Below are 224,242 nucleotides of genomic sequence, written 5' to 3'. Positions count from 1 at the left end.
GCAAGGACAACTTTCTTTGGGGCTGACATGGCGCGATCTCCGGCTAGATGAACTCGCCACGGGCGATAGCGCCAATGCCACAGGGACGCAAGGGCGTGCCGGCGCCCGATTGACCCGCACCGCGTTTGCCCGCAGGGTCGCGCGACGCGACAGAAATATGGGGACGCTATGCGCCAGGGGGCACACATCTTTTTCTACGGGCTGACCCAGCTCGCCACGAATTTCGGGGCTGCCCTGCGGCTGACCGCGCTGGTGTGGTTGCTGGCGAGCGTGGCGATCTACGGGCTTGGCTACGTGATGGTGGACCAGATCGTCGGCGCGACGGGCCTGCGACCCGATGCCGAAGGCCGGATGCCCGCGCTCAGCGCGACTTTCTCGATGCTGGCCCTGACCATCAACGTGCTGGCCGGAGCCTACATCTCGATGGTCTGGGCGCGCTATTGCCTAGAGGCCGACACACCGGCGGGCGTGATCCCCAGCCTGCGCGGCCAACCCTTTGGCGGCGTGCTGATCACCCTGATCCTTGTCGTGGCCTGTGTCGGCGCGCTTGCGTTTCTGCTGTCCTATGCGGGCTCGAAGGCGCTGCCATTGATGCCGCTGCTGGTCGGGTTTTTCGTCTTCCCGCTGATCACCTTCTACCTTCTGACGTGGTTGTTCCTGCGCATCGGGGCCGCAATCCCGGCCAGTGCCGCGGGCGAGATGCTGTCCCTCGGCCAGGCCTGGAAAGGCTCCGGCGGGATCGGCGTGTGGCTGGTAGCGGCGCTTGGCGTGGTGTTGATCGCGATGCTGGCCTTCCCGACAGCGCTTCTGAGCGGCCTGTTGGTCCCGGGCATAATTGTCAGCGTTCTGACCTCTTGGCTTGCGATCCTGATCGGCACGGGCTGGCTGGTCTCGATCTACCGGCTTCAGCCTGAGCCCACCGAATGAGCAGCTTCGCGGATGCCGCCCGCCGCGCCACGACGGCGATGCGCGCGCTGTTCGAGCCGACGCCGCTTCAGCTCAACGACTTCCTGTCAGAGCGCTACGGCGCGCGCATCTTTCTAAAGCGCGAGGATCTGTCGCCCGTACGGTCCTATAAGATCCGCGGCGCGTTCAACGCCATGTCAAAGCTGCGCGCATCACAGCCTGATCAGATGAATTTCGTCTGCGCCAGCGCGGGAAATCACGCGCAGGGCTTTGCCTATGCCTGCCGCCATTTCGGCGTAAACGGCGAGGTATTCATGCCCATCACCACCCCGCAGCAAAAGATCGACAAGACGCGGGCCTTTGGCGGGGACCACGTCAAGATCCGGCTGACTGGCGACTATTTCGACCAGACGCTGCGCGCCGCACAGGAGCATTGCGCGGCCATCGGCGCGCATTTCCTCTCGCCGTTCGATGACCCCGACGTGATCGAAGGCCAGGCCTCCGTCGCGGTGGAGATCGAGGCAGAGATGAATGCCCTGCCCGACCTGATCATCCTGCCCGTGGGCGGCGGCGGTCTGTCGGCGGGCATGACCCGCTACATGACCGAGACCCACCCGGACATCGCCTTTCGCTATGTCGAACCTGTTGGCGGCGCGTCGCTCACCGCGGCCCTAAAAGCCGGCAAGCCTGCGCGGCTGACCCATGTCGACACCTTCGTCGACGGGGCCGCGGTGGCGGAGTTGGGGGCGCATACGTTCGAGGTTTTGCAGCATGTCAATCCCACCCACGTCCTGCGCGCGCCGGAGAACCGCATTTGCGGCACGATGCTGGAACTTCTGAATGTCGAAGGTATCGTGTTAGAGCCCGCAGGCGCGCTGGTTCTCGATGTGCTCGACGAGCTGCGCGACGAGATTGCAGGCAAGACGATCGTGTGCGTCACCTCGGGCGGAAATTTCGACTTCGAGCGCCTGCCCGAAGTGAAAGAGCGCGCGCTGCGGTTCGCCGGGGTGAAGAAATACCTGATCCTGCGCATGCCCCAGCGCCCCGGCGCGTTGAAGGATTTTCTGGCCCTTCTGGGGCCCGATGACGACATCGCCCGGTTCGAATACCTCAAGAAATCGGCCCGCAATTTCGGCTCGGTCCTGATCGGGATCGAAACCAAGCATCCTGATGCCTTCGAGCGACTGTTTCGCGAAATGACTGAAGGCGGGTTCGAGCATCGCGACATAACCGATGACGAGGTTCTTGGCGAATTCCTGATCTGAGCGATGGAGTCTCAGATGCCTTCGCGCGTTTTGAGATTTGCCAGAAATTCCGCCTTGGACCTTGCATAAACCGCGCTGAGTTCGGGCACCGCTTGGGTGTTTCTTGACTGCTCCAGTGCCTCGCATTGGGACCGGAAGCTTGCAAAACCAAGATTTGCAGCACTGCCTTTGAGGAAGTGCAAATCCTCTGCAAACGTGCCGAAGTCACCTGCCGCAAGCGACGCCAGACGGTCTTCGACCTCTTCCAGAAACAAGGTGATGATTTCTTCGAAATCTTCCTCACCCAGATCGTTCTGCAACTCTTTGACGCGCGCCCAATCCATGCACTGCCTTTCCCAATCCCTTCGGGTCCGCGACAGTTGAACCAGCAGACCTTAACGAAGCGTAATGGGCCGGATTTTATTCATTACAATTCGCCCTTTCACTGCTTGTTAAGGCGCATCGGGCACTCAGACGCCATGTTGCGCGCAAACTCAGCCATCTCGCCTGTCGGTGAGAAAAACACGGATACCCCGGACGATTGGGTCGATGTCTCAGACACCGATCCGGCGTTGCCGCTGAAGATTCTCGTCGTCGACGATAGCCGCATGCAGCGCAAACTGCTTTCCGCCACACTGCGAAAAGCCGGGTACGAGGTGCTGGAAGCCGAATCCGGTGCTGAAGGGCTTGAGATGTGCGCGCGCCATGACGTCTCCCTGATCCTGAGCGACTGGATGATGCCGGGCATGTCCGGCCCCGAGTTCTGCCGCGCCTTCCGGTCGATGGCGCGGGAGGGGTACGGCTATTTCATCCTGCTCACCAGCAAGGGTGAAAGCGCCGAGATTGCCAAAGGTCTGAACTCCGGCGCCGATGATTTCCTGACGAAACCAGTAGCCTCCGGCGAGCTGCGCGCACGACTTCGCGCCGGGGAGCGTATTCTGAAGATGCAGGCGGAGCTGATCGACAAGAACCAGATCGTCAACACGGCCTTGCGACGGATCGAGACGCTTTATGATGCCCTCAACCACGACCTGTCAGAGGCGCGCCATCTTCAGCAATCGCTCGTGCGCGAAACGGACATTCAATTCTCCGAAGGCCGGATCGCGTTGAACCTGACTCCCAGCGGCCATGTCGGTGGCGATCTTGTGGGGCAGTTTCGGGTCAATTCGCGGCAGATCGGGGTCTTCTCGCTGGATGTGTCCGGTCATGGCGTCACCTCTGCCCTGATGACCGCGCGCCTTGCAGGCTACCTGTCTGGGCTGACGCCGGACCACAACATGGCGTTGGAGCAGGATCCGACCGGCGGTTTCCGGGCGCGCGACCCGGCTGACACGGTCAGCGATCTCAACGAGCTGCTGCTGCGCGAGCTGGAGACCGAGCATTATTTCACCATCGCCCTGTCGATCATCGACCTGACCGACGGCAAGATGCGCTGTGTTCAGGCGGGGCATCCACATCCGATCCTTGTGCACGAGGATGGCTCGACCACCCTGCTGGGCGATGGGGGCATGCCGGTTGGCCTGATCCCCGAGGCCCCGTTCGAAAGCTTCGAGACCCAGTTGCAGCCGGGCGACCGGCTTGTCCTGTACTCGGACGGCATCACCGAATGCGCCTCGCCCAAGGGCGATATGCTGGAAGAGGAAGGCCTTGCGCAGTGGCTGACCAAGAGCCGGGCCCAGACCGGCCCGGAGGTTCTGTCGAGCTTGCTTGACCAGTTGACCACCTTTGCGGGGGGTGATGAGTTCGGCGACGACGTGTCGGCCGCGATCTTCGACTTCACCGCCCATGCACCCCGCTAGCGGGGTGGTGGTCTACAGATCGAAGACCTGCCGCACGAAGTGCCGGTCACCGTCATTGCCAAGGTTTTCAACCGCATCTTCCGGCGAAAGCCAGACTGCGTAATGCCCCGGCTCGCTGGGCGCACAGTGGCGACGAACGGGCTTGGCGATGTATACGTGGCAGAGCTTCTCCGCCCAATAACCGTACTCCGGCATGAACACGAAGCGTCGGAACGCACCAAGCCTGCGGGGGGCGGCAATTGACCAGCCCGTCTCTTCGAGAACTTCGCGGTGGAGAGCGGGGATCGGGTGCTCGCCCGGGTCGATGCCGCCGCCGGGCAACTGCAACTCGGCCGGCACCTCGCGCTCTGACTGAACGGTGGCCAGCATCGCCGCGCCATCCCACAGAATTGCGTAAGCCCCGGGCCGATGCCGATAGGGCTTGCCCGCCACATATGCCTCGCCGAACCGCCTGATCATGAATGCAACCCCGCCATGCGCGACGCGCAGCCCACTTGGGCCGCCCATTGCCGCGCCTATATAGACGCGGTATGCCAACCCTCAAGGCGTAAGGAAACCCCATGACTCCCCACACGAACCTTGGACAGAAAATCGCGTGGGACGACACCGTCCTGCCATTCCAGCTTGATCTGAGCGACATCCGCGGGCGCGTTGCGCGCCTGGATGGCGTGCTTGATCAGGTGCTGGCGCAACACGACTACCCGCCGGTGGTCGAAGCCGCCGTGGCCGAAGCCACGATGCTGACCGCATTGATCGGGCAGACGATCAAGCTGCGCTGGAAGCTGTCCTTGCAGGTGCGCGGCGACGGCCCATTGCGACTGATCGCGACGGATTACTACGGCCCGACCGAGGATGGCGCGCCCGCGCGCATCCGCGCCTATGCCAGCTACGACGCAGAGCGGCTGCAGCTGGATGCGGCCCCGTTCGGGCAGATCGGCAAGGGCTACTTTGCGATCCTGATTGATCAGGGCAATGACATGACGCCCTATCAGGGGATTACGCCCTTGGCGGGTGGCAGCCTGTCGGCCTGTGCCGAGACGTATTTCGCGCAGTCCGAGCAGCTGCCGACCAAGTTCGCGCTGACCTTCGGTCGCTCTACCGAGCCGGGCGAGAAGGAAAGCTGGCGCGCCGGTGGCGTGATGCTGCAGCATATGCCCAAGGCATCGCCTCTGATGGCGAAGCCGGAGGGTGGCTCTGGCGAGGAAGGCCTATTGGAAGCGGGCGACATCCTTGACGGGGATGCGGGCGAGAACTGGAACCGCGCCGGCATCCTGCTGGACACGGTCGAAGAGCTGGAGCTCATCGGTCCCAGCATTTCGCCCACGGACCTGATCTACCGGCTGTTCCACGAGGAAAAGCCGGTGGTCTTCGATCCGCAGTCGATCAAGTTCGGCTGCACCTGCTCGGAGGATCGGGTGCGACAGAGCATGTCGATCTATTCGGCCCGCGACCTGGAGCATATGACCAAGGAGGACGGCACCCTGACCGCCGACTGCCAGTTCTGCGGCGCGCATTACGTGATGGACCCGAAGACGCTCGGGTTCGAAGCCGAAGGCGCCAATGACGGGCAGTAAGACCCTCGACAAGATCGTGGCCGCGCTGGAAAACCCCGGCGCGGCCACGTCCGATTTCGACCTAAACCCCGACTATACGCCGCCCGAGGGGCGCAAGCTGCGGGATGCCGCCGTGCTGGTGCCACTGATCCGGCAGGCGGATAGGTTGCAGATGCTTTTGACCAAGCGGTCCTCTGCGTTGAAACATCACCCCGGCCAGATCGCCTTTCCTGGCGGCAAACGGGAGGAAGGCGAAAGCCTGTCCGATGCCGCGTTGCGTGAGGCGGAAGAGGAAATCGGCCTGCCCCGAAATACCTCGCGCCTGCTGGGCACGCTTCCCTGCCACGAAACGGTGACGGGCTTCACCGTCACACCCTTCGTCGCCATGATCGACGATCCGTTCGAGCCGAAGCCGGAGGCAGGCGAAGTGGCGGAGGTTTTCGCGGTGCCACTGTCCCACGTTCTTGAGCCTGCGAATTTCAAGGTCGAAGGCCGCCGCTGGCGGGGGCAACGACGGCACTACTACACAGTGCCCTACGGGCCCTATTACATCTGGGGCGCGACCGCGTGCATGCTGCGGGTTCTGGCCGACCGGGTTGCAACATGAAGATCGACGGCGACTGGCGGCGCGCGCCCGCGACCCAACGCGTGTTCGACGCATTGGAGCGCGCCGACATCACCGCTTTTTTCGTGGGCGGCTGCGTGCGCAACGCGATCCTCGGCGTCGATGTCTCTGACATTGATCTCGCCTCTGCCGCGCCACCTGGCGACGTGATCGCCGCCGTGGAAGCCACTGGCCTGAAAGCGGTCCCGACGGGAATCGAGCACGGCACCGTCACTGTCGTATCGGACGGCGTTCCGCACGAGATCACCACGTTCCGGCGCGACGTCACGACCGATGGACGCCATGCCGAGGTCGCGTTTTCCGACCGGATAGAGGACGACGCCGCCCGCCGGGATTTCACCATGAACGCGCTCTATGCCGACCGCCACGGCGCGGTGCAGGACCCCGTCGGCGGCCTGCCGGATTTGCGCGACAGACGCGTGCGGTTCATTGGCGACGCGGGCGCGCGGATCACCGAAGACTACCTGCGCATCCTGCGCTTTTTCCGCTTTCACGCGTATTATGGCGATCCGGCAGAAGGTCTTGATCCCGAAGGCCTTGCGGCCTGTGCCGCCCATGCCGATGGGCTGAGCCAACTCTCCGCCGAACGCGTGGGCGCCGAGATGAGCAAACTGCTTCTGGCCCCCGACCCCGCGCCCAGCGTTTTCGCGATGGCGCAAGCGGGCATTCTGGCGCGGGTCATGCCGGGGGCAGAGGTCACGGGTCTGCCGGTTCTGGTGCATCTCGAGGCTGCGCGCCCGCCACGGCTCGCGCGCCGGATCGCGGCCTTGGGCGGGAAAGACCTGAAAACGCTGTGGCGGCTATCCAACACTGTGGCCGATGAGGTCGCGCGGCTGCGCGATCTGATAGGGGCCACCAACGGTCTGTCTGAGATCGCCTATCGCCATGGCCGCGAGACCGCCGAGGACACGGCACTATTGCGCGCAGCCCTGTTCGAGCAACCGCTGAGCGGCTTGGACGAGATCGAGATTGGCGCGCAGGCGGTATTCCCGGTGAAGGCGGCGGACCTGATGCCCGCGCTCAGTGGGCCGGAACTGGGCGCAAAGCTCAAAGAGCTGGAGGCGCGCTGGATCGCGTCGGGTTTCACGCTGACACGGGACGCGCTCCTGTGAATTTCGACCCGCTCTACGCCTTTGTCTTCGCCGGCCTGTTCTCGCCCGGGCCGAACGTGATCCTGCTCACCGCATCCGGCGCGCGGTTCGGGTTTCGGCGAACCCTGCCGCATGTCCTTGGCGTGGCGGCGGGTGTGGGGATCACCTCGGCGTTGACCGGTTTCGGGGTGGGTGCAGTGTTGCTGTCCCTGCCAGCGCTGACCTTCGCACTCAAGATCATCGCCGCGGCGTGGATCCTGTGGATGGCGTGGAAGCTGTTTCGCTCGACCCGCGGGCCGCAGGCGGAAGGGCGGGATCGACCGTTTACGTTCATCGAGGCCGTGTTGTTCCAATGGGTCAATCCGAAGATCTGGGTGATCGCGATGGCGGCATCCTCTGGCTATGCCATCGGGCTGACCCCCGTACAGGAGGCGCTGCGGCTGGGCACCGCCTTTTCCGGCATCAACCTGTTCGTGTGCCTGTTCTGGACCTTCGCGGGCTCGCTGCTGACGGCGCTATTGGCAGAGCCACGCCTGTGGCGCGCCTTCATGAGCGTCATGGCACTGGCGCTAGCCGCCTCCGCCGCCATGGTTTTTCTGTAGCATGCGGCCTATATACTGACCTCGTTCCTGAGGTCATTGATGTTCCGCTTTCTAGAAAATCTGGTGGACCCGTACGCGCCGTTCGACGAGGTCGATGCGCCGCCGCGCAAGTTGTGGCCGTTCTTTCGCGCCTACTCCAAGCCGTTCCACAAGCTGTTCTGGGTGGCGGGCCTGCTGTCGCTGATCGGCGCCTTCGTCGAGGTCGCGCTGATCTTCTACATGGGCCGGGTCGTCGATTTGATGTCCTCGGGCAGCCCGGCGGAGGTCCTGTCGACCTATGGGCTGGAGCTGGTTCTGGCCGCAGGCTTCATTCTAATAATCCGCCCGCTTGTGCAGGCGATTGATGTCTCCGTTCTGAACAACGCGATCCTGCCGAATTACGGCACCCTGTTCCGGTGGCGGGCGCACAAGCACGTGCTGCGCCAATCCGTGGGATGGTTCGAGGACGACTTCGCCGGCCGAATCGCCAACCGGGTGATGCAGACCCCGCCCGCGGCAGGTGAGGTGATCTTTCAGGTGTTCGACGCGATCACCTTCGCCTCTGCCTATGTAATCGGCGCGGCGGTTCTGCTGATGGACGCCGACCCGCGCTTGCTGATCCCGCTGGCGGTCTGGCTGGTCCTTTACGGCTTCCTTCTGCGCTGGACGATCGCGCGGGTGACGCCCGCCTCCAAGGCCAGCTCCGACGCGCGCTCGATGACCACGGGGCGGGTCGTGGACAGCTACACCAACATCCACTCGGTCAAGCTGTTCGCCCACCACGAGAAAGAACTGGAATTCGCCAAGGAAGCGATCGAGACCACCCGCCAGACCTTCGCGCGCGAGATGCGGATCTTCACGATGATGGACGTGATGCTGGTCTGCCTGAACGGCATTTTGATCGTGGGGGTCGTCGGCTGGGCCATATGGCTTTGGGCGCAAGGCACGGCCTCGGTCGGCGCGGTGGCGGCGGCAACGGCACTGTCGCTGCGGCTGAACGCGATGACCGGCTGGATCATGTGGGCCATCTCGAGCTTCTTTCGCAATCTCGGCATCGTCGCCGAAGGGATGGAGACCATCGCGCAACCCATCACGCTGGTCGACAAGCCCGACGCTCCTGCGCTGGAGCTGCACGAGGGACGGGTTTCATTCGAAGGGCTGACGCATCATTACGGGCGCGACAAAGGCGGGCTCGATGGCGTGAGCCTTGATATCGCAGCGGGCGAGAAAGTCGGTTTGATCGGGCGATCCGGCGCGGGGAAATCGACCTTGGTGAAGCTGCTGCTGCGCTTCTACGACGCCGAGGGCGGGCGGATCACCATCGACGGGCAGGACATCGCCGAGGTCACCCAAGACAGCCTTCGCCACGCGATCGGGATGGTCAGCCAGGACAGCTCGCTGCTGCACCGTTCAGTGCGCGAGAACATCCTCTATGGCCGCCCGGATGCGACCGAGGAACAGATGCTGGCCGCCGCGATGCGGGCCGAAGCCCATGAGTTCGTGCTTGACCTCGAGGACCCGAAAGGCCGCCCTGGCTATGACGCCCATGTGGGCGAGCGCGGCGTGAAACTGTCCGGCGGGCAGCGCCAGCGTATCGGGCTTGCGCGGGTAATCCTGAAGGATGCGCCGATCCTTGTGCTGGACGAGGCAACCAGCGCGCTCGACTCGGAAGTCGAGGCCGCGATCCAGGACACGCTTTACGGCGTCATGGAGGGAAAAACGGTGATCGCCATTGCGCACCGCCTCAGCACCATCGCGCATATGGACCGGATCGTCGTGCTGGATGAGGGGCGCATTGTGGAGCAAGGCAGCCATTCCGAGCTTCTGGCAAGCGGCGGACTATATGCAGGGTTCTGGGCGCGCCAGTCAGGCGGGTTCCTCAACACGGACGCCGCTGAATGATGCAACCGATCCTGACCCTCATCGAGCCGCTTCTGCGACGGCTGGGCGATGCCATCGCCCCGTTTGCGACGGCAGAGACCCCGCCACCGCGCGAGCTTTGGCCATTTTGCAAATGGTGTCTGTCGGGCGCATGGCCTGTCCTGATTGTCGCCGCGCTTTTCTCGGCCTTCGCGGGCACAATGGAAGCGGTCACGGCCCTGATGCTGGGCTGGGTGATCGACGCCGCCGCCACATCAGGACCGGAGGGGTTCTTTTCCCAGAACCTAGGACTGGTCCTTGGCTTCACGGCGTTCTTCCTGATCGTCCGACCGCTGGCCTTTGGCACCAGCGCCGCCTTCAACGGCATCGTGGTGCCGCCGAACATATACCCGTTGATCCAAAGCCGCCTGCACCGTTGGACGCTGGGACACGCGGTGGATTACTTCGACAATGATTTCGCGGGCCGCATCGCGCAAAAGCAGATGCAGACCGCCCGCGCCCTGACCGAGGTCACCGCCGAGACGATTAACGTAGTGGCCTTCGCTCTGGCGTCGCTGTTTGGCTCGATCCTGCTGCTGTTCACAATCAACGGGGCGATGGCCTTGGCCCTGGCGATCTGGCTCGCGGGTTATATCGCCATGATCCGCTGGTTCATGCCGCGCATCCGCAAACGCTCCGCCGCGCGGGCCGGCGCGCGCACCATGGTGACGGGACAGGTCGTGGACACGATCACCAACATCAAGACCGTCAAGCTTTTTGGCCATTCCCGGTTCGAGGACCAGTCCGCGCTCGACGCCATGTCAGTGCTGCGCGATCGCGCGCTGGAGTTCGGGCGGCTCTCCACCGGCTTCCGCTTTGCGCTGATGGGCGCGGCGGGTGTCCTGCCGGTGCTGCTGATCGGCGGCACCGTGATGCTGTGGCAGTCCGGCGCGGCGTCGACCGGCGACATTGCCGCAGCGGGCGCGGTGTCGATCCGCATCGCGCAGATGACGGGCTGGGTCAGCTTCGCGCTGATGGGCATGTACGCCAATATCGGGGAGGTCGAGGATGGCATGCGCACGCTAACCCCGCCCCACGGGCTGGTGGATGCGAAGGACGCGCAGGATCTGAAAGTGCCTGAGGGGGAGGTCGTCTTTGACGATGTAACCTTCCGCTATGGCAAGCCCGTGGGCGGCATCGACAACGTGTCGCTGACCCTGAAGCCGGGCGAGAAGCTGGGGCTGGTCGGGGCCTCCGGTGCGGGGAAATCGACGCTCGTTTCACTGCTGTTGCGGCTCTACGACGCCGAAAGCGGCAAGGTGAGCATCGACGGGCAGGACATCACGGGCGTGACGCAGGAAAGCCTGCGCCAGAAGATCGGCATGGTCACGCAGGAGACGGCGATGTTCAACCGCTCCGCCCGCGACAACATCCTCTACGGACGCCCCGACGCGAGCGAGGCCGAGATGATCGCCGCCGCCAAGCGGGCCGAAGCCCATGACTTCATCCTCGATCTTGAGGACCATCGCGGTCGCAAGGGGTACGAGGCGCATCTGGGCGAACGCGGCGTGAAACTGTCCGGCGGCCAGCGCCAGCGGATCGCCTTGGCGCGCGCCTTACTAAAGGACGCGCCGATCCTGATCCTCGACGAGGCGACGAGCGCGCTGGACTCCGAGGTCGAAGCCTCAATTCAGTCCGCGCTTGAGATCGCGATGGACGGCAAGACCGTCATCGCCATCGCCCACCGGCTGAGCACCATCGCCCGGATGGACCGGATCGTCGTGCTGGAAGGCGGGCGCATTGTCGAGGACGGCACCCATGGCCAGCTGCTGGCGCGGGACGGAATTTACGCGGGCTACTGGCAACGGCAATCGGGCGGCTTTATAGGCATCGCAGACGCCGCCGAATAAGCGCCGAGAGAGCCCCATGCAAACCATCGAACGATTGAACCATAAGGGCGAAGGCGTGCCAGACACCGGCGCCCCGATCCCGCGCATGCTTCCGGGCGAGGTCATCGACGACGGGCGCATCGTCACCCCCTCCACCGACCGGGTCGCCGCCCCGTGCCGGCACTACAAAAGCTGCGGCGGCTGCGCGATGCAGCATGCGTCCGACGCGTTCGTCGCGGCGTGGAAGACCGACGTCATCCGTACGGGGCTCACCGCGCGCGGGATCGAGACGGAAATTCGCCCGATCCAGACCTCGCCCGCCCGCTCGCGCAGGCGGGCGATGCTGCACGGCAAACGTACCAAGAAAGGCGCGATGGTGGGCTTCTTCGGGCGCGGCTCGGATGCGTTGATCGAGGTTCCGGACTGCCAGTTGCTGGACCCGGCGATCCTCGAGGCGCTGCCCTTTTTCGAGGAGATCACGCTGGCCGCCGCGTCGCGCAAGGCGGTCGTTGGGATCATGGTCAGCGTGTCCGAGAACGGACTGGACATCGACGTGCGCGACGGCAAGCCGCTTTCGCCGCAAGAACAGCTGGAGATCGCGGCGTTGGCAGAACGCCACAAGCTGGCGCGCCTGTCCTGGGACGGCGAGGTTGTCGCGATGCGGCTGCCGCCGACGCAGAACTTCGCGGGCGCGAAGGTGACGCCGCCGCCCGGTGCTTTCCTGCAGGCCACGGCGCAGGGTGAGCGCGACCTAAGCCGCGCGGTGGCGGAAGCGGTGGGCGACGCGTCCCAAATCGCCGACTTGTTTGCGGGCTGCGGGACGTTTTCCCTGCCCGCCGCACGGCAGGCGGAGGTCTGGGCGCTGGAAAATGACGAGGCCCTGATCCGCACGCTGGACGACGGCTGGCGCAAGGCCGACAGCCTGAAGAAAGTGACCGCCGAAGTGCGCGACCTGTTCCGCCGCCCGGTCCTGCCAGATGAGCTGCGCAAGATCGACGCCGTCATTATTGACCCGCCCCGCGCCGGGGCAGAGGCGCAATCTGTCGAGCTTGCGGCCTCGACCGTGCCCCGGATCGCGGCCGTGTCCTGCAACCCGGTGAGCTTTGCCCGCGATGCCGAAATATTAATCAATGGCGGCTATGTGCTGAATTGGGTGCAGCCGGTCGATCAATTCCGCTGGTCCTCGCATGTGGAACTTGCCGCGCAGTTCACCCGGGCCCATATGGGCTGAAACCTGTAGGAGCCCCCATGTCCCTTCGCGCCCGCACGCAAGCGGTCCTTGATCGTCCTTTGACCCGGAATTTCATTCTGGGGGTGATCTTGTTCAACGCGATCATTCTTGGTCTCGAGACGGTCGATCCGGTGATGGAGGCTGCCGGGCCGCTGATCTTGACGCTCGATATGATCTGCCTGTGGATCTTCGTGGCAGAGCTGGCGGCAAAGCTTTTCGCTCAGGGCTGGGGCTTTTTCCGCAAGGGCTGGAACCTGTTTGACTTCGTGATCGTCGGGATCTCGCTTTTGCCCGGTTCCGGCAGCTTGTCGGTGCTGCGGGCCCTGCGCATCCTGCGTCTGCTGCGGGTGCTGTCGGTTGCGCCCTCGCTGCGGCGGGTGGTCGAGGGGCTGGTAACGGCCCTGCCCGGCATGGCGTCGGTGTTCCTGCTGATGGCGCTGCTGTTCTACATCGGCGCGGTGATGTCGACGAAACTCTTCGGCGCGGCCTTCCCCGACTGGTTCGGCAATCTTGGCCTGTCGGGCTACACGCTGTTTCAGATCATGACGCTGGAAAGCTGGTCGATGGGCATCGTGCGGCCCGTGATGGAGGTGTACCCTTACGCATGGATGTTCTTCATGCCGTTCATTCTGGTCACGACCTTCGCGGTGGTGAACCTTTTGGTCGGTCTCATCGTGAACTCAATGCAGGACGCCCACGCCGAAGAAAGCAATGCGGCGACGGATCAATACCGCGATGATGTTCTCGCGCGGCTCGAAGCGATCGAGCGCGCGCTGAAAGACCGCCGCGACTAACCTGCGGCGTCGATAATCTCGACTGCTTGCTCCGCGGTTTCGACGAAGTGGAACAGGTCGAGATCGTCTGCCCCGATGGTGCCCGCGTCCAGCAGGGCCTCCCAGTTGATGATCTTGCGCCAGAAGTCCTCGCCAAACAGCACGAACGGGACGCGCTGCATCCGGCCCGTCTGGATCAGCGTCAGCGCCTCGAACGTCTCGTCGAGGGTGCCAAAGCCCCCCGGGAACACCGAGATCGCGCGGGCGCGCATCAGGAAGTGCATCTTGCGGATTGCGAAGTAGTGGAAGTTGAAGCACAGCTCCGGCGTTACGTAGGCGTTGGGCGCCTGCTCGTGGGGCAGCACGATGTTCAAACCAATTGAGCGACCGCCCGCGTCCTGCGCACCGCGGCTGCCAGCCTCCATCACGCCGGGGCCGCCGCCTGTGACGATCACGTTGTCATTGCCATCCGAGCGCTCGGTCATCAGCTGCGCGAACTTGCGCGCCTCGTCATAGAACCGCGACAGCTCGCCCAAAGTCTTGGTGCGGGCCTTGTCTTTCTGCGAAGGCTCCGGGATGCGCGCGCCGCCAAACAGCACGATCGTGCTTTCGATCCCGGCCTCGTTCATCATCAGCTCTGGCTTGAGCAGTTCCAGCTGCAGCCGCACGGGGCGCAGTTCGTCGCGGCACATGAAGTCATCGTCTGTGAAGGCCAGCGCGTAGGCGGGCGACCGGGTCTGCGGCGTGTCCGGGATTTGCTTCACTTCCTCCATATCCTGGCGGGAGTGGCGCATAGGGTGCCTGCGGGTGTCGTCCTTCATCTGTGCTCTGCCTCTTGATTGCGCGTCTGCTTGATTCCGGTCTATAGGCGATCAAGTTTCGAGACCAGACACCTTAGAGGGAGCCACCATGTCCAACGCTGCACTAGAGACCGCCATCGAGGCCGCCTGGGAGGCGCGCGACACCATCACGCCCGCCACGACCGGAGAACAACGCGAGGCGATTGAGGACACGCTGGCCGCGCTGGACGGCGGCACGCTTCGCGTTGCGGAAAAGCAAGATGACGGCTCGTGGCATGTGAACCAGTGGGCCAAGAAGGCGGTCCTGCTGGGCTTCCGCATCAAGGATATGGAGCAGCAGGACGGTGGCCCGCAGGGCAGCGGCTGGTGGGACAAGGTCGACAGCAAGTTCTTGGGCTGGGGCGCGTCGGACTGGAAGACTGCGGGCTTCCGCGCCGTGCCCAACTGCGTTGTGCGCAAGTCGGCCTACATTGCGCCCGGTGTGGTGCTGATGCCGTCCTTCGTGAACCTCGGCGCCTATGTCGATGAAGGCACGATGGTCGACACCTGGGCCACGGTCGGCTCTTGCGCGCAGATCGGCAAGAACGTGCACCTGTCGGGCGGCGTGGGCATTGGCGGTGTGCTGGAGCCGATGCAGGCCGGCCCCACCATCATCGAGGACAACTGCTTCATCGGGGCGCGCTCCGAAGTGGTCGAGGGCTGCATCGTGCGCGAGGGCTCGGTGCTGGGCATGGGCGTGTTCATCGGCCAATCCACCAAGATCGTCGACCGCGAGACGGGCGAGGTCATGTATGGCGAAGTGCCGCCCTACTCTGTCGTGGTCGCGGGCTCGATGCCGTCGAAGAACGGGATCAACCTGTATTGCGCGGTGATCGTGAAGCGCGTGGACGAGCGGACCCGCTCGAAGACCGGGATCAACGAGCTGCTGCGGGACTGATTTCTGACGGATAAGTGACCAGGCGGCGGGCTCTCGTGAGTTCCGCCGCTTTTTGTTGCGCGCTATACGCGCGGGATGGACATCGTGTTCGCCTACCTTGCTGGGTTGCTGACCCTGATCAACCCCTGCGTTTTGCCGGTACTTCCGATTGTGCTCGCCTCGGCCCTGAACGCGGATCGGCGCGGGCCGCTGGCGCTGGCGGCAGGGATGAGCCTGTCCTTCGTGACATTCGGCATGGTCGTGGCAACCTTTGGGCGCGCGATTGGTCTGACCGAGCAAGTGCTGGCGGATACCGGCGCGGTCGCGATGTTGATCTTCGGCGCGGTGCTGCTGGTGCCTGCGCTGTCGTCGCGGTTTGAGCTGGCGATGGCCGGTCTGTCCTCGCGGGCGGACACCACTTTGGCAACCAGCACCTCAAGCGGGTTGCAGGGGCAGTTTCTGGGCGGGCTACTTTTGGGCGCCGTCTGGTCGCCCTGCATCGGGCCGACCCTCGGCGGCGCAATCGCGCTGGCGAGCCAGGGGGAAAGCCTGTTCTGGGCGTTTCTGATCATGGTCGGCTTTGCCGCGGGCGTCTCGACACTGATCCTTGGGATCGGACTTGGCGGGCAGCAGCTGATCCGCCGACGGACCGAGGCGTTGCGTGGTCTTGCCGCCCGCTCAAAACCGATCCTTGGGGCGGTGTTCATCGTCGTCGGGCTGATGATCCTGTTCCGCGTGAACCACGTGATCGACATCTGGGTGCTCGACAACCTGCCAAACTGGTTCAATGACCTATCAATCGCGATCTGACACAGGAGTTTTGTAATGAACAGACGTGCCTTTCTGATGACCACCGCCGCACTCGGCCTCGCGCCCATGGCTGCCCTTGCTGGCGGGCTGACCACAATCGACTACGACCGGACCGACCCGATCAAGGCGGCACTGGCCGAGGGCAAGACCGTGTTCGTAGACTACGCCGCGGACTGGTGCTCGACCTGCCGCAAACAGGAGCGGGTGATCAATGCGCTGCGGGCGGAAAACCCGGAATATGATGCCAACATCGTCTTTGTCCGTGTCGATTGGGATGATTTCGGAAATTCGCCGGTGGCGCGCGACCGCAACATCCCTCGCCGCTCCACACTGATCGTGCTGAAGGGCAATGACGAGCTTGGGCGGGTCGTGGCGGGCACCTCCACCGCGCAGATCAAAGAGCTGATGGACCGGGCCCTGGACGCTGCGCAAACCGCTTGATGGACACGCGGCATGGCCCTAGAGAGAGCGCCATGTCCGACAAGCCCAAACGCCCGCATCACGTCTATACGCTCCTCGTCGAGGTCGGCCGCAAGGATGGCGACGGCTTGCCCGAGCACGCGTCCGGCGCGGCCCTGATGTGCTACGCCAGCGGCGTGGACGAGGCGGAAGCGGTGCGGGAAACGGTGGCCCTGATGAAGCAGGCCGGGCTCGCGCCGCTGGATGTCACGGGATACGGGTCGCTGAAAGACCGCGAGGCCGAAGGTCATGATATCAGTGACGAAGAGCGCGCGCTGATGCAGCGCGCGCGCGATGAAAACTCGGTCGTGGTGGCGCAGACCACCGCGTTCTACGAGGACAGCAAGGCTCAGTAGCGGCGCGTTTTAGTTGCGGAAGCCCAGACGGTGCTCAGTCGCGAAACAACGCGCCTCGTCCGTGGTCAGGGCGCGCCCTTTGGTAACACCGTCCTTGTGCAGCGCGGCCATGGCGCAATTGCCGATCTTGATCGGCGCGGCGCTGTCGAGCTGGACCTGGTAAAGCAAATCGGTGCTGCGTGTCTCGGCGTGAAGCACCTTGCGGCTGTCGCTGAGCGCCCAGACCGGGACCATGACGGTCTCTTCGCCAAACAGGTATTCGGCAATGTCGGAAGTCACAACGATCTGCTGGTTCGGACCGACGAAGGCGTCCTGATCGAGACCGTAATAGGGTGCACGCACCATATAGGCATCGCGCGGTGCAGGTGCGGTCAGCACATGACAGACGCGCGCTTCCTGTCCGTCGGCATTCAGGACAAGATCGCCCGCAGACAATTCGTCGACGCGGCGTGGCCCGAACGGCGTCGCGATGCGGGTCGCGGCCATCAGGCCCGTGCCGTCAACGGCGGAGGGAAGCTGATTGATATTGGCGTGAGACGGAAGAAACGCGTTGTCCGCGCTGTCACGGCCATTGTTGGCCTGCAACGCAACTGTCTGCGACAAAGCGGCTCGCCCCAGAAGGGCGGTGTGTCCGTATAATTTCAGCTCGATCCGTTTCATTACTTATTACCCCACAAGCGACCAACGCGGCCGTGTTTAGACGAGGGGTAACAAGCAAGACGGGACAAAACCATGCACAGTCGGTGATCATTCCGTGGAACAATCGTGGCATTGTTGCCGTATTTGGGTGCAATTCTAGGCCGCATGGCCCTGCGTCAGCAAAAGCTGCGCCTCATACCCTTTCAGCGCTGCGCGCGCCGCGGTGCCGTACCCCAGGCCCGTTTCGGGATCAATCTGGGGGAAAAGAGTGCATATTTCGTTTACAACATCCGCGTCGAAGGAATTGAGCGTCTGCGGGCCCGGCAGGAAGCTTTCGGTGGCGAGCCCTTCGGAGAAGACGACCTGATGATCGTCGAACAGGATGTGCACGTAGGTGACCGTCTGCCGGGATTTGTCCCGGCGCACGGTGTGATCGTTGATGAGATCCTTGGCGGCCACCAGCACCTCTTGCTGACCAAACAGCATCTCGGCCCGCTCGTCGCGGATCAGCACCCGGTGCTGCGGGGACAGGGACACGGTGTCGTGGTCGCCGAACGCTCCGCCTTCGATCCGGATCGGCGTCTGGTCACCCGTCGCGGGTACCGAGCGCGCTCCGATCCAGCGGAGGGGCTGCGGGCCGTGATCCTTGGTCAGCACCAGATCGCCCGGCTCCAGCATCTCGATCGCGCAGGGGCCGTCGGGCGTCTCGAGCATCGTTCCCGCCACAAAGCATGGGATCGGGTTGATGAACACGAAGGCCGTGTCCGAGATACCATCGTCATTCTCGACCGTGTAGCTGAAGCTGACCGTCTCGGTATCGGCATCGTTCAGCACTGTGAAGGTGCCGTCCGCATTGACGGTGATCTGCTCCCCGGTGGCCAGGTTTACAACGCTGCCCGCGGTGACCTCCTGCCCGTTGATATGCGTGATTGTTAGCGTACCGCCATCGCTGTCCTGATCATTCGCCAACACGTCGAGCGTGCCGCTTTCGTTCGGGTCCAGCCGGATTTGGTCATCGACGGCAAGTACATCGCTTTGGATAGAGCCCGCAGCGATTAGCAGGTTGCTGTCGTAAGCGCTGTCGGAAACATCGGCGATGCCGATCTTGATGGAGTTCACCACACCGGGATTGACGTTCAGCGTCAGGGTCAGGGTGGCGGTGAAGCCATCCATTTCCGTGTTGAAGGCGTCGTTGGTGTTGTCGTTGTAGAGGTTGAAGTTGTTCACGTCCGAGATGTTGGTGATCGAGGAATCCCCGTCCCCCACGGCAAGACTGACCGGCGCGCCGTTGACCCAGACGCCCACCAGGTCGTTGTAGATCGAGTTCACGAATTCCGGGTATTCCTCGGACGAGTAGACAAACTGGATCGACAGCGTGTCGCCATCGGGAATGAAGTCCACCTCGAGGATCGACGCGTCGTAGGTGTTGGTCCCGGCGAGCGCATTGAAATCGGCATCGTTGTTCACGCCGGGCGTATTGGTCGACGTGTTGGTCGACTGGTTGGCCTCTGCCCCGCCCTGATTGCCGTTGCCATTGCCGTTATTGCCGTTGCCGTTCCCATTGCCAGACGAGTTGGTGACATCGCGGGCGCGGCCGGTGGACAGGATCACGCCGGTGTCGCCTGGGGTCAGGTCGGGGGCGACCGTGTCGCCGTTGGTGTAAATACCGGAGGATTGCGACCACCCGTCGTAATCGGCGGAGACCACGGTCGCACCGCTCCCGAAAATCAGGTTGGCCATGTCCAGAGCCGACGCGTTTTCTTGGATCGGAAGTTCCGATGCCGCTACCATGACTGCCTCCGTCTCCCAGAGGGCAGGCGAGCGTGCGGATCAAGGGGACTCCTCCCCTATTGTCGCAATACACAACAACTTTTCAATCAAACCGCTCGAATGGCCCTTTGCGGACCAGATACCCTGCCTCGGGCATTTTTTTATTAAATTATGGTTAACTTTCTTCCCCCGGCTCGGGAAAGAAAAAACTGGGCTGGCGGCTGAAGCAGCGTTCAATTCCAGGGTTTTTCGACCGCCCTGTTGCCATTGCGCCTCACCTTCGAGGCAAGCTAGAACACCCCCAATGCCCGGAGGCTTTTGCATGACCCAACCCATTGATCCCGTTGCCCTAACGTCAGACCTGGTGCGGTGCGCCTCTGTGACCCCTGAAGAAGGTGGCGCGCTTGGGGTGCTTTCAGACGTGTTGGAGGTGGCCGGGTTCACTTGTACCCGAGTGGACCGCGGGGAAGTATCAAACCTCTATGCCCGTTGGGGCGACAAGGGCGCTGCGAGGAGCTTCGGTTTCAACGGGCACACGGATGTGGTGCCTGTCGGAGACCGTGATGCGTGGACGGTGGACCCGTTCGGAGCGGAAATCAAAGACGGATATCTCTACGGACGCGGCGCTACGGATATGAAATCCGGCGTCGCGGCCTTCGCCGCCGCCGCCGTGGATTTCGTGCGAGAGAGCCCGCCCAAGGGCGCGGTTATACTGGCGATCACCGGCGATGAGGAAGGCGACGCGATTGACGGCACGGTGGCCCTGCTGGACTGGATGGAGCGCGAAGGCGAGCGGATGTCGGCCTGTCTTGTGGGCGAGCCAACCTGCCCGAACAAAATGGGCGAGATGATGAAGATCGGGCGGCGTGGCTCGATGACCGGGTTCTTCACGGTGAAAGGCATTCAGGGCCATTCCGCCTACCCGCACCGCGCCCTGAACCCGGTGCCGGTGATGGCGCGGCTGATGGACCGGCTGGCGTCCCATGAACTGGACAGCGGGACCGAGCATTTCGACGCCTCCACGCTGGCCGTCACGACCATCGACACCGGCAACCCCGCCAACAACGTGATCCCCGCCGAATGCAGCGCGACGGTGAACATCCGGTTTAACGACGCCCATAGCTCAGGCAGCCTGTCGACATGGCTGCGCGACGAGGCGGACCGGATCGCGGATGAAAGCGGCGCCACGGTCGATCTGCGCATTCAAGTCTCTGGCGAGAGCTTCATCACCCCGCCGGGCGATCTGTCCGCGCTGATTGCCGCCAGCGTCGAGGCAGAGACGGGCGTTCGCCCGGAGATGAGCACCACTGGCGGCACCTCTGACGCTCGCTTCGTCAAGAACCACTGCCCGGTGGTGGAGTTCGGACTGGTCGGCAAGACCATGCACCAGGTCGACGAGCGGGTGGCCGTCGATCAGGTGCATCAACTCAAGGCGATCTACGCGCGTATCCTGCAGGATTACTTTGCGTAAGACGCTCGTCGTCATGGTGAAGGAGCCGCGACCGGGTCGGGTGAAGACCCGGCTGGGCCGCGATCTCGGCATGGTAGGCGCGGCGTGGTGGTTTCGCCATCAGGTCGCCTCGGTCCTTCGGCGGCTGCGTGATCCGCGTTGGGATCTTGTATTGGCGGTGTCGCCCGATCACGAGGGGCTTGCCTCCCGTGTCTGGCCCGAGGACCTGCGGCGCTGGCCGCAAGGGCGCGGTGATCTGGGCGACCGTATGGGCGCGGCCTTCGCGGTGATGCCGCCCGGTCCGGTCTGCATCATCGGCGCGGATATCCCCGATGTGAGCCGCGGCGCCGTAGCGGAGGCGTTTGCGGCGTTGGGCGCGGCGGCCGCCGTGTTCGGCCCTGCGCCCGATGGCGGCTACTGGCTTGTTGGGCTGAAGCGATTGCGCCGCCATGCGGGGATGTTTGACGGTGTGCGCTGGTCGACCGAGCACGCGCTGGCAGACACGATTGCCTCGCTCAAAGGCGCGCGGGTGGCCTATGTGCGCGAGCTGCGTGACGTCGACACCGTGGCGGACCTGAGGAATTGAGTATTTTTGCCAAAACGAAGCCATGACCTGCGTGCGCGGGCGTGATAGGCGGGCGGAATGAAAACGCTGCCCACCAAAGACGAAATCCTCGCCTGGATCGAGGACAACCCGACCAAAACCAACAAGCGCGACATAGCGCGGGCTTTTGGGATCAAGGGGGCGGCGCGCATTGATCTCAAGCGCATCCTCAAGGAGCTGACCGCCGAGGGGCATCTGGAGAAGCGCCGCAAGACCTATCGGGAGGATGGCGCCCTACCCCCGGTGTCGGTGTGCCGTGTACTGGCGCCCGACGCCGATGGCGATCTGTTCGTCGAGCCGGTCGAGGCGGGGGAGACGCCACCGCGCGTCTTGTTCATGGCGAAATCCTCTGACCCGGCGCTGGCGGAAGGGGACCGGGTGCTGTGCCGTCTGACGAAGGTGTCGGGCGAGGATTACGACTACGAGGCGCGGCTGATCCGGCGCATCGGCACGGGTCCCACAAAAATCCTCGGCATTTTTCGCAAGGGGGCCGAGGGCGGTCGTGTAACCCCGATCGACAAGGGCTCCGACAAGGAATGGCGAGTGCCGCCGGGCGCCGTGTCAGGGGCCTTAGACGGCGAGCTGGTTGAGGCGGAGCAGACCGGCCCGCGCGCCCGCATGGGCCTTCCGCAAGCCCGCATCGTGGCGCGCTTGGGCAACCCGAGCGATGCACGCGCGGTGTCGCTGATTGCGATCCACCAGCACGGCATCCCCGACGATTTCCCCGAGGACGTCGTCGCAGAGGCGGAGGCCGCGCAACCCGTGGAGCTGGGCGCGCGCGAGGACCTGCGGGAGCTGCCGCTGATCACCATCGATCCGTCCGATGCCCGTGACCATGACGACGCCTGCTTTGCCCATGCCGATGACGACCCGGCCAATCCCGGCGGCCACGTGATCTGGGTCGCGATTGCGGATGTGGCGCATTACGTGCGGCCCGGCTCGGCGCTGGACCGCGAGGCGCGCAAGCGCGGCAACTCGACCTACTTCCCCGACCGCGTGGTGCCGATGCTGCCCGACGCGCTGTCGGGTGATCTGTGCTCGCTCCATGAAGGCGTCGAGCGGGCCTGCATCGCGGTGCGCATGGTCGTCGATGCCCAAGGGCGCAAGCTGTCGCACCGGTTCACGCGCGGTCTGATGAAGTCGCCGGCGGCTTTGAATTACGAAGAGGTGCAAGCGGGCCAGGATGGGGCGCCCAACGACAAGGTCGCACCCTTCATGGAAGGCGTCATCGCACCGCTTTACGCGGCCTACCACGCGCTGGCCGATGCCCGCGCGCGGCGCGAGCCGCTGAACCTCGACCTGCCCGAGCGACGGATCGCCATGGATGAGGTCGGGCGCATTGTCTCGATCGCGTTCCGGGAGCGGCTCGACGCGCACAAGCTGATCGAAGAATTCATGGTGCTCGCCAATGTCTGCGCCGCAGAGGAGCTGAAGGCGCGCAAGGTCGAATTGCTCTACCGCGTGCACGAGGAGCCCGGGCCGGAAAAGCTCGAGGCCTTGCGCGAGATCGCGCAGGCCTCTGGCTTCGTGCTGGCCAAGGGGCAGGTGTTGCAAACGAGCCATTTGAACCGGCTGTTGAAGCAGGCGGAAGGGTCGGAGCATCAGGAATTGATGAACATCTCCGCCCTGCGCGCCATGACCCAGGCCTACTATGCGCCGGAGAATTTCGGCCATTTCGGGCTGGCGTTGCAGAATTACGCGCATTTTACCTCGCCCATTCGCCGCTACGCCGACCTGATCGTGCATCGCGGGCTGATCACCGCCCATGGCTGGGGCGATGACGGGCTGCAGGAGGACGATCTGAAAGCGGTGGGCGAGCAGGTGTCGATGACCGAGCGGCGCTCGATGCTGGCGGAGCGGGACACGACGGATCGCTATCTGGCGGCCTACCTGTCCGACCGGGTCGGCACCGAGGTCGAGGGCCGCGTGAGCGGGATCGCGCGGTTCGGGCTGTTCGTGAAGCTCGACGAAAGCGGGGCCGATGGGCTGGTGCCCATCGGCACGCTTGGCCGCGAATACTTCGCCTATGACCGTGACGCGCAGACCCTGACCGGCGAGAAATCCGGCGTGGTCATCGGTATCGGCGACCGGGTCCTGGCGCGACTTGCGGAGGCGACGCCAGAGACCGGCGGGCTGGTGCTGGAACTGCTGGAACTGGACGGCAAACCTCTGCCACAAACCGGTGGGCCTGCGCGCAAGATGGGCGCACGCGGGCGCAAACTGGGCAAGTCTCGGTCGAAATCGGCAAAGCTGAAGAAGAAGCTCAAGCGCAAGCGGTGACAGGGCGCAATTCCTGCGGTAGATTAACCCCATCGAGAACGCGCCGCAGAGCGCGCAACGCAGGTGGTTTACCATGAAGACAGGGATCATGATCTCTTTGAGCGCGCTCGCCTTCGGGCTGAGCCCGGCCTTTGCCAAGGACATGTCGAAACGCCCGGTCGTGCGGCCGGATCTGGTGTCGGTCGCATCGACGAAGGGGATCGTGCTGCCGACCGGTGGCTCGGCTCTGGCCGTGCGTCGTTCGCTAAGGCCGCTGGTGCGGGTCGATGCGCAGGTGACACGGGAGGCGCCAATCCTGCTCGCAAGCTCGAACGCGCGGTTCGACGCTTGGATCAACGCATTCCGCGGCCGCGCCTTGGCGCAGGGCATCTCGGAGCGCACCTTCGAGCGGGCGTTTCGCGGCGTGCGCTATGATCCGGAGGTCATCAAGCGCGACCGCAACCAATCGGAATTTACCAAGACCTTGTGGGATTACCTCGACTCTGCAGCCAGTAACACAAGGATTTCCAACGGCAAATCCGCCATCGCCAAGCATCGCGCGACCCTGCAGCGGATCGAGGCGCGCTACGGCGTCGACAAGGAGGTTGTCGCCGCGGTCTGGGGGCTGGAGAGCGCATATGGCACCTTCAAAGGCTCCAAGGACCTGGTGGGCTCGCTCGCCACTTTGGCCTTTGACGGGCGGCGCGGCGCGTTTTTCGAAGGGCAGTTGATCGCGGGTCTGAAGATCATTCAGGCCGGTGATGTGGAGCCGCGGGAGATGACCGGATCATGGGCCGGGGCGATGGGGCACACGCAGTTCATCCCGACCTCCTACCTCGATTATGCGGTCGATTTTACCGGCGACGGCAAGCGCGATATCTGGGGCGACGACCCGACCGACGCCCTGGCCTCGACCGCCGCGTATCTGGCGAAATTCGGCTGGGCCAAGGGCCAGCCCTGGGGGGTTGAAGTCACGGTGCCACGTGGGTTCGACTACAGCCTCGCAAACCGTAAGATACTGAAATCGCCCGGGGAATGGGCGCGTCTTGGGGTGCGGGACATGGCGGGGAACGCGGTGCCGAACCACGGGAAAGCGTCAATCCTGCTGCCCGCCGGCGCGAAGGGTGCGGCCTTCATGATCTTCAAGAATTTCGAGGTGATCGAGCGCTACAACACTGCCGATGCCTATGTGATCGGCGTGGGACACCTGTCTGATCGGCTCAAGGGCAAACCTGCCATTCAGGCGAATTGGCCGCGGGGCGATCGCGCGCTGAAGTTCTCCGAGCGCAAGGAATTGCAAAAGCGGCTGACGGCGAAGGGGTTTGATACCAAGAAAATCGACGGCAAGATCGGACCGCTCACCATCGAGGCGGTGCGCGGCTACCAACGGTCGGTCGGGCTGGTGCCGGATGGGTATGCGTCGCTGGATATTCTCAAGAAGCTGCGCTGAAATGGGTTAACGCGGCGGTCGCTGGGGCGCGTTGCGGCAACGCCCCACCCCGCACGAGCGCGCGTTAACCTTTGAAATCAGGCGATTTTGCGGTGTCGGATAGCTGTCGGCTTTGCGTCGGACTTCTGTCGGGCAAACTGTCGGCATTGACGCCGAAGCGCGTCGCCACGTTAACCAAAGTGAAGACTTCGTAAACGGCGCGCCGCCCCAGCCTAGCCCCGTTTCGCGGACAAGGTTGCGACGCCGAGCGTGTCGAGCACCCGTGCCTCGATATCCGCTGCGGTGAGACCCGCCATGGCGTACATCTCCGCCGGGCTTGCCTGATCGATGAAGATATCGGGAAGCACCATCGAGCGGAATTTGAGGCCAGTGTCGAATACCGCGTTCTCCGCCAAAAGCTGCGCGACATGGGAGCCGAAGCCGCCGACGGCGCCCTCTTCGATCGTGATCAGCGCCTCGTGGTGACGGGCCAGCTGCAGGATGGCCTCCGCGTCCAGCGGCTTGGCGAACCGCGCGTCGACCACCGTGGGCATGATGCCCTTGGCAGACAGGTTTTCGCAGGCGGTCTGGACCTCTGACAGGCGGGTGCCGAAACTGAGGATGGCGATCTGGTTGCCCTCTTGGATCAGGCGGCTCTTGCCGATCTCCAGCACGGTGCCGCCCTCAGGCAGCTCAACGCCAACGCCCTCGCCCCGCGGGTAGCGGAAGGCGGTCGGGCCGTCATCATAGGCGGCGGCGGTGGCGACCATGTGCATCAGCTCCGCCTCGTCGGCGGCGGCCATCATGATCATGTCGGGCAGGTTCGTCATGAATGCGGTGTCGAAAGAGCCCGCATGGGTGGCCCCATCGGCCCCCACAAGCCCGGCGCGGTCGATGGCGAAGCGGACAGGCAGCTTCTGCAAGGCAACGTCATGGACAACCTGATCGTAACCGCGCTGCAGGAAGGTCGAATAGATCGCGCAAAACGGCTTCATGCCGCCCGCGGCGAGGCCTGCGGAGAAGGTCACCGCGTGTTGTTCCGCGATACCGACGTCAAAGCAGCGCGACGGGTAGCGGTCGCCCATCAGGGTCAGGCCGGTGCCGTCGGGCATGGCGGCGGTCACAGCGCAGATCTTGGGGTCTTTCTCGGCCAGACGAACCAGCTCCTTGCCGAAAACAGAGGTGTAGCTGGGCGCGTTGGAGGGCGCTTTCTTCTGCTCGCCCGTGACCAGATCGAACTTGGCGGTGGCGTGACCGCCATCGGCGGCGTTCTCGGCCGGGCCGTAGCCCTTGCCCTTCTTGGTGATCGCGTGGATCAGCACCGGGCCATCGGCGCGGACCTTCACGGTGCGCAGCACGGCGAGCAGCTGTTCCATGTCGTGCCCGTCGATGGGGCCGACATAGGAGAAGCCCAGCTCTTCAAAAAGCGTGCCGCCGACGGTCGCGGATTTCAGCAGCTCCTTGGCGCGGCGGGCCCCTTCCTGAAACGGCTCGGGCAGCAGGGAAACCGCGCCCTTGGCGGCGGCCTTGAATTCTTGGAACGGCGCGCCCGCATAGAGGCGCGACAGGTAGGACGACATCGCGCCGGTGGGGGGCGCGATGGACATCTCGTTGTCGTTGAGGATCACGATCATGCGCTTGCCCAAGTGGCCTGCGTTGTTCATCGCCTCATAGGCCATGCCCGCAGAGATCGAGCCGTCGCCGATCACGGCGATGCAGTCGCCCAATCCGTGCTCCGGCGTGCCGCCGAGATCGCGGGCGACCGCCATTCCGAGCGCGGCAGAGATCGAGGTGGAGCTATGGGCCGCCCCGAACGGGTCGTAGGGCGACTCGGTGCGTTTGGTGAAACCGGACAGCCCGTCTTTCTGCCGGATCGTGCCCATACGATCGCGCCGCCCGGTGAGGATCTTGTGCGGGTAGCACTGGTGCGAGACGTCCCAGATCAGCTTGTCGCGGGGGGTGTCGAACACGGCGTGGATGGCAACGGTCATCTCGACCACGCCAAGGCCCGCGCCGAAATGGCCACCGGTCTGCGAGACCTGCGCAATCGTGTCGGCGCGCAGCTCGTGCGCGAGCGTGGTCAGCTCGGCGTCAGAGAGCGTCTTCAGATCGGACGGATAGCTGACGCGGTCCAGCAAGGGGGTCTTGGGCTTATCCATCTGCGTCTTCCTTCACGTATCGCGGTCGATGACGAACCGTGCGGCCTGTCTTAGGTTGTCTGCGCGCGCGCCGTAAGGGGAAAGCGCATCATTGGCCTGCCCTACCAGCTCGCGGGCGCGGGATTTTGCGCCGTCCATGCCCAGAAGGGTCACAAACGTGGCCTTGCCCGCCTCGGCGTCCTTGTGCACGGCCTTGCCCATCTTCGCAGCGTCGCCTTCGATGTCCAAGATGTCGTCGGCAATCTGGAAAGCAAGGCCCAGCGCTTGCGCGTATTGGCGCAGGGGCGCCGGGTCCGCCTTGGCGAGATAGGCGCCGGCCGTGCCGGACCATTCGATCAGCGCGCCGGTCTTGCCCGCCTGCAGCCGGGTGATCTCGGGCAGGGTCAGGGGGCGGTCGGCGCTTTCGGCCTCGATATCCAGCGCCTGACCCAACACCATGCCTTGCGCCCCGGAGGCTTTGGCGAGGGAGGAGACCAGCGTGACCCGGGTGTCGGCATCCGTGTCGAGCCCGGCGAGCACCTCGAACGCGAGGGTTTGCAGCGCGTCGCCGGTCAGCACGGCGATGGCCTCGTCCCACTGGATATGCACGGTCGGCAGGCCGCGGCGCAGGTCGTCATTGTCCATGCAGGGCAGGTCGTCATGCACGAGGCTGTAGGCATGGATCATCTCGATTACGGCGGCGGTGGGGTCGGCCAGCGCCGGGTCCACGTCGTGCAGCCGCGCGCCCTCCATCACCAAAAATGCGCGCAGGCGCTTGCCGCCATTGCAGGTGTAGCGCATCGCCTCGGCGATGGTGCCGTCGAGCGGCTGCATGGCGGTATCGAGCGCGGCCTGAACCCGGGCCTGCGCGTCCTTGAGCGCGTCTTGAAACACTTACATGCCTTCGACGGGTGCGGTCCCAGACGGCTGGCCATCGGCCCCAAGCGTGATTTGAGCGACCTTCTCTTCGGCCTCTTTCAGCTTGGTCTCGCAGCGCTTCTTCAGCTCCGCCCCGCGCTCATAAAGCTTGATGCTGTCTTCGAGAGCCACGTCGCCGCGTTCCAGCTGGCCCACGACCTGCTCCAGCTCTGCCATGGCCTGCTCGAAGCTCATTTCGGATACGGGGGTGTCAGCCATGGGTGCCTCGCTGGATCAGTACTTGCAGATGCGCGCGGGTGGACGCGGCGAGGCCATCCAGATCATATCCGCCCTCCAGAGTCGAGACGACGCGGCCCTGCGCATAGGTATCGGCGACATCGCACAGCTGCTCGGTCACCCAGGTGAAATCGGCTTCGTCCCAGTTGAGATTGGCCAGCGGGTCGTTGCGATGCGCGTCAAAGCCCGCGGAAATCAGGACGAGCTGCGGCTTGAACTCATCGAGGGCGGGGAAGACCATGCGCTCGTAGGCCAGACGCAGCTCCACCCCGCCGGTATGCGGGTCGAGCGGGACATTGAGAATGTTTTCATGGGCCCCGCGCTCGGACGGCGCGCCGGAGCCGGGATAGAGCGGCATCTGGTGGCTGGAGATGAACAGCGTGCGCTCTTCGTCCCACAGAAGATCCTGCGTGCCGTTGCCGTGGTGCACGTCGAAATCCACAATCGCCACACGCTCCAACCCATGCACATCGAGCGCGTGCTTGGCCGCGATGGCGATATTGCCGAAAAGGCAAAAGCCCATGGGCGTCGTCTTTTCGGCGTGGTGGCCGGGCGGGCGCATGGCCGCGAAGGCGTTTTGCACATCGCCCTTAATCACTATGTCCACGGCGGTTGTCATGGCGCCCACCCCGCGGTAGGCCGCGCGCAGCGAGCCGGGGGACATATGCGTGTCGGCATCAAGCGCCACGGTGCCTTCCGCAGGCGCGGCCTCGGTCACGGCGTCGATATGAGATTGCGGGTGGCAGCGCAGGATGGCCTCGTCCGTGCCCATCGGGGCCTCGACACGACGCAAGCCGGTCTGATCCATCCCGTCGATCGCGGCATAAATCGCCATCAGCCGGTCAACGCGTTCGGGGTGTCCGGGTGGCGTGATGTGCTGCAGCCCGTCGGGGTGGGTAATGAGTGCGGTCGTCATATCAATCCGGTGCCAGCATGTATCCGGCCCCGCGCACGGTCTGCAGATAGCGAGGCTGTTTCGGGTCGGCTTCGATCTTGCGACGCAGCCGGGTGATCTGCACGTCGACGGCGCGCTCTTGGGCCTGGCCCTTGTCGCGGCCCAGATCTTCGACCAGCTTGGAGCGCGACACGGGCTCGCCCGGCTGGGACGAGAAGATGCGCATCAGGGCGACTTCGGTCGCGGTCAGACGGATCAGGTCTTCGCCCTGCCACATCTCGCCGCGTTCGATGTCATAGCGAATGTCGCCTAGTGTCAGCACCTTTGGCGTCTCGACCACCTCTTCGGTGGCGGGCACGCGGCGCAGGATGGCGTTGATCCGCAGCAACAGCTCCTTCGGCTCGAACGGTTTGGGCAGGTAGTCATCCGCGCCCGCCTCCAGCCCCGAAATCCGGTCAGAGCTTTCGCCCTTGGCGGTCAGCAACAGGATCGGGGTGTCGCGGCTTTTGCGCAGCTCTTTGGTGAAGGTGATGCCGTCATCGCCGGGCATCATCACGTCGAGCACGATCAGGTCGAAATCCAACCCTTCGAGCAGGCGGCGCGCATGTTCGGCGTCGCGGGCAGAAGTGCACCAGAAGCCGTTGCGCGACAGGAATTGCTGGATCAGTTTGCGGATCCGCTCGTCATCATCGACGATCAGCAGGTGCGCGTCGTTTTGCGACAGGGCCATCTACGCGCCCTCCTTGAAGGTCTTGAAGTGGCGACGCATTTCGGGGTCCATGATCTGTTCCAGCACTTGTCTAAAGCCCGCCACGGCTTCTGGCCCGGCGTCGCGGTAGGCGGCGCGCATGCGCACGCGCTGCGCCTCTGACAGCTCTTTCTCCAGCGCCTGACCCGCGTCGGTCAGGTACAGATGCCGCTCCCGGCGGTCCTGCTTGCCGACCCGGCTTTCGACCAGCCCGTCTTCGATCAGCGCGCGCAGCACGCGGTTGAGCGACTGTTTGGTGACGCCAAGGATGTCGAGCAGGTTGTTCACGGTGGTGCCGGGCGAGCGGTTGATGAAGTGCACCGCGCGGTGATGGGCGCGGCCATATTGATGCTCCGCCAGAATGCGGTCCGGGTCAGCGGTGAAGCCCCGATAGGCGAAAAACATCGCCTCGATGCCGCGGCGCAATTGGTCATCGGTCAGAAACAGCAGGCTCTCGCCGCTGCTTGGGTTTTGACCTGTCCCTCGGTCAGACATGGAGCTGGTCCTTTGCTCTCGATTACCGGCATATTATGTCAGCCTTGTTGACTTTCCAAGTAGCGAATGATAGCGAATCGTCACTTTGGTGAAATATTGTGACCGAAACGGACCCTTTCGGCGCAACAAATGAAAAGGACGAGGGCAATGGCTGGTGGATATGACGATCGTGACGGCGTCATCTGGATGGATGGCAAACTGGTGGACTGGCGGTCCGCCAATGTCCACATCCTGACCCACGGGATGCATTATGCCTCTTCCGTGTTCGAGGGCGAGCGCTGCTACGGCGGCAAGATCTTCGAGAGCCGCAAGCACTCCGAGCGGCTGATCTTCTCGGGCGAGCAGCTGGACATGCCGATCCCCTACACCGTCGACGAGATCGAGGCGGCGAAATACGAAGTGCTGAAAGCCAACAACCTGACCGACGCCTATGTGCGGGTTCTGGCGTGGCGCGGCGCGGGCGAAGACATGGGTGTTGCATCGGCCAAGAACCCCGTGCGCATGGCGGTCGCGGCCTGGGAATGGGGCGCGTATTATGGCGACGCCAAGATGAAGGGCGCGAAACTGGACATCTCGAAATGGAAGCGCCCGTCGCCCGAAACGATCCCCTGCTTTGCCAAGGCGTCCGGCCTTTACATGATCTGCACCATGTCCAAGCACGCGGCGGAGGCCAAGGGTTGCTCTGACGCGATGATGTTCGACTATCGCGGCTATGTGGCCGAGGCGACCGGCGCCAACATGTTCTTCGTCAAGGACGGGGAAGTGCACACGCCGAAGCCGGACTGCTTCCTGAACGGCATCACGCGGCAAACGGTCGTGGGCATGCTGAAGGACCGCCAGATCAAGGTGCATGAGCGCCACATCATGCCCGAAGAACTGGAAGGCTTCGAGCAGTGCTGGCTGACCGGCACCGCCGCCGAGGTGACGCCCGTTGGCTCCATCGGCGACTACAATTTCGAGGTCGGTGCCATCGCCCGCGACATCGCGGAAGGCTATGAGAAGCTTGTGCGCAGCTAGCGCTCCGCCCGCTCTCCGACGGTCAAAGCCCCGCCACTGCGCGGGGCTTTTTCATTAGGCCTCAACGCCTCTTGCGATGCGCAGGAAGTGCTGCGGCCGCGCGGAGCTGTCGGAGTTGCGCTTGCGGCGCTGCAGTACCAGCGTGCCCTTGGAGGGCATCGCGCGGCGCTGCATGGCGTAGGCCCAGCGGCGGGCCGTACTTGATGTGCCCGGCGCGTGTTGATCTAGGATATGACGCATGACTGGAATCTCCCGTGTCTTCGTGGAGCACCACAATAGCACACCAGACCTGATTCCGCAGGTCCGGTTTCTGAGCCCACCCGGATCGGCGGGGCTTTGCGTGGACCTGAGCCTGCGGAAGGCTACTGCGCGGCGGCCATCGGCGCGTCGGCGAGGGCCACAAAGCTGACAACCGGGGCGAGGTCACCGCGCCCCTCCCATTCCCACGCGCGGTCGGCAAGGGTCATCATCTGCTTGGGCGTCACGTCGGACACGGCAGCGTCGTAGATCACATCGATCCAGACTTCATCGGCTTGGGTTTCCTGGTGCGACTGCCCTATCTCGACGCGGTGGAACATCTCTGCACCAAGGGTCTCGCGGGCAATTTCTTCTATTGAGGCCATGACTGCTCCTCCTGTGGATAAATCATGCCGCCAAAGCTGCCCCAAGGGAATCCCTTGTAACAAAGAGTCATCAAATCGGCGGAATTACCCCTGTGGGGTCATGGACTTACGTGCTGCGGCGCGGTCTTTGCCCAGCTGGCGTTCGCGGTAGATGATCAAGATACCCGCGATCACGATCAGGGCGATGCCACCCAGCATCGGGACGGTCGGGACCTCGGCAAAGATGAAGAAGCCGATGGCGAGTGCCAGTAGGATCGAGCTGTACTCGAAAGGAGCGACGACGGAGGCATCCGCATAGCGGTAGCTCGACGTCAGAAAGATTTGGCCGACCCCGCCGCACAGCCCTGCGCCGATCAGCGCCGCGGCCTCGGGTCCTGTCGGCCAAACCCAGCCGAAGGGCAGCGTCATCAGCGACAGGGTCGAGGCGGTCACGGCGAACCAGAATACGATGGCCGATGTCGGCTCTGACATGGTGAGCTTGCGCACGAAGACATGGGCGAGGCCCGCCATCACAGCGGATCCGAAGGCAAGTAATGCACCGATGGCCAGATACGGGTCGCCGTCGCTGTCGGCAAACACCGTCAGGCGCGGCCATATGATGATAAGCACGCCGATCATGCCCAGCGCCACGGCCGTCAGGCGAAAGATGCGGACGTTTTCGCCCAGAAACATCGCAGCGAAAATGACGACGAGGACGGGCTGGGCGTATTGGATCGCCTTGACCTCTGACAGGGGCAGAAGGCCCAACGCGGCAAAGCCCATGGACATGGCAGTCACACCGACCAATCCGCGCCAGAAGTGGCCAAGCGGATTTTCGGTTTTCAGCCCGGTGCGCAGCTCGCCCCGCCAGATGATCCAGCCGAGGATGATGGGCAGCCCAAAGAAAGAACGGAAGAATACTGTCTCGCCCGGCGGCACTCGGACGGAGGCGATCTTGACCAGCGTCGCCATTGCCATGAAGAACACGACCGCCCCCAGTTTCGAGAAGATCGCGAGGGGGATGTTCGGCTTGGGCTTTTCCATGCCCTCCGGTCTAGCTCAGCCCCGCCTGAGGCTCCATCCCTTTGAAGGTCGGCGCATGATAGAGCGGGGTGTCGGTGTCCTCGATCTCGCGCATGACGCTCATTGTGCCAACGTCCGGTCCCCGTCCCGGTTCGCGCAGAACCACCGCGTGGATGCGTCCGGGATGGCGCTTGATCGCGTCAAGATAGACGTGCGCGTCGTGCTGGCCGGTATCGCCCATCAGGATCGCGGGAAGGTCGGGATTGGCCGCGAGGATCGTATCGATCGCCGCCCCCTTGTGGTCGCCATGGGTGCCGGTGATGAACTGGTTTTCCGACAGGCCGAGGTCGCGCAGGAACTTTGGGCCGCGCACGAGGCGGGCATGGCGAAAGATCTGCTCCAGGAAGTGGTGGAAATTCCACGGGCTGGAGCTGACATAGAACACCGGGTTCCGGCCATCCTCCGACAGTGTGTCCATCAGGGCAATCGCGTCCGAGAAGACCCGGCGGGTCAGCGCATTGCCCGAGAAAGAGGTCCAGAGATTCTTCCACAAAACATACGCGCCGGTTTCCAGCATCGTGTCGTCAATGTCAGAGATCACGAGAAACCGCGCATCGTCGCGTGGGACAAGGGCGTGGCACATGGCCTGATCTTCGAACCCTTCGATATCGAGATCGACCTCATGCCAACCGGAAGTCTCAGGGCGTGGCAGTTCGAGCCTGAAGTAGCCTTCCTCATCCGTGACGGCCTCTACGCCTTGGGCGCGGACCGTGACGTTTTGCACCTCGTCTGTGAGAAACAGCGAGATCATCTGGCGAATGTTGGTCAGAACCGACTGGCTTTCAGTGGGATTGGCGCGCGTCACTTTGGACAGCACGCGACCCCGGACAATCAGGCTGTCGGGCGTGGCGTAGCCGATATAGGGGTCGATGACGCGGCCCTGCCCGGTGCGGCCAAAGGCGCGATCATAGAGGGTTTCGGCTTTCAGGGCGGCGCGGTGCAGGAACTCTTTCATCCTGACCAACGCCGCCGCCCGGAGGCGGTTCCCTAGAAGAACACCCGCTCGATGGCCCAATACGCCCCGACAATCGCAATCGCGATAGAGGCGGGGATCGAGATGCGGGCGCGATACCACGGCTTCTTGCCAAACCAGTACCCCACCGCGAGGAAGGCGAGGCCAATGACAGTGAGCTGCCCGACCTCGACCCCGATGTTGAAGCCGATGAGCCCCGCGACAAAGCGGCCCGGCGCCAGCCCGAACTCGCCCAGCACGGAGGCAAAGCCAAGGCCGTGTAGCAAGCCAAAGGCGAAGATGACGAGCGGTCGCCACCAAGTGATCTTGTTGGTGAATATGTTTTCGACCGCCACATAGACGATGGATGCCGCAATCAATGGCTCCACGATGGCCGGGTTGACCGTGACATACCCAAGGCTCGCCAAGGCAAGCGTGATGGTGTGGGCGACGGTGAAGACGGTGACCTGCGTGATCAGCGGCCGCATCTGCAGGGACAGGAAGAACAGGCCCAGCACGAACAGGATGTGGTCGAGGCCCTTGGGAATGATGTGATCAAAGCCCACGCCGATATAGCGCACGAACACGGAAAACGCGCTTTCGGTCGCGGCACCGACGCGCGGCAGCGGCTCTGACAGGGCTCCGCCTTCAAGATAACCCGCATAGGCGTCATCGCCGCCTTCAGCTTGGCGCAAAATGAGGGGGCCATTCTCCGCTTGCCACCCGGCGCGCAGATCAGAGCTGTCTTCGGGCAATGCACCGGTGAGCGTGACAGTCGTATCGCGGGGCAGCTCCAGATCGGATTGTGGCGTGACCTCGACGCCGGTCAGATCGAGCGTCACGGGCGTCTCTCCGGCCAGAACGGTGATGCCGGCGGCGATCCGGGGCCAGGCCTCGCGCAGCTGGGTTTCCAGCTCTTCGGCGGAGAGTTCACGCAAGGCGTCGTATTGCTCGGCCTCGGGGGCCTCGTTGGTGTCTTCGAGCCCATCGAGATTGATGCCCGCGATCAGCGATTCCGCGGTCAGGCGGATCGTCATGTCGACCTGCGCCTCTGAGACGGAGACGTCCGCGATGGCCGGACGCACTTCGTGCGCGCGCGCCGGCGTCAGGAAAGTGATTACGGCCAGCATTGACATCGCGGCCAGCTGCATCAGCATGAGCGGGGTGAATTTTCTGGAGATCATCATGTTCTTGTCGCGCACTTCTTTCGTCCTTGCCATGTCACTGTGGGGGCTGCAGGCCAGCGCCCATGAGTTCTGGATTTCGCCTGAAGCCTACGTGATACCGAACGGCGGACAGGTTCAAGCCGAACTTCGGGTGGGCGAGGAGATGAGCGGCGCGGGATACTCTTTCAACCCACGCACTTTCGAGCGGTTCGAGCTGATCCAGGGCGGGCAAACGGTAGAGGTCGAGGGGCGTTTGGGCGACAGACCCGCGCTGGACATGACCGCGCCGGGCGAAGGCCTGCTGGTCGTAGTGCACGAAACCACTGCCAATCGCCTGACCTACACCCAGATGGCGAAGTTCGAGAAATTCGCCACCCACAAGGATTTCGACGACGCCGTGGGCCAGCATCGCGCACGCGGACTGCCCGAGGACCGCTTTGTCGAGCGCTACCACCGCTACGCAAAAAGCCTGATCGCCGTCGGCGACGGGGCCGGGTCCGATGTCGAGGTCGGTATGAAGACCGAAATCTTGGCTCTTGCAAACCCTTACACGGATGATCTGGCCGAGATGCCAGTGAAGGTCCTTCTTGACGGTGCACCGCGCGCCGATGCCCAGATCGAACTGTTTGAAAAGGCCCCCGATGGCAGCGTCACGGTCACGCTGCACCGCACGGACGCGGAAGGCATGGGTGCGGTCCCGGTCAAGCCGGGGCACGAATACCTTGTCGACGCGGTCGCGCTGATCCCGCTGGATGAAGGCGATCCCACGCAAACGCCGGTCTGGTGGACGGTCTGGGCCGCGCTGACCTTCATGGTCCCGGAGTAAGGTTGAAGATAGGGCACAAGGAAAACCCCCGAACTGACCATCAGTCCGGGGGTTCCTATATTCGTAGCACCCGACACGGGCATCTGGGTGGGGGCTGATTAACCCGCCCCGGGCTTGAGACCTAACTCGCTACAAGGCCGGGTATGGCGAGGATTCGGGGCCGCAATGCGGAGCATTGTGGGAATTGCAGCGCCCCCTTCGCGGCTTTTTGTGGGCGGGTGCTTGATTTGCGGCGCGGCCCGGACCACCATCACCCCATGAACCAAAACATAACTATCCCCTTCCCGTCCCCGGCAGCCAACGACAAGGTCGCCTTTCAGCGGCGCGAGCTTGGGGACATCCTGACGCTCTACGGTCGTATGGTGGCCGCCGGTGAGTGGCGCGATTACGGGATTTCGATGCTGAAGGACGTCGCGGTCTTCTCGATCTTCCGCCGCGCGGCCGAGCACCCGATCTACCGCATTGAAAAACGCCCGAAACTTGCCGCCAAACAGCAGACCTACGCGGTAATCGGCATGGACGGGCGCATCCTGAAGCGGGGTGCGGACCTTAAACAGGTATTGAGGGTTTTGGAGAAAAAGCTGATCCGCGCGGTGGATTAGGGTCTGCGCGCGCTGGTGACGCGTCCACCGCCGGACGCTTCGATCCGGGCAATGGCCTCTGAAATCGGCTCGTAGGAAACGGACATGTGATGGGCATTCGCGTGGATCATCATACCCGGCTTCGACACGATCGCGACATGGCCTTTCCAGAACAAAAGATCGCCCCGTTCGGCGCGATCATGGTCTATTTCAGTGCCGATCTGCGCCTCTTGCATGTCGCTGTCGCGGGGGCAGTCCTGCCCGCACGCCCGATATGCCGTCTGCACCAGCCCGGAGCAGTCGATGCCGTGGCGGGTGCTGCCACCCCAAAGATAAGGCGAGCCGAAGAATAAATCCGCGACCGCCACCGGATCATCCATCCGGGTGCCCAGCGGCAGCAGATGCATGGTGGGCACGAAGCCACCGTTGGACAGGCGCGACCAGCTGCCCTCTTCCTCCATCACCTGCACCTCGGAGCCCAGGTAAAGCGTGCCGGTGTTCATCAGCTTCATGTTTGCGCCGGGATAGAGATGCGTCGAAGGCACCGCGACCCAATGGGTCGGATCGTGGGGGCGGTCGAGCAGATCTTCGGAGACATAGCCGCAATACCCGTCATGCACGGATTGACCAAAGGCGAACCCCTTGCGCCGCTCAAGCACGTTGAACAGATCACCGTAAAGAAGCTGCGCGGTGCGGCGGCCCTCTGGCCGGCCCATGATGTCGCCGAACGCGCTGCTGCATTGGGTCAGCTCGCCATCGGTATAGGTCGGCACCTCGACCTGGCCTTTAAGCTCGGTCGCTGCGACCCGCGCATTGGCGGGTGTGAGCCTTGGATCGAGGCTCATAGATCAAGCACGTCCGGCAAGGCCGCAAGGATCGCCCGCGCCCCCATGCCGACGCCGCCCTTCGGCCGTCCCGGCGCGGGCGAAGGCTGCCAGCCGTAGATATCAAAATGCGCGAACTTGGCCGTGTTAGACACGAAACGCCGCAGGAACAGCGCCGCCGTGATGGAGCCTGCAAACCCGCCTGAAGGCGCATTGTCCAGATCGGCGATACCCGGCTCGATCATCTGCTCATACGGGTCGTGGAAGGGCATTTGCCACACTGGGTCCCGGGCGCGCTGCGCGCCTTCGCGTAACGCGTCGGCAAGCTTGTGCGTGTCGGTGTAAAATGGCGCCAGATCGGGGCCAACCGCGACACGCGCCGCGCCTGTCAGGGTCGCCATGCAGATCATCAGATCGGGCGGGGTCTCGTCCGCGAGGGCCAGCGCGTCGGCGAGCACCAGCCGCCCCTCTGCGTCGGTGTTGTTGATCTCGACCGTCAGACCCTTGCGGGAGGTCAGGATATCTTGCGGGCGGAAGGCTGAACCATCGATGGAATTTTCCACCGCCGGGATCAGAACGCGCAATTGTAGCTTCAGTCCAAGCCCCATGATCATATGCGCAAGGCCCAGCACGGTCGCGGCCCCGCCCATGTCCTTTTTCATCAGGCCCATGGAGCTTGCGGGTTTGATATTCAGACCACCCGTGTCGAAACACACGCCCTTGCCCACCAGAACCAGTGTCGGACCTTTGGTACCCCATTGGAGATCCAGCAGGCGTGGTGGCGTGGCGGAGGCGCGGCCCACGGTGTGGATCATCGGGAAGTTCTGCGCGAGCAGATCGTCGCCTTTTGTGACAGACAGCGAGGCGCCATGCGCCTCTGCCAGCGCTGATGTGGCGGCCTCCAATGCATCCGGGCCCATGTCTGACGCGGGCGTATTGATCAGGTCGCGTGTGAGCGCCTCCCCTGCAGCAATCGTCTCTAACCTTGCCGAATTCAGTCCATCGGGACAGATCAGTCGCGCCTCGTGCGGGGGCTTCGCCTTGTAGCGCTGGAACGTGTATTGCGACAGCAGCCAGCCAAGCGCGTGCTCTTCCAACCGATCATGGTCGTGCTCGGTCTCCAGCCGGTAGATGCCTTTCGGCAGCTTTTCGGCGCACGCGGCCATTGTGAAGCGCTGCCGCTTGCGAGACGCGCTATCCCCAAGACCGGCCAGCGCCTGCGCGATGCCGCCATCGTCATCCGGGATCGTGCAGACCGTACCCGCGCTGCCGGTAAATCCTTGGGCTTTCACCCAGACCTTCAACGTGTCTGGCTGCGCCTCGAGCCAGCCTGATACGGCGTCTTTCGTCAGGGCGAACAGGGGGATCGCCTGCGCCCCCGATTTCGCAAATTTAAGTCGAGTGTGATCCATTTTCGCCGCCCTGCTTCGGTCTTTGCAGCAGCCTACTGACTGCCACGTGATCCGCAAGGGCGCGGGGTCTCAGTCAGACGCGAATGTCCTGCATATCCCACACAGCACTGAGCGAGCGGTCGGCAATCCGGCGCAGACGGGTCAAAGTCGCCGCTAGTGGAATACCCTCGCAGGCTTGCGCACAAGCCATCACGTCTTCGGCCACGCGGGCAAACGTGGTCATCCCGATATGTTCCGCTGTCTTCGCCATCACCGATGCGCGGTCCTGCAGCGCGTGAAGATCATGCTGACGGTAGGCCGTTTCCACCTCGACAATCCCGCGCGCCAATTCTTCGATCGCGGTGGTGATCATCGCCTCTGCCTTCAGCTCCCCCATGGAGACGCAAAGCTCGACCAGCCGGTCGGGATCAATCGTCACCGCCTCGCGCATTTCCAGTCTACAAATCTCTTCCATCTCGCACCTATTTCGCCATGCCCCCAACAGCAGTTCGCAGCACCGTGCCCAAGGAACCTGAACATTCTCTTTCCACCAACCCCAATTTTCCCTCGAATTTCGCACCAATTGTTTCTACTAATTCCGAAATTTCCGAGGACGAGCCGCCCATGCACGCTGCCAAGCCCCTGCCTTCTTACCTGATCAACCGCTACAAGAGCTGGAAGACGACGACCTATCTCGAAAACGAGGCGTGGTTCCGCAGGCTGGCCACTGAAGGCCAGCATCCCCGCGCGATGGTGATCGCGTGTTGCGACAGCCGCGTGAATGCAATCTCGCTCTTCGGGGCGGAGCAGGGCGAGTTCTTCATGCACCGCAACATCGCGAGCCTGGTTCCGCCCTTCAATCCGGACGGCGAATATCACGGCACGTCTGCAGCCGTAGAATACGCAGTAACGGGGCTGGGTGTGGCCCATATCATCGTGCTGGGTCACTCGAATTGCGGGGGCGTGGCCGGGTGCCACGACATGTGCGCAGGAACGGCGCCGCAACTGGAAGAGAAGACGTCTTTCGTCGGGCGCTGGATGGATATTCTGCGGCCGGGCTACGACCGGGTCAAAGACATCGACGACGAAGCGTCCCGCCGTCGCGCTTTGGAAAAAGAGGCCGTGGTGATTTCGCTGGAAAACCTGACGGGCTTCCCGTTTATCGCGGAAGCGCTGGACAGTGGCTTGCTGAGCTTGCACGGCCTGTGGACGGATATCGAAGAAGGTGGCCTGGAGCACTACGTGCCGGAAACGGGTTTTCAGCCTGTTTAAGGTCTGAATGATTGGAGAATATGTGTGGGTGAAATACTTGCGTTAGCGGCGGACAACTTGCTGTCACCGCTGATATTGTTCTTCGTGCTTGGCCTCGCCGCAGCCTTCGCGCGATCCGATCTGACCTTCCCCGAAGCCGCGGCGAAGGCGATGTCGATCTACCTGCTGTTCGCGATCGGATTCAAGGGCGGCGCTTCGGTCGTCGCGCACGGAATCGACGGCGGCCTGATCCTGTCGCTTCTGGCGGGAGCGCTTCTGTCTGCGCTGATCCCTTTCATCGCGTATGCGTTGCTGCGCGTCATGACCAATCTCAGCACAATCGATGCTGCAGCGGTCGCGGGTCACTACGGCTCGATCTCCATCGTCACCTTTGTCGCCTGCTCGACGGCGCTCACCGGCCGGGGGCTCGACCCAGAGGGCTACATGGTCGCCGTCGCCGCGATCATGGAGGCCCCTGCGATCCTGTCGGCCCTATGGCTTGTCTCGCGCAGGGCGGGAGGCTCCGGCATGGATGGCGATCTGTTACGGGAGATCCTGCTCAACGGCTCCATCGTTCTGCTGATCGGCAGCTTCCTGATCGGCGGGATCACCGGCGATGAGGGGCTCGAGAAGATCGCAAGCTTCATCGTCGCGCCATTTCAGGGCGTTTTGTGTCTATTCCTGCTGGATATGGGTCTTGTTGCGGGTCGCGGCCTTCGCGAAAGCGGCAAATATCTCAACCGCGGGGTGTTCATATTCGGGATGATCATGCCGCTGGTGGGCGCGATCCTGGGTCTTGTCATAGGCCTTCTTCTGGGGCTTTCCGTCGGCGGTGTCGCGCTGTTCATGACACTTTGCGCCTCTGCCAGCTACATCGCGGTGCCTGCGGCCATGCGGGTCGCCCTGCCAGAGGCAAACCCGTCGATCTATCTGACCCTGTCGCTAGGCATCACCTTCCCCTTCAACCTAACGATTGGCATCCCGACCTACATCGCGGTGGCCAGCATTTTTGCCGGAGGCTGAGACATGCAAACCCACAAGGCCAAACGGGTCGTCATCACGATCGAGGCGATCATGCAGAAGCGCCTGACCGACATCCTCGAAGGGGCTGGGGTCACAGGCTATTCGATCCTGCCGGTTCTGGGCGGCTCGGGCCGCTCCGGGGCATGGTCGCGCGAGGGTCAGGTCAGTCGCGCAAGCGGCATGGTCCAAGTGATCTGCATCATCAAGCCAGAGCGTCTGGACGGCCTCCTGGAAGCCGTGTTCAAGGTCGTGGACAAACATATCGGCGTGGTCACGATCGCGGATGTCGAGGTCCTGCGCGCCGAGCGGTTCTAGACCCTAATCAGGCTCAAGGTCGCCATTGCAGCTGCTGCCCATCGGGCCAATCCATTTGAACATTCACGCGAACCGTGCGCTTCTCGCCGGGCCCAAGCTCCAGATCCCAGACCGAGACGCCGCGCTTTTGCTCGAAATCCGCATCAGCTGGGTTGGGACGCGTCGAGACTGACACCTCAAGATTTTCCTGCTCGGAATAGGGCAGAGCAAAAATCGTTTGCACCTGCTCGGTCGTGTCCAGCAGGTTTTCGACCGAAAACTCCATCTGCTGCACGCGGGTGCTGCTGGATGTCAGGAAGCCCCGGTCGCCGGTATCGTTGTCCAAAAGCTTATAGTCTAGCCGCAGACCCTCGAGAGAGCCGAAGCTGACCTCCGCTTTGGCCCCGGCCGGCACGAGGTCCAGATCACTGCGCCCGACGAAAACCCCGTCTCGTGAAACGGAGACCTGCCCGGGCAGAAACGGCTCGGGCGTGCTGTTCGTGAACTCGGCCATCAGGAACGCCGTCTCATCAAATCGCGGGGCCGCGCGATTGAATTCACGGGCATCGAAAGTGAAATCATCCAAGGCCAGGATCAACTCGGAGCCGCCGGAGGCGAGGCTTACGGGTGTGGGGTAGTCATACGTTACGGACAGGCCGTCGATGACAGCTTGCGCTGTCGGCGCGGCGACCGCCTCCACCTCAAGATCAGCTGCGCTGCCAGCGCGGGCAAAAGAGGAAACATCCTCCGCCTGCGAGCGGACCGAGACGCCGTAGCCCGCCTTGCCCTTCGCAAAAATCGACGCCTGATTTGGGAAGGGCTCGGTCGGATCGACCTGCGCAAAGGGGTTGGCTGTGGAGAGGATCAGATCGGCCTCCGACCACCGTTCTCCGGTGGATTGCTGCAGCACGACCTTGCGCTCCATCGCGATAGAGGCGTCGTCGCCGCGAGTAAGATCTAGATCGTAATCCGCGCGCCAGCCTGCGTTGTAGACAAGCGTATCAATTGTCAGCTCGACTGGCCCTGCGGCACCCGTCTCGACTGCCATCTCCAAGAGTGTCAGAGGCCCGGTGGGCGGGTTTAGAGCCTGAAACTCGGCCTCTGCCAGACCGAGCGCCACGCGCGCCTCGTCGCGGGCCTTCTCATCCGCGCGCAGAGCGATGCTGGCTTGGTATTGCGCAGTCCAGGCGCTGGAAAGCTCGGCCGCGACCATGTCAGCGGCAGCCTTCAACGCGTCTGGATCAGTGCTGGTCTGCGCGGCCCCGGTGAGGGTCCGAAGGTATGCGTTGCGCGCCTTCTGCGCCTCGACCTGAGCCTGGCCCAGGATCACCCGGTCTTCGAGCGCCTGCACCGCGTCGCGGGCGGCCTCGACCCGGTCTGCGGCGGCGATCTGCTCAGGCGTGCGAGCGTCCTTGGGATCTGTGAAATGGTTTGGCAGCAACCGTATCGCCCCCACTGCGACGTTGTCCGCAGTGCTCACCCGTGGCGGGCCGACGCTAAAGCCCTGCCGCAGATACGGGATACGGATGATGTGCTCGCCTGCAGGCAGCTCGGCCGCCACCACCCGCGTCACGCTCGCGCCCTGCGGGTAGACCGTGACCTGCGAAATATTCGGGACGATGAACACCTCCTCCGCATAGGCAGTGGAGGTGACAAGAAGGGCGGCGAGCGACAGAGAACGGAGCATATGAAAAGGGCCTCACATCGAAAGGATATGAGGCCCAGTGTTTCGTGTACGCTGCGCGATGGCTAGCCTTTTTTGAGCGCCCGTTGGCCCAGCGTTTCGGCGATCTGCACCGCGTTCAGCGCGGCGCCCTTGCGCAGGTTGTCGGACACGCACCACAGGTTCAGACCGTTCTCGATGGTGCTGTCCTGCCGGATGCGGGAGATGAACGTGGCAAAATCGCCCACGCATTCCACCGGCGAGACGTAGCCGCCATCTTCGCGCTTATCGATCACCATGATGCCCGGCGCCTCGCGCAGGATGTCGCGCGCTTCGTCCTCATCAAGGAAATCCTCGAACTCGATATTCACGGCTTCCGAGTGGCCCACGAAGACCGGCACGCGCACACAAGTCGCGGTGACCTTGATGGACGGGTCGACGATCTTCTTGGTCTCGGCGACCATCTTCCACTCTTCCTTGGTGGATCCGTCTTCCATGAACACATCAATATGCGGGATCACGTTGAACGCGATCTGCTTGGTGAACTTGGTCGCGGGCTTCTCGTCAACCGGGTTGTAGATCGACTTGGTCTGATCCCAAAGCTCGTCGATGCCTTCCTTGCCCGCGCCGGAGACCGACTGGTAGGTCGACACGACAACGCGTTTGATGCGCGCGCGGTCATGGAGCGGCTTGAGCGCCACCACCATCTGCGCGGTCGAACAGTTCGGGTTCGCGATGATGTTCTTCTTGGAATAGCCCATGATGGCGTCGGCATTCACCTCCGGCACGATCAGCGGCACGTCGGGGTCGTAGCGGTAAAGCGACGAGTTATCGATCACCACGCAGCCCGCGGCAGCGGCCTTGGGCGCGTATTTCTTCGTCGCCTCGGAACCGACGGCAAACAGCGCCATGTCCCATCCGGTGAAGTCAAAGGTGTCCAGATCCTTGGTCTTCAGGGTTTTCTCGCCAAAGCTGACTTCGGTGCCGATCGAGCGGCGGGAGGCCAGCGCCTCGATAGCGTCCACGGGGAAGTGGCGCTCATCCAGAATGTTCAGCATCTCGCGGCCCACGTTACCCGTGGCGCCAACGACGACGATTTTGTAACCCATGATCCTTTTGATCCTTCTAATGAGTCTTGGTTTCGGACGGGGCCTGATACCCCTTTGCCACATGGGGCGAAAGAGGCTTGTTCCTGACGCCTTGCCGCATGGCCGCGACCTGCGGTAGGTATGCCGCCTGAAACAGCGCGAGCGAGCCTGAACTTGGACACCCCCGAACATTCAACCATAGCCCAGTCGGAGCAGCCCGGCCGCGTACTGTTCGGCCGCCTGTGGCGCGGCTACCTCAAGAAACACTGGCCGGTCATGGCGGTCGCGTTCCTGTTCATGGTGATCGAGGGCTCCACCTTGGGCGCGCTCAGCTACATGTTGCAGCCGATGTTCGATTTGGTCTTCGTGGAAGGGCGTGAAAGCGCGATCTGGTGGGTCGGCATCGGCATCTTCAGCCTGTTCGTGATCCGCGGTGTCACCGGCATTATCCACAAGACGCTTCTGACGCGTGTGTCCTATCTGGCCTCCACCGAAGTACAGGTGGATTTGCTGGAGCACACCCTGACGCTCGACAACGCGTTTCATTCACAGACCTCGCCAGGCGCGATGATCGAACGAGTGCAGGGGGATGTCACCTCGATCCAGCACCTGTGGAACCTGATCCTGATCAGTGCGGGCCGGGATGTGATCGCCCTCATCTCCCTGATGGGCGTCGCCATCTTCATCGATTGGAAATGGACGCTCGTCGCCATCATCGGGGCGCCACTTCTCATCGTTCCGAGCCTTATCGTCCAGCGCTATGTCCGCCGCAAATCCCTGCAGCTGCGCGATATTGCGGGCAAGCGGACCACTCGGCTCGACGAGGTCTTTCACGGCATCACGCCCGTGAAGCTGAACCGCATGGAAGGCTACCAAACGGCGCGTTTCGCTGACCTCTCCGGCACATGGGTCCGCGCGATGATCAAGACGGTCGCAGGGCAATCAAGCGTTCCTGCCCTGGTGGACGTTGCCGTGGGTCTTGGGTTCTTCTGTGTGCTGCTCTTCGGTGCACCCGAGATCATCTCCGGCGAGAAAACCATCGGGCAGTTCATGAGCTTCTTCACGGCTATGTCGCTCGCGTTCCAGCCCATGCGACGGCTTGGCGGCGTGCTGGGTCACTGGGAAATGATGATCGCAAGCCTGTCGCGGATTTTCGGGCTTTTCGACATGAAGCCGACAGTTATCGACACTAACACTGCGGAAAAGCCGCTTGCCGCGCCCAGTATTTCGATCGAAGGCGCAGAGCTGAGCTATGGGGACAACCCGGTTCTTACCGGTCTGAGCTTCGAGGTGGACGCGGGCACAACGGTGGCCCTGGTCGGTCCTTCCGGCGCGGGCAAGAGCACGGTGTTCAACGTCCTGACCCGGCTGGTCGATCCCGCAGAGGGCGTGGTCAAAATCGGTGGTATCGACATCAAGGAGCTGCCGCTGAGCCAGCTGCGCGGGTTGTTCTCGGTGGTCTCTCAGGACGCCTTGCTATTCGATGAAACCTTGCGCGAGAACATCCTGCTGGGCCGCACCGATATCGACGAAGAGACGCTGCAAAAGGTCCTCGACGATGCCCATGTCAGCGATTTCCTGAAGAGCTTTCCGGACGGGTTGGAGACAGAGGCAGGGCCGCGCGGCTCGAACCTGTCGGGCGGCCAGCGCCAGCGCATCGCCATCGCACGCGCGCTTTTGCGTGACACGCCGATCCTGCTGCTGGACGAGGCCACAAGCGCGCTTGATGCAGAATCCGAGAAGGTCGTTCAGACCGCGCTGGAGCGACTGTCCAAGGGGCGCACAACGCTCGTCATTGCACACCGCCTGTCCACCGTGCGCGAGGCGGATCAGATCATCGTCATGGACCACGGGCGGGTGGCCGAAAAGGGCACGCACGCGGAGCTGCTCGCGCTCAACAATATCTACGCCCGGCTACATGAGCTTCAATTCAAGACCGGGACCGCGCCGTTCACCGGCGACGTGCCGCAACCGATCCTGGATGCGCAGGTCGAAGCGCAGCAGCCCGGCCCGGTCCGTAACTTCCTCAATCGTTTCTTTGGGCGCGCGAGCTAGCCGTGCTTTTTAGAGAGCTGGCGCATCTTTCTGCGAAATAGCGGGCGCTGAATTTCCGCGTTCAGCTTTTCGGCCAAACCGCGCTTGCCTTGAATGGTCGTAGGGCCCGGCAGATCATGAACCCCTGACGGGCTGACGACGACCGGGCGAACGCCGGTCTCCCAAAACATCTGCACCAGAACGTCCACCGGGCGATCGATGCTCTGCGCGGATTGCAACAGTGCTGTCGCGGCGTCCCGACTGATCATTTGCGCCGAAGCGCGCAGCGGAACGACAACAGGGCGCAACAGCTTCACTGTGCCATCGCTCGTGATCTCTGTCGCATCACTCGGCACGGGTCGGGTTTGAAACTGGATGTAGCCATGTTCGGCGATATGGCGTTGCGCGAGGTCAGCGGCCCTCGCGAACACGTCCGGGTCGATCCCGACATCATCCTCAAACACCATCGCCGCCGGTAACTTCTGGTCCACGATATGTCGCCAAATCGCGCGGTGGCTTTCGAAACACGCGACCTCCCCGTTCGATAGGGCGAAGGGAAATTTGGGCTGAAATAGAGCTTCTTCCGCCCGCATCCCGTCCAACGCACCCGGAACAGATCCGTCGCAGGCGGGCCAAGCTTGCGCGGGAAATGGTAACGCTTCGATCAACTGATCGACCTGCGCACGGCGCGCCGTGGCGCGGGCTAGGTGAATGATGAAGCCTTCCATCAACCTTCGCTCCAAAGTGTCTCGTAGACCGCGTTGATTCCCGCGACCTCGGTCTCGATGCCGTATTGAGCACGCGCGACCTCGACGGCGCTCTTCGACAGACTGCCCAACTGATCGGGATCGGCCAAGAGGCTATTCACGGCATGCGCGGCTGCATCCACGTCCTCCAACGCTACGACATGCCCTGCGCGGCCATCATCCGAGAATGCCCGGAAGTATCCCGTGTCGGAGGCCACGAACGGCACGCCGGAGGCCATCGCCTCCAACGGGGTCATGCCGTATCCCTCGTATCGTGGCAGCGGAACCAGCAGGCTCAAAGCGCGGATGAGCGCAGGCAGGCGTTCAGGCTCTATTTCACCAATAAATCGTAATCGATCCGCGAGACCCGCCGCGTCGATCTGGCGTTTGAGTGCGCTCAGAAAGGCCTGATCCCCACGCCCGGCCCGCCCAATCACGAGGGCTGTCGCATTTGGGTGGTGCGGCAAGATCCGAAGCATCGTGTCGACAAACAGGTCGGTGCCCTTTTCGGGTCTGATCCTGCCAATCGTGGCAAGGCCAATCGAGCCGGGGAATCCGGTTTCATTCCAAGCCGCCCCCCGGTCTTGAGCGGGATGGAAGCGCTGCGTGTCGACGCCGTGCGGCACCACCGCGCGGACATGGGGCACGAAGCTTGCGGCCAGCTCGGTCGTGGCAATGACCGCGTCCATGCGCGAGATCAGCCAACGCGGAAATGCAGAATGCCGTCGCTGCGCGGCGGAGGTGAATACAATCTTAATTGGCAACCGCAGCACGTCCCGGGTCCAGAGCGCCGCGCGCATCTCGGTGTTGCGTCGCACATGCCAGATCGCGAACGGCTTGCCTGCGGGAGGGGTACGGGACATCTCCCGCGCCTGTTTCAGGGTAATGGGATCGGGACACCCGGGCAGCGGCTCGCCCACCAGCACGACCTCATCGCCTTGCGCGCGCACCACTCCGGCGGCCGTTGCGGACACACCGGTAAAGTTGCGGTTGAAATTGGTGACGAACACAGGGGCCATGAAACTCCCTACGCCACAAGTCCGGCTTCGGCAAACTGTAAGCTCAGGTTGACAGCGCCTGTGCGACAGATCATCGTTTTTACCATGACCTCTGGCTTCAGCGCACCTGATCTGCCCGCTCCCGCTGCCCGCGGGATGTGCACGGATTGTGGCCTATCGCGCATGGGTATCGAGAAATCCTGTGGCACGGCGTGCCAGTTCATTCAACCGGACTACCCGACAGCCGAGGCGCGCATCCACGGCCGCGCGCGGCGTCACGACGAACAGTTCTTCGGGCCGGTCGAGGCGATGCACAAGGCCGCCCTCAAGAAGCCGCGCGAAGGCGCACAATGGACGGGGCTGACCACGCGGCTTGCCCAGCGACTTTTGGAAACCGGCGCGGTGGATGCCGTTCTCTGTGTCGGGCCCGACCCGGAGGATCGCTGGAAGCCCCGACCGATCCTCGTCACCGAGCCCCAAGGCATGATCGAAGCGAGGGGCATGCGGATGGGGTATGCGCCGGTTTTGGCTTTGTTAGAGCCTGCGGAAAAGGCTGGACACAAACGCATCGCGATGATCGGCATCCCGTGCCAGGTCTACGCTCTGCGCCAGATCGAGGCGCAGCTGGGCTTCGAGCGGATTTATGTCATCGGCACGCCCTGCTCCGACAACACAACGACCGAGAACTTTCACGACTTCCTCTCCCGCCTCTCTGACGCGCCGGAAACGATCAGGTATCTCGAGTTCAAGCCCGACTTCCATGTCGAGCTGCGCTTCGATGATGGCCGTCGGCAGGACATACCGTTTCTGAAACTGCCCCTCTCCGACCTCGACCCGGATTTCTTTCCGCTGACCTGTAGGACGTGTGTGGACTACACCAATGCATTGGCGGATATCACGGTGGGCTACATGGCGGGCGAGGGCGAGCAATGGCTGATCGTACGCAATGGGCGCGGCCGGGAAATGCTGGATGCGCTTGGGTCCGAGGTGAAGCTGTCGCCGGTTGGAACGCGCGGCAGGCGGAAAGGCTCCGTCACCGGGTTCATGGAGAACACCAAGCGCGCGGCGGGCGGGCTACCTTTGCGCCGGATGCCAGATTTCATGCGTGGCTTCATGGGCTGGCTGATGCCGAAGATCGGGCCGCGCGGGCTGGAGTTTGCCAAGGCGCGCTTGGAGATGAAAGCGATCGAGACCGTTTTGCATTTGCGCCGCCACCACCCGAAACGGATGAAGCACATGGTGCCGCGGCATGTCTGGTCACTCGTCGCGCCTTACGGGCTTGCGCCAGAAGATGGCGAACAGCACGAGAGCCCAGCCGAGTAGACCCTGCGAATGCGCCGATAGGTTCGACTCCGCGCGAAAGGTCATCAATTCGACGATACGTGACAGCGGCGGTGCACCCTTGATCACCAGCTGCTGCGGCAGGTCGAGAAAGATCAGCCGGTAGTACTGGTAATAAGCCTGCGGGGTCACCCACACGAACAGGTAGAACAGGGCCAGCGCCATGGGTAGCCGGACCCAGACGGAATAAATGCGGCTCAAGCGGCGCAGCACCCAGAAGCTGATCAGCATTAGGTTGACCGATACGGCGATGAGGCCGACTTGTTGGGGCGGGTTCAGGGTGAAGAAACTGTCTTCGAGATACATTTATATCAACGTCTGAGCGGCGCGATCACGCGCAAATGGATAAGAGCCGTCGCGGTGGCAAGAAGGGCTGCCGCGCAAGCGAGGTATTTCGAGGTCTGGCCCATCGCCCCCTCGATCTGGACCGCATGGATCACCGTGGCGACCACGATGAAAGCAGATAGTCCATTATGCACCCAGCGCCAGACCGAAGGGCGCAGCCGCCGCCGAAGCCGAACTAGGATCGCGGTCGCAAACACTGCCCACATCGCAGACACACCGTAGATCGAGAAGGGTGTGGGCGAGACCAGCAGCAACGCGTCCAGCGTGTCGGGCGCGCTTGTCAGATATAGTCCAACAACATGTAGAACGACCAACGCGATCAGGGCGATTCCTGTCCACTTGTGCCATCGCCGTCCCTTGGGCGTGGCGAGGCCGGGCAGGTAGCCGGCCGCCAACAAGGGTTGAAACGTCAGCAGGGACAAGGCGAGAATGCCCGCGAACCCGCCAATGATGTATTCCGGCCCGCGATAGGCCAGAAGTGGGTTCAATGCTGCGATCACGACCGGTCCCGCAAGCACGAAGCACAGCGCAAGCCACGCTGTCAGAGCCGGGGGCCGGGACATAAGATCAGGCGGGCGCCAGCACGAAATCGGCGGTCAGGCTGGTGTCGCGCGCGCTTGGCATGACCGGGCGCAGGAACACGGTCTGGAAGTCGCCATCGTCGTAGGCAAGATGCGCGTGGGGTTGGCCGAAATTCGGCACGATCTGCGGCATCTCAAGCTGGTAGCTGCCATCGCTCGCGGTCAGAACGCTGCCATGGTTGCGCGGCTCGCGCTCGCCGCCCAGCGTCGTCGCGGCCCATATCTGGATACGCACGCCCTTCAGCGGTGCGCCATCGCCGGCGCGCAGCACCTTGCCGCTCATCAGGAACCCATCCCCGAGCTTGTCGACCAGCGGCGCATTCGGGCGGTAGTTGTTGGAGCCACCCCGCATTGTCTTGGTCGGAACAAAGCCCGATTGGGCATGGGCGGCGCTCATCAGCCCCGTGCTGGCAGCGGCGGAGTACAGCCCGGCAGAGATAAGAAACGAGCGACGGTTGTAGAAAGGCGTTTTCATTCGAACAGTCCTCTTATGAATGGTTCAAAACAAACATAGCGCAAATGCTGCAACGCCAAAACCGACCCCACGGGGACGTGAAGCGCTTGGGCGGATTGGAACTCATGGAAAACTGGTCGGGCTGAGAGGATTCGAACCTCCGACCCCCTGCTCCCGAAGCAGGTGCGCTACCAGGCTGCGCCACAGCCCGACCGTGACGAGGCAATTACGCCGAAGAGGCCGCTTTGGCAAGCGCCCTATTTCTTCCGCTCGCTGCGCCAGATCGACATGCTGATGCGCGGGGCGATCCCCGTCTCCGGTCGCGAGCGGGTGCGCAGCACCGGCGTCTCCGACCCTTCGGAGCGGCTTTCGCGCAGCACGATGTATAGACCGCTTGCGATGATAATCGACGAGCCAATGATCGTGTTCATATCCGGGAACTCGTCGAAAAACAGCGCGCCGTAGAGCGACGCCCAGAGGATCTGGCTGTATTGCATTGGCGCGACGATGACGGCCTCGCCCGAATTGTAGGCCGCGATCAGGAAGCGCCCGGCGATCCATGCGAAGACCGCGATAACGGCGATCCGCCCGAGATCCTCGATTGGCATCGGGACGTAAACCAGCGGCAACAGGCTGCCCATCACCAGGAAATTCGCCATCATCGGATAGAGCATGATAACCACCGTGCGCTCATCTCGCCCGATCTTGCGCACGATCACGGAGGCCGTCGCCCCGCCCACCGCTGCGGCCAAGGCCGCGATGTGACCAAGGCTCAGCTCTGTCTGGGTCGGTTGCAGGACGACCATAACGCCACTCAGGCCCACCAGTACGGCGATCCAGCGGCGCAGGCGGACCTTCTCGCCCAAGACGGGGATTGCGAGGATGGTGATCAGCAAGGGAGAGGCGAAGATGATCGCGTAGACCTGCGCCAAGGGCAGCACGGAGAAGGCATAAAACGCCGAAAACCCGGTGATGACCGCCGCGACCGTGCGCGCGACCATCCAGTAGGGGTGTTTCGGCAGAAGGGTGTCAGAGGTCGTATCGCGCAAGAGCCACAGCGTCGCGAGCGGGAAGCTCAGCAGAACCGAGAAGAACAGGACCTGGATGGGCGAATAGGTCCCGCCCAAAACTTTGATGATCACGTCATGGGTCGAGAATATCCCAAACGCCACGAGGGCAAGCAGTGCACCTTTGGCGTTCGGGTTCATGCCGGTTCGTCCTTAGAGCGAGGCGTCGAGCGCCTCCAGAATGACGTCGCCCATCTCGGTCGTCGAAACGGGGGAGCCGCCCTCTGGGCCCATCAGATCGGCGGTGCGTACACCGTCGGCCAGTACCTTCTCGACGGCCTTCTCAAGCCTGGTCGCCTCGTCGCTCTGATCGAACGAATAACGCAGCGCCATAGCAAAGCTCAGGATGCAGGCGATCGGGTTGGCCTTGCCCTGCCCGGTGATGTCGGGCGCAGAGCCGTGCACCGGCTCATACAGTGCTTTGGGGCGACCATTGGCATCCGGTGCGCCGAGCGAGGCGGAGGGCAGCATGCCAAGCGATCCGGTCAGCATCGCGGCGCAATCCGACAGCACATCGCCAAACAGGTTATCGGTCACGATGACATCGAACTGCTTGGGCGCACGCACCAGCTGCATCGCGCCGTTATCGGCATACATGTGCGACAGCTCGACATCCGGGTATTCCGCCTGATGAATTTCGGTCACCACATCGCGCCACAGGATGCCCGATTCCATCACATTGGCCTTCTCCATCGAGCAGACCTTGTTGTTTCGCTTACGAGCCAGCTCGAAGGCCGAGCGCGCGACACGGGCGATCTCGCTCTCGGTGTAGCGCTGCGTGTTGATGCCGACGCGCTCGTTGCCTTCCTTGTGGATGCCGCGCGGCTCGCCAAAGTAGACCCCGGAGGTCAGCTCGCGCACGATCATGATATCAAGACCCGCGACCACGTCCTTCTTCAGCGAAGAGAAATCCGCCAGCGCGTCAAAGCACTGCGCCGGGCGCAGGTTCGAGAACAAATCCATCTCTTTGCGCAGGCGCAGCAGGCCGCGCTCCGGCTTCACCGAGAAGTCCAGATCGTCATACTTCGGGCCACCGACGGCGCCGAGCAGAACGGCGTCGACTTCCAGCGCGCGCGCCATCGTCTCGTCCGCCAAGGGCGTGCCGTGGTTGTCATAGGCCGCGCCGCCGACCAGATCGGTCTCCACATCGAATTTCAGGCCGCGCTTGTCGCCGAACCATTCAATGATGCGCTCGACCTGCGACATGACTTCCGGGCCGATGCCGTCGCCGGGCAGGATCAGGATGGATGGGTTGGACATGGGGCGCGCTCCGTCTGAAATGGCGTTTCGTGCGAGGTATCGCGCGGGCCCAGAAGGGTCAAGGCATCACCGGGACCGCCGCATCATGCGTAAGCCACGGCGTCAGCCCGGCTTCGAGCGCGCGCCATACCGTCTCCACGCGCGGCGTGTGCCGCAGCGCCTCATGGGTGGTCAGCCAAACCTCGAGCCCCGGAACCGGAAAATCAGGCAAGACCTGCACCAGCTCCGGATGCATCTGGGCGAGGTTGACCTCCATCACCCCGACGCCCGCGCCGTTGCGGATCATCTCGCAATGCACATTCTGGGTATCGCATCGGAAACAGAAATCGCTGCGCTTCAGCGGCCAGCCCATCTGGTTGGCCACCCGAATGAAGCGATCAAGGCGGTCGTAGCCCAGAAGGTCGTGATCAAAGAGATCCTCTACACTCCTCGGAACACCCTTGCGGTCCAGGTATTCCTGCGTGGCCCAAAACCCCAGCCTCAACATACCAAGCTTCTTCGTCACCATCTCCAGCTGCGTGGGCCGATACATTCGCACGGCGATATCGGCCTCCCGAAACAGCAAGTTCTCACTGATGTCGGTCGGGTTCAGCTCGATTTCGATGTCAGGATGCGTACGGCGCATCTGCGCCAGAATTTGCGGCAGCATGTAGAGCGATGTGAATTCGGACGCGGTGATCCGCACGGTCCCGCTGACCGACATGTCATGGCCCGCAGCCCGGGTTGCGAAGCGCGACGCCGCTTCGGCCATTGCGGTGGCGTGGGGCAACAGGGCCTTGCCCTCCGCGGTCAGGCGCAGCCCTTTGGGCTGTCGAAAGAACAAGGCGATGCCCAGCCGCTCTTCCATGGATTTGACTTGGCGGCCCAGCGTGGGTTGGCTGACCCCCAGCGTGCGCGCTGCCTGAGACAGCGAGCCATCCGAGGCCACGGCAATAAAGGCCTGAATAAGGGACCAGTCGAGCGAGTCCAATCTGTCGGTGCGTATATTCATTCATTTTTGAATAGCAGATGTGCGTATAATCACAATTCCCTTTCAGCGGTGAATGGGTGACCTTAGGGCATATTCCAAGGAGATACCCCATGCCCAAGACTGTTTTGATCCTCGGCGCGAATGGCCGATTTGGCCGAAATGCCCAAAGCGCGTTCTCTTGGGCGAACTGGAATGTCGCGACCTTCGACCGGGCAACCGAAAGCCTGCCGGACGCCGCTTGGGGCGCAGATGTGATCGTCAATGCGTGGAACCCGGCCTATCCGAATTGGGCCAAGGTGGTACCTAAGCTTACGCGTCAAGTTATTGCCACGGCCCGCGACACGGGCGCGACGGTGCTGCTCCCGGGCAACGTCTATCCCTACGGCCCCGACATGCCCGCGCAACTGTCCGAGACGACGCCCCACGCCGCGCCGCAGGGCCTCGGCAAGATCAAGGCCGAAATGGAGGCCGCCTACCGCGACGCAGGTGTGCGCACGATCATTCTGCGCGCCGGGGATTTCATCGACACCGAAGCGAGCGGGAACTGGTTCGACAAGATCATTACCGCGAAACTGGAAAAGGGGATCGTTACCTATCCGGGCGACCTCGACACGCCACACGCCTGGGCTTTCCTACACGACGTCGCCGATGCTGCAGTGGCGCTGGCGGAACAGGCTGACAGCCTGCCGCGCTTCGCGGAAGTCCAGTTCGACGGCTTCACCCTGACGGGACGAGAGCTGCACGCAGCGCTTGAGCAGGCCACCGGCCGCGCTTTGAAGCTGCAACAGATGAGCTGGTTACCGCTGACGCTCGCCCGACCCTTCTGGCCGATGGCGAAATACTTGCAAGAGATGCGCTATCTCTGGAACACCCCGCACGGGTTGTGCGGTGAACGTCTGCGCGAGCTTGCGCCCGAATTGCAGCCCACTCCGCTGATCGAGGCACTGGCGGCGTCAGTCCCAGATCAGATCGACCCAGACCGGATGGTGCCGCGGACCAGCCTCCGCAAGCGGCGCCCGTTCAACCTGTGCACCTGCAACTCTAAAACCGCGTGACGGCAGCACGTAGTCCACATGCAGTGACAGACCGCTGCGCCATTTTGCAGTCCCGGTCTTCTCGGGGATTGGATCCTGCAGACGGGGGTGGTTCAGCAAAGCGCGCAGCGCGGGTTTAAGCCCTTCGCCAGCCGCTAGGTCATTGTTGAAATCGCCCGCCAGCACGAAGCGGGCGTCCGCTTGGAGCGTGTCGATATAATCGGACCAGAAGCGCAGCTCTGCCGCATTTCGCAGCCCGTTGCGATCCTCTGGGCCATCGAAAACCGGGGTTGAGGCGTGGAAGGTCAGAACGCGGACACGCCCCGTGGGTGTTTCAATCGCAACATCCCACGCGGCGACAGAATGCAGCCGCAATACGTCTAGCGCCCCTGCGGAAAAAAACGGCCTCTCTGGCGTTTGCGGCAGTCCCGCCTCGGGTTGCTCTGCCCACAGAGCGCCCGATAGATCCACCGATGCCTCGTGGTCAATCGGGAAGCGCGACAGCACGGCCATGCCGCCCTGCCCGGCGAACCTGCCATAGCCTTGCATGTCCCGTGGCTCTCCAAGCTTGCCGTTTCGGTCCAGATCAAAACCACTATCGAGCCCGGTGTTTGGCCGGCGTACGTAGCGGTACGGCAGATCAAGCCCCAACGCCGCCAACCGTTCCTGCAAAAGAGTGATTGCCACTTGATCGTGATCGTAGTCTACGCCTTGCAAAACCGCGATGTCAGGGCGCGCATCGGCAAGACGGGTCACGGCGATCAAAGCATCGTCGCGCAACAGATCGCGCACCAATAGGCCGGGCCCGTCACGCGACAGGCCCATATTGTAGGTGAGGATGCGAAATGTGTCGGCCTGCGCAGCGAATGCCGCGCAGAGCCAAAGGATCAGGCTGGCACCAATCCAGCAGCGACGGCGCGCGCGCCGCGCATGCGCTTTTCGTCGATCATGTCGGCGATCCGGTTCATTGCGATCCCGCGCATGAACAAGCTGGCAGGCAGGAAGCCCCATAGCGAAATCATCCAAACAAGCGTCTGCGGCGAGTCGACCATATTCGCGTCGAACAGGCCCGACGCCGAGCGCGCCACGATCGGCAGCAAGAATGGCAGGAAAAACCCTAACGCAATGTTAAAGCGCGCATCACGATTGAGGCGCGTGACCACATCGCCGCCCATCGTCGGGTCAAAAGTAGGCAGGTTCGTCCAGAAGTTGAACGCCACGCGGCGGTTCGGCCAGCCCATGATGCGCAGCACGATCAGGAAGACCGCGAGCGTCAGCAGCGACACCAGGTAGCTAAGACCGACGGCCGCACGCATCAGGGCCATATGCTCGGCGTTGCTTTGATCGGGCACGAGCAACAGGATCAAGCGCACCGGGCTATAGGGGAAATCAATGACATAGCCCACTAGATGCCCGACGGCCTGAATGAAGATCGTCAGCGTCGTCGGCTCGTAGAGCCCGCGGAAGATGATCGACAGCAGGAAAACGGAGATGAAGAGCGACAGGAAACGCACACGGTTGAACGGCGGGGCATTGCGGAATTCGACGAGGCAGGGGTAGCTGGAGCCGTATTCGATCAGCGTCACAAGGCCTGCAAACAAGGCGACCAGCACGACCATTTGTGTCGTGTCTTGCGATACGCCGGGGAGCAGCAGGGACGGTGTGCAGATCAGCAGCACCACAAACATTGCTCGGGCGATCGCGCCTATTAGGCGTGATACCACGTCTATAAACCTCTCAACCCGAGCGGGATCGATGCTTTGCCGAACCCTGTCCCAGATGGATGATCCTTTGGCTTCTGCCGAAAGGTGCCTCATTTTCGCCTCAGTTTTGCCCAAGTTCAGATCGCCCTTCAACCATCTGATAAGACTGAGGGATTTTATGCGGAGAATTCGTGGTATTCTTGTGTCACCCGAAAATGGGTGAACGCCGATATCGCGGATGGCAAGGCACAAACCCCAACATGTGGGACGAATTGGGGCGGTGGCGTGTTCTTGCCCCCCTTCGCGAGGGGGACAAGCTTGTTAACCTTAACGCGCCGAGTGGGTGGCGTGGGTCTTAAACCCAGGGACGCTCGGCGGCGGCTTTGCTCTCGAAGGAGGCGATGCTGTCGACCTTCTCCATGGTCAGGCCGATATCATCCAGGCCGTTCATCAGGCAGTGCTTCTTGAAGGCGTCGACCTCGAAAGAGAACACCTCGCCATCAGAAGAGGTCACGGTCTGCGCCTCAAGGTCGATGGTCATCCGGGCGTTCGCCCCCTTCTCGGCGTCCTTCATCAAGACATCGACCTGCTCTTGCGGCAGCACGATCGGCAGGATGCCGTTCTTGAAGCAGTTGTTGTAGAAGATATCGGCGTAGCTGGGCGCGATCACGCAGCGGATGCCGAAGTCTTTAATAGCCCAAGGCGCGTGCTCACGCGACGAGCCGCAGCCGAAGTTCTCGCCCGCGACCAAGATCTCGGCCGAACGATATTGCGGCTTGTTCAGCACGAAATCCGCGATCTCATTGCCTTCACGGTCGTAGCGCATCTCGTCAAAGAGGTTCACGCCCAGGCCAGAGCGCTTGATCGTTTTCAGGAACTGCTTGGGGATGATCATATCGGTGTCGATATTGACCAGCGGCATCGGCGCCGCGATCCCGGTGAGCGTTTCGAATTTGTCCATTACATCATCTCCCGCACGTCGGTGAGTTTGCCTGTAATCGCCGCCGCCGCGGCCATGCCGGGGGAGACGAGGTGGGTGCGACCTTTATAACCCTGACGACCCTCGAAGTTGCGGTTTGAGGTGGACGCGCAGCGCTCGCCCTCGGACAGCTGGTCGGGGTTCATCGCCAGACACATCGAGCATCCCGCAAGGCGCCACTCGAATCCGGCCTCCTTAAAGATGTCGGCCAGGCCTTCCTCTTCCGCCTGCGCGCGGACCAGACCGGAGCCGGGCACAACCATGGCGCGCTTGACCTTGATCTTCTTGCCCTTCAGCACTTCGGCCGCGGCGCGCAGGTCTTCGATCCGGCCATTGGTGCAGGAGCCGATGAAGACGGTGTCGATCTCGATCTCCGACAGTGGCGTGCCGGGTGTCAGGCCCATGTAGTCGAGCGAGCGTTGTGCCGCGCCGACTTTGCCACCCTCGAAATCGTCAGCCGACGGCACCTTGGCGGTGATCGGCAGCACGTCTTCGGGCGAGGTGCCCCAAGTCACAACCGGCGCGATATCTTCGCCCTTGATGGTCACGACCTTGTCCCAATGCGCATCATCGTCGGAGAAGAGCGTCTTCCAATAGGCCACGGCGGCCTCCCACTGCGCGCCCTTCGGCGCGTGGGGGCGACCCATGCAATACTCAAACGTCTTCTCGTCCGGCGCGATCAGGCCCGCGCGTGCGCCGCCTTCGATGGCCATGTTGCAGACGGTCATACGTCCTTCCATGGACAGGTCACGAATGGCCTCGCCGCAATATTCAATCACGTAGCCGGTGCCGCCCGCGGTGCCGGTCTCGCCGATCACGGACAGGGTGATGTCCTTGGCGGTCACACCCGGGCGCAGTTTGCCGGTGATCTCGACCTTCATGTTCTTGGATTTCTTCTGGATCAGCGTCTGGGTGGCGAGCACATGCTCGACCTCGGACGTGCCAATGCCATGGGCCAGCGCGCCAAACGCGCCGTGGGTCGCCGTGTGGCTGTCGCCGCACACGACCGTCATGCCCGGCAGGGTCCAGCCCTGTTCGGGGCCGACGATATGCACGATGCCCTGACGCACGTCAGAGACGGGGTAGTAGTGAATTCCGAACTCCTTGGCGTTGGTGTCGAGGGCGGCAACCTGAATGGCGCTGTCTTCGGTCATGTTGACCGGGTTCTCCCGGCCCGCCGTGGTCGGCACGTTGTGATCGGGCACGGCGATGGTCTTGTCGGGCGCGTGGACCTTACGGCCCGCCATGCGCAGACCCTCAAAAGCCTGAGGCGAGGTAACCTCGTGCACGAGGTGGCGGTCAATATAGAGAAGGCAAGTGCCATCGTCGGCCTCGTGGGCGACATGGGCATCCCAGATTTTATCATAAAGCGTTTTGGGGGACATGTGGTCCTCTCCCGTGATGTAAGATGTGGATGTGGTTCGAGGTTTGGGCGCGCGCCTATAGGCGGGCCAGAACCGTGAAGGTCGCCCCGAAGAAGCGTTCGCGCAGGCGGGCGCGGTCACAGATGTCGAACACAAGCGTCATAGATGCGTGGATACACGCGAGGCGTGAGTCTCGCAAGCGCTGACGCTTGCAGCCCTACCCGCCGCCATGCAAGGTTTGGTACCAGCGAACAGAGGGGCGTGGATGACCACCCATAACGGACTCACCGAAGAGCAGATACGCGCCATGGATGGGACGTCGGCGCCGGTGCCGCAGCCCGATGCCGAACCGGAACTGATCCCCGAACAACCCGTCGCGGAGCTGATCAGCCTTGGGCAATCGCTGCTGGAGCAGGGCGAAACCTTCGCGATGTCGCTGATGCGGCCGTGGAATGCCTATCAGATCGGGATCGCCATCGGGCTCTGGGCGCTGGCGCATATCCTACGTCAGCTTCTTGGCCCACCCATCCGGACATGGATGGGCACGCGTGAGGGCTGGCCGAAATGGCGCATGCGTATCCTCGTTGTGGTGCACCAGCGGCTTAGGCCGATCTTCTTTGTGGCGCTCCTTTGGATGGCCGTGATGATCATGCGCGAGGTCACATGGCCGAGCCGATCTTACCTGCTTGGCATCATAGCGACGCTGGCGACGGCCTGGTTGCTGGTTGTGTTCGCCACGCGATTGATCCGGTCGAAATTCCTGCGCATGGCCGTACGGTATGGAGCGTGGATCTACGTCACACTCGAAATTCTGGGCATCACGTCGGAAGCCGCGAGCATCCTGGACAGCGCGGCCATCGAGCTGGGCGAGCTGCGGCTGTCGTTGCTGCTTGTGGTGCAGGCGCTGGTGATCATGGGCGTGCTGATCGCGTTGGCGCGGTTCATCACGACGACAACATCGCAACGCATCCAGTCGAACGAAGACATCTCACCCTCGATGCGGGTGCTGATCGTCAAGGTGCTGCAGATCGCATTCTACGGCATCGCCTTCTACATCGGGATCAAGGCGGTGGGCATCGACCTGACCGGCCTTGCGGTGCTGTCGGGTGCCATTGGTGTCGGCCTTGGCTTTGGCCTGCAAAAGGTCGTCTCGAACCTTGTGTCGGGCGTGATCATACTGCTCGACAAGTCAATCAAGCCGGGCGACGTGATCTCGCTGGGCGAGACGTTTGGCTGGATCAACACCCTGGGTGCGCGCTACGCGTCGGTGGTCACGCGGGACGGCAAGGAATACCTCATCCCGAACGAGGATCTGATCACCAATCAGGTGGTGAACTGGTCGCACTCCAACGACTTCGTCCGGCTCGATATCTACTTTGGCACCGCCTATTCCGACGACCCCCACGTTGTGCGCAAACTGGCCATCGAGGCCGCGTCGGGGGTGGACCGGGTGCTGGCTTTCAAGCCGCCGGTTTGCCACATCGTGGGCTTCGGCGACTCGTCCGTCGACTACATCCTGCGGTTCTGGATCCGCGACCCCACCGGGGGGCTGACGAACATCCGGGGCAACGTCTACCTGGCGCTGTGGGATGCGTTCCAGGAGCACGATATCTCGATCCCGTTCCCGCAGCGCGAGGTCAAGGTTATGGGCGGCGAGATGCCGAAAGCGCTTGATTGACCGGGATGCCACGGCACAGCTGAAGGCGCTGCGCACAGGTGAGATCAGCGCAAGAGAATTGATGGCCGCAACGCTCGACCGGATCGAGGCGGTAAATCCTGCCGTGAACGCCATCGTGGCGCTGCAGGATCGCGAGACGCTTTTGCGGGCCGCCGAAAAGGCACCCGACGGGCCGTTGCAAGGCCTGCCCATTGCCGTAAAGGACCTCGCCGACACCAAGGGCATCACCACCACGTATGGGTCGCCGATTTTCAAAGAACATGTGCCAGCCGGCGACAGCGCCATGGTCGCGCGGCTGCGGGCGGCGGGCGCTGTCATCATTGGCAAGACCAACACGCCGGAATGGGGGCTTGGTTCGCACAGCTACAACCCGGTCTATGGCGTCACCCGAAACCCGTATGACACATCCAAATCCGCGGGCGGCTCGTCGGGCGGGGCGGGTGCTGCGCTGGCCACGCGCATGGTCGCCTTGGCGGACGGGTCGGACATGATGGGCTCCCTGCGCAATCCGGCGGGCTGGAACAATGTCTACGGCTTCCGACCCAGCTACGGGTTGGTTGCAGAGCCCGCACCGGGCGACATGTTCCTTAGCCAGCTGTCGACCAATGGGCCGATGGCGCGAACGATCGAGGATCTGGAGCTCTTGCTGTCCGTGCAGGCCGCCCACGATCCGCACCACCCACATTCCATAGGTCCCTACCGCACAAGCGAGGGGGATCAGATGAAGATCGGCTGGTTGCGCGACTGGGGCGGCGCCTACCCGATGGAGTCCGGCATTCTGGAGCTGTGCGAAAGCGCTTTGGGCCTGCTTGAAACCCTCGGCCACACGGTCATCGAGGTCGACCCGCCTATGCCGTCCGATGCACTTTGGGACGCATGGATCACGCTGCGTTCCTTCGTTGCGGCGGAAAAGTTTCGCACGCTTTATGATGCCCCGGCGACCCGCTCGTTCTTGAAACCGGAGGCGATCTGGGAGATCGAGCGCGGCCTGCAGATGACCGCGCAGCGGGTCCATGCCGCAAGCACCATCCGATCCGACTGGTTCCGCAAAACCGCGTCGATGGACGTGGATGTGCTGGCCCTGCCCAGCGCGCAGATGTTCCCGTTCCCGGCGTACTGGGACTGGCCGACCGAAGTCGCGGGCACAGCCATGGACACCTACCACCGCTGGATGGAGGTCGTGATCCCCGCGTCGCTGACCGGCCTGCCCGCGCTCAGCGTACCTGCGGGTTTCGGGGATAATGGCCTGCCGATGGGGCTTCAGCTGATCGGCCATCGCGGGCAGGACGCTGCCATTCTGGCATTGGGCCGCGCCTACGACGCGGCTCAGGGCTGGACCGCATTGGGACCGGACCCGACCTCGACCGCTTCAAGCAGATCGCCGGGCTGACAGTTCAAGACATCGCAAATCTTGGCAAGCGTCTCAAAGCGGATGCCCTTGACCTTGCCGGATTTCAGCACCGAGATGTTCTGTTCGGTGATGCCGATCTTTTCGGCCAACTCGCGCGAGCGCATCTTGCGCAGGGCCAGCATCACGTCGAGGCGGACAACGATCTCCATCAAACGAATGCCTCGTTCTCGAGCCGCAACCGCACAGCTTCAGACATGGAACGCCCGATCATCAGCATCAGGATGCCGCCCAGCATGAGTCCGATCCCGGTAGACGACACAGAGATCGAGACGCTCCGCTCGTCGAGGCCGTGCGTCAGGAGCAGCGTCCAAAGCGGCTCGAGGATGAAGCGGACCAGCGGCAAAGTAATCAATCCCAGACCGATCCGCGTGATGGCATGGCCGTTGTCATCGGTAAGAAAAATGCCGCGGGCATAGAGACCGAACAGGTCTCGCACGGAATTGAGAATGTAGAGTTGAACCAGCATCGCAACCAGGCCGATCCCCATCATCATGCGCAGCGTTCCCTCGCTGGCGTCATCGAGGGGGAACGAAAGGGCTTGGCGCAGCACCATCGCCTTTGCCAGCGATGTGTCGATGAACGAATAGGCCACGAAGATCACGATGGCGATCATCGCCGCCAAGGTCACAACCGTCAGCACACGCGCCACTTCGGGCATTGTCGGCATTCTCACAACTTTTATCCTTTTCGAATCTATTTTTTAATGTTTTACGATAAAAAATGAATCTTGAAAAGGAGTGAATTCTTGAAGCACATAGTTCTATCGTTGGCGGTGTTCGCATTGACAGGTTGCAGCGCGTTGGTCCCAAGTGCAGTCGCGCGCCTCTACCAAGTCTCCCCACTGGAGGCCGATCCGGCGGATCTTGCCGTCGCGCTCGTGCTGCCTGACACCCTCGACGTCAAATCGCGTAGCGCCAAAATCACCTTCGTCGCCGAACGGGCCGACACGGGCGAGACCAGCAACGGGGTCTATACATTGCGGGTGCGCAGTGGTGACGGGGGGCAGACGGTATTCGATATCGCAGACGCGGATCGGGATGATCTAAGACGTCAACAGACCCTCATCCGGGGATGGAAGCAGACAAGCGGCGATGCGACGTCTGGCAGTGTCAGTGTGACGTTTGAAGGCTGCTCCGTCGGGGCCGGGCCCTCTCAAGACGACACCGTTTCCGTCTTGCTGCGCACGCAGGCGGACGGTGATTTCTTTACTCTCGTGCGCAATGCGTCCGTCGCGGATGCGCTCGACGTGCTTGAGCTCACCACGATTGATCCTTGCTGATCAGACACGAAAAAGGGCGACCCGGCTGGGCCGCCATTTCCGTAAATTCTTGCGGCGGCTTCAGCTTTCCGGCTGAGGTCCGACAGAAACGAGATAGGCCCAGACATTGGCCGCATCTTCAGCGTCGCGAAGGCGATAGGACATTTTCGAGCGCGCGCCGCTATCGTCCAGCACTTCGGCCAGCCAGCCCTTGGGATCTGCCACATAGGCCACGAACTGTTCTTCGTTCCAGACGATGTCGGTGCTCTCACCCACGGACTCCAGCGACTTGCCATACCGGAAATCCTCAACAGAGCCCGGGGCGCGGTCGAGAATGCCGTACAGGTTGGGACCGGTCTTGCCGCCTTTCTGGATGACCGTATCGTCATCGGCCACGATCATGTGGCACGAACGGCATTTCTTGAAGACATTCTCGCCCTCGGCGGCATCGCCCGTGGCGTGGCCATCGGCGAATGCAGGTGCGGCCATCAGAGCCGTGGAGAGGGCTGCAATTGCAGTGAATTTCATGTGGTAGCTCCCTTTGCGTTGCTAGCTGACATACTTAATACGCTGGCATGAGAGGTAAAGCTTCCATTTTCTTGTGACTTTTGTGTGAAGGGCGCGATAGAGAATGGCTCAAATTCAGGAGATCTCGCCCATGTCAAACCGCACCGCAATCGTCACCGGAGCCGCCCGTGGTATCGGTCTGGCCACCACGAAGCTGTTGCTGGATGAGGGTGTGCAGGTCGCCATGGTCGACTGGGATGCCGAGGAGCTTGCCCGCGCATCGGACGGGCTTGAAAATGTGCTGGCGATACCGAAAGACGTGTCTAATCCAGCTCAAGTCGTCGAAATCGTGGCCGAGACTGAAGCGGTGTTCGGTGGCATCACCCATTTGATCAACAACGCAGGCGTCGCGGATTTCGGACCGATGGAAGGAACCGATTTCGATCGCTGGCGCAATGTGATGCAAGTGAACCTCGACGGTGTGTTCCTGATGACCCAAGCCGCCGCACCGGCGTTGAAAAAGGCAAACGGGTCGATTGTCAACATCGCCTCGATTTCGGGACTGCGAGCCTCCACCTTGCGGGTCGCCTACGGCACCTCGAAGGCGGGCGTGATCCAACTGACCCAGCAGCAGGCGGTGGAGCTGGGCGAGCATGGGGTTCGGGTCAATTGCGTAGCGCCCGGCCCGGTACGCACGAAACTGGCAATGGCGGTGCATACGCAGGAGATCATCGACGCCTACCACGACGCTATCCCGTTGAACCGCTACGGCAACGAGACGGAGATCGCGAATGTGATCGCCTTCCTGCTGTCGGATCGGGCGAGCTACGTCACCGGTCAGACGATTGCCGTAGATGGCGGGTTCGAGTGCACGGGCGTTGGACTGCCCGCGCTGCGGGCCGAGCCCGCAGCCAAAGTCTTATAAAGACTTTGGCCGCAAACTTTTCATAAAAGTTTGCCTGCCCTCAGGCCACCGCGCGCGCCAGGGCGCATTGACGCCAGAGCGTGCTGAGGGCCATCACCAGATGGTCGATATCGGCATCCGTGTGCAGCGGGGATGGCGTGAAGCGCAGCCGCTCGGTGCCCTTGGGCACTGTCGGGTAGTTGATCGGCTGCACATAGATGCCAAACTGATCCATCAGGATGTCGGCGATCTCGCGGCATTTGATCGGATCCTTGATCATCACAGGGATGATGTGGCTGGGGTTCTCGAGATGCGGGATACCTTCACGATCCAGCATCGCGCGTAGGCGGGCGACCTGGCGGCGCTGCATCTCGCGCTCCACCTGGCTTTCCTTGAGATGCGCGATGGAGGTCTTTGCCGCGGCCGCAACGGCGGGCGGCAGGGCGGTCGTAAAGATGAAGCCCGACGCGAAGGAGCGGATGAAGTCGCACAGCGCTTTGGAGCCGGAAATATAACCGCCAACCACTCCGTAAGCCTTGCCCAAGGTGCCCTCGATCAACGTTATACGATCCGCGAGGCCTTCGCGCTCTGAAATGCCGCCGCCGCGCGCGCCGTAAAGGCCCACAGCGTGCACCTCGTCGAGATAGGTCAGCGCGCCGTGCTTCTCGGCCACCTCGACGATCTCTTTCATCGGGCAGATGTCGCCATCCATGGAATAGACGCTCTCAAACGCCACGATCTTGGTCGCATTCGCAGGCAGCGCCGCAAGCTTGCGGTCCAGATCTTCCGGATCGTTATGCTTCCAGATCACCTTATCAGCCTTGGAATGGCGGATGCCTTCAATCATCGAGGCGTGGTTCAGCTCGTCGCTGAGGATCACCGCATTGGGCAGGCGCGCGCCGAGTGTGCTCAGCGCGGCCCAGTTGGAGACATAGCCAGAGGTAAACAGCAGCGCATCTTCCTTGCCATGCAGATCGGCCAGTTCCGCCTCCAGCTCGCAATGGGCGTGGTTCGTACCGGAGATATTGCGCGTCCCACCTGCACCTGCGCCGCACTTGTCGACACCGTCTTTCATGGCCTGCATCACCTTCGGGTGCTGGCCCATGCCAAGGTAGTCGTTCGAGCACCACACGGTCACTTCATTGGCCCCATCCGAGTGGTTGCGCGCGCGCGGAAACGCCCCGCATTTACGCTCTAACTCGGCGAAAATGCGGTAATTGCCCTCGGATTTCAGCTTGTCGAGCTGGGCATTAAACAGGGTATCAAAGTCCATGGGCTTCCTCGCTTAGTCTTGTCGTCTTTGTTTGTTCTTTTCGGGCTGGAAGCATCCAGCGCCAGAGTTTCTCGTCGGGCAGCGGTAACACCATGAACCAGTGCTCCAGCAGGGCCAGTGCAGTTAATGCGGCGAGCAGGGCGAAGCCGACAATGTCGGCTGCATTGAAAGAGGCGTAGATCCGCTCCAGCCAGCAGGCGGCGGCAAAGGTCAGCGCGGTAACCGAGACCGGGAACAGCCAGTTCATCTTGGCGTGTCGGAAGTGGCTGGGCAGATGCGCCAACGCGGAAGGAAGGAATTCCGTGTTGATCTTCGGCACCCCGAAAAACAGGTTCAGCTTGGCGGAGATGCGGGCGAAGAACAGCACGGCGAAGGTCCAGAAGCCGAACGCGTTAGGCGCCGTTGCGGCGACAAAGCCAAGTGTGATCAGGGCCGCGACCAGCAGCATCTCGTGATAGGCAATCGTGCCCCAGGCGCGAATGAAACGCTCCCATTCCGGGGTCTCTGGCGGCAGCTCCGAGCGGTTGGGACCGGTAATGATCCCGTTGAGAAAAGCCAGCTCGATCCAGCCCCAGATGGCGAGGGCTGACAGGAAGGCGATATAGACGTTTTGCAGTGTATTAGTGTCTTTCGACAGCCAAAACCCGACCGCCCCAAGGCACAGGATGGGCAGCATCAGAAGTGTGCTTTCGCCCTGTTTGTCAGCGCGATCCGCCCCCCGGACGAGCAGCAGGATGATCCCGGTGGAGAACCACCAGAGGAACATCGCCACAAGGGCCGCTATCCAAGGGGACGCAAAAAACATCAGTAGCTAGGCACCATGCGGCTGTCTTCCTCGATCACGTGGTCGGATTTGACCGGGATCAGGTAGAGCGAGGCGAAGGCCAGACCGGCGCGCGCGCCCGCAGGGATCTTCGCCAAGGCGCCCATCAGGCCGCCCTTTTGCTTCGCCGCATCCATGGCAGCAGAGGCCGCGCGGAGCTTGAGCAGGTTCTTTTCCCAACGCGGATTATCGAGGTCGATCGCGATCGGGAAGACCTGCTTGGAAATCTCGGAGGTCTTGCGCAGCACCTCGCGGTCATACTCGTCGATGTCGATGCCCAGCGCCTTGTGGAACTCGGGGCGATGGTGATCGCGGATACACATCACCGAGAACACGGCGACCAGGAAGAATCTGATCCACAGCTTGTTCTGCCAGGTTTGGGTCAGTTTAGGGTCGGTCTTCATCAGCAACGCGAACGCCTCGCCATGGGAGAACTCGTCGTTGCACCAGTTCTCGAACCACTTGAAGATCGGGTGGATCATCTTGTCGGGGTTCTGTTCCAGATGCCGATAGATCGTAATGTAGCGGGCGTATCCGATCTTTTCGGACAGGTAGGTGGCGTAGTAGATGAACTTGGGGCGGAAGTAGGTGTATTTCTTCGCCTTGGTCAGGAAGCCCAGGTTCACAGCCACGTCGGCCTCGCGCAGGGCGTCATTGATGAAACCCGCATGCCTCGCCTCGTCCCGCGCCATCAGCTGGAACAGCTGGCAGATGTCGGGATTGTTGCCGCGCCGCTTCATCTCTTTGTAGAGCACACAGCCCGAGAATTCCGCCGTCAGCGAGGAGACCAAGAAGTCGACCAGCTCGGCCTTCAGCTTGGGGTCCATGTTCTCCCAATCCGGTGTATTCCAATTCTCGTTCTTCTTGAAATGGCCCTTGTTCGGGTCCGCGGCCATCTTGGCGATCATCTCGTCCCATTGGGCGCGGACCGGGGTGACGTCGATGCGGTCCATCTCGTCAAAATCGGTGGTGTAGAAGCGCGGATCCAGAAGGGTCGTCGTTGCGGCTTTCTCAGTCGCCTGTTCGGAGTTTTCGGGCAGGATTCCAAGTGCATTAGGGTCTGTACGGGCGTTCATGACAGCACCTCGTCGCTGAAGGCAAACTCGGCCAGTTCCATGCATTCCAGATCACCCGTGAGGCGGGTCCAGAGCTGCTCCAGCTTAGAGGCGCGGGTTATCGTCGCGGTGCGTTCTTCGCGGATCACTTCGCCATAGCCCGCCACAACGGGCTCGCCATGCACGAGCACCTCGTCACCGGGATTGATCGTGGCGCCGTTGAGGAATTTTACATGCGCGTGGAGGCTATCGAAGGTGTGCGACACCTCGACCTCGCACGGTGCGGTCTCAAAGTCCTTGGTCAGTAGTCCCATTTTAACTGTCTCCCGTCAGTTGGTTAATTCGCGTTCAGAATTCTGTAGAAAGTTGCTTCGTTATCCTGGCCGAAGCCGCGCAACTCCGCGCGCCATGTTGTGTGATCGTCGCGGATTGCGAGGCGACCGTCTGAATACTGGATCAGCCGGATCGGGGCGGAGGCCTCCTTGCCGACCTTGCCGCGCTCGCGGTGCAGGACACGACCGATGCCGGACACAAAGCCGCCTTCGTCGGCTGACAGGTCAGCAATCAGCGCACCTTCGGGCGTCATCACCCGGGCCGCACCCGACATATCAGCCACAATCGAGATTTCGCGTTCCTTGACGATGGCCAGATCGGGCGGACCTGCCTCAAGCGGGCGATCGGTGACCGCCGCGTAGACCACGAAGGAAAAGATGATCGCCACAAGCGCCACCATGGCCAACAGCAGACGCGTCGGGATCATCTCCTTGTCGCGCTGCACCAGAGCCTTTTCGCCAGCAATATCTCGCATGTCTGTCTCCCGTCAGATCGTCTTATTCCGCCGGTACCGCGTCGGGCATCGGGGTCTCGGTGGCTGTGTTCAGGGCCACCTGTTTTTGCGCCGCATCGCCCAGGATAGTGGCCACGTTTTGCGCGTCTTTGATGCAGCGCAAGGCGGGCTGCGTCGGATTCATCTTCCAGGGGCGCACATGGGGCCATAGGCTGAGGTAGCTGAGCTTCTGACCCTGATCCATCAACTCCAGAGCGATGGTGCCGTGGCCGCGCTTGCGCAGGTCCAGATCAGCGGACGCAATGCCCGTATAGGGCAGGTTCAGGGTCACATTCAGCGCAGCGCCCACCCGCATCGCCACGCGGCGATTGGTGATCGTGTAGACGGTCGCCCAGGCCTGCAGGAAAGCGATGAATGCCAGCAGGCCACAGGCGAGCAAGCCCATGATCAAGAACGGCACCGCACCCCAGATCGCCTGGGGGACGGGCATGATTTCCGACAAGGCCAGTGAGCGCCACGCCCCAAGCAGAACGAAATAGCCCATGACCCAGTAAAGGTTCAGGCTTTCCTTGGCCAAAGCCCACCAATCTGGCTTGCCTTGCCAGAGGATTTTCTCTCCCTCTGGTGGCAGCTCGGGCAGACCGGGCACGGGTTCTATCTCGAAGTCATCATGGGGCATGGCGTGCGCCTTTCCTTTAGCCGAGTTGCGGGTCCTGGCGGGACTGGTCGGCGTAAAGCACACCGCCCGAGTAGTAGCCGCAGATCTTGTCTTCCTCGAGCAGCGTGACCTGATTGCCGGACTTGGTTTTTGGCACTTTGTTGAAGTGCTTGCCGTAGAGCGTTTTGATCGCCACTCGGTCGCGGTGAATCCGCGCCAGCTGGATCGGCACCAAGCGCTTGCCGGAGCCGAACTCGCCTTGAAGTTCGAACTCGAGATAGCGCACGAGCTGCTCCGGCTCATCGATCCACATGTCAGTCACGGTGCCGACGATCGCCTTGTCACCAGCCACGACCGGCAGGCCGCGCGGGTCGGTACCAGCCGCCACAAGGAAGCTGTCTGCCCCTGCCATCGGCACGATCTTGGGATGACCGTGGCCGTCCAGCTCTGGCACGTCCCGACGCGGCGCCCATGACGCAGGGCCAACGCCATCCACGAGCGGATCGCCGGTGGGCTCAAACGGGAAGCCGTTGGCGCCATTGGTGCGCTTCAGCGCCACCTCGCGCTTCTCGGGCTGGTGGTCGGGCACCGTAACCTCGCCCCGGCCATGGGCCAGCTTGAAGGTCTTGGGCTCGGGCACCGGGAACGGTCCCTGGTTTGCGGCAGGTTTGCCATCATCGTCTTCGAGGGGATAGCCCTCGCGCATATTCTCGGTCTGCAGATAGTATATCAGCAGCGCGAAGAAGGCCCAGAACAGCCAGATGCTGAGCGAAGCGAGGTCAAAATTGCCAAAGAATGGGTCTACCATTGTGTCCTCCGTGGCGGTTTATGTTGGGAAGTCCGCAAGCCCGATCTTGTGGGTGTCTTCCGATTGAATTTGCGTGCGCCCGGACCGCACAAGCGGCCCAAGCACGATGAGAGTGACGAACAGGAAGGCGATCTCGAGGTGGTACACCACCGAGTAACCCGTCGCGGCCGAGGTCATCGCCTCGCCCAGATGTCCTTGCAGAGCGGCGGAGTTGACCACGTCGCGTGTCGTGCCGCCTATGATGGTGCCGACGCCTGCCGCCGTGGCCTGCGCGGCGCCCCAAGCGCCCAGCGCCAGACCCTTGCCCGCGATGCCCTGAACCGGCAGCGTCATGGCGGCGGTTAGCGTCGCGACCGAGAACAACCCACCGCCAAAGCCGATGCCGGCGGCACCCGCGAAGAACAGTTCGGTCGAGCCCAAGGGGGCCGCAAAGATCACCGCACAGAACGCGACGATGCCCGCAAGCAGGCCAGTGCCCGCCATGCGCATGGGATCGAGGGATTTCGACAGCCACTTGGCGGCCAGCGCGAAGCCCGCCAGCGCACCGACGGACCACATGGCCGTCAACAGCGTGGTGGAAGAGACGGACAGGCCCAGGACTTCCCCACCGTAAGGTTCCAGCAGGACGTCCTGCATGTTGAAGCCAAGCGTGCCCAGCGCCACGACGGCGATCAGCCGCCCGGCGGTGCCGCCTTCGGCAAAGTCGCGCCACGCGTCGCGGAAGCGCGGGCTGGGCGCCGCGCGCTCTTCGCGGCTCATGGGTCGGATGCGCTCCTGCTTCCAAAGCGCGACAAGGTTCAATGCGATTGTAACGACGGCGGTGGCCTGAATGACCTGGATCAGCTTCACGTTGGTGAAGTCCCGCAGCAGCAGGCCGATAACGATTGACGACAGCCCCATGCCGATCAGGAACATCACATAGAGTAGCGCGACAACACGCGGGCGCGTCTCGTCTGTGGCGCGATCTGCCGCGAGAGCCAATCCCGCGGTTTGGGTCATATGCATGCCAAGGCCGGTCATCAGGAAGGCCAGCGCCGCCAGCACTTCGCCCGCGAAGGGAATGTCGTGCACATTGTCACCGCCCAGCACCAGCAGGCACATCGGCATCATCGCCAGCCCGCCGAACTGCCACAACGTGCCGAACCACAGGTACGGGATGCGCTTCCAGCCGATGGCGGATTTGTAGGTGTCGGACTTGAAGCCCAGCAGCGCGCGGAAGGGCGCGATCAGGACGGGCAGCGCGATCATGAGGGCGACCAGCATGGCGGGCACCGAAAGCTCGACGATCATCACGCGGTTGAGCGTGCCCAGCAGCATCACTGCCGCCATGCCGACCGAGATCTGGAAAAGCGACAGGCGCAGGAGCTGGCCTAACGGCAAATCCTCGCTCGCCGCGTCCGAGAAGGGCAGCATCTTCAGCGACAAGCGCTTCAGGGCTTGGCCTTGCTCGCTCATCTCGCCCCCCCGAAGACCATCGCGGTGGAATGGTAGAAGCCGCTATTGATCGTCCCCGCATCGCTGAGCGTGCCTTTTGCACCGGCCTTGCGAGCGGCATGGGCGACGCGTGGCGCGTTATGCGGGATCATCACAGGCGAGCGGTCGGAGCGCGGGAACAGCTTCCCGGCATACCACATTGCCATCAAAAGCGGCGTGCGCGGCGCAAGGGTGAAGATCAGTGAACCACGCACACGCGGCTCGAAATCGCGCAGGATCGCGCCAAGGCTCGGCGCGTCGTAATAGATCATACTGTCCATCGCCAAAGCGTGGTCAAAAGACCCTAACTTGGCGTCAAACATGTCACCTGCGCGGTAGTCGATGGAGCCCTTTAGCCGCGCCGGGCGGCGCTTCTCGGCAATCTCGATGAGGGATGGCGAGATATCAATCGCCACCACATCCGCGCCCCTGTCGGCCAACTCAACCGCCATCGCCCCGGTGCCGCAGCCGGCATCCAGAATGCGAGCACCCGTCAGATCATCGGGCAATTGCGCCTGCATCAGCGCGCGCATATCGTCCCGGCCTTTGCGCACGGTCGCGCGAATGCCCGAGACCGGCGCGTCAGAGGTCAACTGCTCCCACACTTTGGTGGCAGTCTGGTCGAAATACGTCTCGACCCGAGCGCGTGTGCGCAGATATGACGGCTGTCCGTTCACTTAGTCGAAGCCCAACAATTCAAAAATGTCACGATCGGGCAGCGGCTCTGGCGCCAGCGGCTCGGTCCCGTTCCACAGGGTCTCGGCAAGGCGGATGTATTCCTTGCGGACCTGCACGATGTCCTCTTCATCATCCATCTCGAAGAGCGTCTTCTTCTTCAGCCGCGAACGGCGAATGGCGTCCAGATCGGGCATATGCGCGATGCGGTTGAACCCCACGGTCTTGCAGTAGCGATCCACCTCGTCCGTTTCGCGGGACCGGTTGGCAACGCAGCCCGCGAGCCGCACCTTGTAGTTCTTCGACTTCGCCTGCACCGCGGCGATGATGCGGTTCATCGCATAGATAGAGTCGAAATCATTGGCCGTGACGATCAGCGCGCGGTCGGCATGCTGCAGCGGAGCCGCAAAGCCACCGCAAACCACGTCGCCCAGCACGTCGAAGATCACCACGTCGGTGTCTTCGAGCATGTGATGCTGCTTCAGCAGCTTCACGGTCTGGCCCACGACGTAGCCGCCGCAACCGGTGCCCGCGGGCGGGCCGCCAGCTTCGACACATTTTACGCCGTTGAAGCCTTCGTAGACGAAGTCCTCGGGGCGCAGCTCTTCGGCATGGAAATCCACGTCTTTGAGCGTGTCGATCACGGTCGGCACCAACGAGCCGGTCAGGGTGAACGTGCTGTCATGCTTAGGGTCGCAGCCGATCTGCAGGACCCGCTTGCCCAGCATCGAAAACGCCGCCGACAGGTTGGACGAGGTGGTCGACTTGCCGATCCCGCCTTTCCCGTAGACCGAGAAGACCTTGGCCCCTTCGATGCGGGAATTGTCTTCGACCTGGACGGAGCCTTCACCGTCCAGCCCGAGATCGGGGATGTTGTCTTTGGGGCTCATGAGAGCCTCCTTTCGTCTCTAACGCGGCTCATTCAGCCGCAACTCCAACGCCTTCCATGGCGTCTTCAAGCTCATCAGCGCCCGCTTGAAGCGCCTCAAGCGTCGCATCATCGGGTTGCCAGTAATTGCGTTCGTGGGCTTCGATCAGACGGTTCGCCATGCGGACCGAAGCTTCAGGGTTCAGCTCTGCCAGACGCTTGCGCATCTCTTCATCGAGCACGAAAGTCTCGGTCAGCCGCTGGTATACCCAAGGTTCCACCTGACCAGTCGTGGCGGACCAGCCGAGGGTGTTGGTCACATGGGCTTCGATTTGGCGGACCCCTTCGTGACCATGCTGCAAAAGCGGCTCGAAGAAGCGCGGGTTCAGCGCGCGCGACCGGGTCTCGAGCGCCACCTGTTCCTGCAGAGTGCGCACCTTGCCTTCGCCACGGGTCTGGTCGCCGATATAAACCGGCGTCGCCTCGCCCTTGGCGCGCTTCACCGCGCGGGCGATGCCACCCAGCGTATCGAAATAGTGGTCCACCGTGGTGACACCCAGCTCGACGCTTTCGAGGTTCTGATAGGCCAGATCCACGTCTTTCAGCGCCTTTTGCAGCAGCGCCGCGTTCTGAGTGGCCTTGCCGTTGACGCCATACGCGAAGCTCTTCCGGGTCTCGTAGGCATCGGCCAGCTCGTCCTCATCCCCGAAAGCAGAACTGTCGACCAACTGGTTCACGTTCGAGCCATAGGCGCCTTCCGCGTTGGAGAAGACCCGCAGCGCCGCCGTTTCCATGTCAACGTCCATCTGTTCGGCATAGGCGAGCGCATGGGCGCGGATGAAGTTCTGTTCCAGCGGCTCATCGGCCGTCGCGGCCTTATACGCGGCCTCTGCCAGCATCCGGGTCTGCAAAGGCAGCAAGTCGCGGAAAATTCCGGACAGCGTCATGATCACGTCGATCCGCGGGCGACCGAGCTCTTCCAGCGGAACCAGATCGGCGCCGCAGAGACGACCGTAGTGGTCGAAGCGCGGCTTCGCGCCCATCAACGCGAGCGCCTGGGCAATCGGGCCACCGTCGGATTTGATGTTGTCGGAGCCCCAAAGCACGAGCGCAACGGTGCGAGGCAAGGAATCATGCTTTTTGAGCAATGTCAGAGCCTGTTTTGCTCCGTCCTGCATCGCAAAGGCGGTGGGCATCCGGAAAGGATCGAATGCGTGGATGTTGCGGCCAGTAGGCAGCACCGCGGACGAGCGGATCAGATCGCCGCCCGGCACCGGCGCAATGTAATGTGCGCCCAGCGCACGCATCAGGCCGTTCAACTCATCATCGCCTTGCAACAGAGCATCGACGCGCGCCCGCGTCTCCGGGTCAGTGTCGAGCATAATGTCGAGGTAGCGCTGACGCGCCTCTTCGCCCAAGGGCTCGCCCACGACATGGAGGCCATCAGTGATCAGCGCATCCTCGGTCTCGAGCAGCTTCAGCCACAGGTCCTGCGGGGCGGTGTCGGGCATATCCACCGCAGCCGCCTGCGCCGCGATCAGCGCTTCCAACTCCTCGCGATCTTTTGCGTCGGGCGACATGGCGCGCCAGCGCGTCAGGCTGTCTTTCAGCTCTAACAGACCCTTGTAGAGACCCGATTGCGCCAGCGGTGGCGTCATATGGGTGACCGTCACAGCGCCCGAGCGGCGCTTGGCAAGCGTCGCCTCGGACGGATTATTTGAGGCGTAGAGATAGACGTTCGGCATCTCGCCAATCAGCCGATCCGGCCAATCGCGCGCACCCATCCCGGCCTGCTTACCGGGCATGAATTCCAGTGCGCCGTGCATACCGAAATGCAACAGCACATCGGCCTGATACGTGTTGCGCAGCCACAGGTAGAACTGCGCGAAAGCATGGGTCGGTGCGAAGCCCGTCTCGAACAGCAGGCGCATCGGGTCGCCCTCGTAGCCGAAGGCGGGTTGCACGCCGACAAAGACGTTCCCGAAATGCTGGCCCAAGACGAAGACGCCGCGCCCATCGGATTGAATCTTTCCCGGAGCCGGGCCCCAGGCGGTCTCGATCTCGGCCAGATGCGCGGTTTCGCGCACAATGGTTTCCGCATCAACCTGCGCCGCGACATTCGCCGGCTGGCCGTATTGGGCGGCATTGCCTTCAAGCACGGCGTGGCGCAGATCCTCGACGCTCCCCGGCACCTCGACATCGAACCCATCCGCCTTCATGCGCGTGAGCGTATTGTGCAACGAGCGGAAGACGCTCAGATAGGCGGCGGTGCCGACCGCGCCCGCGTTGGGCGGAAAGCCGAACAGCACGATGCCGACTTTCTTACCTGCGTTCTCGGCGCGGCGCAGTTGCGCCATGCGCAGGGTCTTTTCGGTCAGGCTTTCGATGCGCTCCAGACACGGCGCCATGGCCCGGCAATCGGATTTCATCGTGCACATGTGCGAGCAGCCCTGGCAGCCATCCTCGCCGTGCCGACCGGCAAAAACAGTCGGATTGGTCGCGCCGTCGATCTCTGGCAGGGCGATCAGCATGGTGGTCTCGACGGGACCCAGGCCCTGGCCGCTTTTGGCCCATTGGCCCAGCGTCTGGAACTCCAGTGGATGCGCGGCGATGTAGGGGACGTCGAGCGCAGACAGAATGTCGACCGCTGCGTCGCTGTCATTGTAGGCGGGCCCACCGATCAGAGAGAAACCGGTCAGCGAGACCAGCGCGTCAACCTGACCGACGTGATACGCCTCAATCGCCGGGCGACCGTCGAGGCCACCTGCGAACCCGGCGATGACACGAATGCCGCGCGCTTCGAAACTACGGATGACGGCGTCATAGTGCGCGGTGTCGGACGCCAGAATGTAGCTACGCAGCATCAACAGGCCAACGGTTGCCACAGGTGCATCAGGCGTAGGCAAATCAGCCAAGTCGGTGCAGATGCGTTCAGGCACATCGGGGTGATATAGACCCACATCGGGGTAGTCGACGGGGGCTTCGGCCTCGACCCGGTTCCACGCGGCTTGGCGCGAATAGCGCGCGACCAGGAAGCGGATCATCTGCTCGACATTGTCGTCGGAGCCGCCAAGCCAATATTGCATCGTCAGGAACCAGGCGCGCAGGTCCTGACTCTTGCCGGGAATGAACTTCAGGATCTTGGGCAGGCGGCGCAGCATCTTCATCTGCTTCTCGCCGGATCCTGCCGAAGGCTTCGCCGACCCGCGCAGCTTCTTCAGGAGCGCCATCGCGCCGGAGGCAGGCTTGGACATGTCCAGATCGCCCATGCGCGTCAGCTTCACAATCGCGGGGTCCGCGATCACGCCGATCATGGCGTCGCAATGGTCACGGCGCGCTTCCATCTCGGGCAGGATTGCGCGGACATGTTCTTCGATGAACAGCAGGTTGGAGACCACGATGTCTGCGTGGCGCACCGCGTCTTTAGCGTCTTCCAGCGCCTGCGGGTTCTCGGCCCACTCAGCCGCCGCGTGGATAGAGACCTGCAGGCCGGGGAAATCTTCTTCCAGCCGGGGCAGCACGCGCGACGCAGGACCCGCCGCATGGGCGTCCAGCGTCACGATGACGAAGCGGTAACCGATATGATCCGAGCTATCGCGCATAATGGGCCTTCGCCTCATAAAGCGTGTCGACGCTGATCTCGGTGACGCCCTTCTCGCAGGCGAACTTCTCCGTGTTCTTGCGGGCCTTGCCGCGCACGAAGAACGGGATTTTCTTCAACTCCCGTTCGGCATCCGCGAGCCAGACGACCACTTGGTCGTCGGCTTGGACCTGTGCCGGCGCTTGATCGGCCGTTGCTTCGACACGCTCGACCGCCTTGCCGCCGTGATGCGACGCGCCAGCGTCGTCGTGGAACTCGAAATCATCGCGGAACATGTGCAGCAGGTGCTCTTCGAGCCCCATGACCAGCGGATGTACCCACGTGTCAAAGATCACATTCGCGCCCTCGAACCCCACTTGGGGCGAGTAACGGGCCGGGAAGTCCTGCACATGCACCGGCGCGGAGATCACGGCGCAAGGGATGCCCAGACGCTTACCGATATGGCGCTCCATCTGGGTGCCAAGGATCATCTCGGGCGCGAGCTCTTCGATAGCGGCTTCCACCTCAAGGTAGTCGTCGGTGATCAGCGCGGTGACGCCGTACTCCTTGGCCAGCGCGCGAATATCGCGGGCGAACTCGCGGTTGTAGCAGCCCATGCCGACCACCTCGAACCCCATCTCATCGCGCGCGATGCGGGCGGCTGCTTTGACATGGGTCGCGTCGCCAAACAGGAAGACCCGCTTTCCGGTCAGGTAGGTGCTGTCGACCGAGGCCGAGTACCACGGCAGCCGTAAGCGGCTTTCATCGACGCAGGCCGCGCGGCCCGTCAGGCCGATCACTTCGGTGATGAAGTCGCGGGTCGCGCCGACGCCGATCGGGACGACCTTTGTGAAGGGCTGGTCGAACTCGCGCTCCAGCCAGCGGCATGCGCTTTCGGCCGTCTCGGGGTAGAGCATGACGTTGAAATGGGCGGCACCCAGCCGGGCGATCTGGCTTGGATTTGCACCGTAGGGTGCGACAACATTGACGTCGATATCCAACTCGGACAGCAGCCCGGTTAGCTCTTCGATATCGTCGCGGTGGCGGAAACCCAGCGCGGTCGGGCCAAGGATATTGCAGCTCAGACGCTTGGTCCTGTCGCAAGGCTTCGCCAAGGCGCGCACAATCTGGAAGAACGTCTCATCCGCGCCAAAGTTCTCCTTGCGCTGGTAAGACGGCAGCTCCAGCGGAATGACGGGAATATCGAGCCCCATCGTCTCTGCCAAACCGCCCGGATCGTCCTGAATTAGCTCGGCCGTGCAGGAGGCACCGACGATAATCGCCTCGGGCTTGAATCGGTCATAGGCGTCCTGGCAGGCATCCTTGAACAAATGCGCCGTGTCAGAGCCCAGATCGCGGGCCTGGAAGGTTGTGTAGGTCACCGGCGGGCGGTGGTTGCGCCGCTCGATCATCGTGAACAGCAGATCCGCGTAGGTGTCGCCCTGGGGCGCGTGCAGGACATAGTGCAGCCCGTTCATGCAGGTCGCGACCCGCATGGCGCCCACATGGGGCGGACCTTCATATGTCCAGACGGTCAGCTTCATTCGGCGACCACCTGCAGCTTTGCCTTGCGGCGCAACGGGCGCGAGAACAAACCGGCGAGATCACCCGCCTGTTCGTAGAAATGCACTGGCGTGAAGACCAGCTCGATGGCCCATTTGGTGGTCAGGCCTTCGGCTTCCAGCGGATTGGCAAGACCCAAGCCGCAGACGGTCAGGTCGGGCTTGGCAGCGCGGCAGCGGTCGAGCTGCAGGTCGACGTCCTGGCCTTCGGATACGGTGCCGACTTCCAGCATATCCATGTCCGGGCCGACGAGGCCCTTGTGGATGTATGGCGCGCCGACCTCGATGGCCTGCATCCCGCATTCACGGGTCAGGAACCGCGCCAGCGGGATTTCCAGCTGGCTGTCGGGGAAGAAGAAGATCGACTTGCCGTTCAGCCCTTCGGACTGCGCGGCGATGGCCTTCCGCGCCCGGGCGCGCGGGGCGGCAGTGACACGCTCGAACGTCTCCGCATCGACGCCGAACTCGTCGGCGATGGCGCGCAGCCACATCGTCGTGCCTTCTTCGCCAAAGGGGAACGGCGCTTCGATCTGGGTCGCGCCGCGGCGCGATAGGGCCGATGCGGTTTCACCCAGGAAGGGCTGCAGCAGAGCGAACTTGGTATTGGGGCCCACATGGGGCATCCCGTCGGCCCGGCCCGCGGGGAGGACACGGACCGGACCAACCCCCAAGGCGTCCAGAAGGCTCAGGGCCTGATCTTCAACAACATCAGGCAGCGCACCGACCAAAAGCAGCTCGCGCGCATCCGTCTCCGGCAGCACGGGCACCATGCTCTCTAAGCAGGCATCTTCGCCCTGGGTAAATGTCGTCTCGATCCCTGAGCCGGAATAATTCAGCACCCGCACATGGGGCGCGTGGATCTGTGTCAGGCGCTCTGCCGCGCGGCCAAGGTCGATCTTGATCACCTCGGACGGGCAGGAGCCGACGAGAAACAGCTGCTTGATGTCAGGGCGGCGCTCCAACAGGCGCGCGACTTCGCGGTCGAGCTCTTCATGGGCGTCAGCCAGACCGGCAAGGTCTTTCTCTTCCATGATCGCGGTACCGAACCGCGGCTCGGCAAAGATCATCACACCAGCGGCGGATTGCAGCAGATGCGCGCAGGTGCGCGAGCCGACCACAAGGAAGAAGGCGTCCTGCATCTTGCGGTGCAGCCAGATGATTCCGGTCAGACCACAGAACACTTCGCGCTGACCGCGCTCTTTCAGGATCGGCGCTTCGCGGCATCCGCCAGCCTCGATATGGGTGGGCTTGTTCATGTCGCGACCTCCAGACGGGCCGCGCGCAATTTCAGCAGGAACTGAGCGGCGTTGACGATGTAGGCGGCGTAAGCGGCTAGCGCGATCCACATCTGCGTGGCCGGGTCAGCGCCCGAGAACAGCGCCCAGATGTAGGCCGTGTGCAAAGCGATCACGACAAAGCTGAACACGTCCTCCCAGAAGAACGCCGGAGCCAGCAAATACTGGCCAAACACGACCTTTTCCCAGATCGCGCCAGTGATCATGATCACATAAAGAAACGCCGTTTTTACAAGGATAGAGGCGGTCGCCCAGGCGTATCCTTCACCGCTTGCTAGGTAGCGCAGAACCAGCGCGAGGGAGATCGCAAAGGCCACGAATTGCAAGGGGGCGAGGATACCTTGAACAAGGGTCCAGCCGGTCGCATCGCGGCGCGCACGCTCTTCAGCGGTATAGAGCCTATTTGTCTTGGCTGCGTGGCCCATTCAGGCGCGACTCCCTCGTGATTCTTGGAGAGGCTGCAGACCTCTCTGTCTCAAAAGTATCGCCGCCCACGCCAAAGTGTCAATTAAATCTTACACTATTAAGTTGACAGTTCGGCTTGCGATCAAACTGCGTCCACGGCGACAAATTCTGTGCAAATCTCGGAAAAGGCGGCTTTTCCGTGCAATCACGTTCATTTGTCTAGTTTGATTTACACATTTGGTGTCTATTTTTTTGACATCCCCGGCCCCGTGCCTCATATTTCGCTGGAAGTACGACGCCAATTGGGGTGTCGCCTCGCTTGGCGACCACGCCTGAATCAAGGCCACGCGCATGAAAGATATCGAAGAGGTAAAACGCGGCAGACCGGTCGACCCGGTGCGCGCTCTGGCGTCTCAGGCGCTGGATGCCGTCATGACGCCCGGCCGGGAGCATGATGATGTGACTGGAGCGCCCGTCTCTTACGAAACCTGGATTGCCCTGCTCAGCGAAGCGTTCCGCGACGATGATCCCGCCCGCCGCCGTCTGGTTGTCGGTGATATCCTCGCGTCCGGCGTCGACCCGCACGAACTCATCGGCTCTCATATCGTCGACACGGCGGAGCTGTTGGGAAAGATGTGGGCGCGCAATCAGATCAGCTTCGCAGAAGTCACCATCGGTGCCGCGCGCCTGCAAGAGACCGTGCGCAGCCTGTCGGCACGCCGAAGATCAGCCTGGCGCGACGTCTCGGGACCCGAGATTTTGCTGGTGGCGCCCGGTGCAGAAAACCATCTTCTCGCTCTGTTTGTCGTCGGTGAAGCGTTCGAAGAGCTCGGCTGCTACGTGCACATCGCCATCGGCCAGGAACCTGACGCCATTGTCAGGCTCGCGCAGGAGCGCCACTTCGACATGATCGGCTTTTCAATCGCGAGCACCCGCGCCCTGAAGAGCGTTGGAAGCATCGTGAAGCGCCTGCGGAAGTCCAGCGCGCGATCGACCCCTTTGGTCCTTGGTGGTGGGATTTGCCGCGAGACGGCGAAACATACAGAACTTCTTGAAGAGACCGGCGTAGATCATATAACGTCTTGCCCTAATGAGGCACTAAAACTGTGTGGATTGAAGGCACTCCGAGTACGAGCGCCCGAGCCCCGACAGGCCCGCGCACCGGAAGGTAGTGACGAATGAACACACGAGAAATGAACTTCTGGTCGGGCTCGGGCAGGCCGCGGATCGCACCAGAACATTTCAACGAAATTGTCGCTACCGCGGCCGACATCGCGCTTGTGATCAATCTGGACGGACAGATCGAGACCGTCGTCGTCAATCCGCTCAACCAGACGATGGGCCGCCTTGATCATTGGATCAACCGCGACCTGTCCGAGTTTCTGGCCGAAGACAGCCGCGACCGTGTCGAAGCGCTGCTCAAGGAATTCCGCTCCGGCGCGTCGGTGATCACCAAGTCGGTCGAAATCAATCATTTCGACAATGCGAACTGGGAATTCCCGATCCGCTACACCTTCCACCTGACCGGCGAGGATGGCGCGATCCTGATGTTGGGCCGCGATCTGCGCCCCATCGCAGAGTTGCAGCAGCGTCTAGTCAAGGCGCAGCTTGCCCTTGAGGTCGACTACGAAAGCCGCCGCGATTTCGAGACGCGCTACCGCGTCCTCATGGAAAACTCCCGTGATGCGCTGGTGCTCGTCGATGCGGCATCCGGGCGAATTACCGATCTGAACAAGGCCGCGGCCGCGATCCTCGGCTCCAGCCCCGACGCGCTTGTGGGCGGCTTGTTGTCAGGCGAGCTGTCGGCCGGGAATAAATCCGAGTTTTTGGACCGCCTGATTGCCGCCGCCGCCAATGATGGCGCGACCTCGCTGCAATCCGCGACGCAGAAATCCCGCCGCTCGGTCGCGATCTTCCCGACCCTGTTCCGCGCTGGCGGTGACCGCACGCTTCTCTGCCGCCTCGAGACAGAGAACCGCGCCGAAGGCGTTGCCGCAGAGCTGGCTGCGAACCTGTCCGCACTCTACCGTGACGGGGCCGACGCGATGGTCTTTACCGACGAGAAGGGCATTCTGCGCTCGGCGAACGAAGCCTTCATGGCACTTTGCGACGCGGCGCAGATGACGGACATCAAAGGCCGCTCTTTGGCGGACTTCTTGCTGCGCAGCCATGTCGATCTGAAGGTCTTGCTGGAAAACGCCCAACGCAGTGGCAAAATGCGGCTTTATGCGACGCGCCTGTCCGGCCATCACGGCTCGCAGCTGCCGGTGGAAGTGTCCGCGACCCATCTCAGCGACCAGTCCAATGCCAGCTTCGCTTTTGTGTTCCGCGACGCCTCCCGCTCCGAGATGGTGCGCGAGGGGCCGACCCGGGCCACGGGCCAGGACATGAAGAACGTGGTCGAGCTGGTGGGATCCTCCCCGCTCAAGGACATCGTGTCCGCCACCACAGATGTCATCGAGAAGATTTGCATCGAAACGGCGGTTGAGCTGACCGGAAACAACCGGGTCGCTGCTGCCGAGATGCTGGGACTGAGCCGTCAGAGCCTCTATGTGAAGCTGCGCAAATACGACCTTCTGGACAAGACGCCCAAGGACTAGGCAGCCTTCCGCCACATGGCAAATTTGATCGGGTCACCCTGTCGCGGTGGCCTTGTTTTCCCTTGCTCCGACTCGATGTGTATAGTTTAGTTTACACATGACTGTCAGCTCAGACCTACAGCCGAGGACCACCCCGGAGCCAGCCGCCGTGCTGACGCTTCTGAAGCCGATCACATGGTTCCCGCCGATGTGGGCTTACCTGTGCGGCGCGGTGTCCAGCGGCGCGTCCCCTTCTGGTCAATGGTTGCTGGTCCTTCTCGGCGTGGTTCTTGCGGGACCGATCGTGTGCGGCATGAGCCAGGCGGCCAATGACTGGTGCGACCGGCACGTCGACGCAATCAACGAGCCGGACCGCCCCATCCCGTCGGGCCGCATCCCGGGTCGCTGGGGGCTTTACATCGCGCTGATCATGTCCGCCGTCTCTTTGGTGATGGGTGCTTTCCTTGGCCCTTGGGGTTTCGCGGCAACGGTCGTCGCGGTCTTGGCTGCCTGGGCATACTCGGCTGAGCCCATCCGCCTGAAGCGCTCGGGCTGGTGGGGCCCGGGCCTTGTCGGCCTGTCCTATGAGAGCCTGCCGTGGTTCACCGGGGCCGCGGTCCTGTCCGCCGGATTGCCGCGCAGCGAGATCATTCTGGTCGCGCTGCTCTATGGCATCGGCGCACATGGGATCATGACGCTCAATGACTTCAAGGCGTTGGAGGGCGATCGCCAGACCGGGGTCAATTCACTGCCCGTCACACTCGGCCCGCGCCGTGCGGCGCAGGTGGCCTGCCTCATCATGGCGGTGCCTCAGGTTATCGTGGTCGCACTTCTTCTCTCATGGGACCGCCCGCTTCATGCCCTCGGCATTGCAGCGCTGCTTGCGGTCCAGTTCTGGGCCATGACCGTCTTGTTCAAGGACCCGAAAGCCCGCGCGCCGTGGTATAACGGCACCGGGGTCTCGGCCTATGTCTGCGGCATGATGATCGCGGCCTTCGCGCTCAAGGGGCTGATCTGATGGCCTTGTCGTGGATTTCTATCGTTCGGCTCGGCCTGATCCAGATGGCACTTGGTGCGGTCGTGGTTCTGACCACATCGACCCTGAACCGGCTGATGGTTGTGGAACTGGCCCTGCCCGCAGTTCTGCCCGGCCTGCTAGTGGCGTTACATTACGGCATTCAGATCACGCGGCCCAGCTGGGGTTTCATGTCCGACGCAGGCGGGTCGCGCACGCGCTGGATCATCGGCGGCATGGTCGCACTCGCTTTGGGTGGACTTGGGGCCGCAGCGGGTGTCGTCGCGATGGAGACGAGCTTTGCGCTCGGGCTCGCAATTTCGATCCTCGCCTACGCGTTGATCGGCCTTGGCGTCGGGGCATCGGGCACGTCGCTTCTGGCACTGCTCGCCACCGCAACCGCGCCGCACCGTCGCGCGGCGGCCGCTACCATCACCTGGCTGATGATGATTGCAGGCATCGCTATCACTGCCGGCACGGTCGGCGCTTACCTTGATCCTTACTCCCCCGCGCTGCTGCTCAAGATCGTGGCGACTGTCACCGGCGGAGCGATCGCCCTGACAATGATAGCGGTCTGGGGGATCGAGCGTCGCGTCACCGTGCATTTCAAAGAGCCGGACGAGACGCCCTTCATCGAGGGGCTGAAAGAGGTTTGGTCCGAGAGCCGCGCCCGCAACTTCACCATCTTCGTGTTCCTGTCGATGACCGCCTATTTCATGCAAGAGCTGATCCTCGAGCCCTACGCAGGGCTCGTCTTCGCTTTCACACCGGGTGAGAGCACCTCGCTGTCAGGCGCGCAAAATGGTGGCGTGTTCCTTGGCATGGTGACCGTCGGCATCTGCGCCACCGGGTTGCGGTGGGGCTCGCTCAAGGCCTGGGTCACGGGCGGTTGCCTTCTATCCGCATTGGCCCTGATCGGCATCTTTGCGATTGGCCAGATCGGCAACGCCGCCTTAGTCGTACCCGCCACCGTATTCCTTGGATTTGCCAATGGCGCCTTCGCGGTCGCCGCCATCGGATCGATGATGCAACTGGCGGGCGAGGGCCGCAACCGGCGCGAAGGTACACGCATGGGCCTATGGGGCGCAGCACAGGCCGTTGCCGCGGGCTTCGGCGGGCTCGTCGGGGCGTTCGCCGTCGACGTTATGCGCCGGTTTGCAAACGACGCGGACGCCTTCGGGGCGGTGTTTCTGTTCGAAAGCGGGCTTTTTCTAATCGCCGCCATCATGGCGTTTCAAATCATTGACGGGCGCGCAGGCGATCGCCGCGCCGCCACAAACCTGGTTCCGGGAGAATGAACATGATCTATGACGTCGTCGTCGTGGGTGGAGGGCCCGCAGGGGCCACAGCCGCAGAAGATCTCGCCCGTCAGGGCCACAAGGTCGCCATGCTGGACCGGGCCGGGCGCATCAAGCCCTGCGGCGGTGCCATTCCGCCCCGCGCGGTGCAGGATTTCGATATTCCCGACAGCCAACTGGTCGCGCGCATCAATACCGCGCGAATGATCTCGCCCACGGGCCGTTCCGTCGATATCCCGGTCGAGAACGGCTATGTCGGCATGGTGGATCGCGAAGACTTCGACGAGTTTCTGCGGCTGCGCGCCAAGAAGGCGGGCGCGCATCGCTATACCGGTACGTTCCTGCGCATTGACCGCGAGGACGGCACGAAGGTCATCTATCGCGACAAGGTCAGCCGCAACGAGCTGGAGCTGGAATGCAAACTGATCATCGGCGCTGACGGCGCGCGATCAGATGTCGCGCGGGCCGAGGTGCCCGGTGGCGACACGATTCCTTACGTCATCGCGTATCACGAGATCGTCGAGGCCCCTGAGCCCACCGCGAATTATGACCCCACCCGGTGCGACGTGATCTACGACGGCAAGGTTTCGCCGGATTTTTACGGCTGGGTGTTTCCCCACGGCAAATCTGCCAGCATCGGCATGGGCACCGGAATTGACGGTGTGGACCTGAAAGCCTGCACCAAGCTTCTGCGCGAGCAGGCGGGCCTGACCGAATGCACCACAATCCGCAAGGAAGGCGCGCCGATCCCGTTGAAACCGCTTGATAAATGGGACAATGGCCGGGACGTTCTGCTTGCCGGTGATGCGGCAGGTGTGGTCGCGCCAAGCTCTGGCGAAGGCATCTACTACGCGATGGAAGGCGGCCGTCAGGCAGCAAGGGCCGTCATGGCGTGTCTGGCGTCCGGACGGGTCAAGGATCTTGGTCAGGCCCGCAAAGTCTACATGAAACAGCATGGGACAGTTTTTCGCGTTCTCGGCGCGATGCAAGACGCCTATTACAAGTCCGACGAGCGCCGCGAGCGGTTCGTGTCGCTGTGCCACGACGTGGATGTGCAGCGCCTGACCTTCGAGGCGTATATGAACAAGAAACTGGTGAGAGCCCGGCCCATGGCCCACATGAAAATCGGCATCAAGAACCTGGCTCACCTGTGGCGGCTGGTCCCGGAGGCCTACACATGAATGCAATGAACCGCGATATGATCCCGGCTTGGGTCGACGGGAAGTTGACCCCCGTCGAGAAGATGAAGGTCCACCGCGAGGGGCTGCGCCATCAGGCGGTTTCGGTCTTTGTGATGGACCGGGACAAGGTACTGATCCAGCGCCGCGCCATGTCGAAATATCACACGCCCGGCCTGTGGGCGAACACCTGCTGCACCCACCCGCTCTGGAACGAGGTGCCGGAGGCCTGCGCCATCCGCCGCCTGCGCGAAGAGCTGGGGATCACCGGGCTGTACCCGTCCTTCCGCGACCAGATCGAATACCGCGCCGACGTGGGCGGCGGGCTGATCGAGCACGAGGTCGTCGATGTCTTCCTCGCGCAAGCCACGCAGGACCTGAAACTGGATTTGAACCCGGACGAGGTGATGGAGACGCGATGGATCTCCTTCTATGACCTTGCGGCCGAGGTAACCCGTCGTCCAGAGAACTTCACCGCTTGGCTGCAGATCTACCTCAATGAGCATACCGAGCGGATTTTCGGCACGCTTGTGCAGGCGTAAGGGAACACCTGAGCCGCCGTGGCGTTAACTCGCATGAAACACATCCTGACCGCCGCCTGTCTTCTAACCTTTCCTGCCACCGCAAGTGCCGATCAAGTCGGCTCCGTGGATGTCGATTGGTTGGGCAATGATATCATCATAGAAGCGCTGACCGACCCGGACGTCGAGGGTGTCACCTGCCATGTCGCCTATTTCGAGCGCGGGCTGATTGACCGGCTGCAAAAGGGAAATTGGTTCGAGGACCCGTCGAATTCCTCGATTGCGTGCCGTCAGACGGGACCGATAACCATCGGCGACGTTGCCACGGGCAGCGAGGGCGAGGATGTGTTCTCCAAGAGCCGGTCGATCATATTCAAATCGATCCGCGTGAAGCGTATCTTCGATCAGGAAAACCAGACGTTGATTTACATCGCACACGCACGCGACGTGCAGAACGGCTCTGCCAAGATGTCAGTCTCGACCGTGCCGCTTTATCAGCCTACGCAAGCTGTTTCCCAAAACGACCAGTAACAACACCCATCGTCTCAAGGCAGGTCGCGGCGATATCGTGGCTGGACAGCTGCGCGTCGGCATACATCTCTTCCGGCGACGCCTGATCGATAAAGCGGTCGGGCAGCGTGAGGGTTCTGATCTTCAGACCGCGATCAAACGCGCCTTCTGAGGCAAGCCATTCAAGAACATGTCCGCCAAATCCGCCCCGCGCGCCCTGCTCGACCGTCACGAGCGCGCCGTGGTGACGGACCAACTGACGGATCAGCTCGTGATCGAGCGGCTTGGCAAACCGCGCATCTGCGATGGTGACGGAGACGCCCTGCGCCTCCAGCCGTTCTGCGGCGAGGTGGCATTCCGAAAGATGCGCGCCGAAAGACAGGATGGCGACATCATTGCCTTCGCGCACGATCCGGCCCTTGCCAATTTCCAAAGGCATTCCTTGCGCGGGTAAATCGACACCCACCCCTGCGCCACGCGGATAGCGGAACGCAATCGGACCCGCGTCATGGTCAACGGCGGTCGCGATCATGTGTACCAGCTCCGCCTCGTCCGACGCGGCCATCACTGTGAAATTCGGCAGATGGGTCAGGTAGCCGATATCGAACGCACCCGCATGGGTCGGGCCATCGGCCCCCACCAGACCAGCCCGGTCGATCGGGAAACGCACGGGCAGGTTTTGTAATGCCACGTCATGCACGATCTGATCGTAGCCTCGCTGCAGGAAAGACGAGTAAATCGCGCAAAATGGCTTCATGCCCGTGGCCGCAAGCCCGGCGGAGAAGGTCACCGCGTGCTGCTCGGCAATACCGACGTCGAAGGTGCGCGCCGGAAAGCGCTCGGCCATCTTGTCGAGCCCTGTGCCCGACGGCATGGCGGCCGTCACGGCGACAATCCGGGGATCACGCTCCGCCTCTTTCACCAGTGTGGAACCGAAGACAGACGTGTAGCTTGGCGCGTTGGGCGCGCTTTTCTTTTGCGTGCCGGTGCTGACGTCGAATTTTGCAACGCCGTGATAGCAGTCGGGCGAGCTCTCGGCGGGCTGGTATCCTTTGCCTTTGACGGTGCAGCAGTGGATCAGCACAGGGCCGGTGGCACGAGTCTGCACGGAGCGTAGAACCGGCAGAAGCTGGGACATATCGTGGCCGTCGATGGGACCGATATAGGAAAAACCCAACTGCTCGAACAGCGTGCCTTTCTCTGACTGTCCGGTGACAAGCTCCCGCGCGCGACGGGCGCTGTCGCGCAATGGTGCAGGCAGCCCGGCCTCGAACCCTTCGGCGAGGTCCTTGAGCATCGGAAAGGGTGAGCCTTCAGCGTAGAGGCCGGAGAGGTACTTCGACATCGCGCCCACGGGCGGGGCGATGGACATCTCGTTGTCGTTGAGGATCACGAACAAGCGGCGGCCCTCGTGTCCTGCGTTATTGAGCGCCTCATAGGCCATGCCCGCCGAGATCGAGCCGTCGCCGATCACAGCGATAGCGTCGCCGGTGGACATGCCCAGATCACGCGCGGTCGCGAAGCCCAACGCGGCGGAAATCGAGGTGGAGCTGTGCGCGGCACCGAACGGGTCGAACTCTGACTCGGCACGTTTGGTGAAGCCAGACAGGCCGTCTTTCTGGCGCAGAGTGCGGATGCGATCCCGCCGGCCAGTCAGGATCTTGTGTGGGTAGCATTGGTGTCCAACATCCCAGACCAGCTTGTCATGGGGCGTGTTGAAGACGGCGTGAATCGCTACGGATAATTCGACCACCCCCAGAGAAGAGCCCAGATGCCCGCCCGTCTCGGACACGGCGGAGACGACCTCTGCCCGTAGTTCTTCGGCCACTGCGGCCAGCTCGGTGTCAGAGAACGCTTTCAGATCGGCAGGGCCAGCCACGCGGTCGAGCAGAGGGGTCACGGGACGGGACATGGGCGGTCTCCTAGCAGAAAGAAAAAGCGCCGCGCAGGGGGAAGCCCCGCGCGGCGTCAGTGGTCCTGTAGCCAACAGGAAGGGAAGTGTGATCCCGAAGGATCACCATATCCGGCGCCGCGTCGGGCTCCGAATGGCGATAGGCCAGGGGCGTTCGGGACGCCCGCGGCATTACTCGTAGACCGGGACGCCGGTGGTGGCCAATTCGGGCCAGTCGGCAATCGCGTTCATGCCCTGATACGGCTTCTGATAGCCCTTGTGACAGGTCGCACAGGCCGCCTTCGGCGCGTCTGCGTGAACCGGGCCAAGCCGCTCTTCGGGATAGGTATCGCGCAGCGGGATCAGGTACTCGTTGTTCAGCTCTTGCACCATCGCGATACCCAGGGATGCGGTGGCCCATTGCGGGGTCACCTGCGCGGTATCGTAGAAGGCGCGGGAGTTGTGGCAGAAGTTGCAATTCACCCCAAGCGAATTGGAGAAATAGTTCATCAAAGCGTAGGTGCGCTCTGTGTTCTGCCAAGTCTGATAACCCTCGTCAGCGGGCGAGCCTGCCACGCGGCTTTCCAGATCATGCACATTGATCTGACCGTATTCCACGAGAAGCTTCTCGAGGTGATCGGACGGCAAGGAAGTCGAGCCGGAGGTCGAGGTCGCCCGGTTTTGCACCGCGCCCCAGCCTGCCATGTTCGTATCCTTGACCGGCGTGTTCTTGAACCAGATCTCGGACGGCACATTCTGCCCACGGTGGCAGGTGGAGCAGTTGACCCCCACTTGCGCATTCGCGTTGACGTGCCCGTCCCATTCCTCGTTGATGACCTGCGTCATCTGGATCATGCGGCGGGAGACAACCTTCGTATACAGGTTGTCCTCGCCGTAGGTCTCCAGATCGCCATCGCCGTGGCAATAGGCGCAGCCCTGCTCAGGGGACACCCACTGCGTGATGGCCAGCATCACCCGGTTGAAGTTGTCCTCGGTCAGATCACCCAGTACCTGAACATTGTCATAAATGTCCTTTGCCAGCGGCTCGCCGCCCTCGGGCACGATGGGTGTGTCCGTGTAGTACTCCTCGATCGTGGGATCAGGGGTCAGCAGATCAGATTTGAACTCCGGCACGGACATGCCGGTGCCGCGCGGACCCGTTTGAAGCGAGGTGGTGGCGAAGGGTTGACCCCAGGCCACGATCATCGCCGCCACGAACACCGCCCCGCCCACGACACCGACAATGATGCCGGGGCCGAAGACATTGGTGGGGTTCTTTTCGTTCCAGTCGTTAAACCACTTAGGAAGCATCGTTTAGTTCCCCCCTTCGGTGTTGATGGCCGGCCAGATGTCGGGCTGCGTGTAGGCCTCGTAACCGTAGCTGCCGTCATAGATTGGCGCGAAATGGTGCTCCTGCGCCCAGATGAACCAGTTGTCCACCACGGTGCCGGTTAGCAGGATTCCGATGCCGCCGGTGATCGGCGTCAGCACCGCGAACCACCACGCCCAGCGGTGGATACCTTCCATCGTGGCGTTGAAGCCCATGGTCCAGCGCCAGAACAGGCCAGCGCGCTCGGACGCCGTGCCGCGATCCGCGATCTGCTCCAGTTCCCGGTCGCCGCCCTGACGGGTGACGGCCAGAATGGTGGCGCCGTGCATCGCGAACAGCAGCACGGAGCCGTAGAGGAACACGATCGAAAGCGCGTGGAACGGGTTGTAGTAGAGGTTGCCGTAACGGATCGAGAACGCCGTAGTCCAGTCGAGGTGCGGGAAGATGCCGTAAGGCACGGCCTCTGACCAGGACCCCATCAGGATGGGACGGAACAGGCCGAGCACCAGGAACAGCCAGATGGCGGCTGCAAAGGCCCAGGCCACGTGCTTGCCCATCTTGTGCATCTGCGCCAGCTCGTAGGTCCGCAGCCACCAGCTGCACACAGAGATCAGCAGAAAGAAGCTCGCGATGATGAACCATCCGCCATCGTTGAGCGGCGGCATCGTCAGGCCGTACTCGGGCGAGGGCGGCTCGAGGGCCAGCCAGAACAGCTGGCGGATGAATTCCACGAGGTTCCAGCCCACCTGCGCCAGCATGTTGAAGCCCACGATGAAGAACCACAGAAGTCCAGTCGCAAGCGACACCACGCCGAAGGTGCCCAGGTAGATGGGACCCAGCTGGGCGTTGCCGATCCATCCTACGAGGGTCGAGTAGCGGGGCGCGCCGGTGCGCTCCTCCATCATGTTGTTTTCGTTGTCCATGCCCCATTCGGGTTTTCCCTGAACCTGGACCTGGGTGAAGATGTTTTGATACTCAATCATAGCTTATAGCCCCACTTGAGATGGCCAGATCGGCATTTCGAGCCACCAGTTCCACCACTCGGGCCAGCCCTTGGTCCAGACGGGGCCAGAGATGATGATACAGACGGCCGACCAGAAGCCGGCGTTCAGCGCCAGCAGCAGGCCCACGCGGTGGATGCCCAGCGTGCCGACGGAGTAGCCGATGAAGTCACGGAAGAACGTGTCCTCATGGTCCGGTGTCTTCATCTCCTCGCCCTTCTCGGGGTTGGCCGCCGACAGAACCAGGGCGCCGTGCAGGGCCAGGAACATCGTCGTGGTGAAGAAGAAGGTCACCGCCAGCATGTGCGCCGGGTTGTAGTGGAAGTGCAGGTAGGCGTAGCCCGTATTCGACACCCAATCGAGGTGGGAGAAGATGCCATACGGGAAGCCGTGCCCCCACGCGCCCATCAGCAGCGGGCGGAAGATCACCAGCGTGCAATAGGCGAAGATCGCGAAGCCGAAGGCCACCGGCACATGGTAGCCCATGCCCAGCTTGCGGCAGATCTCGACCTCACGCAGGGCCCAGGACACAAAGGCCCCGACCGCGCAGAAGGTGATGATTTGCCAAAGCCCGCCCTCCATCAACGGTGCCATGCCAAGACCGTATTTGAGATCTGGCGGCGCAATATTGATCAGCCACGGGTTGAAGGTGCCCTGTTGCGAGGCCCCCCAGAAGATCAGGATCGTGCCCAATCCGGCGAAGAAGGCGGTCGTGACGCCGAAGAAGCCCACGTAGAAGGGGCCGACCCAGAAGTCGAACAGGTCGCCGCCCACCAGCGTCCCACCTCGGACGCGATATTTTCTCTCGAAACTCAGCAATGCCATTGCGTCTGTCTCCCTACTTGGCGGCCTTGATCGTCGTCTTCGGGTCTTAGCCGTCCCGCTAAAATTTTTTGGTCTTGGTTTGCCGCGGCCGGGGGTTTCGGGTCCCCCGCCCGCGGCGGTTTTTCGTTGAGCGCGCTCTACTGAGCGGCCAGCTCAAACCAGTTCAGGCCCGAGCTGAGCACGACGAGATGAATCATCGCGGCCAGCAGGAACAGAAACACGCCTTGTGCGACAAACACGCGGCGGGGATCGAAAACGAGCCAGATTTTGTAAAACTTAGCCATGCTTCAGATCCTCTATGTGAACCAGGGACGCCAGATGTACGTGGCCAAGTGAGCGACGACGGCGACTGCCGAAAACAGCCAAAGGCCGCTCATATAGACCGCGTGCAGCTCTTGTGCCTGCTCGTCGGTAAGTCCGGTAAAGGACAGATTATCAGCCATGGTTTCCTCCGAAATTAGACTGACGCCGCGCCCCCCGCGGCCGGGTTATGTCGAGGGCTCATCCCCCGTCACAATCCGCCACCCCGGGGGGGAGTGACAGATCAGGGCTCCCTTGGGCATAGGCCTTCGGGAATTACGCGCGCCTTGTCGCCAAGGCCCGTGCAACTGATCCTGCTGTCTCCCCAACAGAACTAATTTCAGCGAGGTCAGAGCCTGTTCAAGGCTCGCCCCTCACGTCTTCCTGCTCGCCCCGGTGCGTTCACCCGGAGCGCGCAAAACTCATGCGGCGAAGATCATCGGTGTGATAATGTTCGCCTGGCTCCAGGCCCGCTTGATCGGCCCGCGACCGTTCGCCGTGCCGTTTTTCAACAGCGACAGCGCCCAGGTCAGGCAGGCCAGCGGCAGGCAAGCCGCAAAGATGATCGCGAAGTAGACGGCAAATTCGGTCTTCGGTGTGTGCCGCTTCGCGGGCGCCTCGTAGTCGAAGCCGCCAGAGGTCTGGTCGCTCATGCCTGTTCTCCTTCGTTGATCTCAAAATTGGCGGGCGCAAGCGCCGCCACGGTTTCCTTGACGACCCGCTCAGCCCCATCCGCCAATGCGGCGGCCTCGGCGCGGTCCCGCAGTGTCTTGGCTGCGGAAATACGGGTCAAAATCGGGTGCTCCTCGACAATCCGGTCGAGCAGTCGTTGCGCGTCGGCATCCCAGGGGAAGTCGCGGCGCAGGGTCGTTGGTGTCGCCTCGGCGGCGTCCATGTCGGTGCCGAGCGGCAGGATGTGGAACAGCGCGTCGAACAGCGCATTGCACACCTCCTGCACAAGATACGTCGCACCGGCGTAGCCCATGAAGGGCGTACCCGTCGCGCGCCGAATGGCGGCACCGGGGAAGCTGGCGGGAATAAATGTCGGCGCGGGACCGAACCCGCCCTTCATTTCGGCCAGATACATCTTTTCGTTGATCGAGCCGAACATCACGAGCGGGCGCTTTTGATGCGTCCACGCACGGACTTCTTCGTTGTTGGTCTTCTTGCCCCGGCAGCGCGAGACGGAGAAGGCGCAAGGCAGGCCCATGTCACCTTCAAGGAAGTTGCGGATGCCGCGGGTATAGGTCTCGTTCGCCACGACAGCGAAACTGGAGGTCGCAAAAAAGTCCTGCGTCACCGAGCGCCACAGATCCCAGATGGGTTTGATCGTGGAGTGCTTCTCCTGCTCAATGAACGGCTCGGGGTCGAGCCCGAGCAGCTCACCAAGCTTGCGGAGGAACTTGGTCGTACTGTCGATGCCGATGGGGGCTTGCAAATAGGGCTTGTCGAGCACTTCGCACAGGCCGCGGCCAAACTCGCGATACATGCAGACGTTCACATCGGCATTCACCAGATTGCGCATCTCGGCCACGTGGGCGCCAAGCGGCATCACCATGTTGACCTCGGCCCCGATGCCTTCCACCAACCGGCGGATTTCGGCCAGATCAGACGGCATGTTGAACGTTCCATACATCGGACCAAGGATGTTGACCCGTGGGTTAGAGCCTTCTTCGCGCTTGGATTCCTTAGGCATCCGGCCCTTGGTCATGCCAAACTCGGTGAAGATCCAGGTCATCGCGCGATCGGCGCTTTCCCATTGATCTTCGTCAATGGTGCGCGGCAAAAAGCGCTGGATATTGGTGCCCTGCGGCGTGACACCGCCGCCGATCATCTCGGCAATAGAGCCCGTGACCACCACGGCGGGAAGCGCCGGGTCCAGAGTGCCCCAGGCGCGCTTCATCGCATCCTCGGTGCCCGCGCCCATCTCGGCTTCGCTCAGACCGGTCACCACGATGGGCAACTCATGGGGCGGCAAGCCGTCGGTGTAGTGCAGCACGGAGGTCACCGGCAGGTTCTCGCACCCGACCGGCCCGTCGATCACGCATTGCAGGCCCTTGACGGCACAGAACGCGTAGACCGCGCCCCAGTATCCGCCCGCCCTATCGTGATCGGTCACAAGCATCAGATCATCTCCGCTGCTTTTGCGGCCTTCGCGGCGCGCTCAAGCTTCTTGAGGTTCAGATCACGGAAGTCGCTGCGAATATTCGGCGCGCCTTCCCAGACCCCGGCGGTGTCGCCATGACCGACGCCTTCGAAGAACTCCCGCATGCGGTCCATGCGGTCCTTGTTGGCGATGGCGGCGTTGACCACCTGAGCGAGCGAGCCCGCACCGGCGGCACCCATCAGAGGACGCGCGGAAATCAGGTTGGTGAAGTAGAGCGCGGGCACGCCAAGCTCCTTAGCCTTTTGAACCACGGGGGTCGTGCCGATGGCGAGGTCGGGCTTGATCGCTTCCATCGCGGCGCAATCGTCTTCTAGCGATGCGCGATACTTGATCTGCACACCCTTCGCTTCGAGCCACTCGGCGTCGGGCCGCGACCATTCGGTGCGCGCGCAGGCGGTGCCGACGTAAGGCACGTTCGCACCACTTTCGATGAGCAACCGAGCGACAAGCAGCTCGGAGCCTTCATAACCGCTTAGGGTTATGGTGCCATTGATGGCGGTGGCCGCCAACGCAGATGAAATCGCCGGGAGAGACGCATTCTGCGCGGTTGCCACCACCGTGTCAGGGAGACCGAACGCGTCTCCCAGACCTCTGAGCCACGCGGCGGTGCCATCGACACCCACCGGGGCAGATCCAAGAACAGGCTTCCCGGCCGCCTGAAATTCTCGGATCGAACTGGTGTAAAAGGGATGGATCGCCGCCACCGCGCCGCAGTCCAGCGCGGCATAAAGCTCGCGCCATTCGCGGCAAGGCACGGTCGGCCCAGCAGCCAAACCCATGGGCGCAGTGAGCTGTGCAATCGACATGGGATCGGCGGGAAACATTTCGCCCAACAGGCTGACGGTCGGGCGGTCGGATTTGCCGGAGGCGGGCGCGGCGACGGGGCCTGCTTCGATCTCCTTGCGGGCGTAGTTGAGCATCGCGCCGGCAAGAACGTCTTTCGCTTCCGCGTGGGTCGGCACGCCGAAGCCCGGCACATCGATGCCGATGATGCGCACGCCGTTGATCTCGTCGGGCAACAAGCGCAGCGGCACGCCGGATGCGGTCGGCACGCAAAGGTTTGTGACCACGATCGCGTCATAGCGGTCGGGATCGGCAAGCTCGTGCACGCTGTCGCGGATGTCTTCGTAGAGCTTGCCGGTCACCAGAGATTCGGAGTTAAACGGCACATATCCCACCGAGCGGCGGGCGCCGTAGAAGTGGGACACAAAGGTCAGGCCGTAAACGCAGCACGCTGAGCCGGACAGGATCGTCGCTGTACGGCGCATCCGCAGACCGACGCGCAAGCTCCCGAAGGCCGGGCACATGGACTGGGGCTGATCATGGGGGCCGGTCGGATAGTCGGCCGCAAACTTGTCGAGAAGCTCTGACTGCCCCGCCTTGCGCGCGGCATCCGCCATCGTGCCACCGGAATGACACCCATGCCCGTCAACGGGCTCAACCACCGCAGGCGCAGAGCCATCGGCGGAGGACACGAGAACCTTCCCGTCGTCGCCGTAGGTGACTTCATATGTGGCTGTATCGCTCACTCATCTTCCTTGTCATCGTCCTGCGACGTTGGCGCCTGAGCTTCCAGATGCTCCAGCGCCTCGTCCCATTCCTGCAATTCGTCGAGATCAAACATGTCCGACGTCGCTTTTCTCTAGATTGGGGAACATCAAATCGATGATTTCGTACAGTTCGTCGGTCTCTTGAGACCTACGAAGAACTCCTTCGCGCTGCCGCGTTGCGGCTTCTCGCTGGGCCTTGGCCTCCTGGCGCATCTCCGTGATGGTCTTTTGATGGTCACGCCTCATCGTAGATCACCTCCAACGACGCTTTCGGGGCGGATTTGGAGCCGCGCATGTCGGCATCGCTCGCGGGCACCAGCACGTAGTCGCCGCCGGTATCCTTGCTGTCGAACAGGCCCAACAGGCCGTCCTGATCCAGCGGGGACGGGCGTACTGGCGGGGCCTCGGCTACATTGTCGCCAAGCTCCGCAAACAGAGCGCCCCACTGGCTTTCGGACGTGCCGACGATCTGGTAGTTGGCCGATTTCTTGCGCAGATCGTCATCCTGCGGGATGGCGGCCAGAACGGGAATGTCGACCGCTTCGGCAAAGGCCTGCGCCTCGCCCGATCCGTCATCCTTGTTGATCACAAGACCGGCGACGCCGACATTGCCGCCCAGCTTGCGGAAATACTCCACGGCGGAGCAGACGTTGTTGGCCACGTAAAGCGATTGCAGATCGTTGGATGCGACCAAGATGACCTTCTGCGCCATGTCGCGGGCAATCGGCAGACCAAAGCCGCCGCAGACCACGTCGCCCAGGAAGTCGAGCAGGACGTAGTCGAAATCCCAATCGTGGAAGCCCAGCTTTTCCAGCAGCTCAAAGCCGTGGATGATGCCGCGCCCGCCACAGCCGCGCCCGACTTCGGGGCCGCCCAGTTCCATCGCGAAGACACCGCCACGCTTGAAGCAGACGTCGCCGATTTTGACTTCCTCGCCCGCCAGTTTCTTCTGGGTCGAGGTTTCAATGATCGTCGGGCAGGCCTTGCCGCCGAACAGAAGCGAGGTCGTGTCGGATTTTGGATCGCAGCCGATCAGAAGCACCCGCTTGCCCTGCTCGGCCATCATGTGGCTGAGATTGGCGAGCGTGAACGACTTGCCAATTCCGCCCTTGCCGTAGATCGCAATGATCTGGGTTTTCGACGTCGGCTCATCGGCCACGACATCGGCAAGGTCTTCATGGGCCTCGTCGCGCAGGCGTTGATCGAACTCTTTGAGGTTTGGGACTTCGTCCTTCATGCAACCGCTCTCCAGTCCAGAATCATTTTCAGGCAAGCCGGGTCATTGAAGGCTTGCGTGTAGGCCGCGCTGGCGTGCTCGGCGCTGGATGTGTGGGTGATAAGCCCGTCGAGGCTCAGCGCTCCGCAATCCAGCAGCGCGCGCGTCGCGGATAGGTCATCAGCGGTCCATTCGGCCGCGATGCGAAAGCGCGCTTCCTTCATAAAGGCGGGCGGGAAGGCGAAACTCAGCGGCTCGGCATAAAAGCCCGCCAGCACGATCTCGCCACCTTTTGCGAGGCGCGCGACCAGATCATTCAGCAGCGCGGCGCTGCCGGAGGCGTCGTAGATGCAGCCGTAGTCGCGGCGCGGATCGTCTTCGGGCTTGATGACCTCGTAGGCACCGTTCGCGCCCTCCATCCGCTGATCGTCGATCTCCCAGACGGTCGGGGCCTTGCATCCTGCGGCGACCGTCAGGCGCGCCAAGAGCCGACCCAAAACACCGTGACCCACGATAAGATCTGGCAAGTCGCGGTCCAGCCCTGCCATGGCATGGCGGGCGGTTGCGGCCAAAGCCAACAAGGCGCCTTCGCCGCGCATGCCGCTGTCGATGCGGGAGACCCGAGTGGCAGGCGTCACGATCCGGCGCGCCGCGCCACCGAACAGGCCTTTCGCTTCGGTAAAGCAATTCGCACCCGGGACGAACACGGTCTCGCCGATCTTGAAGCCGCTGTCGCGGCCCGCGTCGATCACGACGCCGGTGGCCTCGTAGCCGGGGACAAGCGGATAGCCCATGCCGGGAAATGGCGGCATCTCGCCGGACCAAAAGAGCTTCTCTGTGCCCGTGGAAATGCCGGAATGGGTGATTTCTACGACAACGTCTTCCGCACCGGGATCCACCAAGGCAAGTGTCTCAAGACCAAGGTCTTGAGGGCCTGACAGAAGTACGGCTGCAGTGTCCACGTTGTCTCACTTTCCCTGTCGCTCGCTTGTGAATGAATCACAGCGAGTCTCCTTGCGGTTATGTGTCAGTTTAAATTTACAGTTTAAATTGTCAATCACTATGGACACAAAGTCGTGTCCACCACGTGTTACGGTCGAATGGCCGTGATGCAGCTGGTCAGAAACGGCCGTGGAGCGGAGTGTTTCTTCATATTTTCAAAGCCTTGAGCAGCCAGCATCCCGCATATCTCGTCGGCGGAGCGAGCCTTTCCGGTGGTCATCGCCATAGTGTAAAGCGCGAAGTACACATCGCCTGCCCGCGTCGGTGCATCCCCGCCGGACATCGGCTCAGAGATGATCAGGCGGCCGCCAGACGGCAATGCTTTGAAGACCTTAGCGAGCAGTTCAGCGATCGTATCGTCGCTGTGATCATAGAGAACCCGAACCAGACTGATCGCATCCGCGCCTGTCGGCAGCGCCTCGTGAAAACTCCCGCCCAAAGGCTCGATTCGGTGGTCGGCGACGTGGGCCCGCGCGACCTCGATCACGGGTGGCAAATCGAACAGCGCGAGATCGAGCGACGGGTAATGCGCCCGCACCGCGCGCAAAAACGCGCCCGTGCCGCCCCCGACATCCATAAGCTTGGTCACCTTCGACAGACTGACCGTGCGCAACGTCTCTTCCGCTACAAGGCCCTGTGTCTGCGCCATCAAATCCGAATAGGTGCTGGCCTGCTGGCCGGGAATTTCCGTCGCACTCTCACCGCGCACATAGGGCCAGAACTCCGCAAGTTCCGGTTGCGTCTCGCCCCGCAGCAGCGCCACGGGATCGGCAAGATCGCGGTAGAACACGGCATGATGGCGGATCATATCGAGCAGACCGGGCACCCCAAGGCTCGCCGCACCGAGCCGGGAAAGCCGGTAGCTTTCGCCGCGCCGCTGGATCAGGTCGAGCCCTGCCGCCGCCTGACACAAAAGCCGCATCCGGTCCGGTGCGAGACCCAGCTTGTGGGCGAGTTGTTCGGGGGTCGCAGGTTCTTGTTCAAGCGCCTCGAACAGCCCCAGCTCGACACAGGCGAGAAGCGTCTGGCTATATGCGAAACCCGAAACGAGGTCGAACAGGCGCTCGCCATCCTTACGAGAGGCGCGTTTGGTCAGGGGGAAGCGGCTGGCCCAGCTTTGGAATCCCGGGTCGGCGATCCGGCGCATCAGCCATTGATGCAGCCCGCGACGCTTCGCGGGCGAGCGCGGCATGGGCTCGTGATCCAGCGCGGTCATTCTGCCGGGTGAGCGGGCGCTTTATTCGGCGCAACTGGCGTCAGCCGTTCCGCCGTGCGGCGAACGACTTCGGCAAGCATGGCTTCGCCCTTGCACGAGGGAATCGAGGCAATCGCGCCACCCAAAATGTCCTTCAACCTGCGAATCGCGCCTTGCACGCCGAGTTCCGAGACGGCGTTCGGACGGGCGTGAATCTCGTCCTGCCCGACCGGCTTGCCGAGCGTCTCTTCATCATAAAGTGCGTCGCGCAGATCATCAGCAACCTGGAAGGCCTCACCGATGCGCGCGCCCAATTCGGTCCACGGCTCAGGATCATGCCCGGCGGCAATCGCGCCCATGCGTGATGCGGCCACGAACAGCGCGCCGGTCTTGGCCCGATGATAGGCTGACAAATCGACCTGCGGCTCACTTTCCCATCCTTGCCCGGCGCAGATGCCGTAGGGCATTCCGGTGGATCGCGCGAGTGCGAGCGTCAGCTGGCCGGCCCGGGCGCAATCAAGCTCCATCTGGCGGGCGATCGTCTCGAATCCCATGATAATAAGGCTGTCACCGGTCAGGACCGCGAGCGGTTCGCCAAAAGCCTTGTGCACCGATGGCTTACCGCGACGGATGTCAGCGTCATCGAAACAGGGCAGGTCGTCATGGACAAGGCTGGCGCAGTGGATCAGCTCGATGGAGGCCGCGGCGGCCTCAGACATCGTCGGGATATCATCGCCGCAGGCCGCGGCAACCGACATGCAGATTTGCGGCCTGATCCGCGCGCCACCGGGCATCACCGCGTGTTCCAGCGCCGCTGCGAGTTTCGGGGGCGGCGTGCCGGATTGCCCGGCGCGGATAGAGCGGAGAATGGCGGCTTCGATGCGGGCGGTGAATGGCATAGGGCCTCCATGACTGTATCACATGTGTGACACTATAACTGTAAATTATACTGGACACCTCACCTCGAAGTGTCAACAATTCCGAACACAGCCCTGAGCAAGAGAGGTGGCCCTTGGCCGATGCCCCCAGCAAAACCATCGTGATTGGTGCCGGAATTGGTGGCCTTGCCGTCGCCTTGCGACTGGCCGCTGCGGGCCAGCACGTCACAGTGCTGGAGCGCCACGGCCAGGTCGGCGGCAAGATGCGCACGGTTCCAAGCGCTGCCGGTCCCGTCGAAGCGGGACCAACGGTCATGACGATGCGACCGGTGTTCGAAGAGTTGTTCGCCGCCGCTGGAGAGCGCCTGTCAGACCACGTGACGCTGCACCCGCAATCCATCCTCGCGCGCCACTGGTGGTCTGATGGATCGTCGCTTGATCTTCATGCTGACGCCGAACGAAGCGCCGCCGCAATTGCAGAGATGAGTGGCCCGCGCGAGGCCGCGGCTTTCACGAAGATGACCCGTAAGGCCCGCGCGATGTTCGAGGCATTCGACGCCCCGATGATGCAGGAGCCCGCCCCGAACCAGCTGGCCCTGACCAAGACGGTGCTTGCCAATCCCGCGCTGTTGGGCGCGATGGATCCGCTCCGCTCGATGGCCGGATCACTCGCGCGCCAATTCCGCGATCCGAAGCTGCGCCAGCTTTTTGGCCGTTACGCGACCTATGTCGGCGGCTCGCCGTTCCGCTCCCCTGCGCTCTTGTCACTTATCTGGCACGCCGAGGCATCCGGCGTCTGGGTGGTCGAGGGCGGAATGCACAAGCTGGCAGAGGCCATCGCGGCCCTGATCCGCGACCGCGGGGGCGAGATTGTATTGGGGCAAGGTGTGGAGCGGCTGGAATACCAGGACGGAACCCTGCGGGGGGTTGTTTGCGACGATGGCACGCGAATGGCGTGCGATCAGGTCGTGTTCAACGGCGATCCGCGGGCACTGCGGACCGGACTTCTGGGTCAGGCCTCTCAAAACGCGGTTCAGGACAAGGCCTGCGAGCCGCGCTCGCTCTCGGCCTTTGTCTGGTCCTTCGCCGCTAAGCCCGAGGGACTGCCACTGGTGCATCACAATGTCTTCTTCGCCGACACCGAGCGCGCCGAATTCGATGCGTTGGAGCGCGGCGAGATGCCAACCGATGCGACGCTCTACCTGTGCGCCCAGGACCGGGGCGACACTGCGCAACCGGGCGGCCACGAACGGTTCGAGATTATCATGAACGGCGCGCCCGCGGAGGGCGACACAAGCCAGGAGTTCGACACATGTCAGACGCAGACCTTCAATCGTTTGGCCCGGATGGGTCTGCATTTCGACGCGCGACCGGGGCCGGAGACGCTGACGACGCCCAGCGACTTCAGTCGGTTGTTTCCCGGGTCGGCCGGATCCCTTTACGGGCGAAGCCCGCATGGCCTGACCGCGGGGCTGAAGCGCCCCTTGGCGCGCACGACGATCCCGGGGCTCTACCTGGTGGGGGGCGGGGCGCATCCGGGGGCGGGCATCCCGATGGCAACCCTCTCCGCCAAGCACGCGGCCGCGGCGATCTTGAAAGACCGAACTTCAACCTCGCCGTCCCGCCGAACGGCTACGCGTGGTGGTATGTCGACGGCATAAGCACCTGCGGCGAGCGCGCGATTTCGATCATCGGCTTCATTGGATCGGTATTCTCGCCGTGGTATCGCTGGTCGGGCCGCAAGAACCCGGACAACCATTGCTGCATCAACGTGGCGACCTACGGCAAGGGCGGCAGGTGGACCATGACCGACCGCGGATCAAGCGCCCTGCGCCAGACCGAGGACACATTCACCGTGGGCCCGAGCGCCATGCATTGGGACGGCACATCCCTGGTCATCGACATCAACGAGGTGAGCGTGCCCCACTGCGACCGCGTCCGGGGCACGGTCAAGATCCACCCCAAAGGCGTCACCGACGTCGAGGTGCCGCTGCATGATAGCGGCTCTCATGTGTGGCGGCCGTTTGCCCCGACCTCGGACATTGAAGTGTCGCTAAACAAATCAGGCTGGCAATGGACGGGGCACGGGTATTTCGATGCCAATTTCGGGACCTCCGCGTTGGAGGATGATTTCAGCTACTGGACCTGGGGCCGCTTCCCCGTTTCCGGCGGGACCGCATGCTTTTATGACGCCACGCGGCGCGACGTGTCGGACGATCTGGCGGTGTCCTTGATGTTCAACGATGATGGCAGCGTCGCGCCGATGGAGGCGCCGCCGAAGCTCAAATTCAATCGCTCGCTCTGGGCCGTGCGGCGGGAGACGCGCGGCGATGCGGGCGTCCGGCCAAGGCAGACGAAGATGATGCTGGATGCGCCATTCTACACGCGCGCGGGCGTTCGCACGCAGATCAACGGTCAAGTCTCCGATGGCGTTCACGAGGCGCTGGACCTGAACCGATTTGCAAGCCCGCTCATCAAGCCGATGCTTGCGGTCAAAGTACCCCGAAGACCCGGCTGGACCTTCTAGATCTTGTCGGGCTCAAGCGCGTCGATATCGGGATTTCGGCGCCAGACCGAATAATTCAGCGCCGCCGCGATCGTGACCCAGACCAGATAGGGCGCGAAGGCAATTGCCGCGAGGAAGTCGAGTTGCAGGAACGCAAGCAAGCACGCCGCCACCGAGATCCAAAGCGCCACAATGACCCCCATCGCGAAACCGAGCCTGCGCAAGCCGAAAAAGATTGGCGTCCACAGCGTGTTGAGTGCAATCTGAAGCGCCCAAAGCGCGACGGCATAGGCGTTGTCATCGAGCACCGCAATCCGCGCGCCTGCGAAGGACATGCAGATATAAAGCGTGGTCCATGTCAGCGGGAAAACCCAATCGGGTGGAGTCCAATCCGGCTTGTCGAGCTTGCGATACCATTCGCCCGGCATGAAGACCGCGCCGGTCGTTCCGGCCGCAAAACAGGCGCATAGAAATATGACGAACAGCATCCAATCCATGCGCCACACCTAAGCCGATTGGCACAGGATGCAAGGCTCAGGGCTGCGTGTGCCGCTTCGCTTCCAGCTGCGCGAACAGCTCAATCATGGCTTGACCACGTGATTGCGGCACGGGCTCGCGCCGGGCGGCGGCATCGACGAGAAACTGAACCTCCAGCAGCGGTTTCGCGTATAGCACAGCCGATTGCGGCATGACGGTCACGACCCCGCTGCGCAGGACCGACAGTGCCAGCCAGCCCAGTTTCTGGGCCGTCCCGGTATGCGCGCGTTGCGAAAAACTGTCGAAATTATTGCGCCGCACCTGGCTGCCGATCCCGTCATAGATATGCCGCGCAGCGAAAATGCCGGGACGGCAGGAGAGCGGCAAAGCAGCGATCCCCGGCTCTGAGCGGTGATAGAGCCTCCGCGCCTCGGACAGCAAGCGGCGGGTCACGCGGCCCAGCGCACGGGAAAAGCGCGGATTGGCGAGGAAAGCGTCGGGATCAAGCCCCTCGTCCTCCATCATCTCGAGCGGTAGGTAGAGCCTGCCTTCGCGCGCATCCTCGCCCACGTCGCGGGCGATGTTAGTAAGCTGCATCGCGACACCCAGATCGCAGGCGCGGGCCAAGGCATCCGCATCTCGAACGCCCATCAGCACCGTCATCATCGCGCCAACGGCTGAGGCGACGCGGGCGGAATAGGCTCTGATATCGCTCAACGTCTCGTATTTCTGCTCCATCGCATCCCACGCCAGACCTTCGAGCAGGGCCTCCGGCAGCTCGCGCGGCATGTCGTGGTCGCGCACCATCGCGGCAAAGGCGCGATCGGCAGGCGCGTCGCGGGGTGTGCCCTGGTAGACAAGATCGAGCCGGTCGCGCAAGGACAGCACGGCGGCGGCTTTCTCTGCGTTCAGGTCCACCGCATCATCGGCCAAACGGCAAAACGCATAGAGCGCAAGCGCGGGATCACGGACCCGAGCCGGCAAAAGGTGGGAGGCGGCGTAAAAGGACCGCGACCCGGTTCGGATCGCCGCCCGGCAATGGGCCAGATCATCGGCGGGGATCATTCGGCAGGCACTTTCAAGGCTGAAGGGATCATCTTGTCGAGCACCTCCGCGGTGGAGACGACGCCCGGCAGGCCAGCGCCCGGATGCGTGCCCGCGCCGACGAGATAGAGACCCGGCAGCTCTTCGGAGACATTATGCGGGCGGAACCACGCGCTTTGGAGGATGCGCGGCTCGATGGAGAAGCCGGAGCCGTTGGGCGACAGGTAGCGGTCACGAAACTCTAGCGGCGTAAAGATTTCCGACGCGGTGATCTTGTCGGCAAACCCCGGCAACAGCTGTTCTTCCAGAACTTTTGTGACCTTGTCGCGGTAGCGGTCGCGCTCGATCTCCCAATCGACGCCATTGTCATGGCCCAGATGGGGAACGGGGGAAAGCACGTAGAACGTATCGTCACCCTCGGGCGCCACGGACGGGTCGGTGACGGAGGGGCGGTGGACATAGAGGCTCATGTCGTCGGCGAGCTTGCCCTTCAAAAAGATATCGTCGAGCAGCCCCTTATAGCGCGGTCCATTCAGAATGGTGTGATGCCCGACATCGCCCCACTGATCGCGCGTGCCCTTGGTGCCGAAATACCAGACGAACAGGCCCATCGACCATCTGGAGTTGTCGAGCTTTTTGTCCGTCCACCGCTTCTTCTTGCGCTTCAGCAGGTGCTTGTAGGTATGGCCCGCGTCGGCGTTGGAGACGACGATGTCAGCCGGAATGATCCTGCCAGAGACAAGCTTGACGCCTGCGGCCCGCTCGTTCTTCACAAGGATTTCGCTGACCTCTTGGCCGTAGGTGCAGGTGCCGCCCTGATCTTCGATCACGCCTTGCATCGCCTTGGCAATCGCCGCGACCCCGCCCATGGCATAGTGCACGCCGTACTCTTTCTCGAGATGGCTGACGAGAATGTACATCGAGGTCACATGAAACGGATCGCCGCCGATAAACAGCGGATGAAACGACAGCGCCATTCGTAGTCGCTCGTCTTTGACGCGCTTGGCCGCATGGGCGTAGACCGAGCGATCCGCGCGAAGCATGCCGAATTTTGGGAGCACCTTGATCAGGTCCCAAAGCTTGTGCATCGGACGGCGGCCAAGATCCTCGAACCCGAAGGCGTAGCGGGCCTCGCTGTCCTTGAGAAACTTCTCGTAGCCCTTCGCGTCGGAGGGGGAGAGGCGCTTCACCTCTGCCATCATCTCCTCGGTGGAGCCGGACGCCTTGAAGCTGGACCCATCGGGCCAGCGAATTTCATAGTACGGCAGCATCGGACGCAGATCGACGTCGGTGTCGAAGTCCCGCCCGCAGGCTGCCCATAGCTCGCGGAACACTTGCGGCACCGTGACGATGGTCGGCCCCAGATCGAACCGGTGCCCGTTCATGCTGATCGAAGAGCCGCGGCCGCCGGGCATATCAAGGCGGTCTACCACCTCAACCCTGTAGCCCTTCGCCCCCAGACGCATCGCCGCTGACAGGCCACCAAGGCCCGCGCCGATCACGACCGCGACGGGGCGTGCGTTGAAATCATCCGGCGTGGCGAGATTTGGATCGAGTCTGGTCATGGGATCAGCCTAGCTATGTCTAGCTAAGTTTACAACAAAGGCTTTTCCCATGATTTACTGGGGCCTACGCAGTAATTTCTTGGAATTCCTACCCGAATGTGTCAGCTTAGATTTACATAATGACGTCGGGAGAGTCGCTATCCAAACCGTAAGCCTCAGCTTCTTTCGGTTTTCCACGCCACTGTCACGCCTTTGGGCGTTGGCACAGATGGGCGCTGCGCGGCTCAGCTTGCCCGGCGTTCCCGATATAGGCTTTTGGAAGCTTTTGGGCAGCGGAACCGGCGAAGGTTTCACACCGATTCCGAACACCGGCGTCTATGCGATCCTCGCAACTTGGCCGTCCGAAGAGATCGCGCGTGGGCAAACCAGCGGCGCCCCGGTTTTCCGGCGCTACCAGTCTTGGGCAAACGAGCATTGGACGGTTTTCCTCAGTACTGCCTCTGTTCGGGGGAATTGGGCCGGGACAGAGCCTTTTCAGACCGGGATTTCCGTGTCTCAAGGACCGCTTGCTGCTCTGACCCGTGCTACCGTCAAGCCCCGCGTCGCGTGGCGCTTTTGGAAGCGCGTTCCAGCAATCAGCGATGTGATCGGCAGCGATCCGAACGTCGTCTTCAAAATCGGCGTGGGTGAAGTGCCGCTTTTGCATCAGGTCACCTTCTCGATCTGGCCCGATGCCAACGCCATGGCAAATTTCGCCCGTAAGGACGGCCCCCATGCCCGCGCCATTAAGGCCGTCCGCGCCGAGCATTGGTTTCGCGAAGAGCTTTATGCGCGGTTCAACATCCTGGGCAGCGCTGGGTCGTGGAACGGGCGCAATCCCCTGCAAGACATCATCCCATCGGAGGTCGCATCATGACCCAACCTTTCCCTTTCTCCGCCATCGTTGGGCAGGAAGAGATGAAACAGGCCATGGTCCTGACCGCAATCGACCCCAGCATCGGCGGCGTGCTCGTCTTTGGCGACCGGGGTACGGGCAAGTCAACCGCGGTGCGCGCGCTGGCGGCGCTGCTGCCTGAGATCGAGACCGTCGCCGGCTGTCCATATAACAGCGAGCGGGTCGAACTGTGCCCCGACCCCGCGCGGATCACATCGAAGAAACTGGTTAAGCGACCGACCCCGGTCGTGGACCTGCCGCTTGGGGTGACCGAAGATCGCGTGGTCGGCGCACTGGATATCGAAAAGGCTCTAACTCAAGGCAAAAAGGAATTTGAGCCGGGCCTGCTCGCCCGCGCGCATCGCGGATATCTCTACATCGACGAGGTTAACCTGCTCGAAGACCATATCGTCGACTTACTGCTCGACGTTGCTGTTTCCGGCGAGAATGTTGTCGAGCGCGAGGGGCTTTCGGTTCGGCATGCCGCGAAGTTCGTGTTGGTGGGCTCGGGCAATCCCGAGGAGGGCGAGTTGCGCCCGCAGCTGCTGGACCGCTTCGGCCTGTCCGTCGAAGTCAGCTCTCCGAGCGACATCGACACGCGGATCGAGGTGATCCGCCGCCGCGATGCCTACGAGACCGACACGAAGAAATTCCTGACCAAATGGCGCAGGCAGGACACGAAATTGCGCAAGGCGATACTAGCAGGGCGCGCCCTGCTGCCGAGCGTCGACGCGAGTGAGGCCATTCTGCGTGAGTGTGCGGAGCTGTGCCTGAAGCTGGGATCTGATGGATTGCGCGGCGAGCTGACGCTGCTTCGCGCGGCGCGAGCCTATGCGGCCTATCTTGGCGAAGAGACAGTGACCACGGCGCATCTAAAATCGATTGCGCCGTCCGCGCTTCGGCACAGATTGCGGCGCGATCCGCTCGACGAAGCGGGCTCTACGACACGGGTTCAGCGGGTGATCGACGAGGTGCTTGCGTGACATCGGCCCCGCCCGCCTGGCAAGACGCCACGCTGGCGTTGACCTTAATGGCGGTTGACCCGGCGGGGCTGGGTGGCTTCTGGCTGAAGGCGCGGAGCGGCCCGGTCCGAGACCGCTGGATTTCGGCATTGCCGCTGGCCCTTTCGCCTCGGACCACGCGCCGTTTGCACCCTGCGATCAGCGATGACCAGCTCTTCGGCGGGCTCGATCTGGCCGCAACCCTGGAGGCGGGGCAAACGGTCATGACCGAAGGGGTCTTGAACGGTGCAGCCGCAAACCTCGTTTTGACCATGGCGGAACGATGCCCCAGTAGCCTCGCCGCCAAGCTTGCGATCGCTCTTGACCATGGCTTCCACTGTGCGGTTCTGCTGGATGAGGGCTGCGAAGAGGAGCGCGCACCAGAGGTTCTGACCGACCGCGTCGCCTTCCATATCGATCTTGGTGATCTGTCGCACCGCGACTGTCCGGAAATCGTACTTGATCACGACCGCATTGAAATTGCCCGTCTTGCTTTGCCCAAGGTCTTTCTGGATCCAGGTCTGATCGCCGATGTCACGCGGGTCGCACTGCGGCTCGGTATCACCAGCCTGCGCGCCCCGAGTTTTGCATTGCGCGCGGCACGCGCGCTCGCCGCGATCCAACGTACAGACCATGTCGATGAGAGCCACCTGTCGCAGGCTCTGACACTCGTTTACGGGCCTCGTGCCACGCAAATTCCGCAGGATATGCCGGAGGAAGCCACTGCTGCGCAAGATAACGTAAACGACGCTGAAAGAGAGTCTAAACAACCGCAAAGCCGCGATCTTCCTGAGGAGTTATTGCTTCAAGCCGTCGCTGCAAATTTGCCCAAAGATCTGCTCGACCGCGTTGATCTGACGAAGGCTCGTCAAGCCGCACAGGGCAGCGGGTCTGGCGCGGCCAAGAAGGGGAACCGACGTGGCCGACCGAAGCCGTCGCAAAAGGGCCAGCTGGGAAGCGGGGCCCAGATCGACCTGATCGCGACCCTAAGGGCTGCGGCGCCGTGGCAGACTATTCGAAAGACAGCACTTCATGCGCCGGACCGGCGGCTTCAGGTGCGCGCAAGCGACATCCGCTTGAAGCGGTTCGAAGAAAAGAGCGATCGTCTACTGATCTTCGCTGTGGATGCTTCTGGCTCGGCCGCCCTCGCACGACTGGCAGAGGCGAAAGGTGCGGTTGAGCTGTTGCTGGCCGAGGCCTATGCGAGACGTGACCATGTCGCTCTGATCGCCTTCCGCGGGGCCGGAACCGACCTTTTGCTGCCGCCAACCCGATCCCTTGTACAGACGAAAAAGCGCCTTTCGGCCCTGCCCGGTGGCGGCGGAACCCCTTTGGCGGCGGGATTGGAAGCGGCGCTGCAGATGGCAGAAAAGACCCGCGGCAAGGGTCTAACACCCACGATTGTCGTGCTAACCGATGGTCGCGCAAACATCGCGCTGGACGGCTCCGCCAATCGCAGCGCTGCAAGTGAGGACGCAAAGCAGATCGCCCGCATGATCCGCGCGCGGCAAACCCCTGCGCTGGTGATTGATACCGGAAACAGACCGCAGAAAGCGCTTTCCGACCTCGCGCTGGACCTTGCTGCGCCCTATCTGCCTCTTCCGCGCGCTGACGCGCATCGGGTCAGCCAAGCCATTGAGGCCGTTCTGGATTAAGTCGCGACGATGAATTGGGAACGCCATAAAGACAGCTGGCCGATGGCGCAGGCGTCGCGCTTTGTGACTGCGAGACCGCATAAATGGCATGTGCAAGAACATGGCGAAGGCCCGCGCGTTCTCTTGATCCATGGTGCGGGCGGGTCGACCCATTCTTGGCGCAAGATGTTCCCCCGGCTCGCAGAGGATTTCCAGACCCTCGCCGTGGATTTGCCCGGGCAAGGTTTTTCGACGCTTGGCAACAAATCGCGCTGCGGGCTTGACCATATGGCCCATGATCTGGCGCATCTGCTGGATCAGCTGGATTTCACACCATCCGCTGTTATCGGCCATTCCGCTGGCGCGGCGCTGATGTTCCGGATGGCTTTGAACCAGCCAGATCTCGCCAACACGCGGCTGATCTCGATCAACGGTGCGCTGGAGAATTTCCGCGGGATCGCGGGGCTGCTGTTTCCTGCCATGGCCAAGTTCCTGGCCCTGAACCCCCTGACCGCACCACTTTTCGCGATGACGGCGTCTTCACCCGATCGGGTCAAATCACTGATTGCGTCGACGGGAAGCACGCTGGAGCCCGAGGGCCTTGCGCAGTATCACAAGCTGATTTCCGACCGGGATCACGTCGAAGCGACGCTTTTGATGATGGCGCAATGGTCGCTCGACGGTCTGCTGCGCGACATACCGAATCTATCCCAACAGGTTTTGTTTCTTGCCGGGGAAAACGACAAAGCCGTCCCACCGGACACGTCGCTTAAGGCCGCAAAGCGCATCAAAAACGCCACCTGCGTCACTTTGCCGAAGCTGGGACACCTGATGCATGAAGAAGATGCATCTGGCTGCCTTGAACACATCCTGCCGGCCCTGTAGCTGCAACCGTTGAGATTTCACTGTCATACTGATACCCTGTTTCCGTGTTGTACCCGCGGTGGGTACGTTTCAATGGAGGTTTGAGCGCTGTCTCAAAACACAAACCTGGCCGAGCCGCTGAACGCGACATCGGCCCCCGCAAAAGACCCCGGCACCAGCGAAGAGCTGCGCGACCGGATCGTCGCCTTCCTGGAAAAAGAGAAAGCCGAGGAGCTGGTGCAGATTGATCTGCGCGGGCGGTCCGAGATTGCCGACTACATGCTGATCTGTTCCGGGCGCTCCACGCGTCAGGTCACCTCGCTGGCCGAAAAGATGGTCGACATGGTCAAGCAGGAGTTCGGCCGCTTCTCCCGGATGGAAGGCAAGTCGCAGGGCGACTGGGTGTTGATCGACACCGGTGATGTGATCGTGCATATTTTCCGACCGGAAGTGCGCGAGTTCTACCAGCTGGAGAAAATGTGGCTACCTGCGGGTGCCACTGACGCCGACCTCTGATGCGTGTGCATATCTGCGCCGTTGGCCGCCTGAGGGCGGGGGCGGAGCTTGATCTGATCAACGACTATTCCACGCGATTTGATCGCACCGGCCGCGGCCTCGGGCTTGGGCCCCTGAGTGTGTCCGAGGTGGAGGACAAGAAGGGCGGGGGCATGGCCGCAGAAGGCGCTTTGCTGGACCGCGCCGTGCCGAAGGGCGCCACGATCTGCACGCTCGACGAGCGCGGCACACTCATGAGCTCGCCGGATTTTGCGCAGATGCTGGCCCGATGGCGCGATCAGGGGTGCAGCGATCTGGCGCTCATTATCGGTGGAGCAGATGGCATAGACCCTATCCTGCGCGCGCGTGCCGACGCATCGCTTTCATTCGGAAAGATGGTCTGGCCGCACATGCTTGCCCGCGTGATGCTAACCGAACAGCTCTACCGCGCGGCGTCGATCCTCGCGGGTGCGCCGTATCATCGGGCGTAGGGCACCGTACGCTGGTCCAACCAGTTCTTAACCCTGTCTTGAGAAAAGGCCTGTCGACCCCGACGCCAATCACAGGACCCATCATGGACAGCTTTTCTTCCTTCCCGACGACCCCAATCTCACCCGCACGTTCCGCCAGCACCGTCGTCCCGAATGACGCTGATGCTCTGCCCCATGTGAGCCGAGCGATTTATGTGGGCCTCGGTGGCGCACTCGCTGTCGAAATGGCCGATGGAGACACGGTCGTTTTCGAATCCGTGCCGACAGGTGCGCTGCTTCCAATCCGCGCCTCCAAGGTTCGCGCGAGCGGCACGACAGCGGGTGCAATCCTGTCTTTGTGGTGAATTAGAGCCTTTCATCCAAGGTACTCCAGCGGGGGGCGGGTCCATATCCGGGCTGGTCCCCTGCCTTCTTCTTCAACGCAATCGCGCTGACAACGCGGGTCAAAGCATCCGTGTATTCTGTCAGCCGCGTCTGCCCGACACCCAGCGCAATTTGCACCTGGTGGCGCAGAACATCGCGCCTGCGGTAGCCGTCCAGCACGGCTTCAATCGCGCCTGCCGTGTCCAGCTTCCTGCAATCGGCGGTCGCGTCATATTCCAGCGATCCGAACATCCCTTCGAACTTCTTGCTATAGGCGAGCGGCACCACCGGCACCCCGCTGGAAAACGCCGCGATACATGCATGCATGCGCGCGCCGACCATGAAATCCAATCCTGCGATAAAGCTCTTTGCCTCGCTCGGCGAGGCGAAGTGTGGCGCAAGCTGCACGGCCGGAAACTCCGCCTGCAAAGCGCGACTTGCTGCCAAGTCGTCCTCTGTTGGCTGCGACGGGCTGATGACATGGGGCACAAGCACGACGTTTGGCGCATCTGGCAGGCTTAGGAACCGCCTGATGATCCCGCGCATTGCCTCCGGATAATTCAGCGACAGCGCAAAATCATTTGCTCCCCGGTAGCCGCCATTCATCAAAAGACCTGACACGTTCAGCCCGACAACCGGTGCTTCACGCACCTGACGTCCCGGACGCGCAGGCAGTCGCAGGGCCACATCGCTTGCGGTGATGACATCGCGCTGAGGCGCAAGATCAGCCAACAACGCGGTAGAGGGAACATCCCGCGTCGCCACCACACTCGCCCGCTTTAGCAAATCCTTTGCCACGATGCGCGTTTGCCAACCGGCGAAAGGCCCGTAAGTCTGGGGCGCCAGAACCAAGGGAACGCGCGCGATGTGCACAAGGTATTTCAGGTAGATCATCCGCCAGAGCCGATTTGGCCCATAGAGGTCGGTAAAGCTGTCTCCAGCGCCGATATCTACAATCACATGGCAGGCTCTAAACCCCCGCAAAAGCTGCCTTGGACTCTTCAAATCATCACCCCGCAAGGTCACCACCTGAATGTCGGGACCGGTGACATAGGCGGGCCGCTTCCCGGCCCAATCGAAGATCGTGATCGCGATCTCTATGCCAGTGGACCGCGCGATATCGCGGATAATTTCTACCTGCGACACAGTCAAAGCGCCGACGCCCAAGTTATCCGAATGAGACGAGTGGAAGAGCAGACCGATGCGGATCATGCGCGCGCCCGACGTCTGCGCCACGCACGGCGCATCATACCGAGCATATTCCGCGCATTGTCCACAAAACTGTTCTCGCGCGCCATCCGCACCAACCCCATCCCGCGGTATTGCGGGATCGGCTGTCCCATCAGACGCAAACCAATCAAGCGCGCCAGTACAGCACGCCTGCGCCGGACTTGGCCCGGCTGCACAGCCGCAAGGTTGGCAAGGTCATAGCTTGCAAAATCGATGTGATCCGTCGCGCGTTGAAGCAATTCTCGCCCCAAAGCGGTCCGACACAGGATCAGGCTTTGCCCGGGGCGCTCGTCGAAACTTGGATATCCATCACGATCCGCCTCCCATACATCTGCAAACGCGATGTCTGCGAAAACTCCGCTGCCATCCGCGCAGATCTTGCACCGGTGCTGCACGAATTTGGACAGGATAGCGCCCCACGACCGGCTGTAGCTCATGCGCCTTTCGCGCTCGTCATGGGTTGTGGCTTCGGCCTCGCCCGGCCATCCGGGACCGCGGTAGTCAAATTGGGCGACCTCGTCCTGCGGCAGATTCATGTCCCGCAGCACGGCTTCGGACCCTATCAAGGACGGCACACCGGCACAGAAGAACGAAATCAGGATCGGAAAGCTCTCAGCAATCTGGCGATCTGTCTTGCGCAACTCGAACAAGGCGGCCACATCGCAAGGCTTCCCGACAAACGCGTATCGCGATCCATCGCCAATCAGCCTGCCGATATCAGCGAGCGGCGAAGAGGGCGCATAGCGCGAGCTGGCCGCATCCACGATCTGAGCACGCGTACGACTTACAACTGTCGTATTGCCCGTTGGCAGGTCCGGATCCCGCGCGGTTTGCACCACTGCATCGGCAAGACCTTGCTCTAAAATAGACACTAACAAAGCCGAAAGCGCTCCGCCGGATGCCGACTTTAGTCTGATCTCGGCATCTAAGGCGTAGCCCGTAAACGCAGCTGTGACTGGCCCCCAAAGAGGGTCGCGAAATCTGGCATCAGGGGGCAAGGATTGCCTCAAGCCCGGACAGGCCATCGGAACGTCAGCCCTAACGTCTTTGGACGTCGACATGGGTCGAAGGAACCCTTCAGACGTCAGTTTCATCTCCAGTATACCATCAGAGAGCGCCGCACATGCGCCACATCCCGTGCAGAGATCGCCTTCCATGACCGTAGATAATCTGCCCGCCAAATTGGTCGCCTTCCTGAAAACCCATCGATCTTTACCGAGTGTTAAACACCGAACTGGTTAATGGGTCGTAAAGCATCTCAGGAAAGGAGCGGTCTTGTCCGGAATAGTCACCCTGCTGATCGGACACGGCCTCACCGCGGGCCTCACTTTCGCGCGCAATCTATTGCTGGCCCGCTTTCTCGGGCTTGAGGACTATAGCGTTGCGATCATTCTTTCGCTCGTGATCTCGGCGGTCGAACTGATGACGTCGATCGGCATCCCGCAGCTTTGTGTCAGCCATCCGCGTGGGGGCTCCAGGCAGATGCAGGCCGGCCTCCACGGCATGCAAATAATCCGCGGCATTTTTGGAGGCGTGCTTATCCTGATACTCGCGCACCCGCTGGCACATGCGTTGGAGATTACCCGGCACGTTTCACTTCTGATGTGGAGCGCACTCATCCCCATCGTGATGGGCTTTTGCCACCTCGACCCGTTCCGTGCGCAACGTACGGGCCGGCACCTGCGCTACACGCTGTTCCTCATCGTGCCAGCTGCGGTCAGCGTGAGCGTCGTGGTGATCTATGGAAAGGCTCTATTACAGCCTGAAGTGATGCTTTTCGCCCTGATCGCACACGCGATCGGAGCGACCCTGATCAGCCATGCCTTAGCTCTGCACAGATATCAGTTTCATGTTCGGAAGGCGTTGGTCGTCAAAACACTCCGATACGGGATGCCGATTGCGGCAAACGGGGCTCTTCTTTTTGCGGTTCTGCACCTCGAAAAACTGATCGCAGGACATGCGCTCGGGCTGCCCGAGCTTGGACTTGTTGCGATGGGCGCGACGTTGACGCTCACCCCGTTTCTCATCGCGTCAAAGAGCTTTCAGGCCTATCACCTGCCACGCCTGAGACACCGTCCGGAAGCAGCACTGCTGCCGCTTCTGGCACAAGCGGCGATAGCTGCCGTACTAATAGCGCTGCCAACCATCGTTGCAGCTCAATATGCACTCAGCATCCTAGCAGATGGCTTTCAGGCGCTTGGACCGCTTCTGCACCTCTTTGTCCTCGTGGCCGCAGTCAGACTGCCCAAGTCAGCGCTTTCGACCCTGGCATTGGCACGCGGTCAAACCAGATTGCCGGTCTGGGCCAACCTGCCGCGCCTGCTTGCGGCCCCGGCGATCTGGTATGCCTTGTCGCACGGCGGCAGCATCGAGACGCTGTTGTACCTCGCGCTTCTCAGCGAATGCGCCGGGCTGGTACTTGGTCTTATGCTAGCACTTCGGCTGGAAGGCCGCCCGAACTCGATGCGCGCGGCCCTCCCCTAAGCCGTCAGGTCGCGTCCGCGCCGTCTTTCCAGAGATCCAGATTGATCGACGCAGCCGGACCACGCAGAGTCTTGTGCGGGGCGCCCGCAGGCGAGGTACCGTCTGTCGTGCTGTCGCGCCAAAGATCGGCTCCGTACACCGTCCCTTCGACTTGATACGTGCCTCCAAAGACAGCCAGCATCGAGATCACCCTGTTACTCGGCAAGATCCCGGAGCCCGGCGTAAAGTTTTGATCAAGCACGAGCGCACCATCGGACCAGATACGCGCCAAGCCAGATACAAGGTCGAAGGCCAGATCAATTTTCGTGCGCACGCCATCGATCACCGTGCCGGAGGCGGTCTGCGCCCCATCGACCTTCACATCACCATCGGCATCACGCAGCCGCAGACGCAGTTTCCCGTTTGGCAGCACTTCAAGCCTTAGATAATTCCCCGTCGTGGTGATGAGCGTCCGCGCGCCCGAACTCGGCATCACCACCGCAACATCCACCGAGAACTGAAGCTGTGACCACCCGGCACCGATCTGCGCGGGGTCGACGAAATACGGACCGGCAGCACTCACGTCAAAGCTGGTTTCTGTCACGACAAGGGCGTTTTGCAGAACCGAAGGCGCGGGCATCGGACGCACAGCGATCCCATCGACACGCGCCGCACCGACATCCACGAGCGGGATGTTCTTGTAGCACTCGGCATAGAAATCCTCGGGGAACTTGACCATACCGGTCGCACCGCCTTCGCCGAAGCTGATCGTGTCCTCCGGCAGGAAGGTTCCGGATGCAGGATAGAGCCTAATTCGGCCCGAAACGAGCTCCGCGCGCTCCGCCGGAGTTCCGTTGATTTGCCATCCAAGAACATCGGTCCAATGCGCGAAACTGTCATCGAGAGCGGCCTCGCCGCGAACCTCGCGCGATGTGGTGATCGGCCCGGCAGAAGACCACACGTCGACATGGGACCCACTCGGCTCCCACTCACAATTGTCGAACTCCGGTACGCTCCAAGAGGTTAGACCCATAGATTGCAGGATCGCGTGCGCGGACAGGCGCGCAAACAGCGCTGCGCCATCATCCGTGTCGCCAGATGGGTGGCTCTGATCCGTCCAACCGCCCATCCCGTCAGAAACGCCATTGCGGTAGCCAAGCGGCTCTGCCCCCAAGGGAAGGAACCAGGTGCCAGCATTCGGATTCGCAACCATCTCGCGCCAGGCTTCCCGCGCAGATTGCTTGTTCTCGAGATTATTCTGTGTCGCGCCAGTGGCCGTAATGGTCGCGCTCTGCATGTCTTCGCCGATCTCGAACCTGTGCGGCCCGTAGGGAACCCAGCGCGTATGGGCCGGATCGTAGAGCTCTCCGAACCAGTGGTCAGCCTGAAAGCTGAACCCTGAGCCATAGTCGATGCTCGTCGGGAAATTGACCGGAGTGCCATCAAGCATCTTGCCTGTGAACAGCGGGAACAACGCGTCGTCATAGCTGTCAGACAACGAGCCGGGGGTTGCGAACCACGACACCGCAGGAACGCCGACATGCTGACCATCGGCGGTCGCAAAGGCATGCAGCGCCGCATCATCGGCCCAGCTCCGGCCGCTGTCAGTGTCATCGACAAGTTGCCTGAATCCGGTGCCGGACGTGGCCTGAAACACGAGCGCGACCTTGTCATTCGGCCTCTCCGCCAGAAACACGTTTGCCATGGCGGCCAGCGCGGCACTATGGGGCGTCTCATTGGTGATATGCGACACCACAGGTGTTCCGTCGTACCACATGGCCTGCACCATATCGTCAGTCAGGATCGGCTCGGCCGGGATCAGATCATTGGCGAGCGATCGGATGCGCACGATCTCGGACTGCCCCCACAAAGCGATCACATGGCCTACTCCAAACCGCGTCGGGCTTAGCGCGCGCGTGGAGGTCTCCGATTTGATCCGCACTTCCGGACGGACCCAGACCGGACTGCGCGCGTGCTGAATGCTTCCGGTCCACGTGCCATCCGGCGCGATGTCTACCAAGTCAGCCCAATCGCTGATGCTGCCATCGTCGCGCAGAACGCGGTATTGAACGGATTCTCCGACGGTCCCGGTACCAGAGATCGTGACATCCGCGCTATCGCGCCCAAACGCGGCACCGCTGTCGAACAGAGTTTTATCGCGAGTGAAGGGATCGAGCGTGATTTCGGTCAAGGCGACCATCGGTGCCTCGGTTTGACGGTTTTGCTGCGCAATCCCCAAGCCCAAATTCAAAAACATATGCCGACCTTTCCCGCGCATCTGCACGCGGGAGGGAAGCTCTGATCAAATCAGGGCGCAACGGTGCGATGCATCTCCAGATGTGTGGTTGACGACTCCAGTCGCCACGATATCGCGCCGCCCATAGCATGAGATACTGGAGTGTTGCCGACTGCACTAAGCAGCGCGCGCTGCCTCAGGTCAGGCCGCGGCGTGCCAAATCAGCCTCGGATTCATCTGCGTAATGGAAGCGTCCATAGGGCCCGATCTGGTCGCTCCGCCGCAGGATTCGCGCCGGATTGCCAGCCACGACGCAGCCGGAGGGCACATCGCGGGTCACGATTGCCCCGGCAGCCACGATCACATTGTTGCCGACCGTAACGCCCGGCAAGATCAGAGAGCGTGCGCCAATGAAGCAATCCTGCCCCACACGCGTATGCAGATAGAGCCCGCGCGTTCTATCATGGGTCAGAACACACGCCTCAAACGCGACATAGCTGCGCGGCCCAATGTGAACCCCGCCGGGGAACGTACGATCCGGGCGGGCACGAAGTGACATCTCTGCACTCGGGTGGATATCCATGCCAAGCACGCGCCTGAGCCAGACCAGCCGAACGGAAACAAGAAGTTTTCGCAAGAGATAGAGCCTGTTCAACCCCCGCCTGCGCGCCTTTGGTAAGGCGGCAGGTCGAGGATTTTGTTCGACAAGTGTGTCGAAAGGTTCTGGTGTCGCGTCGCTCAATTCAAGCTCCACCACCAGGCAAGGAGGGTGCGCCTGCGTTTTTGCAGGACGACGGTGCAGGACAGAACTTGTCAGTGTGTTCCACGCTCAATCTGGTCCCATCACGTCACGCAACGATCCCATTTTAGGATCGAGACAATTTGAACTTGAATTGGTGAATAGTTGATTAAGAACCAGGCAAATTTCTTTGGTTAACGGATCCCTAACCAAATCTGGCGACACTCATCTCAATTGATCCGCGAGCGTTCCAGATGTCACCTGAACTTAAGCCTGCCCGTCTGCCCTGGCCCGTCCTCGCCTACCTAGTAGCTGTACTTCTGCCCGTTCGCTACTCCATCGGGCCACTGCAAATGACTGGTCTGCGGACCTTCCTACTGTTTGCGATCATCCCGTTGTTGGTGCAGCTGTTCCGCCAGAAAAACCATCCAGCGCGCCCAATCGACTTTCTTCTGCTCACGTTCGCCGCTTGGATCACGATCGCCCTGAGCCAAAGCTCGCCCGGCCAAGCGGTAGAAGCCGCCGGGTCCCTGTCACTGGAACTGCTCGGCGGGTATCTGATCGCGCGGGTCTATATCCAATCCCAGGAACAGTTTCAGGCACTCATCAAGACCCTATTCTGGGCGATCCTGTGCATTCTGCCACTCGCAATCTTCGAGGCAAGGTTCGGCGAACCGCTGCTCATCTCGCTGATCAAGGCCGTGCCTGCGATCTCCAGCGTGGACATCGTCGACATCGCGCCCCGCCTCGGACTGGAGCGCGTTCAGGCAGTCTTTGCGCATCCCATCCACTTCGGCTTATTTGCATCAACGCTGGTGGCTCTCAGCCTGTTTGGGCTGCCCGATTCAAGCCTCGCATTCCGAATTTTGGCAGCCACTGCCGGGGTGATTTCCAGTTTCCTTGCACTGTCCAGCGGCGCGTTTCTTTCGATCATCCTTCAGCTTTTCTTGATCGGCTGGGCCCTCTCATTCGGAACGGCACGACGATCCTGGATGACGCTCGCCCTGATATGCCTCAGCGCCTACGTCCTGATTGATATCGCCTCGAACCGAAGCCCGATCCGCGTGTTCTTCAGCTACGCGACCTTCTCCGCGCATAACGCCTACTGGCGTGGTATCATCTTCGAGTGGGGCATGGTGAATGTCTGGCAAAATCCAGTCTTCGGTCTGGGTCTGAAAGAGTGGGTCCGACCCGCCTTCATGCACTCGGGAAGCATGGATAATTTCTGGCTCGTCGTCGCGGTGCGCTACGGGCTGCCCGGCTTCGCTCTGTTGGCCGCAGCATATCTGTTCGGCATGGCTAGGATCGCATGTGCCAAGCTTCCGTCGCATCTGGAGGGCTATCGGATCGGGTGGCTGATCTGCTTCACCGGCCTGACCTTCACGCTGTGCACTGTCCATGTCTGGACGTCGGTCTTCTCATTCGTCTTCTTCCTGTTCGGCGCAGGCTTTTGGATGCTCAAAGACCAATCTGAAGAGGCACAGCCGGAGACCGTACCGCGTTTTCTTCCCTATTCGCGCTTCTCAGAGCTCGCATGACACACAAACTTGGCTGCATCATCGTCACCTATAATTCCGAGGCGGAGATCGGTCCGTGCCTCGACAGCCTGATGCACTCGAATGGCGTCGACCTCTCCATCGTGGTCGTGGACAACGCTTCATCCGACGGCACTGTGGATCGTGTCGCCCAGCATCCCTCTCGTCCGACCCTCATCCGGGCGGCGATAAACGGGGGCTTCGCCGCGGGTGTAAATCAGGGTCTGGATTGCCTGCGAAAAGACCAGATGCTTGATCGCTTCTGGATTCTGAACCCGGATTGCACCGTTCCACCTGAAACAGCCGCAAAAATCGCGCGGCATCCCAAGCCGTTCTCGCTCCTCGGGAACCGGCTTCTTTATGCACACGACCCGGAACGCATTCAGATCGACGCCGGAACGATAAACAGATGGACCGGCGTGACCAGCAACCTCAACCTCGGTGCACCTGCGCTGAAAACGCCGCCGGCAAAGCCGCACCGGGCCGACTTCATCTCCGGTGCCAGCATGACGGCGTCTCGCGAATTCCTGGAAATCGCGGGGCCGATGCCCGAAGACTACTTCCTCTATTATGAAGAGGTTCATTGGGCGCAATTGCGCGCCGATCTGCCCCTTGCCATATGTGCCGACGCTCCCGTCCTGCATTCGGCCGGGGCCAGTATCGGCTCCGCCACGCTGGACCGCGGGCCCTCAGCTCTTTCAGTATATTTCAAGCACCGCGCCCGGATGAAATTCGTGGCATGGTTCAATCCGATTGCGCTTCCCATCGCTTACTTCTTTGGCCTCGCCAAAGCCGTGCAACATGGGATCAAAGGGCAGATATCAGCGGTAATCCCTACGATGCGGGCCTTGCATGGGCTGGGTCCGGGACCAAAAGTTCAGGCCCAACTGGGCCAGACAGATCAGGCCGCGGCGAAATCTCGCAAGGTAGCCAAGAGGCTCGCATAACTGTCGCTGGGCGCCGCGTTGGGCGGCTCGATATCCTCGCTCAGAAAGGCTTCGACGTCGGCGACATCCCAGGCCACTCGAATACCCGGGCGACCGGCCAGGCTGCGGGCCGTCGCAATCTGATGGTTATTGCGATGCTCACCCAATTCGTGGCTGCGGGGGACAACCACCAGCGGTTTGCCCAGACGGCGCGCCATAAGCACCGTGCCGATCCCGGCATGTGCCACGATCAGCCGCGCCGCATCGCAAAAATGCTCCATCTCGGGGGCCGTGCAAGTCGGGAAGCTCTCCATCGCAACCGTCGAGCCCGCAACACCCGTCTGAGCAAGGATCGGCTCGTCGGTCCGATCCGCCAAACTGTCCATCTGCGATATCAAACGCGGGAATGGCAGTTGAGTGCCGACCGTGACGAAAATCAAAGCACCGCACCCGCGTAGGTTGCACCGCTTTCCTCTGAGACTTGCGGCCACTGCGTAAGCCACAAGTCCGACAGCGGATAAGCCAGACGCCCCGAAAGCGAGAGCCGCTCGGCATTTGCGACGGAATCGATCCAGATGGTTCTCGCCCCGAATAGCTTCGCCCAAAGCAAGACCAGCAGCCCCGGAGCCGCGCCGGTAGAGATAACGATCTCAGGCTGCAATCGCCGCACAAGACGTCGCGCCTCGCGCAGGCATGCCAGAACCTTAAGCGGCGTGCGCAGATTGCACTCCGGCAAGACATGGGCCGCGTCGGCCTGAGCCGCGCTGCTGCACGCAAGCGTCACCTTGGCATTCGCGAACGCGGGAAGAACCAAGTGCAGTTGCTGCCAATGCCCTCCGCCGGACGAAACCGCGAGAATTCTGGGCGTGTCACGCTTCCCTTTGGCTCCAAGCACCTTCATTGGCCTGTTCCCCGCAAAACGGCGCCGAACGTGCAAAAAATCAAAGTCAGATCCCGGAAAAACCCAACGTCCGCCGCATAGGCAGTGTCGAATTTGGCTCGATCCGCGAACCCATTGAGGTTGCGGGCGAAGACCTGCCATGGCCCGGTCAGCCCGGGCCGCACGCGAAAGTAGGCCGTGCCCGGATATAAATCCGTCTGGTTTTCCAGCATCGGCCGAGGGCCCACCAACGACATGTCTCCCCGCAGGACATTCCAAAGCTGGGGCAGTTCATCGAGTGAGCTGCGGCGCAAGAATCGCCCGACATTCGTGATTCTCGGGTCCACGGAGAGCTTCTGATGCAACCGCCATTCCAGCGCTGCCGCCGGATCGTTCAACAACAATTCGGTCAATGCCCGTTCCGCATCGGTCCGCATCGTGCGCAGCTTCAGCATCGCGAAACTTCGCCCGCCGCGACCGACGCGAATCTGTTTGAAAAACGGTGCACCACCATCAAGCCAAACGACGACCGCCAATGTGAAAATCACTGGAATGACAACTGGTGCAAAGAGCAGAACGAGTGCGATATCGAACAGGCGTTTACCATGTCGAAGATACAGTCCCTGAGGTTGGCCCGGGACCTTTATTGTTGCGATATCCAAGGTCCCGATGGCCTGTGCGTCCTCGTCAAAACTGTCCAGTCGTGCGTCCATTCGCTGCGCTCCTCAGTGGCAGGGATCGACCGACGCGCACTCTTCAAAAACCAAAAGTGGGCCGGCGCAATTAACCTCCAAAGAGCGCAGATAAATTAATTATGTCTTAAACTTTAAGCAGTCATTTGAGGCTCATGGTTCCACAAACAGGCCCTCTGGCTCACATGCTTTTTTCACGACGCCAATCACCCCAAACCTCGAGGGAGATGCCATGATAGAGTGGCGCTATTGGCGATGGCAGGTCTTGCGGAATGCGCCTGTTGCGCTGTTGCTGTTCTTCGCTCTGGCGACGCTCGGCATCACAGCGCTCAAAGCGATTCCGCAGAACTTCGTCGCCGAAAGCCGCCTTGCGTTGGAGACGCCACTGGCCCTTGCGAGCGCACCGAAAGCTACGCGCACCGCGGATCATATTCAGCATCTCCAAACCGTGGTGCACGGTCTTCGGGCCGAGTTTGGTCCGGAAGATGATCGGTTGAGCCTCTCAATCGAATCTGCACGCGAAAAACCAACGATCCTGGTCATCCGCAGCAAGATGAAAACAGAAAGAGACTCGCTGGCTTTCGTAAATGACGTCTCCGCCAAGGCCATCGCGGCAAGCGATACGAGCCAACGCACCCGCATCGACTCTGCCTTGGAAAAGCTCAGACAGATCGAAGGCCTCGAGGGCGAGAAGGTAAAGAAAGCCACCGCACGACTCGCAGAATTTCGTCCCGAACAAACCCGTACACCGGAGGAACTGTCGCTTCAGCTCGATGCTCTGAGACGAGAGCTCGAAAGCGCAAAACAGATCAAGATAATCCAGTCCCCGGAAATCCAGAAACTGACGCAGGAGCTGGCGAATGCGCGCGCGCTCTACTCGGATCAACATCCCGCCATCAAGCTTTTGAACGCGCAGATCGAACATGGGACGGCCCAACCAACCGCACCGATCCTCGCCGATTTAGAGGACCGGGTCGCCTCGGCCACAACAGCACTTGCGCGCGCTCAGGATGATGAGCGGCAAAGGGCAGACCTGGAGGCTCAGGTCGCGATTGCAAGCGCCGCGCATCTGCGCGCGCAGGATGCCCTCGCCGAAGCACGCCTGAAGGGCGATGCAAGCTTCAGGCCATTCAACGTAATCGAGGACGCAACGGCACAGCCGGAGATATCGGCGAAGAAGCTGCTCGCAGCCCGTATCGCAATTCTCGGGATATCGGCTCTTGCCGCCATCGGGCTGATCGCGATGCGGTTCAAGTTAGACCGCCGGGTTCGTCGCCCACGCGACCTCGCGCGCGGTCTGGGGATCGCGCCTTTCGCCACGCTACCCGACCTCGGACCCAGTCTCGCTTAGGAGCTCGAAATGGAACAAATCACCCACCCGAACGAGATTATCCGCGAGGCAGAGCGGACGCTGCCAGAGCAGTCCTTTAGCCTTGGCCTCACCGACCCGGAACACGCCTGGGCGCGCCTCACCCCTGCCGAAGTCGACCCGGTCAGCTTGCAGCGCCATAACATCGTGACGCAGTCGCCAAATCCCACGGCGGAACCGTTCGACCAGCTTCGCACCCGAATTCTGCAGCACATGGCCGCGCAGGGGCATCGCAAACTCGCGTTAACCTCGCCGACGCCCGGCTGTGGCAGCTCGACAATCGTTGCAAACCTTGCGCTGAGCCTTGCCCGCCACACGGATTTGCGCGTGATGGTGTTCGATCTGGACCTGCGGTCGCCCTCGCTGATCCATATGTTCGGTCTCACGCAAACCGGCCCGCGCTTCTCGGCGCTTGCGGGGCATCGGCGGAACTTCGACAGCACCTGCCTGCGCTACGGCTCGTCCCTTGGCCTCAGTCTGAACGCGTCGCCGATTGAAGATGCAACAGAGCATCTTGCGAGTACCAAGACCCGGAACCTGCTCGACTATATCGACGCGGAGTACGCTCCAGACCTGATGGTGTTCGACCTCCCGTCGCTGCGGCCTTCGGACGCCGCATTGGCGGGGCTATCTTTAGTTGATTGCGCGCTTCTGATCGGCCATGCAGATCGATCGACGCTTGAAGACATTGATTGGGCGGAGCGCCAGATTGCCGACACTTGCGAGCCGCTCGGCGTGGTGCTGAACCGATGCCGCTTTGCAGAGGTGCCCGGGGCCTCGTTTCGTGGCTGATATCTCCGCATCGCTCGCCCCGGCCCACAAGCCGCGTCCGACCAAGACCGCGCGTGGCGTACGCCTACTCTTATCCGTTTTCGACCCGCGCGCCTATCTCCATGCGTTGCGCGTTCTGAACCACCTCAACCAGACCCATGCGATCCCCCGTCGGAGACTTCGCCACGGCCCGGGTGTCGCAATTAGCCCCACATGCGAATTCGCCCATGCCGAACGGATTGTGCTCGGCGACCGCGCCCATATTGGCACGCGATGCATCATCTGGGCGGGACCACGCAACGGGCGGATCACTGTGGGAAACGATCTGTTGCTTGGTCCCAACGTGACGATCACCGCCGCCAATTACCGATTTCGCGACGGATCACCCGTGACCGAGCAAGGCATGGACGAGGCCGACGTCACGATTGGCGATGACGTGTGGATCGGTGCCGGGGCCATCATCTTGTCCGGATCGTCCCTTGGCCACGGCTCGATTATCGCAGCGGGCGCCGTGATACGTGGGTCGGTGCCGGATCGCGCGATCATGGCCGGCGTCCCTGCTCAGCAAGTCGGCACGCGATGATGTCACACAAGGCATCGATCATTATTCCGCATTACCGCGATCCGGTTGCCCTCCGCACCTGCCTGATAGCCCTGATGCGCTGCGCCGATGCGCGAAGTACGGAAGTATTGGTCGTCGATAGCGGCCGCGAAACACTGACGCCGAAGTTCAAGCGCGGTTTCCCAAGCGTTCACTTCTTGTCGGAGCCACGACCAGGGGCCGCGCATGCGCGCAATCTTGGCGCAAATAAGTCTAAGGCAAAGCTGCTGTTGTTTCTTGATTGCGACTGCATGCCGCACGAACACTTCATCTCCGCCCATATCGCAGCGCTTGAAACTACTGATCTGATCGGCGGCGACGTGCGGGTATCGACAACACCGGACCCCAGCGGCCCCGAGGCATTCGAGAAGGTGTTCGCCTTCAATCAGCGGGACTACATCGCCAAAAGGCGGTTTTCCGTCACGGCGAATCTGTCGACCCACAGGCATGTGTTCGAGCAGGTCGGCCCATTTCACGAAGGCGTGTCAGAGGACAAGGACTGGTGCCACCGGGCTCACGCGCAAGGGTTCAGCCTGCAATTCGCACCGAACGCACGGGTGACCCACCCGGCCCGGCAAACGTGGAATGATCTCTGTGCAAAATGGGATCGTCTGACGCGGGAGAGCTACGCGCTACATCTGGCTGCCGGAAAAGGTACCACCGCATGGGTGCTTCGCTCACTCGCAATGCCACTTTCGGCGGTGGTTCATACGGTCATCATTTTGAGGTCAAAGGCGTTGTTAGACCCCACGGCCAAGTGGCGCGCAATCAGGACCTTGTTCAGAATTCGGCTTTGGCGAATGGCGGAAATGCTTCGCGTTGTGGTCAGGCCACGCGCAGATCGCCCTCTTGCTTCAGAAACCACTCATAGGTCTCTGAAAGACCCTGTTTCAGCCCAATCTGCGCTTTCCAGCCCAGCCGCTGCAAGCGAGTGACGTCCATCAGCTTCCGCGGTGTGCCATCGGGTTTCGTCGGATCGGTCTTGATGTCTCCGTCGAACCCAACGACCTCGGCGATCATATACGCGACGTCGAGAATGGCGATATCCTCCCCCGTCCCGACATTGATATGGCCAAGCATCGGTTCCGTCTCGCGCTCGAACGTCTCACGATCCAGATCGAACACGTAGAGCGATCCCGACGCCATATCATCAACATGGAGAAATTCGCGCTTGGGTGTCCCCGTGCCCCAGATCACTACGTCTGACAAGCCATCTCGCTTCGCCTCGTGGAAGCGCCGCATCAACGCGGGCAGAACGTGTGAGTTCTCAGGGTGGAAATTGTCGCCCGGCCCGTAAAGGTTCGTTGGCATGACACTGCGATAGTCGCGTCCGTACTGTCGATTGTAGCTCTCGCACAGCTTGATCCCGGCGATCTTCGCGATTGCGTATGGCTCGTTCGTCGGCTCCAGCGTCCCCGTCAGCAACGCGTTCTCGGCCATGGGCTGCGGCGCAAGCTTTGGATAGATGCAGGAGCTGCCCAGAAACAGCAACCTGTTCACCCCTGCCACATGCGCCTGATGAATCACATTCGACTGGATCATCAGGTTCTCATAAATGAAATCAGCCGGATAAGTGTTGTTCGCCATGATCCCGCCGACCTTGGCGGCTGCAAGGATGACGCCGTCCGGCCGCTGGTCTTGGAAAAAGGCGTTAACATCGGCCTGGTTCGTCAGATCCAGCTCGCTCCGACTGCGCATAAGCAGCTCCACGCCGTCGCGCGCCTGCAGCGCTCTGCAAATGGCGCCGCCAACCATTCCGCGATGCCCGGCTACGAAAATCCGCATGTTACAGCTCCAACGACAGCGGCAGCTCCAGCCCGTGTTCTTTCAGAAGCAGGCTCCGGCGTGCACTGGTATAGTCTGCGGCGACCATCTCGGCGCACATTTCCTGCGTGGTGGTTTCCGGCACCCAGCCCAGCTTCTCCTTCGCCTTGGTCGGATCGCCCAATAGGGTCTCCACCTCGGCGGGCCGGAAATAGCGTGGATCGATGCGAACGATCACATCACCGACGGACAGGGCGCTGGCCTTGTCGCCTTCGATCTCCGCCACGATTCCGATTTCGTCGACACCGTCGCCCTCGAACCGTATCGCGACACCAAGCTCGGCCGCCGACCACTCGATGAACTGACGCACCGAATACTGCTTGCCAGTCGCGATCACAAAGTCGTCCGGGGCATCCTGCTGCAGCATGAGCCACTGCATCTTGACGTAGTCCTTGGCATGACCCCAATCGCGCAGCGCGTCGATATTGCCCATATATAGACACTGTTCCAGCCCCAAAGCGATATTCGCGAGCCCCCGCGTAATCTTGCGGGTCACAAAGGTCTCGCCCCGTCGTGGGCTCTCATGATTGAACAGAATGCCGTTGCAGGCATACATCCCGTAAGCCTCGCGGTAGTTCACCGTGATCCAGTAGGAATACAGCTTCGCCACCGCATAGGGCGAACGCGGGTGAAAAGGCGTGCGCTCGGTTTGCGGCGTTTCCTGCACCAGACCATACAGCTCAGAGGTCGAGGCTTGATAGAACCGGGTCTTCTCTTCCATCCCAAGAAAGCGGATCGCTTCCAACAGCCGCAGTGTGCCCATTGCATCCACGTCGGCCGTATATTCCGGCGCCTCGAAGCTCACAGCGACGTGGCTCTGCGCACCAAGGTTATAAACCTCGTCCGGCTGCACTTCCTGGATGATCCGGGTAAGGTTCGACGTGTCCGTCAGATCGCCGTAATGCAGATAAAGCTGCTTGTTGGTGGCATGCACGTCCTCATAGACATGGTCGATCCGTTGAGTGTTGAACAGCGACGCGCGGCGCTTGATCCCGTGGACCTCATACCCTTTTTCTAGCAGAAACTCCGCCAGATAAGAGCCGTCTTGTCCTGTGATCCCAGTAATTAAAGCCTTCTTCACGAGATACGCTTTCCTGTTTCCGTGGTTTCGCAGGTTCTAGCCGAAATTTTCCCCAAGCACACCTCGATTTCCAGCCGCCGGTTGATGCTGCCCGCCCAGCGCCATACAAAGAAGCAACCCTCCGCACAGAAGAGCTGACCATGACCGCACCCAAACCCGTGATCCTTTGCATCCTTGATGGATGGGGCCTGTCCGACACGCGCGAGGGCAACGCACCGGTGCTGGCGCAGACGCCAACCTTCGATCGGCTGATGTCCTCCTGCCCCAACGCGACCCTGATCACCCACGGGCCGGATGTCGGCTTGCCGAAGGGCCAGATGGGCAATTCCGAGGTCGGGCATACCAATATCGGCGCAGGTCGTGTCGTCGCGATGGATCTCGGTCAGATTGATCTCGCCATTGAGCAAGGCACCTTTGCCAAGGAAGACGCGCTACAGGACTTTATCGCCACGTTAAAAGAAACTGGCGGCACTGCGCATCTCTTCGGGGTCATGTCCGATGGTGGCGTGCACGGTCATGTCAGCCACATCATCGCCGCAGCAAAAGCGCTGGTTTACGCTGGAATAGACACTGTTTTACACGCAATGACGGACGGTCGGGACGTCGCCCCCCAATCGGCTTTGCAGTTTCTGGAAGTGCTGAACGCCAAGCTGCCGAGCGAGGTAAAGATCGCCACGGTTTCTGGCCGATATTACGCGATGGATCGGGACACCCGCTGGGATCGGATCGAAAAGGCCTACAACGCCACCGTCCTGGGCAAAGGCGAAAGCGCAGAAACCGCCCAATCGGCGATCGAGGCGTCGTACTCCGATGGCAAGACCGACGAATTCATCCTGCCGAGCGTCATCGGCGACTACGACGGCATGAGAGACGGAGACGGGATCTTCTTTCTAAACTTCCGCGCCGACCGCGCCCGCGAAATCCTCTCTGCAATGGCCGACCCGAAATTCGATCATTTCGACGTCAGTTCGCGACCGGACCTCGCCGGAAAGCTCGGCATGGTCGACTATTCGGAAGATCATAACGCCTACATGTCGACGGTTTTCCCGAAGAAGAAGATCGCCAACACGCTCGGCGCTTGGGTGGCTAAGCAAGGCTTGCGCCAGTTCCGCGTGGCCGAGACCGAGAAATACCCGCATGTCACCTTCTTCCTGAACGGCGGCAAAGAGGTGCCCGAACAGGGGGAAGACCGGCACATGCCCAAGAGCCCGTCCGTCGCGACCTACGACATGCAGCCGGAAATGTCGGCAAGCGAGGTGACCGACGATTTGATCGGCGCAATCGAAGACGGCTACGATCTGATCGTCGTCAACTACGCCAACCCGGATATGGTCGGCCATACCGGCGATCTGAAAGCCGCTATGGCTGCATGCGAGGCGGTTGATCAGGGTCTAACACAGGTGATTTCCGCCCTGGATAAAGCGGGCGGCACCATGATCATCACGGCCGATCACGGCAATTGCGAAACGATGATCGACCCGGAAACCGGTGGCCCTCACACCGCGCACACGCTCAATCTAGTGCCCGTGATCCTCTACAATGGGCCACAAAACGCGCAACTTCAGGATGGACGTCTTGCCGATCTCGCGCCGACGCTTCTCGACCTGATGAACCTGCCAAAACCCGACGAGATGACCGGCATGTCCCTGATCGCGAAATGAAGCTACGACCGCTCCTCTTGGCCCTCACGCTTTTTGCCACGCAAGCCGGCGCGCAATCAGACCCGATTACAACGGCAAAACGCGCAAGCCAGATGCTCACCGACGCCGCATCCGCCCTGTCCGAGGCGCAGAGCGCATCGAACCGCATCGACGCCCTGACCGAGACCGTGCGCGCCTATGAGGAAGGCCTCGCCGCCTTGCGCGAGGGCTTGCGCCGCGCGTCCATCCGCGAGCGCACCATCGCCCTGACCTTCGAGGCCAAGCGCGACCGCCTGTCCCGACTGCTTGGTGTCTTGCAGACAATCGGTGCCTCCCCCGCGCCCTTGCTGATGGTGCATCCAACGGGGCCACTTGGCACTGCGCGCTCCGGAATGATCCTGTCCGATGTGACGCCCGCGCTTCGAAAAGAGGCTCTAACATTGCGCAATCAGCTCGAAGAAGTGCGCGATTTAAGACGTCTACAGGCCAGCGCTGCCAACCAGCTCACGGGTGCCTTGACCGGCGTCCAAACCGCTCGCTCCGCGCTTGCGCAGGCCATGGCGGACAGGACCGAGCTGCCGAAGGCCTTCACCGCGGATCGCAACGCGATGCTCCGCCTCGTGGAAAGCGCGGACACGCTACAGGGGTTCGCGTCCAGCCTGACAGAGCTCGACGCGGCGGATACGTCGAACCTTGCGGATTTCGAGACCTCGAAAGGGCGCTTGCCGCTGCCTGCCCCGGGCACCGTCCTGCACGGCTTCAACGAGACCGACGCATCTGGGGTCACCCGCCCCGGGCTCGTCCTGGCAACCCGGGCGCAGACCCTCGTGACAGCCCCCTGGCCCGCGACGATCCGCTACGCCGGTCCGCTTCTCGACTACGGCACGGTGATGATCCTGGAGCCCGGGCGCGGTTATCTGTTGATTCTGGCGGGACTTGGCCAAACCTTCGGCGAGGTGGGCGAGGTCGTCGGACAGGGCGCGCCGTTAGGGCTGATGGGCGGTTTACCTCCCAATCCTGACGCTTTTTTGAACACTGCGGCGAATGGAGGTGGCGGCATTCAGCAAGAGTCGCTTTATATAGAGGTGAGAAAAGGCGATGCGCCGATCAATCCGGCCGACTGGTTCGCCAACATAAGGGAATAATAATCCGTATGAGAAAATTTCTGATGGCCGCCACGCTCGGCACAGCCGCGAGCGTTTTGGTAACCACGCAATTCGCCGGGCCGCTCGTGGCCCAGGAAGCCGACAAGAAGTCCACCGTCTACGAGCAGCTCGATCTGTTCGGTGACATCTTCGAGCGCATTCGCGCGCAATATGTCGAAGAGGTGGACGAGGCCGATCTGATCGAGGCCGCCATCAATGGCATGCTGACCTCACTCGATCCGCATTCTTCTTACCTGCCGCCCAAGGACTTTGACGACATGCGGACCCAGACCTCCGGCGAGTTTGGCGGTCTTGGCATCGAAGTGACGCAGGAAGATGGCTACGTGAAGGTCGTCTCGCCCATGGACGGCACCCCCGCTGATGAGGCCGGGATGGAGTCGGGCGATTTCATCACCTCTGTCGATGGCACATCGCTTCTGGGGCTGACCCTTGAGGAAGCTGTCACCATGATGCGCGGCCCTGTCGGGTCCGAGATTATCCTGACCGTTGTGCGCGAAGGCATCGATGAGCCGTTCGAGGTCTCCATCGTCCGCGACACGATCAAGCTGACCGCCGTGCGCTCGCGCATTGAAGGCGACAGCGTCGTTCTGCGCATCACGACCTTCAACCGGCAGACCTTCCCGAACCTCAAGGACGGGCTCGCAAAGCAGATCGAGGAAGCCGGTGGCGAGGACAACATCAACGGCATCGTGCTGGACCTGCGCAACAACCCCGGCGGCTTGCTGACACAGGCCATCGCCGTCTCCGACGCGTTCCTAGATAAGGGCGAGATCGTCTCGACCCGTGGCCGCAATCCGCGCGACAGCGAGCGCTACAACGCAACCGAAGGCGATCTGGCGAACGGCAAACCCATCGTGGTTCTGATCAACGGTGGCTCCGCTTCGGCATCCGAGATCGTCGCAGGCGCGCTGCAAGATCACCGCCGCGCGGTGGTCGTGGGCGAAAAGAGCTTCGGTAAGGGGTCCGTGCAAACGGTTGTACCGGTGCGCGGCGATGGCGCGATGCGCCTGACCACGTCGCGCTACTACACGCCGTCGGGTCGCTCCATTCAGGCGCTGGGCGTGTCGCCCGACATCATCGTCGTGCAGCCGCCGCGTCGCCCGACCGAGGAGACCGAGGAAGAAGAGACGAACGCACGCCCCGGCCGTTCCGAGGCCGATCTGCGCGGCTCTCTGTCGAACAATGACGATATCTCCGAGGACGAGCGCGAGCTTCTTGAGGCCGAGCAGAAGAAGGCCGAAGAAGTCGCCAAGCTTCGCGAGGAAGACTATCAGCTGGCCTACGCGCTTGATGTCCTGAAGGGCCTGACCGCGCTCGGCCCGGCCGACGATTAAGGAGATGGGCGGGCGCAGGCCCGCCCTTTTCACATGACCCCCGAGGACATCGCAAAGCTGCCCTATCGCCCCTGCGTGGGTGTGATGCTCGTCAATGCGCAGGGCCAGATTTTCGTCGCGCAGCGGATCGACAGCGACGTGCCCGCCTGGCAGATGCCCCAAGGCGGCATCGACGATGGCGAGACCGCGCGCGAGGCCGCCTTGCGTGAGTTGGAAGAAGAAACAGGCGTTCCGGCCTCCAAAGTACGTGTGGAAAACGAGACCGACGATTGGCTGACCTACGACCTGCCCCATGATCTTGTGCCGAAGGTCTGGAAAGGTCGCTTCCGCGGTCAAAAGCAGAAATGGGTGCTGCTGCGTTTTCTGGGTCACGACAGCGAGATCGACATTCAGACCGACCACCCCGAGTTTTCCGAATGGCGCTGGCTCGACGCGGATGCGCTTCTCGGCAAGATCGTGCCATTCAAGCGCGAGGTGTACGGCAAAGTGATCGAAGCCTTCCGTCCACTCCTATAGGGTCTGACCCATGATCAAACACATGACATACGCCGCCTTGGCGCTCTCATTGGGGGCAAGCCAAGCCGCCGCCCTGTCCTGCCTGCGCCCAGACCCGGTCGCGGCCTTCAAAACCGTGGCAGAGGCGGATCAGACTTTCTTCATCGTCAACGGCCAGTTCGCGTTCGATACCGCTGGCATCCCGGACCCGTTCAAGGGCCCACCGCAAGAGGTCGCGGTCGACGCGACCTTCCGGGGCAAGCTCTTGACCAGCGAGGGTTTCACCGAGGACGTGCAGGCACCTGTCACAATTAATCTGGACTGCGCCGGACCATGGTGCGCCCGCATGAGCCCGAACACCGATTACATGGCCTTCGTGCTGCGGACGGATACCGGTCTGATCTTCAATGTCGACCCGTGCTACAGCTTCGCCTTCCCGAACCCGAAAGCGGACGCGATCAAGGCTGTCGAGCAATGCGCGGCGGGCGGCGAGTGTGAGGTCAAGAAAGAAGACGGGTAAAACCCGCCCTCTTCCAGATGTTTATTCCGCTGGAACTGCCTTTGCCTCAAGGCTCAGCGGCGCGGGCAGATGCACCAGCATCTCTTTTGGGCAGACCTGCACGAAATTGGCGCGCTCCACGTCCCAATCCTGAAGGATCCGCGCGGCCTTGACGCTTTCTGTCTCGGCCACATGCGCCTCGATCAGACTTTTCAGCTGGCTCTCCCAATGATCGACGGTGACAGGGCAGGTCACCAGCGTCTCCATGTTCATCAGCTCGGGCGACTCGCCATCGGGGTCATAAAGATAGGCCATGCCGCCCGTCATGCCGGCCCCGAAATTCGCGCCGATGGAGCCCAGGATCACAGCGACACCGCCGGTCATGTACTCGCAGCCATTGGTGCCGCAGCCCTCAATCACGACCTTCGCGCCGGAGTTTCGCACAGCGAACCGCTCGCCTGCCCGGCCAGCGGCGAACAGGTAGCCATCGGTTGCGCCGTAAAGCACCGTGTTGCCGATGATCGTATTCTCATCCGCCTTCAACGGGCTGTCCTGCGCGGGGCGAACGACGACGCGCCCGCCCGACAGGCCTTTGCCCACGTAGTCATTCGCGTCGCCAAAGACTTCCAGCTTCAGACCCGGCGCCGCAAAGGCACCCAGCGATTGCCCGGCAGAGCCGCTCAGCTTCACCGTCAAATGATCCGGCTGCAGATCGTTGCGCATCCCGAAGCGCTGCACGATATGGCTCGACGCCCGCGTCCCAATGGTCCGCAAGGTGTTCTGCACGGCATAGGACAGCTGCATCTTCTCGCCATCGTTGAAGAACGGCTGCGCGTCTTTAACGATCTGTGCATCCAGCGTGTCCGGCACCGCATTGCGCTCGCGGGTCCGGTCGTAGACGATCCGGTCCGCGCCATCGACAGTGATCAGCAGCGGGTTCAGGTCCAGATCATCCAGATGGGCAGAGCCACGCGATACCTGCGCCAGCAAGTCCGCCCGCCCGATCACCTCGTCCAGCGACCGCGCCCCGATCGAGGCCAGGATTTCCCGCACCTCGGTCGCGTAGAAGGTGATCAGGTTCACCACCTTATCCGCGGTGCCGGTGAACTTCTCGCGCAGCGCCTCGTCTTGGGTACACACACCCACCGGGCAAGTGTTCGACTGGCACTGACGCACCATGATGCAGCCCATCGCGATCAGCGCAGCGGTACCGATGCCGTATTCCTCGGCCCCCATCATCGCGGCCATGACAATGTCGCGCCCCGTACGCAAGCCACCATCCGTGCGCAGCGTGATCCGCTCGCGCAGGTTGTTCATCGCCAGCACCTGATGCGCTTCGGTCAAACCCATCTCCCACGGCAGACCTGCATATTTGATCGAGGTCGCAGGCGACGCGCCCGTCCCGCCATTATGGCCGGAAATCAGGATCACATCCGCTTTCGCCTTCGCCACACCGGCGGCAATCGTGCCAACACCGCTTGCGGCAACCAGCTTCACCGTCACCTTACAGCGTGGGTTGATCTGCTTGAGGTCGTAGATCAGTTGCGCCAGATCCTCGATCGAGTAGATGTCGTGGTGCGGCGGAGGTGAGATCAGCGTCACGCCCTTCGTCGAGTGCCGCAGCCGCGCAATCAGATCGGTAACTTTCATGCCGGGCAGCTGCCCACCCTCGCCGGGCTTGGCACCCTGGGCGACCTTGATCTCCAGCTCTTCGCAGTGATTCAGGTACTCGGCGGTTACACCAAAGCGGCCCGACGCCACCTGCTTGATCTTCGCCGAAGGGTTGTCGCCATTGGGCTCCGGCACGAAATGCGCCGGGTCCTCGCCACCCTCGCCCGAGTCCGACTTCGCGCCGATCCGGTTCATCGCCACGTTTAGCGTCTTGTGCGCTTCGGGCGATAGCGCCCCCAGCGACATGCCCGGCGTCACGAAGCGCTTGCGAATGGACGTGATCGACTCCACCTCATCCACCGAAATCGGCTCGCCCAGTGGCTTGATATCCAGCAAATCGCGCAAGTGAATGGGCGGATTAGCCTTCATCGTCTGGCTATACTGCTTCCACATGTCATAGCTCGCCCGCGTGCACGCAGCCTGCAGCATATGCATTGTCTGCGCTTCCCAGGCGTGTTTCTCGCCCGACCGACGCGCCTTGTAGAAACCGCCAATGGGCAGCACATCCGTGCCGTTGCGCCAAGCAGAGGCATGAACTTCCGCCACCTTGGTCTGGATGCCAGAGACACCAATACCAGAGATACGCGACTGCATACCCGGGAAATACTCCGCCACCATCGCGCGGCTCAGACCGACGGCCTCGAAATTCAGGCCCCCGCGATAGGACGAAATCACCGAGATCCCCATCTTCGCCATGATCTTCAAAAGACCTTGATCAATCGCATTGCGGTAGCTCGCCACCGCTTCGGTCAGGGACATGTCCAGCAGCCCGCGCTCGATGCGGTCGGCCAGCGAGTCCTCGGCCAGATAGGCGTTCACGGTGGTCGCACCGCAGCCGATCAGAACCGCAAAGTAATGCGGGTCGATACACTCGGCCGAGCGCACGTTGAGCGAGCAGAAGGTCCGCAAGCCCTTGCGCGTCAGCCACGAATGAACAGCGCTCGTCGCCAGGATCATCGGCATACCGATGCGATCCGCATTCTGGTCCTGATCGGTCAGAATAATGTGGCCCGCGCCAGAACGCACCGCATCTTCTGCCTCGTTACGCAGCTTGTCCAACGCGCTCCGCAGCGCGCCTTGGCCCTCATTGGCGTCAAACGTGCAATCAAGCGTCACCATGTCCGCGTTGAACTGGTCGCAAAGCTTGTCGAACTGCGCATTGCCGACGAACGGGCTGTTCAGCACCAAAATCTCGGTCTGGGATGAATCCTCGTCCAGCACGTTCTTGAGGTTGCCGAACCGGGTCTTCAGGCTCATCACGCGGAATTCGCGCAAGCTGTCGATTGGCGGGTTCGTCACCTGGCTGAAGTTCTGGCGGAAGAAATGCGACAGCGGGCGGTACTTCTTCGACAGCACCGCGCTAGGGGTGTCGTCGCCCATGGACGCAAGCGCCTCCTTGCCATCGTCGGCCATCGGCGCGAGGATTTGTTCCAGCTCCTCAATAGAATAGCCCGCCGCGATCTGGCGCGTGCGCAGCTCCGAGCCGGAGAAGATAGCGGTCTCCTCCACGTCCAGCGTGATCTCATCCAGATCGGTGATCTTGCCGACCCAATCGCCAAACGGCAGCGCCGCGGACATCTTGTCCTTCAACTCGGTGTCATGGAACAGCTTGGCCTTGCCCATGTGCACGCCAATCATCTGCCCTGGCCCCAATGCGCCCTTCTCGCGCACGGTCGCCTCGTCGAACGGCACCATGCCCGTCTCGGACCCTGCAATCAGAAGGCCGTCGCCGGTCACCGCATAGCGCATTGGGCGCAGGCCGTTGCGGTCCAGACCCGCCACAACCCAGCGCCCATCGGTCATCGCCAGGGCGGCGGGGCCGTCCCACGGCTCCATCACAGAATTGCAGTAGGAATACATGTCCTGCCACGCTTTAGGCATCTCGACCGCTTGCTTGGACCACGACTCGGGCACCAGCAGCGTCTTGGCCATCGGGGCCGACCGGCCCGAGCGCACCAGCACTTCAAACACCGCATCCAGCGCCGCCGAATCCGACGAGCCCTGCGGTACGATGGGCTTGATATCTTCCGCCCGATCCTCGAACGCGCCGGAGGCCATGCGGATCTCGTGGCTCTTCATCCAGTTCAGATTGCCCTTCAGCGTGTTGATCTCGCCGTTATGGGCCAGCATGCGGAACGGCTGCGCGAGCCACCACTGCGGGAAAGTGTTGGTCGAATAGCGCTGGTGGTAGATCGCAAACGCGCTCTCGAACCGCTCGTCCATCAGGTCGGGGTAGAACTCGGCCACTTGCTCGGCCAGCATCATGCCCTTGTAGATGATCGACCGGCAGGACAACGAACAGATGTAGAGCCCCGGCACTTGCGCGGCGGCGGCGGCTTTTTCCACCCGGCGGCGGATCACATAAAGATCGCGCTCGAACTCTTCTTCCTCGACGCCTTTGGAGTTGGAGATCAGGATTTGCTCGATTTCGGGCCGCGTCGCGTTGGCCTTGTCACCAAGGCACGCGATGTTCACCGGCACGTGCCGCCAGCCGTAGATGTAGTAGCCCATCCGCAGCACTTCGCTCTCGATGATCGTGCGGCAGGTCTCCTGCGCGCCGTGATCCGTGCGCGGCAGGAACACCTGACCCAAGGCCAGCAATTCGTCACGCAGGGTGTGGCCGGTGCGCTCGACCTGTTCGCCGAAGAACTTGAACGGAATCTGCACATGAATGCCTGCGCCATCGCCGGTCTTGCCGTCGGCGTCGACCGCGCCGCGGTGCCAGACGGCCTTCAGCGCATTGATGCCGTTCTCGACGACCTTGCGGGATTTCTTGCCATCAATGGACACGACAAGGCCCACCCCGCACGAGGCGTGCTCGTCCGCCTCGCGGTAGAGCGAGTTTTCGTCCATGTAGCGGCGCTTCTCTTCCTCGTGGGCCACCCAGTCCTGGTCAAACTTGGTCATCTCGAAAGGCTCCTTGTTAGGGAAGTGTTCATTGATTGGGTCATCATCGCTGACCCATGAATTTGGAGGGGTCGGGCAAGTTGCCCGACAAAAGTCCGACGGAAAGCCGACGTAAGTCCGACCGTCGATTTCAGGTCAGATTGGCAGGACGTTTCAGCTTGGGATGCTCTCGGAAATAGGCTTCGGCAGAGGAAAAACCCTCGTATTCCGACCGCTTCATTCCGCCCGCGCGCCGGACCAGTTGCTTCATGCGACCGACCCGGTCGTTGAGCCCCGCAAACACCATCTTGCGCAGTGTGTCCGACGCTTTCAGGTTGCGGACGAAGTTGTGGTCGCCACCCGCGAATATGAAGTGCTTCACGTTCTCGGCCTCTGGCATCAAACGCCAATGCATCTGCTCGTCGGGCGTGTCGCCGTGGAACATGTAGATCGAGCAATTGCTGGGAAGCTTGTCCAGCGCCTTGTGCGGCCACTGCGTGATCTGCCTGCGAAACCACCACCACCGCTTTTCGTCCGGCACGACCTCGGGATGGACCGAATATTGCGGCGCGAAGGCGATGATTGAGGTGAACGGCATCTTGCGGCCCATCACCAGCGCATTGAACGCGCCCATGCTGCTGCCAATCGCGATGATCTGCGTGATCTGGTGTTCCAGCACGTAGTCGCTGATCACCGAGACAATCTTGGCCGCCATCCCGTTGGCGTTCATCCAGCTGCGCGACATGTCCGTTACGCAGATCACATGATTGAGCCCCTTGCGCGACGTCATGCTCACAAATTCCTTTGGCGGTCGCGTCTCGCGCTCCCGTCCCACGGAAGTGAAGCTGACCACAAGCCGGCCGCTCGTCCCGGGCGTCGCTTCGATCCTCAAGGGATCCACATCGTGCAGAAGCGTGAACTCCAGCCGGGGCGTTTTGTTGGTCATATCTCACTCGGCAGCAACCTGCGCCGCGGCGTTCAGCTGGTCCAGGATCGCTTCGGCCGCCTCGCGTCCGTCCCGGATAGCCCAAACAACCAGGCTTGCGCCACGTTGAATATCACCGCAGGCGTATACGCCCGGTAAAGATGTCTCATGGGTGCGGAAATCGGCCTTCACCGTGCCCCAGCGGGTCACTTCCAGCTCCGGCACATCCCACAAGGACGGCAGCGCTTCGGGCTCGAAGCCCAGCGCCTTGATGACCAGATCGGCGTCTTCGACATAGTCCGCGCCCTCAATGATCTCGGGGCTCTGGCGGCCAGAGGCATCCGGCGCGCCAAGGCGCATTTTCTGCACCATCACGCCCTCGACCGTGTCGCCGGTGAAGCCTTTTGGGGCAGACAGCCATACGAATTCGACGCCTTCCTCTTCGGCATTTGCCACTTCGCGCTGGGAGCCGGGCATGTTAGCCTTGTCGCGGCGATACAGGCATTTGACCGACTTGGCCCCCTGCCGGATCGCGGTACGCACGCAATCCATCGCGGTGTCGCCGCCACCGATCACGACCACACGCTTGCCTTCGGCGTTCAGCTCGCCGCTGTCGAACTCCGCCACCGCATCACCAAAGCTCTTGCGATTGCTCGCGGTCAGGAAATCAATCGCGCGCACGATGCCCTTCGCGCCAACGCCGGGCGCGGGCAGGTCGCGGGATTTGTAGACACCGGTGGCGATCAGGATAGCGTTATGGGTCTTCTGCAGCTCAGCGAAAGTGACGTCCTCGCCCACGTTGCAATTCATCTTGAAGGTCACGCCGCCCTGCTCCAGCTGGTCGATGCGCTTCATCACGACGTCCTTCTCCAGCTTGAAGCCGGGGATGCCGTAGGTCAGAAGCCCGCCCGCGCGATCATAGCGGTCATAGACAGTGACCTGCACGCCTTGGCGGCGCAGCATATCTGCAGCGGCCAGACCACCCGGGCCCGCACCGATGATGCCGACGCTCTCCGTGCGATCATGGGAAGGTGCGGCGGGCTTCACCCAACCGTTTTCCCACGCGGTGTCCGTGATATATTTCTCGACCGATCCGATGGTGACCGTACCATGGCCGGACTGCTCGATAACACAGTTGCCTTCGCATAGGCGGTCCTGCGGGCAGATGCGGCCGCAAATCTCTGGAAACGTGTTCGTGGCCTGGCTGATCTCGTAGGCCTCTTTCAGACGCCCTTCAGCGGTCAGGCGAAGCCAGTCAGGAATGTTGTTATGCAACGGGCAATGGGACTGGCAGTAGGGCACGCCACACTGGCTGCAGCGCCCGGCTTGCTCCTCGGCCTTGGCCTCTGCGTACTCTGCATAAATCTCGTTGAAATCTTTGGCGCGTAGATCAGGAGGACGCTTCTCTGGCATGTCCCGGTCCACATTCACGAATTGCAGCATGCGTTGCTTGGCCATATCCATACTCCTGATTGAAGCGCCTGTTTATTTTGAGACCATGGGGAATAAAAGTCACTCGTGCTGACCTATTATTCATTTTCTTGGCATAGGAAAGGAAAAACTGACCCTTATCGGCAATTATTAGGTCAGTATGAGTTACCTACATAGTGACTTCTCATTTAAATCCTGCCCTTTAGGTTGAGGAAAACCGATTCGAGGCCCGCAGTTCATGTCCCTGTTCCACCTGATCCTTGTGGCGTTGATCCAGGGTCTGACCGAGTTTTTGCCTGTCTCCTCCTCCGGCCATCTCATCTTGCTTCCGGGTCTCACCGGCATGCAGGACCAGGGCCAGATGATCGACGTTGCCGTGCATGTCGGCACGCTGTTCGCCGTGATCCTTTATTTCTGGAGCGACGTGAAAGTCGCAGCCCACGGCACAACGCGGCTAATGAAGGGCAAGGTGGACACGCAAGGGGCATGGCTGGCTATGTGCCTCGGGATCGCGACGGTGCCCGTGATGGCCTTCGGTCTGATCCTGATGGTGACCGGTCTGGGCGACATGCTGCGCTCGGTCGCGCTGATTGGATGGACGATGCTGATCTTTGGCCTCGTGCTCTACTGGACGGACCAGAAAGGCGCGGTCGAGAAAACCGCCGCACGCTGGTCCATAAAGGACGCGGCCGTCATGGGTCTGTGGCAGGCGATTGCGCTGATACCCGGCACCTCCCGCTCCGGCGCCACGATCTCGGGCGCGCGCCATCTGGGCTACGGGCGGGAGGACGCGGCGAAGCTCGCAATGCTGATGTCTATCCCGACCATCATCGTCTCCGGCCTTGTGCTGGGGGTCGAGGTCATCGCCGACGCCAATATGCAGCTCGCCCGCGACAGCATCCTCGCCGCAACGCTGGCCTTCATCTCGGCCCTCTTCGCGCTGACGCTGATGATGCGCCTGTTGAGATCCGTCAGCTTCACGCCTTACGTGATCTACCGCGTCATTCTCGGGATTGTCCTACTGGTCTACGCCTATTCGTGATCGGCGCGCAGATTGCTCGCGGATTCCTTGATGGCGTCGTACTGCCCAGAGGGCCGGAAGCGCCACAAGTAGCTCGGCAAGATCGCTTCCATCGCGACCGGCTCGATACCCAGATCAGCGAAGGTTCTTGTCTCGCCGGACACCACATTGTCCACGGCCAGATTGCGCACCTGATCGCGGGTCACAGGACCCTTGATCAGCCCGCCACTGATGAAGCTGAGCACGTCGAAAGAGGTGCCCATGATCCGTCCGATGAAGAACGGAATGTTCACGATCAGCCGACGCCGGCGGACGATATCCAGCATGGTCTGCATTAGCTCGCGGAACGTGTCCACATCGGGCCCGCCAAGCTCGTAGATACCACCAGCGGCCTCGCCAGTGACGCCCTTGACCGCGGCCCGCGCGACGTCGTCGACATAGACTGGCTGGAACTTCGTGTCCGCGCCAACCACCGGCAGGATCGGTCCAAAACGCGACATGGAGGCGAAGCGATTGAAGAAATCATCCTCCGGCCCGAAGACGATGGACGGGCGCAGGATCACGGCGTTGGGCATATGCTCCACCACGCCTTCCTCGCCGAGGCCCTTGGTGCTGGCATATTGGCTTTCGCTTTCGACATCCGCGCCAATGGCAGAGATATGCACCATCCGCGTGATCCCGGCCTCAGACGCCAGCCGCGCGACCCGCTCGGCCCCTTCGTGCTGCACGGCGTCAAACTTGTTCTTGCCTTGCGGTGCCAGGATGCCGACGCAGTTCACCACTGCATCTGCTCCCTGCATCACCGCCGCCACCGAGGCGTCATCGCGGATGTTGCACAGCACCGGCTCGACCTGGCCCACGACGCCGTAGGGCTTCACGAAGATCGCCTCGTTCGGGCGGCGCACGGCGACCCGCACGCGCCAGCCTTCCTTGGCCATGCGGCGCGCGATGTAGCGGCCCACGAAACCTGATCCGCCGTAGATGGTGACGAGCTTGGACATGTAACTTCCCTTCAAGGCTGGCTGGCCCAAGGTTTACTGACGCCCTTCCCCCCAAGCAAGGCGCATTTCGCCGCCCTTCCGCGCCGATCCAAGGCAATTTTACGCAAGCCGCGCGAATCCCGTTGACAGCGAGAATGCTGCAAACTAATCACCGCCCACCAACACCTGTGCCCAGGTGGCGGAATGGTAGACGCGCCAGCTTCAGGTGCTGGTGTCCGTATGGACGTGGAGGTTCGAGTCCTCTCCTGGGCACCAAACTCCCCTCCTTGTGCAGAGTCAGGACGGCGAGCGACGTGATTTCGATATTCGATCAAAGCCTGATGGGCGGCCTCTTCGGAGACCCCGAACTGCGCGATATTCTGTCCGAAGAAAAGACCCTGTCGCGTTACATCGAGATCGAGGTGGCCTATACAAAGGCGCTCGGTCAATCCGATGCCGTAAACCCTGATATCGCCACCCGAGCCGCCACCGCCATCGAGAGCGCGCAGATTTTCACCGACGCGCTGCATCGCGCCAGCGGGGTCGATGGGATTATCATTCCGGACCTGATCCGCCAGATCAAAGAACGCGCAGACCCCGAATTGCACGCCGCCATCCACACCGGCCTGACGTCACAGGACGTGATGGACACCGCGCTTGTGCTCGCTTTGCGGGAGGCGAACAGCCTTTTGTCCCAGCGCATCGAAGCGGTCGGTCAATCCCTTGGCGCGCTGCACGCGCAATTCGGCACCCACACTATGATGGGCGTGACCCGGATGCAGGATGCGCTGCCTATCACTGTGGGCGACCGCATCGACGCCTGGGGCATGCCGTTCGACGACCATCAGACCCGCTTAACGGAACTCACCCCACGACTGATCCGCCTGCAGATCGGCGGACCTGTCGGATTGCGCGATCTGCCCGACGGCGTGGCACAGGCGCTTGCCGCGACGCTAGACCTGCCGCTGCCTCCCAAGGCGTGGCACAGCATGCGCGACGGGCTGGCGGAATACGCGAGCTGGCTGTCCCTTGTCTCTGGCACGCTGGGCAAGATGGGTCAGGACATCGCCATGATGGCGCTGCAGGGCCGCGAGATTTCCCTATCCGGCGGCGGCACATCCTCTGCCATGGCGCATAAGAAGAATCCGGTGAAGGCGGAGCTTCTGGTCACCCTCGCGACCTTCAACGCCACACAGCTCGCCGGGATGCACACCGCATTGCGGGCAGAGCTTGAACGCTCCGGCGCGATGTGGGCCCTTGAATGGATGCTGCTGCCGCAGATGATCGCGGCCACTGGCCTGGGGCTGAACACGGCGCTGTCGCTTTTGAAAGACATTAAGGATCTGGGCGCACCGGCGTGAGCCGTCATTGAATAATTGCGCCGAACCCCCTATTGCGCGGGGGTAATCGCGAAAGGGCCCAGAGAATGGCGAACTTCCTGCATAAGGGCGATCTGCCCGACGACCTCGATCTTGGCCCGGTAGTGGCCATCGATTGCGAGACGATGGGCCTGAACCCGCATCGCGACCGGCTATGCGTCGTGCAGCTGTCGGGCGGCGACGGCAATGCGCATCTGGTGCAGATAGCGCAGGGCCAGACGGAGGCGCCGAACCTGTGCAAACTGCTCGAAGACCCCGAGATCCTGAAGCTCTTTCATTTCGGCCGCTTCGACATCGCCGCGATGCTCAACGCGTTTGGCGCGCTCACCGCGCCCGTCTATTGCACCAAGATCGCGTCCAAGCTGGTTCGCACCTACACCGACCGCCACGGCCTGAAGAACCTGTTGCAGGAGCTGCTGGGCGTTGATGTCTCCAAGCAGCAGCAATCCAGCGACTGGGGCGCGCCCGAGCTGACCAAGGCGCAGCATGATTACGCGGCCTCGGACGTGTTGTATCTGCACAAGCTGAAGTCCGAGCTCGACCGGATGCTGGAACGCGAGGGCCGTATGGAGATGGCGCAGGCCTGTTTTGACTTCCTACCGATGCGCGCTCAGCTGGATTTGGCCGGCTGGCCTGAAATCGACATCTTCTCGCACTAAGTAAGTCAGATGAGCATCGACCCTTCAGATTTTCTGGCGATCGGCCGCCGCGTGATCTCGCGCGAAGCGGCTGCCTTGGCGATGCTGGCCGATGCGCTGGACGACAACTTCGCCCGCGCCGTCGAGTTGATGCTGGACGCCAAGGGCCGCGTGATCGTCTGCGGTATGGGCAAGTCAGGCCATATCGCGCGCAAGATCGCGGCAACCTTGGCATCCACAGGTACGCCCGCGCATTTCGTGCATCCGGCGGAGGCGAGCCATGGCGATCTGGGCATGATGGCCCAAGGCGACGTGGCGCTGATCCTGTCGAACTCTGGCGAGACGCCGGAACTGGCGGACGTGATCGCCTACACCCGCCGCTTCAACATTCCGATGATCGGTGTCGCGGGACGCCCCGGCTCGACCCTGATCAAGCAATCCGACGTCGCGCTGATCCTTCCGCCTGCGGAGGAAGCCTGCGATACCGGCGTCGTGCCCACGACATCGACCACAATGACCCTCGCGCTGGGTGATGCGCTCGCCATCGCGATGATGGAACATAGGCGCTTCACGCCAGAAAACTTCCGCGACTTCCATCCCGGCGGCAAGCTGGGTGCGCGCCTGTCAAAGGTGGCCGACCTGATGCATGACGGCGAGGAGCTGCCGGTGATCGACGAAGCGACGCCCATGTCAGAGGCCCTGATCGCGATCAGTCAAAAGGGCTTTGGCGTCGTCGGGGTCACTTCGCAGGAAGGTGCTCTCGCCGGGATCATCACCGATGGCGACTTGCGGCGGCATATGAACGGGCTGCTCGAGATGAGCGCGGCAGACGTCATGACCGCGAACCCGCAGACCATCGCGCCGGATGCGCTCGCCGAACAGGCAGTTGCCGTTATGAACGAGCGCAAGATTACCTGTCTGTTCGTCACTGAACGCGGCCAAGGCGGTACGCCACTGGGTATTCTGCATATTCACGACTGCCTGCGCGCAGGCGTCGCCTGACCCCGTGGCGCGCCGGATCGACAATCGCTACTCTCGCTTCGTGCAATGGGCAAAAGTGATCTTTCCGCTGGCGGCGCTTGGTCTTCTGTCGACCTTGTTTCTCTTTTCCCGGACGATCGATCCATCCGACGCGATCCCGTTTGCGGATATCGATGTGGAGCAGATTGCCCGCGATCAGGTTCTGTCCTCGCCGCGCTTCTCTGGCGCAACGGACGATGGCACCGCGATCACCGTGGACGCGGCCAGCGCTGTGCCCGACCTCACTGACCCGCGACGCATGAATATCGAGGAGGTCGTCGCCCGGATCGAAAGCCCCAATGGCCGGTCCTACGGCATTACATCCCTGCGCGCCCGCTACGACGGCAACACAGAGACGTTGGAACTGAATGGTGACGTGCGGATCGGGACATCCAACGGCTACAGGCTGGAAACCGAAACCCTGACCACAAACCTGCAAACCAGCGCCATTACTGCCCCGGGCAAGGTCTTCGGCAAAGGTCCGCCGGGCATTATCGAGGCCGGCGCGATGGAGCTGACAGGACAAGACGGCACACAGGTTCTTGTTTTCAAGAACGGGGTGAAGCTGATATATGACCCCAAAGAGTAGAGGGTATCGATGAAGGTTTTCACCGCAGCTGCGCTGGTTCTGGCGCTCGGGATCGGCTCAGCGTTCGCACAGGGCGCGAGCGTCGCCTTCGGAGGGCTTCAGCACGATGCCTCACTCCCCGTCGAAATCACCGCCGATGAATTGACTGTCGATCAGGCCACCGGCTCCGCCGTGTTCTCTGGCAATGTCGTGGCCGGGCAAGGCGAGATGCGCCTCAGCGCCGCGCGGGTTCAGGTCGAATACGCGACACAGAACGGACAGGCGACGGGTCAGATCAACCAACTTGTGGCGACCGGCGGCGTAACTCTCGTGAACGGGGCCGAGGCCGCCGAAGCGCAACGCGCCGTCTATGCGGTGGGCTCTGGTGAAATCGTCATGACCGGCGATGTCGTGCTGACCCAAGGGGTTAATGCCTTGTCGGGCGAGAAGCTGACAGTTGACCTGAATACGGGCAGCGGCCGGATGGAAGGCCGCGTCAGAACGATTTTCCAGACCGGCGGCAATAACTAATGGCTGAGGGGCCATCCCTGAGCGTCCAGGACGGCTCGTCCGGGCTGAAGGTTGTCGGCTTGCGCAAGAACTACAAGCGTCGGCCTGTCATTCGCGATGTCTCGCTAGAGCTCGCCCGGGGCGAGGTCGTGGCCCTGCTGGGGCCGAACGGCTCTGGCAAGACCACCTGTTTCTACTCGATCGCAGGGCTCGTGACCCCCGAGGCTGGAACCGTCAGCATTGATGGTCGCGACGTGACCCTTCTGCCGATGTATCGCCGGGCGAAGATGGGCATCGGCTATCTGCCGCAGGAGATGTCGATCTTCCGGGGCCTGAGCGTTGAGGACAACATCCTTGCTATCCTCGAGATCGCAATCAGCGACCGTACGAAGCGGCGCGAGCGCCTTGATGAGTTGCTCAACGAGTTTTCCATCGGGCACCTGCGCCGCGCGCCTGCCCTGTCGCTGTCCGGTGGTGAGCGCCGCCGCGCCGAAATTGCGCGCTGTTTGGCGGCTGATCCCAAATACCTGCTGCTCGACGAACCCTTCGCGGGGGTGGATCCAATCGCCGTGGGCGAGATTCGCGGGCTGGTGGCTGACCTGAAAAAGCGCGGGATCGGGGTGCTGATCACTGATCATAACGTGAGGGAAACCCTCGAAATCGTGGACCGCGCCTACATTCTGCACGACGGTCATGTGCTGATGAGCGGCACCACCGAAGAAGTCGTCAAGGACGAGAATGTGCGCCGCGTTTATCTCGGTCAGAACTTCCGAATTTCCTGACCAGGCTTTCTCTTTTTGTTGACAGCGACCCCTCTCAAGACGCCAAATGGGGTCAATGAGAGACTCAAGGCCCATGGCAACCCGGTTGCCTCGCGCAGACGATACGAGCAGGCGTCCCGGTGTTTCGGGCGGAGCCAAGTCCTCAATCCAATCCCGGCGCGGTGATCCGATCAAAGCGCCCGGATTCCCCAGAAAAACAAGTTAAGGAGACGCCATGCGGTATCAGATCAGCGGCAAGCAAATCGACATTGGGGAGGCTCTTCAGAGCCATGTGAAGTCGGAGATCGGGGTGATCACTGACAAATATGCGGAGCGCCCGACCGACGCCAATGTGGTCTTTTCCAAGGATGGCCACGAATTCGTTTGCGAGGCCACGGTACACCTCAGCACTGGTCTGACCACTCAGGCGCACGGGCGCAGCGCCGAAATCTATGCGGCCCTCGACCAATGCGCCGAGCGCATGGAGAAACAATTGCGCCGCTATAAGCGTCGTCTGAAAGATCACCACAAGGAACGCGCGCAGCCTGTTGAACTTTCCGGGGCCGCCTCGTATATCCTCGCCTCAAGCGAAGAGACGGACGACTCAGAACCCGAGAGCCTGCAGCCCATGATCGTTGCAGAGATGGAGACCAAGATTCCATCGCTTTCAGTTGGCGAGGCCGTCATGCAAATGGAAATCGCCGGGGCACCCGTTTTGGTGTTTCGGAATGAGGGAAACAAGGGTGTAAACGTCGTCTACAGACGAGACGATGGGAACATTGGCTGGATCGATCCTTCCAGCGGGTAACGGCCACCGAAGGCTGCATTCAGAGAGCCAAGCATGCAAATCTCAGAGATTCTGACTCAGTCGGCTGTTAAGACTGTTTCTGCTGTGACCAGCAAGAAGCGCCTTTTCCAAGAGGTCGCAGAACTGGCCACCGTGGCGCATGACATGCCGACGGATCGAACCCTGGAGGCGCTTCTTGAGCGCGAGTCGCTTGGTCCGACCGGTGTTGGACACGGCGTGGCTCTGCCGCATGCGCGGCTCGATTGCCTTGATAAGGTGGTGGCGGTGTTTTTGCGTCTTGAGCGGCCCTTGGATTTCGACGCCACCGACCGCCAGCCGGTTGATCTGTTCTTCGCACTTTTCGCACCGGAGCAGGCCGGGGTGGATCACCTCAAAGCACTCGCCTTGGCATCACGCACGATGCGTAGCGAAGAAATTTGCACCAAATTGCGCGCCAATACCAAACCGGCAGCCCTACATGCGATCCTGACGGAAAGCGAAGAATCGCAGGCAGCCTAAGTCCCCGACCAGGACGCAAACCCGAAGTTGATGTAGTCGCGGCGGTAGGTCTGCTGACACAGCTTCTCAAGCTCTTCATCGTAGATCTCGGCCAGTGAAAACGGCCCCGGCTCGTCTTCCGGCTCTATGTCCACCTCTGCCAGATACAGGTTTGCGGCCAGGGTGGCGAGCTCCTCTTGGATGTCATCCTCGCGTACCACGAGATCCGGCAAGACGACCGATGACGCCCCTTCAAGCAGCGCGGATTGCGTGGCCCAGACCGCATCGATGCGAATACTCGTCTGACCCGCCAGATTACCCTTCAAGAAAGTCAGGAAGGCCGCGAAAGCCGCGCGGTGGTCCAGCTTGGTGTAGCCATCAAGATCACCGTTTCCGGGCACACCGACCCCATATTTGTTGCGCATGACACGGCGCGGATCGGAGAATTTGTCATCCCGCTTCGGCACCACGTGACGGCAAAACGTATCATGGGCGCGCGCCAGAGGGTGCCGCAAGACGGTGAAACTGCGGTGCCCCGGTTTTTGCTTCTTCCACTGCCGCAGCTGCTTTTGTGACAGCTTCGTTTGCAATGCCTCGGGCGTAACGCCATCCAGTGCCGCCATCCATTTTAAAACCGAAGCCTTGGGCGCTGCGGCCACAGGTATGAACAGAAGTGGTGAAGTTGCGGCAAGATAGAACCCGGGCACCCCCGCCCCGCGGCGCGGCTCGAAATTTGGTGTGCGGGCAAGCGCGAAATGGTCAATGCTGGAGAGCGCCTGTACCATTTCATTGTAGTTCGTGACCTTGTCTTCCAGCTCGCTTGGGTTCTGCTTCTTCACCGATTTCGGCGTGGCGTCGATCTGATGAGACGATCCAATAAAGCGGGCCATGCCGTTAATCACATCGACGTTGCCAAGATCCTCGTAGGCGACATAGAATGCAGTCTGGCCAGAGATCTGCAACGCCTTCAGGATATCAAGCTGGAAGTCCTGTTTCGCCTCGAGATGTGAGATGAATTCGTCCTTTTCAAAAGTCGCCTTGGCCTCCCGCCGCTGCTTCATGTCGGACAGCTTCCACTGACCGGTCAGCGCTGCGATTTTCAAAGAGACATAGCTTTCCAGCGGGTTCCGCGTCAGGACAATTTTCGCGCATTTGGGGTCTGCAAGCACATGTGCCATGACCCGTGGATCGTGGTCATTGAAAAATCGGAAGCCCGGCAGGCCGTCTGTGTTTTCCTTCATCCGCTCGATCAGGGTCAGCGGAGAGAGTTCGCGCTGGGCAAGGTCAACGCCGAACAGCTCGCTCTTGTTGTGATGGCCGACAAAATGCGGATTGTAGGCCTCGCCATAGCAGGTCAGGTCGTCGAACGCGTTCAGGCTTGCTTCCAGAAAATTGGACCCGGTCCGCATCTCGGCGAACACCACGAAATAGTCGAACGCACTACTCATCTATTTCACCAAATACGGGCGCTGGCCCTGAGGTTTCTCGCCGGTATCCTCGACCACTGGAAAATCACCCATAAGGTGCGGGCTCATTCCCTGGTTCTTCAGGTTCTGGAGGAATTGTCCAAAGCCTTTCAGCCCCGCCAGGGTCGGAACCTCGGTCAGCCGTCGCTGGGCTGAGCCGCCGATCTCGTCGAGTATTGTCTGCAGGTTCTCCATCGGGTCCTCGATGAACTCCGCCAAGCTCCAGATCCTGACCCGCGCTTTGGTCTTGCCCATGCGCAGGGTTTCCAGATGGGCAGCTTCGACCCGTTGCAGATGGGCGGCCTCCTTTCGCAGGTCGGCAAAGTCGCGGTTCGAGTGAAATAGCGGAATGGCCCACGCGCCGGAGATGACCGAGATGTGCGCATTTCGGTCTGCCGCAAGGAACTTGGAGATCTTCTGTCGATCCGCAGGCCCGAATTGCAGGCTTTGATGCTCCCCTCGAGTGTTCCAGATCAGATTGGTCAGGAACGCTTCCGGGTTGTAGTCCCGCAGCTTCGCGCTGTCCGACAAGGCCCCGTTATAGACCGGGTCACGGCCGGCAAATTCGACCCTGTCCTTGGCAAATAGATGCCCGTGCACCCGGTTGCCCGTGCGACGCGCCAGCCAATCCTCGAAATCCTCGAATAGATCCGTAAAGCCCTCGAACACGGAATAGCGCCCGCTCGTCTTGCCGTTTTCCCAACCGTCATTAGGGTAGCGGCCCTGCATGTACAGCCCCGCACGACCGCGCGTCCGCCGCTCCGTCGCGCGGCTGAACAGGCGGTCGATCTTCAACGGGTTCGGCTCTGCCATAACAAGTGCGCGGCTGGCGGGGGCCAGAAATTCGCGATACAGCCGCTCCGCCCGGGGCCAGATTTTGCGCGCGACAAAACAGTCCGAGCGGCGTAGCAGCTGCAAGTGATCGTCGTAGAACACGTGCGGCTTGCCTTGAAAATCAAACTTCGACAGCGTCAATGAGCGGCTCTCGACATGCGTTGAATACAGCCGCGACAGAGTCTGAAAATAGCTCTCATCCGGAATCCAGACACGTTTGAAATAGCGATCATATTCATCGCGGCGAGGGTCTTGCAGAATGGCCGACAGTGTCTGTCGCGTCAGGCACCACCATTGCGAGCCCAGATGCGGTACGATCCCGTCCGGGATGCGCCGCTTGAACTTCAAGCGCCGTTGAATATCAACGTAGCGATCGAACAGCCGCCTCTGGCGTTTCCACGAGAATGGAAACCGCAAAGTGAAGCGTTCCTGATCCAGACCGCCCACGGTCCAGTCAACCTCGTCCGTCGTCACAGATTCGATGAAATCGGTCTTCGGTCGACTGTCGAGATAACCCTGCAGCTCTTCCATCGGGCGAAGCGGCATGCACGACCCGCTGGCGAGAAAGACATGCGTGACCTCGGTAAAACTCTGCAACATCAGCTCGCAGGCCGACTGCGTTGCGGCAACGATGGACCAGTTTCCCCATTCGCACAGGTGACGCTCTGAGAATTTCACATTGTCCAGATCGGCCAGTTTTCCGGTAAAATAGACATAGGTCTGCTGATCGACGCGCTGATCGACATGAATCACAACCGGCTTGCCATGTTCGGCAAAATGCCTCGCGGTCTGCGCGGCGCGATCCAACGCCTCGTGGACCAGCATGACAAAGCCGACGCTCATGCCCAGTTGCCTTTCGACATCAGCCCCAAGATCTCAAGCTGGCGCCAGTTGATGTATTTCTCCGACCATTTGCACCACAGGTCCGGGTTGGATGCGAGCCCATTGTGATAGGCCTTATACTCGTGGCTGTTGGCGAAGTGCTGCTTGCGCTTGAGCTCCTCGGCGGATTTCGAGGTGAAGGTGTCGAGAAATTTGGCGTGTAAAAGACAGCCTGACGTCTTTTCGCCACCCCATTCGTCATAAACCAGGTTCAAGCCGCGCGGCAGCAGCATGTGGGTCGAGCTGACATAGGTGTAGCTGCGGTCCCATCGCACGAGCGGCACCTTGTTCAACGCCGGCGCGCGCTCGGGCTTGTCGGCAAAGAACGCGCGGGCGCGCGGACCGCCCTGAATCCACAGGTTGCCGTATTTCGGATTGCGCTGGATCGTGTAGTTCCCGCTGTCGAACCAATGCACTTTCTCGAATGGGTCCTCACCCGCATGGTAGGCGACAGAATCGATGGGCCCCTTGGGATACATATCGAGCAGCATGGTTCCGAACGACTTCACCGACGACGCATCAAGCCAGTCGGTCAGCGCCCGAATGGGACGCGTATCACAGAACGGGTAGACAAGAAATTCGTCAACATCCACCACCAGGCACCAATGGCCGTGAGCGTATTTGCGTTGCAGCCAGTTCAGCCAATCCACCCCGAAGCGGGAGCGTTTGTAGCTCTCTTCCGATCGAAATACGGACACATCGGGCTGGGCAGATAGGTATTCGACCGTGCCATCGTCCGATCCATTATCGACGAAGATGAAATGATCCGCGCCCATGTCGCGGTAGTACTTGAGGAAATACGGCAGCCGCACCGCTTCATTTCGCAAGGTGCAAAACACCAGGATGTCAGACTTGCCAATCTGCGCGGTGCGGTTCTTGACCGATGACAATTCGCGCCGCTTGCGCAGGGCCCGCAAACGCCATCGCTTCCGCTCAAGGCGGAGCCGGTATGATTTCAACGCGCCCATGTTGTGTCACCTTTGACCACGCGGGGACCCTAGACCAGCTTCATCACCGCCGCGTTAACGGCAGCAAAATGCTCCGACCAGGTCGGAATATGCGGTCTCTTGGCCATATGTGCGTGGACGAGGTCTTTTTGCCTCTGCGCTGCCTGCTCAAGTATTGTTTTTTTCCAAAAGTAGCGGTCTTCCAGGTCTGCGTAAACGGGGTAGTCCCCCAGCAGCTCCCGGTGGATGGCAAGATCGCCACAGATCACCGGGATCCCTAACTGAGCCGCTTCAAGTGACGGAAGGCCGAAGCCTTCGGCGAAGGACGGGAACAGAAGCGCGTGTGCCCCGGACAGGTGCCGCGTAAGCGCCGGGTCGTCCATGTCTTCATGCAGATGTAACCATGGCTGCGATTTCAGTTGATCAAGCCATGCAAACAGCGCCTCGTTTTTCCATCCGCGCTTGCCGACGAAGTGCAAGTCCGGCCGCTCATCCGGGGTCATATCCTCCCAAATATCAAGCAACAGTGTGTGGTTCTTGCGGGGCTCGATCGTTCCAATCGCAGTGAAATAGGGTCTATTCTTGGCTTTGACCTCAACCCTTTCTCTTGCATCAAGGCCCAGATGAGCGACGGTGACCGGCGGGCAATCACCCCATGTTTTGGCGTGTGCCTTCACCCTCTGCTTCGTCTGTTTGGAATTCGAGATGATAAGGTCCGCGTGCTGGACGGACAAACGTAGCTTCTGCGCAAATGCATCGGCGCTTCCGTCGCGCTGGAACTGCGGGAAATCCAAAGGGATCGTGTCATGAACCAGAATCGCAGTCCTGAGGCCCTGGGCCCGAACACCCTCGAGCGTGATCCGCCGAAGGTTCGAGTGGCCCGTGTTGAGGTATAAGGCATCCGGCAGATCTGGCAGGCGCGCCTTGTTGCTCAAAGAAATCGCAAGTCGCCGCAAATCACTTTCCGCCGCACCGCGGGGCTTCGGAGTCTTTACGCCGACCAAGGCTCTGGCGTCGCGCCTGCCCCACGGCTCTGCCCCCTTCAGTCGGTCGGTAAACCGCGCAAGTCCATTGCGATCCAATAGCGCATAGCCGCTGGCGATGCGCGCAAGACCGTGAAGCTGACCATGAGTGCTCAAACACCAATCCAGATACGCCATTTCCACCCGGTCCACACCGGTCAGCGCGCCGCGCCCCACGCGAGACGTAAGCCGCGTGATGTCGAGAAGCACTGGATAGGATCTATCGCTCGTATCGGCCCGTTTGGTACCAGCGCCTTGCATCGGTGGTCATGTCACTCGGCGGCTTTGCGAAGGGCGACCATCTCGTCCAGATACTGGGCAAACTCATCCTGCAACTCGTCACGCGCCAGGCCGAAGGCCACCGTCGCTTGCAGATACCCAGCCTTCGATCCGCAATCATACCGCTGACCGCGGAAGCGGTAGCCGTAGACGTCACGATCCGCCTCGATCTCGCGCGCGATGGCGTCGGTGAGCTGAATTTCTCCGCCCGCGCCCTTCTTCATCTGGTTGAGATTGTTCAGCACCTTCGGGGTGAGGATATACCGGCCGATAACGGCGAGGTTTGAGGGCGCAACGTCGGGCGCCGGCTTCTCGACCATACCGTTGACGGACACCATCGCGCCCATATCGTCCTTGATGTCCAGAACACCGTAGGACGACGCCTTCTCGGGCGGCACCTCCATCGCGGCGACCATGCACCCGCCCGTTTCGGCGTAGGCTTCTGTCATCTGTTGCAAGCACGGTTTTTCGGCTGCAATGACATCGTCAGGCAGGATAACTGCGAAAGGCTCATTGCCGATCAATCGACGCGCGCACCAGACGGCATGGCCCAGACCAAGCGCCTTGTGCTGGCGGATATAGGCAATCGCACCACTATCCATATTTGTGTTCTTGAGCGTCTGAAGCAGCTCTTTCTTGCCCTTCTTGCGCAAGCTCGTTTCCAGCTCTGGAGCGTGATCAAAGTAGTCTTCCAGCGCGCCTTTCCCGCGGGAGGTCACGAAGATGAATTCCTTGATGCCTGCGGCGCGCGCTTCGTCGATCGCGTATTGGATCAATGGCTTATCGACGAGCGTCATGATCTCTTTCGGGATCGACTTTGTTGCTGGCAGAAACCGCGTGCCCAATCCCGCAACCGGGAAGACTGCTTTCGTGACTTTGCGCTTCATTCCGTACCTCTTGCTTGTCCCAGCATTAACCATTTGCGATGCCAGTGACTACGTCTTGTTTCCGAGCGGCCAGAAAGGTGTGACTGATACGCCAGATATCGCCGCCAAAGGTTAAATATTCGCGATCTCTTGCCTAATCTCTGATCTGTTTCAGCATCTCAATCTCGCGCGCCGACCGTTTTGATCGGGAGTATAGGGAAAACAGACGGTCGGAACGGGTCGATTTTCCGAATATTCCCCCGGTCTGCACCCAGAACCCATCTTCGTGAAACCACCTGCGATGATACAGCGATGTGAGCGACAAGACCAAGACCGTCACAGGGACCCCGGATGCACCCAATTCCCGAGCCTGTTGAAAGGTAACGGCACGATCTGACCTTCGACAGCTCAGATAGACGTGGTCCTTCGGGGTACCCTCGACGTAAGGGAGGAAATCGCCAGGCTCAGACCACGTCGCCCTGATCTGCGAAGTGCGCGCCTTACCATCCTGCAAGCCTGCATCAAGCTCTTGCTTCAGCTTTCGGTAATCCTTCGGCTCAAGCAGGCCTTGTTCCAGGAGGCGGTTCAACCGAACAGTCTGTTCGCCCAGTAAAGGCTCTATTTCACCTGAGTTGTTATGTTTCTTCACGAAGTACGCATGGCTCGCCGCGATCTCGAACAGCGAGGTCGGCCGCCGATCCTTCCCGCGCAACGCACTCGCGGCAAAGCCGTGTTGAACTTCTGCATCGGGTACGACCGCGACTGCATAGCCTTCGGTGTGAAGCCGCAAACAGACGTCGGCCTCGTCAAGAAAGAAGCGAAAACTCTCGTCGAAACCGCCAATCGAGACCAGCGGCTCGCGGCGGAATGCGCAGTTGGTGCCTTGCAGCTTGATCGCGTCTGTTTCGTCTCCTCGGAAGACGGTCGTCTCTCTAGCCTCAATGGCTTCGGAGCTTCCATCCTTCCCGATCGTCTCTGCCTTCCATTGAAAACTGATTCCGTTGCGCCCTCGTACAAACCCGCCGCTTGCCGACACGCTCGGATCATCCAACGGGGCCACAAGTCTTGTGAGCCACGTCGGCTCCGCAATCGCATCATCGTCGATGAAAGCGATGATCTCACCCGCCGACTGTTCGATCCCGAGGTTGCGTGCGGCAGAGATATTGGGCTCGTCGAAGGCCACGAATTTGATCTGGGCATCTTGGGGAGGTCGTGTGTTTCCGACAACAACCACTTCGAACGGGCGTAGTGTCTGAAATTTCAGCGCCCGAAGGCACTTACGCAGATCATCCGGTCGATTGCGGCTCACAATGACCACAGAGACCGAAACATCGCTCATGGATGGCCCATCTCCGACAGCATCGCTTCCAGTTTTGGGACGTCTTCGGGATTGTTGAGTTCCCAGAATTGACGCCCGCGTGCTTCGACCTCGACGCATAGGATCTTCGCGCCATTCTCAAGGAAACGCAGCTGCTCCAATCCTTCCAAGTCCTCGAGCGGGCCAACACCCCAATCGGTGTATTGGCGCAGTGCTGCGGGGCGATACGCGTAGACCCCGACATGGTGGAACACGGGAGTGGGCGCGTCATTTTCGTAGGATTTGGAGGTGAATGGGATCACCTCTTTCGAGAAATAGAGCCCCGACATATCGGTCCCGAACACTGCGGTCGTGCCGCCGACACGCCCTGCTTTGCGGTCCGCGAGGAACCCGTTCAATGCCTTGCCATCACAGCGCAAGACCGGGGTTGCGCATGCTGCATCCGGCGCACTGCGCAGTCCCGCGATCAAGTCCTCCACAAACCACGCAGGGGTGAGTGGCGCGTCGCCTTGCAGGTTCACCACGATCTCCGGCTCTGTGGGCAATTTCGGCAAGGCATCGGCGCACCGTTCGGTGCCATTGAAGCAGTCTTCAGAAGTCATGACGACCTCCGCCCCGAAGGCCTCTGACGCGGCTTTGATCCGATCATCGTCAGTGGCAACATAGACCCTATCTACGCCCGAAACCGCCTTTGCTGCGCGCCAGGACCGCTCGATCAGACTGCGCGCTTCGCCGGTTGCGCCCGTCAATTCAACGAGCGGTTTGCCCGGGTAGCGCTTCGATGCGTAGCGCGCGGGAATGACGATCGTGACCGACATTACGCGGGCCTCAAATCGACGCCGGGCGCGTAGGCTATGAAGAACGGGTTTTCGTAGATCGGCTTGCCATAGGTTAGCGGCAAATGATCGTCGAAGCGCACCACATCGCCGCCCGCGCCGCGCAGGACAGCGTGGCCGGCGGCGGTATCCCACTCCATCGTCCTGCCAAGGCGCGGATACAGATCCGCTTCACCCGCCGCGACGAGACAGAACTTCAGCGACGATCCCGCGCCGGTCATGTCCGATGTATTGTACTTTGCGATATAGTCGTCGGTCGCCTGATCGCGGTGCGACTTGGAAGCCACCACCACAAGCGCGTCATTATTGGGAGCTTTCACGCGAAGTGGGGTCGTATCGCCCCGCTCCTCGCGGTCAAACGGACCCTGCTCTTCGACGCTCGCACCTTGTGCGTCCGTGAAAAACATTCGCCCCTTCGCCGGCGCATAGACAACGCCGCGCGTCGGAATGCCGTTTTCTACCAGCGCGATGTTTACCGTGAAGTCCCCACGCCGTTTGATGAACTCTTTTGTGCCATCCAAGGGGTCGACAAGGATGAACGTACCCGCGGTGTCCGAATGAGTTGCGGCTTGCTCTTCGGTCACGAGCAGAATGTCGGGAAACGCCGCGCGCACGCCCGCCGAGATCAAGACATCCGCCGCTTCATCAGCCGCCGTGACAGGGCTGTCATCGGATTTCGAGCGGACCTCGAAATCGTCGGCGTTGTAGATCTCCATGATCTTGTCGCCCGCCTCCAGCGCAAGGGTGCGAAACACCGTTGCCAGTTTGTTATAGTCCAAGCCCGCTCTCCCGCCCGTGTCATTGATCTGCCGTATTCATCTTCTTATGCTGCGTCGGTAACGGATCGGCAAGTTTTCTGGCATATCAGCGATCAGAGCACCGGCCCCACGGCAAAGCAGGTTTGTGGCGATGTTTGAGACGCAGGAACGCAATACCCATTTCCGCTCGGCCCTTGGCCTGGCGGAGCTGATCTATGTCAGCACGGTGCGCCATCTGCGCAAGAACCATTCCAACGCCATCATTGGCCTGATGATGAACATGATGCAGACCGTTGTGTTCGTGGCGGCGTTCTACCTGATGTTTGTCGTGCTCGGGCTGCGCGGCTCCGCGATCCGGGGCGATTTCATTTTGTATCTGTTGTCTGGGATTTTCCTTTTTCTGACCCATAACAAGGCGATGAGCGCCGTCATGGGCGCGGAGGGTCCGACCTCGGCCATGATGAAGCACGCACCGATGAACACGGCGATTTCCATCGTGTCCGCAGCGCTGTCCTGCCTCTACTTGCAAACCCTGTCGGTGCTGCTGATCCTGTTCGGCGTGCACGTCGCATGGCACCCGGTTGTCATCGAAGAGCCCGTTCTGGCCGGCGCGATGTTCCTGCTGGCTTGGCTGTCGGGCGTCGGGGTCGGCATGCTATTCTTGGCGCTCAAGCCTTGGCTGCCGGAAATCTCGTTGCTTTTGTCCACGATTTACAGCCGGGCCAACATGATCGCATCAGGCAAGATGTTCGTGGCCAACGCTATGCCCAGCTACGTGATCGCCTTCTTTGACTGGAACCCGCTGTTCCACTGCATCGATCAGGCGCGCGGCTTTACGTTCATCAACTACAATCCACATTTCTCGTCGTGGGAGTATCCCCTGACGGTTACGATAATCCTCATCATGATCGGGTTGATGGGCGAGTTTTATACCCGCCGCCATGTCTCGGTCAGCTGGGGGGCGGGTCGCTAATCCGCCACGACGCGCAGCGTCAGGTTGATCCGACCGCCTTTCGGCAAAAGCAGAGACGAGCCGTGCTTGACCCGATCCACCCCATGGTAGGCAAGGCGTGCCTCGCCGCCCATCACCACCACGTCGCCGGAGCGCAGCCACAGGCTTTCGGTCTTCCCGCCCCGCGTGGTGTTCCCGATCCGAAAAAGGGCTTCATCCCCCAAAGACACTGACACAACCGGCCAAGAGAAGTCGCCCTCGTCCCGGTCCTGATGCATACCCATCTTGGCGTCCTCGCCGTAGAAATTGATCAAACAGCTGTCGGGATCACGATCCTTCGACCCCACCGCGCGCCAGATCTCCAGGACCGCATCCGGAATCGGGGGCCACGCGGTCCCGTTCGGATGCGCAGGCTCGTAGCGATAGCCGCTGTGATCGGTGACCCACCCAACACGCCCGGCGGACGTCATGCGCACCGTCATCGCCTTTCCGCTGGGGGTCGTCGGCGTGAACAAGGGCGCGTGCGCAACAACGCGGCGGATGTCCTCTACCAGGGATCGTTGCGCCGCCTGATCCAGAAAACCTTCGAAAATTTTGACCCCCGGACCACAAGATTTGGGGGAATATGGCCGTCATCACCGCTCATTTTCCAACTTCCGTCACGCAAGACACCAATTCTGACATTTTTGAGAGATTCAATCCGGGCAGCGCCTTGCGACACTCTGGACCCACCCCTATATACGCTCCGAACTCCGATGGGGCTATGCCCCCGGTCAATTTGGGATCGGAGTGCAGAAGCCGACATGGGTCTGTGCTCCAAATTATCGCCGCTAAGAAAGGACCTGCGCTTATGGCTAAAGTCATCGGTATCGACCTTGGAACTACCAACTCCTGCGTGGCCATCATGGATGGCTCGCAACCCCGCGTGATCGAGAACGCGGAAGGGGCACGGACCACGCCCTCGATTGTGGCCTTTACGGATGACGAGCGTCTGGTCGGCCAAGCCGCCAAACGCCAGGCCGTAACCAATCCGGACAACACGATCTTCGGCGTGAAACGCCTGATCGGTCGCCGGTTCGACGACAAGGATGTCGCGAAAGACAAGAAAAACCTGCCCTTCGACGTGATCGATGGCGGCAATGGCGATGCATGGGTCAGCGCCAAGGGCGAGAAGTACAGCCCCAGCCAGATCTCCGCGTTCATCCTGCAAAAAATGAAAGAGACCGCCGAGAGCTACCTGGGCGAGGACGTCACCCAAGCCGTGATCACCGTTCCGGCCTACTTCAACGACGCCCAGCGCCAGGCGACGAAAGACGCCGGCAAGATCGCGGGCCTTGAAGTGCTGCGTATCATCAACGAGCCGACCGCCGCCGCGCTGGCCTACGGTCTGGACAAGAAAGAGACACAAACCATCGCGGTCTATGACCTTGGTGGCGGTACGTTCGACGTGACCATCCTGGAAATCGACGACGGTCTGTTTGAAGTGAAATCCACCAATGGCGACACGTTCCTGGGTGGTGAAGACTTCGACATGCGCATCGTGACCTACCTGGCCGACGAGTTCAAAAAAGAGAACGGCGTCGACCTGACCAAGGACAAGATGGCACTGCAGCGTCTGAAGGAAGCGGCGGAGAAGGCGAAGATCGAGCTGTCCTCGAGCCAGCAGACCGAAATCAACCAGCCGTTCATTTCGATGGACCCGAAAGGCGGCCAGCCGCTGCACATGGTCATGAAGCTGACCCGCGCCAAGCTGGAAAGCCTTGTGGGCGACCTGATCAAATCTTCGATCAAGCCGTGCCAGGCCGCGCTGAAAGACGCAGGTCTCAGCACCAGCGACATCGATGAGATCGTGCTTGTGGGTGGTATGACCCGTATGCCGAAGGTCATCGAAGAGGTCTCCAAGTTCTTCGGCAAAGAGCCGAACAAGGGCGTGAACCCGGACGAGGTCGTTGCCATGGGTGCCGCCATTCAGGCCGGTGTTCTTCAGGGCGACGTGAAAGACGTAGTGCTGCTGGACGTGACCCCGCTGTCGCTAGGCATCGAGACCTTGGGTGGCGTGTTCACACGTCTTATCGACCGCAACACGACGATCCCGACCAAGAAGTCGCAAATCTTCTCGACCGCGGAAGACAACCAGAACGCCGTGACCCTGCGCGTGTTCCAGGGTGAGCGCGAAATGGCCGCCGATAACAAGATCCTTGGCCAGTTCAATCTGGAAGACATCCCGCCCGCGCCCCGCGGCATGCCGCAGATCGAAGTAACTTTCGACATTGATGCCAACGGCATCGTGGAAGTCGGCGCCAAGGACAAAGGCACCGGCAAGGAGCAGAAGATCACCATCCAAGCCTCCGGCGGTCTGTCCGACGAAGATATCGAACAAATGGTCAAGGATGCAGAGGCCAACGCCGATGCAGACGCCGAGCGCCGCGAGCTGGTCGAAGCCAAGAACCAGGCCGAAAGCCTGATCCACGGCACCAAGAAGTCGCTTGAAGAGCATGGCGACAAGGTTGATGGCTCCACCGTCGAGGCAATTGAGCTGGCGCTCAAAGCTCTCGAAGAGACGATGGAAACCGAGGATGCCGGAAAGATCAAAGGTGGCATCCAAAACCTGACCGACGCTGCCATGAAGCTTGGCGAAGCGATCTACAAGTCGCAGCAGGACGAGGCCGCCTCGGCCGAGCCGTCGGACGATGCAGATGACGAGATGCGTGGCGTTGACGAAGACATCGTGGACGCTGACTTCGAAGATCTGGACGACGACAAGCGCGCGTAAAGTGCGCAGCACCTGAACCCAATCAGACCGGCCCGCAACCCGGGCCGGTCTATGCGTTTCAGGGGTTCAAGCTTGGGAAGGCTGATCCATGGCAAAACGGGACTATTACGAGACTTTGGGTGTTGCCAAAGGCGCCTCGGCAGACGAGATCAAAAAGGCCTATCGCAAGAAGGCAAAAGAACTCCACCCAGACCGCAATTCGGACAATCCGAACGCAGAAGCTCAATTCAAAGAAGCGAACGAAGCCTACGAAGTGCTGAAAGACGCCGACAAGAAGGCGGCTTACGATCGCTACGGTCACGCAGCCTTTGAGGGCGGCATGGGCGGCGGCGGACAACGGCCCGGTGGCGGCGACTTCTCGTCCGCGTTCTCGGATGTGTTCGAAGATCTGTTCGGTGATTTTATGGGTGGCGGCGGCCAGCGCGGCGGCGGAAGACGTGCGTCTCGCGGCTCCGACCTGCGCTACAACCTGCGGATATCTTTGGAAGAGGCCTACGCGGGGCTGCAGAAAACAATCACCGTGCCGACTTCAATTTCGTGCTCGAGCTGCGAGGGCAGCGGTGCCGAAGGTGGGGCAGAGCCGCAGACCTGTCCGACCTGTTCCGGCATGGGCAAAGTTCGCGCGCAGCAGGGCTTCTTTACGGTCGAGCGTACGTGCCCAACCTGTTCGGGCATCGGTCAAATCATCAAAAACCCGTGTCGCACATGTGGTGGATCGGGGCGGGAAGAAAAAGACCGCTCGCTCAGCGTTAACATCCCCGCGGGCGTTGAGACCGGCACCCGCATCCGCCTGTCAGGCGAGGGCGAGGCGGGGCTTCGCGGTGGGCCTGCGGGCGATCTTTATATCTTCATCGAGGTGACGGAACACGCGTTGTTCCAGCGCGAAGGCATTGATCTGTTTTGCAGGGTGCCCGTCTCCATGACGACCGCTGCCATCGGTGGCGATGTTGAAGTGCCGACTATTGATGGCGGCCGTTCCCGGGTGAAGGTTCCTGAAGGCAGCCAGTCGGGCCGTCAGATGCGACTGCGTGCCAAGGGAATGCCCGCGCTGCGCGGGGCAGGGACCGGCGATATGTTCATCGAGTTGGCCGTGGAAACTCCCGTTAACCTGACATCCAAACAGAAGGAGTTGCTGCGCGAGTTCGAAAAGCTCAGCGAAGAGAACAACCCGCAGCTGTCCAAGTTCTTCTCGAAGGTGAAATCCTTCTGGGAAGATATGAAAGGCTGACAAAGGCGCCCCAACTCGGGGCGCTTTTTTATCCAACCTTGCAGGCGGCCATAACGGCCATATTCAAGATGTCATTTGCAGTGGACGTGGTTGAGCAGATCTGAACGGGCTGATCCACGCCGCTCAGGATCGGACCGATAACCGTCGCGCCGCCCATCTCCTGCATCAGCTTAACCGAGATGGACGCCGAATGGCGTGCGGGCACCACCAAGACGTTCGCCGGGCCCGACAGACGGCAGAACGGGTATTGCGCCATCACATCCGGGTTCATGGCTACATCCACGTTCATCTCGCCATCATATTCAAAATCCACGCCGCGCGCGTCGAGCACCTTTGGCGCGATATGCATCTTTTCTGCACGTTCGCTGACCGGATAGCCAAAGGTCGAAAAGCTGACGAATGCGACCCGAGGCTCTAGACCAAGAGAGCGCGCAGTTGCAGCACCGCGCTCGGCGATGTTGGCAAGATCGGTCTCATCGGGCCATTCGTGAACCAGCGTATCTGCAATCAAGACAATACGGCCATTGCGCAATAGGGCCGTGACGCCAACCGCACCATCCTCGACCGAGACGTCCAAGGCATGGTTGAGCAATCCCAGAACATGCGCAGATTTCCGCGTCGCGCCAGTGATCAAGCCATCGCCATGCCCCTTGGCCAGCATCAGAGCCGAAAAAACGTGCCGGTCCCGCGCGGCGAGGCGGTGCACGTCCTGCGCGTCGTAGCCCCTGCGCTGCAGGCGCTCGTAGAGAAAGGATTTGTACTCATCGAGATGCTCGGAATTCCGGGCATTTACGATGGTCAACTCGCGAAACGCATCCTCTAACCCAGCGCCAGCCAGCTTTTCTTTCACATCGTCTTCGCGACCGACGACCAGCGATTGCCCAAAACCGGAACGCTGATAAGAGACGGCTGCGCGCAGCACGCGAATGTCGTCTCCTTCGGCGAAAATCATGCGTGCGTTGCGGGATCGCGCTCGGTTGTGCAGGCCCTGCAGCATGGAAGCCGTCGGATCGAGACGCGCTTTCAACGTCGCCACATAGCCATCGAAATCGACGATTGGCTTGCGGGACACGGCAGTGTCGATACCCGCTTTCGCAACGGCAGGCGGAATCGTATGGATCAGTCGGGGATCGAAGGGCGTCGGAATGATGTAGTCGCGGCCAAAGGTCAGTTTGCGCCCATAGGCCATCGCAACTTCGTCGGGCACGTCTTCACGCGCAAGCTTCGCCAAGGCCTCGGCGCAGGCGATTTTCATGGCGTCATTGATGGTACGGGCGCGGATATCCAAGGCACCGCGGAACAGGTAGGGGAAACACAGCACGTTGTTGATTTGATTGGGGTAATCAGAACGACCCGTCGCCACGATCGCATCCGGGCGCACATCATGCGCATCCTCTGGCGTGATTTCGGGGTCCGGGTTGGCCATAGCGAAGATCACCGGATTGTCCGCCATGGATTTCACCATGTCCTGAGTTACCGCCCCCTTGGCCGACACACCGAGGAACACATCAGCCCCACGCATCGCGTCTTCCAACGTCCGGTCCGTGGTCTTCGCCGCATGGGCCGACTTCCACTGGTTCATCCCCTCGGTACGCCCTTGGTAAATCACGCCCTTTGTGTCGCACGCGATGCAATTGTTGTGCTTTGCCCCCATCGCCTTGATCAGTTCGACGCAGGCAATCCCCGCTGCCCCAGCACCGTTCAGCACGATCTTGCAATCTTCGATTTTCTTGCCGGTCAGGTGCAACGCATTCAGCAGACCGGCGGCGCAGATCACCGCAGTTCCGTGCTGGTCGTCGTGGAAGACGGGGATATCCATCTCTTCACGCAGGCGCTGCTCGATCATGAAGCATTCCGGCGCCTTGATGTCTTCCAGATTTATGCCGCCGAAAGACGGACCCATCAGGCGCACGGCGTTCACGAACGCATCCGCATCTTCGGTATCAAGCTCTAGGTCGATCGAGTTCACATCCGCGAAGCGTTTGAAGAGGACGGATTTGCCCTCCATCACGGGCTTGGATGCCAACGCCCCCAGATTTCCGAGCCCCAGAATTGCCGACCCGTTGGAGATCACTGCCACCATGTTGCCCTTGGTGGTGTAATCATATGCGGTCTCCGGGTTGGCTGCGATTGCTTCCACCGGGACGGCGACGCCGGGCGAATAGGCAAGGCTCAGGTCGCGTTGGGTCGCCATCGGGGTTGAGGCGATGATCTCCAGCTTTCCTGGTGTCGGCTCGAGGTGGTAGCTCAGCGCCTCTTCATCGGTGACGCGGGTTTTCTTAGACATGAGGGGTCTTTCCTTGGGTGCGTCGCTATTGATAGCGAGGCTTCGCGATACGGACAACAAGGACGGGTTTTCGCTTTCGCCTCCGGCGGTGGACCAGTAGAATCGCGGCAATCCACCGGGGGGTGAAACTTTGAACGTCGCGAATGCATCCGTCACGCCGATGATGGCGCAATTTCTGGAGATCAAAGCCCAGTATCCGGACGCGTTGCTGTTCTACCGGATGGGCGACTTTTACGAGCTGTTCTTCGACGATGCCGTGGCCGCGGCAGAGGCACTGGATATCGCACTCACTAAACGCGGCAAGCATCTGGGCGAAGACATTCCCATGTGCGGCGTCCCGGTACATTCAGCCGAAAACTATCTTCTGACACTCATCCGCAAGGGGTTCCGCGTTGCGGTTGGCGAACAGCTGGAAAGCCCGACAGAGGCGAAAAAGCGCGGCTCCAAATCCGTGGTGAAGCGAGATGTTGTGCGGTTGGTGACCCCGGGCACTTTGACCGAAGACTCGCTGCTGGAGCCGCGCCGCAACAATTTTCTCGCAGCTTATGCAGATATCCGCGGCGACGGAGCCCTGGCCTGGATCGACATCTCGACCGGAGAGCTGCGGGTGTCGCCCTGTCCGCGTGTTCGGCTGTCGCCCGAGCTGTCTCGTCTCGCGCCGAGCGAAGTCCTGGTGTCCGAAAGTATATTCGATGATCTGGGCGAGTTAGTTGAAGAAAGCGGCTCCGCCATCACGCCGATGGCGAAGGGCAGTTTTGACAGCGCAAGCGGCGAAAAGCGTCTGTTTAGTCTCTTTTCCGTCAACACGCTGGATGCATTCGGCACGTTCGGGCGATCAGAGATCGCTGCGCTTGGCGCCCTGATCGAGTATCTCGATATCACTCAGAAGGGCCGGCTGCCGCTGGTACGGCCCCCGGTGCGTGAAAAGGCCAGCCGCGTTGTGCAAATAGACGCGGCGACCCGGCGAAATCTGGAGCTGACGGAAACACTGAGCGGGACGCGAAAGGGCTCCTTGCTGGCGACCATTGATCGGACGCTGACAGCTGGCGGTGCGCGGCTTCTGGGACAAAAACTTGGCAGCCCTTCGACAGAGCTTTCTGAGTTGACGCGACGCCTTGATGCCGTCGCGTGTCTTGTGGAGAAAGGCACGCTTCGCGAAGGCCTTAGGGACGCCCTGCGCAGAGTCCCGGATATGGATCGCGCGCTGTCCCGTCTCGCGTTGGATCGCGGCGGACCACGAGACCTTGTGGCGCTGCGATCGGGGATTGAACAGTGTCTAACATTGCACGAAACACTATCTTCCGACTCTACGCCCGAAGCTATTGCGAACGCCGCCACCGCGATGAGCGGGCATGACGTCACGCTTGAGCTGCTGGAAAATACGCTGGTCGCAGAACCTCCACTCTTAGCGCGGGATGGCGGGTTTGTTGCCCCGGGCTATGATGCCGAACTCGACGAGATGCGGCGACTGCGTGACGACGGTCGAAAGGTGATTGCGGAGCTTCAGGCGAAATATGCCGCGCAGACCGAAATCAATTCGCTGAAGATCAAGCACAACAACGTGTTGGGTTACTTCATCGAGACTACGGCCTCCCACGCGGAAAAGATGCTGGCCGCACCTCTTTCGGATCACTTCATCCATCGACAGACGACCGCCAATGCGATCCGATTCACGACGGTCGAGCTGTCAGAGATGGAGACCAAAATCCTGAACGCAGGCGGGCGGGCGACCGAAATCGAGCTTCGAATCTTCGCTGATATCAAAGCGCAGGTTCTCGAACGCAGCGCAGAACTATTCGCCGCCGCCGCCGCTTTGGCTGAACTGGATGTCTTTGCGGGGCTCGCCGACTTAGCGGTTTCGGACGATTGGGTGCGTCCGAAGATCGACGAGAGCCGCGCGTTCGACATCAAGGATGGACGGCACCCGGTCGTCGAAAAGGCCTTGCGAGACCAGGGGTCGTCTTTCGTCGCAAACAGCTGCGATCTGAGCGCAAAAGAGGCCGCCGCAAGCGTCTGGCTTCTCACCGGGCCGAACATGGCTGGTAAATCGACCTTCCTTCGCCAGAACGCGATAATCGCGCTTTTGGCCCAATTAGGGTCTTTTGTGCCTGCAAGCGAGGCGCATATCGGACTGATTTCGCAGCTTTTCAGTCGCGTAGGGGCATCTGATGATCTGGCCCGGGGCCGCTCGACCTTCATGGTCGAGATGGTCGAAACTGCGGCCATTCTGAACCAAGCGGATGAGCGCGCTCTGGTCATTTTGGACGAGATCGGCCGCGGGACTGCCACCTACGATGGCTTGTCGATCGCTTGGGCAACCCTTGAGCATCTGCATGCGACAAATACCTGCCGCGCCCTGTTTGCGACGCATTACCACGAGCTGACCGCGCTGGCCGGAAAACTGGACGGCGTCGAGAATGCGACCGTCGCCGTCAAGGAGTGGGACGGCGATGTGATCTTCCTGCACGAGGTGCGGCGTGGCGCGGCGGATCGGTCCTACGGCGTCCAAGTCGCAAAACTCGCAGGCCTGCCGGCGTCGGTGATTGATCGCGCTCGGCTGGTGTTGGAACAACTTGAGGCCGGGGAAAGGGAAGGGGGCACCCGTCAAAAGGCACTGATCGACGATCTGCCGCTATTCTCTGCCGCGCCCCCGCCCGCCGCACCCGCAAAAAATTCAACCGTTGAGGAGCGTTTGAAAGACATATCCCCCGACGAGTTAACGCCGAGGGATGCACTACAGTTACTCTACGAGCTAAAGGACTTAACTGGGAGTTGAGGACACCCCAACCTGAGCAGGCCGCAGCAGGCGATCATGCAGCAGGAAGCCTTCAGACATCACTTGGATGATGTCGCCGGCCTTGGTGTCGGGCATCGGAGCCTCAAACATCGCCTGATGCAGTTGAGGATCGAATTTTTCGCCGACTTCAGGCGCAATAGGCTCGATTTTATGCTTGCCGAAAACGTGGATCAGCTCGCGCAGGGTCAGCTCAACACCCTCGAAGACGGCCTTGGCTGCCTCTCGCTGCGCCTCATCGGCAGAGTCGATGGCGCGGCGCAGATTGTCGTAGACCGGCAGCATATCCTTGGCGAGTTTGGAGCCGCCGTAATTTTCGGCCTCGCGACGATCCCGCTCGCCGCGCTTGCGTGTGTTCTCAATATCAGCGAGGGCGCGCAGTAACCGGTCCTTCAAGAGATCACGCTCTTCGATCAGAGCGGCCATCTCGTCATCGGCGCCTTCCGTGATGTCCACAGTCTCTTCTGCCATCGCCTCGAGATGGTCTGTCTGGAAATCATCTTCCTTGTTCGTATCAGCCATTGGTAACCTCTACCCACCGTCCGAAATCAGTTTGCCGACCATCTGCGCGGTGTAGTTGACGATCGGAACGATGCGTCCGTAATTCAGACGCGTCGGACCGATCACGCCAACCGCGCCGATGATCTTTCGATCAGAGTTCATATAGGGAGACACCACCAAAGAGGAACCCGAAAGTGAGAAGAGTTTGTTCTCTGAGCCAATAAAAATGCGCACACCTTCGCCTTCGTCGGTCAGCTCCAGAAATTCTGCGATATCGCGCTTGCGTTCCAGGTCATCGAACAACGCACGCACGCGGTCGAGCGTCTCGACATCCTCGGTTTCGCCCAAGAGATTCGAACGCCCGCGTACGATCAAACGCTCGGACTGCGTACCTTCGTTTTCCCAAACGGCGAAACCGGCGGCCACCAGGTCTTGCGCTAGAACGTCGATCTCTTGCCGATGTGTTTTGATTTCGTGTGTGATACGCGTGCGGAGCTCTGAAATGGTCAGGCCGACGGCGATTGAGTTCAGGAAGTTGGCTGCTTCCCGCATTGACGACGGAGTCTGACCTATGGGCGGCGTGAAGACGCGGTTTTCCACCTGACCATCGGCGAAAACCAGCACGACAAGCGCGCGGTCGGCGGCAAGACTGACGAATTCGATATGCTTGATCGGCGCCTCTTGCTTGGGGGCCAAGACAAGGCTCGCGCCCTGGGTCACCCCGGACAACGCAGACCCGATCCTGTCCAACATGCCGGACACCTCGCGGTCATTACTGCCCATCGTGGATTCGAGTGTCTCACGATCTTCCGGCGTCACGTCACCGACTTCTAACAGCCCGTCCACGAACATCCGCAACCCCGCTTGGGTTGGAATGCGCCCGGCAGAGACATGGGGGCTATCCAGCAGGCCGAGATATTCAAGGTCCTGCATAACGTTGCGCACAGTCGCGGCACTGACCTTTTCGCTCAGAGTGCGGGTCAGACTGCGGGAGCCAACCGGATCACCCGTCAAAAGGTAGGATTCCACGATCTGCTGAAAGACCTCACGCGAGCGATCATTCATTTGAGACAGTAGGTTTTCCTGATCCATTTTCTCTCTGTCAGCTTTGCACGGTCACTTTGTAATGTGGCTTGCAAGACCCCGGTTCACAAGGGTAACTGACCGCGTTGCAACAGGAGACACGCCATGCGCCCCTCTGGCCGCCAGCTTGACGAAATGCGCCCCATCACGATCGAGACCGGGATTACCCGCCATGCGGAGGGGTCCTGCATGATCAAATGTGGCGACACCCATGTGCTGTGCACCGCTTCCGTTGACGAGCGCGTGCCGCCATTCCTGCGCAATTCTGGCCTTGGCTGGGTGACTGCTGAATACGGGATGCTGCCACGCGCAACGCACACACGCATGAACCGCGAAGCGAAACGGGGCCAATCGGGTCGCACACAGGAAATCCAGCGCTTGATTGGCCGCGCCTTGCGGGCCGGCGTGGATCGCGTCGCTCTGGGTGAGCGACAAATCACTGTCGACTGTGACGTGATCCAGGCGGATGGAGGCACGCGTTGTGCGTCCATCACCGGCGGGTGGGTCGCTTTGCGCCTTGCGGTCAACGCATTGATGAAGGCTGGCGATATCGTCACCGACCCCCTGACAGATCATGTGGCCGCCGTCAGTTGCGGTATCTATGCGGGTCAGCCGGTGCTCGATCTCGATTACCCGGAAGACAGCGATGCTGGAACAGACGCCAATTTCGTGATGACCGGACGCCTTGGTCTGATTGAGGTTCAAGGATCGGCAGAAGGTGCCACCTTCAGCCGTGATGAGCTGGGTCACTTGATGGATCTGGCCGAGAAGGGCGTCGCAGAGCTGGCATCTGCCCAAAAAGCTGCGGTGGACGGCTGATTCATGCGGAAATTCTCCGGCGATACCGTCCTCGTGGCGACCCACAACAAAGGCAAGCTGGAAGAGATTTCTGCCTTGTTAGAGCCTTTTGGGATCAGAACGACATCAGCCGCGGAACATAACCTGCCAGAGCCTGAAGAGACGGAGACCACCTTCGTCGGAAATGCCCGGATCAAGGCCCATGCCGCTGCGAAAGCAACGGGCTTGCCCGCCCTGTCTGATGACAGCGGTATTGAAATCGACTGCCTCGACGGCGCGCCCGGCGTCTATACGGCAGACTGGGCAGAGACTGACAGCGGTCGCGATTTCAAGATGGCGATGACCAAGACCTACGAGGAAATCCTGAAGACTAAGGCGAATGCGCCCTGGACCGCACGGTTCTGTTGTACGCTCGTTCTGGCTTGGCCCGACGGGCATGACGACGTCTTTCCGGGCACGATGGAAGGCGAGATTGTCTGGCCGATGCGTGGCAACCAAGGGCATGGCTATGACCCGATCTTCAAGCCCAACGGCTATGACATGACGTTCGGCGAGATGGATCGTTGGGAAAAGAACAAGATCAGCCACCGAGCCGACGCATTTTCCAAACTGGTGAAAGCGTTTGAGCGTTAAGAACTGGCAACGTGGCGGTTTCGGGATCTATATCCACTGGCCGTTCTGCCAAGCCAAATGCCCGTATTGCGACTTCAACAGCCATGTCACGGCGAATATAGACCAAAGCCGCTGGAAACGTGCTTACCTGTTGGAACTCGATCGAATGTCCGAGTTAACCAAGGATTGCGTCGTCAGCTCGGTATTTTTCGGCGGGGGCACGCCGTCCTTGATGGATCCGGATTTGGTCGCATCGATGATCGAGCGGATCAAACGAAATTGGCGGTGTCGGAACGAGCTCGAGATCACGCTAGAAGCTAATCCAACCTCGGTGGAGGCAGGTCGGTTCATCGGCTATCGCGATGGCGGCGTGAACCGTGTGTCCATGGGCATTCAGGCCCTGAACAATCGCGATTTGAAAGCGTTAGGCAGGCTGCACAGTGTGGATGAGGCGAAGAGCGCCTTCGAAATTGCACGATCAACCTTTCCTCGTGTGAGCTTCGACCTGATCTACGCGCGTCAGGATCAAACACTCGCGGACTGGCATTCGGAACTGTCGGACGCGATGGAAATGGCGGTCGACCACCTTTCGCTCTACCAGCTGACCATCGAGGATGGCACAGCGTTTGGCGACCGCTTCTCCCGCGGCAAGCTTGGTGGGCTTCCGTCGGATGACACGTCCGCCGATATGTATGAATTAACCCAAGAGCTAACCGAAACCGCTGGTTTCAGTGGTTACGAGGTGTCCAATCATGCCCGCGAAGGTCAGGAGTCACAACACAACCTGATTTATTGGCGCGGCGGTGATTATGCCGGGATCGGACCCGGCGCCCATGGTCGTATTGAGATCGAGGGTAAACGATGCGCGACCGAAACTCCTTTGGCGCCCGGAAAATGGCTGGAGCAGGTTGAAAACACTGGCTCTGGTGACGGCAAGGTCGAGGTCTTGTCAAACGAAGAACAGGCGCTCGAATACTTGCTCATGTCATTAAGGCTGAAAGAAGGGTGTGATCTGGTGCACCTTCGCGCGCTCGATCGTTATTTAGTTTCTGATAATAAAATCAGCAACTTAATCGATCAAAACCGTCTTATCAGGACCAAGGACACTCTTGTCGTTCCGCCGAAATCCCGAATCCTCCTGAACGCTATTCTTGCTGAGCTGGCGCGTTAACCCTGAACTGCTGCCAAGCGGCGACATATCTCGTCTAGCTGCTCGAAATTTGCGTATTTGATCGTGACACCGCCGCTCTCTTTGCCGGAGTCATGGTTAATCTGCACGGGCATCCGGAGCGTTGCTGAAAGGTCGCCCTCCAGCGCCAAGGTATCAGCATCTTTTTTCGCGGCCCCAGTCTTGGGACCCTTCGCTGTTGCATCGGGCTTGCCCTTCTTCGCCAAGCGTTCGGTGTCGCGCACAGACAAACCTTGCTTCACGACCTGTCTGGCAAGGCCGCTCGGGTCCACGGACGTGATAAGCGCACGTGCATGACCGCTGGACAGTTTGCCCTCCCGCAAGAGCATCAGCACGTCCTCGGGCAGATTGAGCAAACGCATCAGGTTCGCGATGTGACTGCGGCTTTTCCCCAAGGCTGTGGCAAGTTGTTCCTGCGTATGCCCGAACCGGTCTTGCAGCTGCCGGAAGCCAAGCGCTTCTTCAACGGGGTTGAGGTCTGCACGCTGAATGTTCTCGATAATCGCGATTTCCAGAACTTCGGTATCGTCCATCTCGCGGACGACGACCGGGACTTCATGCACTTTGGCAAGCTGGGCGGCCCGCCAACGCCGCTCACCCGCCACGATCTGGAAGCGGCCACGATCCTTGGGGTGCGGGCGCACAATCAGCGGCTGAATGATCCCTTTCTCGCGTATCGACGCGGCGAGATCGTTCAAATCATCGCTATCGAAATCGCGGCGCGGCTGATCCGGATTCGGATCGACCCTTTCGATCGGAACCCGATTTTCTGCCTCACCTCGTGCCGGTGTTTCTACGTCCTTGGGGGTTTCGATATCGGCCATAAGTGCGGACAAGCCGCGGCCCAACCCTCGCTTTTCGCGCTTCTCCGCCATTTATACTTGCCCTTCTATTTTATGACGCGATTGGATCTCGTTCGCCAAAGCTTTGTACGCAACGGCCCCTTGAGATACGGGATCATAGTTAATGACCGGAAGCCCGTAAGATGGCGCCTCGCTCAGCCTAACATTGCGCGGAATCATCGTCTTGAACACCAGGTCCCGTAGGTTTTCGCGAACATCCATTTCTACGTGATGACACAAGTTGTTGCGTTTGTCATACATAGTCAACACAACACCTTCTAATCGTAGCTTGGAATTTGCCGTCTCGCGGATTTCACGAACGGACAGCATAAGCTGCGATAATCCTTCCAGCGCAAAGAACTCAGCTTGCAGTGGTACCAAGACCGAGTCCGATGCCACCATCGCGTTCAGCGTCAGCAAATTAAGCGATGGAGGACAGTCGATGAGGATATAGTCGAGGTCCAGGTTTTCAGTATTGGAAGCGGCGAGGGCGTCCTTCATCAGAAATATGCGGCGCGCGCTTGTGACCATTTCCAGATCAGCTGAGCTTAAATCCGTTGTGGCGGGCGATATTTTCAACCCCGGCACTTCTGTCTCTCTTAAAACGTCTGACAGGGGTGTGTCCTGAAGCAAAAGGTCATACGTGGTCAGCTCGCGGTCGGATTGCTCGATCCCAAGCCCGGTGGAGGCATTGCCCTGTGGGTCCAAATCAATGAGAGCAACATTTAAGCCCTGAGCGGCCAGCGCAGCACCAAGATTGATCGTCGTCGTCGTTTTTCCGACGCCGCCTTTCTGGTTTGCAATGGAGATAATTCGTGGTCGCTTCGCGTCCATTTAGCTCTTTGGCCTCAAATTTTGGAGTTCCAGCAGCGCGGCGTCGCTATTGGTGATGCTCGGATGAATCGTGAGGTCAAAATCCCATTTTGCTTGGGCCAAGTCCACCTCTTGTTGATAGCGAGCGCCCTTTAAAAATAGCGCGCGACCGGATTCGTTTAGATGATGATGGGCAAAACCACAAAGCTGGTCGAGGCTGGCCAAGGCCCGTGCTGTTATGAGATCTGCTTGGAGCGCCGGCGTCATCTCGATCCGATCTGTTCTGACTTCTACGTTCAAACCTAACTCTCTGACAGCTGTCAAAAGAAAGGCGGATTTCCGAGCGTCGGATTCTACCAAGACAATTCGTATCTCGGGGCGGCTGTCCTTTGCCATTATGGCCAAGACCACGCCAGGAAATCCTCCTCCGGACCCCAGATCGGCGATTACATTCTCGCTCCCGACGTGCATGAAAACTTGTGCAGAATCCATGAAATGGCGGTCCCACACTTCTTGAAGCGTAGGCTTTGAGACTAAATTTATTGATCTCGACCACTTTCGAATCAACGCCTCGTACTGCTCTAGGCGTTTCAATGTTTCACGTGAAACATCGAAACACGCCCGGAAGCGCTCCAATCCGTCAGGCATCACGACGCTTTCGACAGGGTTTTCTTGATATGCGCAAGAATAAGGGTGAGTGCTGCAGGCGTGATTCCGTCAATCTTGGCCGCTTGTGCAAGGTTTTCCGGGCGTGCAAGTTCAAGCTTGCCTCGAAGTTCATTGGACAAACCGCTTAGAGCATCAAAATCCAGATCTGCGGGAATAACAGTAGACGCATCTCTGCGCAGAGCTTCGGCATCTTGCCGCTGCCGCTCAATATAGCTTGAGTAAAGAGCATCCCGCTCGACCTGAGCGATAACCTCGCAATCGAAATCAGAAGGTAGTTCAAAAAGCTCGCTCAAATCCGCTACTGAAACATTAGGAAGAGACAGAAGCTCTAGACCACTGCGCCGCTTTCCGTCCTTTTTGACCTCAATCCCAGCCTGCTCAGCTTCCTGAGGGGAAACCCGAACCGCAGACAGCACGCTTCGCATTTTCTGGAGAGCGTCAAGCTTCCGGCTGAAAACCTTAGCGCGATCTAAACCAACGCACCCAATCTTTGTGCCAAGCGCCGTAAGGCGTTGGTCGGCATTATCCGCGCGCAGGGACATTCGAAATTCCGCCCGAGACGTGAACATCCGGTAGGGCTCCTGAACCCCGCGCGTGACTAAGTCATCAATCATGACGCCGATGTAAGCATCAGAGCGGTCCAGAACGAACGGGTCAGCGTGCCGAGTGGACAGAGCAGCATTCACACCTGCCATCAATCCTTGTGCGCCGGCTTCTTCGTACCCCGTTGTGCCGTTAATCTGTCCGGCCAAGAAAAGACCGCCTACGTCGCGGAGCTCCAAGGTTTGTTTTAGTGACCGCGGATCGACGTAGTCGTACTCAATCGCATAACCAGGTTGAAGGATCTTGGCACCCTCAAGCCCGGCAATTGAGGCGACATAAGCTTCTTGTACGTCCACCGGAAGAGACGTCGAAATACCGTTGGGATATACCGCATTACTGTCTAGGCCCTCCGGCTCCAAGAACACCTGATGAGAGGTTTTCTCAGCAAACCGAACAACTTTGTCCTCAATGGATGGGCAGTATCGCGGTCCAACCCCATCAATATGACCGCCATACATCGCCGACTTTTCAAGGTTTGACCGGATCAGATCGTGCGTTTTCTCGTTCGTATGCGTGATCCCGCAGGAGATTTGCTTGGCTTGCGGCGTATTGGAGAGAAACGAGAAGAGCGTCGGAATATCATCGCCCGGTTGCATTTCGAGCTGCGCCCAATCGATCGTGCGCGTGTCCAGGCGGGGAGGGGTGCCGGTCTTCAATCGGCCCATTTTTAGACCGAACCCATCTATGCGCTCTGCCAACTTGATGACTGGCGCATCGCCGATGCGTCCGCCGGGCCTCGATACATCACCAATGTGGATGACACCACGCAAGAATGTGCCTGTCGTCAAAACAAACGCACGGGCACGAATTTCCGATCCATCGGACAGAATCACGCCCACGACGGTCGAGCCCTCCATCATGAGATCATCGACCTGCGCCTCAAGGACCGAGAGATTTTCTTGCGAATTGATCAGATTCTGAACAGCAGATTTGTAAAGATCGCGATCAGCCTGCGCCCTTGGACCCTGTACCGCAGGGCCTTTCCTCCGATTAAGGAGGCGAAATTGTATACCCGCCGCGTCCGCTGCAAGGCCCATGATACCGTCCAAGGCATCGATTTCGCGCACGAGGTGGCCTTTTCCGAGCCCACCAATTGCTGGATTACAAGACATGACGCCGATGGTATCGGCCTTCTGTGTGATCAAGCCTGTACGCGCACCTGTTCTAGCCGCAGCATGCGCAGCCTCAGTGCCGGCGTGGCCGCCGCCAATAACAACAACATCAAAATCTGAATGTTTCACGTGAAACACTCCTACTTGCCCAGACAAAAGCTCGCGAAAATCTCATCCAGCACGGATTCGACATCCACGCGGCCTATCATACTTTCAAGAGCCCGAACAGCGATCCGCAGTTCTTCCGCTGCGACTTCTGCGCGATCCATACCGTAGCTGAGTTCTGCTGCGCAATTCGTCAAGGCATCCGATGCCTTGATCAGCGCAATTCGATGCCGCTCCCGAATGGCCAGACCAGCATTGGACGCCCGCTCGGCAAGCACTTGATAGGCTTGATCCAAAAGCTCTGAGACACCCATACCAGTTAACCCAGACACACCTTGTCCACCGAGATCGGCCTTGCCACGTATGACGATATCGCCATCCGACGGTGTCATCAGATCAGGTCTACCCGTTTCGTCTGTGAGAAATACACGTAGATCGGCGTCCCGAGCGCGTGCAATCGCGCGATCAACACCAATCCGCTCAACCTCATCTTGGGTGGAACGGAGGCCAGCGGTATCCAGAATAGTCACCGGTAGCCCTTTGAGGTCCATCCGCACTTCGATCACGTCCCGGGTCGTGCCTGCAATCGATGAGGTGATGGCGGCCTCGCGCCCCGCCAATGCGTTCAGCAGCGTCGACTTACCCACGTTCGGTCGTCCAACAATGGCAATCTCAAACCCATCCCGAATGCGTTCGGCCATCCTCACGCCCGCGGCCTGCTCATTCAGACCAGCAGCAACGCGCTCGATCAGAGTGGTCACTTCGGGCGTAACATCCACGGGTACGTCTTCATCGGCGAAATCGATTGTGGCTTCCAGCAGGGCCGCGGCCCGGATCAAATCAGCTCGCCATTCATCAGCCTTGGCGCCCAAAGCCCCGTTGAAAACGCGAACTGCCTGGCGACGCTGCGCCTCAGTTTCGGCGTCAATCAGATCGGCAAGACCTTCAACCTGCGCCAAATCAAGGCACCCGTTCTCCAATGCGCGACGCGTAAACTCACCGGGTTCCGCCAGGCGGCATCCACCAATGTCTGCGAGATATGCCAACACCGCCGCCACAATTGCCGGGCTGCCATGGAGGTGAAATTCGACCACATCCTCGCCAGTGAAGCTCGCACCCGCGGCAAAAGAAAGAACAAGCGCTTGATCAAGTAGCACACCGTCCCCGTCCTTGAGGAGCGCAAGGGCAGACGTTCGTGGTTGGGGCTCTATCCGGGCAAGCTGCCGCGCCGTCTCAAACGCGCTAGGACCCGAAACGCGCACGATGGCAACGCCCGCTTTGCCTCGCGCCGTTGCCAGTGCGAAAATCGTATCCATTTTCAATTAACCTTCTGTTTTTAAACAGAAATCAGGTGTTCATGGAGTCGAAGAAATCAGAATTAGATTTGGTTTGCTTCAACTTGCCGATCAGGAACTCGATGGCATCAGTAGTCCCCATCGGGTTCAGAATACGGCGCAGAACGAAGGTTTTCTGAAGGTCGTTCTTGTCAACCAGCAGCTCTTCCTTCCGCGTGCCTGATTTAAGAATATCCATGGCCGGGAAGACGCGCTTATCGGCGACCTTGCGGTCCAGGACAATCTCGGAGTTACCGGTACCTTTGAATTCCTCGAAGATCACCTCGTCCATCCGCGACCCGGTGTCGATCAGCGCAGTCGCGATGATTGTCAGGGAGCCACCTTCTTCGATGTTCCGTGCCGCCCCGAAAAAGCGCTTGGGACGCTGCAACGCGTTTGCATCCACACCACCGGTCAGAACCTTGCCCGAGGACGGAACAACCGTGTTGAACGCGCGGCCCAGTCGCGTGATCGAGTCTAGCAAAATCACGACGTCGCGCTTGTGTTCGACCAAGCGCTTGGCCTTCTCGATCACCATCTCTGAGACACCCACGTGGCGCGTGGCAGGCTCGTCAAAGGTCGAGGACACGACCTCGCCCTTCACAGAGCGCTGCATGTCGGTCACCTCTTCCGGGCGCTCGTCGATGAGCAGCACGATCAGATAGCATTCGGGATGGTTCTCTTCGATCGACTTGGCGATGTTCTGCAGCAGCACGGTCTTACCGGTGCGCGGCGGGGCGACGATCAGGGAGCGTTGACCTTTACCGATCGGCGCCACAAGGTCGATGATCCGCGCAGAGCGGTCTTTGACCGTCGGATCCTTCAGCTCCATCGTCAGACGCTCGTCCGGGTAGAGCGGTGTCAGGTTATCAAAGGACACCTTGTGGCGCGCCTTTTCAGGTTCCTCAAAGTTGATCTGAGTGACCGAGGTAATCGCGAAATAACGCTCGTTCTCACCCGGTGCGCTCATCACACCTTCGACAGTATCACCGGTCCGCAGAGAGAATTTCCGGATCATCTCCGGCGAGACATAGATATCATCGGGGCCGGGCAGGTAGTTCGCCTCCGGCGAGCGCAGGAAGCCGAAGCCGTCCTGCAGAACTTCAAGCACGCCGTCGCCCGAAATTTCCCAGCCCTCTTCGGCACGCTCTTTGAGAATGGCGAACATGATATCGCCCTTGCGCATCGTCGATGCGTTTTCGATCTCCAGCTCCTCGGCCATCGCGACCAGTTCGGCCGGGCTATTCTTCTTGAGGTCAGCGAGATTCAGTTTGTCGTCAGACATGCAGGATCATCCAATAGATCAGGCGGCATCAGGGGCCGCAGCAGGAATGTAGAATTCGGGGGTCACAACGACCGGACGGCCGCGTGTGGTTGGGCCTAACAGTCAGACCCCCTGCGAGTCAATCGAGATCAAAGCGGCCGGGCAATCACCATCACGACGATCACGATCATCAGGACGGTCGGCACCTCGTTCATCAGCCGGTAGGTGCGACCAGGCCGGGTATTCGCGCCCGCGACAAATTCCTTGCGCCGCAGTCCAAGCCAATGATGAAACCACGTCATCGCCAGCACGGCACCAGCCTTGAGCCAAGGCCAAGCGTCGGACCAGTCAACGATCCCCGGAGTGAAGACAAGGCAAAGACCAAATACCCATGTGGCGATCATCGCCGGGTTCATGATCAAGCGCAGCAGCTTCATCTCCATCATCTGAAACAACTGGTCCGTCTCGGATCCCACAGTGACTCGCTCCGTGTGATGCACAAACAGTCTTGGCAAATAGAACAAACCAGCCATCCATGCGATCACGGAGATCACATGCAAGCTCTTCGTCCACGGATACAAAATTGCCAGAAGGTCGGTCATGCGTGTCTCACTCTCGGCCTTCCTTCTTAAATAAATAAAGAAGAAAGAAAAGATGATGTTGTTGGTAGGTACGGTGGATAACGGGGATCAAATTTCCGTCCCCAAGCGTGCGAGCATCGGTGGAAGACTTACCCCCGGATTTCTTACATGCGTGTTTATGTTATATTTTTCAGATACTTAATTAATAGGAAGAGGGTGAAGAATCTGTGCATAAATATTTGGCTGTCTTGGAGTTAACTCATCCATTCACATGGCTGAATCCCATCGCCCACACGGGATAAACCCGCTAACCTTTTATTAACTCTGTGCACGAAAACTCGATCAGCTCCATTGTAGGTGGATAAGCCAACCTAACCACAATATATGTCCCTAAGGTTTCCCTCAGAGTTATCCCCATGCCTCGTCCGATTATCTTGGCCTCAGGGTCTACCGCGCGCCAGACAATGCTGCGAAACGCCGGGGTGTCATTCACCTCGATCGTGGCTCGCATAGATGAAGATGCGATCAAGGCGTCGCTCATAGCCGAAGACGCGAGTCCCCGTGATATTGGCGACACGCTTGCCGAATTCAAGGCCCGTCGGGTTGCGGATAAAACCCCGGACGCCATCGTGATTGGGGCGGACCAAGTCCTTGAGTTCGAGCGCCAGCTTCTGTCGAAGCCGAAATCGCAGGAGGAAGCCGTTGCTCAATTGACCGCGATGTCGGGCAAGACCCACCGGCTTCTTTCGGCCGCAGTGATCTATGAGGATGCAAAGCCGGTGTGGCGCACGGTTGGGCAGGTACGCCTGACAATGCGGACGCTTGGTGCTGACTTTATTGAGGATTACGTGGCGCGAAACTGGGACGAAATCCAGCACTGCGTTGGCGGATACCAGCTGGAAGCCGAAGGCGCGCGACTTTTTGCTCGTGTGAATGGCGACTATTTCACCGTGTTAGGCCTGCCGCTATTAGAGGTGCTAGGATATCTCACCCTGTCAGGAGCCATCGACGGATGAACACCCAACGCATTCCCTTGGCGGGCGTCATCGGGCAACCCATTAACCAGAGTAAGTCACCACAACTGCATGGGCACTGGCTCAAGCGCTATGGCATCAATGGGCATTACATTCCGATGGAAGTGTCCAGCGTCGACCTTCCTCATGTGCTGAACAACCTGCCGAAAATGGGATTCCGCGGTATCAATGTGACGATCCCACACAAAGAGGCCGTGCTGGATATGGCGGACGTGATCTCGGACCGCGCTGCCTTGATCGGTGCTGCGAACACGCTGACCTTCCAAAGCGACGGAAAACTGCACGCCGATAACACCGATGGCTACGGGTTTACGGCCAATCTGAAGCAAGAAGCACCAGACTGGGCGCCAAAATCCGGCCCAGCGCTTGTGCTTGGGGCAGGGGGCGCAGCCCGGGCAATCGTCGCCGCACTGTTGCATGAGAAGGTACCAGAGATCTTTCTGTCCAATCGGACCCGCGCGCGGGCGGATGCGTTGAAGGCGCATTTCGGCGGCAAGATCACGGTTGTGGACTGGACCCAGGCCGCGTCCCATCTCGACGAGATCGGTACGCTGGTAAACACGACCGCGTTGGGCATGTCAGGCAAGGAAGAATTGAAACTCAATCTCGAACGGCTGACGCCGAAAACCCTTGTCACTGACATTGTCTATACGCCGTTGGTTACGCCTTTGCTTGCAGCGGCCCGTGTGATCGGGTGTCCGACTGTGGACGGCCTTGGCATGTTGCTTCATCAAGCGACCCCGGGGTTCGAGCGGTGGTTCGGGCAGGTCCCGAAAGTCGACGCGGAGCTGCGCCGCGCCCTTTTGACATGACGTTCAAGCTGGGTCTGACCGGCTCGATCGGGATGGGAAAATCCACGACTGCGCAGATGTTTCGCGATCTGGGTGTCCCGGTTTGGGACGCGGACGCGACCGTCGCCCGGCTATATGAGAAAGGCGGCGCGGCCATTCCTGCACTCAAGCGGCTAAACCCTGACTTCGTGACAGATGGCGCTGCGGATCGCGCAGCGATGAAAACCGCGATATCCGCTGATCCGAACATGCTTGCGAAGATTGAGACGATTGTTCACCCGCTCGTTCGGGACAGCAGGGAACAGTTCACTGCAGAGAATATCGATGCACCCCTGGTCGTCTTCGACATTCCATTGCTCTTCGAAACGAAAGCCGAGGATCAGGTTGATGCGATCCTCGTCGTGTCTGCCCCAGCTGAAATACAGCGCGCACGTGTTCTGGAGCGGGGCTCCATGAGTGAAGACATGTTCAATACGATCCTGGCCAAGCAAGTCCCAGATGCCGAAAAACGCCGCCGGGCCGACCATGTGATCGAGACATTGGAACTTGAAGCGACCCGCGCCGCCGTGACATCTTTGGTCGAGAAGCTGAGGGGCCAAAATGCGTGAGATCGTCCTAGATACTGAAACCACCGGATTTGAGCCGTCGGAAGGCGACCGCATCGTTGAGATCGGCGCAGTAGAATTGCATAACCACATGCCAACCGGGCGGACGTATCACCAATATATCAACCCGGAACGATCCATGCCGCAAGGCGCGTTCGAGGTTCACGGTCTGGGCGATGAGTTTCTTCGCGACAAGCCGAAGTTCAAGGACATCGGCCGGGCATTCCTGGACTTCGTCGGTGACGCGAAACTGGTCATCCATAATGCGGCCTTCGATATGAAGTTCCTGAATGCGGAGCTTGGCTGGGCCAACTTTCCGCTGCTGCCGAATGATCAGGCGCTCGACACGCTCGCGATCGCACGCAAACGATTTCCCGGCTCACCGGCGTCTCTGGACGCTTTGTGCCGCCGCTTCGGCGTCGACAATTCCGCGCGGGAAAAGCACGGCGCATTGCTCGACAGTGAAATTCTGGCGGAGGTGTATCTGGAGCTGATCGGTGGTCGGCAACCCGGAATGGACCTGTCGGAGAGTGGCGGCACAACGTCCATGGCATCAAATGATGTCTGGAGGCCGATGCCGCGACCCGAGCCGCTTGCTCCAAAGATCACGGAAGAAGAACGCGCGGCCCATCAGGCCTTCGTGGACAAGATGGGCGACGCTGCTTTGTGGAAGTCGGCGACCTAGGCGTCGGCGGTCGGTGTCTTGCCCTCGGCCTGCGCGCGGCGGGCCAGCTCGTTGCGGTAGAGCGCCAGGAAATCAATCGTCTCGAGGTTGAGCGGCGGAAAGCCACCGTCGCGGGTCACGTCAGAGACGATACGGCGCAGGAACGGGAACAGCATGCGCGGGCATTCGATCATCAGGAACGGGTGCAACTGCTCGTCCGGAACATTTTCGACTAGGAAAACGCCGGTATACTCAAGCTCCATCAGGAAGATCGGCTTGCCGTCAGATTTGGTCTTCGCGTTGACCTCTAGCTTTGTGGTCACATCATACTGGTTCTCGTTCGTGCGCTTGCGCGCGTCCAGGTTCACCTGAACCTGAATATCCGGCGTCTGATCGCCTTCACCGAGGCCCTTTTGCGCGGCGATATTCTCGAACGACATGTCCTTGATAAACTGAGCGAGGACTTGCATCCGGGGTTGCGCGGGGGTGGCGGCTGCCGCGCCGTTCTCTTCGGCCATATCAGGCTACTCCTTGAAAAGTGTCTATGCGTTTGCGCCTGAGTATCAGGTGAGAATTATTTTTCAACTAATGACGGGTCCAGCCCGAAGGTGGCTGATGCGTCGGCCGCGGGGTGCTGTCGTCGACCTCTGAATACTCGCCGTCGATGACCGTGTCGCGCGGGCGCGCCGGTTCGCGGCGATAGTCGGTTTGCACAAAGCTCTTCACCTTCACACGCTTGCGGATCCAGTGAAACAAGGCCAGGCGTACGGGCGGGATCAGCAGCGCGAAGCCAACACCGTCAGTAAAGAACCCAGGCGTCAGCAATAGCAGACCGGAGGCCAGAATCATCGCGCCATGGGCGAGCGATTCGGTCGGGTCGCGAAACTCGTTCAGGTTCGACTTGATCTGATTGATCGCCGAAAGCCCCTGCGCCCGCACAAGGACTGTTCCGAGAAATGCGGTCACAATCACAATTGCCAGAGTTGGCCAAAGGCCGATTGCTCCGCCCACTTGAATGAACAGCGCGATCTCGATGATCGGGATCGAGACGAAGAGCAGAAAGAGCCACATGGCAAATGCCTGTTTGTTGAACTTAGGGTCAGGTGGACTTGTGCCCCCCTACAACCTACATAGGGAACGAACACGAAATTTGCCAATCCATCGGCATCGACAGGCTCTTATAGGCGTATAAATGATCGAACTTCTCGTCCTGGCGGGCATCGCCGTCTTTCTCATTCTGAAGCTCAAGTCTGTGCTTGGGACCCGTGAGGGATTCGAGAAGCCCCCCCTTCCTGTTCCCGCGCAAACCAGCCCGGCCGAAAAGGCCCGCGAAAAGTTCGAAGTGATAGAAGGTGGCGCAGATCTGGACATCACGGACCACGTGGATGCAGACAGCGACGCAGCCAAGGCGCTGGCCGAGATGAAGCGCGTCGATCCCGATTTCAACGTGACCGAATTTCTTGGCGGTGCCCGCGGCGCCTACGAGATGATCCTGATGGCGTTCGAGCTGGGCGAGCTGGACGAGGTCGAACCGTTCCTGTCGGGCGATGTTCTGGAGGCGTTTGAATCGGTGATCGAGCAGCGCGAGAAAGAGGGCCTTCTTGTTCAGGCCAATTTCGTGGGCGTGCGCGAGATGACGCTGCTCGACGCGGAATTCGACAAGGACACGAAGGAAGGCGAGCTGAAAGTCCGCTTTGTTGGTGAGCTGACATCCGTCGTGCGCGACGCGGCCGGTGACGTGGTCGAAGGCGATCCGAATGCAATCAAACGCCAGAAAGATATCTGGACCTTCGCGCGCATCATGGGCTCCGACGATCCCAACTGGCAGCTGGTCGCCACCGGGGAATGAGGCATGTCCGGTGGGCAGCGGCATTTGCGCTGGGGGTTGTGATGGCAACGCCCGAGGCCAAGGCCGCCCCCACCTACGAAATCTTGAAATTCGACGATCTCGACGGTTGGGAAACCGACGATCATCAAGCCGCGCTTACCGTCTTTCAGGACACGTGCCCCGACATCAAAGACCCGGAATGGGCCACGCTTTGCGCCCTGGCGACGAGTCAGCCCAGCGCGAAAGCGTATTTCGAGCTGTTTTTTCGCCCGGTGCTGATCAACGGCGATGAACAGGCACTGTTTACCGGGTATTTCGAGCCGGAGTTGCGCGGCTCTCGCCAGCGTGGCGGGCCGTACCAGTACCCGTTGCACCGCAAACCACCCGAGGTCACGAATGGACAGCGCTGGCTATCTCGCCGTGAGATCGAGCAAACCCGCGCGCTTGAAGGTCGCGGGCTCGAGCTGGTCTGGCTCGACAACCCGGTCGACAAGTTCTTTCTGCAGGTCCAGGGCTCCGGTCGCGTAAAGCTCGCCGAAGGTGGAGCAATGCGGGTCGGATACGGGGGCAAGAACGGCCACGAATACAGCTCCATCGGGCAAGAACTGATCCGGCGGGGTGTCTATGAGCCGCATCAGGTCTCTGCGCAGGTGATCCGGCGCTGGGTGCAACGCAACCCGATCGAAGGGGCAGAGCTACTGCGTCACAATGCGTCTTATGTTTTTTTCCGCGAAGTATCCGAAGTGCCATCCCACAAGGGACCGCTGGGGGCGATGAACCGCTCGATCACCACGATGCGCTCGATTGCTGTTGATCCCGCGTTCACTACGCTTGGTGCGCCCGTTTGGATCGAGAAGGGCGGCGCGACGCCGCTCAACCGCTTGATGATTGCGCAGGACACCGGGTCGGCGATCAAGGGCGCGCAGCGGGCAGATATCTTCTACGGCACGGGTGATCAGGCCGGTCGCCAGGCGGGCCGTATCAAGGATCGCGGACGGCTTGTGGTGCTGATGCCGATCCAGACCGCCTACACCCTTGTTTCCGGCGGCTGAGATGTCGCGGCGCAGACGGACCCTCAAACCCGAAGAGCAGGAACTCTGGGCGCGCGTGACTGAAACCGCGATCCCGATGCCTGTCCGCTCGCCCAAACAAGACACTATTCCGGCCAAAACCGCGATTCCCGAACCGGCCTCACCGCGCTCGATCAAGTCGTTCCGGTTAGGCGCACAAGCCGCGCCGAAACCCGCCAAACACAACCTCGCGCCGAGCCTCGAGACGCAAATCGGCAAAGCTCCGGTGGCAATGGACAAAAAGGCGTTCACCCGCCTGAAACAGGGACGTCTGTCGCCCGAGGGTCGGATTGATCTACACGGAATGACGCTGGATCAGGCGCATCCCGCTCTAAATCGCTTCATCTTGGATGCCCATGCCGCGGGCAAGCGGCTTGTTCTCGTGATCACGGGGAAAGGCAAGGCGCGCGATGACGGTGGCCCGATCCCGACTCGCCTTGGTGTGTTGCGCCATCAGGTGCCGCAATGGTTCCAGCAGCATCCGCTAAAGCCTTTGATCCTGCAGGTCGCTGAGGCCAGTCAGAAACACGGCGGCTCAGGTGCCTACTACGTCTATCTTCGCCGTGCGCGGTAGCGTGCTGACCGCACGCTGCACCCCGATGACAGCCAACACGGTCGCGACCACCATATAGCCCGCCACCCAAAGCATCTGGGTTGGAAAACTGATCCCCATATCCAGAAGCAGCCCCGCCAATCCCGGCCCAATTGCCGAGCCAAAGACCATGACGGCTGCCGCCAGCGCCTTGATCGAGCCAAGATGGCGCGTGCCAAAGAATTCGGCCCAAAAGGCGGGCGGCACGGTGGCCTGCATGCCGGAGCTTACGGCGAACAGGGCGATCCCGACAGCTCCGCCCAGCAATGACGATGTCAGCGAGAAGATCACGAAACCCAGCGCTAGGGGCAGGGTGTAGATCGCGATCATCTTGCCTGTGCCGAAGCGATCGATTGCAAAGCCAGACAGCAGCATGAAGCCGGTCGTGACCACCGTGTAGATCGGGAAAAGACCCACCATCTCCAGATGGGACCACCCTTTCACCTCAGCCAGATGGACCTGAAGGAAGAAGAATGCCGTCCCAAAGGCAGGTGGCCCCAGCATCACCGGCAGGATCAACCAATAGAGCGGCGTGCGCAAAACCTCGGTGCGGGTCCAGTGGCGATTGCCCATTCCCGCGGATTGATTTTCGGTTGCGACGGACTTGGGCGTCCGCTCTTCCTGCAGGAGGATCAGCACAATCGGTGCCGCGACCAAGGCCAGAATGGCCGCGACAACCCATGACCAGCGCCAGCCGATATAGCCCATCAAGACGACGAAGATCAGTGGCAGCAAAGCCTGTCCGACGCCAAACCCCAAGGCCGCAATGGATAAGGCGCGCCCGCGTGTGGCCACATACCAGCGCGCCATTCCGACGGCTGCGACATGGCTTGCCATGCCTTGGCCAAAGAGGCGGAGGAAGAAGATCATTGGCACAAGCCAAAAGACCGAAGGAACCAGCGCCGTAGCGATGCAAGCGGCTGCCAGTAGCACCAAGACGATGCTGCCGATCGTGCGCACGCGGAATAGGTCGGTCAGGACCCCGGCCCAAATCATGACGACCGCGGATCCCAATGTGCCCAGCATATAGATCCCGCCCCAGGCCGCGTTGGATAGTGAGAATTCGGCCTGAATTTCACCGGCGAAGATCGAGATGAAGAAGGTTTGCCCATAGCTCGAGCTGAGGGTTAGTAGAAACCCCGCCGCGAGCCATCTGGCATTGTCGCGGACGAAGCGCAGGGTCTCCATCAAAGTCCGGCGGGCGACAGGATCAGGGCGGTCGTGTTTCGAACAGTCAGGACGGTTCCGGGCAGCAAGCCTGTTTGGCCGCCATCCGCAGATAGCGATGTTTCGAGATCCTCGACCCGTGACAAAACCTTCAGCAATGCGGGCGATTTCGCGGTGGCAAAGTGGTTCGTTCCGCCCTCGCTGAACGCGGTGATATCAATGTAGGTCAGCTCGTACTCAGCAATCTCGGCGACGTCTTCCAGTTTGCCCAGACGCTTGGTTTCTCCCGTCAGCCGTTCGACCAGACGCAACGCTCGATCCCGGCGCGACGAGAAGATGATGAAGGGTTGAGGCAGCTTGCCGATCTGATCCGCCTGCGAGCGGAACACGTCCAGATCAAGGTCTGGCGACATCAGGATCACGCCACCGATGCGGCGCAGGACGTTTTCCTTCCTGCTCAGCCGCAGCTCGCGGATCGTCTCCATCGTGACCATGCTGCCAAGGGAATGCGCCACGAGCAGGACTGAAGACGCATTGGATTTCGCGACCGCCTCAACCGTGCGGCGCAGGCCTTCACGGGCAAACAGGGCACTGTCTCGGTCATAGGCGTAGTTTAGCGGATTTCCGGCGGACGGCCACGAGTAGTGCATCGCGATGCCGGGGATATCCAGATCGTAACTCATCTGCGCCATACGGTAGAGCCCGTCGCCAAAGCGCGTGTTGAACCCGTGAACGAAGATCGCAACCTCTCTGTTGCCGGGTTTGCGTCCGACCAGCGCCGCGTTGATCTGCGCGATCAGCTCCCGCTCGCCATCGAACGCGTCAGTGCGGGCCAAGAGGAAGTGTTTCGCGGGGTCGGGCTCGCCACGCGGCCATTCGATCTGGCCCGGCTCGTGAATAGGCGGAATCGACACGTCGGCCACGCCATAGGTCAGCCCGCGACGGCGATCGGTGCCAAACGGCAACTCGTCGGTTTCCCGCGTCGTCGAAAAGAAGATGCTGCGTGTGTTTGGGGAGGCTTCAAGGCCCGCCGGGACGCGTGCCAGATCGCCGCGAAAGCTGCAACCCGCAAGGACCAAGAGACAAAGGACGGCCAGCCGCCACATGGGTTAGAGCACGTAACGGCTGAGGTCGGAGGACCGGCTCAGCTCGCCCAGGTTGGTTTCAACGAAATCAGCGTTCACCACGATCTCCTCGCCAGCGCGGTCCGGGGCCGAAAAGCTCAGCTCCTCGAAGACTCGCTCCATGACGGTATATAGCCTGCGCGCGCCGATATTCTCTACCGATCTGTTGACGTCCGCCGCAATTTTGGCGAGCGCGTCGATGCCGTCGCTTTCAAAGCGAACTGTGACCTCTTCAGTTCCCATCAAAGCGGTATATTGCAGCGTCAGCGCATTGTCGGTTTCGGTCAGGATGCGCACAAAATCTTCTTCGGTCAGTGCCCGCAGCTCGACCCGGATCGGCAGACGGCCTTGCAACTCTGGTAGCAGGTCAGAGGGCTTGGCAATGTGAAACGCGCCTGAGGCGATGAACAGCACATGATCGGTCTTCACCGGCCCGTGCTTGGTCGACACGGTTGTGCCTTCGATCAGTGGAAGCAAGTCGCGCTGCACGCCCTCGCGGCTGACATCTGCGCCCCGGGCATCGCTGCGCGCACAGACCTTGTCGATCTCATCCAGAAACACGATCCCATTCTGCTCAACCGCCTCGATGGCGGCCAATTTGATCTGCTCATCATCCAGCAGCTTGTCCGCCTCATCCGCGATCAGCAGATCGTAACTGTCCTTCACGGTCGTCTTCACCCGCTTTGTGCGTCCGCCCATTTTGCCAAACAGCTCGCCCAGGTTCATCATGCCCGCACCGCCCATATTAGGCTGACCCGGGATTTCCATCGCGCCAAACGGGTTCGAGGTATCGACCAACTCCAGCTCGATTTCCTTGTCATCCAGCACACCGTCACGCAGTTTTTTGCGGAACATGTCGCGGGTTTGCTCGCGCGCGCCCTCGCCTGCCAGTGCCTCAATCACACGCGATTCCGCGGCTTCATGGGCCGAGGCCTTGACGTCCTCGCGCATAGTCTCGCGCACCATGATGATGGCCGCATCTACGAGATCGCGCACGATCTGCTCCACATCGCGTCCGACATAGCCCACTTCTGTGAACTTCGTGGCCTCGACCTTCAGAAACGGTGCGCGCGCCAGTTTCGCCAGTCGGCGTGAAATCTCGGTCTTGCCGACCCCGGTGGGGCCGATCATCAGGATGTTCTTGGGATAGACCTCATCGCGCAGATCATCGCCGAGCTGTTTGCGCCGCCAGCGGTTGCGCAGGGCCACGGCCACCGCCCGCTTGGCGTCCTTTTGGCCGATGATGAATCGGTCCAATTCCGACACGATTTCGCGGGGGGTCAGGTCTGTCACGGGGAAAGGTCCTCTTGCAGTTGGCGGCCTTGTAGACTTATGCGCGCGCCCTCGCAACTTGAAGGGCTGTTGTAACCGGCGGTGACGTTTGCGTGTGGGGGGCTATGCGGATTGAAATTTTCGGCAATACTCTGATTGAAAATATCAAGGAGTCCCTGACCATGATCTCTCGTCGTTCTATCCTGCGTGGCGCTGTTGCTGTCTCTACCGTCGCGGCCCTGCCCGCTTTCGCTGGCGGCCACGGTCGCATCGGCACCTTCACCGGCCAAAAGGGCCATACCACTACCGGTCGGGTCGAAGTTTTGAAAGGCTCGGTCGAGCTGTTGGGCGATTTCACTTTCGACGGTGCGCCGGATCCGAAAGTGGCGCTGGGCAATAACGGGTATGATCCGAAGACGCTGATGGGTCCGCTGAAAAGCAACTCCGGCGCGTCGTCCTACCAGATCCCGGCGGGCATCAATCCCGACGATTACAACGAGGTCTGGATCTGGTGCGAAAAGTTCAACGTGCCGCTTGGTGTCGCCAAGCTCTGATTACTCGGACACCGATAGCCCATTCTCATAGGGTGGCAGTCGGTCCTTGCCGGGAAAGTTTGGCAAAGCGCCAAGCAGCCCGGCCCTGATCTGCGTCCAGAATGCGCCCAGCGCGGTGACGAAGTTGCCCAAAACAAGTAGCGTCAAGACGGGGGCCCACTCGGTCCCCGTTCCTTGTATTGCGGCGGCCAGAAGCAATCCCATGTAGATCAACCCTGCCGTCAGGAAGCTGCGCCGATCAATGATGATTGCCAGCAACGTGAACAGGACAAGCACCCCGATGGCAAGTCCAGTGCCAAACACCCCACCCATTTGGTAGTTCGACAACACCAGAGTGTTCACCAGCGCGGGTGCGGCCAGGATATGAAGCCAGAACGCCGAAGCCGAAAGGCGGCTGACCCGGTGCGGATCCCGCAGGTCAAACCAAAGCGCGCCGATGAATGCGAGCACGCCAAACACCAAGGTGCCGAGCGCCAGGTACGGTTGACGCCGCAGGTCGAAATAGTCTGTCAGTTCCGTACTGCCGCTATTTGCGCCTGGAAACAGGGCCTCGATCACGCCCAGCATCGCGACGATGCCAAAAAGCCCAAGCACGAACATCGAGAATGGCAGTCGGAACACGCGGTAGTAGATCGCCATGCCAACCATGCCCGCCACCCCGACGAGAACGACTTGCGTGGGTAGAACGATGAATTCATCGATAATCATCAGCGCCAAAGCCGCGCCAAGTCCCGCAGCAAAGGACAGGCACAATGCGATCGACGGAAGCGACATGCGCCGCTTCTTCGTGAAGTAAAATGCCAACAGGACGGAAAGCCCGGCCGCGAAAAGCGGAATGAAAGCCACTTCTCCGAAGAGCGCGCCCAGACCCAATAGCCCGGACATCAACAACGCAAGACCAACAGTGACGAAGATTTCCGCAAACCCCTTGAACAGCTCGAACGGCTCATCATCGCCGATCATGTTCGCGCGGAACCCCTGACGCTGGTCCGACAAAATCATCAGCTTGGTGGCTTGCGCCTCGTCCAGCACGCCCGACGCGACCGCCGCCCGCAGATCGTCGCGGCTGATGCCCTCACTCAATGGTTTCGACCGTCAGATTGCCGTTCGTGTAGACGCAGATATCCGCTGCAATCGCCATCGCATCCCGCGCAATGGTCTCGGCATCCTTGTCGCTGTCCATCATCCCGCGCGCGGCGGCCAGCGCGTAGTTTCCACCAGACCCGATAGCGGTCACGTCATGTTCGGGCTCTAGCACGTCACCCGCGCCGGTGATCACAAACAGATCGGTGCCATCGGTCACGATCAGCATCGCTTCCAAATTCTTGAGGTACTTGTCCGTGCGCCAATCTTTGGCCAGCTCGACCGCCGCGCGGGCCAATTGGCCGGGCGTCGCTTCCAGCTTCGATTCAAGCCGCTCCAACAAGGTGAACGCGTCCGCGGTCGAGCCTGCGAAGCCTGCCACGACATCCATACCACCGGGGCTCAGGCGCCGGACCTTCTTCGCGGTGCCTTTCATGACGGTTTGGCCAACCGACACTTGCCCGTCGCCCGCCACCACGATCTTGCCGCCTTTGCGCACGCCGATAATCGTCGTGCCGTGCCAGCCCGGGAATGTCTCGTCCGCCATCGCCGCTCTCCTCATGCTTTCGGGCTATATAGGCACAAGCGCGCCGCGCCTCAACTCAGGCCAAGCTGCGCCAGACTTCTCTCTGCCGCCTCCAGCGCCCCTTCCAAGTACCCGCCGAACTGCTCGGCCGTCTCTGATCCGCTGAAAAGGATCCTATCCTTCCAGAGATGCGCAAGCGCCGCGGGCATCCCGTATTGCGGATGATGGCGCAGCGGGGCGTGATCCGCATCGGTCGCCGTCAGGGGATCAAAAGCCCAATCTTTGAAGTGCAGTGCGCTGGGCGTCGCGGCCTCAGGCCCAAACAGCCGCACCAACTGAGCGACTACATCCGCCCTCAAGGCGGCTTCATCACGCCGCGCTTGCGGCGGCACACCTAGAAAGCCAAAAAACGCCGCGACAGACCCATAAGCAGGACTGGCATCATGGATTTCAACCATCGGGCCGATATAGCTCATCGCGTCGCCAGATAGACCCTGTTCCCGCCAAAAAGGGCGATCAAAAACCGCAACCGCCTTCGCCTGGCCTGCCATCCAGGTCGGGATACTCTCCGCCGCCTGCAGCTCTTCGCGATCGAGCGGTGGGTCGAATTGAATCCGTGTGGCAAGTCGGGGTGGCATGCACAGCACGACTTTGTTGGCACGGAGCTCGGTAAGATCTGCCGTCGTAATCGTCACACTTGGCCCATCTTGAAAGGACACGGCTCTGACGCCCGTCCGAATGTTCAGGCCACCGGCCAGCGCATGGGTCAGCCGGCCAAGCCCACCTTCGATACGATAGGAACCGGCCATCGAGCCGCCGCGCCCGTGCTGAATTCGACCCTGAGCATCCTCGAAAACCAGCAGCCCATCCGAGAACTGCTCGAACACGCCGAGCCCGAATTCTTCGACCAATCGTGCCATGCGCGGCTGCCCGTCCCAGAACCATGCCGGACCCAGGTCAAAGCCGTCCGGATCGGTCGACAGGATTCGCCCACCGATCCGGTCCCGGGCTTCCAAAAGCACATAGTCCGCACCGTGCGCGTCCAGCGCACGCGCCAGAGCCAGCCCGCACAGGCCGCCGCCCACAATGGCAATGTCGGTTTTCATGTCAGGTCGCGGGCGGTGCCGCATGGGGGATATGCCGCAGCTTCATCCAGACCCGCGCGCCCTCTGGCCCCGCGGTCGCGTTCAAGCGCCCACCTTCCGGCACCCTTAACCACGATCCCTTCCGCAACGCGTCTTCCCCTTCCGAGAATCCGCCCGAAAGCACCAAAAACTCGCCGCCCTCAGGCAAGTCCATCTCAACCTTTGCGCCAGCGGTCCAATCCTCGGCCCGCACGGTCTCCCGCGCGTCTTGGAACAGCGGCATCACCGACACGCCCGGCCGGTCCGCCGCGCGCACCATCTCCATCTTGTTCATGTCGATCTTCACCGGCGTCCGGTCATCGAGATCAAACTGCCAAAGCTTCACAAAGATAACGCAGCCCGGTTCAGATCCCGGCGTGTGGGCCGAGGTCGGCGGGTTGCGGATATAGGACCCTTCCGGGAAATCGCCGTGCTCGTCCGAGAATACACCGTCTAGCACGATGAACTCTTCACCGCCTGTGTGCGTGTGCTCCGAGAAGCTCGAGCCGGGCGCATATCGCACGATCGTCGTCGCCCGCGCCACCTCGCCACCGATGCGGTCAAGCATCCGCCGGTCCACCCCGGGCATGGGCGAGGCGATCCAGTCCAGCTCGTCCGAATGGACCACCACCCGCTGGGTGAAATCTGCGTTAAGGTCCATGACGGCGCCTCCCATAGCTTGCTATCGCGCGAACCCTGCCGCGCGCGGCAAGATCGGTCCAGTCAAGAAATGGAGAAGTGGTGAGCCCTGCAGGATTCGAACCTGCGACCCACTGATTAAAAGTCAGTTGCTCTACCAACTGAGCTAAGGGCCCACTGAGCGGTCTATCTAGAAAGGTCGCCCCACAGGGTCAACCCCAAAACAAGGCGTTAGTGTCGCGCTCTTCCCTTGTGCCTTCGCCGCCGCTATATCGCGGCTTATGCGATACGCCGACACATCCTCCGGCCTGCCCTTCATGAAGATGCACGGGCTCGGCAATGACTTCGTGGTCATCGACCAGCGGGGCACCGATGCGTGCGTGACATCTGACCTGGCGCGGGCGCTGGGTGACCGTCATCGTGGTGTGGGATTCGATCAGCTCGCCGTGCTGGAAAACACCCCGGATGCGGACATCGCGCTGACCTTCTTTAACAGCGACGGCAGCACCGCGGGCGCTTGCGGGAACGCGACCCGCTGCATCGCCCGGCACGAGCTCGACCGCGCCGGAAGCGCGGCCATGACGCTAAAAACCGAGCGCGGGATTCTTCAGGCCGAAGACGCCGGACAGGGTCTAACACGCGTGAATATGGGCGAACCGCTGCTCGAGTGGCAGGATATTCCGCTCGCCCGCGAGATGGACACGCTCGCGCTGCCCATAGACGGCGCGCCCACGGCCACCGGCATGGGCAATCCACATTGCACCTTCTTTGTGGACGACATCTCGACCATCGATCTGGCACAGTTCGGCGCGGCACACGAACACCACCCGCTCTTCCCAGAACGCACGAATGTGCAGATCGTCCAGCTGATCGGCAGCGATCACCTGCGGATGCGGGTGTGGGAGCGCGGCGTGGGCATCACGCTGGCCTCCGGCTCGTCGTCCTGCGCCGTGGGTGTCGCCGCCGCCCGCAAAGGTCTGACTGGTCGCAAGGTCCAGATCGATCTCGATGGCGGGCGAATCGAAGTCGACTGGCGCGACGATGGTGTCTGGATGACGGGGCCGACCGCCCATGTCTTCACCGGGTACCTGACCCCAGAATTCCTGGCCGCGCTATGACCACGCCGCCTATCTTTTCCACCCATGGCTGCCGTCTTAACGCCTACGAGACCGAGGCGATGCGCGACCTGACCAAGGGCGCGGAAAATCTTGTCGTTGTGAACACCTGCGCCGTCACCGCCGAGGCCGTTCGAAAGGCCCGCCAAGACATCCGCAAGCTGCGTCGCGAGCATCCGCATGCCCGCCTTGTCGTCACCGGCTGCGCCGCGCAAACAGAGCCTGAAACATTCTCTAACATGGCCGAAGTCGACAATGTCATCGGCAACACTGAGAAGATGAATGCCGCCACTTGGGGCTTCCTGCCCGACACCGAAAAGGTGCAGGTCGACGACATCATGTCCGTGGAAGAAACCGCCGGTCACCTGATCGACGGGTTCGGCACGCGCGCCCGCGCTTATGTGCAGGTCCAGAACGGCTGCGATCACCGCTGCACCTTCTGCATCATTCCCTACGGTCGCGGCAATTCCCGCTCGGTGCCCGCGGGCGTTGTCGTCGATCAGATCAAGCGCCTTGTGGATCGCGGTTATAACGAGGTTGTGCTGACCGGGGTCGACCTGACCTCTTGGGGTGCTGACCTTCCGGCGGAGCCCAAATTGGGTGATCTGGTCCTGCGCATCCTGAAGCTCGTCCCCGACCTGCCTCGTTTGCGCATCTCATCCATCGATTCGATCGAGGTGGACGAGGCGCTGATGCAGGCCATCGCGACTGAGTCGCGCCTGATGCCGCATCTTCACCTCTCGCTCCAAGCGGGTGACAACATGATCCTGAAGCGCATGAAGCGCCGCCACCTGCGCGACGATGCCATCCGCTTCTGCGAAGACGCGCGCAAGCTGCGCCCCGATATGACCTATGGCGCTGACATCATTGCGGGCTTCCCGACCGAGACGGATGCGATGTTCGAAAACTCGCTGCGCTTGGTCGAAGACTGCGATCTGACCTGGCTGCACGTTTTCCCCTACTCCGCCCGTCAGGGCACGCCCGCCGCGAAAATGCCTGCCGTGCATGGAGCGGCGATCAAGGAACGTGCCGCGCGCCTTCGAGCCGCCGGCGACGCGCAGGTCAAAAAACACCTTGCGTCCCGAATTGGACAGCAGCACAACGTCCTGATGGAAAATCCCCGCATGGGTCGCACCGAGCAATTCACCGAAGTGGCGTTTGACAGTGACCAGCCCACGGGCCAGATCGTTCCCACCGTGATCAAGGGCGTCACCGGCACTCAATTGAGCGCCTAGTGCCTGACCTCGGCGCAATGACCCCGGTTCTTTATAGCTTCCGTCGTTGCCCCTATGCGATGCGCGCGCGGCTTGCTCTGTATCAATCCGGCCTTGTGCATGAGCACCGCGAAATCGTGTTGCGCGACAAAGCCCCTGAATTCATCGCGGCTTCGGCTAAGGCCACCGTACCCGTCTTGGTGCTGAGAGATATGGTCTTGGAGGAAAGTCTGGATATCATGCGTTGGGCGCTTGTCCAGAACGATCCCGACGCGTGGTTGGAAGGCGATGATCAGACTCTAATTCACCGCAACGATACCCAATTCAAGCACGCGCTCGATCGCTATAAATACGCCTCGCGCTACGGCGAGGACCCGTTGGAGCATCGCAGAGTTGCATCCGAAATCCTGCACGATCTTGATACGCGCTTGGCCGAGACCACACACCTGATCGGCGACGATCCAAAGCTCGCAGACATCGCGATCTTCCCGTTCATCCGCCAGTTCGCGAACACTGATCGCCCGTGGTTCGATGCTCAGGATTGGCCGCAATTGCAGCGCTGGCTTGCCCACCATCTCGATCACCAGCGCTTTGCGGCCATCATGGGGAAATACCCAAAATGGCAGGCAGGCGATCCGCCAACCCTTGCACCCGCAAAGCAATGCCCCCAAGGATAGCGCCATGCATCCCAATCCCGCCTTCCGCACCGCGCCCGATGTGCGCAACATAGGCTTCGCGCGCGAGCGGGGGTTTGGCACATTGGCGGTTAATGGCGATGATGGCCCGCTGACATCGCACATCCCGTTCCTGCTGGAAGAAGATGGATCGCATGCGGAGCTGCACCTCGTCCGCTCCAACCCCATCGCCCGCGCGTCCAAAGAGCCACAAAAGGCGGCGATCACCGTCACGGGTCCAGACAGCTACATCTCGCCCGACTGGTACGGCGTCGCGGATCAGGTCCCGACGTGGAACTACGTCGCCGTGCGCCTGTCCGGCTTCCTGACGGCCATGCCGCAGGACACGCTCCATCCCATGCTCGACCGTCTTTCGGCGCATTTCGAAGAACACTTGCTGCCCAAACAGCCTTGGCACACGTCCAAGATGACGCCTGATGTGATGGAGCGGATGATGCGCATGATCCAGCCGTTCCATTTCGCCGTGACCGCCATCGAAGGCACCTGGAAGCTGGGCCAGAACAAACCCGACGCCGTCCGCGTCGCCGCGGCCCAACAGGTCACGGGCTACGGCATCGGTAATGATACACAAACCCTCGCCGCGCTGATGCTCGGCGCATCTTCGGAGGACCCCAAATGAGACTCTATTCAAGCCCAACGTCGCCCTATGTGCGGAAAGTCCATCTGGTCTTGCGAGAGACAGGTCAGCTTGATGATGTCGAGATGGTCGGCGCGATTGGCACACCCTTGGATTCCTCGAAGATGCCGACAGAGCACAATCCGCTTGGCAAAATTCCGGCGCTTGTTCTCGACGACGGCAGCGCGCTGTTCGACAGTCGCGTGATTTGCCGATATTTCGACGACCGTGCCAGCGCAGGTCTCTACGGAAGTGGAGAAACCACCTGGACGCTTCAGACTCTTGAAGCGGCTGCTGACGGCATTTTGGATGCAGCCCTTTTGATGGTGTACGAGGCGCGTGTCCGACCCGAAGACAAGCAATTCGCCGAGTGGGTCGAGGGGCAGTGGGGCAAGATTTCAGCCGCTCTCAATATGCTCGAGGGTCGCGCGATGAACAGTCTGTCGTCTGACAAAATCAACATCGCTCAGATCTCTGTGGCCTGTGCGCTGTCATATCTTGATTTCCGCCATGGTGATCGGGCGTGGCAGACGGGGCGCGAGAAGCTTGCCGCGTGGCATGCCGAATTCTCCGAACGCGCGTCAATGCAGGCCACTGTTCCTGTTGGCTGACTTTCGGCGGACAGACGACATCGCCACATGCCTGATGATCCGGCGGGTGGTTTTCATCGAAGGCCAAAACGTCCCCGAGGACTTGGAGGTCGATGGTGAGGATCACCTGTGTCGCCATTACCTTGGGGTGGTTGAGGGCAACGCGGTCGCGACCGCGCGGGTCAAGCCGCTTGGGTGTCAGGCAAAAATCCAGCGCGTCGCAGTGCTTGAAGACCTGTGTAGCAAAGGCATCGGAACCGATCTGATGCGCTTTATTCTCAGCGATCTCGCGGGAGAGTTTGAGGAAGCGGTTCTTGGATCGCAAACCCATGCCATTGGATTTTATGCGCGACTGGGATTCGAGGCGTTCGGACCGGAATATGACGATGCTGGTATTCCACATCGCGACATGCGCAGGACGCTTTAGGCCGTCGGCGTCGTAGAGATATCGACTCTCGTCGAAAAGCCAAAGGCCCTGCTGACCCCTGCGGGATCGCCAAAGTAGGGAAAGCGTCGCTTTGGTCGGTCGAGAACCTTGGCCTGCCAGTCCATATGGTTAATGAACCGAAATTGAAGCGTGGGGCCTGACAGGCCGAGAAGTTCGAACGAGCCTGTCGCGTACATGCCGCCGAAAGAGACTTCTTCGATGACGCTGCCATTCGGCGCGAGCAGACACAGATGCAACATGTCCTCGTAGGGAACGTCATCGGTCGTTGCGACAAGCAGTTCCGATCCAAAGGACCACGCGCCCTCAAGGACCGCGCCAGTGACCGTCCAGACGGTATCTTTCCAAGATATCTTTGCGGACGGGATCTTGGTCGTGAGGGGGCCAAGTCTGACGTCCGGCTCTGAGCGCAGTTCTGGCATCTTCCTTAGAAAAACATATCGACACCGAAGGCCGCAAGGGCGCCGCCCACGAACGCACCGACGGTGACGCAAACCGGCGCACCGGGTCCACAGGCAAGACCGGCAAGCGCGCCCCCGGCGACACCGCCAGCGATCCCGGCACCTAAAACCGCACCCTCTTTCTTTGCGGCAGCGACTTTGTCGTCGGATGTGGCGATCACATAGACGGAGACCGAAAGGGACAGCACGATCAACCCGCGACCCGCAGTAGAGACTTTGCGCATGAGCGGGGTCCATTTTGGACTGCTCTTGCCCGCTGACTTGACGACCTCCGAGTAAACCCGGTTCTTCTGGACCGCCGAAAGCTTGTTGAAGTCAGCTCCCTTGCCGTAGGTGTCAATTGTCTTCTTCGCGATCATCTCGTTGAGGGTCTTGCCCTCCTTCTTGAGATACTCCGCGAGGGCCCGCCCCACCGGCGTCGAGCGTCCTCGCAGCGATTGCATGATCAGATTTCTGATCTCATTTGCCTCTTTCGCGGCTTGGCGCCATGGGATCTTACCGGCACGTGCCTTGGCACGCAGCTCCTCGGCATAGCGAGTGACCTGACGGTCATAGGCGGCGCGGGTCGCGCCATCGACGGCCATGTGTGCCGCGACGTTGGCGACTTCACCGCGCAGAACGGTGATGGCTCGCTCGAATTCGCGACGTTCATGCTCTCGCAGGGCGATGCCGTTATTGGTGTCTGTGTAGAAATGTGTGCGCTGCACGCCCGTCTCCAAAAAATCTCGAGTTCTCAAAATGTAGGGAGACTATCCGACAGGATGTTCAACGACGCAATATGCTTGTGTGAAACCGGTTTTATCGCAACTGGCGATGTGCCTCCGCCAGCGCGATCCCGGCGGAGATGGCGACATTGAGGGACCGACCACCCCCCGGCATCGCGATTTTGACCCGCGCGTCGGCGCCCGCATGGATGTGATCGGGCACACCGGCGCTTTCGCGTCCAAACAGAAGGCAGTCGCCTTTCTGGAACCGAAAGTCCCACAGATCCGTTGCACCTTGAGTAGTGAACAAAACCAAGCGCCCTGTTTTCGTCTGCTGAAACGCATCCCAATTGTCGTGATGGTGGAGGTCCGCCTGATCTGCATAGTCTAATGCCCGGGTGCGCAGAAGCTTCAGCGAGAAGGGGAAGCCACACGGCTCGATCACATGGAGCGGTGCGTCGAAACAGACGCTCAGCCGCGCCAGCGACCCAAGATTCGGGGCTAGATCGGGCTCGTAAGCCGCAATTTGCGTTAAGTGCGACAAATGGCTTCCGTTTCAAGCGACTCTCGGCTGGACGAGGGGGGCCCTTGGCATATATCTAGCCGCGATAATCCTGCGCCCGTCGGTGCGGGTCCTTCGATTTTTACAGGCCGCTTGGGCGGTCTTACAAGGGAGAAGTCCACGTGTCCCACGCAGACGACCACAGCGACGGCAAGACCCGCCGCGATTTTCTGTACTACGCGACAGCAGGTGCAGGCGCCGTGACCGCAGGCGCGGCCATTTGGCCGCTCATCAACCAAATGAACCCCTCCGCGGACGTGCAGGCCCTTGCCTCCATCGACGTTGATGTGTCCGGCGTTCAGCCGGGAACGCAGCTGACCGTGCAATATCTCGGCAAGCCGGTGTTCATCCGCCGCCGCACCGAGGAAGAGATCGAGGCCGCGCGTTCCGTCGACGTCTCCGATCTTCCTGATCAGGGTGCTGAAAACCCCAATGCCCCCGCCGGTGCGGACGCGGCCGACGAGAACCGCTCGCTCGACGAAGAAGGCGAATGGCTGGTGATGGTCGGCGTGTGTACGCACCTTGGCTGCGTGCCGCTGGGCGACGCCGGTGACTTTGGCGGTTGGTTCTGCCCCTGCCACGGCTCCCATTACGATACGTCCGGCCGGATCCGCAGGGGTCCCGCGCCGCGCAACCTTCCCGTTCCCGTCGCGACACTCGACGGTGATACACTGACACTCGGTTAAGGAGAGAATACATGTCTGGAATTCCTCACGACCATTACGAGCCGAAATCCGGTGGCGAGAAGTGGCTTCACAAGCGCCTTCCCATCCTCGGGCTCGCCTATGACACACTGATGATTCCCACCCCCAAGAACCTCAATTGGATGTGGATCTGGGGCATCGTGCTGACCTTTACCCTCGTGCTGCAGATCGTGACCGGCATCGTGCTGGCCATGCATTACGTGCCGCATGTCGATCAGGCCTTCGCGTCGGTCGAGCACATCATGCGTAACGTGAATGGTGGCTACATGCTGCGTTATCTGCATGCGAACGGTGCGTCGTTGTTCTTCGTCGCCGTGTATGCGCACATCTTCCGCAGCCTGTACTACGGCTCCTATAAGGCGCCGCGCGAAGTGACGTGGGTCATCGGTATCATCATCTACCTCGCCATGATGGGCACAGCCTTCATGGGCTACGTGCTGCCTTGGGGTCAGATGTCCTTCTGGGGCGCAACCGTGATCACCGGCCTGTTCGGCGCCATCCCCGGCATCGGCGAAACGCTGCAGACCTGGCTGCTTGGCGGGCCCGCAGTGGACAACGCCACGCTGACGCGCTTCTTCTCGCTGCACTACCTTTTCCCATTCGTGATCCTTGGCCTGACCGTGGTCCACATCTGGGCCTTCCACACGACCGGCAACAACAACCCCACCGGGGTCGAAGTGCGCCGCACGTCCAAGGAAGAAGCAGAAAAAGATACCCTGCCGTTCTGGCCCTACTTCGTGATGAAGGATCTGTTCGCGCTGGGCGTCATCATGGTGGTGTTCTGGGCAATTGTGGGCTTCATGCCGAACTACCTCGGCCACCCCGACAACTACATTGAGGCCAACGCGTTGGCGACGCCCGCACACATCGTGCCCGAATGGTACTTCTTGCCGTTCTACGCGATCCTGCGCGCCTTCACCGACGAGGTGTGGATTGTGCAGCTGGTGGGCTTCGTGACTGGTGGTATCGTGGACGCCAAGTTCTTCGGTGTGGTCGCCATGTTTGGCGCGATCATCGCAATGGCTCTGGCGCCGTGGCTTGACACCTCTTCGGTGCGCTCTGGCCGCTATCGTCCGATGTTCAAGTGGTGGTTTGCCCTTCTGGTTGTCGACTTCTTCGTCCTGATGTGGGTGGGTGCAATGCCCGCAGAAGAGCCGTACAATACGATCTCGCTGATCGCGGCCACTTACTGGTTCGCCTACTTCCTGGTGATCCTCCCGCTTTTGGGCGTGATCGAAAAGCCGCTGCCGCGTCCTGCCACCATCGAAGAGGACTGGGATGCCAGCCACCCCCCCAAGTCGAGCACCGCAGGCACCACGCCTGAGGCGACACCGGCTGAGTAAGGGAAAGAAAGACCAATGTTGAAAAACGCAACACTCGCAGCCCTTGCGGCTCTGACTTTCACCTCCGGCGCCTATGCCGCCGGGGGCGACGGCAAAACGGTCGACTACGACTTCTCTTACGAGGGGCCTTTCGGCACATACGATGAAAATCAGCTGCAGCGGGGTCTGCAGGTCTACACGCAGGTCTGTTCGGCTTGTCACGGCTTGAAGTTCGTGCCCATGCGCACGCTGGCCGACGAAGGTGGTCCGCACCTGCCTGAAGAGCAGATGAAGGCTTATGTCGATCAATTTCTGATCTCGGATGAGGCTGCGAACATGCACCTCTACGATCCGGAAGAGGACGAACTGCGCGCACTGGCACCTACGGACAACTTCCCGGCCAACAACGCAGCAGGTGCACCTGATCTGTCGCTGATGGCAAAGGCTCGCGCGGGCTTTCATGGCCCCTACGGCACCGGGATCAACCAGTTGATGAATGGTATCGGAGGTGCGGAATACATCGCGTCCCTTCTGACCGGCTATACGGGTGAAGAGAAGGAAGAAGCAGGCACGATCCTTTACGAGAACACTGCCTTCCCGGGCGGCTGGATTTCGATGGGCCCGCCGCTTTATGGCGACGACGTGGAATTTGCTGACGGGACCGAGGCCACGATTGAGCAGCAGTCGAAAGATGTCGCAGCCTTCCTGCGCTGGACGGCAGAGCCGCACCAGAACTCGCGCAAGCAGACCGGCTTCATCGCCGTATTCTTCCTGATCGTTCTGACGGCTCTGCTCTACCTGACCAACAAGCGTCTTTGGAAGAAAGTGAAAGACTAAGGTCTGATCCTCCATTAGATGAAACAGACAAAGGCGTGCCGCATCGGCGCGCCTTTTCTTTTTGCCAGTCCGTCGCTAAACCGCTGATACTGAATTGGAGCCTGCACACCCATGTCGATGAACAGCTTTGGACATCTCTTCCGCGTCACCACCTGGGGTGAAAGTCACGGTCCGGCTTTGGGCGCTACCGTGGACGGTTGCCCACCCGGCGTGCCGCTGACGCCGGAGATGATCCAAGTCTGGCTCGACAAGCGTAAACCCGGCCAAAACAAGTACACGACGCAGCGCCGTGAGGCCGACGAGGTCCGCATCCTGTCGGGCGTGTTTGAAGGCAAGACCACTGGCACGCCGATCCAGCTGATGATCGAGAACACCGATCAGCGTTCCAAGGATTATGGCGACATTGCCGAGAAGTTCCGCCCCGGCCACGCCGACATCACCTATTGGCAGAAATACGGCATCCGTGACTATCGCGGCGGCGGGCGCTCTTCCGCCCGCGAAACCGCGGCCCGTGTCGCAGCTGGCGGCGTTGCGCGCGAGGCGATTAAGATGCTGGCCCCTGATCTGAAGATCATCGGCTACATGGTTCAGATGGGCGAACATAAGACCGCCAAGCGCGATCTCGACCAGATTGGTCAGAACCCGTTTTGGGTGCCTGACGCTGACGCGGCAGAGCTTTGGGCAACCTATCTCGACGGCCTGCGCAAATCCGGCAGCTCCGTCGGTGCGATGATCGAGATAGTCGCCAAAGGCGCACCGGCGGGCCTTGGTGCGCCGATCTATGCCAAGCTCGATACGGACCTTGCCGCAGCTATGATGTCGATCAACGCCGTCAAAGGTGTCGAGATCGGCGCAGGCATGGACGCGGCGATGCTGACGGGCGAGGCGAATGCCGACGAGATTTCAATGGAACCTGACGGCCCGGTCTACAGCTCCAACCATGCGGGCGGCATTTTGGGCGGCATCTCGACAGGTCAGGATGTCGTGGTGCGCTTCGCGGTGAAGCCGACCAGCTCGATCCTGACGACCCGCAAGACGATTACCAAGTCCGGCGAAGACACCGAGATCATCACCAAGGGACGCCATGACCCTTGCGTCGGTATCCGCGCGGTGCCGGTGGGAGAGGCGATGATGGCTTGTGTGATCCTCGATCATTTGCTTCTGCACCGCGGCCAGATTGGCGCGAACCGGGGACAGATCGGCTAGGTTTTCTGCTTGGACAGCTGAACCGCGAGAATGCCGATTGTGATCACCACGACACCGACCGCGTCGGTCATACTCAGGTCCTCGCCCAAAAGCACGTAGGCAATCACGACCCCGAAAAACGGGTTCAGGAAGTGAAAGGTTGCGGCTTTCACAGCGCCGATGCGCGCCACGAGCACGAACCAGATAAAGGTCGCGATCACGCCGGGGACAAGGGTGGTATAGGCAAAGGCCAGTCCGATCTCGAGTGTCCAGTTGATTACCATCTCCTCGAAGATCAGCGCGGCGACCAGCAGCACGGCACCTCCGACCCACATCTGTAGGCCCACAACAGTCATGAGGTTTCCGCCGCTTGATGCGCCTTTCACCGTAAGGGTTGCGACCGCCAAGGCGAGCGCGGCAATGACACACATGGCGATACCTGTCGGATCAACGTCGCCCGCAATCCGCGCGCCCATGATCAGGCCAACTCCGGCCAAGCCCAAGATCAGGCCGATGATGCCTATGGCGGGCACCCGTTCTTTTAAGACGAGCCATCCGATCAGCGCGACAAGCAGTGGCATCGAGGACGCGATAATCGCGGCGAGTGAGGCCTGCACCGTCTGCATAGCAACGAAGTTCAGCCCCAGGTAGATCGCGTTCTGGCAGATACCGAACATAATCACCGCGCGCCATTGTCCGGGGGTCAGCCTGAATCCCTGCCCCATCATCCGCGCGATTGCCACTGCGATGCAGCCCGCAATGAAGAACCGCAGCGCCGAGATTGTCAGCGGCGGGGCCTGCGTGACAATGATGCGGGCCGAGGTGAAGGCGCTCGACCAGATCAGCGCGAAGCTGAGACCGAGGATGATGGCTTTGATATCCATGGCCGCACCCTTTCGCGAAGACGCGCAAAAGAAAAGGGCCGCCCGCAGGCGACCCTCAAATTCTCTGGAACGCGGTCGGCGCTTAGCCGTTCACGCTGTCCTTCAGTGCCTTTGCGATCGTCATCTTCACGACCTTGTCGGCATCCTTGTGGATTTGCTCGCCGGTGGCGGGGTTGCGCACCATGCGGGCCGGACGCTCGCGGCAGTAGATCTTGCCGACGCCGGGAAGGGTCACGGCACCGCCGCCGGACACTTCGCGGGTGATGATTGCGATCAGGCCGTCAAGAGCGGCAGCGGCGCCCTTCTTGTCGGTGCCTGCTTCCTCAGCCAGTGCTGCGACCAGCTGGGTTTTGGTCATTGGTTTCGTTGCCATGAGCTCTGCTCCCTCTCTTATATTCCCCATCCATTGGGGTGTTACCGCCGGAAGGTAACTGAATATAGGCGTGTCGCACAACAATTAGTGTGCCAAAACCCCTTCTTTTTCTCACTTTTTGGCCGTTTCCGTAGGGTTAGAGGAACGCAGTCTCTGCAAAACTGCGCAATTTCCGTGAATGGAGACGCTCCAGAGGCATTTCCTGCAGCCGCTCCATGGCCCGGATTCCAATGAGCAAATGCCGCGAAACTTGCGTTTTGTAGAAGTCAGACGCCATCCCGGGCAGCTTTAATTCACCGTGCAAGGGCTTGTCAGAGACGCACAGGAGCGTCCCGTACGGCACCCGAAAGCGGAACCCATTGGCCGCAATCGTGGCACTTTCCATGTCGAGCGCGATCGCGCGCGACTGGCTGAGCCGTTGGACGGGGCCGGATTGATCGCGCAGTTCCCAGTTGCGGTTGTCGATCGTCGCCACGGTCCCGGTCCGCATGATGCGCTTGAGCTCGAACCCTTCCAGTTGGGTAACCTCTGCCACGCCCTGCTCCAGCGCGATCTGGATTTCCGCCAAAGCCGGGATTGGGACCCAGACGGGCAGATCATCATCAAGCACGTGGTCTTCTCGCAGATAGGCATGCGCCAGCACGAAGTCGCCAAGGCTTTGCGAATTCCGAAGTCCCGCGCAATGGCCGACCATTAACCAGGCGTGCGGCCGGAGTACGGCAATGTGGTCTGTCGCGGTCTTCGCATTCGAAGGGCCGACACCGATGTTCACCAATGTGATCCCCGAGCCGTTCTTGCGCTTCAGGTGATATGTCGGCATCTGGGGCATCTTTTCGATGGGTGGGATATCGTCCTCCGGATCGGTCAGCACGTGGTTGCCGGTGCTGACAAACTCGGTGTAGCCGGAATTCGGATCGGCAAGCACCTTACGCGCATAGCTTTCGAATTCTTCGACATAGAACTGGTAGTTCGTGAACAGAACATGGTTCTGGAAGTGATCCGCCGACGTGGCGGTATAATGCGCCAAACGCGCCAAAGAGTAGTCGATCCGTTGCGCGGTGAAAGGCGCCAGCGGGCTGGTGCCGTCAGGGCTTTCGGGCAGTGTGCCGTTAACGATGTCGTCATTTGTCGTGGCAAGGTCCGGGACGTCAAAGACATCGCGCAAGGTGAAATCCATCGCCCCGTCTTGGGGCACCGTAAGGCCAAGGGCGTTGGAGACCGCGAAATGCACAGGCATCGGCGTTTCCGACGCCCCGATCTGTACTGAAACACCGTGATTGTCGATCAGCAGCCCGATTTGCTGCTCCAGATAATGCGCAAACAGATCCGGGCGGGTAACGGTCGTTGCGTAGGTGCCGGGGCCGGCGACGTGTCCAAAGCTCAGGCGGCTGTCGATCTTCGCAAAACTCTGCGTGGAGATGCGGATCTCAGGATAAAAGGCGCGGTATCGTTCGCTTGGCGGATTGCCTTCCAGACTGTCGCGGAACCGGTTGGTCAGATAATCGGATGAAATCTCATAGAGAGCTTGAAGCCTTTCGACGGCGGGCTTCGGGTTGGTAAAAAGTTCGGGTTCCGGCACATCAGGTGTCCGAACGGGAAGATTTGCGGCATAGCCGATCATAGTGTGTCCTCGATTAAATCTGTCAGCTCAAAGCGTGTGACATCGACCAGTCCCAGATCGGAGATCCGAAGCGACGGGATGACCACGAGTGCCAAGAGCGAGTGTTGCATATACGCGTTATTCAGGGTGCAGCCGCAGTCGCGCATCGCGGCGACCATCCGGTCGGCCTTGGCGGCGACCTCTGCGGCGGGGCGGTCCGACATCAAGCCCGCTATGGGCAGCTCAATCAGCGCCAGCTCTTCGCCATTTTTGAAGACTGTTACGCCACCGCCGACCTCTGCCAGCCGGTTGGCTGCAAAGGCCATGTTCTCGCGGTCGGTGCCGACAACAATCATGTGATGACTGTCATGTGCCACGGTCGAGGCCATCGCCATTTTTCCGGTGTACCCGAAGCCTTCGACGAGCGCGTTAACCACAGTCCCGGTGCCGCGATGACGCTCGACCAGTGCGATCTGGCAAACATCGCCGGAAGGCGCCAACAGACCCTGTTTCACCGCAATATCTCGCGAAAGATTTTCCGTAGGCGCTTGGTTTTCTACCACGCCGATCACGCGGGCGCGTACCTTTGTGGCCCCTTCAGGAGCTTTGATCTCGAAGTCTGGTGCGGCCAATTCCCGACCCATACGAACAGTTTTGCGCACGTCTTGCGGCCAGTCGAGATGCGGACAGCACACTTTGATCTTACCGCCCTCAGCTACGATGCGCCCCTGCGCGATCACGGTCTCGATCGGCAGCTCACGCAGGTCGGAGGTCACGATCAGGTCGGCACGGCGACCGGGCGCAATCGATCCAAGCTCTCGCTCCAGCCCGAAATGGGTCGCCGTGTTGATCGTCGCCATCTGCAGCGCGATGAGCGGATCGCAGCCGCAGGCAATCGCGTGGCGCACCACCCGGTTCATATGGCCGTCATTCACCAAAGTGCCGGAGTGGCAATCGTCGGTGCACAGGATAAATCCGCGTGGGTCGAGCCCCTTCTCGGTCACCGCCGTGATCTGACTTTCTACATCATACCAGGCGGATCCCAGCCGCATCATCGACCGCATCCCCTGACGGACCCGGGCAATCGCATCGGCCTCGCATGTGCCTTCGTGATCATCCGCCGGCCCGCCCGCGGCGTAGGCGTGGAAGTCCGGACCCAGATCAGGCGAGGCATAATGCCCGCCAACCGTCTTGCCCGCATTTTGCGTCGCCGCAATCTCGGCCAGCATCTGCTGGCTGCCATTCACGACACCGGGAAAATTCATCATCTCGCCAAGGCCGATAATACCCGGCCACGACATCGCTTCTGTGACATCGTCGGGACCGATCTCGTAGCCCGTTGTCTCCAGCCCCGGCGCGCTGGGCGCACAGCTTGGCATCTGCGTAAAGATCGAAATGGGCTGGATTAGAGCCTCATCATGCATCAAACGAACACCGCGTAACCCAAGAACATTCGCGATTTCATGCGGATCGGTAAACATCGTCGTCGTCCCATGCGGGATGACGGCAGAGGCAAATTCCGCGGGCGTCAGCATGCCGCTTTCGATATGCATGTGCCCGTCGCACAGCCCGGGGATCAGATATCGCCCGTCCAGCTCAATGACGTTCGTCTCAGGTCCAATGCAATGGCTCGCGTCTGGCCCAACGTAGGCAAATCGGCCAGAGCTGATCGCGACCTGCCAGCCTTCAAGCACTTCCCGTGTGTGGACATTCACAACGCTTCCACCCCGCAAGACAGTGTCCGCAGGAGCGCGGCCCGCCGCAACCGCGACCAAGGTCGCGGCACTGTCGGCCCAAGATTTCAGGGGTGTGTGTTCCATGTCCCAAAATTCCAGACCTGCAACGGGAGCGCAAGTCGCAAAATCACTAGCGTTACCGCCTCTGCCATGCCTAACTTGCCCGGCACAGGAGGGCACGACATGGACGGAACCCACGCCAACATCAAACACTGGGAAGAACGCGTCGATCTCGCCGCCGCCTTCAGGTGGACCGCGCGATTGAACATGCATGAAGGCGTGTCGAACCACTTCTCTTTCGCAACCAGCGACGATGGCACCCGGTTTCTGATCAATCCAAACCAGGTCCATTTCTCGCGCATCAGCGCGTCGGATATGTTGGAACTGGACGCAAACGATCCCGATGTCTTGAAAGGCCCAAACGCGCCGGATCCGACCGCCTGGGGTCTGCACGGGGGCCTGCATCGGCACTGCCCGCACGCCCGCTGCGCGATGCATGTACATTCGGTCCATGCGACGGTGCTGGCATGCTTGCAGAACTCTATCCTGCCACCATTGGACCAAAACGCGGCGATGTTCTTTGATCGCCAGGTTGTCGACGACAACTATGGCGGCCTCGCGTTCGAGGAAGAGGGCGAGCGCTGCGCGCAACTCTTCGCTGACCCGAAGAAAAAGGTCATGATCATGGGCAATCATGGCATCATGGTCATTGGCGACACGATCGCGGAAACCTTCAATCGCATGTATTTCTTCGAGCGCGCCTGCGAGGTCTACATCCGCGCACTTCAGACCGGCCAGCCTCTGCGCATTCTTCCCGACGAGATCGCTGCAAAGACCGCGGACGAGATTGAAAACTACCCCGAACAGGACGTGCGCCACTTGGCCGAACTGAAGGCTATTCTCGATAAAGAAGGCTCTGATTACGCCCAATGACCGCCTACGGACTAACCGAAGAACAGGAAATGATCGCGTCGACTGTTCGCAGTTTCGTCGAGAACGAGATCTACCCGCACGAAGATCAGGTCGAACGCACCGGCGAAGTCCCGGCGGAGATCGCGGACGAGATTAAGCGCAAGACGATCGAGCTTGGGTTCTATGCCTGCAACTTCCCGGAAAGCGTGGGTGGTGCCGGACTTGGGCATTTGGACTTCGCTTTAGTGGAACGCGAGCTGGGCCGCGGCTCCATGGCGTTGACCCACTTTTTCGGGCGTCCACAGAACATCCTGATGGCCTGCGAGGGCGACCAGATCGAGCGCTACCTGACACCCGCTGTTCGGGGCGAGCGGATGGATGCCTTGGCGATGACCGAACCCGGTGCGGGATCCGACATACGCTCGATGGCGTGTACCGCTGTGCGAAAAGATGGCGACTGGGTCGTCAACGGCACCAAGCATTTCATTTCCGGGGCAGAACACGCCGACTTCATCATCGTGTTCATCGCGACCGGCGAAGATGCGACGCCCAAGGGTCCCAAGAAAAGGATCACCGCCTTTCTGGTGGATCGGGGCACACCCGGATTGACCATTCGGGATGGCTACAAGTCGGTCTCGCATCGCGGATACAAGAACATGATCCTTGAATTCGACGACTGTCGATTGCCCGATGCGCAGGTTCTTGGTGACGTCGATGGCGGGTTCGAGGTGATGAATACCTGGCTCTATGCCACCCGGATCACGGTTGCCGCGATGTCGGTCGGGCGAGCGCGCCGGGTTTTTGACTATGGTTTGACCTATGCCGCCGAACGCGAACAATTCGGACAGCCGATCGGCAAGTTTCAGGGCGTCAGCTTCCAGCTCGCCGATATGATTACTGAAATCGACGCAGCTGACCTTTTGACGCTTGCGGCGGCGGATCGGCTGGACCGCAATTTGCCCGCAAACCGGGAAATCGCATCTGCGAAGCTCTATGCCTCCGAGATGCTTGCGCGGGTGACGGATGCGACGCTTCAGATCCACGGGGGCATGGGCCTCATGGACGATTACCCGATCGAGCGGTTCTGGCGCGACGCGCGGGTGGAGCGTATCTGGGACGGCACCTCCGAGATCCAACGCCACATCATCAGCCGCGATTTGTTAAGAGCGCTCGGTGCCTGACCTGTCGCGTCTCTTCAGGCCACGCTCGCTTGCTGTGGTCGGCGGTGGCGCCTGGGGCGAAGCGGTGCTGCGTCAAGCACAGCTCTTCAACTTCGAGGGATCGCTTTATGCAGTTCATCCCAGCAAGCCGGAAATTTCAGGAATTAGAGCCTATCCCAGCGTAAATCAACTGCCAGAGGTGCCCGATGCGACCTTCGTTGGCATCAATCGCGAGGCCAGTATCGGCGCGATTGAGCGTTTGAGGAAGCTGGATGCCGGGGGCGCGGTTTGTTTCGCTTCGGGCTATGCCGAAACCACACTGATCGATCACACGGGTGCCGATGCCCAAGCAAGATTGCTGCGCGCCGCGGGCGACATGCCGATCCTTGGGCCAAATTGCTACGGCTTCATCAACGCGCTCGACGGCGTCTGTGTTTGGCCCGATCAGCATGGCTGCGTGAAGGTCGAGCGGGGCGTCGCGATCCTGACGCAGTCCTCAAACATCTCGATCAATATGACGATGCAGGGCCGCGGTCTGCCCATCGCGTATATGATTGCGGCGGGCAATCAGGCGCAGACAACTCAGGCCCAGATCGCTGAAACGCTGCTGGACGATGACCGGGTTACGGCGATCGGGCTTCACATCGAAGGCTTTGGCGATTTGCGACAGTGGGAATCGCTGGCGGCGAAAGCGCGAGCGAAGAACGTCGCTCTGGTCGCGCTGAAGGTCGGCAAGTCCACGCAGGCGCGCTCGGCCACGATCTCCCATACCGGATCTCTTGCAGGCGCGGATGCCGGGGCTCAGGCGATCCTAGACCGGCTTGGAATTTTGCGCGCGAGCGACCTTCCAAGCTTCCTCGAAACGCTAAAGCTGCTTCATCTGTATGGCCGTCTGGAAAGCAACGGCCTAGGCTCTATCAGCTGTTCTGGCGGCGAGGCGTCCATGGTTGCCGACATGGCCGTGGATTACGATCTCACCTTTCCGAAACTGTCCTCCACGCAGGAACAGGCTCTAAAACGTGCTCTTGGACCTAAAGTGGCCTTGGCCAATCCTCTCGACTACCACACCTACATCTGGCGCGACGAAGACGCGATGACCGCGGCCTGGTCAGCCATGGCATCGCCTGACATCGCGATCACGCTGATTGTTCTCGACTATCCTCGGTCGGATCGCTGTGATCCCGTGGATTGGCAATTCGCGACGAACGCAGCGCTGCGCGTCCGTAAGGGCACAAAGCGCCCAGTCGCGGTTGTTGCGACCCTGCCCGAGTTGATGCCGGAAAGTGTGGCGCAGACTCTGATCGAAGGTGGCGTGGTCCCATTCGCCGGCCTGTCCGAGGCATTGGAAGCTATCGCTTTGGCTGCAAAACCTCTGGCTCCCGCCGATCCCCTTCCGATCTTCGACAAAACGCAATCTGGAAGCGGCGAGACCTCGCCGGAGTTCGAGTCAAAGCAACGCTTGGCATCACTCGGTCTGAAGGTACCCGCATCCGTCCGCACCAATCATGGCGCGGCCGGTGTCGAAGATTTGCAATTCCCAGTTGTCGTGAAGGCGGATGGCCTTGTCCACAAGACCGAGACGGGCGGCGTGATCCTGGACTGTAAATCGATCTCTGAAGTGCAGGAAGCCATGGACGGCATGCAGGACGCGACATCGTTCCTTGTCGAGGAAATGTGCGACGGAAGCGCGGAGCTTTTGATCGGCGTAACCTATGACGAGGCGCATGGATACCTGCTGACCCTGGCCGCTGGCGGCACGTTAACCGAGCTTCTGAAGGACAGTCAGACCTTATTGCTTCCAAGTCGTCCAGAGGCCATTGAGCAGGCTCTAAGCAAGCTTGAAATCGCCCCACTCCTGCACGGATACCGCGGCGCGGCCGTCTGTGATATCGATGCGATTGTCGCCGCAGTCGAAGCGGTGCAAAGTTTCGTCATCGCCGAAGACGGCCGTATTGCCGAGGTCGAAGTGAACCCGTTGCTGTGCAGCGATACTGGTGCGGTAGCTGTGGATGCCCTGATCAGAGAGAACCCATGAATACGCCAATTCAGACTCGCCGCGATGGCGCGATCCTCGAGGTCACGCTGAACCGTCCCAAGGCCAACGCAATCGATTTGCAGACGTCGCGGATTATGGGCGAGACCTTTGCGGCGTTCCGCGATGATCCGGAGCTTCGGGTTGCGATCATCACCGGGGCCGGGGACAAATTCTTTTGCCCGGGTTGGGATCTCAAGGCCGCAGCTGACGGTGATGCGGTGGACGGCGACTACGGTGTGGGTGGGTTTGGTGGGCTGCAGGAGCTGCCCGATTTGAACAAGCCGGTCATTGCTGCGGTGAATGGCATAGCTTGCGGCGGTGGCCTGGAACTGGCCTTGTCCGCAGACATAATCCTCGCGGCAGATCACGCCACCTTTGCGCTGCCAGAGATACGATCCGGCACGGTTGCCGACGCGGCGTCCGTCAAACTGCCGAAGCGCATTCCCTATCACATCGCGATGGAGCTTTTGTTCACTGGCCGCTGGTTCGACGCAACCGAGGCAAAGGGGTGGGGCATCGTCAACCACATCTATCCGGCCGACAATTTGATGAGCGAGGCCTGGACGTTGGCCGAACTTCTGGCCTCCGGTCCGCCCCTGGTTTACGCGGCGATCAAGGAAATCGTGCGCGAGGCGGAGGACGAGAAGTTTCAGGACACGATGAACCAGATCACAAGCAGCAGCTTTGATACCGTCAAAAGGCTCTATTCTAGCGAAGATCAGCTTGAAGGCGCACGTGCCTTCGCCGAAAAGCGCGACCCGGTCTGGAAAGGCCGCTAGCCGCGGCCCTTGTTGCGCCCCTTCAGATTGCTCAGCTTGGACGTCATGCCCGTGTTGATGGGCGGCTTCGGATCAAGGCTTGGCTCCTCGCTGCCCTTCCCGGCATTCATCAGCCCGCCCAGGACTGTCGCAGCCTTACCCTGAGGCGTAGCGGTCATTGCAAGCTGGACCGCGGCCTTCCCAGCTTCGCTGTTGGCGAGTTTGACCATGGTGTCAGCATAGGCTTTCTGAGCTTCAAGCGCGGTTTTGGCAGCCTCCGATGCGCCCTTACTCGCGGCGCCGCTAGTCTGTTTAGCGAGCTCTGCGGTCTGCTCGATCCCGCTCATATTGCGGAAGATCGACCCTTGCTGCAGGGCACTCAGAATCGCGGCCAAATCAGATCCGGGCAGCGATTGGAGCTGACCCAATGCCGCCAAAGAAGGCTCTAACCCACCGTCTTTCGTTGCGACTTCGGTTGCACGGCTGCCGGTCTCGATTGCAGCAATGTCGGGTGGCAGGATCGGGATCGGATTTTCGCCCCAATCCCAGAACCGCGTCAGATCGATCTTCTCGGCGGCATTCGATTGCCCCAGAACAGCCTCGGCGAAGACCCCGTCCGATGGGAGCACAACCGTCGTGTCAACAGTGCCCTCGTCCATCACGTATTTACTTGAAAAGCTGTCGCGCTGCTCCTTGTCATCAAAATGCCACCGGAAGGCGACGTAGTTGCCGAAGACCCCCACCGGCTTCGGGTCGATGAGCCCCGCAAGAGGATTATCGCGGAACGTGTGCTTGGCGAGCAAGGCATGCACCCGATGCGCATCAAGCCGCATCCACATCATCTGGTTCAGGATCAGCTTATCGCGGTTCAGGAATTCGATGAGCCTTTCGCCTGACACCCGGTGCCGCTCCTTCAGGGCAGCAAGCTTTGAAAGAGTCTTCGCATGCGCCGCAATCGCGCGCGGGATCTGGGCTTGAAGCTGCTTTGCGCGCGCGGCCCATTTCGGCATCGCATTAGCATAGCTCGCCATCGCCTGCGAGAACTTCACGATATTTCCGGAAAATACCGGTGGTTGCGGCTGGTGGGCCATATGCGCATCAAGCGCCTTCCGGGCCGTCTCGATATTCTTCAGCGCCTCTTCCACCGCGCTTTGGGCGGCCACCAGTTCGGCCTCGCGGGCCTCCGCGTTATTGCTACCTTCCATCAACAAGGCGCGCAGGTCTTCAAATCCAAGGTCCGTGGCGATCGCAACCAGAACTTCCCGGAATTGTGGCAGGTTATCCGAAGAGAACTCTGTAACCTTCAGCGGCACAAATAGACACCGTTCGGCCTTTGAGACGCGGGTTCGCAAAGCATAGACTTGCAGGACCTCGTAGTATTGAACGGTGAGCGCGTGCATCCGGTTGTAGTTCGCGACGACGCGGGTCGTGACGTTCTCGGTCTCTCCTTCCTGCACTTCGCGCACTTGGGTCGAGCGGCGAGAGCGCGTCGCCTGGCTGAGCTGCTCGGTCCGCTGGCTGACGTCACGGCTCGACTCAGCCGAAAGGTTTCTGACCCCCGTGCTCATGGACGCGGAATGGGCATGGCTCGCGGCCAATGAGGTGGAGCCCGACACGCCCATCCCCAGAAAGCCAACGCTGCCACCGACATTTGACTGGCTCGACACAGAACTTCCGGACGAGCGGCCATATTGCAACTCTTTCGCCTGCGCGCGCTGCACCTCGGTCGTGGACAGCGCCTGGTCAGACGCGCTTGCAACCTCTTCGCTTTGATCTGTGGCTTGGGCGTCGACAGCCGCAGCGCGGCGCTGCCAGTCGACGATTGCAACCTTGGTCACCTCGCCGGGCGCGAGGCACAACGAGTGCAGCAGAGTGCCGAGCGCCAGACCTTCCTGAAACCATCCCTGCTCATGGGTCAGAAGGACACCAACTGCCGGCGTATTGGCGTTCTCGCCGTCCTCGCTAATCGTGGCAAACGGGTCAATCTGCGCCTCGATCGGGGTCAGCTCGGACGGCGGCTCATTGATGTCGGTGATATAAAGAGAGGTATAAAACGCAGTGTTAGAGACTGCGAACTCCCCCATTTTGGGAACAAGGTAAGTGGGCGCATCATCATCGGCGCCAAGGAGCTCGGGCATAGCTCTCTCCAATAAAAGGGCGCAAAAATATGACGCGCATGCTTTAAGTTAACCTAAGGTCAACTTGAGCCGGTCGCGGGAGGCGTGTCAAACAAATTCGGATGACGCGTATCCCTGTAGAAAGAGCAGGGCCGTCAGATCGCCGTGGTTAACCCGGATTTGGGCCTGCTCTTGCACCGATGGCTTCGCATGAAGCGCAACGCCCGCGCCGGCACGCTGCAGCATGCCCAGATCATTCGCCCCGTCGCCCACTGCAATGACATCCGCCTCCGAGATGCCTAGCCGAGCGCTGATTTGTTCGAGCGCCGCGACCTTGGCGTCGCGCCCGAGGATCGGCAAGCCGACCTCTCCGGTCAATTTCCCGTCCGCGACAATCAACGTGTTCGCCCGGTTCTCGTCGAAGCCCAATTCGGCGGAGACAGCGGCCGTGAACGCCGTGAACCCGCCAGAGACCAACGCGGCGTGAGCGCCGTTCGCCTTCATCGTCGCTAGAAGCGTCTTTCCGCCGGGCATGTAGGTGATCCGAGAGTTCAAAACAGTATCTATCACACCGCAATCGAGCCCTTTCAGCAGCCCGACACGTTCCATCAGGGCAGCTTCAAAATTCAGCTCTCCATTCATTGCGCGGGCGGTTATATCGGCTACGCGCTCACCCACACCTGCCTCAGCGGCAAGCTCGTCGATACACTCCTGCTGGATCATTGTGCTGTCCATATCGGCCAGCAGCATCTTCTTGCGGCGACCTTCGAACGGTTGCACGACAAGATCGATCTGCATGTTTTGCAGGTCTGCCCAGACCGTCTCAAAATTGTCGGGACGCCGCTCTATCGCGAACTCGGCCGCCACATCTGGCATCAGCCAGTTGCCTTCGCCGCCACCCCAGGCGTTGCGCAGGGACTCGATCAGCGCGCCCTCCAAGACCGGAGTGGACGGGGCGGTCAGCAGCGTGGCGACGAACATGGGGCAGGTTTCCTATCGTGTCAGGCATGTCGGAAAAAACCGATCAAGCGGCGCTATAGACGCGTTTTCGCTGTTGTGGAAGCGCTGAGCCCCCGTTATTCCCGCAGGTGGGACACCCTTCCCCAACGAAGGGCATATATCTGTGAGGATACACACTATGAGCACCACTGCTCCGGCCACGCGGCCGGTTAATCCGCGTTTTTCCAGTGGCCCCTGTGCCAAACCCCCGACATTCACTCTCGAAAAGCTGGCTGACGCGCCTTTGGGTCGCTCGCACCGTGCCGCCATCGGTAAGGAAAAGCTAAAGGCCGCGATCGAGACGACCCGCGAGATCCTTGGTATTCCCGCCGACTACAAGATCGGCATCGTGCCGGCGTCCGACACTGGTGCCTATGAGATGGCCATGTGGAACCTGCTGGGAGAGCGCCCAGTGGAGATGCTCGCATGGGAAAGCTTCGGCTCCGGCTGGGTGACCGACGCGGTCAAGCAGCTGAAGATCGACGCCAAGGTCACGACCGCTGATTACGGCGAGATCGTCGACTTCGCCCAAGTCAATTTCGACCACGATGTGTGCTTCACATGGAACGGCACGACTTCGGGTGTTCGGGTGCCGTCAAAAGACTCTATTCCTGCCGAACGGGCCGGTTTGACGCTCTGCGATGCAACATCGGCCGCATTCGCGATGGACCTGCCTTGGGACCGTTTGGATGCCACTACGTTCAGCTGGCAAAAGGTGCTGGGCGGCGAAGGTGCGCATGGTATCCTGATCCTGTCACCCCGAGCGGTGGAGCGTCTGGAAAGCTACGCGCCATCATGGCCGTTGCCGAAGATCTTCCGCCTGACAAAGGGCGGCGAGCTGATCGACGGCATCTTCTCCGGCGCGACGATCAACACGCCCTCCATGCTGTGTGTCGAGGATTACCTGTTCGCGCTCGATTGGGCGAAGTCCGTGGGTGGCCTGCAAGGCATGATCGCCCGGGCCGACGCCAACACGGCGGCGATCACCGCCTTCGTCGAAGCGCATGATTGGATCGATTTTCTGGCAACGGACCCGGCGACCCGCTCGAACACCTCTGTCTGTCTGAAGTTCAGCGACGACCGCATCACCGACGGCGCGGCTTTCGCCAAAGCCATCGCCAAGCGGCTCGAGGCAGAGAATGTCGCGCTCGATATCGGTGCCTACCGCGATGCCCCTCCGGGCCTTCGGATCTGGTGCGGCGCCACGGTCGAGACCTCCGACATCGAGGCGATGCTGCCTTGGCTCGCCTACGCGTTCGAGACCGAAATCAACGCCTGACTTCTTTCACATGTTGGGTTTTGGCCCGGCATGTCTGATCCCAACCTGTAGAAAACTCATCGAGGAGCGCCCAAAATGGCCCCCAAAGTACTCGTCTCCGACAAGCTGTCTGAAACCGCCGTCCAGATCTTCCGTGACCGCGGCATCGACGTCGACTTCATGCCCGAGCTGGGCAAAGACAAAGAGAAACTGCTGTCGATCATTGGCCAATATGACGGCCTTGCCATCCGCTCGGCCACCAAAGCGACCGAGAAACTGATCGCCGCCGCCGACAACCTGAAAGTCATCGGCCGCGCCGGCATCGGTGTCGACAACGTCGACATTCCCGCCGCATCGAAGAAGGGCATCATCGTGATGAACACCCCCTTCGGTAATATGATCACCACCGCCGAGCATGCCATCGCGATGATGTTCGCCGTGGCCCGGCAGATCCCCGAGGCGTCCGCCTCGACCCATGCGGGCAAGTGGGAGAAGTCGAAATTCATGGGGGTCGAGTTGACCGGCAAGACCCTTGGTGTGATCGGTGCGGGCAACATTGGCGGCATCGTCTGCGAGCGCGGTGTGGGTCTGAAGATGAAGGTCATCGCCTATGATCCCTTCCTCTCTGAGGAGCGTGCCGAGAAGCTGAACGTCACCAAGGTGGAGCTGGACGAGCTGTTCCAACGCTCTGATTTCATTACGCTTCATGTGCCTGCTACGGACAAGACCCGCGGCATGATCTCTGCCGAGAACATCGCGAAGATGAAAAAGGGCGTGCGTATCGTGAACTGCGCCCGTGGTGGGCTGGTTGACGAAACCGCGCTGGCAGAGGCGCTGAAATCCGGCCATGTCGCAGGCGCAGCCTTTGACGTGTTCGCGGTAGAGCCCGCAACCGAGTCGCCGCTGTTCAACTTGCCCAATGTCGTCGTGACCCCGCATCTCGGCGCTGCCACGACCGAGGCTCAGGAAAACGTTGCCCTGCAAGTGGCGGAGCAGATGTCGGACTACCTTCTGACCGGGGCAGTTTCAAACGCGCTAAACATGCCTTCCGTGACCGCCGAAGAGGCGAAGGTCATGGGCCCGTGGGTGAAGCTGGCAGAACACCTTGGCGCCTTCATTGGTCAGATGACCAACGAGGTGATGAAGGAAATCCAGATCACGTATAACGGCACGGTCTCTTCCATGAACCTGGAGGCGCTCAACTGTGCGGGCATCGCCGGGATCATGAAAGCCACGAACCCAGACGTGAATATGGTCTCCGCCCCCGTGATTGCGAAAGAGCGCGGCGTGAAGATCTCGACCACGACCCAGGACAAATCGGGCGTGTTCGACGGCTACATCAAGATGAATGTGGTGACCGACCAGCGCGAGCGCTCGATTGCGGGCACGGTCTTCTCTGACGGCAAGCCGCGCTTCATCCAGATCAAGGGTATCAATATCGACGCCGAGATCGGGCGTTACATGGTCTACACAACCAACAACGATATGCCGGGCATCATTGGTACGCTTGGCCAGGCCATGGGCAAGCACAATGTCAACATCGCGAACTTCACCCTCGGCCGCGAAGGCGCGGGCAAAGAGGCAATCGCGCTGCTCTATGTCGACGATCCGGTGCCAGGTCCGATCCTGAAAGAACTGGAGGCCACCGGCATGTTCCAGCAGGTCAAAGCGCTTGAATTTGAAGTAGCCTGAGACAGGCGGGGCTCCTTTGCGCGGAAGGAGCCCCGCTTCTAGTCCTTCCGGATGACCCCGGTGACCGCACCCGCGGCCAAGGCTGTGACGATCCAGCCAATGGCCTTGGCAAACCATCGCACCCACCAGCCGATCTGGCCCAAGGGTGAGCGGGAGGTGGACGGTGCCCATGCGCTTTCCTGCCCCAGCGAGACGATGGGGATCGTCAAATCCGCCGCATAGGCGAACGCGTTGAACGTTTCCCAATCCTGCCCGCCCTGGCCGGGCGACGACCAGAAAGCGGCCGGGTTTTCGGGGTGGGTTTGCGTGGCTGAAATCCAGTCCTGCGAGACAAGGATCGGGGCCGCGTTTGGCGTCATGTCCCCTGCTTTCCACGTCGCTTGGAAGAAGAAGCCCAGAACGAGGATCAGCAGGATCGCGATCGAGATCGCCCGCCCCGGACGGTAACCGTAACCGATGGTCAGCCGGAGGAAGGCGTCTGACGCCCAAGCCAGCCCGCGGCGCATACCGGACCCCATCAATCGCCGGTTCTCTTCACGAAGTAGCCGTTCCTTGCGCATCAGGACCGTACGCGCATCATTGCGGTGGCCCATCATCTGCAGCACGTAGGCCAGCTGCTCGTAAGGTTGCGATGTAAACGGCATCGCCTCTGGCGTGCGGGCCAACCAGTCAAGCCGCGCTTTGATCTTGGTCTCCGCATGGCGTGAGAAGTCGCCGTAGCGAAAGCCGTCCAGGCGGATCGGATAGGATGCACCGGGCCCGGCGGGCTCGTCCTTCAGCCGCGCGACCTGTGCGCCCGCCAGATTCACCAAGCCGCGATTGATCTGATTGTCCTTGAGATACAGGATGCCGCCCACTTTCGCGCGGGCGAGGCTCAGCGCCATATCGCGGCCATGCTCTTCGGTCGGGTCAAAGACCGGCGTGCCCAGCCCGTCCTCGACCAGCGAGATTGAGGTGTTGGTCAGGAAGAAGTCGTGATCGACCCGCGCGGACGAGAAAAACAGCATTCCCGTCGCATGAAGATGTGTCGTTGTGTCGGAGTAAGGATAGTTGCCTAGAAAGACCGACCCCTCGACCCGCAGGGAGGGCGCGAAGATTGCATCATGGTCCGGACTCGACAATGTAGCGTCGCAGATTTGCAGATCGCCCGAGATGCGCGCGCCCGCAAAGGACAGCTCCCCGGTCACTACGGACCCCGCTCTGATATAGACCGAACCCGCGAAGCTTGCGTTGTCGGCACTCAGGTCCTTCATCTGGCAATTCGAGATATGCAGCCCCCGCAGACGGGCGTTCACCAGGTTTACCGCCCCGTCGAGCACGCATTGCGTCAGCGATATGTCCCGCCCGCAATCGCACCCCTGCAGATCAAGCGAGCCGATAATCCGCGCGCCACGCAGCCGGATGCCCTTGTCGTGCAAGGCACCATCGTTAAGCAACAGAAAACGGATCAGATCGGCCCTGATCTCGGCCGCGGTGGCATCGGGCTTGGGCAGCTCGCCGTCCCCGACGGTGGTGCGTTCGGGGCGCGCAGCCTCCTCGATCATCTTTTGCTCTGCAGCGGTCAGTGGCGCAAAGCGGCCTGCGGCCCGTTCCAGATCAGTCATCGCGGTGCTGCATCAGTTTCCAGGCTGACCAGATCGTTGTTCCGCCAAAAAATGCGCCAGCGATGCCGACGACCTCTACTGCCGCGATCCCCGCAACTCCGCGAAACACCAGCGCAAAGATCATCAGGGCGAGCCCTGCGAGGCTGAAGCAAAGCCGAAAGACCAACTCGCCCCGTGTGGGACCAAAATGACTCATGTATCTGCCTCCTGCCGCGGTCCTGATTTACAGGTGGGCGCAGCTTATGGTTCGCTCCGACGCATGACCAGTCGCTACCTTCCTTATTGGGCCACTCTGGCCATCGTTGTGGCAACCGCGCTTATATTGCTCTGGATGGGGCGGGTGCCCTATTGCACCTGTGGCTACGTGAAACTGCTGCATCTCGAGACGATGAGCTCCGAGAATTCCCAGCACATGTTCGACTGGTACACACCCAGCCACGTCCTGCATGGCTTCATCTTCTATTTCCTGTTGTGGCTGGTGGCGCGCAGGATCGACATTGGATGGCGCTTGGCCATCGCAACTCTGATCGAGGCCGCGTGGGAGATCGTCGAGAACACCGACGCCATCATCAACCGCTACCGCGAGGTGACGATCGCGCTCGACTATTATGGCGACAGCGTTCTGAACTCGGTCTTCGATATCCTGGCGATGTTCTTTGGCTTCTGGCTGGCCCGTCGCGTGCCAGTCTGGGTGAGCCTCGCGATTATCGTGATAGCCGAATTCGTGGTGATCGCGTCGATCCGAGACGGTCTGGCCCTGAATATCTTGATGCTGCTCTATCCGCTCGAGTCGGTCAAAGAGTGGCAGAACGCGTTCTAGGGATCGGTATCCTCTGAAATCTCACGAAACGTGAGCCGCATCTCACGCGGGCGCGATGCTGTGGGCCGGCTTGAACTCTTATTGTGCACTGAAGCGCAGAAATGAGCTAATTTTACGATTTCGGCGCATTGAGGCGCAGCATCACAAGGCGCATATTCATCTCATCAAACGGCAACACGCCGCAAACATAAAACGAAATACACTGGAGTACATCGAAATGAAAAACGTCATCGCAACCGCCCTCGTGACCCTGTCCCTCGCCGCACCGGCCAGTGCCCAAGTGCTCGACGCACAATCCTTCTTCGCAAGCTTCAACGATTCTGCAGCAGAGCGCTCGGTCTCCGAAACCTCGACCGGCAATGTCTTTGCAGCTCAGGTCAAAGGCGCATCCGCCAACGCATCGCCCGCTGAAAGCCAGGTTGAAGTCACCGCAGACGTGGCAACGAAAGCGCCCTCCGGCATTCTGGCCTTCTTCGCCAAAGGCAACGATTCCGCCGCAGAGCGTATCGCCAAGTAATCCCCCGAACGGTCCCTTCCCTGACCGCTCAAAACGGGCCTCCCCATCAGGAGGGGCCCATTTTCGTTAGACTTGGTAGTAGTCGCGATACCACGCGATGAACTTCTGAACGCCCGTCCTCACATCGGTCTTGGGCGTATACCCTGTCAGCGTTTTGAGCAGATCATTTGACGCCCAGGTTGCGGGTACGTCGCCGGGTTGCATGTCCATGAAGTTTTTCTTCGCCTCGATGCCAAGCGCGTTTTCGATGGCTTTGATGAAGTCCATCAACTGGATCGGCTCTCCATTCCCGATATTCACAGCGCGCCAAGGGGCCACCGGGGACAGGCTGTCGCCCTTGGCAATTTCATCCTTAGTGGCTGGGCGCACCGGCGGGGTATCGACCAGCAGCCGGATGCCTTCCACCAGATCGTCGATGTAGGTGAAGTCCCGGCGCATATCGCCGTGGTTGTAAATGTCGATCGGGTCGCCCGCGACGATCCGCTTGGTGAACTTGATGGGGGCCATGTCCGGCCGCCCCCAGGGACCGTACACGGTGAAGAACCGAAACATCGTTGTCGGCAGGTCGTAGAGATGGGCGTAGGAATGCGCCATCGCCTCGTTCGCCTTCTTGGTCGCGGCATAGAAGCTCATCTGCGTGTCGACCTTGTCGGTCTCGGCGTAGGGCATGTCCGTGTTTGCTCCGTAAATGGAGGAGGTCGAGGCCATCAAGAGATGCGCACAGGGATTGGCCCGCACCGCCTCCAGCATGTTGAACGTGCCGATCAGATTGGAATCGACATAGGCGCGCGGGTTTTCAATCGACCAACGGACCCCTGCTTGGGCCGCGAGATGGATGACCACATCAGGCTTGTGCTCGGATACCAGATCCATGAGCAAACCGTCGGTCTCAAGCAGGCCCTCGACCGCGTGAAAGCCAGGCGACTGCGACAGCATCTGGTGACGGCGGTGTTTCAGATGCACATCGTAGTAGTCCGAAATCCCGTCAAACCCGATCACCTTGAAGCCGTCGGCCAGCAGGCGCGCACTGATATGGTAGCCGATAAACCCGGCCGATCCGGTAACAAGCGCCGTCCGCGTTTCTTGTGCCATGCCTCTACTCCTTGCCGTGCGAGCGCCTTGCTCCGGCATATAGCCGCGCAGGTGAAAGGGGAAGCGCAGGCTTTCCCTTGCATTCGTCGGTCCAGCGGCCAACTGTAGAACGTGAGAGCAGATCCGGAGAGCGTTGCATGAACCTCCTGCGCGGCTTGTTGTCGAGAAAGGCGTCAAAAAGCCTTTCGACCTCAACGCCACCAACACAAGATCGACCAATGCCTGACGCCCCGCATTTCGTGGTAGGTGATGTCCATGGCAGCCTGTCTTTGCTGGAGCAGATGCTGGAGCAGATCGACCAGGTGATCGGCGCGTTGGACATGCGCGACCCGAGGCTGGTGTTCGTGGGCGACTATATCGATCGTGGTCCGTCAAGTGCCGCCGTTCTGCGCCGCCTGCAGGAGCTGACACAGGAATTTCCCGACAATGTGAGCTGCCTGCTTGGCAACCACGAGCAGATGATGGTCGACTTTGTCGACGCGCCATCGGCTCGGTACAAACGTTGGTTCAGCAATGGCGCCGCGCAGACCTTGCGCAGTTTCGGGCTTGAGCTGCCCGAAGAGCCGGAATGGCAGGACGCCGCCATTACCATCGGGCCCGAGCTACGGGCAGCGCTGGGTGATGATTTGTGGACGTGGCTGCGGGCGCGCCCGACCTCTATTCGATCCGGCAATCTTATGGTCGCCCATGCTGGGGCGGATCCCGGCCGCGCGCTGGAAGACCAATCGACCCGCGTGCTTCTTTGGGGCCACCCGGAGTTCCTGACGCGCGCACGCAGCGATGGCACTTGGGTTGCCCATGGACACACGGTTGTCGAATACCCTTCAATGGGGGATGGGCGTATCTCGGTCGACACCGGAGCCTATGAGACCGGGCTTCTGTCTACCGCGGTGATTCTACCGGATGGTCGCGTCGACTTTTTGCAGACCCTCCCGACTTAACGGACGCTTTTTACG

Annotated in this window: 223 protein-coding genes and 3 tRNA genes (1 of these 226 running past the window's edge); 104 read left to right on the top strand and 122 right to left on the bottom strand. The window is 61.1% G+C overall.

Annotated features, from left to right (window positions below; all coding sequences use genetic code 11):
• On the bottom strand, positions 1–29 hold the 5' end (the start) of the coding sequence (locus C8N43_RS13525) for an argininosuccinate synthase (protein ID WP_107846099.1). 1,195 nt of this gene lie to the left of the window's left edge; the window shows 29 of its 1,224 coding nt (coding positions 1–29); it begins with the start codon at positions 27–29; the stop codon falls past the left edge of the window.
• 139 nt (positions 30–168) lie between these two features.
• Between C8N43_RS13525 and C8N43_RS13520 the strand changes: the two genes are divergently transcribed.
• Entirely contained in the window at positions 169–927 is a 759-nt protein-coding gene (locus C8N43_RS13520; RefSeq protein WP_107846098.1) for a hypothetical protein, read from the top strand.
• Entirely contained in the window at positions 924–2,171 is a 1,248-nt protein-coding gene (gene ilvA, locus C8N43_RS13515; protein WP_107846097.1) for a threonine ammonia-lyase IlvA, read from the top strand. Before C8N43_RS13520 ends, ilvA begins: the two co-directional genes overlap by 4 nt.
• Before the next feature lie 11 nt (positions 2,172–2,182).
• On the opposite strand, the gene C8N43_RS13510 is transcribed toward ilvA, so the two are convergent.
• The gene (locus tag C8N43_RS13510) at positions 2,183–2,494 is read right to left on the bottom strand and encodes an Hpt domain-containing protein (RefSeq protein ID WP_107846096.1); all 312 of its coding nucleotides are present in this window, start codon (positions 2,492–2,494) and stop codon (positions 2,183–2,185) included.
• Between the two features lie 135 nt (positions 2,495–2,629).
• Between C8N43_RS13510 and C8N43_RS13505 the strand changes: the two genes are divergently transcribed.
• Complete coding sequence (locus C8N43_RS13505) at positions 2,630–3,949, top strand: PP2C family protein-serine/threonine phosphatase (RefSeq protein WP_107846095.1); 1,320 nt, start codon at positions 2,630–2,632, stop codon at positions 3,947–3,949.
• Between the two features lie 12 nt (positions 3,950–3,961).
• Here C8N43_RS13505 and C8N43_RS13500 read toward each other — a convergent pair whose 3' ends face one another.
• Positions 3,962–4,408 carry an NUDIX hydrolase gene (locus C8N43_RS13500; protein ID WP_107846371.1) on the bottom strand — a complete coding sequence of 149 codons (447 nt, stop codon included), beginning with the start codon at positions 4,406–4,408 and terminating at the stop codon, positions 3,962–3,964.
• A gap of 101 nt (positions 4,409–4,509) precedes the next feature.
• On the opposite strand from C8N43_RS13500, the gene hslO reads away from it, so the two are divergent.
• From hslO to C8N43_RS13460, 8 genes are read left to right on the top strand one after another with little or no spacing between them, the layout of a single operon-like run.
• Positions 4,510–5,523, top strand: a complete 1,014-nt coding sequence (hslO, locus tag C8N43_RS13495; RefSeq protein ID WP_107846094.1) for an Hsp33 family molecular chaperone HslO — start codon at positions 4,510–4,512, stop codon at positions 5,521–5,523.
• Positions 5,510–6,109, top strand: coding sequence for a CoA pyrophosphatase (locus C8N43_RS13490; RefSeq protein ID WP_107846093.1), 600 nt, complete (start codon positions 5,510–5,512; stop codon positions 6,107–6,109). Before hslO ends, C8N43_RS13490 begins: the two co-directional genes overlap by 14 nt.
• The gene (locus C8N43_RS13485; protein ID WP_107846092.1) at positions 6,106–7,239 is read left to right on the top strand and encodes a CCA tRNA nucleotidyltransferase; all 1,134 of its coding nucleotides are present in this window, start codon (positions 6,106–6,108) and stop codon (positions 7,237–7,239) included. The genes C8N43_RS13490 and C8N43_RS13485 overlap by 4 nt, the downstream gene beginning before the upstream one ends.
• Positions 7,236–7,820, top strand: coding sequence for a LysE family translocator (locus tag C8N43_RS13480; protein ID WP_107846091.1), 585 nt, complete (start codon positions 7,236–7,238; stop codon positions 7,818–7,820). Before C8N43_RS13485 ends, C8N43_RS13480 begins: the two co-directional genes overlap by 4 nt.
• A gap of 39 nt (positions 7,821–7,859) precedes the next feature.
• Positions 7,860–9,701 carry an ABC transporter ATP-binding protein gene (locus tag C8N43_RS13475; protein WP_107846090.1) on the top strand — a complete coding sequence of 614 codons (1,842 nt, stop codon included), beginning with the start codon at positions 7,860–7,862 and terminating at the stop codon, positions 9,699–9,701.
• Positions 9,698–11,569 (top strand): ABC transporter ATP-binding protein, encoded by a 1,872-nt coding sequence (locus tag C8N43_RS13470; RefSeq protein WP_245913000.1) that lies wholly within the window; start codon positions 9,698–9,700, stop codon positions 11,567–11,569. The genes C8N43_RS13475 and C8N43_RS13470 overlap by 4 nt, the downstream gene beginning before the upstream one ends.
• A gap of 16 nt (positions 11,570–11,585) precedes the next feature.
• A complete protein-coding gene (locus C8N43_RS13465; protein ID WP_107846089.1) occupies positions 11,586–12,779 on the top strand; it encodes a class I SAM-dependent RNA methyltransferase in 1,194 nt (397 codons plus the stop codon).
• A 17-nt stretch (positions 12,780–12,796) separates the two neighbouring features.
• On the top strand, positions 12,797–13,573 hold the full coding sequence (locus C8N43_RS13460; RefSeq protein WP_107846088.1) for an ion transporter: 777 nt from the start codon (positions 12,797–12,799) through the stop codon (positions 13,571–13,573).
• Here the strand turns inward: C8N43_RS13460 and C8N43_RS13455 are convergent.
• Positions 13,570–14,373: an LOG family protein gene (locus C8N43_RS13455; RefSeq protein ID WP_107846087.1), complete on the bottom strand. Its 804-nt coding sequence runs from the start codon at positions 14,371–14,373 to the stop codon at positions 13,570–13,572. The two genes, C8N43_RS13460 and C8N43_RS13455, sit on opposite strands and share 4 nt — an antisense overlap.
• 88 nt (positions 14,374–14,461) lie before the next feature.
• Between C8N43_RS13455 and dapD the strand changes: the two genes are divergently transcribed.
• The 4 genes from dapD (at position 14,462) to C8N43_RS13435 (ending at position 16,893) form a co-directional block, all read left to right on the top strand.
• Positions 14,462–15,289, top strand: a complete 828-nt coding sequence (gene dapD, locus C8N43_RS13450) for a 2,3,4,5-tetrahydropyridine-2,6-dicarboxylate N-succinyltransferase (protein WP_107846086.1) — start codon at positions 14,462–14,464, stop codon at positions 15,287–15,289.
• Positions 15,290–15,364: 75 nt separating this feature from the next.
• On the top strand, positions 15,365–16,078 hold the full coding sequence (locus tag C8N43_RS13445; RefSeq protein WP_107846085.1) for a cytochrome c biogenesis CcdA family protein: 714 nt from the start codon (positions 15,365–15,367) through the stop codon (positions 16,076–16,078).
• A 15-nt stretch (positions 16,079–16,093) separates the two neighbouring features.
• Positions 16,094–16,519 (top strand): thioredoxin family protein, encoded by a 426-nt coding sequence (locus C8N43_RS13440; RefSeq protein WP_107846084.1) that lies wholly within the window; start codon positions 16,094–16,096, stop codon positions 16,517–16,519.
• 32 nt (positions 16,520–16,551) lie between these two features.
• Positions 16,552–16,893 carry a hypothetical protein gene (locus C8N43_RS13435; RefSeq protein WP_107846083.1) on the top strand — a complete coding sequence of 114 codons (342 nt, stop codon included), beginning with the start codon at positions 16,552–16,554 and terminating at the stop codon, positions 16,891–16,893.
• 9 nt (positions 16,894–16,902) lie between these two features.
• Here the strand turns inward: C8N43_RS13435 and C8N43_RS13430 are convergent, their stop codons facing one another.
• Together C8N43_RS13430 and C8N43_RS13425 are read right to left on the bottom strand one after the other, a co-directional pair.
• The gene (locus tag C8N43_RS13430) at positions 16,903–17,553 is read right to left on the bottom strand and encodes a Hint domain-containing protein (RefSeq protein WP_107846082.1); all 651 of its coding nucleotides are present in this window, start codon (positions 17,551–17,553) and stop codon (positions 16,903–16,905) included.
• 135 nt (positions 17,554–17,688) lie between these two features.
• On the bottom strand, positions 17,689–19,323 hold the full coding sequence (locus C8N43_RS13425; RefSeq protein ID WP_107846081.1) for a Hint domain-containing protein: 1,635 nt from the start codon (positions 19,321–19,323) through the stop codon (positions 17,689–17,691).
• Positions 19,324–19,624: 301 nt separating this feature from the next.
• Between C8N43_RS13425 and dapE the strand changes: the two genes are divergently transcribed.
• The 4 genes from dapE (at position 19,625) to C8N43_RS13405 (ending at position 25,065) form a co-directional block, all read left to right on the top strand.
• A complete protein-coding gene (dapE, locus tag C8N43_RS13420) occupies positions 19,625–20,773 on the top strand; it encodes a succinyl-diaminopimelate desuccinylase (RefSeq protein ID WP_107846080.1) in 1,149 nt (382 codons plus the stop codon).
• The gene (locus tag C8N43_RS13415) at positions 20,766–21,338 is read left to right on the top strand and encodes a TIGR04282 family arsenosugar biosynthesis glycosyltransferase (protein WP_107846079.1); all 573 of its coding nucleotides are present in this window, start codon (positions 20,766–20,768) and stop codon (positions 21,336–21,338) included. The genes dapE and C8N43_RS13415 overlap by 8 nt, the downstream gene beginning before the upstream one ends.
• Before the next feature lie 57 nt (positions 21,339–21,395).
• Positions 21,396–23,636, top strand: a complete 2,241-nt coding sequence (gene rnr, locus C8N43_RS13410; protein WP_107846078.1) for a ribonuclease R — start codon at positions 21,396–21,398, stop codon at positions 23,634–23,636.
• Positions 23,637–23,709: 73 nt separating this feature from the next.
• Entirely contained in the window at positions 23,710–25,065 is a 1,356-nt protein-coding gene (locus C8N43_RS13405; RefSeq protein ID WP_245912999.1) for a lytic murein transglycosylase, read from the top strand.
• A 212-nt stretch (positions 25,066–25,277) separates the two neighbouring features.
• Here C8N43_RS13405 and dxs (C8N43_RS13400) read toward each other — a convergent pair whose 3' ends face one another.
• The 6 genes from dxs (C8N43_RS13400) to C8N43_RS13375 are packed head-to-tail and all read right to left on the bottom strand — an operon-like array spanning position 25,278 to position 30,475.
• Positions 25,278–27,203 carry a 1-deoxy-D-xylulose-5-phosphate synthase gene (gene dxs / locus C8N43_RS13400; protein ID WP_107846076.1) on the bottom strand — a complete coding sequence of 642 codons (1,926 nt, stop codon included), beginning with the start codon at positions 27,201–27,203 and terminating at the stop codon, positions 25,278–25,280.
• 12 nt (positions 27,204–27,215) lie between these two features.
• Complete coding sequence (locus C8N43_RS13395; RefSeq protein ID WP_342748726.1) at positions 27,216–28,076, bottom strand: polyprenyl synthetase family protein; 861 nt, start codon at positions 28,074–28,076, stop codon at positions 27,216–27,218.
• Positions 28,077–28,319, bottom strand: coding sequence for an exodeoxyribonuclease VII small subunit (locus C8N43_RS13390; RefSeq protein WP_107846075.1), 243 nt, complete (start codon positions 28,317–28,319; stop codon positions 28,077–28,079).
• Positions 28,312–29,253 (bottom strand): histone deacetylase family protein, encoded by a 942-nt coding sequence (locus tag C8N43_RS13385; protein ID WP_107846074.1) that lies wholly within the window; start codon positions 29,251–29,253, stop codon positions 28,312–28,314. The genes C8N43_RS13390 and C8N43_RS13385 overlap by 8 nt, the downstream gene beginning before the upstream one ends.
• Before the next feature lies 1 nt (position 29,254).
• Positions 29,255–29,956 carry a response regulator gene (locus C8N43_RS13380; RefSeq protein WP_107846368.1) on the bottom strand — a complete coding sequence of 234 codons (702 nt, stop codon included), beginning with the start codon at positions 29,954–29,956 and terminating at the stop codon, positions 29,255–29,257.
• Positions 29,957–29,962: 6 nt separating this feature from the next.
• Positions 29,963–30,475 carry a MarR family winged helix-turn-helix transcriptional regulator gene (locus tag C8N43_RS13375; RefSeq protein ID WP_107846073.1) on the bottom strand — a complete coding sequence of 171 codons (513 nt, stop codon included), beginning with the start codon at positions 30,473–30,475 and terminating at the stop codon, positions 29,963–29,965.
• 147 nt (positions 30,476–30,622) lie between these two features.
• Here C8N43_RS13375 and C8N43_RS13370 point away from each other — a divergent pair, with 147 nt between their 5' ends.
• Positions 30,623–31,492, top strand: coding sequence for a branched-chain amino acid aminotransferase (locus C8N43_RS13370; protein WP_107846072.1), 870 nt, complete (start codon positions 30,623–30,625; stop codon positions 31,490–31,492).
• Between the two features lie 54 nt (positions 31,493–31,546).
• Here C8N43_RS13370 and C8N43_RS13365 read toward each other — a convergent pair whose 3' ends face one another.
• The 5 genes from C8N43_RS13365 to C8N43_RS13345 form a co-directional block, all read right to left on the bottom strand.
• A complete protein-coding gene (locus C8N43_RS13365) occupies positions 31,547–31,732 on the bottom strand; it encodes a hypothetical protein (protein WP_107846071.1) in 186 nt (61 codons plus the stop codon).
• Between the two features lie 122 nt (positions 31,733–31,854).
• Positions 31,855–32,115, bottom strand: coding sequence for a hypothetical protein (locus tag C8N43_RS13360; RefSeq protein ID WP_107846070.1), 261 nt, complete (start codon positions 32,113–32,115; stop codon positions 31,855–31,857).
• An 84-nt stretch (positions 32,116–32,199) separates the two neighbouring features.
• On the bottom strand, positions 32,200–33,138 hold the full coding sequence (locus C8N43_RS13355; protein WP_107846069.1) for a DMT family transporter: 939 nt from the start codon (positions 33,136–33,138) through the stop codon (positions 32,200–32,202).
• 10 nt (positions 33,139–33,148) lie between these two features.
• Positions 33,149–34,132 carry a phosphatase domain-containing protein gene (locus C8N43_RS13350; RefSeq protein WP_107846068.1) on the bottom strand — a complete coding sequence of 328 codons (984 nt, stop codon included), beginning with the start codon at positions 34,130–34,132 and terminating at the stop codon, positions 33,149–33,151.
• Between the two features lie 32 nt (positions 34,133–34,164).
• Positions 34,165–35,331 (bottom strand): HupE/UreJ family protein, encoded by a 1,167-nt coding sequence (locus tag C8N43_RS13345; protein WP_342748725.1) that lies wholly within the window; start codon positions 35,329–35,331, stop codon positions 34,165–34,167.
• 16 nt (positions 35,332–35,347) lie between these two features.
• Between C8N43_RS13345 and C8N43_RS13340 the strand changes: the two genes are divergently transcribed.
• Both C8N43_RS13340 and C8N43_RS13335 read left to right on the top strand, forming a co-directional pair.
• Entirely contained in the window at positions 35,348–36,121 is a 774-nt protein-coding gene (locus C8N43_RS13340; RefSeq protein ID WP_245912998.1) for a DUF4198 domain-containing protein, read from the top strand.
• A 257-nt stretch (positions 36,122–36,378) separates the two neighbouring features.
• Entirely contained in the window at positions 36,379–36,723 is a 345-nt protein-coding gene (locus C8N43_RS13335; protein ID WP_107846066.1) for a DUF2794 domain-containing protein, read from the top strand.
• Here the strand turns inward: C8N43_RS13335 and C8N43_RS13330 are convergent.
• The 3 genes from C8N43_RS13330 to C8N43_RS13320 all read right to left on the bottom strand — a co-directional run bounded on the left by C8N43_RS13330 (position 36,720) and on the right by C8N43_RS13320 (position 39,392).
• Positions 36,720–37,547, bottom strand: coding sequence for a C40 family peptidase (locus C8N43_RS13330; protein ID WP_107846065.1), 828 nt, complete (start codon positions 37,545–37,547; stop codon positions 36,720–36,722). The two genes, C8N43_RS13335 and C8N43_RS13330, sit on opposite strands and share 4 nt — an antisense overlap.
• Positions 37,544–38,938, bottom strand: a complete 1,395-nt coding sequence (locus tag C8N43_RS13325; RefSeq protein ID WP_107846064.1) for a leucyl aminopeptidase family protein — start codon at positions 38,936–38,938, stop codon at positions 37,544–37,546. The genes C8N43_RS13330 and C8N43_RS13325 overlap by 4 nt, the downstream gene beginning before the upstream one ends.
• A gap of 73 nt (positions 38,939–39,011) precedes the next feature.
• On the bottom strand, positions 39,012–39,392 hold the full coding sequence (locus C8N43_RS13320) for a hypothetical protein (protein WP_146174219.1): 381 nt from the start codon (positions 39,390–39,392) through the stop codon (positions 39,012–39,014).
• A 149-nt stretch (positions 39,393–39,541) separates the two neighbouring features.
• Between C8N43_RS13320 and C8N43_RS13315 the strand changes: the two genes are divergently transcribed.
• The 3 genes from C8N43_RS13315 to C8N43_RS13305 are packed head-to-tail and all read left to right on the top strand — an operon-like array spanning position 39,542 to position 41,506.
• Complete coding sequence (locus C8N43_RS13315) at positions 39,542–40,189, top strand: carbonic anhydrase (protein ID WP_107846062.1); 648 nt, start codon at positions 39,542–39,544, stop codon at positions 40,187–40,189.
• A gap of 24 nt (positions 40,190–40,213) precedes the next feature.
• On the top strand, positions 40,214–41,191 hold the full coding sequence (locus tag C8N43_RS13310) for a sodium-dependent bicarbonate transport family permease (protein WP_107846061.1): 978 nt from the start codon (positions 40,214–40,216) through the stop codon (positions 41,189–41,191).
• A 3-nt stretch (positions 41,192–41,194) separates the two neighbouring features.
• Entirely contained in the window at positions 41,195–41,506 is a 312-nt protein-coding gene (locus tag C8N43_RS13305; protein ID WP_107846060.1) for a P-II family nitrogen regulator, read from the top strand.
• 13 nt (positions 41,507–41,519) lie between these two features.
• Here the strand turns inward: C8N43_RS13305 and C8N43_RS13300 are convergent, their stop codons facing one another.
• The gene (locus C8N43_RS13300) at positions 41,520–43,172 is read right to left on the bottom strand and encodes a DUF4139 domain-containing protein (RefSeq protein WP_107846059.1); all 1,653 of its coding nucleotides are present in this window, start codon (positions 43,170–43,172) and stop codon (positions 41,520–41,522) included.
• 62 nt (positions 43,173–43,234) lie between these two features.
• Positions 43,235–44,257, bottom strand: coding sequence for an aspartate-semialdehyde dehydrogenase (locus C8N43_RS13295; protein WP_107846058.1), 1,023 nt, complete (start codon positions 44,255–44,257; stop codon positions 43,235–43,237).
• Between the two features lie 255 nt (positions 44,258–44,512).
• Between C8N43_RS13295 and C8N43_RS13290 the strand changes: the two genes are divergently transcribed.
• Positions 44,513–46,291, top strand: coding sequence for an ABC transporter ATP-binding protein (locus tag C8N43_RS13290; protein WP_245913024.1), 1,779 nt, complete (start codon positions 44,513–44,515; stop codon positions 46,289–46,291).
• On the opposite strand, the gene C8N43_RS13285 is transcribed toward C8N43_RS13290, so the two are convergent.
• Positions 46,288–46,998, bottom strand: a complete 711-nt coding sequence (locus tag C8N43_RS13285) for a glycosyltransferase family 25 protein (RefSeq protein ID WP_107846056.1) — start codon at positions 46,996–46,998, stop codon at positions 46,288–46,290. The two genes, C8N43_RS13290 and C8N43_RS13285, sit on opposite strands and share 4 nt — an antisense overlap.
• Positions 46,998–48,035, bottom strand: coding sequence for a glycosyltransferase family 4 protein (locus tag C8N43_RS13280; protein ID WP_107846055.1), 1,038 nt, complete (start codon positions 48,033–48,035; stop codon positions 46,998–47,000). Before C8N43_RS13280 ends, C8N43_RS13285 begins: the two co-directional genes overlap by 1 nt.
• Positions 48,036–48,119: 84 nt before the next feature.
• Between C8N43_RS13280 and C8N43_RS13275 the strand changes: the two genes are divergently transcribed.
• A complete protein-coding gene (locus C8N43_RS13275) occupies positions 48,120–49,337 on the top strand; it encodes a coenzyme F420 hydrogenase/dehydrogenase beta subunit N-terminal domain-containing protein (RefSeq protein WP_107846054.1) in 1,218 nt (405 codons plus the stop codon).
• On the opposite strand, the gene C8N43_RS13270 is transcribed toward C8N43_RS13275, so the two are convergent.
• The 7 genes from C8N43_RS13270 to C8N43_RS13240 all read right to left on the bottom strand — a co-directional run bounded on the left by C8N43_RS13270 (position 49,272) and on the right by C8N43_RS13240 (position 54,053).
• Complete coding sequence (locus tag C8N43_RS13270; RefSeq protein ID WP_107846053.1) at positions 49,272–49,661, bottom strand: hypothetical protein; 390 nt, start codon at positions 49,659–49,661, stop codon at positions 49,272–49,274. The two genes, C8N43_RS13275 and C8N43_RS13270, sit on opposite strands and share 66 nt — an antisense overlap.
• A gap of 5 nt (positions 49,662–49,666) precedes the next feature.
• Positions 49,667–50,263 carry a ferric reductase-like transmembrane domain-containing protein gene (locus tag C8N43_RS13265; RefSeq protein ID WP_107846052.1) on the bottom strand — a complete coding sequence of 199 codons (597 nt, stop codon included), beginning with the start codon at positions 50,261–50,263 and terminating at the stop codon, positions 49,667–49,669.
• Positions 50,264–50,267: 4 nt separating this feature from the next.
• Positions 50,268–50,756: a peptidase associated/transthyretin-like domain-containing protein gene (locus tag C8N43_RS13260; protein ID WP_107846051.1), complete on the bottom strand. Its 489-nt coding sequence runs from the start codon at positions 50,754–50,756 to the stop codon at positions 50,268–50,270.
• Positions 50,757–50,869: 113 nt separating this feature from the next.
• Positions 50,870–50,946: transfer RNA gene (locus tag C8N43_RS13255), tRNA-Pro, on the bottom strand.
• A gap of 46 nt (positions 50,947–50,992) precedes the next feature.
• Positions 50,993–51,943, bottom strand: coding sequence for a DMT family transporter (locus tag C8N43_RS13250; protein WP_107846050.1), 951 nt, complete (start codon positions 51,941–51,943; stop codon positions 50,993–50,995).
• A gap of 12 nt (positions 51,944–51,955) precedes the next feature.
• The gene (gene leuB, locus C8N43_RS13245; RefSeq protein ID WP_107846049.1) at positions 51,956–53,062 is read right to left on the bottom strand and encodes a 3-isopropylmalate dehydrogenase; all 1,107 of its coding nucleotides are present in this window, start codon (positions 53,060–53,062) and stop codon (positions 51,956–51,958) included.
• 58 nt (positions 53,063–53,120) lie between these two features.
• Positions 53,121–54,053: a LysR family transcriptional regulator gene (locus tag C8N43_RS13240; RefSeq protein ID WP_107846048.1), complete on the bottom strand. Its 933-nt coding sequence runs from the start codon at positions 54,051–54,053 to the stop codon at positions 53,121–53,123.
• 89 nt (positions 54,054–54,142) lie between these two features.
• On the opposite strand from C8N43_RS13240, the gene C8N43_RS13235 reads away from it, so the two are divergent.
• Entirely contained in the window at positions 54,143–55,087 is a 945-nt protein-coding gene (locus C8N43_RS13235; RefSeq protein WP_211308587.1) for a Rossmann-fold NAD(P)-binding domain-containing protein, read from the top strand.
• Here C8N43_RS13235 and C8N43_RS13230 read toward each other — a convergent pair.
• The 4 genes from C8N43_RS13230 to leuC all read right to left on the bottom strand — a co-directional run bounded on the left by C8N43_RS13230 (position 54,986) and on the right by leuC (position 59,133).
• Positions 54,986–55,891: an endonuclease/exonuclease/phosphatase family protein gene (locus C8N43_RS13230; RefSeq protein WP_107846047.1), complete on the bottom strand. Its 906-nt coding sequence runs from the start codon at positions 55,889–55,891 to the stop codon at positions 54,986–54,988. The genes C8N43_RS13235 and C8N43_RS13230 overlap by 102 nt on opposite strands.
• A gap of 62 nt (positions 55,892–55,953) precedes the next feature.
• Positions 55,954–56,754, bottom strand: a complete 801-nt coding sequence (locus C8N43_RS13225; RefSeq protein WP_245912997.1) for a hypothetical protein — start codon at positions 56,752–56,754, stop codon at positions 55,954–55,956.
• 370 nt (positions 56,755–57,124) lie between these two features.
• The gene (leuD, locus tag C8N43_RS13220; RefSeq protein WP_107846045.1) at positions 57,125–57,730 is read right to left on the bottom strand and encodes a 3-isopropylmalate dehydratase small subunit; all 606 of its coding nucleotides are present in this window, start codon (positions 57,728–57,730) and stop codon (positions 57,125–57,127) included.
• Positions 57,730–59,133 (bottom strand): 3-isopropylmalate dehydratase large subunit, encoded by a 1,404-nt coding sequence (leuC, locus tag C8N43_RS13215; RefSeq protein WP_107846044.1) that lies wholly within the window; start codon positions 59,131–59,133, stop codon positions 57,730–57,732. Before leuC ends, leuD begins: the two co-directional genes overlap by 1 nt.
• A 244-nt stretch (positions 59,134–59,377) precedes the next feature.
• Here leuC and C8N43_RS13210 point away from each other — a divergent pair, with 244 nt between their 5' ends.
• Together C8N43_RS13210 and C8N43_RS13205 are read left to right on the top strand one after the other, a co-directional pair.
• On the top strand, positions 59,378–60,790 hold the full coding sequence (locus C8N43_RS13210; RefSeq protein WP_425437069.1) for a mechanosensitive ion channel family protein: 1,413 nt from the start codon (positions 59,378–59,380) through the stop codon (positions 60,788–60,790).
• Complete coding sequence (locus tag C8N43_RS13205; RefSeq protein ID WP_245912996.1) at positions 60,783–62,180, top strand: amidase; 1,398 nt, start codon at positions 60,783–60,785, stop codon at positions 62,178–62,180. The genes C8N43_RS13210 and C8N43_RS13205 overlap by 8 nt, the downstream gene beginning before the upstream one ends.
• Here C8N43_RS13205 and C8N43_RS13200 read toward each other — a convergent pair.
• Positions 62,117–62,350, bottom strand: coding sequence for a helix-turn-helix domain-containing protein (locus C8N43_RS13200; RefSeq protein WP_107846042.1), 234 nt, complete (start codon positions 62,348–62,350; stop codon positions 62,117–62,119). The genes C8N43_RS13205 and C8N43_RS13200 overlap by 64 nt on opposite strands.
• Positions 62,350–62,868, bottom strand: coding sequence for a hypothetical protein (locus C8N43_RS13195; RefSeq protein WP_158269982.1), 519 nt, complete (start codon positions 62,866–62,868; stop codon positions 62,350–62,352). Before C8N43_RS13195 ends, C8N43_RS13200 begins: the two co-directional genes overlap by 1 nt.
• 78 nt (positions 62,869–62,946) lie before the next feature.
• Here C8N43_RS13195 and C8N43_RS13190 point away from each other — a divergent pair, with 78 nt between their 5' ends.
• The gene (locus C8N43_RS13190) at positions 62,947–63,480 is read left to right on the top strand and encodes a hypothetical protein (protein WP_146174217.1); all 534 of its coding nucleotides are present in this window, start codon (positions 62,947–62,949) and stop codon (positions 63,478–63,480) included.
• 60 nt (positions 63,481–63,540) lie between these two features.
• On the opposite strand, the gene C8N43_RS13185 is transcribed toward C8N43_RS13190, so the two are convergent.
• Complete coding sequence (locus C8N43_RS13185) at positions 63,541–63,987, bottom strand: c-type cytochrome (RefSeq protein ID WP_107846039.1); 447 nt, start codon at positions 63,985–63,987, stop codon at positions 63,541–63,543.
• Positions 63,988–64,117: 130 nt separating this feature from the next.
• On the opposite strand from C8N43_RS13185, the gene C8N43_RS13180 reads away from it, so the two are divergent.
• Positions 64,118–64,891: an SDR family NAD(P)-dependent oxidoreductase gene (locus C8N43_RS13180; RefSeq protein WP_107846365.1), complete on the top strand. Its 774-nt coding sequence runs from the start codon at positions 64,118–64,120 to the stop codon at positions 64,889–64,891.
• A gap of 40 nt (positions 64,892–64,931) precedes the next feature.
• On the opposite strand, the gene hemA is transcribed toward C8N43_RS13180, so the two are convergent.
• From hemA to bchF, 14 genes are read right to left on the bottom strand one after another with little or no spacing between them, the layout of a single operon-like run.
• On the bottom strand, positions 64,932–66,143 hold the full coding sequence (gene hemA / locus C8N43_RS13175) for a 5-aminolevulinate synthase (RefSeq protein ID WP_107846038.1): 1,212 nt from the start codon (positions 66,141–66,143) through the stop codon (positions 64,932–64,934).
• Positions 66,133–66,948 (bottom strand): putative photosynthetic complex assembly protein PuhE, encoded by an 816-nt coding sequence (gene puhE, locus C8N43_RS13170; protein WP_107846037.1) that lies wholly within the window; start codon positions 66,946–66,948, stop codon positions 66,133–66,135. The genes hemA and puhE overlap by 11 nt, the downstream gene beginning before the upstream one ends.
• Complete coding sequence (gene acsF, locus C8N43_RS13165; protein ID WP_107846036.1) at positions 66,948–68,042, bottom strand: magnesium-protoporphyrin IX monomethyl ester (oxidative) cyclase; 1,095 nt, start codon at positions 68,040–68,042, stop codon at positions 66,948–66,950. Before acsF ends, puhE begins: the two co-directional genes overlap by 1 nt.
• Positions 68,039–68,335, bottom strand: coding sequence for a hypothetical protein (locus tag C8N43_RS13160; RefSeq protein WP_107846035.1), 297 nt, complete (start codon positions 68,333–68,335; stop codon positions 68,039–68,041). Before C8N43_RS13160 ends, acsF begins: the two co-directional genes overlap by 4 nt.
• A gap of 23 nt (positions 68,336–68,358) precedes the next feature.
• Positions 68,359–68,829 (bottom strand): photosynthetic complex assembly protein PuhC, encoded by a 471-nt coding sequence (puhC, locus tag C8N43_RS13155; protein WP_107846034.1) that lies wholly within the window; start codon positions 68,827–68,829, stop codon positions 68,359–68,361.
• Positions 68,830–68,851: 22 nt separating this feature from the next.
• Positions 68,852–69,487 carry a photosynthetic complex putative assembly protein PuhB gene (gene puhB, locus C8N43_RS13150; RefSeq protein ID WP_107846033.1) on the bottom strand — a complete coding sequence of 212 codons (636 nt, stop codon included), beginning with the start codon at positions 69,485–69,487 and terminating at the stop codon, positions 68,852–68,854.
• 16 nt (positions 69,488–69,503) lie between these two features.
• Positions 69,504–70,274, bottom strand: a complete 771-nt coding sequence (gene puhA / locus C8N43_RS13145) for a photosynthetic reaction center subunit H (RefSeq protein ID WP_107846032.1) — start codon at positions 70,272–70,274, stop codon at positions 69,504–69,506.
• Between the two features lie 18 nt (positions 70,275–70,292).
• Positions 70,293–71,729: a PucC family protein gene (locus C8N43_RS13140; protein WP_107846031.1), complete on the bottom strand. Its 1,437-nt coding sequence runs from the start codon at positions 71,727–71,729 to the stop codon at positions 70,293–70,295.
• Complete coding sequence (bchM, locus tag C8N43_RS13135; RefSeq protein ID WP_107846030.1) at positions 71,726–72,424, bottom strand: magnesium protoporphyrin IX methyltransferase; 699 nt, start codon at positions 72,422–72,424, stop codon at positions 71,726–71,728. Before bchM ends, C8N43_RS13140 begins: the two co-directional genes overlap by 4 nt.
• Entirely contained in the window at positions 72,425–73,312 is an 888-nt protein-coding gene (gene bchL / locus C8N43_RS13130) for a ferredoxin:protochlorophyllide reductase (ATP-dependent) iron-sulfur ATP-binding protein (RefSeq protein ID WP_107846029.1), read from the bottom strand.
• A 28-nt stretch (positions 73,313–73,340) separates the two neighbouring features.
• Positions 73,341–76,892, bottom strand: a complete 3,552-nt coding sequence (locus C8N43_RS13125; RefSeq protein WP_107846028.1) for a magnesium chelatase subunit H — start codon at positions 76,890–76,892, stop codon at positions 73,341–73,343.
• Complete coding sequence (gene bchB, locus C8N43_RS13120; RefSeq protein ID WP_107846027.1) at positions 76,882–78,414, bottom strand: ferredoxin:protochlorophyllide reductase (ATP-dependent) subunit B; 1,533 nt, start codon at positions 78,412–78,414, stop codon at positions 76,882–76,884. The genes C8N43_RS13125 and bchB overlap by 11 nt, the downstream gene beginning before the upstream one ends.
• Positions 78,411–79,688 carry a ferredoxin:protochlorophyllide reductase (ATP-dependent) subunit N gene (locus tag C8N43_RS13115; RefSeq protein ID WP_107846026.1) on the bottom strand — a complete coding sequence of 426 codons (1,278 nt, stop codon included), beginning with the start codon at positions 79,686–79,688 and terminating at the stop codon, positions 78,411–78,413. The genes bchB and C8N43_RS13115 overlap by 4 nt, the downstream gene beginning before the upstream one ends.
• Positions 79,685–80,152, bottom strand: a complete 468-nt coding sequence (bchF, locus tag C8N43_RS13110; RefSeq protein WP_107846025.1) for a 2-vinyl bacteriochlorophyllide hydratase — start codon at positions 80,150–80,152, stop codon at positions 79,685–79,687. The genes C8N43_RS13115 and bchF overlap by 4 nt, the downstream gene beginning before the upstream one ends.
• 331 nt (positions 80,153–80,483) lie before the next feature.
• Here bchF and C8N43_RS13105 point away from each other — a divergent pair, with 331 nt between their 5' ends.
• The 7 genes from C8N43_RS13105 to C8N43_RS13075 all read left to right on the top strand — a co-directional run bounded on the left by C8N43_RS13105 (position 80,484) and on the right by C8N43_RS13075 (position 87,254).
• On the top strand, positions 80,484–81,314 hold the full coding sequence (locus C8N43_RS13105) for a cobalamin B12-binding domain-containing protein (RefSeq protein ID WP_107846024.1): 831 nt from the start codon (positions 80,484–80,486) through the stop codon (positions 81,312–81,314).
• Positions 81,311–82,732 carry a transcriptional regulator PpsR gene (gene ppsR / locus C8N43_RS13100; protein WP_107846023.1) on the top strand — a complete coding sequence of 474 codons (1,422 nt, stop codon included), beginning with the start codon at positions 81,311–81,313 and terminating at the stop codon, positions 82,730–82,732. The genes C8N43_RS13105 and ppsR overlap by 4 nt, the downstream gene beginning before the upstream one ends.
• A gap of 97 nt (positions 82,733–82,829) precedes the next feature.
• Positions 82,830–83,729 carry a chlorophyll synthase ChlG gene (gene chlG, locus C8N43_RS13095; protein WP_107846022.1) on the top strand — a complete coding sequence of 300 codons (900 nt, stop codon included), beginning with the start codon at positions 82,830–82,832 and terminating at the stop codon, positions 83,727–83,729.
• On the top strand, positions 83,729–85,024 hold the full coding sequence (locus C8N43_RS13090) for a BCD family MFS transporter (protein WP_107846021.1): 1,296 nt from the start codon (positions 83,729–83,731) through the stop codon (positions 85,022–85,024). The genes chlG and C8N43_RS13090 overlap by 1 nt, the downstream gene beginning before the upstream one ends.
• Positions 85,025–85,026: 2 nt before the next feature.
• Positions 85,027–86,205: a geranylgeranyl diphosphate reductase gene (locus tag C8N43_RS13085; protein WP_107846020.1), complete on the top strand. Its 1,179-nt coding sequence runs from the start codon at positions 85,027–85,029 to the stop codon at positions 86,203–86,205.
• On the top strand, positions 86,202–86,744 hold the full coding sequence (idi, locus tag C8N43_RS13080) for an isopentenyl-diphosphate Delta-isomerase (protein WP_245912995.1): 543 nt from the start codon (positions 86,202–86,204) through the stop codon (positions 86,742–86,744). Before C8N43_RS13085 ends, idi begins: the two co-directional genes overlap by 4 nt.
• Positions 86,745–86,777: 33 nt before the next feature.
• Complete coding sequence (locus tag C8N43_RS13075) at positions 86,778–87,254, top strand: CreA family protein (protein WP_107846019.1); 477 nt, start codon at positions 86,778–86,780, stop codon at positions 87,252–87,254.
• Here C8N43_RS13075 and dxs (C8N43_RS13070) read toward each other — a convergent pair.
• From dxs (C8N43_RS13070) to C8N43_RS13005, 13 genes are all read right to left on the bottom strand, one after another.
• The gene (gene dxs / locus C8N43_RS13070) at positions 87,223–89,145 is read right to left on the bottom strand and encodes a 1-deoxy-D-xylulose-5-phosphate synthase (RefSeq protein WP_107846018.1); all 1,923 of its coding nucleotides are present in this window, start codon (positions 89,143–89,145) and stop codon (positions 87,223–87,225) included. The genes C8N43_RS13075 and dxs (C8N43_RS13070) overlap by 32 nt on opposite strands.
• Positions 89,146–89,316: 171 nt before the next feature.
• The gene (pufC, locus tag C8N43_RS13065; protein ID WP_107846017.1) at positions 89,317–90,435 is read right to left on the bottom strand and encodes a photosynthetic reaction center cytochrome PufC; all 1,119 of its coding nucleotides are present in this window, start codon (positions 90,433–90,435) and stop codon (positions 89,317–89,319) included.
• A gap of 3 nt (positions 90,436–90,438) precedes the next feature.
• Positions 90,439–91,437 carry a photosynthetic reaction center subunit M gene (gene pufM, locus C8N43_RS13060; RefSeq protein WP_107846016.1) on the bottom strand — a complete coding sequence of 333 codons (999 nt, stop codon included), beginning with the start codon at positions 91,435–91,437 and terminating at the stop codon, positions 90,439–90,441.
• A gap of 3 nt (positions 91,438–91,440) precedes the next feature.
• Positions 91,441–92,280: a photosynthetic reaction center subunit L gene (gene pufL, locus C8N43_RS13055; protein WP_107846015.1), complete on the bottom strand. Its 840-nt coding sequence runs from the start codon at positions 92,278–92,280 to the stop codon at positions 91,441–91,443.
• 137 nt (positions 92,281–92,417) lie between these two features.
• Positions 92,418–92,564: a light-harvesting antenna LH1, alpha subunit gene (pufA, locus tag C8N43_RS13050; RefSeq protein ID WP_107846014.1), complete on the bottom strand. Its 147-nt coding sequence runs from the start codon at positions 92,562–92,564 to the stop codon at positions 92,418–92,420.
• A gap of 12 nt (positions 92,565–92,576) precedes the next feature.
• The gene (gene pufB / locus C8N43_RS13045) at positions 92,577–92,723 is read right to left on the bottom strand and encodes a light-harvesting antenna LH1, beta subunit (protein ID WP_107846013.1); all 147 of its coding nucleotides are present in this window, start codon (positions 92,721–92,723) and stop codon (positions 92,577–92,579) included.
• 279 nt (positions 92,724–93,002) lie between these two features.
• Complete coding sequence (gene pufQ / locus C8N43_RS13040; RefSeq protein ID WP_107846012.1) at positions 93,003–93,233, bottom strand: cytochrome PufQ; 231 nt, start codon at positions 93,231–93,233, stop codon at positions 93,003–93,005.
• Positions 93,230–94,705: a chlorophyllide a reductase subunit Z gene (bchZ, locus tag C8N43_RS13035; protein ID WP_107846011.1), complete on the bottom strand. Its 1,476-nt coding sequence runs from the start codon at positions 94,703–94,705 to the stop codon at positions 93,230–93,232. The genes pufQ and bchZ overlap by 4 nt, the downstream gene beginning before the upstream one ends.
• Positions 94,705–96,222: a chlorophyllide a reductase subunit Y gene (gene bchY / locus C8N43_RS13030; protein WP_245913022.1), complete on the bottom strand. Its 1,518-nt coding sequence runs from the start codon at positions 96,220–96,222 to the stop codon at positions 94,705–94,707. The genes bchZ and bchY overlap by 1 nt, the downstream gene beginning before the upstream one ends.
• A gap of 310 nt (positions 96,223–96,532) precedes the next feature.
• The gene (locus C8N43_RS13020; RefSeq protein ID WP_107846009.1) at positions 96,533–97,534 is read right to left on the bottom strand and encodes a chlorophyllide a reductase iron protein subunit X; all 1,002 of its coding nucleotides are present in this window, start codon (positions 97,532–97,534) and stop codon (positions 96,533–96,535) included.
• The gene (gene bchC / locus C8N43_RS13015; protein ID WP_107846008.1) at positions 97,531–98,475 is read right to left on the bottom strand and encodes a chlorophyll synthesis pathway protein BchC; all 945 of its coding nucleotides are present in this window, start codon (positions 98,473–98,475) and stop codon (positions 97,531–97,533) included. Before bchC ends, C8N43_RS13020 begins: the two co-directional genes overlap by 4 nt.
• A gap of 128 nt (positions 98,476–98,603) precedes the next feature.
• Complete coding sequence (locus C8N43_RS13010) at positions 98,604–99,731, bottom strand: methyltransferase (protein WP_107846007.1); 1,128 nt, start codon at positions 99,729–99,731, stop codon at positions 98,604–98,606.
• Complete coding sequence (locus C8N43_RS13005) at positions 99,728–100,609, bottom strand: polyprenyl synthetase family protein (RefSeq protein ID WP_107846006.1); 882 nt, start codon at positions 100,607–100,609, stop codon at positions 99,728–99,730. The genes C8N43_RS13010 and C8N43_RS13005 overlap by 4 nt, the downstream gene beginning before the upstream one ends.
• 113 nt (positions 100,610–100,722) lie before the next feature.
• On the opposite strand from C8N43_RS13005, the gene crtD reads away from it, so the two are divergent.
• Both crtD and crtC read left to right on the top strand, forming a co-directional pair.
• Positions 100,723–102,249: a 1-hydroxycarotenoid 3,4-desaturase CrtD gene (gene crtD / locus C8N43_RS13000; RefSeq protein ID WP_107846005.1), complete on the top strand. Its 1,527-nt coding sequence runs from the start codon at positions 100,723–100,725 to the stop codon at positions 102,247–102,249.
• The gene (gene crtC / locus C8N43_RS12995; protein ID WP_107846362.1) at positions 102,246–103,115 is read left to right on the top strand and encodes a carotenoid 1,2-hydratase; all 870 of its coding nucleotides are present in this window, start codon (positions 102,246–102,248) and stop codon (positions 103,113–103,115) included. Before crtD ends, crtC begins: the two co-directional genes overlap by 4 nt.
• On the opposite strand, the gene tspO is transcribed toward crtC, so the two are convergent.
• From tspO to C8N43_RS12980, 3 genes are read right to left on the bottom strand one after another with little or no spacing between them, the layout of a single operon-like run.
• Positions 103,112–103,591 carry a tryptophan-rich sensory protein TspO gene (gene tspO, locus C8N43_RS12990; protein ID WP_107846004.1) on the bottom strand — a complete coding sequence of 160 codons (480 nt, stop codon included), beginning with the start codon at positions 103,589–103,591 and terminating at the stop codon, positions 103,112–103,114. The two genes, crtC and tspO, sit on opposite strands and share 4 nt — an antisense overlap.
• A 37-nt stretch (positions 103,592–103,628) precedes the next feature.
• Positions 103,629–104,636 carry a 15-cis-phytoene synthase gene (gene crtB, locus C8N43_RS12985; RefSeq protein WP_107846003.1) on the bottom strand — a complete coding sequence of 336 codons (1,008 nt, stop codon included), beginning with the start codon at positions 104,634–104,636 and terminating at the stop codon, positions 103,629–103,631.
• On the bottom strand, positions 104,633–106,180 hold the full coding sequence (locus C8N43_RS12980; protein WP_107846002.1) for a phytoene desaturase: 1,548 nt from the start codon (positions 106,178–106,180) through the stop codon (positions 104,633–104,635). The genes crtB and C8N43_RS12980 overlap by 4 nt, the downstream gene beginning before the upstream one ends.
• Positions 106,181–106,319: 139 nt before the next feature.
• On the opposite strand from C8N43_RS12980, the gene crtA reads away from it, so the two are divergent.
• The 7 genes from crtA to C8N43_RS12945 all read left to right on the top strand — a co-directional run bounded on the left by crtA (position 106,320) and on the right by C8N43_RS12945 (position 111,883).
• Positions 106,320–107,036, top strand: coding sequence for a spheroidene monooxygenase (crtA, locus tag C8N43_RS12975; RefSeq protein WP_107846361.1), 717 nt, complete (start codon positions 106,320–106,322; stop codon positions 107,034–107,036).
• Entirely contained in the window at positions 107,033–108,037 is a 1,005-nt protein-coding gene (gene bchI / locus C8N43_RS12970; protein WP_107846001.1) for a magnesium chelatase ATPase subunit I, read from the top strand. Before crtA ends, bchI begins: the two co-directional genes overlap by 4 nt.
• The gene (locus tag C8N43_RS12965) at positions 108,034–109,710 is read left to right on the top strand and encodes a magnesium chelatase subunit D (protein WP_281257881.1); all 1,677 of its coding nucleotides are present in this window, start codon (positions 108,034–108,036) and stop codon (positions 109,708–109,710) included. Before bchI ends, C8N43_RS12965 begins: the two co-directional genes overlap by 4 nt.
• 9 nt (positions 109,711–109,719) lie before the next feature.
• Positions 109,720–110,574, top strand: coding sequence for an alpha/beta fold hydrolase BchO (gene bchO, locus C8N43_RS12960; protein ID WP_107846000.1), 855 nt, complete (start codon positions 109,720–109,722; stop codon positions 110,572–110,574).
• Between the two features lie 177 nt (positions 110,575–110,751).
• Positions 110,752–111,069, top strand: a complete 318-nt coding sequence (gene rsfS, locus C8N43_RS12955) for a ribosome silencing factor (RefSeq protein WP_107845999.1) — start codon at positions 110,752–110,754, stop codon at positions 111,067–111,069.
• Positions 111,069–111,539: a 23S rRNA (pseudouridine(1915)-N(3))-methyltransferase RlmH gene (gene rlmH / locus C8N43_RS12950; RefSeq protein WP_107845998.1), complete on the top strand. Its 471-nt coding sequence runs from the start codon at positions 111,069–111,071 to the stop codon at positions 111,537–111,539. The genes rsfS and rlmH overlap by 1 nt, the downstream gene beginning before the upstream one ends.
• A gap of 83 nt (positions 111,540–111,622) precedes the next feature.
• Positions 111,623–111,883: a spike base protein, RCAP_Rcc01079 family gene (locus tag C8N43_RS12945; protein WP_107845997.1), complete on the top strand. Its 261-nt coding sequence runs from the start codon at positions 111,623–111,625 to the stop codon at positions 111,881–111,883.
• Position 111,884: 1 nt separating this feature from the next.
• Here the strand turns inward: C8N43_RS12945 and C8N43_RS12940 are convergent, their stop codons facing one another.
• Together C8N43_RS12940 and C8N43_RS12935 are read right to left on the bottom strand one after the other, a co-directional pair.
• Positions 111,885–113,114 (bottom strand): polysaccharide pyruvyl transferase family protein, encoded by a 1,230-nt coding sequence (locus C8N43_RS12940; RefSeq protein ID WP_107846359.1) that lies wholly within the window; start codon positions 113,112–113,114, stop codon positions 111,885–111,887.
• On the bottom strand, positions 113,111–114,157 hold the full coding sequence (locus C8N43_RS12935) for a Coenzyme F420 hydrogenase/dehydrogenase, beta subunit C-terminal domain (RefSeq protein WP_245913020.1): 1,047 nt from the start codon (positions 114,155–114,157) through the stop codon (positions 113,111–113,113). The genes C8N43_RS12940 and C8N43_RS12935 overlap by 4 nt, the downstream gene beginning before the upstream one ends.
• A 250-nt stretch (positions 114,158–114,407) precedes the next feature.
• On the opposite strand from C8N43_RS12935, the gene C8N43_RS12930 reads away from it, so the two are divergent.
• Positions 114,408–115,616, top strand: coding sequence for an oligosaccharide flippase family protein (locus C8N43_RS12930; protein WP_107845995.1), 1,209 nt, complete (start codon positions 114,408–114,410; stop codon positions 115,614–115,616).
• 4 nt (positions 115,617–115,620) lie between these two features.
• Here the strand turns inward: C8N43_RS12930 and C8N43_RS12925 are convergent, their stop codons facing one another.
• Positions 115,621–117,852: a hypothetical protein gene (locus C8N43_RS12925; protein WP_107845994.1), complete on the bottom strand. Its 2,232-nt coding sequence runs from the start codon at positions 117,850–117,852 to the stop codon at positions 115,621–115,623.
• Positions 117,853–118,027: 175 nt separating this feature from the next.
• Positions 118,028–118,390 (bottom strand): acyltransferase, encoded by a 363-nt coding sequence (locus C8N43_RS12920; RefSeq protein ID WP_245912994.1) that lies wholly within the window; start codon positions 118,388–118,390, stop codon positions 118,028–118,030.
• A gap of 434 nt (positions 118,391–118,824) precedes the next feature.
• Here C8N43_RS12920 and C8N43_RS12915 point away from each other — a divergent pair, with 434 nt between their 5' ends.
• Together C8N43_RS12915 and C8N43_RS12910 are read left to right on the top strand one after the other, a co-directional pair.
• Positions 118,825–120,108: an O-antigen ligase family protein gene (locus C8N43_RS12915; protein ID WP_158269981.1), complete on the top strand. Its 1,284-nt coding sequence runs from the start codon at positions 118,825–118,827 to the stop codon at positions 120,106–120,108.
• A complete protein-coding gene (locus C8N43_RS12910; protein WP_107845991.1) occupies positions 120,105–121,052 on the top strand; it encodes a glycosyltransferase family 2 protein in 948 nt (315 codons plus the stop codon). Before C8N43_RS12915 ends, C8N43_RS12910 begins: the two co-directional genes overlap by 4 nt.
• On the opposite strand, the gene C8N43_RS12905 is transcribed toward C8N43_RS12910, so the two are convergent.
• Genes C8N43_RS12905 through C8N43_RS12895 form a run of 3 tightly spaced genes read right to left on the bottom strand, consistent with a single transcriptional unit; the run spans position 121,007 to position 122,624 of the window.
• Positions 121,007–121,522, bottom strand: a complete 516-nt coding sequence (locus tag C8N43_RS12905; RefSeq protein WP_281257887.1) for a glycosyltransferase — start codon at positions 121,520–121,522, stop codon at positions 121,007–121,009. The two genes, C8N43_RS12910 and C8N43_RS12905, sit on opposite strands and share 46 nt — an antisense overlap.
• A complete protein-coding gene (locus C8N43_RS12900; protein ID WP_107845989.1) occupies positions 121,468–121,932 on the bottom strand; it encodes a glycosyltransferase family protein in 465 nt (154 codons plus the stop codon). Before C8N43_RS12900 ends, C8N43_RS12905 begins: the two co-directional genes overlap by 55 nt.
• Positions 121,929–122,624: a sugar transferase gene (locus C8N43_RS12895; protein WP_107845988.1), complete on the bottom strand. Its 696-nt coding sequence runs from the start codon at positions 122,622–122,624 to the stop codon at positions 121,929–121,931. The genes C8N43_RS12900 and C8N43_RS12895 overlap by 4 nt, the downstream gene beginning before the upstream one ends.
• 268 nt (positions 122,625–122,892) lie before the next feature.
• Here C8N43_RS12895 and C8N43_RS12890 point away from each other — a divergent pair, with 268 nt between their 5' ends.
• From C8N43_RS12890 to C8N43_RS12875, 4 genes are read left to right on the top strand one after another with little or no spacing between them, the layout of a single operon-like run.
• Positions 122,893–123,954 (top strand): GumC domain-containing protein, encoded by a 1,062-nt coding sequence (locus C8N43_RS12890; RefSeq protein ID WP_146174216.1) that lies wholly within the window; start codon positions 122,893–122,895, stop codon positions 123,952–123,954.
• Positions 123,955–123,963: 9 nt separating this feature from the next.
• Positions 123,964–124,764 (top strand): P-loop NTPase family protein, encoded by an 801-nt coding sequence (locus C8N43_RS12885; RefSeq protein ID WP_107845986.1) that lies wholly within the window; start codon positions 123,964–123,966, stop codon positions 124,762–124,764.
• The gene (locus tag C8N43_RS12880; RefSeq protein ID WP_245912992.1) at positions 124,757–125,326 is read left to right on the top strand and encodes an acyltransferase; all 570 of its coding nucleotides are present in this window, start codon (positions 124,757–124,759) and stop codon (positions 125,324–125,326) included. The genes C8N43_RS12885 and C8N43_RS12880 overlap by 8 nt, the downstream gene beginning before the upstream one ends.
• Complete coding sequence (locus C8N43_RS12875; protein WP_158269980.1) at positions 125,326–126,279, top strand: glycosyltransferase family 2 protein; 954 nt, start codon at positions 125,326–125,328, stop codon at positions 126,277–126,279. Before C8N43_RS12880 ends, C8N43_RS12875 begins: the two co-directional genes overlap by 1 nt.
• Here C8N43_RS12875 and fcl read toward each other — a convergent pair.
• Together fcl and gmd are read right to left on the bottom strand one after the other, a co-directional pair.
• Positions 126,170–127,129, bottom strand: a complete 960-nt coding sequence (gene fcl, locus C8N43_RS12870; protein ID WP_107845984.1) for a GDP-L-fucose synthase — start codon at positions 127,127–127,129, stop codon at positions 126,170–126,172. The genes C8N43_RS12875 and fcl overlap by 110 nt on opposite strands.
• Position 127,130: 1 nt before the next feature.
• Positions 127,131–128,249, bottom strand: a complete 1,119-nt coding sequence (gene gmd, locus C8N43_RS12865) for a GDP-mannose 4,6-dehydratase (protein WP_107845983.1) — start codon at positions 128,247–128,249, stop codon at positions 127,131–127,133.
• A 140-nt stretch (positions 128,250–128,389) separates the two neighbouring features.
• On the opposite strand from gmd, the gene gpmI reads away from it, so the two are divergent.
• Genes gpmI through C8N43_RS12840 form a run of 5 tightly spaced genes read left to right on the top strand, consistent with a single transcriptional unit; the run spans position 128,390 to position 133,404 of the window.
• Positions 128,390–129,910: a 2,3-bisphosphoglycerate-independent phosphoglycerate mutase gene (gene gpmI, locus C8N43_RS12860; RefSeq protein ID WP_107845982.1), complete on the top strand. Its 1,521-nt coding sequence runs from the start codon at positions 128,390–128,392 to the stop codon at positions 129,908–129,910.
• Entirely contained in the window at positions 129,907–131,034 is a 1,128-nt protein-coding gene (locus C8N43_RS12855) for a murein hydrolase activator EnvC family protein (RefSeq protein WP_107845981.1), read from the top strand. Before gpmI ends, C8N43_RS12855 begins: the two co-directional genes overlap by 4 nt.
• Positions 131,035–131,042: 8 nt before the next feature.
• A complete protein-coding gene (locus C8N43_RS12850; RefSeq protein WP_107845980.1) occupies positions 131,043–132,389 on the top strand; it encodes a S41 family peptidase in 1,347 nt (448 codons plus the stop codon).
• A 33-nt stretch (positions 132,390–132,422) separates the two neighbouring features.
• Positions 132,423–132,905, top strand: a complete 483-nt coding sequence (locus C8N43_RS12845) for an RNA pyrophosphohydrolase (RefSeq protein ID WP_107845979.1) — start codon at positions 132,423–132,425, stop codon at positions 132,903–132,905.
• A 22-nt stretch (positions 132,906–132,927) separates the two neighbouring features.
• Positions 132,928–133,404 carry a hypothetical protein gene (locus C8N43_RS12840; RefSeq protein WP_158269979.1) on the top strand — a complete coding sequence of 159 codons (477 nt, stop codon included), beginning with the start codon at positions 132,928–132,930 and terminating at the stop codon, positions 133,402–133,404.
• Positions 133,405–133,425: 21 nt separating this feature from the next.
• On the opposite strand, the gene gltB is transcribed toward C8N43_RS12840, so the two are convergent.
• The 3 genes from gltB to C8N43_RS12825 form a co-directional block, all read right to left on the bottom strand.
• Positions 133,426–137,961, bottom strand: coding sequence for a glutamate synthase large subunit (gltB, locus tag C8N43_RS12835; protein WP_107845977.1), 4,536 nt, complete (start codon positions 137,959–137,961; stop codon positions 133,426–133,428).
• Positions 137,962–138,091: 130 nt separating this feature from the next.
• Positions 138,092–138,886 carry an alpha/beta hydrolase gene (locus C8N43_RS12830; protein ID WP_107845976.1) on the bottom strand — a complete coding sequence of 265 codons (795 nt, stop codon included), beginning with the start codon at positions 138,884–138,886 and terminating at the stop codon, positions 138,092–138,094.
• A gap of 3 nt (positions 138,887–138,889) precedes the next feature.
• Positions 138,890–140,323 (bottom strand): NAD(P)-dependent oxidoreductase, encoded by a 1,434-nt coding sequence (locus tag C8N43_RS12825; protein WP_107845975.1) that lies wholly within the window; start codon positions 140,321–140,323, stop codon positions 138,890–138,892.
• 211 nt (positions 140,324–140,534) lie between these two features.
• On the opposite strand from C8N43_RS12825, the gene C8N43_RS12820 reads away from it, so the two are divergent.
• Positions 140,535–141,338, top strand: coding sequence for an undecaprenyl-diphosphate phosphatase (locus C8N43_RS12820; protein WP_107845974.1), 804 nt, complete (start codon positions 140,535–140,537; stop codon positions 141,336–141,338).
• Here the strand turns inward: C8N43_RS12820 and C8N43_RS12815 are convergent.
• Positions 141,329–142,318 (bottom strand): complex I NDUFA9 subunit family protein, encoded by a 990-nt coding sequence (locus tag C8N43_RS12815; RefSeq protein WP_107845973.1) that lies wholly within the window; start codon positions 142,316–142,318, stop codon positions 141,329–141,331. The genes C8N43_RS12820 and C8N43_RS12815 overlap by 10 nt on opposite strands.
• A 169-nt stretch (positions 142,319–142,487) precedes the next feature.
• On the opposite strand from C8N43_RS12815, the gene C8N43_RS12810 reads away from it, so the two are divergent.
• The 9 genes from C8N43_RS12810 (at position 142,488) to C8N43_RS12770 (ending at position 148,479) form a co-directional block, all read left to right on the top strand.
• A tRNA-Leu gene (locus tag C8N43_RS12810) sits at positions 142,488–142,573 on the top strand.
• A 38-nt stretch (positions 142,574–142,611) separates the two neighbouring features.
• A complete protein-coding gene (locus C8N43_RS12805) occupies positions 142,612–143,658 on the top strand; it encodes a 3-carboxy-cis,cis-muconate cycloisomerase (RefSeq protein WP_245912991.1) in 1,047 nt (348 codons plus the stop codon).
• A gap of 65 nt (positions 143,659–143,723) precedes the next feature.
• Positions 143,724–144,335, top strand: a complete 612-nt coding sequence (locus C8N43_RS12800; RefSeq protein ID WP_107845972.1) for a ribonuclease D — start codon at positions 143,724–143,726, stop codon at positions 144,333–144,335.
• 9 nt (positions 144,336–144,344) lie between these two features.
• On the top strand, positions 144,345–145,316 hold the full coding sequence (locus C8N43_RS12795) for a KpsF/GutQ family sugar-phosphate isomerase (RefSeq protein ID WP_107845971.1): 972 nt from the start codon (positions 144,345–144,347) through the stop codon (positions 145,314–145,316).
• A gap of 4 nt (positions 145,317–145,320) precedes the next feature.
• Positions 145,321–145,923: an LPS export ABC transporter periplasmic protein LptC gene (lptC, locus tag C8N43_RS12790; RefSeq protein ID WP_158269978.1), complete on the top strand. Its 603-nt coding sequence runs from the start codon at positions 145,321–145,323 to the stop codon at positions 145,921–145,923.
• Between the two features lie 9 nt (positions 145,924–145,932).
• On the top strand, positions 145,933–146,433 hold the full coding sequence (lptA, locus tag C8N43_RS12785; protein ID WP_107845969.1) for a lipopolysaccharide transport periplasmic protein LptA: 501 nt from the start codon (positions 145,933–145,935) through the stop codon (positions 146,431–146,433).
• A complete protein-coding gene (gene lptB / locus C8N43_RS12780) occupies positions 146,433–147,194 on the top strand; it encodes an LPS export ABC transporter ATP-binding protein (protein ID WP_107845968.1) in 762 nt (253 codons plus the stop codon). Before lptA ends, lptB begins: the two co-directional genes overlap by 1 nt.
• 214 nt (positions 147,195–147,408) lie before the next feature.
• Positions 147,409–147,981: a ribosome hibernation-promoting factor, HPF/YfiA family gene (hpf, locus tag C8N43_RS12775; protein ID WP_107845967.1), complete on the top strand. Its 573-nt coding sequence runs from the start codon at positions 147,409–147,411 to the stop codon at positions 147,979–147,981.
• Positions 147,982–148,014: 33 nt separating this feature from the next.
• On the top strand, positions 148,015–148,479 hold the full coding sequence (locus C8N43_RS12770; protein WP_107845966.1) for a PTS sugar transporter subunit IIA: 465 nt from the start codon (positions 148,015–148,017) through the stop codon (positions 148,477–148,479).
• On the opposite strand, the gene C8N43_RS12765 is transcribed toward C8N43_RS12770, so the two are convergent.
• The 8 genes from C8N43_RS12765 to cysQ form a co-directional block, all read right to left on the bottom strand.
• A complete protein-coding gene (locus tag C8N43_RS12765; protein ID WP_107845965.1) occupies positions 148,476–149,906 on the bottom strand; it encodes a BTB/POZ domain-containing protein in 1,431 nt (476 codons plus the stop codon). The genes C8N43_RS12770 and C8N43_RS12765 overlap by 4 nt on opposite strands.
• Positions 149,907–151,601, bottom strand: a complete 1,695-nt coding sequence (locus C8N43_RS12760; RefSeq protein ID WP_107845964.1) for a DUF5927 domain-containing protein — start codon at positions 151,599–151,601, stop codon at positions 149,907–149,909.
• The gene (locus C8N43_RS12755; protein ID WP_107845963.1) at positions 151,598–152,608 is read right to left on the bottom strand and encodes a glycosyltransferase family 2 protein; all 1,011 of its coding nucleotides are present in this window, start codon (positions 152,606–152,608) and stop codon (positions 151,598–151,600) included. The genes C8N43_RS12760 and C8N43_RS12755 overlap by 4 nt, the downstream gene beginning before the upstream one ends.
• Before the next feature lie 29 nt (positions 152,609–152,637).
• Positions 152,638–153,819 (bottom strand): glycosyltransferase family 4 protein, encoded by a 1,182-nt coding sequence (locus C8N43_RS12750; protein ID WP_158269977.1) that lies wholly within the window; start codon positions 153,817–153,819, stop codon positions 152,638–152,640.
• Positions 153,820–153,881: 62 nt separating this feature from the next.
• Positions 153,882–154,775: a UTP--glucose-1-phosphate uridylyltransferase GalU gene (gene galU, locus C8N43_RS12745; RefSeq protein ID WP_107845961.1), complete on the bottom strand. Its 894-nt coding sequence runs from the start codon at positions 154,773–154,775 to the stop codon at positions 153,882–153,884.
• A 133-nt stretch (positions 154,776–154,908) separates the two neighbouring features.
• The gene (locus C8N43_RS12740; protein WP_158269976.1) at positions 154,909–156,093 is read right to left on the bottom strand and encodes a glycosyltransferase family 2 protein; all 1,185 of its coding nucleotides are present in this window, start codon (positions 156,091–156,093) and stop codon (positions 154,909–154,911) included.
• A complete protein-coding gene (locus C8N43_RS12735) occupies positions 156,090–156,890 on the bottom strand; it encodes a 3-deoxy-manno-octulosonate cytidylyltransferase (RefSeq protein ID WP_107845959.1) in 801 nt (266 codons plus the stop codon). Before C8N43_RS12735 ends, C8N43_RS12740 begins: the two co-directional genes overlap by 4 nt.
• Complete coding sequence (gene cysQ, locus C8N43_RS12730) at positions 156,890–157,687, bottom strand: 3'(2'),5'-bisphosphate nucleotidase CysQ (protein ID WP_107845958.1); 798 nt, start codon at positions 157,685–157,687, stop codon at positions 156,890–156,892. The genes C8N43_RS12735 and cysQ overlap by 1 nt, the downstream gene beginning before the upstream one ends.
• Positions 157,688–157,817: 130 nt before the next feature.
• Between cysQ and C8N43_RS12725 the strand changes: the two genes are divergently transcribed.
• Complete coding sequence (locus C8N43_RS12725) at positions 157,818–158,639, top strand: ABC transporter permease (RefSeq protein WP_107845957.1); 822 nt, start codon at positions 157,818–157,820, stop codon at positions 158,637–158,639.
• Here the strand turns inward: C8N43_RS12725 and C8N43_RS12720 are convergent.
• On the bottom strand, positions 158,636–159,211 hold the full coding sequence (locus tag C8N43_RS12720; protein WP_107845956.1) for an alpha-ketoglutarate-dependent dioxygenase AlkB family protein: 576 nt from the start codon (positions 159,209–159,211) through the stop codon (positions 158,636–158,638). The two genes, C8N43_RS12725 and C8N43_RS12720, sit on opposite strands and share 4 nt — an antisense overlap.
• A 257-nt stretch (positions 159,212–159,468) precedes the next feature.
• Between C8N43_RS12720 and dnaK the strand changes: the two genes are divergently transcribed.
• Both dnaK and dnaJ read left to right on the top strand, forming a co-directional pair.
• On the top strand, positions 159,469–161,391 hold the full coding sequence (dnaK, locus tag C8N43_RS12715; protein ID WP_107845955.1) for a molecular chaperone DnaK: 1,923 nt from the start codon (positions 159,469–159,471) through the stop codon (positions 161,389–161,391).
• An 88-nt stretch (positions 161,392–161,479) separates the two neighbouring features.
• The gene (dnaJ, locus tag C8N43_RS12710) at positions 161,480–162,619 is read left to right on the top strand and encodes a molecular chaperone DnaJ (RefSeq protein ID WP_107845954.1); all 1,140 of its coding nucleotides are present in this window, start codon (positions 161,480–161,482) and stop codon (positions 162,617–162,619) included.
• A gap of 28 nt (positions 162,620–162,647) precedes the next feature.
• Here the strand turns inward: dnaJ and C8N43_RS12705 are convergent, their stop codons facing one another.
• Entirely contained in the window at positions 162,648–164,906 is a 2,259-nt protein-coding gene (locus C8N43_RS12705; protein ID WP_107845953.1) for an NADP-dependent malic enzyme, read from the bottom strand.
• A gap of 160 nt (positions 164,907–165,066) precedes the next feature.
• Here C8N43_RS12705 and mutS point away from each other — a divergent pair, with 160 nt between their 5' ends.
• Complete coding sequence (gene mutS, locus C8N43_RS12700) at positions 165,067–167,682, top strand: DNA mismatch repair protein MutS (protein WP_107846356.1); 2,616 nt, start codon at positions 165,067–165,069, stop codon at positions 167,680–167,682.
• On the opposite strand, the gene C8N43_RS12695 is transcribed toward mutS, so the two are convergent.
• Complete coding sequence (locus C8N43_RS12695; RefSeq protein ID WP_107845952.1) at positions 167,668–168,222, bottom strand: nucleotide exchange factor GrpE; 555 nt, start codon at positions 168,220–168,222, stop codon at positions 167,668–167,670. The genes mutS and C8N43_RS12695 overlap by 15 nt on opposite strands.
• Positions 168,223–168,231: 9 nt before the next feature.
• The gene (gene hrcA, locus C8N43_RS12690) at positions 168,232–169,293 is read right to left on the bottom strand and encodes a heat-inducible transcriptional repressor HrcA (RefSeq protein ID WP_107845951.1); all 1,062 of its coding nucleotides are present in this window, start codon (positions 169,291–169,293) and stop codon (positions 168,232–168,234) included.
• 96 nt (positions 169,294–169,389) lie between these two features.
• Here hrcA and rph point away from each other — a divergent pair, with 96 nt between their 5' ends.
• Genes rph through hemW form a run of 3 tightly spaced genes read left to right on the top strand, consistent with a single transcriptional unit; the run spans position 169,390 to position 171,865 of the window.
• Positions 169,390–170,103, top strand: a complete 714-nt coding sequence (rph, locus tag C8N43_RS12685) for a ribonuclease PH (RefSeq protein WP_107845950.1) — start codon at positions 169,390–169,392, stop codon at positions 170,101–170,103.
• A gap of 3 nt (positions 170,104–170,106) precedes the next feature.
• Complete coding sequence (gene rdgB / locus C8N43_RS12680; protein ID WP_107845949.1) at positions 170,107–170,715, top strand: RdgB/HAM1 family non-canonical purine NTP pyrophosphatase; 609 nt, start codon at positions 170,107–170,109, stop codon at positions 170,713–170,715.
• On the top strand, positions 170,705–171,865 hold the full coding sequence (gene hemW, locus C8N43_RS12675; protein ID WP_107845948.1) for a radical SAM family heme chaperone HemW: 1,161 nt from the start codon (positions 170,705–170,707) through the stop codon (positions 171,863–171,865). The genes rdgB and hemW overlap by 11 nt, the downstream gene beginning before the upstream one ends.
• On the opposite strand, the gene C8N43_RS12670 is transcribed toward hemW, so the two are convergent.
• The 7 genes from C8N43_RS12670 to hemJ form a co-directional block, all read right to left on the bottom strand.
• Positions 171,862–172,758 (bottom strand): ParB/RepB/Spo0J family partition protein, encoded by an 897-nt coding sequence (locus C8N43_RS12670; protein WP_107845947.1) that lies wholly within the window; start codon positions 172,756–172,758, stop codon positions 171,862–171,864. The genes hemW and C8N43_RS12670 overlap by 4 nt on opposite strands.
• Positions 172,759–173,559, bottom strand: coding sequence for a ParA family protein (locus C8N43_RS12665; RefSeq protein WP_107845946.1), 801 nt, complete (start codon positions 173,557–173,559; stop codon positions 172,759–172,761).
• A complete protein-coding gene (gene rsmG / locus C8N43_RS12660) occupies positions 173,560–174,186 on the bottom strand; it encodes a 16S rRNA (guanine(527)-N(7))-methyltransferase RsmG (RefSeq protein WP_107845945.1) in 627 nt (208 codons plus the stop codon).
• Positions 174,186–176,060, bottom strand: a complete 1,875-nt coding sequence (gene mnmG, locus C8N43_RS12655; protein ID WP_107845944.1) for a tRNA uridine-5-carboxymethylaminomethyl(34) synthesis enzyme MnmG — start codon at positions 176,058–176,060, stop codon at positions 174,186–174,188. Before mnmG ends, rsmG begins: the two co-directional genes overlap by 1 nt.
• Before the next feature lie 2 nt (positions 176,061–176,062).
• Positions 176,063–177,343, bottom strand: coding sequence for a tRNA uridine-5-carboxymethylaminomethyl(34) synthesis GTPase MnmE (gene mnmE / locus C8N43_RS12650; RefSeq protein ID WP_107845943.1), 1,281 nt, complete (start codon positions 177,341–177,343; stop codon positions 176,063–176,065).
• Between the two features lie 31 nt (positions 177,344–177,374).
• Positions 177,375–178,646: a transcription termination factor Rho gene (gene rho / locus C8N43_RS12645; RefSeq protein WP_107845942.1), complete on the bottom strand. Its 1,272-nt coding sequence runs from the start codon at positions 178,644–178,646 to the stop codon at positions 177,375–177,377.
• A 128-nt stretch (positions 178,647–178,774) separates the two neighbouring features.
• Entirely contained in the window at positions 178,775–179,227 is a 453-nt protein-coding gene (gene hemJ, locus C8N43_RS12640; RefSeq protein WP_107845941.1) for a protoporphyrinogen oxidase HemJ, read from the bottom strand.
• Between the two features lie 395 nt (positions 179,228–179,622).
• On the opposite strand from hemJ, the gene C8N43_RS12635 reads away from it, so the two are divergent.
• Genes C8N43_RS12635 through dnaQ form a run of 4 tightly spaced genes read left to right on the top strand, consistent with a single transcriptional unit; the run spans position 179,623 to position 182,321 of the window.
• Positions 179,623–180,222, top strand: coding sequence for a Maf family protein (locus C8N43_RS12635; RefSeq protein ID WP_107845940.1), 600 nt, complete (start codon positions 179,623–179,625; stop codon positions 180,220–180,222).
• Positions 180,219–181,052: a shikimate dehydrogenase gene (locus C8N43_RS12630; protein WP_107845939.1), complete on the top strand. Its 834-nt coding sequence runs from the start codon at positions 180,219–180,221 to the stop codon at positions 181,050–181,052. Before C8N43_RS12635 ends, C8N43_RS12630 begins: the two co-directional genes overlap by 4 nt.
• Complete coding sequence (coaE, locus tag C8N43_RS12625) at positions 181,049–181,639, top strand: dephospho-CoA kinase (RefSeq protein ID WP_107845938.1); 591 nt, start codon at positions 181,049–181,051, stop codon at positions 181,637–181,639. Before C8N43_RS12630 ends, coaE begins: the two co-directional genes overlap by 4 nt.
• Positions 181,632–182,321, top strand: a complete 690-nt coding sequence (dnaQ, locus tag C8N43_RS12620; RefSeq protein WP_107845937.1) for a DNA polymerase III subunit epsilon — start codon at positions 181,632–181,634, stop codon at positions 182,319–182,321. The genes coaE and dnaQ overlap by 8 nt, the downstream gene beginning before the upstream one ends.
• On the opposite strand, the gene secB is transcribed toward dnaQ, so the two are convergent.
• Together secB and C8N43_RS12610 are read right to left on the bottom strand one after the other, a co-directional pair.
• Positions 182,318–182,818, bottom strand: a complete 501-nt coding sequence (secB, locus tag C8N43_RS12615; RefSeq protein WP_107845936.1) for a protein-export chaperone SecB — start codon at positions 182,816–182,818, stop codon at positions 182,318–182,320. The two genes, dnaQ and secB, sit on opposite strands and share 4 nt — an antisense overlap.
• A 67-nt stretch (positions 182,819–182,885) precedes the next feature.
• Entirely contained in the window at positions 182,886–183,371 is a 486-nt protein-coding gene (locus C8N43_RS12610) for an FxsA family protein (RefSeq protein ID WP_107845935.1), read from the bottom strand.
• A 121-nt stretch (positions 183,372–183,492) separates the two neighbouring features.
• Here C8N43_RS12610 and C8N43_RS12605 point away from each other — a divergent pair, with 121 nt between their 5' ends.
• Genes C8N43_RS12605 through C8N43_RS12595 form a run of 3 tightly spaced genes read left to right on the top strand, consistent with a single transcriptional unit; the run spans position 183,493 to position 185,772 of the window.
• Positions 183,493–184,149 carry a Tim44/TimA family putative adaptor protein gene (locus C8N43_RS12605; protein ID WP_107845934.1) on the top strand — a complete coding sequence of 219 codons (657 nt, stop codon included), beginning with the start codon at positions 183,493–183,495 and terminating at the stop codon, positions 184,147–184,149.
• A gap of 41 nt (positions 184,150–184,190) precedes the next feature.
• Positions 184,191–185,180, top strand: coding sequence for a murein transglycosylase A (gene mltA, locus C8N43_RS12600; RefSeq protein ID WP_245912990.1), 990 nt, complete (start codon positions 184,191–184,193; stop codon positions 185,178–185,180).
• A gap of 1 nt (position 185,181) precedes the next feature.
• On the top strand, positions 185,182–185,772 hold the full coding sequence (locus tag C8N43_RS12595; RefSeq protein WP_107845932.1) for a Smr/MutS family protein: 591 nt from the start codon (positions 185,182–185,184) through the stop codon (positions 185,770–185,772).
• Here C8N43_RS12595 and C8N43_RS12590 read toward each other — a convergent pair.
• The 3 genes from C8N43_RS12590 to hslU are packed head-to-tail and all read right to left on the bottom strand — an operon-like array spanning position 185,734 to position 189,374.
• A complete protein-coding gene (locus C8N43_RS12590; RefSeq protein ID WP_107845931.1) occupies positions 185,734–186,978 on the bottom strand; it encodes an MFS transporter in 1,245 nt (414 codons plus the stop codon). The genes C8N43_RS12595 and C8N43_RS12590 overlap by 39 nt on opposite strands.
• Entirely contained in the window at positions 186,978–188,063 is a 1,086-nt protein-coding gene (locus tag C8N43_RS12585) for an alpha/beta hydrolase (protein WP_107845930.1), read from the bottom strand. The genes C8N43_RS12590 and C8N43_RS12585 overlap by 1 nt, the downstream gene beginning before the upstream one ends.
• Positions 188,064–188,066: 3 nt before the next feature.
• Complete coding sequence (gene hslU, locus C8N43_RS12580) at positions 188,067–189,374, bottom strand: ATP-dependent protease ATPase subunit HslU (protein ID WP_107845929.1); 1,308 nt, start codon at positions 189,372–189,374, stop codon at positions 188,067–188,069.
• A 161-nt stretch (positions 189,375–189,535) separates the two neighbouring features.
• Between hslU and C8N43_RS12575 the strand changes: the two genes are divergently transcribed.
• Positions 189,536–189,907 carry a DM13 domain-containing protein gene (locus C8N43_RS12575; RefSeq protein ID WP_158269975.1) on the top strand — a complete coding sequence of 124 codons (372 nt, stop codon included), beginning with the start codon at positions 189,536–189,538 and terminating at the stop codon, positions 189,905–189,907.
• Here the strand turns inward: C8N43_RS12575 and C8N43_RS12570 are convergent, their stop codons facing one another.
• The 5 genes from C8N43_RS12570 to C8N43_RS12550 form a co-directional block, all read right to left on the bottom strand.
• Positions 189,908–190,990, bottom strand: a complete 1,083-nt coding sequence (locus tag C8N43_RS12570) for a hypothetical protein (protein WP_107845927.1) — start codon at positions 190,988–190,990, stop codon at positions 189,908–189,910.
• Positions 190,983–191,537 carry an ATP-dependent protease subunit HslV gene (gene hslV / locus C8N43_RS12565; protein ID WP_107845926.1) on the bottom strand — a complete coding sequence of 185 codons (555 nt, stop codon included), beginning with the start codon at positions 191,535–191,537 and terminating at the stop codon, positions 190,983–190,985. The genes C8N43_RS12570 and hslV overlap by 8 nt, the downstream gene beginning before the upstream one ends.
• 50 nt (positions 191,538–191,587) lie before the next feature.
• Positions 191,588–192,622 (bottom strand): flavin monoamine oxidase family protein, encoded by a 1,035-nt coding sequence (locus C8N43_RS12560; protein WP_107846355.1) that lies wholly within the window; start codon positions 192,620–192,622, stop codon positions 191,588–191,590.
• Between the two features lies 1 nt (position 192,623).
• Entirely contained in the window at positions 192,624–193,301 is a 678-nt protein-coding gene (locus C8N43_RS12555) for a cupin domain-containing protein (RefSeq protein ID WP_107845925.1), read from the bottom strand.
• 78 nt (positions 193,302–193,379) lie between these two features.
• Positions 193,380–193,455 (bottom strand) — tRNA-Lys (locus tag C8N43_RS12550).
• A gap of 105 nt (positions 193,456–193,560) precedes the next feature.
• Here C8N43_RS12550 and dapF point away from each other — a divergent pair.
• Genes dapF through C8N43_RS12520 form a run of 6 tightly spaced genes read left to right on the top strand, consistent with a single transcriptional unit; the run spans position 193,561 to position 197,936 of the window.
• On the top strand, positions 193,561–194,397 hold the full coding sequence (gene dapF / locus C8N43_RS12545; RefSeq protein ID WP_107845924.1) for a diaminopimelate epimerase: 837 nt from the start codon (positions 193,561–193,563) through the stop codon (positions 194,395–194,397).
• Complete coding sequence (gene mtaB / locus C8N43_RS12540) at positions 194,394–195,629, top strand: tRNA (N(6)-L-threonylcarbamoyladenosine(37)-C(2))-methylthiotransferase MtaB (protein ID WP_107845923.1); 1,236 nt, start codon at positions 194,394–194,396, stop codon at positions 195,627–195,629. Before dapF ends, mtaB begins: the two co-directional genes overlap by 4 nt.
• A gap of 17 nt (positions 195,630–195,646) precedes the next feature.
• Positions 195,647–196,285, top strand: coding sequence for a glutathione S-transferase (locus C8N43_RS12535; RefSeq protein WP_107846354.1), 639 nt, complete (start codon positions 195,647–195,649; stop codon positions 196,283–196,285).
• A 4-nt stretch (positions 196,286–196,289) separates the two neighbouring features.
• Positions 196,290–196,922 (top strand): FMN-binding negative transcriptional regulator, encoded by a 633-nt coding sequence (locus C8N43_RS12530; protein ID WP_107845922.1) that lies wholly within the window; start codon positions 196,290–196,292, stop codon positions 196,920–196,922.
• On the top strand, positions 196,919–197,530 hold the full coding sequence (locus C8N43_RS12525; RefSeq protein ID WP_107845921.1) for a glutathione S-transferase: 612 nt from the start codon (positions 196,919–196,921) through the stop codon (positions 197,528–197,530). Before C8N43_RS12530 ends, C8N43_RS12525 begins: the two co-directional genes overlap by 4 nt.
• Positions 197,523–197,936: a GNAT family N-acetyltransferase gene (locus tag C8N43_RS12520; RefSeq protein WP_245912989.1), complete on the top strand. Its 414-nt coding sequence runs from the start codon at positions 197,523–197,525 to the stop codon at positions 197,934–197,936. Before C8N43_RS12525 ends, C8N43_RS12520 begins: the two co-directional genes overlap by 8 nt.
• Here C8N43_RS12520 and C8N43_RS12515 read toward each other — a convergent pair.
• From C8N43_RS12515 to C8N43_RS12505, 3 genes are all read right to left on the bottom strand, one after another.
• Positions 197,933–198,376, bottom strand: coding sequence for a hypothetical protein (locus tag C8N43_RS12515; RefSeq protein ID WP_107845919.1), 444 nt, complete (start codon positions 198,374–198,376; stop codon positions 197,933–197,935). The genes C8N43_RS12520 and C8N43_RS12515 overlap by 4 nt on opposite strands.
• Before the next feature lie 5 nt (positions 198,377–198,381).
• Positions 198,382–199,122 carry a hypothetical protein gene (locus C8N43_RS12510; RefSeq protein WP_211308586.1) on the bottom strand — a complete coding sequence of 247 codons (741 nt, stop codon included), beginning with the start codon at positions 199,120–199,122 and terminating at the stop codon, positions 198,382–198,384.
• Positions 199,123–199,213: 91 nt separating this feature from the next.
• Positions 199,214–199,663 carry a tRNA (cytidine(34)-2'-O)-methyltransferase gene (locus C8N43_RS12505; RefSeq protein WP_107845918.1) on the bottom strand — a complete coding sequence of 150 codons (450 nt, stop codon included), beginning with the start codon at positions 199,661–199,663 and terminating at the stop codon, positions 199,214–199,216.
• A 140-nt stretch (positions 199,664–199,803) separates the two neighbouring features.
• Here C8N43_RS12505 and petA point away from each other — a divergent pair, with 140 nt between their 5' ends.
• The 4 genes from petA to aroC all read left to right on the top strand — a co-directional run bounded on the left by petA (position 199,804) and on the right by aroC (position 203,750).
• Complete coding sequence (gene petA, locus C8N43_RS12500) at positions 199,804–200,367, top strand: ubiquinol-cytochrome c reductase iron-sulfur subunit (RefSeq protein WP_107845917.1); 564 nt, start codon at positions 199,804–199,806, stop codon at positions 200,365–200,367.
• A gap of 11 nt (positions 200,368–200,378) precedes the next feature.
• Entirely contained in the window at positions 200,379–201,728 is a 1,350-nt protein-coding gene (locus C8N43_RS12495; RefSeq protein WP_107845916.1) for a cytochrome b, read from the top strand.
• Positions 201,729–201,743: 15 nt separating this feature from the next.
• Positions 201,744–202,544, top strand: coding sequence for a cytochrome c1 (locus tag C8N43_RS12490; protein WP_107845915.1), 801 nt, complete (start codon positions 201,744–201,746; stop codon positions 202,542–202,544).
• 111 nt (positions 202,545–202,655) lie between these two features.
• Positions 202,656–203,750 (top strand): chorismate synthase, encoded by a 1,095-nt coding sequence (gene aroC / locus C8N43_RS12485; RefSeq protein ID WP_107845914.1) that lies wholly within the window; start codon positions 202,656–202,658, stop codon positions 203,748–203,750.
• On the opposite strand, the gene C8N43_RS12480 is transcribed toward aroC, so the two are convergent.
• The 4 genes from C8N43_RS12480 to ade all read right to left on the bottom strand — a co-directional run bounded on the left by C8N43_RS12480 (position 203,747) and on the right by ade (position 208,406).
• Positions 203,747–204,613 (bottom strand): DMT family transporter, encoded by an 867-nt coding sequence (locus C8N43_RS12480; protein WP_107845913.1) that lies wholly within the window; start codon positions 204,611–204,613, stop codon positions 203,747–203,749. The genes aroC and C8N43_RS12480 overlap by 4 nt on opposite strands.
• 82 nt (positions 204,614–204,695) lie before the next feature.
• Complete coding sequence (locus C8N43_RS12475) at positions 204,696–204,986, bottom strand: HU family DNA-binding protein (RefSeq protein ID WP_107845912.1); 291 nt, start codon at positions 204,984–204,986, stop codon at positions 204,696–204,698.
• Between the two features lie 136 nt (positions 204,987–205,122).
• Positions 205,123–206,607, bottom strand: a complete 1,485-nt coding sequence (locus C8N43_RS12470) for an AMP nucleosidase (RefSeq protein ID WP_107845911.1) — start codon at positions 206,605–206,607, stop codon at positions 205,123–205,125.
• Positions 206,604–208,406, bottom strand: a complete 1,803-nt coding sequence (gene ade / locus C8N43_RS12465; RefSeq protein ID WP_107845910.1) for an adenine deaminase — start codon at positions 208,404–208,406, stop codon at positions 206,604–206,606. The genes C8N43_RS12470 and ade overlap by 4 nt, the downstream gene beginning before the upstream one ends.
• A gap of 99 nt (positions 208,407–208,505) precedes the next feature.
• Between ade and C8N43_RS12460 the strand changes: the two genes are divergently transcribed.
• The 4 genes from C8N43_RS12460 to C8N43_RS12445 are packed head-to-tail and all read left to right on the top strand — an operon-like array spanning position 208,506 to position 213,208.
• On the top strand, positions 208,506–209,255 hold the full coding sequence (locus C8N43_RS12460; protein ID WP_107845909.1) for a class II aldolase and adducin N-terminal domain-containing protein: 750 nt from the start codon (positions 208,506–208,508) through the stop codon (positions 209,253–209,255).
• Complete coding sequence (locus C8N43_RS12455) at positions 209,252–210,415, top strand: acyl-CoA dehydrogenase family protein (RefSeq protein WP_107845908.1); 1,164 nt, start codon at positions 209,252–209,254, stop codon at positions 210,413–210,415. Before C8N43_RS12460 ends, C8N43_RS12455 begins: the two co-directional genes overlap by 4 nt.
• A complete protein-coding gene (locus tag C8N43_RS12450) occupies positions 210,408–212,429 on the top strand; it encodes an acetate--CoA ligase family protein (protein WP_107845907.1) in 2,022 nt (673 codons plus the stop codon). Before C8N43_RS12455 ends, C8N43_RS12450 begins: the two co-directional genes overlap by 8 nt.
• Positions 212,426–213,208 (top strand): carnitinyl-CoA dehydratase, encoded by a 783-nt coding sequence (locus C8N43_RS12445; RefSeq protein WP_107845906.1) that lies wholly within the window; start codon positions 212,426–212,428, stop codon positions 213,206–213,208. The genes C8N43_RS12450 and C8N43_RS12445 overlap by 4 nt, the downstream gene beginning before the upstream one ends.
• Here C8N43_RS12445 and C8N43_RS12440 read toward each other — a convergent pair.
• A complete protein-coding gene (locus C8N43_RS12440; RefSeq protein ID WP_107845905.1) occupies positions 213,205–215,325 on the bottom strand; it encodes a hypothetical protein in 2,121 nt (706 codons plus the stop codon). The two genes, C8N43_RS12445 and C8N43_RS12440, sit on opposite strands and share 4 nt — an antisense overlap.
• 87 nt (positions 215,326–215,412) lie before the next feature.
• Positions 215,413–216,285 carry a phosphoserine phosphatase SerB gene (serB, locus tag C8N43_RS12435; protein WP_107845904.1) on the bottom strand — a complete coding sequence of 291 codons (873 nt, stop codon included), beginning with the start codon at positions 216,283–216,285 and terminating at the stop codon, positions 215,413–215,415.
• Positions 216,286–216,442: 157 nt separating this feature from the next.
• On the opposite strand from serB, the gene C8N43_RS12430 reads away from it, so the two are divergent.
• The gene (locus C8N43_RS12430; RefSeq protein ID WP_107845903.1) at positions 216,443–217,582 is read left to right on the top strand and encodes a phosphoserine transaminase; all 1,140 of its coding nucleotides are present in this window, start codon (positions 216,443–216,445) and stop codon (positions 217,580–217,582) included.
• 75 nt (positions 217,583–217,657) lie between these two features.
• The gene (gene serA / locus C8N43_RS12425; protein WP_107845902.1) at positions 217,658–219,253 is read left to right on the top strand and encodes a phosphoglycerate dehydrogenase; all 1,596 of its coding nucleotides are present in this window, start codon (positions 217,658–217,660) and stop codon (positions 219,251–219,253) included.
• A gap of 38 nt (positions 219,254–219,291) precedes the next feature.
• Here serA and C8N43_RS12420 read toward each other — a convergent pair whose 3' ends face one another.
• Together C8N43_RS12420 and C8N43_RS12415 are read right to left on the bottom strand one after the other, a co-directional pair.
• Positions 219,292–220,857, bottom strand: coding sequence for a hypothetical protein (locus C8N43_RS12420; protein WP_107845901.1), 1,566 nt, complete (start codon positions 220,855–220,857; stop codon positions 219,292–219,294).
• Positions 220,850–221,053: a hypothetical protein gene (locus C8N43_RS12415; protein WP_107845900.1), complete on the bottom strand. Its 204-nt coding sequence runs from the start codon at positions 221,051–221,053 to the stop codon at positions 220,850–220,852. Before C8N43_RS12415 ends, C8N43_RS12420 begins: the two co-directional genes overlap by 8 nt.
• Positions 221,054–221,116: 63 nt before the next feature.
• Here C8N43_RS12415 and C8N43_RS12410 point away from each other — a divergent pair, with 63 nt between their 5' ends.
• Together C8N43_RS12410 and C8N43_RS19485 are read left to right on the top strand one after the other, a co-directional pair.
• On the top strand, positions 221,117–221,677 hold the full coding sequence (locus C8N43_RS12410) for a DUF2585 domain-containing protein (protein WP_107845899.1): 561 nt from the start codon (positions 221,117–221,119) through the stop codon (positions 221,675–221,677).
• Positions 221,678–221,732: 55 nt separating this feature from the next.
• A complete protein-coding gene (locus C8N43_RS19485) occupies positions 221,733–222,194 on the top strand; it encodes a hypothetical protein (protein WP_146174215.1) in 462 nt (153 codons plus the stop codon).
• 66 nt (positions 222,195–222,260) lie between these two features.
• Here C8N43_RS19485 and C8N43_RS12400 read toward each other — a convergent pair whose 3' ends face one another.
• Entirely contained in the window at positions 222,261–223,286 is a 1,026-nt protein-coding gene (locus C8N43_RS12400; RefSeq protein WP_107845897.1) for an NAD-dependent epimerase/dehydratase family protein, read from the bottom strand.
• A 218-nt stretch (positions 223,287–223,504) separates the two neighbouring features.
• Here C8N43_RS12400 and C8N43_RS12395 point away from each other — a divergent pair, with 218 nt between their 5' ends.
• Positions 223,505–224,227: a metallophosphoesterase family protein gene (locus tag C8N43_RS12395; RefSeq protein WP_245912988.1), complete on the top strand. Its 723-nt coding sequence runs from the start codon at positions 223,505–223,507 to the stop codon at positions 224,225–224,227.
• Positions 224,228–224,242: the final 15 nt, after the last annotated feature.

This window comes from Litoreibacter ponti, from assembly GCF_003054285.1.
GTDB lineage: Bacteria > Pseudomonadota > Alphaproteobacteria > Rhodobacterales > Rhodobacteraceae > Litoreibacter > Litoreibacter ponti.
The sequence above is the reverse complement of the archived record's forward strand: the minus strand, read 5'-3'. Positions and strand labels throughout refer to the sequence as shown.

Excerpts from the sequence above, each read along its gene's own strand:
- C8N43_RS13325 (WP_107846064.1), bottom strand. The coding sequence starts at position 38,938 with ATGGATCACACTCGACTTAAATTTGCGAAATCGGGGGCGCAGGCGATC.
- C8N43_RS13350 (WP_107846068.1), bottom strand. The coding sequence starts at position 34,132 with ATGAAAGAGTTCCTGCACCGCGCCGCCCTGAAAGCCGAAACCCTCTAT.
- C8N43_RS12635 (WP_107845940.1), top strand. The coding sequence starts at position 179,623 with ATGCCTCGTCCGATTATCTTGGCCTCAGGGTCTACCGCGCGCCAGACA.
- dnaJ (WP_107845954.1), top strand. The coding sequence starts at position 161,480 with ATGGCAAAACGGGACTATTACGAGACTTTGGGTGTTGCCAAAGGCGCC.
- aroC (WP_107845914.1), top strand. The coding sequence starts at position 202,656 with ATGTCGATGAACAGCTTTGGACATCTCTTCCGCGTCACCACCTGGGGT.
- pufB (WP_107846013.1), bottom strand. The coding sequence starts at position 92,723 with ATGGCTGATAATCTGTCCTTTACCGGACTTACCGACGAGCAGGCACAA.
- C8N43_RS12590 (WP_107845931.1), bottom strand. The coding sequence starts at position 186,978 with ATGGAGACCCTGCGCTTCGTCCGCGACAATGCCAGATGGCTCGCGGCG.
- C8N43_RS13115 (WP_107846026.1), bottom strand. The coding sequence starts at position 79,688 with ATGAACAAGCCCACCCATATCGAGGCTGGCGGATGCCGCGAAGCGCCG.
- dxs (WP_107846018.1), bottom strand. The coding sequence starts at position 89,145 with ATGTCCCGTCCCGTGACCCCTCTGCTCGACCGCGTGGCTGGCCCTGCC.
- C8N43_RS13330 (WP_107846065.1), bottom strand. The coding sequence starts at position 37,547 with ATGAGCCTCGATCCAAGGCTCACACCCGCCAATGCGCGGGTCGCAGCG.
- puhB (WP_107846033.1), bottom strand. The coding sequence starts at position 69,487 with ATGCCCCATGATGACTTCGAGATAGAACCCGTGCCCGGTCTGCCCGAG.
- C8N43_RS13300 (WP_107846059.1), bottom strand. The coding sequence starts at position 43,172 with ATGCTCCGTTCTCTGTCGCTCGCCGCCCTTCTTGTCACCTCCACTGCC.
- ppsR (WP_107846023.1), top strand. The coding sequence starts at position 81,311 with ATGAACACACGAGAAATGAACTTCTGGTCGGGCTCGGGCAGGCCGCGG.
- crtB (WP_107846003.1), bottom strand. The coding sequence starts at position 104,636 with ATGATCCCCGCCGATGATCTGGCCCATTGCCGGGCGGCGATCCGAACC.
- dnaK (WP_107845955.1), top strand. The coding sequence starts at position 159,469 with ATGGCTAAAGTCATCGGTATCGACCTTGGAACTACCAACTCCTGCGTG.
- C8N43_RS12440 (WP_107845905.1), bottom strand. The coding sequence starts at position 215,325 with ATGCCCGAGCTCCTTGGCGCCGATGATGATGCGCCCACTTACCTTGTT.
- C8N43_RS13275 (WP_107846054.1), top strand. The coding sequence starts at position 48,120 with ATGACCTCTGGCTTCAGCGCACCTGATCTGCCCGCTCCCGCTGCCCGC.
- hemJ (WP_107845941.1), bottom strand. The coding sequence starts at position 179,227 with ATGACCGACCTTCTGGCAATTTTGTATCCGTGGACGAAGAGCTTGCAT.
- bchI (WP_107846001.1), top strand. The coding sequence starts at position 107,033 with ATGACCCAACCTTTCCCTTTCTCCGCCATCGTTGGGCAGGAAGAGATG.
- tspO (WP_107846004.1), bottom strand. The coding sequence starts at position 103,591 with ATGGATTGGATGCTGTTCGTCATATTTCTATGCGCCTGTTTTGCGGCC.
- C8N43_RS13335 (WP_107846066.1), top strand. The coding sequence starts at position 36,379 with ATGAACCAAAACATAACTATCCCCTTCCCGTCCCCGGCAGCCAACGAC.
- C8N43_RS19485 (WP_146174215.1), top strand. The coding sequence starts at position 221,733 with ATGCTGTGGGCCGGCTTGAACTCTTATTGTGCACTGAAGCGCAGAAAT.
- rho (WP_107845942.1), bottom strand. The coding sequence starts at position 178,646 with ATGTCTGACGACAAACTGAATCTCGCTGACCTCAAGAAGAATAGCCCG.
- pufQ (WP_107846012.1), bottom strand. The coding sequence starts at position 93,233 with ATGAGCGACCAGACCTCTGGCGGCTTCGACTACGAGGCGCCCGCGAAG.
- C8N43_RS13105 (WP_107846024.1), top strand. The coding sequence starts at position 80,484 with ATGAAAGATATCGAAGAGGTAAAACGCGGCAGACCGGTCGACCCGGTG.
- C8N43_RS12915 (WP_158269981.1), top strand. The coding sequence starts at position 118,825 with ATGTCACCTGAACTTAAGCCTGCCCGTCTGCCCTGGCCCGTCCTCGCC.
- hslO (WP_107846094.1), top strand. The coding sequence starts at position 4,510 with ATGACTCCCCACACGAACCTTGGACAGAAAATCGCGTGGGACGACACC.
- C8N43_RS13510 (WP_107846096.1), bottom strand. The coding sequence starts at position 2,494 with ATGGATTGGGCGCGCGTCAAAGAGTTGCAGAACGATCTGGGTGAGGAA.
- hpf (WP_107845967.1), top strand. The coding sequence starts at position 147,409 with ATGCGGTATCAGATCAGCGGCAAGCAAATCGACATTGGGGAGGCTCTT.
- C8N43_RS13230 (WP_107846047.1), bottom strand. The coding sequence starts at position 55,891 with ATGGGCCTGTCGCGTGACGGGCCCGGCCTATTGGTGCGCGATCTGTTG.
- C8N43_RS13445 (WP_107846085.1), top strand. The coding sequence starts at position 15,365 with ATGGACATCGTGTTCGCCTACCTTGCTGGGTTGCTGACCCTGATCAAC.
- C8N43_RS12455 (WP_107845908.1), top strand. The coding sequence starts at position 209,252 with ATGACCGCCTACGGACTAACCGAAGAACAGGAAATGATCGCGTCGACT.
- gpmI (WP_107845982.1), top strand. The coding sequence starts at position 128,390 with ATGACCGCACCCAAACCCGTGATCCTTTGCATCCTTGATGGATGGGGC.
- C8N43_RS12605 (WP_107845934.1), top strand. The coding sequence starts at position 183,493 with ATGATCGAACTTCTCGTCCTGGCGGGCATCGCCGTCTTTCTCATTCTG.
- C8N43_RS12535 (WP_107846354.1), top strand. The coding sequence starts at position 195,647 with ATGACCCCGGTTCTTTATAGCTTCCGTCGTTGCCCCTATGCGATGCGC.
- C8N43_RS12445 (WP_107845906.1), top strand. The coding sequence starts at position 212,426 with ATGAATACGCCAATTCAGACTCGCCGCGATGGCGCGATCCTCGAGGTC.
- C8N43_RS13160 (WP_107846035.1), bottom strand. The coding sequence starts at position 68,335 with ATGGGACTACTGACCAAGGACTTTGAGACCGCACCGTGCGAGGTCGAG.
- leuD (WP_107846045.1), bottom strand. The coding sequence starts at position 57,730 with ATGGACAAATTCGAAACGCTCACCGGGATCGCGGCGCCGATGCCGCTG.
- lptB (WP_107845968.1), top strand. The coding sequence starts at position 146,433 with ATGGCTGAGGGGCCATCCCTGAGCGTCCAGGACGGCTCGTCCGGGCTG.
- pufM (WP_107846016.1), bottom strand. The coding sequence starts at position 91,437 with ATGATTGAGTATCAAAACATCTTCACCCAGGTCCAGGTTCAGGGAAAA.
- C8N43_RS13425 (WP_107846081.1), bottom strand. The coding sequence starts at position 19,323 with ATGGTAGCGGCATCGGAACTTCCGATCCAAGAAAACGCGTCGGCTCTG.
- C8N43_RS13340 (WP_245912998.1), top strand. The coding sequence starts at position 35,348 with ATGTCACTGTGGGGGCTGCAGGCCAGCGCCCATGAGTTCTGGATTTCG.
- C8N43_RS13005 (WP_107846006.1), bottom strand. The coding sequence starts at position 100,609 with ATGCCATTCACCGCCCGCATCGAAGCCGCCATTCTCCGCTCTATCCGC.
- C8N43_RS12515 (WP_107845919.1), bottom strand. The coding sequence starts at position 198,376 with ATGCCAGAACTGCGCTCAGAGCCGGACGTCAGACTTGGCCCCCTCACG.
- C8N43_RS12940 (WP_107846359.1), bottom strand. The coding sequence starts at position 113,114 with ATGATCCGCATCGGTCTGCTCTTCCACTCGTCTCATTCGGATAACTTG.
- C8N43_RS13370 (WP_107846072.1), top strand. The coding sequence starts at position 30,623 with ATGGCTGGTGGATATGACGATCGTGACGGCGTCATCTGGATGGATGGC.
- C8N43_RS12495 (WP_107845916.1), top strand. The coding sequence starts at position 200,379 with ATGTCTGGAATTCCTCACGACCATTACGAGCCGAAATCCGGTGGCGAG.
- C8N43_RS13430 (WP_107846082.1), bottom strand. The coding sequence starts at position 17,553 with ATGAAACGGATCGAGCTGAAATTATACGGACACACCGCCCTTCTGGGG.
- acsF (WP_107846036.1), bottom strand. The coding sequence starts at position 68,042 with ATGAACGCCCGTACAGACCCTAATGCACTTGGAATCCTGCCCGAAAAC.
- C8N43_RS13180 (WP_107846365.1), top strand. The coding sequence starts at position 64,118 with ATGTCAAACCGCACCGCAATCGTCACCGGAGCCGCCCGTGGTATCGGT.
- C8N43_RS12850 (WP_107845980.1), top strand. The coding sequence starts at position 131,043 with ATGAGAAAATTTCTGATGGCCGCCACGCTCGGCACAGCCGCGAGCGTT.
- leuC (WP_107846044.1), bottom strand. The coding sequence starts at position 59,133 with ATGTCCCCCAAAACGCTTTATGATAAAATCTGGGATGCCCATGTCGCC.
- C8N43_RS12900 (WP_107845989.1), bottom strand. The coding sequence starts at position 121,932 with ATGAAGGTGCTTGGAGCCAAAGGGAAGCGTGACACGCCCAGAATTCTC.
- C8N43_RS12895 (WP_107845988.1), bottom strand. The coding sequence starts at position 122,624 with ATGGACGCACGACTGGACAGTTTTGACGAGGACGCACAGGCCATCGGG.
- fcl (WP_107845984.1), bottom strand. The coding sequence starts at position 127,129 with ATGCGGATTTTCGTAGCCGGGCATCGCGGAATGGTTGGCGGCGCCATT.
- coaE (WP_107845938.1), top strand. The coding sequence starts at position 181,049 with ATGACGTTCAAGCTGGGTCTGACCGGCTCGATCGGGATGGGAAAATCC.
- C8N43_RS13375 (WP_107846073.1), bottom strand. The coding sequence starts at position 30,475 with ATGTCTGACCGAGGGACAGGTCAAAACCCAAGCAGCGGCGAGAGCCTG.
- C8N43_RS13240 (WP_107846048.1), bottom strand. The coding sequence starts at position 54,053 with ATGAATATACGCACCGACAGATTGGACTCGCTCGACTGGTCCCTTATT.
- bchO (WP_107846000.1), top strand. The coding sequence starts at position 109,720 with ATGAATTGGGAACGCCATAAAGACAGCTGGCCGATGGCGCAGGCGTCG.
- puhC (WP_107846034.1), bottom strand. The coding sequence starts at position 68,829 with ATGCGAGATATTGCTGGCGAAAAGGCTCTGGTGCAGCGCGACAAGGAG.
- C8N43_RS12420 (WP_107845901.1), bottom strand. The coding sequence starts at position 220,857 with ATGACTGATCTGGAACGGGCCGCAGGCCGCTTTGCGCCACTGACCGCT.
- idi (WP_245912995.1), top strand. The coding sequence starts at position 86,202 with ATGAATGCAATGAACCGCGATATGATCCCGGCTTGGGTCGACGGGAAG.
- C8N43_RS13405 (WP_245912999.1), top strand. The coding sequence starts at position 23,710 with ATGAAGACAGGGATCATGATCTCTTTGAGCGCGCTCGCCTTCGGGCTG.
- C8N43_RS12410 (WP_107845899.1), top strand. The coding sequence starts at position 221,117 with ATGACCAGTCGCTACCTTCCTTATTGGGCCACTCTGGCCATCGTTGTG.
- lptA (WP_107845969.1), top strand. The coding sequence starts at position 145,933 with ATGAAGGTTTTCACCGCAGCTGCGCTGGTTCTGGCGCTCGGGATCGGC.
- C8N43_RS13085 (WP_107846020.1), top strand. The coding sequence starts at position 85,027 with ATGATCTATGACGTCGTCGTCGTGGGTGGAGGGCCCGCAGGGGCCACA.
- puhA (WP_107846032.1), bottom strand. The coding sequence starts at position 70,274 with ATGGTAGACCCATTCTTTGGCAATTTTGACCTCGCTTCGCTCAGCATC.
- ilvA (WP_107846097.1), top strand. The coding sequence starts at position 924 with ATGAGCAGCTTCGCGGATGCCGCCCGCCGCGCCACGACGGCGATGCGC.
- C8N43_RS13460 (WP_107846088.1), top strand. The coding sequence starts at position 12,797 with ATGTCCCTTCGCGCCCGCACGCAAGCGGTCCTTGATCGTCCTTTGACC.
- dapE (WP_107846080.1), top strand. The coding sequence starts at position 19,625 with ATGACCCAACCCATTGATCCCGTTGCCCTAACGTCAGACCTGGTGCGG.
- C8N43_RS12980 (WP_107846002.1), bottom strand. The coding sequence starts at position 106,180 with ATGACCAGACTCGATCCAAATCTCGCCACGCCGGATGATTTCAACGCA.
- C8N43_RS13200 (WP_107846042.1), bottom strand. The coding sequence starts at position 62,350 with ATGGAGATCGTTGTCCGCCTCGACGTGATGCTGGCCCTGCGCAAGATG.
- C8N43_RS12415 (WP_107845900.1), bottom strand. The coding sequence starts at position 221,053 with ATGAGTCATTTTGGTCCCACACGGGGCGAGTTGGTCTTTCGGCTTTGC.
- C8N43_RS12935 (WP_245913020.1), bottom strand. The coding sequence starts at position 114,157 with ATGGCCTGTCCGGGCTTGAGGCAATCCTTGCCCCCTGATGCCAGATTT.
- mnmE (WP_107845943.1), bottom strand. The coding sequence starts at position 177,343 with ATGGATACGATTTTCGCACTGGCAACGGCGCGAGGCAAAGCGGGCGTT.
- C8N43_RS13475 (WP_107846090.1), top strand. The coding sequence starts at position 7,860 with ATGTTCCGCTTTCTAGAAAATCTGGTGGACCCGTACGCGCCGTTCGAC.
- C8N43_RS12800 (WP_107845972.1), top strand. The coding sequence starts at position 143,724 with ATGGCGAACTTCCTGCATAAGGGCGATCTGCCCGACGACCTCGATCTT.
- galU (WP_107845961.1), bottom strand. The coding sequence starts at position 154,775 with ATGAAGCGCAAAGTCACGAAAGCAGTCTTCCCGGTTGCGGGATTGGGC.
- C8N43_RS12670 (WP_107845947.1), bottom strand. The coding sequence starts at position 172,758 with ATGGCGGAGAAGCGCGAAAAGCGAGGGTTGGGCCGCGGCTTGTCCGCA.
- C8N43_RS13285 (WP_107846056.1), bottom strand. The coding sequence starts at position 46,998 with ATGGAAGGCTTCATCATTCACCTAGCCCGCGCCACGGCGCGCCGTGCG.
- dxs (WP_107846076.1), bottom strand. The coding sequence starts at position 27,203 with ATGGATAAGCCCAAGACCCCCTTGCTGGACCGCGTCAGCTATCCGTCC.
- chlG (WP_107846022.1), top strand. The coding sequence starts at position 82,830 with ATGACTGTCAGCTCAGACCTACAGCCGAGGACCACCCCGGAGCCAGCC.
- C8N43_RS12610 (WP_107845935.1), bottom strand. The coding sequence starts at position 183,371 with ATGTGGCTCTTTCTGCTCTTCGTCTCGATCCCGATCATCGAGATCGCG.
- mutS (WP_107846356.1), top strand. The coding sequence starts at position 165,067 with ATGATGGCGCAATTTCTGGAGATCAAAGCCCAGTATCCGGACGCGTTG.
- C8N43_RS13140 (WP_107846031.1), bottom strand. The coding sequence starts at position 71,729 with ATGAGCGAGCAAGGCCAAGCCCTGAAGCGCTTGTCGCTGAAGATGCTG.
- C8N43_RS12760 (WP_107845964.1), bottom strand. The coding sequence starts at position 151,601 with ATGAGCGTCGGCTTTGTCATGCTGGTCCACGAGGCGTTGGATCGCGCC.
- C8N43_RS13225 (WP_245912997.1), bottom strand. The coding sequence starts at position 56,754 with ATGTTTGTGGTGCTGCTGATCTGCACACCGTCCCTGCTGCTCCCCGGC.
- C8N43_RS13295 (WP_107846058.1), bottom strand. The coding sequence starts at position 44,257 with ATGGGTTACAAAATCGTCGTCGTTGGCGCCACGGGTAACGTGGGCCGC.
- C8N43_RS12525 (WP_107845921.1), top strand. The coding sequence starts at position 196,919 with ATGAGACTCTATTCAAGCCCAACGTCGCCCTATGTGCGGAAAGTCCAT.
- leuB (WP_107846049.1), bottom strand. The coding sequence starts at position 53,062 with ATGTCCAACCCATCCATCCTGATCCTGCCCGGCGACGGCATCGGCCCG.
- C8N43_RS13520 (WP_107846098.1), top strand. The coding sequence starts at position 169 with ATGCGCCAGGGGGCACACATCTTTTTCTACGGGCTGACCCAGCTCGCC.
- secB (WP_107845936.1), bottom strand. The coding sequence starts at position 182,818 with ATGGCCGAAGAGAACGGCGCGGCAGCCGCCACCCCCGCGCAACCCCGG.
- C8N43_RS13465 (WP_107846089.1), top strand. The coding sequence starts at position 11,586 with ATGCAAACCATCGAACGATTGAACCATAAGGGCGAAGGCGTGCCAGAC.
- C8N43_RS12765 (WP_107845965.1), bottom strand. The coding sequence starts at position 149,906 with ATGAGTAGTGCGTTCGACTATTTCGTGGTGTTCGCCGAGATGCGGACC.
- C8N43_RS13485 (WP_107846092.1), top strand. The coding sequence starts at position 6,106 with ATGAAGATCGACGGCGACTGGCGGCGCGCGCCCGCGACCCAACGCGTG.
- C8N43_RS13320 (WP_146174219.1), bottom strand. The coding sequence starts at position 39,392 with ATGGAAGAGATTTGTAGACTGGAAATGCGCGAGGCGGTGACGATTGAT.
- C8N43_RS13390 (WP_107846075.1), bottom strand. The coding sequence starts at position 28,319 with ATGGCTGACACCCCCGTATCCGAAATGAGCTTCGAGCAGGCCATGGCA.
- C8N43_RS13125 (WP_107846028.1), bottom strand. The coding sequence starts at position 76,892 with ATGCGCGATAGCTCGGATCATATCGGTTACCGCTTCGTCATCGTGACG.
- C8N43_RS12840 (WP_158269979.1), top strand. The coding sequence starts at position 132,928 with ATGACATACGCCGCCTTGGCGCTCTCATTGGGGGCAAGCCAAGCCGCC.
- C8N43_RS13505 (WP_107846095.1), top strand. The coding sequence starts at position 2,630 with ATGTTGCGCGCAAACTCAGCCATCTCGCCTGTCGGTGAGAAAAACACG.
- C8N43_RS12815 (WP_107845973.1), bottom strand. The coding sequence starts at position 142,318 with ATGTCCAAGCTCGTCACCATCTACGGCGGATCAGGTTTCGTGGGCCGC.
- rdgB (WP_107845949.1), top strand. The coding sequence starts at position 170,107 with ATGCGGAAATTCTCCGGCGATACCGTCCTCGTGGCGACCCACAACAAA.
- C8N43_RS13280 (WP_107846055.1), bottom strand. The coding sequence starts at position 48,035 with ATGGCCCCTGTGTTCGTCACCAATTTCAACCGCAACTTTACCGGTGTG.
- mtaB (WP_107845923.1), top strand. The coding sequence starts at position 194,394 with ATGACCACGCCGCCTATCTTTTCCACCCATGGCTGCCGTCTTAACGCC.
- C8N43_RS12820 (WP_107845974.1), top strand. The coding sequence starts at position 140,535 with ATGTCCCTGTTCCACCTGATCCTTGTGGCGTTGATCCAGGGTCTGACC.
- rlmH (WP_107845998.1), top strand. The coding sequence starts at position 111,069 with ATGCGTGTGCATATCTGCGCCGTTGGCCGCCTGAGGGCGGGGGCGGAG.
- pufC (WP_107846017.1), bottom strand. The coding sequence starts at position 90,435 with ATGCTTCCTAAGTGGTTTAACGACTGGAACGAAAAGAACCCCACCAAT.
- C8N43_RS12665 (WP_107845946.1), bottom strand. The coding sequence starts at position 173,559 with ATGGACGCGAAGCGACCACGAATTATCTCCATTGCAAACCAGAAAGGC.
- dapF (WP_107845924.1), top strand. The coding sequence starts at position 193,561 with ATGCGATACGCCGACACATCCTCCGGCCTGCCCTTCATGAAGATGCAC.
- serA (WP_107845902.1), top strand. The coding sequence starts at position 217,658 with ATGGCCCCCAAAGTACTCGTCTCCGACAAGCTGTCTGAAACCGCCGTC.
- C8N43_RS13185 (WP_107846039.1), bottom strand. The coding sequence starts at position 63,987 with ATGAAATTCACTGCAATTGCAGCCCTCTCCACGGCTCTGATGGCCGCA.
- dapD (WP_107846086.1), top strand. The coding sequence starts at position 14,462 with ATGTCCAACGCTGCACTAGAGACCGCCATCGAGGCCGCCTGGGAGGCG.
- C8N43_RS12555 (WP_107845925.1), bottom strand. The coding sequence starts at position 193,301 with ATGGACCTTAACGCAGATTTCACCCAGCGGGTGGTGGTCCATTCGGAC.
- C8N43_RS12910 (WP_107845991.1), top strand. The coding sequence starts at position 120,105 with ATGACACACAAACTTGGCTGCATCATCGTCACCTATAATTCCGAGGCG.
- C8N43_RS13265 (WP_107846052.1), bottom strand. The coding sequence starts at position 50,263 with ATGTCCCGGCCCCCGGCTCTGACAGCGTGGCTTGCGCTGTGCTTCGTG.
- serB (WP_107845904.1), bottom strand. The coding sequence starts at position 216,285 with ATGTTCGTCGCCACGCTGCTGACCGCCCCGTCCACTCCGGTCTTGGAG.
- C8N43_RS12735 (WP_107845959.1), bottom strand. The coding sequence starts at position 156,890 with ATGTCGGTCACGATCGTCATTCCCGCGCGCTACGCATCGAAGCGCTAC.
- C8N43_RS13435 (WP_107846083.1), top strand. The coding sequence starts at position 16,552 with ATGTCCGACAAGCCCAAACGCCCGCATCACGTCTATACGCTCCTCGTC.
- bchB (WP_107846027.1), bottom strand. The coding sequence starts at position 78,414 with ATGAAGCTGACCGTCTGGACATATGAAGGTCCGCCCCATGTGGGCGCC.
- C8N43_RS12885 (WP_107845986.1), top strand. The coding sequence starts at position 123,964 with ATGGAACAAATCACCCACCCGAACGAGATTATCCGCGAGGCAGAGCGG.
- C8N43_RS13355 (WP_107846069.1), bottom strand. The coding sequence starts at position 33,138 with ATGGAAAAGCCCAAGCCGAACATCCCCCTCGCGATCTTCTCGAAACTG.
- C8N43_RS12400 (WP_107845897.1), bottom strand. The coding sequence starts at position 223,286 with ATGGCACAAGAAACGCGGACGGCGCTTGTTACCGGATCGGCCGGGTTT.
- C8N43_RS12630 (WP_107845939.1), top strand. The coding sequence starts at position 180,219 with ATGAACACCCAACGCATTCCCTTGGCGGGCGTCATCGGGCAACCCATT.
- C8N43_RS12825 (WP_107845975.1), bottom strand. The coding sequence starts at position 140,323 with ATGGCCAAGCAACGCATGCTGCAATTCGTGAATGTGGACCGGGACATG.
- C8N43_RS12755 (WP_107845963.1), bottom strand. The coding sequence starts at position 152,608 with ATGGGCGCGTTGAAATCATACCGGCTCCGCCTTGAGCGGAAGCGATGG.
- dnaQ (WP_107845937.1), top strand. The coding sequence starts at position 181,632 with ATGCGTGAGATCGTCCTAGATACTGAAACCACCGGATTTGAGCCGTCG.
- C8N43_RS13270 (WP_107846053.1), bottom strand. The coding sequence starts at position 49,661 with ATGTATCTCGAAGACAGTTTCTTCACCCTGAACCCGCCCCAACAAGTC.
- bchF (WP_107846025.1), bottom strand. The coding sequence starts at position 80,152 with ATGGGCCACGCAGCCAAGACAAATAGGCTCTATACCGCTGAAGAGCGT.
- C8N43_RS12470 (WP_107845911.1), bottom strand. The coding sequence starts at position 206,607 with ATGATCGGCTATGCCGCAAATCTTCCCGTTCGGACACCTGATGTGCCG.
- C8N43_RS13365 (WP_107846071.1), bottom strand. The coding sequence starts at position 31,732 with ATGCGTCATATCCTAGATCAACACGCGCCGGGCACATCAAGTACGGCC.
- bchL (WP_107846029.1), bottom strand. The coding sequence starts at position 73,312 with ATGAGCCCCAAAGACAACATCCCCGATCTCGGGCTGGACGGTGAAGGC.
- C8N43_RS13290 (WP_245913024.1), top strand. The coding sequence starts at position 44,513 with ATGGCGGTCGCGTTCCTGTTCATGGTGATCGAGGGCTCCACCTTGGGC.
- C8N43_RS13020 (WP_107846009.1), bottom strand. The coding sequence starts at position 97,534 with ATGAAGGACGAAGTCCCAAACCTCAAAGAGTTCGATCAACGCCTGCGC.
- C8N43_RS13075 (WP_107846019.1), top strand. The coding sequence starts at position 86,778 with ATGAAACACATCCTGACCGCCGCCTGTCTTCTAACCTTTCCTGCCACC.
- C8N43_RS13470 (WP_245913000.1), top strand. The coding sequence starts at position 9,698 with ATGATGCAACCGATCCTGACCCTCATCGAGCCGCTTCTGCGACGGCTG.
- C8N43_RS13235 (WP_211308587.1), top strand. The coding sequence starts at position 54,143 with ATGCCCAAGACTGTTTTGATCCTCGGCGCGAATGGCCGATTTGGCCGA.
- C8N43_RS13440 (WP_107846084.1), top strand. The coding sequence starts at position 16,094 with ATGAACAGACGTGCCTTTCTGATGACCACCGCCGCACTCGGCCTCGCG.
- C8N43_RS13250 (WP_107846050.1), bottom strand. The coding sequence starts at position 51,943 with ATGAACCCGAACGCCAAAGGTGCACTGCTTGCCCTCGTGGCGTTTGGG.
- C8N43_RS13360 (WP_107846070.1), bottom strand. The coding sequence starts at position 32,115 with ATGGCCTCAATAGAAGAAATTGCCCGCGAGACCCTTGGTGCAGAGATG.
- pufA (WP_107846014.1), bottom strand. The coding sequence starts at position 92,564 with ATGGCTAAGTTTTACAAAATCTGGCTCGTTTTCGATCCCCGCCGCGTG.
- C8N43_RS12945 (WP_107845997.1), top strand. The coding sequence starts at position 111,623 with ATGGACAGCTTTTCTTCCTTCCCGACGACCCCAATCTCACCCGCACGT.
- C8N43_RS12475 (WP_107845912.1), bottom strand. The coding sequence starts at position 204,986 with ATGGCAACGAAACCAATGACCAAAACCCAGCTGGTCGCAGCACTGGCT.
- C8N43_RS13010 (WP_107846007.1), bottom strand. The coding sequence starts at position 99,731 with ATGACCGCGCTGGATCACGAGCCCATGCCGCGCTCGCCCGCGAAGCGT.
- hrcA (WP_107845951.1), bottom strand. The coding sequence starts at position 169,293 with ATGGATCAGGAAAACCTACTGTCTCAAATGAATGATCGCTCGCGTGAG.
- C8N43_RS12585 (WP_107845930.1), bottom strand. The coding sequence starts at position 188,063 with ATGTGGCGGCTGGCCGTCCTTTGTCTCTTGGTCCTTGCGGGTTGCAGC.
- C8N43_RS13210 (WP_425437069.1), top strand. The coding sequence starts at position 59,378 with ATGACCACCCATAACGGACTCACCGAAGAGCAGATACGCGCCATGGAT.
- gltB (WP_107845977.1), bottom strand. The coding sequence starts at position 137,961 with ATGACCAAGTTTGACCAGGACTGGGTGGCCCACGAGGAAGAGAAGCGC.
- mltA (WP_245912990.1), top strand. The coding sequence starts at position 184,191 with ATGGCAACGCCCGAGGCCAAGGCCGCCCCCACCTACGAAATCTTGAAA.
- rnr (WP_107846078.1), top strand. The coding sequence starts at position 21,396 with ATGAAAACGCTGCCCACCAAAGACGAAATCCTCGCCTGGATCGAGGAC.
- C8N43_RS13090 (WP_107846021.1), top strand. The coding sequence starts at position 83,729 with ATGGCCTTGTCGTGGATTTCTATCGTTCGGCTCGGCCTGATCCAGATG.
- C8N43_RS12595 (WP_107845932.1), top strand. The coding sequence starts at position 185,182 with ATGTCGCGGCGCAGACGGACCCTCAAACCCGAAGAGCAGGAACTCTGG.
- C8N43_RS12845 (WP_107845979.1), top strand. The coding sequence starts at position 132,423 with ATGACCCCCGAGGACATCGCAAAGCTGCCCTATCGCCCCTGCGTGGGT.
- puhE (WP_107846037.1), bottom strand. The coding sequence starts at position 66,948 with ATGTTTTTTGCGTCCCCTTGGATAGCGGCCCTTGTGGCGATGTTCCTC.
- C8N43_RS12430 (WP_107845903.1), top strand. The coding sequence starts at position 216,443 with ATGAGCACCACTGCTCCGGCCACGCGGCCGGTTAATCCGCGTTTTTCC.
- C8N43_RS12795 (WP_107845971.1), top strand. The coding sequence starts at position 144,345 with ATGAGCATCGACCCTTCAGATTTTCTGGCGATCGGCCGCCGCGTGATC.
- C8N43_RS12695 (WP_107845952.1), bottom strand. The coding sequence starts at position 168,222 with ATGGCTGATACGAACAAGGAAGATGATTTCCAGACAGACCATCTCGAG.
- pufL (WP_107846015.1), bottom strand. The coding sequence starts at position 92,280 with ATGGCATTGCTGAGTTTCGAGAGAAAATATCGCGTCCGAGGTGGGACG.
- C8N43_RS13490 (WP_107846093.1), top strand. The coding sequence starts at position 5,510 with ATGACGGGCAGTAAGACCCTCGACAAGATCGTGGCCGCGCTGGAAAAC.
- bchZ (WP_107846011.1), bottom strand. The coding sequence starts at position 94,705 with ATGCTTGTGACCGATCACGATAGGGCGGGCGGATACTGGGGCGCGGTC.
- hemA (WP_107846038.1), bottom strand. The coding sequence starts at position 66,143 with ATGGACTTTGATACCCTGTTTAATGCCCAGCTCGACAAGCTGAAATCC.
- C8N43_RS12560 (WP_107846355.1), bottom strand. The coding sequence starts at position 192,622 with ATGAAAACCGACATTGCCATTGTGGGCGGCGGCCTGTGCGGGCTGGCT.
- hslV (WP_107845926.1), bottom strand. The coding sequence starts at position 191,537 with ATGGCGGACGAGACATTCCCGGGCTGGCACGGCACGACGATTATCGGC.
- C8N43_RS12705 (WP_107845953.1), bottom strand. The coding sequence starts at position 164,906 with ATGTCTAAGAAAACCCGCGTCACCGATGAAGAGGCGCTGAGCTACCAC.
- rph (WP_107845950.1), top strand. The coding sequence starts at position 169,390 with ATGCGCCCCTCTGGCCGCCAGCTTGACGAAATGCGCCCCATCACGATC.
- C8N43_RS13385 (WP_107846074.1), bottom strand. The coding sequence starts at position 29,253 with ATGACGACCGCACTCATTACCCACCCCGACGGGCTGCAGCACATCACG.
- C8N43_RS12480 (WP_107845913.1), bottom strand. The coding sequence starts at position 204,613 with ATGGATATCAAAGCCATCATCCTCGGTCTCAGCTTCGCGCTGATCTGG.
- C8N43_RS12490 (WP_107845915.1), top strand. The coding sequence starts at position 201,744 with ATGTTGAAAAACGCAACACTCGCAGCCCTTGCGGCTCTGACTTTCACC.
- C8N43_RS12395 (WP_245912988.1), top strand. The coding sequence starts at position 223,505 with ATGCCTGACGCCCCGCATTTCGTGGTAGGTGATGTCCATGGCAGCCTG.
- C8N43_RS12830 (WP_107845976.1), bottom strand. The coding sequence starts at position 138,886 with ATGACCAACAAAACGCCCCGGCTGGAGTTCACGCTTCTGCACGATGTG.
- C8N43_RS13195 (WP_158269982.1), bottom strand. The coding sequence starts at position 62,868 with ATGCCGACAATGCCCGAAGTGGCGCGTGTGCTGACGGTTGTGACCTTG.
- C8N43_RS12920 (WP_245912994.1), bottom strand. The coding sequence starts at position 118,390 with ATGTCACTTCGTGCCCGCCCGGATCGTACGTTCCCCGGCGGGGTTCAC.
- ade (WP_107845910.1), bottom strand. The coding sequence starts at position 208,406 with ATGGAACACACACCCCTGAAATCTTGGGCCGACAGTGCCGCGACCTTG.
- C8N43_RS12855 (WP_107845981.1), top strand. The coding sequence starts at position 129,907 with ATGAAGCTACGACCGCTCCTCTTGGCCCTCACGCTTTTTGCCACGCAA.
- C8N43_RS13305 (WP_107846060.1), top strand. The coding sequence starts at position 41,195 with ATGCAAACCCACAAGGCCAAACGGGTCGTCATCACGATCGAGGCGATC.
- C8N43_RS13455 (WP_107846087.1), bottom strand. The coding sequence starts at position 14,373 with ATGAAGGACGACACCCGCAGGCACCCTATGCGCCACTCCCGCCAGGAT.
- C8N43_RS12925 (WP_107845994.1), bottom strand. The coding sequence starts at position 117,852 with ATGTTTTTGAATTTGGGCTTGGGGATTGCGCAGCAAAACCGTCAAACC.
- C8N43_RS12740 (WP_158269976.1), bottom strand. The coding sequence starts at position 156,093 with ATGAGCGATGTTTCGGTCTCTGTGGTCATTGTGAGCCGCAATCGACCG.
- C8N43_RS12575 (WP_158269975.1), top strand. The coding sequence starts at position 189,536 with ATGATCTCTCGTCGTTCTATCCTGCGTGGCGCTGTTGCTGTCTCTACC.
- rsmG (WP_107845945.1), bottom strand. The coding sequence starts at position 174,186 with ATGCCTGACGGATTGGAGCGCTTCCGGGCGTGTTTCGATGTTTCACGT.
- C8N43_RS13500 (WP_107846371.1), bottom strand. The coding sequence starts at position 4,408 with ATGATCAGGCGGTTCGGCGAGGCATATGTGGCGGGCAAGCCCTATCGG.
- C8N43_RS12460 (WP_107845909.1), top strand. The coding sequence starts at position 208,506 with ATGGACGGAACCCACGCCAACATCAAACACTGGGAAGAACGCGTCGAT.
- C8N43_RS12725 (WP_107845957.1), top strand. The coding sequence starts at position 157,818 with ATGTTTGAGACGCAGGAACGCAATACCCATTTCCGCTCGGCCCTTGGC.
- C8N43_RS13260 (WP_107846051.1), bottom strand. The coding sequence starts at position 50,756 with ATGAAAACGCCTTTCTACAACCGTCGCTCGTTTCTTATCTCTGCCGGG.
- C8N43_RS12770 (WP_107845966.1), top strand. The coding sequence starts at position 148,015 with ATGCAAATCTCAGAGATTCTGACTCAGTCGGCTGTTAAGACTGTTTCT.
- C8N43_RS13315 (WP_107846062.1), top strand. The coding sequence starts at position 39,542 with ATGCACGCTGCCAAGCCCCTGCCTTCTTACCTGATCAACCGCTACAAG.
- C8N43_RS12530 (WP_107845922.1), top strand. The coding sequence starts at position 196,290 with ATGCATCCCAATCCCGCCTTCCGCACCGCGCCCGATGTGCGCAACATA.
- C8N43_RS12875 (WP_158269980.1), top strand. The coding sequence starts at position 125,326 with ATGTCACACAAGGCATCGATCATTATTCCGCATTACCGCGATCCGGTT.